At 66.1% G+C, this 229218-nt stretch carries 215 protein-coding genes, 4 tRNA genes and 2 pseudogenes (1 of these 221 only partly in view); 100 read left to right on the top strand and 121 right to left on the bottom strand.

Annotated features, from left to right (window positions below; all coding sequences use genetic code 11):
- Nucleotides 1-514: the beginning of a rod shape-determining protein gene (locus MF607_RS01095; protein ID WP_056451917.1), read on the bottom strand. 527 nt of this gene lie to the left of the window's left edge; only the first 514 of its 1041 coding nucleotides appear in the window; it begins with the start codon at nt 512-514; its stop codon lies beyond the left edge, outside the window.
- Between the two features lie 155 nt (nt 515-669).
- Between MF607_RS01095 and mutL the strand changes: the two genes are divergently transcribed.
- The 3 genes from mutL to MF607_RS01080 all read left to right on the top strand — a co-directional run bounded on the left by mutL (nt 670) and on the right by MF607_RS01080 (nt 5655).
- Nucleotides 670-2445: a DNA mismatch repair endonuclease MutL gene (gene mutL, locus MF607_RS01090; protein ID WP_242115556.1), complete on the top strand. Its 1776-nt coding sequence runs from the start codon at nt 670-672 to the stop codon at nt 2443-2445.
- 10 nt (nt 2446-2455) lie between these two features.
- Nucleotides 2456-4624, top strand: a complete 2169-nt coding sequence (locus MF607_RS01085) for a xanthine dehydrogenase family protein molybdopterin-binding subunit (protein ID WP_242115555.1) — start codon at nt 2456-2458, stop codon at nt 4622-4624.
- A 317-nt stretch (nt 4625-4941) separates the two neighbouring features.
- Complete coding sequence (locus MF607_RS01080) at nt 4942-5655, top strand: hypothetical protein (protein ID WP_242115554.1); 714 nt, start codon at nt 4942-4944, stop codon at nt 5653-5655.
- Between the two features lie 99 nt (nt 5656-5754).
- Here MF607_RS01080 and MF607_RS01075 read toward each other — a convergent pair whose 3' ends face one another.
- The 3 genes from MF607_RS01075 to MF607_RS01065 are packed head-to-tail and all read right to left on the bottom strand — an operon-like array spanning nt 5755 to nt 9679.
- On the bottom strand, nt 5755-7410 hold the full coding sequence (locus tag MF607_RS01075) for a sensor histidine kinase (RefSeq protein ID WP_242115553.1): 1656 nt from the start codon (nt 7408-7410) through the stop codon (nt 5755-5757).
- On the bottom strand, nt 7383-8093 hold the full coding sequence (locus tag MF607_RS01070; protein WP_242115552.1) for a response regulator transcription factor: 711 nt from the start codon (nt 8091-8093) through the stop codon (nt 7383-7385). Before MF607_RS01070 ends, MF607_RS01075 begins: the two co-directional genes overlap by 28 nt.
- Nucleotides 8094-8104: 11 nt before the next feature.
- Nucleotides 8105-9679, bottom strand: coding sequence for a DUF4153 domain-containing protein (locus tag MF607_RS01065; protein ID WP_242115551.1), 1575 nt, complete (start codon nt 9677-9679; stop codon nt 8105-8107).
- A 146-nt stretch (nt 9680-9825) separates the two neighbouring features.
- Between MF607_RS01065 and MF607_RS01060 the strand changes: the two genes are divergently transcribed.
- Nucleotides 9826-10386, top strand: coding sequence for a YkgJ family cysteine cluster protein (locus tag MF607_RS01060; protein WP_242115550.1), 561 nt, complete (start codon nt 9826-9828; stop codon nt 10384-10386).
- Between the two features lie 18 nt (nt 10387-10404).
- Here MF607_RS01060 and MF607_RS01055 read toward each other — a convergent pair whose 3' ends face one another.
- On the bottom strand, nt 10405-11190 hold the full coding sequence (locus MF607_RS01055) for an NIPSNAP family protein (RefSeq protein WP_242115549.1): 786 nt from the start codon (nt 11188-11190) through the stop codon (nt 10405-10407).
- Between the two features lie 356 nt (nt 11191-11546).
- On the opposite strand from MF607_RS01055, the gene MF607_RS01050 reads away from it, so the two are divergent.
- From MF607_RS01050 to MF607_RS01025, 6 genes are all read left to right on the top strand, one after another.
- Nucleotides 11547-12599, top strand: coding sequence for a hypothetical protein (locus tag MF607_RS01050; RefSeq protein WP_242115548.1), 1053 nt, complete (start codon nt 11547-11549; stop codon nt 12597-12599).
- A gap of 12 nt (nt 12600-12611) precedes the next feature.
- Nucleotides 12612-13268, top strand: coding sequence for a DUF1326 domain-containing protein (locus MF607_RS01045; protein WP_242115547.1), 657 nt, complete (start codon nt 12612-12614; stop codon nt 13266-13268).
- A 2-nt stretch (nt 13269-13270) separates the two neighbouring features.
- On the top strand, nt 13271-14092 hold the full coding sequence (locus tag MF607_RS01040; RefSeq protein ID WP_242115546.1) for a DUF2182 domain-containing protein: 822 nt from the start codon (nt 13271-13273) through the stop codon (nt 14090-14092).
- Nucleotides 14093-14111: 19 nt separating this feature from the next.
- The gene (locus tag MF607_RS01035; protein ID WP_242115545.1) at nt 14112-19106 is read left to right on the top strand and encodes a multicopper oxidase domain-containing protein; all 4995 of its coding nucleotides are present in this window, start codon (nt 14112-14114) and stop codon (nt 19104-19106) included.
- Nucleotides 19107-19683: 577 nt separating this feature from the next.
- A complete protein-coding gene (locus MF607_RS01030) occupies nt 19684-21348 on the top strand; it encodes a carboxylesterase/lipase family protein (RefSeq protein ID WP_347340849.1) in 1665 nt (554 codons plus the stop codon).
- Between the two features lie 25 nt (nt 21349-21373).
- Nucleotides 21374-23722 (top strand): glycoside hydrolase family 3 N-terminal domain-containing protein, encoded by a 2349-nt coding sequence (locus tag MF607_RS01025; RefSeq protein WP_242115544.1) that lies wholly within the window; start codon nt 21374-21376, stop codon nt 23720-23722.
- 18 nt (nt 23723-23740) lie between these two features.
- On the opposite strand, the gene MF607_RS01020 is transcribed toward MF607_RS01025, so the two are convergent.
- Both MF607_RS01020 and MF607_RS01015 read right to left on the bottom strand, forming a co-directional pair.
- Complete coding sequence (locus MF607_RS01020) at nt 23741-24304, bottom strand: putative antibiotic biosynthesis monooxygenase (protein WP_242115543.1); 564 nt, start codon at nt 24302-24304, stop codon at nt 23741-23743.
- 208 nt (nt 24305-24512) lie between these two features.
- Nucleotides 24513-24866, bottom strand: a complete 354-nt coding sequence (locus MF607_RS01015) for an HIRAN domain-containing protein (RefSeq protein WP_242115542.1) — start codon at nt 24864-24866, stop codon at nt 24513-24515.
- Nucleotides 24867-24976: 110 nt separating this feature from the next.
- Here MF607_RS01015 and MF607_RS01010 point away from each other — a divergent pair, with 110 nt between their 5' ends.
- Nucleotides 24977-25162, top strand: coding sequence for a hypothetical protein (locus MF607_RS01010; protein WP_242115541.1), 186 nt, complete (start codon nt 24977-24979; stop codon nt 25160-25162).
- Nucleotides 25159-25329, top strand: a complete 171-nt coding sequence (locus tag MF607_RS01005; RefSeq protein WP_242115540.1) for a hypothetical protein — start codon at nt 25159-25161, stop codon at nt 25327-25329. Before MF607_RS01010 ends, MF607_RS01005 begins: the two co-directional genes overlap by 4 nt.
- Nucleotides 25330-25438: 109 nt before the next feature.
- On the opposite strand, the gene MF607_RS01000 is transcribed toward MF607_RS01005, so the two are convergent.
- The 3 genes from MF607_RS01000 to MF607_RS00995 form a co-directional block, all read right to left on the bottom strand.
- A complete protein-coding gene (locus MF607_RS01000) occupies nt 25439-26185 on the bottom strand; it encodes an acyltransferase family protein (RefSeq protein WP_242115539.1) in 747 nt (248 codons plus the stop codon).
- Nucleotides 26115-26522, bottom strand: coding sequence for an acyltransferase family protein (locus MF607_RS23010; RefSeq protein ID WP_431311886.1), 408 nt, complete (start codon nt 26520-26522; stop codon nt 26115-26117). Before MF607_RS23010 ends, MF607_RS01000 begins: the two co-directional genes overlap by 71 nt.
- A gap of 262 nt (nt 26523-26784) precedes the next feature.
- Nucleotides 26785-27840 (bottom strand): mannose-1-phosphate guanylyltransferase/mannose-6-phosphate isomerase, encoded by a 1056-nt coding sequence (locus MF607_RS00995; RefSeq protein ID WP_277925638.1) that lies wholly within the window; start codon nt 27838-27840, stop codon nt 26785-26787.
- A 162-nt stretch (nt 27841-28002) separates the two neighbouring features.
- Between MF607_RS00995 and MF607_RS00990 the strand changes: the two are divergent.
- The 4 genes and pseudogenes from MF607_RS00990 (at nt 28003) to MF607_RS00975 (ending at nt 30843) form a co-directional block, all read left to right on the top strand.
- Nucleotides 28003-28963, top strand: a pseudogene (locus MF607_RS00990) (IS481 family transposase).
- A 221-nt stretch (nt 28964-29184) separates the two neighbouring features.
- Entirely contained in the window at nt 29185-29385 is a 201-nt protein-coding gene (locus MF607_RS00985) for a hypothetical protein (RefSeq protein WP_242115537.1), read from the top strand.
- Nucleotides 29382-29792 (top strand): hypothetical protein, encoded by a 411-nt coding sequence (locus tag MF607_RS00980; protein WP_242115536.1) that lies wholly within the window; start codon nt 29382-29384, stop codon nt 29790-29792. Before MF607_RS00985 ends, MF607_RS00980 begins: the two co-directional genes overlap by 4 nt.
- A gap of 49 nt (nt 29793-29841) precedes the next feature.
- Nucleotides 29842-30843 carry a glycosyltransferase gene (locus MF607_RS00975; RefSeq protein ID WP_242115535.1) on the top strand — a complete coding sequence of 334 codons (1002 nt, stop codon included), beginning with the start codon at nt 29842-29844 and terminating at the stop codon, nt 30841-30843.
- A 484-nt stretch (nt 30844-31327) separates the two neighbouring features.
- Here MF607_RS00975 and MF607_RS00970 read toward each other — a convergent pair whose 3' ends face one another.
- The 32 genes from MF607_RS00970 to MF607_RS00820 form a co-directional block, all read right to left on the bottom strand.
- A complete protein-coding gene (locus MF607_RS00970) occupies nt 31328-31732 on the bottom strand; it encodes a hypothetical protein (RefSeq protein WP_242115534.1) in 405 nt (134 codons plus the stop codon).
- Nucleotides 31726-31950, bottom strand: coding sequence for a hypothetical protein (locus MF607_RS00965; RefSeq protein ID WP_242115533.1), 225 nt, complete (start codon nt 31948-31950; stop codon nt 31726-31728). The genes MF607_RS00970 and MF607_RS00965 overlap by 7 nt, the downstream gene beginning before the upstream one ends.
- Complete coding sequence (locus tag MF607_RS00960; RefSeq protein ID WP_242115532.1) at nt 31947-32459, bottom strand: TIGR02594 family protein; 513 nt, start codon at nt 32457-32459, stop codon at nt 31947-31949. The genes MF607_RS00965 and MF607_RS00960 overlap by 4 nt, the downstream gene beginning before the upstream one ends.
- A 113-nt stretch (nt 32460-32572) precedes the next feature.
- Nucleotides 32573-33019: a hypothetical protein gene (locus MF607_RS00955; RefSeq protein ID WP_242115531.1), complete on the bottom strand. Its 447-nt coding sequence runs from the start codon at nt 33017-33019 to the stop codon at nt 32573-32575.
- Nucleotides 33016-33552 carry a hypothetical protein gene (locus MF607_RS00950; RefSeq protein ID WP_242115530.1) on the bottom strand — a complete coding sequence of 179 codons (537 nt, stop codon included), beginning with the start codon at nt 33550-33552 and terminating at the stop codon, nt 33016-33018. The genes MF607_RS00955 and MF607_RS00950 overlap by 4 nt, the downstream gene beginning before the upstream one ends.
- Before the next feature lie 63 nt (nt 33553-33615).
- The gene (locus tag MF607_RS00945) at nt 33616-34215 is read right to left on the bottom strand and encodes a hypothetical protein (protein WP_242115529.1); all 600 of its coding nucleotides are present in this window, start codon (nt 34213-34215) and stop codon (nt 33616-33618) included.
- Entirely contained in the window at nt 34212-38810 is a 4599-nt protein-coding gene (locus MF607_RS00940) for a collagen-like domain-containing protein (protein WP_242115528.1), read from the bottom strand. Before MF607_RS00940 ends, MF607_RS00945 begins: the two co-directional genes overlap by 4 nt.
- 221 nt (nt 38811-39031) lie before the next feature.
- Entirely contained in the window at nt 39032-43402 is a 4371-nt protein-coding gene (locus MF607_RS00935; protein ID WP_242115527.1) for a phage tail length tape measure family protein, read from the bottom strand.
- A gap of 26 nt (nt 43403-43428) precedes the next feature.
- Nucleotides 43429-43890: a hypothetical protein gene (locus MF607_RS00930; protein WP_242115526.1), complete on the bottom strand. Its 462-nt coding sequence runs from the start codon at nt 43888-43890 to the stop codon at nt 43429-43431.
- Nucleotides 43854-44261 carry a hypothetical protein gene (locus MF607_RS00925; protein ID WP_242115525.1) on the bottom strand — a complete coding sequence of 136 codons (408 nt, stop codon included), beginning with the start codon at nt 44259-44261 and terminating at the stop codon, nt 43854-43856. Before MF607_RS00925 ends, MF607_RS00930 begins: the two co-directional genes overlap by 37 nt.
- 101 nt (nt 44262-44362) lie before the next feature.
- Nucleotides 44363-44818, bottom strand: a complete 456-nt coding sequence (locus MF607_RS00920) for a hypothetical protein (RefSeq protein ID WP_242115524.1) — start codon at nt 44816-44818, stop codon at nt 44363-44365.
- Between the two features lie 68 nt (nt 44819-44886).
- Nucleotides 44887-45108 (bottom strand): hypothetical protein, encoded by a 222-nt coding sequence (locus MF607_RS00915; RefSeq protein WP_242115523.1) that lies wholly within the window; start codon nt 45106-45108, stop codon nt 44887-44889.
- Between the two features lie 2 nt (nt 45109-45110).
- Entirely contained in the window at nt 45111-45536 is a 426-nt protein-coding gene (locus tag MF607_RS00910) for a hypothetical protein (protein ID WP_242115522.1), read from the bottom strand.
- A complete protein-coding gene (locus tag MF607_RS00905) occupies nt 45533-46063 on the bottom strand; it encodes an HK97 gp10 family phage protein (protein ID WP_242115521.1) in 531 nt (176 codons plus the stop codon). The genes MF607_RS00910 and MF607_RS00905 overlap by 4 nt, the downstream gene beginning before the upstream one ends.
- On the bottom strand, nt 46063-46446 hold the full coding sequence (locus tag MF607_RS00900) for a head-tail adaptor protein (protein ID WP_242115520.1): 384 nt from the start codon (nt 46444-46446) through the stop codon (nt 46063-46065). The genes MF607_RS00905 and MF607_RS00900 overlap by 1 nt, the downstream gene beginning before the upstream one ends.
- Nucleotides 46443-46730 (bottom strand): head-tail connector protein, encoded by a 288-nt coding sequence (locus MF607_RS00895; protein ID WP_242115519.1) that lies wholly within the window; start codon nt 46728-46730, stop codon nt 46443-46445. Before MF607_RS00895 ends, MF607_RS00900 begins: the two co-directional genes overlap by 4 nt.
- Complete coding sequence (locus MF607_RS00890; RefSeq protein WP_242115518.1) at nt 46727-47737, bottom strand: hypothetical protein; 1011 nt, start codon at nt 47735-47737, stop codon at nt 46727-46729. Before MF607_RS00890 ends, MF607_RS00895 begins: the two co-directional genes overlap by 4 nt.
- Nucleotides 47734-50604: a hypothetical protein gene (locus MF607_RS00885; RefSeq protein ID WP_242115517.1), complete on the bottom strand. Its 2871-nt coding sequence runs from the start codon at nt 50602-50604 to the stop codon at nt 47734-47736. The genes MF607_RS00890 and MF607_RS00885 overlap by 4 nt, the downstream gene beginning before the upstream one ends.
- A gap of 28 nt (nt 50605-50632) precedes the next feature.
- Nucleotides 50633-51604: a hypothetical protein gene (locus MF607_RS00880; protein ID WP_242115516.1), complete on the bottom strand. Its 972-nt coding sequence runs from the start codon at nt 51602-51604 to the stop codon at nt 50633-50635.
- Nucleotides 51597-52868 (bottom strand): phage portal protein, encoded by a 1272-nt coding sequence (locus tag MF607_RS00875; RefSeq protein ID WP_242115515.1) that lies wholly within the window; start codon nt 52866-52868, stop codon nt 51597-51599. Before MF607_RS00875 ends, MF607_RS00880 begins: the two co-directional genes overlap by 8 nt.
- Before the next feature lie 114 nt (nt 52869-52982).
- Nucleotides 52983-53252 (bottom strand): hypothetical protein, encoded by a 270-nt coding sequence (locus tag MF607_RS00870; RefSeq protein WP_242115514.1) that lies wholly within the window; start codon nt 53250-53252, stop codon nt 52983-52985.
- Between the two features lie 23 nt (nt 53253-53275).
- Complete coding sequence (locus MF607_RS00865; RefSeq protein ID WP_242115513.1) at nt 53276-53584, bottom strand: Gp49 family protein; 309 nt, start codon at nt 53582-53584, stop codon at nt 53276-53278.
- A gap of 50 nt (nt 53585-53634) precedes the next feature.
- Nucleotides 53635-55557: a phage major capsid protein gene (locus MF607_RS00860; protein ID WP_242115512.1), complete on the bottom strand. Its 1923-nt coding sequence runs from the start codon at nt 55555-55557 to the stop codon at nt 53635-53637.
- A gap of 13 nt (nt 55558-55570) precedes the next feature.
- On the bottom strand, nt 55571-57160 hold the full coding sequence (locus MF607_RS00855) for a terminase large subunit (RefSeq protein WP_242115511.1): 1590 nt from the start codon (nt 57158-57160) through the stop codon (nt 55571-55573).
- Nucleotides 57157-57627: a hypothetical protein gene (locus tag MF607_RS00850; RefSeq protein ID WP_242115510.1), complete on the bottom strand. Its 471-nt coding sequence runs from the start codon at nt 57625-57627 to the stop codon at nt 57157-57159. The genes MF607_RS00855 and MF607_RS00850 overlap by 4 nt, the downstream gene beginning before the upstream one ends.
- Nucleotides 57628-57721: 94 nt before the next feature.
- Complete coding sequence (locus MF607_RS00845) at nt 57722-58021, bottom strand: hypothetical protein (RefSeq protein WP_242115509.1); 300 nt, start codon at nt 58019-58021, stop codon at nt 57722-57724.
- Nucleotides 58006-58209: an HNH endonuclease gene (locus MF607_RS23005; RefSeq protein ID WP_431311885.1), complete on the bottom strand. Its 204-nt coding sequence runs from the start codon at nt 58207-58209 to the stop codon at nt 58006-58008. The genes MF607_RS00845 and MF607_RS23005 overlap by 16 nt, the downstream gene beginning before the upstream one ends.
- 386 nt (nt 58210-58595) lie before the next feature.
- The gene (locus MF607_RS00840; RefSeq protein WP_242115508.1) at nt 58596-59243 is read right to left on the bottom strand and encodes a hypothetical protein; all 648 of its coding nucleotides are present in this window, start codon (nt 59241-59243) and stop codon (nt 58596-58598) included.
- On the bottom strand, nt 59240-60100 hold the full coding sequence (locus MF607_RS00835) for a hypothetical protein (RefSeq protein WP_242115507.1): 861 nt from the start codon (nt 60098-60100) through the stop codon (nt 59240-59242). Before MF607_RS00835 ends, MF607_RS00840 begins: the two co-directional genes overlap by 4 nt.
- Nucleotides 60100-61524, bottom strand: coding sequence for a replicative DNA helicase (locus MF607_RS00830; RefSeq protein WP_242115506.1), 1425 nt, complete (start codon nt 61522-61524; stop codon nt 60100-60102). The genes MF607_RS00835 and MF607_RS00830 overlap by 1 nt, the downstream gene beginning before the upstream one ends.
- Nucleotides 61521-62492, bottom strand: a complete 972-nt coding sequence (locus MF607_RS00825) for a CHC2 zinc finger domain-containing protein (protein ID WP_242115505.1) — start codon at nt 62490-62492, stop codon at nt 61521-61523. Before MF607_RS00825 ends, MF607_RS00830 begins: the two co-directional genes overlap by 4 nt.
- A 23-nt stretch (nt 62493-62515) precedes the next feature.
- The gene (locus tag MF607_RS00820) at nt 62516-62728 is read right to left on the bottom strand and encodes a hypothetical protein (RefSeq protein WP_242115504.1); all 213 of its coding nucleotides are present in this window, start codon (nt 62726-62728) and stop codon (nt 62516-62518) included.
- A 92-nt stretch (nt 62729-62820) separates the two neighbouring features.
- On the opposite strand from MF607_RS00820, the gene MF607_RS00815 reads away from it, so the two are divergent.
- The 12 genes from MF607_RS00815 to MF607_RS22885 all read left to right on the top strand — a co-directional run bounded on the left by MF607_RS00815 (nt 62821) and on the right by MF607_RS22885 (nt 68897).
- Entirely contained in the window at nt 62821-63384 is a 564-nt protein-coding gene (locus MF607_RS00815; RefSeq protein WP_242115503.1) for a LexA family protein, read from the top strand.
- Nucleotides 63385-63569: 185 nt separating this feature from the next.
- On the top strand, nt 63570-64313 hold the full coding sequence (locus MF607_RS00810; protein ID WP_242115502.1) for a hypothetical protein: 744 nt from the start codon (nt 63570-63572) through the stop codon (nt 64311-64313).
- 24 nt (nt 64314-64337) lie between these two features.
- Nucleotides 64338-65084: a hypothetical protein gene (locus MF607_RS00805; protein ID WP_242115501.1), complete on the top strand. Its 747-nt coding sequence runs from the start codon at nt 64338-64340 to the stop codon at nt 65082-65084.
- Nucleotides 65081-65599, top strand: coding sequence for a hypothetical protein (locus tag MF607_RS00800; RefSeq protein WP_242115500.1), 519 nt, complete (start codon nt 65081-65083; stop codon nt 65597-65599). Before MF607_RS00805 ends, MF607_RS00800 begins: the two co-directional genes overlap by 4 nt.
- 368 nt (nt 65600-65967) lie before the next feature.
- On the top strand, nt 65968-66930 hold the full coding sequence (locus tag MF607_RS00795) for a hypothetical protein (RefSeq protein ID WP_242115499.1): 963 nt from the start codon (nt 65968-65970) through the stop codon (nt 66928-66930).
- Nucleotides 66927-67217: a hypothetical protein gene (locus MF607_RS00790; RefSeq protein WP_242115498.1), complete on the top strand. Its 291-nt coding sequence runs from the start codon at nt 66927-66929 to the stop codon at nt 67215-67217. The genes MF607_RS00795 and MF607_RS00790 overlap by 4 nt, the downstream gene beginning before the upstream one ends.
- On the top strand, nt 67214-67537 hold the full coding sequence (locus tag MF607_RS00785; protein WP_242115497.1) for a helix-turn-helix domain-containing protein: 324 nt from the start codon (nt 67214-67216) through the stop codon (nt 67535-67537). The genes MF607_RS00790 and MF607_RS00785 overlap by 4 nt, the downstream gene beginning before the upstream one ends.
- On the top strand, nt 67534-67830 hold the full coding sequence (locus MF607_RS00780; protein ID WP_242115496.1) for a hypothetical protein: 297 nt from the start codon (nt 67534-67536) through the stop codon (nt 67828-67830). The genes MF607_RS00785 and MF607_RS00780 overlap by 4 nt, the downstream gene beginning before the upstream one ends.
- Nucleotides 67827-68009 carry a hypothetical protein gene (locus tag MF607_RS00775; protein ID WP_242115495.1) on the top strand — a complete coding sequence of 61 codons (183 nt, stop codon included), beginning with the start codon at nt 67827-67829 and terminating at the stop codon, nt 68007-68009. Before MF607_RS00780 ends, MF607_RS00775 begins: the two co-directional genes overlap by 4 nt.
- Complete coding sequence (locus tag MF607_RS00770; protein ID WP_242115494.1) at nt 68006-68407, top strand: hypothetical protein; 402 nt, start codon at nt 68006-68008, stop codon at nt 68405-68407. The genes MF607_RS00775 and MF607_RS00770 overlap by 4 nt, the downstream gene beginning before the upstream one ends.
- Nucleotides 68404-68604: a hypothetical protein gene (locus MF607_RS00765; protein ID WP_242115493.1), complete on the top strand. Its 201-nt coding sequence runs from the start codon at nt 68404-68406 to the stop codon at nt 68602-68604. Before MF607_RS00770 ends, MF607_RS00765 begins: the two co-directional genes overlap by 4 nt.
- On the top strand, nt 68601-68897 hold the full coding sequence (locus MF607_RS22885; protein ID WP_347340848.1) for a helix-turn-helix transcriptional regulator: 297 nt from the start codon (nt 68601-68603) through the stop codon (nt 68895-68897). The genes MF607_RS00765 and MF607_RS22885 overlap by 4 nt, the downstream gene beginning before the upstream one ends.
- Before the next feature lie 244 nt (nt 68898-69141).
- Here the strand turns inward: MF607_RS22885 and MF607_RS00755 are convergent, their stop codons facing one another.
- Together MF607_RS00755 and MF607_RS00750 are read right to left on the bottom strand one after the other, a co-directional pair.
- Nucleotides 69142-70473, bottom strand: a complete 1332-nt coding sequence (locus MF607_RS00755; RefSeq protein ID WP_242115492.1) for a tyrosine-type recombinase/integrase — start codon at nt 70471-70473, stop codon at nt 69142-69144.
- A 165-nt stretch (nt 70474-70638) separates the two neighbouring features.
- Nucleotides 70639-70728, bottom strand: a tRNA-Ser gene (locus MF607_RS00750).
- Nucleotides 70729-70841: 113 nt separating this feature from the next.
- Here MF607_RS00750 and MF607_RS00745 point away from each other — a divergent pair.
- The 10 genes from MF607_RS00745 (at nt 70842) to mazG (ending at nt 79942) form a co-directional block, all read left to right on the top strand.
- Nucleotides 70842-71864 (top strand): lytic murein transglycosylase, encoded by a 1023-nt coding sequence (locus tag MF607_RS00745; protein WP_242115491.1) that lies wholly within the window; start codon nt 70842-70844, stop codon nt 71862-71864.
- Nucleotides 71861-72634 carry an SPOR domain-containing protein gene (locus MF607_RS00740; RefSeq protein ID WP_242115490.1) on the top strand — a complete coding sequence of 258 codons (774 nt, stop codon included), beginning with the start codon at nt 71861-71863 and terminating at the stop codon, nt 72632-72634. The genes MF607_RS00745 and MF607_RS00740 overlap by 4 nt, the downstream gene beginning before the upstream one ends.
- Before the next feature lie 17 nt (nt 72635-72651).
- Nucleotides 72652-73818: a D-alanyl-D-alanine carboxypeptidase family protein gene (locus MF607_RS00735; RefSeq protein WP_242115489.1), complete on the top strand. Its 1167-nt coding sequence runs from the start codon at nt 72652-72654 to the stop codon at nt 73816-73818.
- Nucleotides 73815-74441: a dTMP kinase gene (gene tmk / locus MF607_RS00730; protein ID WP_242115488.1), complete on the top strand. Its 627-nt coding sequence runs from the start codon at nt 73815-73817 to the stop codon at nt 74439-74441. The genes MF607_RS00735 and tmk overlap by 4 nt, the downstream gene beginning before the upstream one ends.
- Nucleotides 74438-75424, top strand: coding sequence for a DNA polymerase III subunit delta' (locus MF607_RS00725; protein ID WP_242115487.1), 987 nt, complete (start codon nt 74438-74440; stop codon nt 75422-75424). Before tmk ends, MF607_RS00725 begins: the two co-directional genes overlap by 4 nt.
- A gap of 11 nt (nt 75425-75435) precedes the next feature.
- Complete coding sequence (gene metG, locus MF607_RS00720; protein WP_242115486.1) at nt 75436-76983, top strand: methionine--tRNA ligase; 1548 nt, start codon at nt 75436-75438, stop codon at nt 76981-76983.
- Nucleotides 76980-77759 (top strand): TatD family hydrolase, encoded by a 780-nt coding sequence (locus MF607_RS00715; protein ID WP_242115485.1) that lies wholly within the window; start codon nt 76980-76982, stop codon nt 77757-77759. Before metG ends, MF607_RS00715 begins: the two co-directional genes overlap by 4 nt.
- On the top strand, nt 77756-78520 hold the full coding sequence (locus tag MF607_RS00710; RefSeq protein WP_242115484.1) for an MBL fold metallo-hydrolase: 765 nt from the start codon (nt 77756-77758) through the stop codon (nt 78518-78520). Before MF607_RS00715 ends, MF607_RS00710 begins: the two co-directional genes overlap by 4 nt.
- Complete coding sequence (locus tag MF607_RS00705) at nt 78517-79122, top strand: retropepsin-like aspartic protease family protein (protein ID WP_242115483.1); 606 nt, start codon at nt 78517-78519, stop codon at nt 79120-79122. Before MF607_RS00710 ends, MF607_RS00705 begins: the two co-directional genes overlap by 4 nt.
- A 109-nt stretch (nt 79123-79231) precedes the next feature.
- The gene (gene mazG / locus MF607_RS00700) at nt 79232-79942 is read left to right on the top strand and encodes a nucleoside triphosphate pyrophosphohydrolase (RefSeq protein ID WP_242115482.1); all 711 of its coding nucleotides are present in this window, start codon (nt 79232-79234) and stop codon (nt 79940-79942) included.
- A gap of 53 nt (nt 79943-79995) precedes the next feature.
- Here mazG and hflX read toward each other — a convergent pair whose 3' ends face one another.
- The 7 genes from hflX to dusB form a co-directional block, all read right to left on the bottom strand.
- Nucleotides 79996-81282 (bottom strand): GTPase HflX, encoded by a 1287-nt coding sequence (gene hflX, locus MF607_RS00695; RefSeq protein WP_242115481.1) that lies wholly within the window; start codon nt 81280-81282, stop codon nt 79996-79998.
- A complete protein-coding gene (gene hfq / locus MF607_RS00690) occupies nt 81279-81800 on the bottom strand; it encodes an RNA chaperone Hfq (protein ID WP_347340854.1) in 522 nt (173 codons plus the stop codon). The genes hflX and hfq overlap by 4 nt, the downstream gene beginning before the upstream one ends.
- 102 nt (nt 81801-81902) lie before the next feature.
- Nucleotides 81903-83285 (bottom strand): nitrogen assimilation response regulator NtrX, encoded by a 1383-nt coding sequence (gene ntrX, locus MF607_RS00685; RefSeq protein ID WP_242115479.1) that lies wholly within the window; start codon nt 83283-83285, stop codon nt 81903-81905.
- Complete coding sequence (locus tag MF607_RS00680; RefSeq protein ID WP_242115478.1) at nt 83282-85537, bottom strand: sensor histidine kinase NtrY-like; 2256 nt, start codon at nt 85535-85537, stop codon at nt 83282-83284. The genes ntrX and MF607_RS00680 overlap by 4 nt, the downstream gene beginning before the upstream one ends.
- 79 nt (nt 85538-85616) lie before the next feature.
- Nucleotides 85617-87071, bottom strand: a complete 1455-nt coding sequence (gene ntrC, locus MF607_RS00675) for a nitrogen regulation protein NR(I) (RefSeq protein ID WP_242115477.1) — start codon at nt 87069-87071, stop codon at nt 85617-85619.
- Nucleotides 87068-88135, bottom strand: coding sequence for a two-component system sensor histidine kinase NtrB (locus tag MF607_RS00670; protein WP_242115476.1), 1068 nt, complete (start codon nt 88133-88135; stop codon nt 87068-87070). The genes ntrC and MF607_RS00670 overlap by 4 nt, the downstream gene beginning before the upstream one ends.
- A complete protein-coding gene (gene dusB, locus MF607_RS00665; RefSeq protein WP_242115475.1) occupies nt 88111-89106 on the bottom strand; it encodes a tRNA dihydrouridine synthase DusB in 996 nt (331 codons plus the stop codon). The genes MF607_RS00670 and dusB overlap by 25 nt, the downstream gene beginning before the upstream one ends.
- 92 nt (nt 89107-89198) lie before the next feature.
- Here dusB and MF607_RS00660 point away from each other — a divergent pair, with 92 nt between their 5' ends.
- From MF607_RS00660 to MF607_RS00650, 3 genes are read left to right on the top strand one after another with little or no spacing between them, the layout of a single operon-like run.
- Entirely contained in the window at nt 89199-90341 is a 1143-nt protein-coding gene (locus tag MF607_RS00660; RefSeq protein ID WP_242115474.1) for a bifunctional 2-C-methyl-D-erythritol 4-phosphate cytidylyltransferase/2-C-methyl-D-erythritol 2,4-cyclodiphosphate synthase, read from the top strand.
- Nucleotides 90338-90856 carry a hypothetical protein gene (locus tag MF607_RS00655; protein ID WP_242115473.1) on the top strand — a complete coding sequence of 173 codons (519 nt, stop codon included), beginning with the start codon at nt 90338-90340 and terminating at the stop codon, nt 90854-90856. The genes MF607_RS00660 and MF607_RS00655 overlap by 4 nt, the downstream gene beginning before the upstream one ends.
- A gap of 4 nt (nt 90857-90860) precedes the next feature.
- A complete protein-coding gene (locus MF607_RS00650) occupies nt 90861-91400 on the top strand; it encodes a CinA family protein (protein ID WP_242115472.1) in 540 nt (179 codons plus the stop codon).
- Here the strand turns inward: MF607_RS00650 and MF607_RS00645 are convergent.
- Together MF607_RS00645 and lipA are read right to left on the bottom strand one after the other, a co-directional pair.
- Nucleotides 91322-91822: a type II toxin-antitoxin system RatA family toxin gene (locus MF607_RS00645; protein ID WP_242115471.1), complete on the bottom strand. Its 501-nt coding sequence runs from the start codon at nt 91820-91822 to the stop codon at nt 91322-91324. The genes MF607_RS00650 and MF607_RS00645 overlap by 79 nt on opposite strands.
- Nucleotides 91822-92748: a lipoyl synthase gene (gene lipA / locus MF607_RS00640; protein ID WP_242115470.1), complete on the bottom strand. Its 927-nt coding sequence runs from the start codon at nt 92746-92748 to the stop codon at nt 91822-91824. The genes MF607_RS00645 and lipA overlap by 1 nt, the downstream gene beginning before the upstream one ends.
- Nucleotides 92749-92855: 107 nt before the next feature.
- On the opposite strand from lipA, the gene MF607_RS00635 reads away from it, so the two are divergent.
- The gene (locus MF607_RS00635; protein WP_242115469.1) at nt 92856-93482 is read left to right on the top strand and encodes a carbonic anhydrase; all 627 of its coding nucleotides are present in this window, start codon (nt 92856-92858) and stop codon (nt 93480-93482) included.
- 42 nt (nt 93483-93524) lie between these two features.
- Here the strand turns inward: MF607_RS00635 and aspS are convergent, their stop codons facing one another.
- Nucleotides 93525-95321: an aspartate--tRNA ligase gene (gene aspS / locus MF607_RS00630; protein ID WP_242115468.1), complete on the bottom strand. Its 1797-nt coding sequence runs from the start codon at nt 95319-95321 to the stop codon at nt 93525-93527.
- Between the two features lie 108 nt (nt 95322-95429).
- Here aspS and rnd point away from each other — a divergent pair, with 108 nt between their 5' ends.
- Both rnd and MF607_RS00620 read left to right on the top strand, forming a co-directional pair.
- Complete coding sequence (gene rnd, locus MF607_RS00625; RefSeq protein WP_242115467.1) at nt 95430-96605, top strand: ribonuclease D; 1176 nt, start codon at nt 95430-95432, stop codon at nt 96603-96605.
- Nucleotides 96602-96934, top strand: a complete 333-nt coding sequence (locus MF607_RS00620) for an I78 family peptidase inhibitor (RefSeq protein WP_242115466.1) — start codon at nt 96602-96604, stop codon at nt 96932-96934. The genes rnd and MF607_RS00620 overlap by 4 nt, the downstream gene beginning before the upstream one ends.
- 200 nt (nt 96935-97134) lie before the next feature.
- Here the strand turns inward: MF607_RS00620 and MF607_RS00615 are convergent, their stop codons facing one another.
- The 4 genes from MF607_RS00615 to MF607_RS00600 are packed head-to-tail and all read right to left on the bottom strand — an operon-like array spanning nt 97135 to nt 102669.
- On the bottom strand, nt 97135-98625 hold the full coding sequence (locus MF607_RS00615) for a Ppx/GppA phosphatase family protein (protein ID WP_242115465.1): 1491 nt from the start codon (nt 98623-98625) through the stop codon (nt 97135-97137).
- Nucleotides 98622-100796, bottom strand: coding sequence for an RNA degradosome polyphosphate kinase (locus tag MF607_RS00610; RefSeq protein WP_242115464.1), 2175 nt, complete (start codon nt 100794-100796; stop codon nt 98622-98624). Before MF607_RS00610 ends, MF607_RS00615 begins: the two co-directional genes overlap by 4 nt.
- Nucleotides 100793-101431 (bottom strand): P-loop NTPase family protein, encoded by a 639-nt coding sequence (locus tag MF607_RS00605; RefSeq protein ID WP_242115463.1) that lies wholly within the window; start codon nt 101429-101431, stop codon nt 100793-100795. Before MF607_RS00605 ends, MF607_RS00610 begins: the two co-directional genes overlap by 4 nt.
- The gene (locus tag MF607_RS00600) at nt 101428-102669 is read right to left on the bottom strand and encodes a heavy-metal-associated domain-containing protein (protein ID WP_242115462.1); all 1242 of its coding nucleotides are present in this window, start codon (nt 102667-102669) and stop codon (nt 101428-101430) included. The genes MF607_RS00605 and MF607_RS00600 overlap by 4 nt, the downstream gene beginning before the upstream one ends.
- 59 nt (nt 102670-102728) lie before the next feature.
- Between MF607_RS00600 and purM the strand changes: the two genes are divergently transcribed.
- From purM to MF607_RS00580, 4 genes are all read left to right on the top strand, one after another.
- Nucleotides 102729-103835 carry a phosphoribosylformylglycinamidine cyclo-ligase gene (gene purM, locus MF607_RS00595; RefSeq protein WP_242115461.1) on the top strand — a complete coding sequence of 369 codons (1107 nt, stop codon included), beginning with the start codon at nt 102729-102731 and terminating at the stop codon, nt 103833-103835.
- On the top strand, nt 103825-104397 hold the full coding sequence (gene purN / locus MF607_RS00590; RefSeq protein ID WP_431311884.1) for a phosphoribosylglycinamide formyltransferase: 573 nt from the start codon (nt 103825-103827) through the stop codon (nt 104395-104397). Before purM ends, purN begins: the two co-directional genes overlap by 11 nt.
- Nucleotides 104394-104648 (top strand): hypothetical protein, encoded by a 255-nt coding sequence (locus MF607_RS00585; RefSeq protein ID WP_242115460.1) that lies wholly within the window; start codon nt 104394-104396, stop codon nt 104646-104648. The genes purN and MF607_RS00585 overlap by 4 nt, the downstream gene beginning before the upstream one ends.
- Before the next feature lie 104 nt (nt 104649-104752).
- A complete protein-coding gene (locus MF607_RS00580) occupies nt 104753-105364 on the top strand; it encodes a hypothetical protein (RefSeq protein ID WP_242115459.1) in 612 nt (203 codons plus the stop codon).
- A gap of 409 nt (nt 105365-105773) precedes the next feature.
- Here MF607_RS00580 and ndk read toward each other — a convergent pair whose 3' ends face one another.
- The 3 genes from ndk to MF607_RS00565 all read right to left on the bottom strand — a co-directional run bounded on the left by ndk (nt 105774) and on the right by MF607_RS00565 (nt 108305).
- On the bottom strand, nt 105774-106196 hold the full coding sequence (ndk, locus tag MF607_RS00575) for a nucleoside-diphosphate kinase (RefSeq protein WP_242115458.1): 423 nt from the start codon (nt 106194-106196) through the stop codon (nt 105774-105776).
- A 74-nt stretch (nt 106197-106270) separates the two neighbouring features.
- Nucleotides 106271-106708: a DNA polymerase III subunit chi gene (locus MF607_RS00570; RefSeq protein ID WP_242115457.1), complete on the bottom strand. Its 438-nt coding sequence runs from the start codon at nt 106706-106708 to the stop codon at nt 106271-106273.
- A gap of 127 nt (nt 106709-106835) precedes the next feature.
- The gene (locus tag MF607_RS00565; protein WP_431311883.1) at nt 106836-108305 is read right to left on the bottom strand and encodes a leucyl aminopeptidase; all 1470 of its coding nucleotides are present in this window, start codon (nt 108303-108305) and stop codon (nt 106836-106838) included.
- A 170-nt stretch (nt 108306-108475) separates the two neighbouring features.
- Here MF607_RS00565 and MF607_RS00560 point away from each other — a divergent pair, with 170 nt between their 5' ends.
- From MF607_RS00560 to rsmA, 4 genes are all read left to right on the top strand, one after another.
- The gene (locus MF607_RS00560; protein ID WP_242115911.1) at nt 108476-110710 is read left to right on the top strand and encodes an LPS-assembly protein LptD; all 2235 of its coding nucleotides are present in this window, start codon (nt 108476-108478) and stop codon (nt 110708-110710) included.
- Between the two features lie 86 nt (nt 110711-110796).
- Complete coding sequence (locus MF607_RS00555; protein ID WP_242115455.1) at nt 110797-112158, top strand: peptidylprolyl isomerase; 1362 nt, start codon at nt 110797-110799, stop codon at nt 112156-112158.
- 13 nt (nt 112159-112171) lie between these two features.
- Nucleotides 112172-113167 carry a 4-hydroxythreonine-4-phosphate dehydrogenase PdxA gene (gene pdxA, locus MF607_RS00550; RefSeq protein ID WP_242115454.1) on the top strand — a complete coding sequence of 332 codons (996 nt, stop codon included), beginning with the start codon at nt 112172-112174 and terminating at the stop codon, nt 113165-113167.
- Nucleotides 113164-114000, top strand: a complete 837-nt coding sequence (gene rsmA / locus MF607_RS00545; protein WP_242115453.1) for a 16S rRNA (adenine(1518)-N(6)/adenine(1519)-N(6))-dimethyltransferase RsmA — start codon at nt 113164-113166, stop codon at nt 113998-114000. The genes pdxA and rsmA overlap by 4 nt, the downstream gene beginning before the upstream one ends.
- A gap of 6 nt (nt 114001-114006) precedes the next feature.
- On the opposite strand, the gene MF607_RS00540 is transcribed toward rsmA, so the two are convergent.
- The 5 genes from MF607_RS00540 to MF607_RS00520 all read right to left on the bottom strand — a co-directional run bounded on the left by MF607_RS00540 (nt 114007) and on the right by MF607_RS00520 (nt 119624).
- The gene (locus tag MF607_RS00540; protein ID WP_242115452.1) at nt 114007-114525 is read right to left on the bottom strand and encodes a tetratricopeptide repeat protein; all 519 of its coding nucleotides are present in this window, start codon (nt 114523-114525) and stop codon (nt 114007-114009) included.
- Nucleotides 114526-114550: 25 nt separating this feature from the next.
- Nucleotides 114551-115729, bottom strand: coding sequence for an RsmB/NOP family class I SAM-dependent RNA methyltransferase (locus MF607_RS00535; protein WP_242115451.1), 1179 nt, complete (start codon nt 115727-115729; stop codon nt 114551-114553).
- Nucleotides 115730-115894: 165 nt separating this feature from the next.
- Complete coding sequence (gene guaB, locus MF607_RS00530) at nt 115895-117352, bottom strand: IMP dehydrogenase (protein ID WP_242115450.1); 1458 nt, start codon at nt 117350-117352, stop codon at nt 115895-115897.
- An 18-nt stretch (nt 117353-117370) separates the two neighbouring features.
- Complete coding sequence (locus MF607_RS00525; protein WP_242115449.1) at nt 117371-118795, bottom strand: M28 family peptidase; 1425 nt, start codon at nt 118793-118795, stop codon at nt 117371-117373.
- 37 nt (nt 118796-118832) lie between these two features.
- Nucleotides 118833-119624: an HpcH/HpaI aldolase/citrate lyase family protein gene (locus MF607_RS00520; RefSeq protein WP_277925632.1), complete on the bottom strand. Its 792-nt coding sequence runs from the start codon at nt 119622-119624 to the stop codon at nt 118833-118835.
- A gap of 49 nt (nt 119625-119673) precedes the next feature.
- On the opposite strand from MF607_RS00520, the gene MF607_RS00515 reads away from it, so the two are divergent.
- Genes MF607_RS00515 through MF607_RS00505 form a run of 3 tightly spaced genes read left to right on the top strand, consistent with a single transcriptional unit; the run spans nt 119674 to nt 122988 of the window.
- Complete coding sequence (locus MF607_RS00515; RefSeq protein WP_242115447.1) at nt 119674-120663, top strand: SPFH domain-containing protein; 990 nt, start codon at nt 119674-119676, stop codon at nt 120661-120663.
- Nucleotides 120660-121094 carry an NfeD family protein gene (locus MF607_RS00510; protein WP_242115446.1) on the top strand — a complete coding sequence of 145 codons (435 nt, stop codon included), beginning with the start codon at nt 120660-120662 and terminating at the stop codon, nt 121092-121094. The genes MF607_RS00515 and MF607_RS00510 overlap by 4 nt, the downstream gene beginning before the upstream one ends.
- A 55-nt stretch (nt 121095-121149) precedes the next feature.
- Nucleotides 121150-122988, top strand: a complete 1839-nt coding sequence (locus MF607_RS00505; protein ID WP_242115445.1) for a DUF885 domain-containing protein — start codon at nt 121150-121152, stop codon at nt 122986-122988.
- 364 nt (nt 122989-123352) lie between these two features.
- Here the strand turns inward: MF607_RS00505 and MF607_RS00500 are convergent, their stop codons facing one another.
- A complete protein-coding gene (locus MF607_RS00500) occupies nt 123353-124438 on the bottom strand; it encodes a mechanosensitive ion channel family protein (RefSeq protein WP_242115444.1) in 1086 nt (361 codons plus the stop codon).
- A 128-nt stretch (nt 124439-124566) separates the two neighbouring features.
- On the opposite strand from MF607_RS00500, the gene gyrA reads away from it, so the two are divergent.
- Nucleotides 124567-127350, top strand: a complete 2784-nt coding sequence (gene gyrA, locus MF607_RS00495; protein ID WP_242115443.1) for a DNA gyrase subunit A — start codon at nt 124567-124569, stop codon at nt 127348-127350.
- The gene (locus MF607_RS00490) at nt 127347-127691 is read left to right on the top strand and encodes a DUF952 domain-containing protein (protein ID WP_242115442.1); all 345 of its coding nucleotides are present in this window, start codon (nt 127347-127349) and stop codon (nt 127689-127691) included. The genes gyrA and MF607_RS00490 overlap by 4 nt, the downstream gene beginning before the upstream one ends.
- Nucleotides 127692-127818: 127 nt before the next feature.
- Here MF607_RS00490 and MF607_RS00485 read toward each other — a convergent pair whose 3' ends face one another.
- Nucleotides 127819-128250, bottom strand: coding sequence for a DUF488 domain-containing protein (locus MF607_RS00485; RefSeq protein ID WP_242115441.1), 432 nt, complete (start codon nt 128248-128250; stop codon nt 127819-127821).
- Nucleotides 128251-128354: 104 nt separating this feature from the next.
- Between MF607_RS00485 and trmFO the strand changes: the two genes are divergently transcribed.
- Nucleotides 128355-129680, top strand: a complete 1326-nt coding sequence (gene trmFO, locus MF607_RS00480; RefSeq protein WP_242115440.1) for a methylenetetrahydrofolate--tRNA-(uracil(54)-C(5))-methyltransferase (FADH(2)-oxidizing) TrmFO — start codon at nt 128355-128357, stop codon at nt 129678-129680.
- Here the strand turns inward: trmFO and MF607_RS00475 are convergent.
- Genes MF607_RS00475 through MF607_RS00460 form a run of 4 tightly spaced genes read right to left on the bottom strand, consistent with a single transcriptional unit; the run spans nt 129667 to nt 134037 of the window.
- Nucleotides 129667-129918 carry a DUF3325 family protein gene (locus tag MF607_RS00475; RefSeq protein ID WP_242115439.1) on the bottom strand — a complete coding sequence of 84 codons (252 nt, stop codon included), beginning with the start codon at nt 129916-129918 and terminating at the stop codon, nt 129667-129669. The two genes, trmFO and MF607_RS00475, sit on opposite strands and share 14 nt — an antisense overlap.
- The gene (locus MF607_RS00470; RefSeq protein ID WP_242115438.1) at nt 129915-131501 is read right to left on the bottom strand and encodes a PepSY-associated TM helix domain-containing protein; all 1587 of its coding nucleotides are present in this window, start codon (nt 131499-131501) and stop codon (nt 129915-129917) included. The genes MF607_RS00475 and MF607_RS00470 overlap by 4 nt, the downstream gene beginning before the upstream one ends.
- Nucleotides 131498-131806 carry a hypothetical protein gene (locus tag MF607_RS00465; RefSeq protein ID WP_242115437.1) on the bottom strand — a complete coding sequence of 103 codons (309 nt, stop codon included), beginning with the start codon at nt 131804-131806 and terminating at the stop codon, nt 131498-131500. The genes MF607_RS00470 and MF607_RS00465 overlap by 4 nt, the downstream gene beginning before the upstream one ends.
- Complete coding sequence (locus tag MF607_RS00460; RefSeq protein ID WP_242115436.1) at nt 131803-134037, bottom strand: TonB-dependent siderophore receptor; 2235 nt, start codon at nt 134035-134037, stop codon at nt 131803-131805. The genes MF607_RS00465 and MF607_RS00460 overlap by 4 nt, the downstream gene beginning before the upstream one ends.
- A gap of 139 nt (nt 134038-134176) precedes the next feature.
- Between MF607_RS00460 and MF607_RS00455 the strand changes: the two genes are divergently transcribed.
- Complete coding sequence (locus MF607_RS00455; RefSeq protein WP_242115435.1) at nt 134177-134803, top strand: DUF4198 domain-containing protein; 627 nt, start codon at nt 134177-134179, stop codon at nt 134801-134803.
- Between the two features lie 42 nt (nt 134804-134845).
- On the opposite strand, the gene MF607_RS00450 is transcribed toward MF607_RS00455, so the two are convergent.
- Nucleotides 134846-136801, bottom strand: coding sequence for a sialate O-acetylesterase (locus MF607_RS00450; protein ID WP_242115434.1), 1956 nt, complete (start codon nt 136799-136801; stop codon nt 134846-134848).
- Between the two features lie 83 nt (nt 136802-136884).
- On the bottom strand, nt 136885-137640 hold the full coding sequence (locus tag MF607_RS00445) for a FadR/GntR family transcriptional regulator (protein WP_242115910.1): 756 nt from the start codon (nt 137638-137640) through the stop codon (nt 136885-136887).
- Nucleotides 137641-137939: 299 nt separating this feature from the next.
- On the opposite strand from MF607_RS00445, the gene MF607_RS00440 reads away from it, so the two are divergent.
- Genes MF607_RS00440 through MF607_RS00425 form a run of 4 tightly spaced genes read left to right on the top strand, consistent with a single transcriptional unit; the run spans nt 137940 to nt 144410 of the window.
- On the top strand, nt 137940-139499 hold the full coding sequence (locus MF607_RS00440) for a glycoside hydrolase family 43 protein (protein ID WP_242115433.1): 1560 nt from the start codon (nt 137940-137942) through the stop codon (nt 139497-139499).
- A 20-nt stretch (nt 139500-139519) separates the two neighbouring features.
- Nucleotides 139520-141382 (top strand): NPCBM/NEW2 domain-containing protein, encoded by a 1863-nt coding sequence (locus tag MF607_RS00435; protein WP_242115909.1) that lies wholly within the window; start codon nt 139520-139522, stop codon nt 141380-141382.
- A gap of 15 nt (nt 141383-141397) precedes the next feature.
- Nucleotides 141398-142741: a glycoside hydrolase family 27 protein gene (locus MF607_RS00430; protein WP_242115432.1), complete on the top strand. Its 1344-nt coding sequence runs from the start codon at nt 141398-141400 to the stop codon at nt 142739-142741.
- 28 nt (nt 142742-142769) lie between these two features.
- Nucleotides 142770-144410 (top strand): glycoside hydrolase family 43 protein, encoded by a 1641-nt coding sequence (locus MF607_RS00425; RefSeq protein ID WP_242115431.1) that lies wholly within the window; start codon nt 142770-142772, stop codon nt 144408-144410.
- 109 nt (nt 144411-144519) lie between these two features.
- Here MF607_RS00425 and MF607_RS00420 read toward each other — a convergent pair.
- Nucleotides 144520-144596 (bottom strand) — tRNA-Arg (locus tag MF607_RS00420).
- A gap of 158 nt (nt 144597-144754) precedes the next feature.
- Nucleotides 144755-144831 (bottom strand) — tRNA-Arg (locus MF607_RS00415).
- A gap of 83 nt (nt 144832-144914) precedes the next feature.
- Here MF607_RS00415 and MF607_RS00410 point away from each other — a divergent pair.
- Nucleotides 144915-145409: a hypothetical protein gene (locus MF607_RS00410; RefSeq protein ID WP_242115430.1), complete on the top strand. Its 495-nt coding sequence runs from the start codon at nt 144915-144917 to the stop codon at nt 145407-145409.
- A gap of 17 nt (nt 145410-145426) precedes the next feature.
- Here MF607_RS00410 and MF607_RS00405 read toward each other — a convergent pair whose 3' ends face one another.
- From MF607_RS00405 to hemB, 3 genes are read right to left on the bottom strand one after another with little or no spacing between them, the layout of a single operon-like run.
- A complete protein-coding gene (locus MF607_RS00405; protein WP_242115429.1) occupies nt 145427-147622 on the bottom strand; it encodes a polyamine aminopropyltransferase in 2196 nt (731 codons plus the stop codon).
- Nucleotides 147619-148149 (bottom strand): GNAT family N-acetyltransferase, encoded by a 531-nt coding sequence (locus tag MF607_RS00400; RefSeq protein WP_242115428.1) that lies wholly within the window; start codon nt 148147-148149, stop codon nt 147619-147621. The genes MF607_RS00405 and MF607_RS00400 overlap by 4 nt, the downstream gene beginning before the upstream one ends.
- Nucleotides 148146-149132: a porphobilinogen synthase gene (hemB, locus tag MF607_RS00395; protein ID WP_242115427.1), complete on the bottom strand. Its 987-nt coding sequence runs from the start codon at nt 149130-149132 to the stop codon at nt 148146-148148. The genes MF607_RS00400 and hemB overlap by 4 nt, the downstream gene beginning before the upstream one ends.
- An 83-nt stretch (nt 149133-149215) precedes the next feature.
- Between hemB and MF607_RS00390 the strand changes: the two genes are divergently transcribed.
- Complete coding sequence (locus MF607_RS00390; protein WP_242115426.1) at nt 149216-150100, top strand: diacylglycerol/lipid kinase family protein; 885 nt, start codon at nt 149216-149218, stop codon at nt 150098-150100.
- A 185-nt stretch (nt 150101-150285) separates the two neighbouring features.
- Here the strand turns inward: MF607_RS00390 and MF607_RS00385 are convergent, their stop codons facing one another.
- The 6 genes from MF607_RS00385 to MF607_RS22625 all read right to left on the bottom strand — a co-directional run bounded on the left by MF607_RS00385 (nt 150286) and on the right by MF607_RS22625 (nt 157836).
- The gene (locus MF607_RS00385) at nt 150286-152961 is read right to left on the bottom strand and encodes a valine--tRNA ligase (RefSeq protein ID WP_242115425.1); all 2676 of its coding nucleotides are present in this window, start codon (nt 152959-152961) and stop codon (nt 150286-150288) included.
- A gap of 42 nt (nt 152962-153003) precedes the next feature.
- Nucleotides 153004-153567, bottom strand: a complete 564-nt coding sequence (locus MF607_RS00380) for a DUF2497 domain-containing protein (protein ID WP_242115424.1) — start codon at nt 153565-153567, stop codon at nt 153004-153006.
- A 20-nt stretch (nt 153568-153587) separates the two neighbouring features.
- Nucleotides 153588-155159, bottom strand: a complete 1572-nt coding sequence (locus tag MF607_RS00375; protein ID WP_242115423.1) for a TolC family outer membrane protein — start codon at nt 155157-155159, stop codon at nt 153588-153590.
- Nucleotides 155160-155166: 7 nt separating this feature from the next.
- Nucleotides 155167-155838 carry a protein-L-isoaspartate O-methyltransferase family protein gene (locus MF607_RS00370; RefSeq protein ID WP_242115422.1) on the bottom strand — a complete coding sequence of 224 codons (672 nt, stop codon included), beginning with the start codon at nt 155836-155838 and terminating at the stop codon, nt 155167-155169.
- Between the two features lie 142 nt (nt 155839-155980).
- Nucleotides 155981-157429 carry an acyltransferase family protein gene (locus MF607_RS22630; RefSeq protein WP_277925630.1) on the bottom strand — a complete coding sequence of 483 codons (1449 nt, stop codon included), beginning with the start codon at nt 157427-157429 and terminating at the stop codon, nt 155981-155983.
- Nucleotides 157378-157836: an acyltransferase family protein gene (locus tag MF607_RS22625; protein ID WP_347340845.1), complete on the bottom strand. Its 459-nt coding sequence runs from the start codon at nt 157834-157836 to the stop codon at nt 157378-157380. The genes MF607_RS22630 and MF607_RS22625 overlap by 52 nt, the downstream gene beginning before the upstream one ends.
- Nucleotides 157837-158122: 286 nt before the next feature.
- Here MF607_RS22625 and MF607_RS00355 point away from each other — a divergent pair.
- From MF607_RS00355 to purU, 7 genes are all read left to right on the top strand, one after another.
- A tRNA-Cys gene (locus MF607_RS00355) sits at nt 158123-158196 on the top strand.
- Between the two features lie 119 nt (nt 158197-158315).
- Nucleotides 158316-158582 carry a hypothetical protein gene (locus tag MF607_RS00350; protein ID WP_242115421.1) on the top strand — a complete coding sequence of 89 codons (267 nt, stop codon included), beginning with the start codon at nt 158316-158318 and terminating at the stop codon, nt 158580-158582.
- The gene (locus MF607_RS00345) at nt 158579-159022 is read left to right on the top strand and encodes a periplasmic heavy metal sensor (RefSeq protein WP_242115420.1); all 444 of its coding nucleotides are present in this window, start codon (nt 158579-158581) and stop codon (nt 159020-159022) included. The genes MF607_RS00350 and MF607_RS00345 overlap by 4 nt, the downstream gene beginning before the upstream one ends.
- Nucleotides 159019-159585 carry an RNA polymerase sigma factor gene (locus MF607_RS00340; RefSeq protein WP_242115419.1) on the top strand — a complete coding sequence of 189 codons (567 nt, stop codon included), beginning with the start codon at nt 159019-159021 and terminating at the stop codon, nt 159583-159585. Before MF607_RS00345 ends, MF607_RS00340 begins: the two co-directional genes overlap by 4 nt.
- A 51-nt stretch (nt 159586-159636) precedes the next feature.
- Complete coding sequence (locus tag MF607_RS00335; RefSeq protein ID WP_242115418.1) at nt 159637-161445, top strand: copper resistance system multicopper oxidase; 1809 nt, start codon at nt 159637-159639, stop codon at nt 161443-161445.
- Nucleotides 161442-162350, top strand: a complete 909-nt coding sequence (locus MF607_RS00330; protein WP_242115417.1) for a copper resistance protein B — start codon at nt 161442-161444, stop codon at nt 162348-162350. The genes MF607_RS00335 and MF607_RS00330 overlap by 4 nt, the downstream gene beginning before the upstream one ends.
- Before the next feature lie 48 nt (nt 162351-162398).
- Nucleotides 162399-163280, top strand: a complete 882-nt coding sequence (gene purU / locus MF607_RS00325; RefSeq protein ID WP_242115416.1) for a formyltetrahydrofolate deformylase — start codon at nt 162399-162401, stop codon at nt 163278-163280.
- Nucleotides 163281-163316: 36 nt separating this feature from the next.
- Here purU and MF607_RS00320 read toward each other — a convergent pair whose 3' ends face one another.
- The 3 genes from MF607_RS00320 to MF607_RS00310 are packed head-to-tail and all read right to left on the bottom strand — an operon-like array spanning nt 163317 to nt 165875.
- A complete protein-coding gene (locus MF607_RS00320; protein WP_242115415.1) occupies nt 163317-164087 on the bottom strand; it encodes an SDR family NAD(P)-dependent oxidoreductase in 771 nt (256 codons plus the stop codon).
- Entirely contained in the window at nt 164087-165289 is a 1203-nt protein-coding gene (locus MF607_RS00315) for a zinc-dependent alcohol dehydrogenase (RefSeq protein WP_242115414.1), read from the bottom strand. Before MF607_RS00315 ends, MF607_RS00320 begins: the two co-directional genes overlap by 1 nt.
- Nucleotides 165290-165302: 13 nt before the next feature.
- Nucleotides 165303-165875, bottom strand: a complete 573-nt coding sequence (locus MF607_RS00310; RefSeq protein WP_242115907.1) for an SRPBCC family protein — start codon at nt 165873-165875, stop codon at nt 165303-165305.
- 190 nt (nt 165876-166065) lie between these two features.
- On the opposite strand from MF607_RS00310, the gene cysS reads away from it, so the two are divergent.
- From cysS to MF607_RS00280, 6 genes are all read left to right on the top strand, one after another.
- Nucleotides 166066-167505, top strand: coding sequence for a cysteine--tRNA ligase (gene cysS, locus MF607_RS00305; RefSeq protein ID WP_242115413.1), 1440 nt, complete (start codon nt 166066-166068; stop codon nt 167503-167505).
- A gap of 71 nt (nt 167506-167576) precedes the next feature.
- A complete protein-coding gene (locus MF607_RS00300; protein ID WP_242115412.1) occupies nt 167577-168017 on the top strand; it encodes a TM2 domain-containing protein in 441 nt (146 codons plus the stop codon).
- Nucleotides 168018-168115: 98 nt separating this feature from the next.
- Nucleotides 168116-169489: a class II 3-deoxy-7-phosphoheptulonate synthase gene (locus tag MF607_RS00295; RefSeq protein WP_242115411.1), complete on the top strand. Its 1374-nt coding sequence runs from the start codon at nt 168116-168118 to the stop codon at nt 169487-169489.
- A gap of 393 nt (nt 169490-169882) precedes the next feature.
- A complete protein-coding gene (locus tag MF607_RS00290; protein ID WP_242115410.1) occupies nt 169883-170911 on the top strand; it encodes a ferritin-like domain-containing protein in 1029 nt (342 codons plus the stop codon).
- Between the two features lie 20 nt (nt 170912-170931).
- Complete coding sequence (locus MF607_RS00285; RefSeq protein ID WP_242115409.1) at nt 170932-171933, top strand: ferritin-like domain-containing protein; 1002 nt, start codon at nt 170932-170934, stop codon at nt 171931-171933.
- 26 nt (nt 171934-171959) lie between these two features.
- Complete coding sequence (locus tag MF607_RS00280; RefSeq protein WP_242115408.1) at nt 171960-173294, top strand: Nramp family divalent metal transporter; 1335 nt, start codon at nt 171960-171962, stop codon at nt 173292-173294.
- A 7-nt stretch (nt 173295-173301) separates the two neighbouring features.
- Here MF607_RS00280 and MF607_RS00275 read toward each other — a convergent pair whose 3' ends face one another.
- Nucleotides 173302-173697: a hypothetical protein gene (locus MF607_RS00275; RefSeq protein ID WP_242115407.1), complete on the bottom strand. Its 396-nt coding sequence runs from the start codon at nt 173695-173697 to the stop codon at nt 173302-173304.
- A 306-nt stretch (nt 173698-174003) separates the two neighbouring features.
- Between MF607_RS00275 and MF607_RS00270 the strand changes: the two genes are divergently transcribed.
- Nucleotides 174004-174948 carry an NAD(P)H-dependent flavin oxidoreductase gene (locus MF607_RS00270; protein WP_242115406.1) on the top strand — a complete coding sequence of 315 codons (945 nt, stop codon included), beginning with the start codon at nt 174004-174006 and terminating at the stop codon, nt 174946-174948.
- Here MF607_RS00270 and MF607_RS00265 read toward each other — a convergent pair.
- Together MF607_RS00265 and MF607_RS00260 are read right to left on the bottom strand one after the other, a co-directional pair.
- The gene (locus tag MF607_RS00265; RefSeq protein WP_242115405.1) at nt 174943-175401 is read right to left on the bottom strand and encodes a DUF1465 family protein; all 459 of its coding nucleotides are present in this window, start codon (nt 175399-175401) and stop codon (nt 174943-174945) included. The two genes, MF607_RS00270 and MF607_RS00265, sit on opposite strands and share 6 nt — an antisense overlap.
- Nucleotides 175402-175483: 82 nt before the next feature.
- The gene (locus MF607_RS00260; protein ID WP_242115404.1) at nt 175484-175681 is read right to left on the bottom strand and encodes a YdcH family protein; all 198 of its coding nucleotides are present in this window, start codon (nt 175679-175681) and stop codon (nt 175484-175486) included.
- Nucleotides 175682-175831: 150 nt separating this feature from the next.
- Between MF607_RS00260 and MF607_RS00255 the strand changes: the two genes are divergently transcribed.
- Complete coding sequence (locus MF607_RS00255; RefSeq protein ID WP_242115403.1) at nt 175832-175987, top strand: YdcH family protein; 156 nt, start codon at nt 175832-175834, stop codon at nt 175985-175987.
- A gap of 45 nt (nt 175988-176032) precedes the next feature.
- Here the strand turns inward: MF607_RS00255 and dksA are convergent, their stop codons facing one another.
- The 3 genes from dksA to MF607_RS00240 all read right to left on the bottom strand — a co-directional run bounded on the left by dksA (nt 176033) and on the right by MF607_RS00240 (nt 178325).
- A complete protein-coding gene (dksA, locus tag MF607_RS00250; protein ID WP_242115402.1) occupies nt 176033-176491 on the bottom strand; it encodes an RNA polymerase-binding protein DksA in 459 nt (152 codons plus the stop codon).
- A gap of 185 nt (nt 176492-176676) precedes the next feature.
- Complete coding sequence (locus MF607_RS00245; protein ID WP_242115401.1) at nt 176677-177804, bottom strand: hypothetical protein; 1128 nt, start codon at nt 177802-177804, stop codon at nt 176677-176679.
- Between the two features lie 68 nt (nt 177805-177872).
- Complete coding sequence (locus MF607_RS00240; RefSeq protein WP_242115400.1) at nt 177873-178325, bottom strand: host attachment family protein; 453 nt, start codon at nt 178323-178325, stop codon at nt 177873-177875.
- Nucleotides 178326-178420: 95 nt separating this feature from the next.
- Here MF607_RS00240 and serS point away from each other — a divergent pair, with 95 nt between their 5' ends.
- From serS to MF607_RS00210, 6 genes are all read left to right on the top strand, one after another.
- Nucleotides 178421-179698, top strand: coding sequence for a serine--tRNA ligase (gene serS, locus MF607_RS00235; RefSeq protein ID WP_242115399.1), 1278 nt, complete (start codon nt 178421-178423; stop codon nt 179696-179698).
- A gap of 19 nt (nt 179699-179717) precedes the next feature.
- Nucleotides 179718-180788 carry a M23 family metallopeptidase gene (locus MF607_RS00230; RefSeq protein ID WP_242115398.1) on the top strand — a complete coding sequence of 357 codons (1071 nt, stop codon included), beginning with the start codon at nt 179718-179720 and terminating at the stop codon, nt 180786-180788.
- Complete coding sequence (locus tag MF607_RS00225) at nt 180785-181795, top strand: potassium channel family protein (RefSeq protein WP_242115397.1); 1011 nt, start codon at nt 180785-180787, stop codon at nt 181793-181795. Before MF607_RS00230 ends, MF607_RS00225 begins: the two co-directional genes overlap by 4 nt.
- Complete coding sequence (locus MF607_RS00220; protein ID WP_056451668.1) at nt 181795-182139, top strand: DMT family protein; 345 nt, start codon at nt 181795-181797, stop codon at nt 182137-182139. The genes MF607_RS00225 and MF607_RS00220 overlap by 1 nt, the downstream gene beginning before the upstream one ends.
- A gap of 98 nt (nt 182140-182237) precedes the next feature.
- On the top strand, nt 182238-183569 hold the full coding sequence (gene rimO, locus MF607_RS00215; protein WP_242115396.1) for a 30S ribosomal protein S12 methylthiotransferase RimO: 1332 nt from the start codon (nt 182238-182240) through the stop codon (nt 183567-183569).
- Between the two features lie 153 nt (nt 183570-183722).
- Entirely contained in the window at nt 183723-185114 is a 1392-nt protein-coding gene (locus tag MF607_RS00210) for a leucyl aminopeptidase family protein (protein ID WP_431311882.1), read from the top strand.
- Between the two features lie 129 nt (nt 185115-185243).
- Here MF607_RS00210 and MF607_RS00205 read toward each other — a convergent pair whose 3' ends face one another.
- Entirely contained in the window at nt 185244-186695 is a 1452-nt protein-coding gene (locus tag MF607_RS00205) for a helicase HerA domain-containing protein (RefSeq protein ID WP_242115394.1), read from the bottom strand.
- 93 nt (nt 186696-186788) lie between these two features.
- Here MF607_RS00205 and MF607_RS00200 point away from each other — a divergent pair, with 93 nt between their 5' ends.
- Nucleotides 186789-187214 (top strand): ribosomal maturation YjgA family protein, encoded by a 426-nt coding sequence (locus MF607_RS00200; protein WP_242115393.1) that lies wholly within the window; start codon nt 186789-186791, stop codon nt 187212-187214.
- Here MF607_RS00200 and MF607_RS00195 read toward each other — a convergent pair.
- From MF607_RS00195 to MF607_RS00185, 3 genes are read right to left on the bottom strand one after another with little or no spacing between them, the layout of a single operon-like run.
- Entirely contained in the window at nt 187139-187465 is a 327-nt protein-coding gene (locus MF607_RS00195; protein WP_242115392.1) for a 2Fe-2S iron-sulfur cluster-binding protein, read from the bottom strand. The genes MF607_RS00200 and MF607_RS00195 overlap by 76 nt on opposite strands.
- Nucleotides 187462-188568: a cysteine desulfurase family protein gene (locus MF607_RS00190; protein WP_242115391.1), complete on the bottom strand. Its 1107-nt coding sequence runs from the start codon at nt 188566-188568 to the stop codon at nt 187462-187464. Before MF607_RS00190 ends, MF607_RS00195 begins: the two co-directional genes overlap by 4 nt.
- Entirely contained in the window at nt 188565-189620 is a 1056-nt protein-coding gene (locus MF607_RS00185; protein WP_242115390.1) for a cysteine desulfurase family protein, read from the bottom strand. Before MF607_RS00185 ends, MF607_RS00190 begins: the two co-directional genes overlap by 4 nt.
- 86 nt (nt 189621-189706) lie before the next feature.
- On the opposite strand from MF607_RS00185, the gene MF607_RS00180 reads away from it, so the two are divergent.
- Together MF607_RS00180 and MF607_RS00175 are read left to right on the top strand one after the other, a co-directional pair.
- Nucleotides 189707-190363: an alpha/beta hydrolase gene (locus MF607_RS00180; protein WP_055784189.1), complete on the top strand. Its 657-nt coding sequence runs from the start codon at nt 189707-189709 to the stop codon at nt 190361-190363.
- A 171-nt stretch (nt 190364-190534) separates the two neighbouring features.
- Nucleotides 190535-190762, top strand: a complete 228-nt coding sequence (locus tag MF607_RS00175) for a hypothetical protein (RefSeq protein ID WP_242115389.1) — start codon at nt 190535-190537, stop codon at nt 190760-190762.
- Between the two features lie 3 nt (nt 190763-190765).
- Here the strand turns inward: MF607_RS00175 and MF607_RS00170 are convergent, their stop codons facing one another.
- Both MF607_RS00170 and MF607_RS00165 read right to left on the bottom strand, forming a co-directional pair.
- Complete coding sequence (locus MF607_RS00170) at nt 190766-190933, bottom strand: hypothetical protein (protein ID WP_242115388.1); 168 nt, start codon at nt 190931-190933, stop codon at nt 190766-190768.
- A complete protein-coding gene (locus MF607_RS00165) occupies nt 190930-191892 on the bottom strand; it encodes a threonine ammonia-lyase (protein ID WP_242115387.1) in 963 nt (320 codons plus the stop codon). Before MF607_RS00165 ends, MF607_RS00170 begins: the two co-directional genes overlap by 4 nt.
- 140 nt (nt 191893-192032) lie before the next feature.
- Between MF607_RS00165 and MF607_RS00160 the strand changes: the two genes are divergently transcribed.
- Together MF607_RS00160 and MF607_RS00155 are read left to right on the top strand one after the other, a co-directional pair.
- Nucleotides 192033-193274 carry a type III PLP-dependent enzyme gene (locus MF607_RS00160; RefSeq protein WP_277925629.1) on the top strand — a complete coding sequence of 414 codons (1242 nt, stop codon included), beginning with the start codon at nt 192033-192035 and terminating at the stop codon, nt 193272-193274.
- Between the two features lie 187 nt (nt 193275-193461).
- A complete protein-coding gene (locus MF607_RS00155) occupies nt 193462-194514 on the top strand; it encodes a 1,9-bis(guanidino)-5-aza-nonane synthase (protein WP_242115386.1) in 1053 nt (350 codons plus the stop codon).
- A gap of 207 nt (nt 194515-194721) precedes the next feature.
- On the opposite strand, the gene MF607_RS00150 is transcribed toward MF607_RS00155, so the two are convergent.
- From MF607_RS00150 to MF607_RS00095, 12 genes are all read right to left on the bottom strand, one after another.
- Nucleotides 194722-196608 (bottom strand): XrtA/PEP-CTERM system amidotransferase, encoded by a 1887-nt coding sequence (locus MF607_RS00150; protein WP_242115385.1) that lies wholly within the window; start codon nt 196606-196608, stop codon nt 194722-194724.
- A 2-nt stretch (nt 196609-196610) separates the two neighbouring features.
- Nucleotides 196611-198131, bottom strand: a complete 1521-nt coding sequence (xrtA, locus tag MF607_RS00145) for an exosortase A (RefSeq protein ID WP_431311880.1) — start codon at nt 198129-198131, stop codon at nt 196611-196613.
- The gene (locus MF607_RS00140; RefSeq protein ID WP_242115384.1) at nt 198128-199264 is read right to left on the bottom strand and encodes a TIGR03087 family PEP-CTERM/XrtA system glycosyltransferase; all 1137 of its coding nucleotides are present in this window, start codon (nt 199262-199264) and stop codon (nt 198128-198130) included. Before MF607_RS00140 ends, xrtA begins: the two co-directional genes overlap by 4 nt.
- Entirely contained in the window at nt 199261-200310 is a 1050-nt protein-coding gene (locus tag MF607_RS00135; RefSeq protein ID WP_242115383.1) for a FemAB family XrtA/PEP-CTERM system-associated protein, read from the bottom strand. The genes MF607_RS00140 and MF607_RS00135 overlap by 4 nt, the downstream gene beginning before the upstream one ends.
- Nucleotides 200307-201146 (bottom strand): XrtA system polysaccharide deacetylase, encoded by an 840-nt coding sequence (locus MF607_RS00130; protein WP_242115382.1) that lies wholly within the window; start codon nt 201144-201146, stop codon nt 200307-200309. The genes MF607_RS00135 and MF607_RS00130 overlap by 4 nt, the downstream gene beginning before the upstream one ends.
- A gap of 9 nt (nt 201147-201155) precedes the next feature.
- The gene (locus MF607_RS00125) at nt 201156-202277 is read right to left on the bottom strand and encodes an AAA family ATPase (RefSeq protein WP_242115381.1); all 1122 of its coding nucleotides are present in this window, start codon (nt 202275-202277) and stop codon (nt 201156-201158) included.
- 416 nt (nt 202278-202693) lie between these two features.
- Entirely contained in the window at nt 202694-204298 is a 1605-nt protein-coding gene (locus tag MF607_RS00120) for a hypothetical protein (protein WP_242115380.1), read from the bottom strand.
- Nucleotides 204298-205188, bottom strand: a complete 891-nt coding sequence (locus MF607_RS00115; RefSeq protein ID WP_242115379.1) for an AAA family ATPase — start codon at nt 205186-205188, stop codon at nt 204298-204300. The genes MF607_RS00120 and MF607_RS00115 overlap by 1 nt, the downstream gene beginning before the upstream one ends.
- 16 nt (nt 205189-205204) lie before the next feature.
- Nucleotides 205205-206728 (bottom strand): XrtA system polysaccharide chain length determinant, encoded by a 1524-nt coding sequence (locus tag MF607_RS00110; RefSeq protein WP_242115378.1) that lies wholly within the window; start codon nt 206726-206728, stop codon nt 205205-205207.
- 1 nt (nt 206729) lies between these two features.
- Nucleotides 206730-207362 (bottom strand): XrtA/PEP-CTERM system exopolysaccharide export protein, encoded by a 633-nt coding sequence (locus MF607_RS00105; RefSeq protein ID WP_242115377.1) that lies wholly within the window; start codon nt 207360-207362, stop codon nt 206730-206732.
- Between the two features lie 136 nt (nt 207363-207498).
- Complete coding sequence (locus MF607_RS00100; protein ID WP_242115376.1) at nt 207499-208731, bottom strand: pyridoxal-dependent decarboxylase, exosortase A system-associated; 1233 nt, start codon at nt 208729-208731, stop codon at nt 207499-207501.
- A complete protein-coding gene (locus MF607_RS00095; RefSeq protein ID WP_242115375.1) occupies nt 208728-210221 on the bottom strand; it encodes an AMP-binding protein in 1494 nt (497 codons plus the stop codon). Before MF607_RS00095 ends, MF607_RS00100 begins: the two co-directional genes overlap by 4 nt.
- Before the next feature lie 573 nt (nt 210222-210794).
- Between MF607_RS00095 and MF607_RS00090 the strand changes: the two genes are divergently transcribed.
- Genes MF607_RS00090 through MF607_RS00080 form a run of 3 tightly spaced genes read left to right on the top strand, consistent with a single transcriptional unit; the run spans nt 210795 to nt 212496 of the window.
- Nucleotides 210795-211067 carry an acyl carrier protein gene (locus MF607_RS00090; RefSeq protein ID WP_242115374.1) on the top strand — a complete coding sequence of 91 codons (273 nt, stop codon included), beginning with the start codon at nt 210795-210797 and terminating at the stop codon, nt 211065-211067.
- Nucleotides 211064-211720, top strand: a complete 657-nt coding sequence (locus tag MF607_RS00085) for an alpha/beta hydrolase family protein (RefSeq protein WP_242115373.1) — start codon at nt 211064-211066, stop codon at nt 211718-211720. Before MF607_RS00090 ends, MF607_RS00085 begins: the two co-directional genes overlap by 4 nt.
- Nucleotides 211705-212496: a hydrolase 1, exosortase A system-associated gene (locus tag MF607_RS00080; protein ID WP_242115372.1), complete on the top strand. Its 792-nt coding sequence runs from the start codon at nt 211705-211707 to the stop codon at nt 212494-212496. The genes MF607_RS00085 and MF607_RS00080 overlap by 16 nt, the downstream gene beginning before the upstream one ends.
- Here MF607_RS00080 and metH read toward each other — a convergent pair.
- The 4 genes from metH to MF607_RS00060 all read right to left on the bottom strand — a co-directional run bounded on the left by metH (nt 212483) and on the right by MF607_RS00060 (nt 218310).
- A complete protein-coding gene (gene metH, locus MF607_RS00075) occupies nt 212483-215173 on the bottom strand; it encodes a methionine synthase (protein WP_242115371.1) in 2691 nt (896 codons plus the stop codon). The two genes, MF607_RS00080 and metH, sit on opposite strands and share 14 nt — an antisense overlap.
- Before the next feature lie 170 nt (nt 215174-215343).
- Nucleotides 215344-216393: a homocysteine S-methyltransferase family protein gene (locus tag MF607_RS00070; RefSeq protein WP_242115370.1), complete on the bottom strand. Its 1050-nt coding sequence runs from the start codon at nt 216391-216393 to the stop codon at nt 215344-215346.
- Nucleotides 216394-216418: 25 nt separating this feature from the next.
- Complete coding sequence (metF, locus tag MF607_RS00065) at nt 216419-217360, bottom strand: methylenetetrahydrofolate reductase [NAD(P)H] (protein ID WP_242115369.1); 942 nt, start codon at nt 217358-217360, stop codon at nt 216419-216421.
- Entirely contained in the window at nt 217357-218310 is a 954-nt protein-coding gene (locus MF607_RS00060) for an ArsR/SmtB family transcription factor (protein ID WP_242115368.1), read from the bottom strand. The genes metF and MF607_RS00060 overlap by 4 nt, the downstream gene beginning before the upstream one ends.
- A gap of 131 nt (nt 218311-218441) precedes the next feature.
- On the opposite strand from MF607_RS00060, the gene MF607_RS00055 reads away from it, so the two are divergent.
- The 3 genes from MF607_RS00055 to MF607_RS00045 all read left to right on the top strand — a co-directional run bounded on the left by MF607_RS00055 (nt 218442) and on the right by MF607_RS00045 (nt 219993).
- Nucleotides 218442-218783 (top strand): hypothetical protein, encoded by a 342-nt coding sequence (locus tag MF607_RS00055; protein ID WP_242115367.1) that lies wholly within the window; start codon nt 218442-218444, stop codon nt 218781-218783.
- A 74-nt stretch (nt 218784-218857) separates the two neighbouring features.
- Complete coding sequence (locus MF607_RS00050; RefSeq protein ID WP_242115366.1) at nt 218858-219037, top strand: hypothetical protein; 180 nt, start codon at nt 218858-218860, stop codon at nt 219035-219037.
- Complete coding sequence (locus tag MF607_RS00045) at nt 219037-219993, top strand: aldo/keto reductase (protein ID WP_242115365.1); 957 nt, start codon at nt 219037-219039, stop codon at nt 219991-219993. The genes MF607_RS00050 and MF607_RS00045 overlap by 1 nt, the downstream gene beginning before the upstream one ends.
- A gap of 39 nt (nt 219994-220032) precedes the next feature.
- Here the strand turns inward: MF607_RS00045 and trxB are convergent, their stop codons facing one another.
- Nucleotides 220033-221004: a thioredoxin-disulfide reductase gene (gene trxB / locus MF607_RS00040; RefSeq protein ID WP_242115364.1), complete on the bottom strand. Its 972-nt coding sequence runs from the start codon at nt 221002-221004 to the stop codon at nt 220033-220035.
- A gap of 599 nt (nt 221005-221603) precedes the next feature.
- Here trxB and MF607_RS00035 point away from each other — a divergent pair.
- On the top strand, nt 221604-222377 hold the full coding sequence (locus MF607_RS00035; RefSeq protein ID WP_242115363.1) for a hypothetical protein: 774 nt from the start codon (nt 221604-221606) through the stop codon (nt 222375-222377).
- 219 nt (nt 222378-222596) lie between these two features.
- Here MF607_RS00035 and MF607_RS00030 read toward each other — a convergent pair whose 3' ends face one another.
- The 3 genes from MF607_RS00030 to MF607_RS00020 all read right to left on the bottom strand — a co-directional run bounded on the left by MF607_RS00030 (nt 222597) and on the right by MF607_RS00020 (nt 226148).
- Complete coding sequence (locus MF607_RS00030) at nt 222597-223811, bottom strand: tyrosine-type recombinase/integrase (protein ID WP_242115362.1); 1215 nt, start codon at nt 223809-223811, stop codon at nt 222597-222599.
- A gap of 231 nt (nt 223812-224042) precedes the next feature.
- Nucleotides 224043-224840 (bottom strand): DNA adenine methylase, encoded by a 798-nt coding sequence (locus MF607_RS00025; protein ID WP_242115361.1) that lies wholly within the window; start codon nt 224838-224840, stop codon nt 224043-224045.
- A gap of 276 nt (nt 224841-225116) precedes the next feature.
- Nucleotides 225117-226148 (bottom strand): hypothetical protein, encoded by a 1032-nt coding sequence (locus tag MF607_RS00020; protein ID WP_242115360.1) that lies wholly within the window; start codon nt 226146-226148, stop codon nt 225117-225119.
- Between the two features lie 93 nt (nt 226149-226241).
- Between MF607_RS00020 and MF607_RS00015 the strand changes: the two genes are divergently transcribed.
- Nucleotides 226242-226451, top strand: coding sequence for a hypothetical protein (locus MF607_RS00015; protein WP_242115359.1), 210 nt, complete (start codon nt 226242-226244; stop codon nt 226449-226451).
- A 2-nt stretch (nt 226452-226453) separates the two neighbouring features.
- Here the strand turns inward: MF607_RS00015 and MF607_RS00010 are convergent, their stop codons facing one another.
- Complete coding sequence (locus tag MF607_RS00010) at nt 226454-228571, bottom strand: Calx-beta domain-containing protein (protein WP_242115358.1); 2118 nt, start codon at nt 228569-228571, stop codon at nt 226454-226456.
- 14 nt (nt 228572-228585) lie between these two features.
- Here MF607_RS00010 and MF607_RS00005 point away from each other — a divergent pair.
- A pseudogene (locus tag MF607_RS00005) lies at nt 228586-229097 on the top strand (transposase); the annotation flags it as partial.
- Nucleotides 229098-229218: the final 121 nt, after the last annotated feature.

The raw sequence follows: 229218 nt of genomic DNA, 5'->3' as shown, positions 1-229218 counted from the left end.
CTTCGGTCGTACCGCCGCCGATATCGACGACCATCGACCCGATCGGTTCGGTGACCGGCATGTCGGCGCCGATCGCGGCGGCCATCGGCTCCTCGATCAGCCACACCTGGGACGCACCGGCGTTCGACGCGGCGTCGCGGATCGCGCGGCGTTCGACGCTGGTCGACCCCGACGGCACGCAGATCACGATCTGCGGCCAGCGGATGAAGCGACGCTGGCCATGCACCTTCTGGATGAAGTGCTTAATCATCTGTTCGGCGACGTCGATGTCGGCGATCACGCCATCGCGAAGCGGGCGAATCGCCTCGATCGAACCCGGCGTCTTGCCCATCATCAGCTTGGCGTCGTCGCCGACCGCCTTGACCCGCTTGACCCCGTTCAGCGTCTCGACCGCCACCACCGACGGTTCGTTCAGCACGACGCCCCGACCGCGCAGATACACCACCGTGTTGGCGGTGCCGAGGTCGATCGCCATATCATGCGACATGAACTTGAAGAAACGCGAGAAGGCCATCGATACTTCCGTCCTTGTCCGCGTGTCCCGACGCGGCGGTTCGCAGCTTGTACCTCGACCCGTCCGATCGGCCCCTTGTTGAGATGGTGGCTGATCGGTTGCCAAATGGCGGTTGCGGGTCGCGGGATGGCGCCGCTTGGGCTAGAGCGACCCCCATGTCAATACGCCGTCTCCCCGAGCATCTCGTCAACCGCATCGCTGCCGGGGAAGTGGTGGAACGCCCTGCTTCCGCGCTGAAAGAACTGGTCGAGAACGCGATCGACGCCGGGGCGACCCGCATCGGCGTCCGGATTGCTGCCGGCGGTATTGATTTGATTGAGGTTAGTGACGACGGCTGCGGCATGTCGCCGGACGATATGGCCCTTTCGCTCGAACGCCATGCGACCTCGAAGCTGCCCGACGACCGGATCGAGGCTGTGACCACGCTCGGCTTTCGCGGGGAAGCGCTGCCCTCGATCGCGAGCGTCGCGCGGCTGGCGATCGAAAGCCGCCCGGCGGGTGCCGAGGGCTGGCTGCGCACCGTCGATAATGGCGAAGTGGTCGAGAATCGACCCGCCGCCCTTCCGCCGGGCACTCGCATCCGCGTGGAAGGGCTGTTCGCGCGCGTGCCGGCACGGCGCAAATTCCTGCGGTCGACGCGCTCGGAATTCGCCGCCTGCGTCGACCAGGTCCGGCGACTGGCGATGGCGCGCCCCGACATCGCCTTCTCCCTCGAACATGATGGGCGTCGCGTGCTGGGGGTGCAGGCGGGCGAGTCGCGCCCCGAACGGGTCGCGGCGCTGACCGACCGCGCGCTGGCCGCGAATTCGGTCGGCCTCGACTGGGAGCGCGAAGGCATGCGGCTGGGCGGCGTCGCCGGTCTGCCGACCTTTCATCGCGGCGTCGCCGACCACCAATATCTGTTCGTCAACGGCCGCCCGGTGAAGGACCGGCTGCTGTCAGGCGCAGTGCGCGGTGCCTATGCCGAGATGCTGGCGCGCGATCGCCATGCGGTGGTGGCACTGTTCCTCGACGTCGATCCCGACCTGATCGACGTGAACGTCCATCCGGCCAAGACCGAGGTGCGCTTCCGCGATCCGGCGGCGGCACGCGGACTGATCGTCGGCGGTCTGCGGCGGGCACTCGATGAAGCAGGATTTCGCGCGGTGCAGCGACCCGCCGAGGAAGCGATGGCGGCATGGACGTCGGAGCCGATTGCGCCGCCCACGCCGTCCGCACTAACGCTGCCCCCGCTGGCGGAGGCGATGGCGTCGTCGGGCTTCAGCTTCCACGAACGTCGCCCGACCTTCTTCGCGCCGCCGCCACAGGCGCGGGCCGAGGTCGCGGTCGAACCGCCGCCCGCCTCGACGCAATTCCCGCTCGGCGCGGCGCGTGGCCAGGTGGCGCGCACCTATATCGTTGCCGAGGCCGAGGACGGGCTGGTGCTGGTCGACCAGCACGCCGCGCATGAACGGCTCGTGCTCGAACGGATGCGCGCGGCAATGGCAAAAGGCGGCGTCGCGCGACAGGCGCTGCTGATCCCCGAGGTGGTCGAACTGGACGAAGTCGCCTGCGACGCGCTGGAGGACAAGGCCGGGGAACTGGCCGAATTCGGGCTGGAGCTCGAACGCTTCGGCCCGCGCGCGATGCTGGTGCGTGCCGTCCCGGCGGTGCTGGGACAGGGCGACGTCATCAGCCTCGTCACCGATCTCGCCGATGAGATTCGCGCGCACGATGCGGCGCTGTCGCTCAAGGAACGCATCGACCACGTCGCCGCGACCATGGCCTGTCACGGATCGGTTCGCGCCGGGCGGATATTGTCGGTGGCCGAAATGAACGCGCTGTTGCGCGAGATGGAAGTCACGCCACATTCGGGCCAGTGCAACCATGGCCGCCCGACCTGGATCAAGCTGGCCCATGGCGATATCGAAAAGCTGTTCGGCCGGAAATAGGAAGCAAGTCATGAAGTTCACCGAAGCTGCCGGACCCAACCCGACCGATGCGATGCGGATATTGGGCCGTCCGACCGACCGGATCGAAGGACCGCTGAAGGTAACCGGCCGCGCGACCTATGCCGCCGAATTCGCGGTACCCGACCTGGTCTATGGCGTGATCGTCACGACCACGATCGCCAGCGGCCGGATCGCCGCGATCGACACCGCCGATGCGCTTGCCGCGCCGGGCGTGCGGGCGGTGGTGACGCACCAGAATGCCGGCCCCCTTGCGCTGGGCGACGATCAGAAGCTGCCAATGCTCGCCGGTCCGCAGGTGGATCAGTTCGGGCAGGCGGCGGCGCTGGTCGTGGCCGAAAGTTTCGAAGCAGCCCGTGCTGCCGCGCGACTGGTGCGGATCGACTATGCCGCCGACGACGGAGTCTTCGATCTGGCACGTGCGAAGGATGCTGCCGAGCACAGTTCCTCGCACGTCCATGGCGATTTCGACCGGGCCTTTGCCGACGCAGCCGTACAGGTCGACACGACCTATACCACCCCCGATCACGCCCATGCGATGATGGAGCCGCACGCCTCGATCGCGTCATGGGACGGCGACGAACTGACGCTGTGGACCGCGAACCAGATGGTCGACTGGGCCGCGCGGGACATGGCCAAGGTGCTGGGCATGCCGAAGGACAAGGTCCGGATCATCGCCCACCATATCGGCGGTGGCTTTGGCGGCAAGCTGTGGGTGCGCGCCGATGCGGTACTGGCGGCGGTTGCGGCGCGGCAAGTGGGACGGCCTGTCAAGGTCGTGCTGAGCAGGCCGCAGGTCTTCAACAACACGCCGCATCGCTCGGCGACGATCCAGCGGCTGCGACTTGGCGCGACCCGAGAGGGCCGGCTGACCGCGATCGGTCATGAAAGCTGGTCGGGCGACGTGGCGGGCGGCAGTCCCGAAGGGGCGGGCGCGCAGACCCGACAGCTGTATGCCGCGCCCCATCGCCGCGTCGACGAATGGCTCGCGACGCTGAACCTGCCCGAATCCAACGCCATGCGCGCGCCGGGCGAAGCGGTCGGCATGATGGCGATCGAGGCGGCGATGGACGAACTGGCCGAACAGCTGGCGATCGATCCGGTCGAGCTGCGCATCCTCAACGATACGCAGGTCGATCCCGAAAAGCCCGAACGGCGCTTCTCGCACCGCGACTTGATCGGCTGCCTGCGCGAAGGCGCCGAACGCTTCGGCTGGAGCGCACGGGCGGCGACGCCGGGCACGCGGCGCGATGGACGCTGGCTGGTCGGCATGGGCATGGCGGCGGCCTATCGCGGCAACATCGTGCTGAAATCCGCGGCGCGTGTCGGGGTTGGCGGCGACGGCCGCGTCACCGTCACGACCGACATGACCGACATCGGCACGGGCAGCTACACGATCCTCGCCCAGACCGCCGCCGAGATGCTGGGCGTCGAACTGGAACAGGTAACCGTCCGCCTGGGCGAGTCCAGCTTCCCGATTTCGGCCGGGTCGGGCGGGCAGTTCGGGGCGAACAGTTCGACCGCCGGCGTCTATGCCGCCTGTGTCGGGCTGCGCGACAAGATCGCCGAGGCGGCCGGCTTCGAACCCGCCACCGCGCGTTTTGCCGAGGGTCGGGTCTGGTCGGGCAACAAATCGGTGGCCTTGGGCGATGCCGTGGGCGGACAGGGGATCGAGGTCGAGGACCGGATCGAGTTCGGGAGCCTGACGAGAAAATACGTGCAAGCAACGTTCGGCGCGCATTTCGTCGAGATCGGCGTCGATGCCGACACTGCCGAGATCCGCGTGCGGCGGATGCTGGGCGTGTTCGGCGCCGGACGTATCCTCAACCCCAAATCGGCGCGTAACCAGATACTGGGCGCGATGACGATGGGTGTCGGCGCCGCACTGACCGAGGAGCTGGTGATCGACCCGCGGCTCGGCGGGTTCATCAATCACGACATGGCCGAATATCATCTGCCGACCCATGCCGATATCCCGCATCAGGAGGTCGTCTTCCTCGACGAGGAAGACCCGCTGTCGTCGCCGATGAAGGCGAAGGGGGTGGGCGAACTGGGCATTTGTGGCGTCGGTGCGGCGGTCGCCAACGCGGTCTTTAATGCGTGCGGAGTGCGGGTACGCGACTATCCGATCACCGTCGACAAGCTGCTGGCCGGGATGTAGCTTCGTTGGCGCAGCTTCAAACCGTTGCCAATCACGGATTTCGCAATCGCGCGACCGGAAAAGCTATTTTTGGCCAATGTAGAATTATCCGGCCGACAACGGGGATGGCGGAGTGGTTTATCGCGTCGATCGCTCTCGTTAATTGGTGAATTTCGCGCCGCCCTTATCGTTAATATTTTACTAATATTTCGGCCTGGCGCAAAAATATTGTTTTGTTGGAACCGCTTGGCGGATGCGCGGTTTTCCGCTTCGACCGTTCGGCCTGCCACATGGGGATCTCCAGGGCATTGCCGGACCGCATTCGCAAGGGGGAAATCATGCCAGGCAACAACACGCTCATCACCACAGCTGCGTCTTCCGTTCTCGTGTCGAACGGCACCAACGACGTCATCACCGGCTATGACATCGCCACCGCCTATGTCGTCAGCAACGGCGATGTCGGTGACGACACGATCCTGACGTTCCGCAAGAATGATTCGCTGATCAACTATCGCTCGATCGGCGACAGCGTCGACGCGGGCGAGAACGGGCTGATTGCCGTCGAAGGTACCAGCGGCGGCGACCAGTTGACCTTGGTCGGCGCCGATGGCGGGGTCGTCAACCTGCGCTATCTGGGGTCGAAGGATGGCGGCCATGCCTATGCCGACGCGTCGGTGCGGCTCGAGGGCTTTACCGAGGGCAAGGTCACCAACGACACGTTCGACGCATCGAAGGGAAGCTTTACCTTCTTCTACGACAATGCACTCGGCCTGAACCTCGGCTTCGATACGATCAACGGCTTCGGTGCCGACGACCGCATCGTCACGACGCGCCAGATCCTCGATAATGACGACAACGCCACGATCGGCTTCGGCAGCAATCAGGTGCTCGACCTGTCGGGCGAGGGCGGTCCGAAGTCGAGCGACTCGTTCCGCCATCCCGGTGGCCAGATCGACCTGAACGGGGTTGGCCACAACATGCTGTCGATCGACTTTCTGTACAAGGAAACGGTCAACGGCGTGACCTACTATCATTACGGCATCGACGGCTGATCCGACGCCTGCATTTTCCCGCTTTGCGCGGGGACATGCAGGCGCGACGTTCGCGCCGTCCGACAAGGTCGATATCTTTGTCGGACGGCGCATGCCGATTCAGCTATGTCGTGATCTGAAAGGTTGATGGGTCAGGCTAGGTCCGGTTCTGTCCCCCGCCACATCTATCGGCAGAGTCAGGGCGAAACGGGTGCCTTGTATCGCCTCGCGCAAGGCCAACGTCCCGTCATATGCCTCGACCAGCGACCGCGCGATTGGCAGGCCCAGCCCGGTGCCGCCCGCCTCTCGCTTGGTCGTGAAGAACGCTTCGAAGATCCGGTCGCGGTCGGCGGGCGCAATGCCACCCCCGTTATCGACCAGGTCGACGACCACATCGCCGTCGTCGACGCTGGCGGAAACGGTCACGATCGTAGCCCCTGCCTGCCGCGCATTGTCGATCAGCGTCATCAGCACCGCCTCCAGCGTTCGCGCGTCGATCGCCAGTCGCGGCAGCTGTTCGGGCAACGCAGTACGCACCCAAAAGTCGTCGGTCGCCAAGCCATCGGCGACCATCGCCAGCGCCGGCGGTAACGCCGTGCCCGACGTCGATCCCGGCTGGTGGAGATCGGCCTTGGCCAGTTCCATCAATCGCCGGACCAGTCGCGACAGCCGTTCGGCATCGTCCGCCATGTTGCGCAGGAACCGTCGTCGATCGGCGGGGCGCATCTCCGCCTCATGATCCTGCAACAGTTCGATCGCGCCGCTGATCCCGGCCAGCGGCGTCTTGAATTCATGACTGACCGACGACGCGAAATCGCGCAGGTACCGCGACCGTTTGTCGATGCTGTCAGCCATCGCCGCGAAGTCGCGGAACAGGTCGCGTATTTCGACGACCTGTAGCGAGGGCAGGTCGGTTGCCGCCGGGCGCCCCGATGCCAGCGTGCGCGTCGCGCGGCTCAACCGTTCGATCGGACGGACGATCGCGCGCGACAGGATCGCGGTAAGCATGACCAGCGCGCCGAAGATCAGCACGATACCGAGCACGATCTTGCCGCGATCCTCGTACATGCCCTCACACAACGGACGCGGCGAACGCGATACCAGCAACACGCCCTGCACCCGCCCGCCGACCATGATCGGCCGGGCATGGTACAGCCGCAGGTTCGACGCACGGCTGAGCCATTCGAAGGCATAGCGCGGCACCTGGCTGCCATTCTCGCGTAGCACCGTCGATGGTCGCCCGGACAGCGCCGACCGAATTTCGGGCAGTGACCGCAGCGAACGCCCCGCCTCGCCGCCACCCAGCAGCGTCCCATTGGCGTCGAGCATCAGGATCGACGACAGCGTCGTCCGCTGCGTTTCCGCGATCGCGGGAAACAGCCGCCGCGCAGTCGCGAGCGCAGCGGGCCGCGGCCCGATCGGCGTCGCAAGCGCGGCGGGGCGGGGCGGCAGGATCGGCGAGGCACGCAGGTCGACCTCGCTTTGCGGATCATAAGGACCGGGCGGAACGATGACGCGATGCGGCGCCAGGCGCGCACCCGGCCACAGCACCGCCGCGCTCGCCGCGAGCGCGGCACTTTGCGCGACCAGTTCCCCCTCGGTGCGGCGTACCAGCGCATTTTCGTACACGCGCAGGAACAGCGCGCCGAACCCGGGCAGCGCCGCGACCAGCAGCAGCGTGCTGAACAGGATCGTGCGCAGCCGCAGCACCGGCCAGTGCCGCGCGATCGCCGCCTTCGCCCGCGCGATCATGTCGCGGCGACCGGCTCCCGGCATCCGCCCAGCCGATAGCCGACCCCGGCGCGGGTCTCGATCAGGTCGGCGCAGCCTGCCTCGGCGAATTTGCGGCGCAGGTTACGGACATGGCTGTCGATCGTGCGGTCGGTGATCGCAAAGCCCGGACCGTGCAGCCGGTCGATGATCTGGTCGCGCGAAAAGATGCGCGATGGCATCGACGCCAGCGTGCGCAGGATGGTGAATTCGGTCACGGTCAGCGCGATCTCCTCGCCCATCCAATGCGCCGCCCAGCCTTCGCTGTCGATGCTGAGGCCACCATAGCGAAAACTCGCGACGCTCTCCGCCCGCGGCGGGTGCGCGGCGGTGCGGCGCAGGATCGCCATCGCGCGCGCCACGACCTCGCGTGGGGAAAAAGGCTTCACGACATAGTCGTCGCCGCCCAGTTCGATGCCCAGCACCCGGTCGATCTCATCGTCGCGCGACGACAGGAACAGGATCGGCAGGTCGCCTGCTGCGCGCAACCGGCGACAGACCTCCAGCCCGTCCATGCGCGGCATGTTGATATCGAGGACGATCAGGTCGGGCGGCTCGCGCGTCACGCTGGCCAGCGCTTCCTCGCCGTCGCCCGCCTCGCGCGTGGTCAGCCCCGCCTTGCCGAAGGCGAAGACCAGCAACTGGCGGATGTGCGGATCGTCGTCGACGATCAGGATCGAGCGCGGCATGGGGCACAGGATCATGGCCGCACCGCCACTGTCAACGACGGGGTGACCGGAGCGGACGGGGCAGGGGGCGGTTTGAGGCGACCGTCGCACATCCGGTCGCCGGCTGGCATCGGCAGCTTTGCGGGAAGATCGGGAAACGCCGCCCGCGCCGCTGCCAGCCGCCGCTCGCCCTGCCACGTCCATCCGCCATCGTGCATGCGCCCGTCGAGCGTGAACAGCACGGCGTTACGGACGTAGCGGACCCGGTCGCGCAATGCCGGCGCGATATCGGGCCGCTGCTCGAGTTCGATCAGCGCGGGCAATGACGAGTTGCCGAGCATTTGGAGATAACAGAGGTCGAGCGCCGCACCGCGGCCGCCGACATCAGCGGCATGACGTGCATTCCACGACGCGACGAATGCGGCGCTGTCGGTCAAGGCGAAGCCAGTGAGCACCAGTCCGGCGGCAAAGAGATTCGCGTTGATTAGCCACCCGGCGCTCCGCCCGCCGAGCAGTCGCCAGAGGATGACCACCAGCCCGTATCCGACCAGCGCCATCCACGCGAGCGCCGCGAGGCGCAGCCCGGTCAGCGAATAGGCTTCGACATAATCGATCGTGCGGAGCATCGACGACGCGACGAGGATCAGGTTCTGCCCGATCCATAGCCCGACCAGCCGGCGGATTGCGGGTATCGCGGCGGTCTGCGATCCCGGTCGCAACGTCACCAGCACGAACAGCGCGGCAAGCAGCGCGGTCGCGATCAGCGGGTAGGCACCGCGATGCGCATAATCGGCCAGCGTGATCCCCGCCGGCATCGGCACGCTGCCGCTTAGATAGGCGATATCCAACCCGTTCTGCACCGCGAACAGCAGGTTGAACGCGATCAGCGACCGTCGCACCGACGCGATCGTCACGCCGGGCAGTGGCAACTCGCCGCTACCGTCGAACGTGCCGATGATCGGCTGGATCGGTCGCGGGTGGAGCAAGCTCCATGCCGCAACCAGTATGACGATCCAGATCATGATGCGCACGGCATCCAGTTCCCAGAACCCCGGTCCGGTCAGCCGGTCGACCCATTGCGCCAACACCGGATTGGCGGCGACGAACAGCAGCAGGATGACCCCGCTGCCGATGACGGGCAGGGCGACACCGCGCAGCCCGTCCGACAGGTCGAACTGCCACCGCGATCGCGCGCGCCGGACCCTGCGCCAGCGGACCAGGTCGAGGACCGGCGCGACGACCGAACGCAGCGCATGTGCAAGCAAGCGCTGGAACCAGCGCCAGCCATCGTCGAACGTGCCGGTCGCAGGCAGCAACACCGTCATGCCCGCCGCGACCCAGTAGAGCGTCCATGACAACGGCCCGGGATCGCGCACCATCTGCAGGGCGAATGCGAACGCGGCGGCAGCCGCGACCCATGCCCGCCGGTCGCGCCAGATCGCCGGGCGACAGGCGATGGCGAGCAGCAACAGCGCCGCCAGCGCGAACCCGGTCTGCCCGCCATAGGCGCCGCGCTGGTAGAACAGGACGTCACCCGCCGCCACCACGGCGATGGCGGCGACAATGCTCCAGACGAAGCGGCGTTTGCGGGGAAGGGCGATATCCATGGCAGTCTCCGGTTGATCCGGGACGGGGATGCACCCTGCTGCTGTACGGCGCGTGGTCAGGACGGTGCGGATACCGGCTTCAGTTGGTGCAGATTTCGTGCAGGGCGGCGGTTGCCTTTTAACTTGCGTCTCGGCAACCGAGGCCGATGCAAGATGCCGCCGATCTCGAAACGAACATGCTCGGCCCGGTACTGGCCGATCGGTCGTGCGGCGATTGCACCGCCTGCTGTACGGTGCTGCAGGTCGCTTCGCCCGATTTCGCCAAGCCGGCAGGCGTGCCGTGCAAGCATCTGACCGCGGCGGGTTGCGGCATCCATGCGATCCGGCCGCATATCTGCCGCAGCTGGTTCTGCGTGTGGCGGCGCGAGGCGGACCTGCCTGAAGCGGCGCGCCCGGATCGCTCAGGGTTGCTGATTTCGATCAGTTTCGTACCCGAACCGCAAAATTGCTTCGAAGGCGTGTCGATCAACGTCCGCCTGCTGGCGGGCAGCGATGCGATCGCCAACGGCATGGCCGCTCGGGTCCTCGACGTATTGTGCGAATATCTGATCCCCGTCTGGTTCAGCGACGGCGACGAAAAGATGCTGATGCACCCGAGCCCCGACGTCGCGCGGCTGGTCCTGTCGGGTACGCCGGCCCCGACAGCGTTGCACGACGAAGTCGCGGCGTGGCGCGAACAATATGGGATGTTCGCGCCACGCCGGTGACGGGGGTGACGGCAACCGTCAGATTTGCGAGTAGCGCGTCGGGCTCAGAATCTGGTTGTCGATGCCGCTGACGGTTTCCGCCAGCCCCGGCATCGCGATCAACCGCTGCCAAGCCGGGTCCGCCCCGAACGCCTTCCACGCACGGTCGCGTGCGGCAAGATCTGCAAAGGTCAGCAGATAGGTCAGGCTGGGCAGCCGCGTGCCGGTCAGGTCCTGTGCGAAGAATACCGGGATCAGGCCGGTCCGGCGGAAAATCTCGATCTCGCCGCCGCCTTCGAACATCCCGATCTTCGCAGTACCTGCCTGTTCGCTATGGCTGTGATAGGTGCGCAGTTCGAAGATGCGACCCTCCTTGCCGGCCGGCACCTCGACGCGCGGGAACTGGCCGAACGCCCGCATCAGCTTTACGTCGAGCGCGACATAGGGCGGATCGGAGGGCGTCGCCGCGGTAAAGGCGGCGGCGGCCTGTCGGTATGCCGTATCGGCGGCGAGCTTGTCGGGCAGGGCCACCATATCGGCGACCGACCGATGCGGGATCAGCAGCTGGACGCTGGGGCTGCCCGGACCGATCGCCACGCCGAACGCCCCCACCGGGCCGGTGCCTGCACGGCGCGCGGCCGGGATGAAGGCGCGCTCGAGATAATCGTCGAGACGTCGCCGCATCGGACCGTCCGTCAGATGGTAGGTGCGCAGCTCGTAGATTTCCGGCGCCGTCGTGGCACGCATCTGCGCACCAGCTTCACCGCTGGCCACCACCACCCCCGCGGTCGCCGCTCCAGCCAGAATCGCTCGCCGGTTCGTCATCAATGTCATCGTTTCCTCGCCTAAATATTTCAAATGCAAGGAAGTCGATGCAGCGACGCCCGTCAATTCATTTGATCGATCGCCCTGCTACGTCGATCGCCTTGCCAACCGTCGGACCCTTCGGCCTTTCCGATACCGGACCCGCGTCGCCGGCCAAACTCGTTTCCGCTGGACTATTCGTCTGCTCAAGTGCAGTAAAACTACAGTATCGACGACTAAGAAATCTTCGATTCGGTTTGCGAAGGTAAGTTATACTCCATTTGAAGTAATATATTTACTGCGTAGCCTGTGCATAACTGTGCGTCCGCAAGTATCGCGGCGATGCGTCTTGTCGCATCGTCGGGAAGGGAGGCTCCATGGCAACACGAAACCCGCACCGTCTGTCGCAATCCGGGCCGATCGGTCCGGGAAGCGCGTTTCCCGAATGGTTCGAGGATGGAAACGGGATCCGGCTGGAACTGGTCACCCGGCCCGACCCGATGGCTCCCGCGATCGGCGAATTGCAGACGCCGGCTGCTCCCGTGACCTTCCCGCACAACTTTCCTGAGGAAGCCTTCTATTTCATGGCCGAGGCACGACTGAAGGTCGGCGGGCATGGCGAGATCGGACGCGCGCGTGTCATCATGGCGTTGGAGGCGGCGTTCGGCGGCGATGGCGAGCAGGAGGCGGTCCCCGGCGTCGCCAACCCCGCCATCGTCTTTTCTCGGCTGCGCGTCCGGATCGACGATGTGGTCCCCGGCGCAACCTATGTCGTGCGGCATCCCTATGGCGAGACCAAGGAACTGGAGGCGGACGAGGGCGGCCGGGTATTCTATACCTGCGACCTTGGCATTTGCGAGCACGACCCGGCGCGGGTGCTGACCTCCGGAGAGATCGCGCCGTTCCTCGTCTGGTCGGGCGTGCAGCCGCCGAACCATATCGGCGACGGCATTACCGAACATGCCGTCGTCGGCGGCCCGTTCCGCAATCATGTCGAGATCGACGGCCCCGGCATCGAACAGGGCAGCGCCGACGCCGCCGGCCCCGATCGCGTCGCGAAGGCGCTGTTCACCGTCCAGGGCCGCCGTGCCGGCACCGGCGACAGCCTGCCGCCGCCCCCGCCCGGCGGACCGGTCGCGTTCCAGATATTGGGCGCGGACTATCGGTCCTCGCGCTCGCAGTTCCGGGTGCGCGGACAGTTGTTGCCGGTCTCGATCGCGGACGGTGCCGGCGGGTTCCAGTCTGACCGGGTCGACGTGACCTTTGCCGGGGAGGCGCTGGGCAGCGGCTTTCCGGACGCGACCGGCGCGTGGGAGGTGCGCAGGACGCTGGTCGGTCCCGGCAAGCCGGTCCCGGGGCCGGCGTCGCGGCTGCAGATCACGACTGCCTCGGGCAAGGCCGCCAATCCGCTGCTGCGCATCCGCAAATGAACGGGAGCCATCATGTCCTATAAGCTGACCGGCGATTTCGTCGAATGTTGCGACTGTTTCACCGTCTGCCCCTGCTGGGTCAACGATGTGCCCGACGAGGACCATTGCAGCGGTCTGTACCTATGGTCTTTCGCCGATGGCTCGCAGATCGACGGCATTCCGGTCGGCGGGATGCACGTCGCGGCGGCGGCCTTTCACGCGGTCCGCAGCCGGGGGCAGGCGATCTTCTTTATCGACGCGGGCAAGAACGCGGCGGCGTTCGAAGCGCTGCGCAAGGCGTTTTCGGGCTTGGACGCGCTGGGCAAGCTCCTCGGCGATATTCTCGACGTCCGGGAAGCGACGATCACCTCTACGTTCGATCAGAAGGACTTCGTTGTCGAGGTGATCGTCGAAAAGCGTCGGATCGCCAAGGCGGAAGGAGAGGACAAGAAGTTCGCGGAGGCAGACGCACCGATGACGCTGCGCAACGCGGCGCTCACCGACGAACTGGGTATCGGGCCGGGCGAGGTGCGGGTTCAGACAATGGGCGACCTGACGGTCGACGTCGCAGCCCTGCCCGGCGGCCCGCTCTATCTTCGCGGACGCTCGGGCATGCGCGGCAAATTCTGCTATGAGCTGCAACCTGCCGACAGCAACGACAAGCCACAAGCCGTGCCGGCATCGGTCTGACGATGCTCGAGACCGTCCGCGACCCGATCGGCTCGATCCGCCTCGCGTTGTCGGTACTGGGCGCGGCTGTGCTGGGCTGGATCGGCGTCATCGCGCTGCACGCCGGACTGATGACCGCGCCGATCTCACCGACGCTGGCCGCGCTGCCGGTCGAACTGCGCGGTCTGGTCCGTTTTTGCGGCCACGCCCCCGACCTTGCCGGAACCGGCTTTTTCAACTGGATGCTCGGCTGGGCGCTGATGGTGATCGCGATGATGCTGCCGCCGGCGCTGCCGCTGCTGCGCGCAGGGTTGCGGTTACTCGCGGGGCATGGCGACGGGCGCCGGGCGCTGCTGGCGATGCTTGGCGCCTTCGTCGCGATCTGGATCGCCGCCGGTGCCGTGCTGTTCGCCGGGGGGACGCTGCTGCGCGCCGGGTTGCGGCTGCTACCGATCGGGATGCAGCGCGCCGACCTCGCCAGCGGGCTTGCCGCGATCGCGGCGGGTCTGTTCCAATTCTCGTCGCTCAAGATGGCGTGCATGGATGCATGTCGCAGTCCGACCGCGCTCATGATGCTGCGCTGGCAGGATGCGCGGCCGCTCCCCTCTTCGTTCGATGTCGGTGCCCGCTACGGCGTCATCTGCGTCGGCTGTTGCTGGGCGACGATGCTGCTGGCGGTGCTGGTCGGGGCGCTGATGCTGCCGATCATGGTGGCGGCGGCGCTGTTCATGACGCTCGAGCGGTTGCTGCCATCGACCCGGCGGCTGATCCCGATCCAGGCCGGCTTCGCCATCGCGATCGGCATGCTGCTGCTGACGGGGGCCGTTCCACCCGCCTTTTTCTGATGCTTTGAGGAGACCGATCATGGCGCGCACCTTCCGCATCGCCGCAATCTCCGTTCCGGTGGTCTATACGCCGGAGGGCGATCATGATCCCAACGGCATGGTCTTCATGCCGCAGGCGCTGGTCCCGCTGCTCAAATGGTGCCGCGACCTGTGGTATGACGGCAAGCCGGGCGCGGAAGAGGGGCCGGAGACGCTACCGCGCCTGCATCACCGTCGCCAGCGGGCACGGCTGGTCATCGACCTGCTCGAACGACTGGATCGCATGGTCGAGCGGCTGCAAGTCGGTACGCCGGAGGATCAGGCGCTGCTGGCCCGGACCATCGCGCGCGAGCTTCTCGGGGAGGTTGATGCCGGCCACCATTATCTGAGCGATCCGCACCACGAACCCGACGACCAGCGCCGTTATCATGCCACCGACCGCGATCGCGCGGTCCGGATGAATTTCGAACGGACGCTGGCGGAACTCACCATCGCGCTGACCGACCTGCAACGCACCGGCGGGCTGCCGCAATGGGACGCGACCGACGATCGCTACGATCCGGTCGAGCGGCGCGGCGTGCAAAGCGCGCTTGCCGACGCGGAGGAGCGGGCCGTCCCCCGGCCAGTGCGCCTCGCGAGCCTGACCGCTCGACAACGCGACGATCTGCGCGAACACTGGTTGGTGCAGGAAAAGATCATCGACGATGCGATCGATGCCTGGTTCGTCCGGCATGATACCACCGTCTATAACAAAGCGCTGAGGGCGGCGGCCAAGGCGGGCGACGTCGATCTGCAATGGCTTCCCCGGCTGATCTTCAACGATCACGTCCCCGAAGGACCGGGCGGAGCAGGTGCAACCGCCGGACCCATCAAACCTCGCGGTCCCTGTAATCGCTTCAACCCGCTCAAGCCGATCCCGATGCTCCGCCCGCTGGTGTTGCGCGGTTGCGTCGGCGACCCTGTCACCATCGAACTCAACAACGAGCTGAGCTACCGCACCATCGACCTGTTCATACAAGGTCACGCCACCGGCCCAGCGATCGTCGACCCGGGTCAGTCGGTTTCGATCGGGCTGAAACTCGGCGCGGAAGGCGTATGGCCGATCAACGATATCGCCGATGTCCGCGGCAACGAGAACGGCACCAACGTCCACGGCCTGTTCGGCGCGCTGATCGCCGAGCCGGCTGGCACTCGATGGCTCGATCCGGAAACCGGCGATCCCATTACCGATAGTCCTTGGGCCGCATTACTCGACGTTATCATCGATCCGGAAACGCGGACCCCGAATATCGGCGACCATCCCTATATCGACCTTGAGACCGACCGCAAGAATGTTGGTGAGAAACGGGACGACGATAGTTTGGAGCGGCCGGACGGCGTAAAGCGCTGCTTCCGCGAGTTCTGCGTCTTCATCCACGACGAACCCGAAATCCATTCGGGCCTGCACACGGTCGGTGACCATTCGCTGATGCCGTTGTCCTACCGTGCCGCACCGATGCACAATCGCCTGCCGCACCGGATGCGCGAGCTGGTCCACCAGACACCCGCCAAGCCGGACGAACTTGGGCCGAAAATCGATCTCAGGGCATTCGGCTGGGAGTTGTCCGAGGAACTGGACGAGGTGTTCCTGACGGCGCGGACGAAGGACGGCAAATGGCTCGAAAAGATCGCGGGCGAGGAGCAGCATCATAGCAGCTGGCTGTTCGGCGACCCGGCCACCCATGTGCAGCGCGCCTATGCCGGCGATCCCTGCCGCGTCCGGCTGATCCATGCCGGCGTCAAGGAAACGCACGTCTATCACCTTCACGTGCATGAATGGCGCGCGGTCGCCAGCGACATCGCACCCCCGTCGGTACCTGTCGCCGCCGCCTATGCGCCGGGAACGGGTGCGCCAACCGGCAAGGGTTCACAACTGCTCGATTCGATCACGATCAGCCCGCAGACGGCTATGACGATCGATCCCCTGTTCGGCTCGGGCAGCCGCCAGCATGCGATCGGCGATATCGTTTGGCACTGCCACCTCTATCCGCATTTCCATCACGGCATGTGGGGCCTGTGGCGCAGCTACGACCGGTTGGTCGACGGCAAGCGAGCCTATCCCGACGGCAGCTATTGCCCGCCGCTAGTCCGCCTGCCGGACCGCGATGCTCCGCCTGCTTCGACCAACGAACAACCCGGCTTTCCCTGGTTCGTCGGCGGCACCTACCCGGCCAAGTCGCCGCCGCCGCCGGCTGCAAAGCGTCGGCATCGCAACGGTCGCCGGATACTGCTGCAAATGCCCGACGCTACCAAGCTTGAGCGAGCGGCGATGGCCGAAGGCTGTCGTAAAGGCCAGTCGCCCGGCGCGCTGTTCGTCGATCTGGACGCCCGCGCGCGCGACTGGAACGCGGCTGCCGGTCTGCCGCCACCGCGCAAGATCAGCTACGATATCGAGGTCCGCCACGACCCGATCGCCTACAATGTCGATGGCTGGTACGACCCGCGCGGGCATCATTACCGCCTGATGAAGGCGACGATCGAGGAGAAGGACGAAGACGGCAACACGGTCGTGCGAACGGAAAACTTCCCGCACGATCCTAAAGCCAATCCCGAGCCGATCTTCCCCCGCGCGAATCACGGCGATATCGTCGAATGGCGCCAGCACAACGTCCTGCCCGCCTTCAACGCGGACCAGTATGATTTCGCGCAATTGCCGGTCGAATGCGGCCTGCACGTCCACCTCGTCAAGTTCGACGTGCTGGCAGCGGACGGTTCCTCGACCGGCTGGAACTATCTGTCGGGCGCCAGCGCACCGCAGGCGGTGGGCGCCAATGGTCCGGGCGAGATGCGCAACGTCAGCCTGCATCGCTGGGTAGTCGACGAGGAATTCGGCCCCTGTTTCTTTCACGACCATCTGCTCGCCAATTTCCGGCAGCGGCGGGGGCTGTTCTCGGCGCTGATGGTGCAGCCGCACGGGTCGAAGTGGTGGCGTCACGGCGACCGCAAAGAGACGGCATGGAGCGAGGCGCAGGCGGTCATCGAGTTGCCCGAGGACAGCAAGCTGGCGTCCTATCGCGAGGCCTGTCTGGCCGTCGCCGACTATGTCCCGTTGCTCAACCGCCATGGCAAGGCGCTGAACCCGCCGCCGATCCTGTCGGGGATGAGCGACCCGGGGGTCATGGGCGTCAATTATCGCTGCGCCCCGCTACGTTTTCGCGGCAACGACCCGTCGGCGTGGTTCAGCTCCGCCGTGCGCGACAAGCAGAATTTTGCCGGCGCCGAGGGCGATCCCGATACGCCGATCATCCTTACCTACCCCGGCGAACGGCTCCGCATCCGGTTGTTGCAGGGGTCGCACGAGGAACAGCACAGCTTCACCGCCCACGGCCTGCGCTGGCGACGCGACTGGGGCAATGGGAAGGCGCCACTGGTCAACCAGCAGACGCTCGGCATTTCGGAGGCGTTCACCCTCGATATCAACCCGGCCGACGCGTCGGCCTATGGAATGGGGGATCATCTCTGGCATTTCGGCACGCTCGACGACCTCTGGCTCGGCAATTGGGGCCTCGTCCGCGTCCTGCCGCCGACGCCGGAAAATAAGGACACCTTCCCGCTGCTGCCCGCACTCAAGGGCTGCGCGCCGGCTGCGGAGGCGACGGCGCCGCTCGTTCCCGACCGCAATACCGAGCGCGTCTATGTCGTGGCGGCGCAGCGCCACGAGCATGGCTATGTCGGCGACGTCCTGACCGATCCATGGGGACTGATCTACCGCGCGATCCCGTGCAGCCGCACCGAGGTGGAGCAGGCGATCGAAGAGGAACTGAAGATCGAGCAGGACAGGGGAAGCAAGGCGGCTGTCGCTTCCGATAATAACTCCGCTTCCGCTCCAAAGGGTTTCGAGGCGTTGCTGGCGAAGCAGCCTGCGCCGACTACGACGGAGCCACTGGTCCTGCGCGCGCTGGCCGGCGAATGGGTCTGCGTCCTCCTGGTCAACGACATTCTCGAAGCGGACGACGACGATCGCAATCGTCGGCGGCGCGGCCAGCAGCCCTTCGGCACCGAAGCATCGCGCGCGCGGGTGCCGGTCGAGCATCGCGACCGCTTCGGCCATCCCGACCGGCGGACGGTCAGCCCGCGTGCCTCGCTGCACGCCGCGCTCCTCCGGTACGACGTGACGGCGGACGATGGTAGCTATGTCGGACGCAATCCCGATACCACCGTCGCGGCGCGGCGGCAGCGCGACGATGCGCACGGCATGCACGGCGGCAATCTCCAGCCGCCCGACGCCGACACCCTTGCGGTGGGCGGCGTCGTGACCCGTGCCGATCACACCGGGCGGCGCAATTGGCGCGAATATTGGTGGTGGGCCGACAACAAGCTCGCACCGAAGGAAGCTACCGATCATGACCTCGGGCAGGTCTGCTATCTTCATGACATGGCCGACATTCGCCACCACCGCCATCACGGACTGATCGGCGCTCTCGTCGTGCTGCCCCCCGATTTACGTCCCTATGCGCCGGGTTCGAACAGTTCGGAGCCGGACGGCTGGACCAGCTTCGCGGCGGACCTCAAGAAGGGCGGCCAGCTTTTCGCACGCGAGACCTTCTGGTTCATGCAGGACGGATTGCGCTTCTTCGTCAACGGCAGCCATCATGCGCCGATGCCCGACGTCGAACCGGGGCTCGACCCGGTCGATTGCGGACAGAAAGCGGTCAATTATCAGGCCTATCCGGTCCATTCGGGCAGGATCGCGCAATCGGGCCCGTTGGTGCCGCACCCGATCCTCGAAGCCGATGCGGGCGACCGTGTGGTGCTGCGCGTCCTCGGCGCGAACGACAAGCCGCGCCAGCATGGCATCGTCGTCCACGGTGCCATCCTCCGATCGGCATCCTGGGTGCTGAACAGTCCGCAGGTCGGCGCCCTGTCCGGCATCGCCCCCTGCCGCGCGGAGAATCTCATCTTCACCTTGGGCCCCCCCGGCGACCACCCTGTCCGGCCCGGCAGTTTCCTGTGGGCGACCCAGCAGGGCATGTGGGCGCGCATCCGGTCACGTTAACGCACCCTGCCTGATTGACGGTGATCCGCGCCCATCAGTTACTTTTCCCTCTCCCGGCGGGAGAGGGAGGGAGCGGCGCAGCCGCGGACGGGTTAAGGCGATCCCAGCCGGTCGAGTTCGGTTCCAGATATTGTGGGCGGTCCCGGTACTTAGATTGCCGCTCGAAATATATTCTTCTCATCATATGCTATGCCTGATAACTGCTGAACCGGACGGACCGGGCGCGACAGCGGCCGGGCCGATGGGAAAGAGCCGACGATCGGTCGGCCAGCCTTGCAGGGGGAGGTTGCCGTGCCAGGTCCTCGGACTCGTTCCGCGCGCATCAGCCCCGCAGCACCGGCGCTTGCGCCCCCCGTCCATCGCTCCATTGCCGGATACGATAAGGTAACCCGGACCGCGTCCGATATCCGTCCGCCCCGGATCGGCTCTGTGCGGAGCGCAGCGGCTGCTGCCGGCGCCCCGGAATTGCCGGCGCCGCTCGAATCGTGGGCAAGAGTAAGCGTGCCGCCTTCCGCGCCGATCGTAACACGGCTTCACGCTGCTTCCCGCACCCCCATAGCCTGAGGAATTCGCACCGATGCCCCGCGCCACCATCGCCCTCGTCATCGCCACCGCGCTGGCCGCCATTCCTGCCAGCGCCCAGCCCGCCGGCCCGACGATCCGCACCGACAACGGTGCCGTCCGTGGGCAGGTCGCCGACGGCGTTGAAAGCTGGAAGGGTATCCCCTTTGCCGCCCCGCCGGTCGGGCCGCTGCGCTGGCGCGCGCCGCAACCGGCGGCGAAATGGACCGGGGTGCGCGACGCCACGCAGTACAGTTCCGACTGCATGCAAAAACCCTTCCCCAGCGACGCCGCCCCGCTCGGTACCACCCCGGCCGAGGACTGCCTCTACGCCAATGTCTGGCGGCCGGCGGGCGCCAAGGGCAAGCTGCCGGTGCTGGTCTGGATCTATGGCGGCGGCTTCGTGAACGGTGGCGCCTCGCCGCCGACCTATGCCGGCGCGAACATGGCGAAGAAGGGCGTGGTCTTCGTCAGCTTCAACTACCGCGTCGGTCGTTTCGGCACCTTCGCGCTGCCGCAACTGACCGCTGCGAACGCCGATGGCGGACGGCTGGGCAATTACGGGATCATGGACCAGGTCGCGGCACTGCAATGGGTCAAGCGCAACATCGCGGTGTTCGGCGGCGATCCGGCGAACGTGACCATTTCCGGCGAGAGTGCCGGCGGGATCTCGGTCCATGCGCTGATCACCTCTCCCGAGGCGAAGGGGTTGTTCAACAAGGCGGTGGTGATGTCGGGCGGCGATGCCAAGGCGTTCACCGGCAACACGCTGGCGGACGTGGAGAAGATCGGCGGCAATTTCGCCCGGACCAAGGGCATCGATCCCGCCGCGCCCGACGCGCTGCAACGGTTGCGCGCGCTGTCGGCCGAAGACGTGCTCGACGGGCTGAACATGGCGCAGATGTCCGGCCGCAATGGCGCCCCGCCGACCAATTCGGGGCCGTTCGTCGACGGCAAGGTCGTGGTCGATGTCCGCAAGGCCTATGAACAGGACCGCTTCGCCCGGATGCCGATGATGATCGGGGCGACCAGCGCCGATATCGGCGGCAAGAGCGGCTTCATGATCGCCGGCGGGCGCGAGGCATCGGCGATGATCGCCGACAAGGGCGTGCCGGTCTGGGGCTATCGCTTTTCCTATGTCGCGGACTCGATCGGACAGGGCGGGGCGCAGCACGCGACCGACATCCCCTATTTCTTCGACAACACCGCAATCAAATATGGCGCGCAGACGACCGCAAAGGACGAGGGCGTGGGCGAGGCGATGAGCAGCTATCTCGCCAATTTCGTGAAGCGCGGCGATCCGAACGGCGGCACGCTGCCGACATGGCCGCGCTATACCCGCGCCAACGACACGCTCGCCGACTTCGCCGCCGACGGCAAGGTAGTGGTCGCGCGCGATCCGTGGGGCGCGGATATCGACCGGCTGTCGCAGGCATTGGCGGCGGCCAAGGCGTCGGGGCGCTATACCACCCTGACGACGCCGATCGGCGAACTGCTCGACAATCCCGCGACGCGGGCGGTCCTCGAACGGCATGTCCCAGCCTTCCTCAAGAACCCGCAGCTCGACATGGCGCGCGGCACGACGCTGTACGGCTTGCAGACCTATCTGCCCGACCAGTTCACCGACCAATTGCTGGCGACGATCGACCGCGACCTCACTGCCGTTCCGGTCAAGAAGTGAGATGGCGAACGGGGAGAGGATCATAATGCACAGGATGATGATGGCCGCCGGGGCATTGGCGCTGGCGGCGGGGGTAGTTGCAGCCAGCGCTCCGCTTGCCGCGCGACAGGCGGGGACGGCGACGCAACCATGGATGAACGCGCGGTTGCGTGCCGAACAGCGCGCCGACCTGCTGCTGCGCGCGATGACGCTGGAGGAAAAGGCGGGGCAGGTCTCGCAGCAATTCATGTTCGGCGCGCTCGAACAGTTTGCGCCGATCGTGAAGAGCGGCAAGGTCGGGTCGCTGCTCTTCGTCACCGATCCCGCCGTCATCAACCGGCTGCAACGGGTGGCGGTCGAAGAGACCCGGCTGAAGGTTCCGCTGATCTTCGGCTATGACGTCATCCACGGGTTTCGCACGATCTTCCCGGTGCCGATCGCCAATGCCGCGTCATGGGACCCGGCGGGCGTCGAGCGGGCGCAGGCGGTCGCCGCAGCCGAGGCGCGCGCGGTCGGCATACACTGGGCGTTCGCGCCGATGGTCGATATCGCCCGCGACCCCCGCTGGGGCCGGATCGTCGAGGGGGCGGGCGAGGACCCGTTCCTCGGATCGGCGATGGCGCAGGCGCAGGTGAAGGGGTTTCAGGGGGCGGCGATCGGTGCGCCCGGCCATATCGTCTCCGGCCCCAAGCACTTTGCCGGCTATGCCGCGGCGGAGGGCGGACGCGATTACGACAGCGTCTATCTGTCGGATTCGCAGTTCTATAACGTCATCCTGCCGCCCTTCGCGGCGGCGGTGCAGGCGGGGGCGGGCAATGTCATGAGCGCCTATATGGACCTGAACGACGTGCCCGCCGTCGGCAACAAATGGCTGCTGACCGACGTGCTGCGCGACCAGATGGGTTTCGACGGCTGGGTCGTGTCCGACGCAAACGGCACCAAGAATCAGGTGATCCAGCATTTTGCCCGCGACGAGGCCGATGCGGCGGTGCGCAGCATCGATGCCGGCAACGACATGGAAATGTCGTTCGGCCCGGCCGCGTCGGCCGAAACGCTGGCGGCGTCGGTACGTGCTGGCAGGCTGAAGGAAGCGGTACTCGACCGCGCGGTCCGCCGTATCCTCATCGGCAAGTTCCGCATGGGGTTGTTCGAGCGCCCCTATGTCGACGAGGCACAGGCCAGGGTAACGCTTGCCGACCCCGCCCATCGCCGCGAAGCGCAGGCGGCGGCCGAGCGTTCGTTCGTGCTGCTGAAGAATGAGGGCAATGCCCTGCCGCTGGTGGCCGGCGCGCACAAGCGCGTCGCGGTGATCGGCGCGATGGCCAATTCGAAGCGCGACATGCTCGGCCCCTGGGCATTCCAGTATGACCTGCCCGAAACGGTGACGGTATTCGAGGGCGTTCGCGACCGGCTCGGAACAACCGCGACCGTCGAGACCGCGCCGGGCGTTCAGCTGAAACGCAACGTACCGTCGATGTTCGAAGCGATCACCATTCCCGGTGCCGCCAAGCCCGAACCGCGCTGGGACGCAGCGCGTGCCGCCAGCGAGTTCGACCGCGCGGTGGCGCTGGCGAAGCGCTCCGACCTGATCGTGCTGACGCTGGGCGAGGCGGAGGATATGAGCGGCGAGGGGGCGTCGCGCTCCGACCTCAAGCTGCCGGGCGACCAGTTGCGCCTGTTCGAGGCAATGCTGGCGACCGGCAAGCCCGTGCGGGTGGTGACGATGAGCGGCCGTCCGCTCGAACTGGGGGCGGTGCTCGAGCGCGCGCCTGCGGTCCTCCACGCCTGGTATGGCGGTACGCGCGGCGGCACCGCGATCGCCCGCACGCTGTTCGGCGACGTCAATCCCGGCGGCAAGCTGCCGGTGACCTGGCCGCGCACCGTCGGGCAGGTGCCGATCTATTATGCGCACAATATGACCCATGCGCCGAAGGATCAGGGCAAGCGCTATTGGGACATCCCGTCGACGCCGCAATTCCCGTTCGGCTACGGCCTGAGCTACACGACGTTCGAGATCGGCGCGCCGGTGCTCGACAGCGCGACCATGGCCCCCGGCGGGCGGGTCGTCGTATCGGTGCCGGTGACCAATCGCGGCACCCGCCCCGGCGACGAAGTGGTCCAGCTCTATATCCACCAGCAATCGGGCAGGGCATCGCGCCCCGTGCGCGAGTTAAAAGGCTTCGAACGCGTGTCGCTGCGTCCCGGCGAGCAGCGGACGGTCCGCTTCGAACTGAACGAACGCAGCCTACAATATTGGAGCACCGCCGCGAAAGGCTGGGTGATCGATCCCGGCACGTTCGACCTGTGGGTCGGGTCGAGTTCGGAAGGCGGCATCCACGCCACCTTCAGCGTGGGCGGCGCACCGCGGGCGGGCAAGGGCTTCCGGCCCGACTGACCCGACCTGCCGTGCGGATCATTCGGCCGGCGACGTCTGCAGCCGGCCGGACCCGTCCTGCAACAGCCAGAAACGGGTATAGCGCTGCAGCCGCGGCAGGATGATCCATTGCAGCGTCGCCGTCAGGATCAGCGACGACGGCACAAGCTGGAACGGCAGCGGCACGTCGGTCAGCACCATCCGCACGACGCTGCTGACCAGCAGCAGCACGGGGAACACCGCCAGCCACGTCGTCACGAACCGCTTCCATTTGCTCGCACTCGCATCGCTCGGCACCTCGAAGACCACCCGGTTGCCGCTGTCGATCTGGCGCAGCGCGGTCGAGAAGCCATCGGCGATCGCGGCATGCGCCATCACCGCGTCGCTGTGCTGCCACGCCTCGGCAGCGGCGACGTCATCGAAGCGGAACAGCAAATGCTGGAACCCGGCAGTCTGTCCCAGCCGGATCGCCGCGCGATAGCCCGGCGCGGCGCTCGCCAGAACGTTCAGCCGCTGGACCCAGCGTTCGAAATCCTGCTCATGCCCCGCACGGATCGCACGGCTGGTAATGACGGTTGCGGTTGCATCGGGATCGAGTGGCATGGCGCCCAGAACGTGCGATCCTGCCGTCGCGTTGCGCCCGACCGCCGTACCGAAGCCGCCATTGGCGGAAGAGGTGGCCGGTGAATTGAGCGGATAACGTGTTCATATTGCGTCACATTTTATGACGCTTGCTTCAAAATACCACGGATCATACCACGCAAATGAAATTTACTCCGCCGGACTCGGATTGAGCATACCACAGGCGGTCTCATGCGGAAGGCAATTCGGGTTCCTCACCGTCCATGTTCAGTCGCATGACGAGGCCGAGTGGCGAACCGGGCAGGGCGGCACCCTTCACGCGCTCGACGATCGCGTTAACCGGCTGGCCGCGATCCATCTTACTGCCGATCCATATCGCCCGGACCCGTGCCAGATAGCCGACGCGAATACCGCGGCTGGTGAAGATCGCGACCGCCATCGGATCGTGCTCGTTCAGCGGTTCGCGGATCAGGTTAAGTTCGTCGCCGGGGGTCAGCAGCGCCAGTTCGGCTTGCCGGCTTGTGCCGTCCTCGTTGTCGTGCCGCTCTCCGCACGCCGGTAACCGAAAGTCATTCCACCCCATACGCCTCGACTCGACATTAGAACATAGGGGGAACATAATCAGTGGCAGATGACGATTCGGTCAAGCGGAGGAATGGTATGCAAACCGAAACGGATGCGTTTGGAACGTGGATGCTGCTGCAGACCGGTGCACCCGGCGCGCTGGGCGATCTGGTCGCCGCAGCGGCAAAGGACCGGGCATTCCCGCGCAATGGCACCGCCGAAGACGTGCGGCGCTACCTGTCGAAGAACATGGCCCCCGGCGAGATGATTGACGCAGTCGACGATGCCGAGGCCGACTGGAGGAACCTGCAATGACCGCGTGGGATCAGGCGTTCGAACTTCTGTCGACCGCGTGCCTCGGTCGGGCTGCGCAAATCGTCACGACTGGCGCGCACGCATCAAAGGATCGCCACGAACTGGCGAACTGGCAGCGGCTGGCTGACTGCCTGAACGCCATTCATGAGAACAGGACGCTGCAATGACCGACGCCACCAACGTCGCTGTGATGCCAATGCGCGGGTTCGTGCAAAACGGCTTGCTACTAACCCCGCCAAGCGGACGGCAATCGTGTCTACCTTCGTCGCTCGGCGTTCACGCGCGTGTGGATGCGTTCTCCCGCGATTGAACAAGTCCCAGCCATTCTGACACATGGCGCTTGTACACGCGCTTCGGCCGCTCCGCGATTAGCGCCAAGCCATAGCAAATAGCGATGACGATCAGCACCGCGAAGGTGCCATCCAGCCGGCTTTGGGTAACAGTCGGCCAAATCGCAGCAACTGCTAGCATGACAGGAACGTGTGTAGCGTAGAGGGTAAAGCTACCATTCGCGAACCAACCGATTTCTGTAGTAATCGGCTTTGGTAGCGATCGAGTTGAGCGCGTCGCTAACGCGAAGCCAGCAATATTGAGCGCCGTCAATAGGGAAATACTGAAATAGTATGCGGCACCCCCTAGAAGGTCGCCAGTTGTCTCTGGCAGATATATTCGGATGAAAGCGGGTCGCCATGGGCCAAACTTAAGTGCAGCATACGAAAGCATCGATCCCACAAACAACGACGCTCCAAGTGCTAAGCGTTGTCTAGTCATGCAACGAACGACATTATATGTCGCGACGCCGAGCAACCATAGCGACAGGTAAATGGCAATTTTGGGGCCAAAAACCGCAAACCAAGCAACGATCGCGACTATGCGCAGAGGCCCTCGGACGAACAGAAATAACCCGAATAGTAGATAGTAGGGGATCTCAAAGCCTAGCGACCATAGCGGCTCATTGGAGCCGAACGTGACGTGCGAGAACCAAGCTTCGTTTGTGAAAGTTAGAACACCAGTGGCGGACAAGAAACCATGGTTTAATTCGGCATATCCAACGGGTGCAAAATAGGACCCTACTGCATCCGCTATCTTGGTAACTAGTACAGCCAGTATGATGACGGGGGTAAATGCGCGCTACACGTGCGGCGGCGTAGGCTCGCCAAGTCGTCTCGTTACGGTCGACGGTAACAAAACGGATCACGAAGCCCGACAGAACGAAAAAGACCGCTACGGCTTCGGGCCCGTGTGCGGCAAGCCGCCAAGGCAGGGCGGGGAAAAGAATACCCCTAGCGTGACTAAGCACCACAGCAACTGCCGCGGCGAAGCGCAGAACCTCGAGGTATATTGATAGATTTCGGTGCAACGTCCCGTCCCCCAATCGTTCTGGCTATGGCCTAGGAACCTTATACCAAGACTGTAATAGTATAGAATACTATATTATTTTTACTTGTCGTGGGCGTAAGTAACTTGACGTTCGCTATCCCCATCGGCGGCGGCAAAACGACCGGAGTAGCCCATCGGCCGCGGAGCCGATGGGGCGTTCAGCAACGAGCAGTGCAATCGGACAAGCTAGGGACGTACACCGTTGCCGGTCTCAGCTTTGCTGATCCCTATCGTTAGGTCCTTCAGTTGCTCGTCAAAATTTTCAGAAGCCGCTTGACCTCCTGCGACCGGCCACGCGGCAGGATGAGCAGGTCGTTGCCGCTGGCGACGACGATCAGGTCGCTGACCCCGACCATCGCGACCCGCACCCCGTCCGACCGGACGAGGCAGCCGGTCGCGTCGAGCAGCGTTACGTCGCCGCCGGTCGCATTATGGGCATCGTCGCGGTCGCTGATCGCGTGCAGCGCGTCCCAGCTGCCGACATCGCTCCACCCCATCGCCACCGGCGCGACCGCGACCCGGTCGTCGCGCTCCATCACCGCATAGTCGATCGAGTCGGACGGGCTGGCGGCAAAGGCGTCGGCGTCGGGGCGGATGCAATTGCCGTCGCGTTGCGCCCGGTCCATCGCGCCCTGCGCCGCGTCCAGCATCGCCGGCACGAACCGGCCGATCGCACCCAGGAAACGGTCGGCGCGGAACAGGAAGATGCCGCCATTCCATGCATGGTCGCCCGATGCGAGCATCGCCTGCGCCGCGTCGAGCGGCGGCTTCTCGACGAAGCGGTCGACGCGGTGGACCCCCTCGGTCAGCGGCGCGCCGACCTTGATCCAGCCATAGCCGGTCTCGGGCGCGTCGGGGGCGATGCCGAACGTCACCATCCAGCCATCCTCGACCAGCGGCAGCGCGCGGTCGATCGCGGCGCGGAAGGCGTCGAGGTCGTGAATGACATGGTCCGACGGCATGACCAGCAACGGCGCGTCGCCGCCACCCGCCGCGATCGCCGCCAGCGCGATGGCGGGGGCGGTGTTGCGGCCCATCGGTTCGAGGATGATCGCCTGCGGGTCCGAACCGATGGCGGAAAGCTGTTCGGCGACGGCATCGGCATGGGCGGCATTGGCGACGACGATCGGCGCGGCAAAGCCGTCGCCCGCGGCGCGGCGCGCGGTCAGCTGCAACATCGTCTCGGCGGCGGTCAGGGCCAGGAACTGCTTGGGCCGTTCGGGACGCGACATCGGCCACAGACGGGTGCCCGCCCCCCCGGACAGAATGACGGGGACAATGTCGGACGAAACGGGCATGGATAGGTTCTCCGAAAGGATCGAGTGGCAAATCCGGTGCAACCGGGCAGACGCATGTTGCAGCACAGCAGCATGCGTTTGCCCGGTTGCACTTAAACATGCTAGGTGTTTGATCCCACGGTTTGATGGTGCGATCCTTTCGTTGGAATGGAAGGAAGCCGTATGGGACAGGTTCGTCACGGGAGCGCCACGACCACGCACGCCGTCCGAGCAGCAATACAGCTTGTCGCAAGCTTCGCTCGCGACGCTGAGCCGCGAGTTGGGGATCAACCCCAAGACTGTCGCGAAGTGGCGCAAGAGAGTAACGGTCGAGGATCTGAAGACCGGGCCCAAGGCCCCTCATTCGACCACCCTGACTGAAGCCGAGGAGGCGATGGTTGTGGCGTTCCGGCGCCACACGCTGCTGCCGCTCGACGACTGCCTCTACGCCCTGCAGCCATCGATCCCGCACCTGACACGCTCAGCGCTGCATCGGTGCCTGCAGCGGCACGGCATCTCACGGTTACCGGATATCGAGGGCGACAAGCCGAAGCGGCAGCGCTTCAAGCGCTACCCCATCGGCTTCTTCCATATGGACATCGCGGAGGTGCAGACCGCCGAGGGGAAGCTGTACCTGTTCGTTGGCATCGATCGCACCAGCAAGTTCGCGGTCACCCAGCTGGTAGACAAGGCTGACAGGCGAACGGCGTGGGAGTTCCTTGAGCACCTGCTGAAAGCCGTGCCCTATCGGATCCACACCATCTTGACTGATAATGGCATCCAGTTTGCCGAACAGCCGCGCAACCGAAACACCGCCTGGTCGCGTCAGATGCGCTTCGACATGATCTGCGAGGCCAACGACATCGAACACCGCCTCACGAAACCCAACCACCCGTGGACGAACGGTCAGGTCGAGCGGATGAACCGCACGATCAATGAGGCGACCGTCAAACGCTTTCACTACGAGAGCCACAACCAGCTCCGGACGCACCTCTCCGACTTCATGGCCGCCTACAACTTCGCCCGCCGGCTCAAGACACTCAGCGGCCTCACGCCCTACGAATACATCGCCAAGATCTGGACGTCAGAGCCAGACCGGTTCATCGTCAACCCGATCCACCATATGCCGGGACTAAACACCTAGTGAACCTTTGTGCTAGCGGGCGACTTACGCGAATCACCGGTTTTCCGCGTAGGGGGTATCATGAAACTGCCTTTCGTTCGATGTCGTCGATACGAGGATGACCTCCTCGAAGCTGATCGGAAAATTAACCAGCTGAGGCATGCCGCATCCATATATCGTGAAGAACGAGATAGACTAAGGGCCACTTTACAAGCACTCATTTCGGAAGGGGTTGAACCGAGATGATCTACGTGGTTTCAGTTCTATTAGTATTGGGGAACGTGGCACTTACCCTCGCTACCCTGGTATTTATTTGGACCAGCGATAAAGAGTTTGCTCACATTAATGCCAGCCTTTTTAAAGGAAACATAGCTGGAGCGGTTTGGACGATCGTCGGTATCGTCCTGTGCTTTCTACCAGTCTTCATTGAGACCGGTGCATGATACTAGACGACCGCCAAAAAAAAATGGGTTTTGATTTATCTGAACTTGTCATAGCGATTCAATCAGCAACCTCGAACACTCAAGGCAGTCCGCTCGACGCTACCCTGACCCAAAACATCGCTCAAACTGTACTCGATCTCTTTTATAGTAAAATCGTCGTGTCTGAATACAGTGGTGATCAGGCCCCACTTGTTCTAACGGACGACGATGTCCGGATCTTACTTCAGAAGCGGATGGCCGCAGCCGGCGGTCTGGTCAAGTGGGCGAAAGCGAATGAATTACCTATAAGCAGGGTTAGTGAGTTCAACACCGGTCGGAGGCCGGCATCACTTGCAATTCTTGTCGCGCTTGGCCTCACACGAGCCATTGTTCCATTAAATAGCGGTAGTAGTGCAACGCATACATAACCGAGTTTCTTACCAGCGATCCCGCCTAGATGCTTCGATTGGACCACGAATGCAAAACCAGAACGTATCTATTTCACCGTCGCAGATTTCAAATAACCCCTTCGTCCAAAATTTTGCTGACGCAGTGCGAGAGACTGGCCGCATCGTTGTTGATGCCGATTGGAACATGAAAGAGCTTCGAAAGTGCGATGTTGCGATTCTTCATTGGCCGGACTATTTTTTTGATGATTCCAAAATAGCCCTTGGACGCCGCCGCTTACTTAAATTGATGCTTGCGCGCCGATTGTTCGACACAAAATTCGTTTGGGTTGTGCATAACTTGAAGCCTCACGCTCGTACTAATCCTTCTAAGTTAGAGCGCCGCTTCCTTCGGGAGCTGGATGGCGTAATTCATCTATCGCACGAAGGAAAAGGTAAAGCGGACGGTTTGTACCCGGAACTTGCAGACAAAACCAACATTGTGACTGTGCACGGTAATTTTCTTCCGAACTCCGAGCCGTTTATTTCAACGAGACCAGTGTCCTTTGAAAAGATAGACGTTCTGACATTCGGAGCGATCAAACCGTACAAGAATCTGGAAGCGTTCATTTCCGCGCTAGTTGACCTCGGCGACCCAACAGTCCGAGGTGAAATCTATGGCAAGGCTGTAGATACCAAATACGTTGCGGAATTACATCGATTAGTTTCGAATGCGGACGTAAAGATCGACGCGCCGTCGACGTCATTTTCTGATCGGGACATGGAACGCCGAATAGATGCAGCCGATCTAATCGTACTCCCTTACCGTGACATCTTGAACAGCGGGTCCGCGTTCCTAGCCCTGTCTAGGTACCGACCTATTGTAGCCCCCCGGCTCGGCGCGCTTCCAGAGTTGCAGCGCGCGGTAGGAACCGAATGGGTGTACCTCTTCGATGGTGAATTGGACGCTACAACGCTTGCTGACGCGGTTCGCTGGTACAGGCGGCGTGAAGTTTGGACCAAACCGGACATGAGTTCATACGATTGGGAACGGGTAAGTGGCGATCTTGACCGTCTACTGCAACAAATCTAAATAAGCCTTAACACGTTAGCAACTACTAACGTGTGACCATGCGCTATGACTTTTTGAATGAAATTCTAAACATTGCCCGCGCTCGAGGGAAACCTCAGGTAGATTTTTTTCTGTCTTGCAACTTCTTTTTACCAAAGGGCGAACCGTAATGATTGGAATACCCGGCAAAGGCGGTCGCATAGGGCGGTCGGGTTCTAAGCCGGTAATTACCGGTGTAAAACTGGTACGCCACACCGTTCTAATACCTCCCGCGACGAAAGCTGCGATGGTAGCTGCGGGACCGGACGAGGTTCGTGGCGTCCTCATGGACGCATTTCGTGAACCCGAGGATTAGTCTCGTCACGCTGGACAGTCGTCCCGCAACGGCTGACCGGTTGAAACCAGCACCGCGCATTGCAAACGAACGAGCTGAGCACGGATGCCGCCGGCAACGTCCAGCATGTCCAGCTGCGACCCCAACGCCGCTGCGCCGTCCTGCCCGCCGTCAGCGCTGCGGCGGGGCTGGGGCAGGGTCGCCGGCCGGGCGAGCAGGTTCGCCGGGATCGTCGCCGTTGGCGATGGCGGTCGCGCGGTCGAGGAGACGCACCCCGTCAGCATCAACGCAGACATTGCGATACACAGGGCGCTCGGTGACGGTGTTCGTCTCACGGTAGATCTCCCGGACCTTCTCTTGCCTGTCGGTTTCCTTGGCCGCACCAGCCGTCTCGCCGGTAGCGACGTTCGTCTCGCGCTTGTCGCGTTCGGCCTTCACCGCCCGCTCGACCGCCGCCTGCTTCCCGTCGGCGATAGCGCGCCCGTCGCGCCGGCCAGCGATGTAGGCGGCGGCGAGCAGCGCGACGGCCACGATGGCGCCGATCAACGCGAGGTAGGGGCGGATCGCGCTCAACATGCGCGCACCCGCCGCGCGAGCAGCTTCGCCGACCAGATCGTGCCGACCACGATCGCGATCACCAGCACGACCAGCAGCACCGGACCCCACATCAACGGGAACAGGATGAAGATGTAGAGCGGCACCCGGTCAATCTCGTAGCGGGCGGTGACGTGGACATGCAGCAGCCAACCGACGACGACCGCCGCGCCGATCGCGTACAGCGCAGCGTAGATCATGCCTCGTTCCGCGACAGCGGCACCCCGGCGCGTGAAGCCATTCGCACCGGACCGCCAGCGAATGCGATGCCGGTCGGCCAGCGCGCGGCGACGCAACGCGCCCTCTCGATCCGCGCAACGGTCACGTTGTCGGACTGGTTGCCGCCGAGGACGTGATAGGCGGTGTCATCCTCGCCGACGTAGAAGCCGACGTGGCCGCCGCCCGGCCGCTGGAACACAAGGATCGCGCCGGGGGCAAAACCGTGGAAGGCAAGCGGCTGGCCGTAATTCGCCCAGGCTGAAGCACGGACCGCGATCGGTGCCGTCGGCAGGCCAGCTTCCTGCATACAGGCGGCGACGAAGACGCCGCACCACGGGACGCTGTCCGCGTTGTAGGCAATGCCGAGCGCCTTCGTGCCCAGCCGCTTCGCCCAGCCCATAATGGTCGGGTTGTTCGCCGGACCGGGCGCCTCTCGGGTGCCAAGTTTCGCGCGCGCAGCCTTCAGCCACGCCGGGTCTGCCGTCGTCATGTCCCATTCCTTCGGTACGGTTGGTGTTCATCCGGGGTACAGTCCGCCCCGCTAGGCCGGATTGGCGTTCTCCCAGGACGCCGTCGCCCCCTCGCTTCGGCGAGGGGGTGGCATTACTCGACCTTGTCGAGATCGCTCCGCAGGCGGGTGATCGCCTGCTCGTCGCTTTCGGGCGGTGCGGCTGGCGCCTGCGCCAAGCCTTTAAGGAACTGGTCGAACGCACCCCGCGCAGCGATCAGAAACTGGCTCTTCCCGATCCCGATCAGCCCGTAGCCGATGCCGGCGATGGTCATGGCGCTGATAGCGGACGGTAGTAGGCTGAGCGAGTGCGCCTGCGTCCATAGCGCTGCAATGACGCAGCACAGGAAGGTGACCGCCGCGTCGAAAAAGACCTGCCGGCGACCCTTCGTGTTGAGGAAGATGCACAGCCGGGTGATGAGCACCATTGTGATGCTGACCACGAACGGGCCGGCTTCGAACCGATAGCCCAGGCCGAATACGTCCCAGACAACCGGGATAGGGACCGCCGCCGCCGCCCCCAGCGCCGACTGGAGTTTCACCGGAGGATCACGGCCGCGCCAGCCGCGAAGAAGCTCAGCACGATTATGCCGGCCGCGCGGGCAAGGGTTGGCCATCGCGACCACATATCCACGGGCAGGGGAGCTTTGCGCAGCTGGTGCTCGACGCCCGGCTCGCCGAGCATCACGATCCCCATCCATGTCATACCAGCCGCCACCGCGATCGGGTCGATCCAGCGTTTCGCCATCGCGACGCGGGCGAAGGTCGTCGGATCGTTCGGCGCCCAGCCCCACAGATACATCGCTTCCGCTCCGCAGCGCAGCGTCAGGCCGACGCCAGCCAGCACGGTTATCATCCGATAGAGGCTGACGGGGTGCAGGGGGTGATCGAACCGCCGCTGCCCCCAGATGCGGCTCAGCTGCCGGCCGACCAGCATCGCGCCGAGAAACATCGCCGCCGTCATCAGGAAGAGGTTGAAGAGGAACAGGCTTGCGCCGTCGTTGAACGAAGGCGGGGCCAGCGACGGCGGCGCGTTCGCGACCGTCTGCGCGACCAGGCTGTTCTCGGCGCTCATAGGGACGCGCACCAGCGCGCCCGGCGGGGCGTGTTCATATTGGCAGTCCTTTCGTGGGTCAGGTCAGGCGGGCCAGACGACCCCGGCCGCCGCTGCGCGCTTGGAGGCAACGGTGGTAGCAGCGCGGATGTCGGCGCAGACCTTCGCCTCCCGTGCGCTTATCTTGGTGATCACGTCAGCCCGCGTCATGCCGGCCTCGAACCGGGCCAGCGCAGCGGTGATGGTATCGCCGAACACTGCGCTATCCGCGAGCGCATGGGCGAACCGGGTCTGACGGGTGGCAAGCGGCAACAGGTTGATCGCGGCAAGGATCGCACCGACGTTCGAACCGAGCGACTTCGACGCCAGCACCTCCGCCCTCTTCTCCGCATACTCAGCTTTCTTCATGCCCCCCGGCGTCGCCATGGTCATCTTGCGACGCTCGGCCTCTTCCTTGATCGACGCGATCAACTGCGCCTCGACCAGCGCCGCCGAATCCTCCCATGCCTTCGTGACGGGATTGAACCGCTGCGTCATCTGATCGCCGGACTTCGGCACGGTGTAGAACCGATGGGTCGAAGCGGTCGGCCATCCGACCTGCGCCGGCGTCTTGCCCTCCGGCACCAGCAACTGCGCCAGCACCGTGCCGGCGGCGTCGGTTACGGTAACGCTTGCCGCTGTCATTCGCCGATCCTCATGAACCCGTCGACATACTGCGCGCTGCCGTTGCCCGAATGCTTTCGCAACATCAGCGCGAACTCAAAGGCCTGTCCGCCCGGCAGGTTGACCGAACTTGGATAGTTCAGTTCCCCTTGCTCGTATTCCTGCGTCGAGCGGGACCACTGCGCTATCGTGCCTGACACCTCGCTAATGAGATCGGACCACGCCGCACCCGACCCCACCGGCCGATGGACGATCTTCGCAGCGGCCGCGTAGGTCCGAAAGGCAAAGCTCTGGTTCTCGAGCACGCTGTATTCGAGATAAATTTCGATCGGCAGGACGCCGTTGGCGGGCACACCGACCGTCACAATCTTGCCGCTTGGCCCCGACAGATAGGACGTGTTGTTCGGGTCGCCGTTGTACCCGCGCTGCGTCACGCCGGTGGCCGTTTGCGGCGGTGGCGCGTCGAGACTGCGACTGATCGAAATACGCTTGGGCGCGACGACGTTCACGCCGCCCTGCGATGCCGACACCTCGACATAGCCGTCGGCATCGGCGGTCGTGATCGACACCACGCCATTGGCATAACTGGCCGCGATGCCGGTCGAGGTGCTGATGCCAATTGCGACAGCGCCGATCGCGTCGGTTGTCCCTTGCTTGACCGACACCGCCACGTTGCGCGGCAGCTGGCCCGGCTTCGTCACGCCGGCATACGTTGCGTTCAGGACGATCGCTGCGCTACCGAGGTCGAGCGCGAACGGTGACACCCCGTTCGCGCCGTCCGCCCCCCGGCTTAGCGACCAGACATAGGCCGCCGGGTCTTGAATGTCGGCAACCTGATAGTCGGTCCGCAAGCCGATGTACCGTCGGTTCAGCGCCTGCGCGTCGTCGGTCGTGAAGTCGACCGAGCCATCGGGGGCGTTAGCATAAGCCGTGTGGACGTACGGCGTTCGCCCATCAGCGCCGGGAGCGCCGGGCAAGCCGTTGTTGCCGTCCAGCCCGCGCAGCCGCGTCCAGCGGTACGAATCCGGGTTGCCGCTGTCCGGCTCGCTATAGTCAACGTAGATGCCGACGAAGGATCGCCCCTCGGCAGCGCCCGTCGTGAAGTTCGCATGACCGTCCGAACTGTCGGCATAGGCGTAATGGACATACGACGTCCGACCGTCAGCGCCGTTCGTGCCGTCTCGCCCGTTCTGTCCATTGGTGCCGTTCGTGCCGGGGATGCCGTCGAGACCGTCCTTGCCCGCCGTCCCGGCTGACCCGAATGTGATCGAGTTGAGCCGCGTACCGGGACCACCCGCTAGGGCCGCATCGAAGTAGAAGGTCAGGTCGGCCGGAACTGCAACCTCCCGGTAGGTGAAGCCGTTGTAAATGTAGCTGATCGTCTTGTTGTTATAGACAACCTGAAACGTGCCGAAGCCAAAACCAACGATATCTGCGGCAACGTGATTTCCGCTTTCGAAAATGTAGGCATGCCCGTTGCTGTGCAGATACCAGCAATAATCGATGGTATCGTAGCTGTCGTTGGTCGCTGGGTCCGTGTTGAGGCCAGCCATGATGTCGACGCCAGACGCCTGCCCCGGCACGAAACCACATTGCGCACCGCGCCGATAGCCTTCGGTCGAATACCCGCCGCCCGTGCCCCAGCCGCCGCTGCCTTGTTTCACCAGCGCATTGCCGGCGACGAACGTATCCCCGCTACCCGTCAACCCGAACGCAGGCGGACCCTTGTACGGGGTCCAGGTGTAGGCGTTGGGATCGGGACTGTCGGCCGCAACAAAGTCGGTATAGGTGCCGATGTAGGCCCGGCCGCCCGGCTGATCGACGGTGAAGTTGACCTGCCCGTTCGGTGTGTCAGCATAAGCATAGTGCGTGTAGCTGGTTCGACCATCAGCACCATTCACGCCCGGCGCGCCGTCCGTACCGTTGCGACCATCTGCCCCGTTAGCGCCCGCTGTTCCAGCCGATCGGAAGTCGACACCCACCACGCGGCTGCCCGGACCAGCTATTGAACTGTCGAAGTAGAACAGGCGGTTCGCTGTGGTTGGCACCTCCCGGTATACCGCGCCGTTGCATAGGTAGCGCACCGCCGTTCCGTCGTAGGCGACTTGGAAAACGAAGCTGTCGTCGTATCCAACAAACGGCTCGGCAACCAGTGCGCCGCTTTCAAAGATGCCAACCGCGCCGTTTCTGGCCAGATACCAAGCATAATCTAAGCTCGTGTAGCTGGCGTCGGCGGCCGGGTCGGCATTCAGGCCGACCATTACCAAAATGTCGGCGCTCCCAGGGCGGAAGGATGCTGTGGCAGCACCTCGATAGCCAACGGTGGAATAGGCATCACTGTCCCACGCTTCCGCCCCGCCGGACTTGATGACTTGATCGCCCGCAACGACACATTGGCCGCGTGACGTCATACCGAACGCCGGACCGCGATACGGCGTCCAAGCGTAATAGACCCAGCTATCCGGCTCGGTTGCCGAAGTGCCAGTGGCGAACCCGACATATGCCCGCCCGTCTGGCGCGCCGGTCGTGAAATCTACCGAGCCATCCGGTGAATTGGCATAGGCGAAGTACGGGTAATAGGTGGTTCCGTCGGCTCCCTTGACGCCCGGCACGCCGTCGACACCGTCCTTGCCGTCAGCGCCAGCCTTGCCAGCGGCGGCGAAGGTGATCGCATCGAGCCGCGTGCCAGGGTTGCCGGCCAGCGCCGCGTCGAAATAGAACAGGGCGTCCGCGGGCGCGGCGATCGTCCGCACGGTGACCCCGCCTTTGATGTAGCGGACGAACGCGCCGTCGTAGATGATCTGGAATACGTCGGACGTCGCGTACTCGCCGATCAACGCGATACCGGCGCCACTCTCGTAAATCCGGCAGATGCCATCCTCGGCCAGCCACCACGCGTAATCGATCGTATTGAAGCTGTCGTTCGCGGCGGGGTCGCTGTTCAGCCCCGCCATGATGTTCGCTACGGTCGTCTGTCCAGCGCTGAAGCTGCACTGCGCCCCGCCGCGCCAGCCTTCGGTGGAATAACCGCCGCCGGTATCCCAGCCGCCGTTACGATTCTTGATGAGAGCATTTCCGCTGACGTTGGTATCGCCGCTTCCCGTCAGGCCGAATGCTGCCGGCCCCTTATAGGCAGACCACACATAAGCGGCAGGATCGGGGCTGTCGGCCGCAGTGAAGTCGGTATAGGTGCCCTGCCACCCCCTGCCCCCGGGCAGGCCGACCGCGAAATTGACCTGACCGTCCGGGCTGTCGGCATAGGCGAAGTGAACGTACGAAGTCTTCCCGTCCAGCCCGGCTTCGCCCGGAGCACCATCGGTTCCGTTCAGCCCATCCCGGCCATCCCGGCCGTCGCGGCCATCCTTGCCGTCGACACCGTCGCGGCCGGGCAAGCCATCGCCGAACGGCTTGACCTTGGCGGCTTCGCTCAGCCCCTCGATCTGCAACGATAGCTTGCTGGTCGTCTCGCCGACCTCGATCGAGAAGTCCTTGAAGAACCCGTAGATCGAAAGCGCGTCGGTACCCTCGTCGGCGATCCACAGCGACGGGAGCGCGCGAACGGTGGCGATCCGCTCGAACACCAAATCAAGCGCGTCGGTCCGCAACATCGTCCGCGCCGCCATGCGTTTCGCCCACGCGCGCGGGACGATCGTCACATCGCCGAAGTCGTCGGTATCCGTGCGACTATAGTCGGTGATTTCCGCGGTCGGGCTGTTCTCGGTCACGCCGAGCGCGACGATGCGCCCGAACAGCAACGTGCCGACTTCGACCGTGCCCGATCCGGTGACGGTGACCGCGATGTCCCCGCCCGGCAGGCCGTCGAAAATGATCGTGCCGTCGGCGGCGCGCTGCTGGTCGTAGCCTGTGCCCTGCACCCGAACCGTGGCGCCGATGACGTCGAGCACCGCGAGCGCGGTTGCGTTCGACGACGACAGGGTCACGACGATGCTGCCAGCCGCCGTGGTCGCACTGCCGAGCGCCTGATCGAACATCGCGAACCTGTTGGTCGCCCCCGTATCAAGCCATTGTGTCGACGAAACCGGGTCGTTGCCGGTATTGCCGTCGATGAGGCTTTCGTAGACCCGGTGCCCGACGACAACGCGCGCGCCCTTGGCATAGGTGCCGCCGGCCGACCATGCCGGCGCGTCATCTTCCGGTACCGAACTGGCGCGCAGGACGGCGTCGGTGATGGTGACCGGCTGCAACAGGCGGAAGGTCGACGCACCATCGACGGCGGGGTCGCTGCCGTTATCGGGATAGTCGAGCGTCTCGGCGAAGCCATCGACCGTCAGCGTGCAGAAGCTGCACGGCTGCGATGCGATATCGATCGAAAAGTCCTTGTACCGGCCGACGACGGAAAGTGCGCGGAACCGATCGTCCGCGATCCACGTCGCCTGCGTGGCGCGCAGATCGGCAAGCCGGGCGTGCAGTGCGTCGACATCGCCGAACGGTACCGCGAACCGCAGCGACAGCTTCCGGGAGAACCCCCGCTTCGTCACCGAGGTGACGCCAAAGTCGTCTGTTACCCGGCGGCTGTAATCGGCGATGCCGACCGTCGGCGTCGTCTCGGTGATGCCGAGGTCGACAGGCGGCAGGCCGGGAACAGCGACGATCATGAACCAACCCGATCATTCAAGTATGGCCGCAGCCGCCACCGAGCGCTACGCAACGCATAGTTCATGGAGATACCTCAATGTCTGAAGAACCCGACCGCCCGTTTCGGAAAGTTGTCCCGGTCGCGAACGCTGAGCAGCAGCGGAGACAGAACGAACTTCTTGAAGCGATTCTGGCCGAGTTGCAGGCAATCCGGCTGAAGCTACCTCATTAGAGCCGACGCCTAACCGCCATTTACGACGCTGAACGCGTCGCCACCACTCGCCGCGGTGACGTCGTCCAGCACTCGTGCCATTTTGCCGGTGTTGCTCGCGGTCGCTGCATGGCCAGCAGCGTTCTCACGGCGAAGGGCCGCGAGTTCGTCACGCAAATCTGCGATCGTCGCGGCCGACGCGTCATTCGCCGCGGTGCCCGCCGGGGCTGTCGCAGCCGCCGCATTCGCCGAGTTGGCGAGGATCGCCGCGGTTGCCGCTGCCGCCGACCGCCCGGCGATCGCCGCTTGCGTCGCTTCGAGGGTCGCCGCCGTCTGCGCCTGAATGCGCTTCAGTTCCTGGCTCGACGTCGCCTGTTCGCCGGCCACCTTGAGCAGCGCCTGCGACAAGCCGGGCAGGGTCTTCGCCGCATCGATGTCGCCGCCGCGCGCCGACAGGTTCGCCGCGTTGAACTGGCCCATGATCGCCGCGAAGCTGGCGCCGCCGCCGACAGTGTCGAGACCGCGGATGCGCTTCACCTCGTCGGCGATCGTGTCACCGACCGACGACCACGCCTGCCGCAATTCGTTCGCCGCCTCGGCCGCCGCCTTGGCATCCTCGATTGCGTAGATTTGCTCCTGCAACGCGCGGTTGCTGGCATCCAGCTTGGCGAGGTCGAGCGCGCGGATGGCGGCGGTGTTGCCGTCGAGCTCGAGCAGGCGGCGTTGCAGGCCCTCCCGCTCGGCGATCACGTCCGCTGCCGACTTCGCACCGTCCAGCGCCGACTTCAGATCGGCGAAGGCAGGGGCGATTTGCAGCAGGGTCGCATAGGTCGACTGCCCGGCCGCCGTCGTCAGATCCTGCGCGTCGACCAGCGCTCGGAACGCGTCGATCGTCGCCGGCATGGTGGTGCCCAGCCGGACGAAGACCCCGTTCAACTGCGACATGCGCGCCGCGTTCTGTTCGGCAGGGGTGTAGAACGCCTTGAAGTAGGCGTCAGCGGCACTGGTCATCGCCGACACGCTATCGAACTGCGCGGCGATACCGACCTTCGCATCGATGCCGAGCGCGCGGGAGGCGAGCCCCAACTGGTCGAGCGACGCAGTGACCGCTTCGACGGTCGACGCCACGCGCACCAGCGTTTCGAAAGCACCTTCCCCGACCTGTTGGAACCGGGCGATGCCGGGAAACGCCGCATCGGCCATGTCGTCGGCGGCCTTGCCGAACACGGCGCTGAGCTTCTCCTGAATCTGCTCGCCAGTCAGCCCCTTCAGATCGATCTTGCCGATCGACACGACGAACCCGTTGAGGCGGGCCTGCACGGCGTCGGTCGCTTCGCCGAGCGGGCCAGCCGCCGCACCGATCGCCGACGAGAACGACTTGAGCAGTAGCGTGAACTGGCCTTCCAGCGCCGGGTCCGCGTTGCCGTACTGCGTCGAGTAGGACTTGCCGGTGACGATGCCGAGGAACTTCTTTTTCTTCTCGACGTCGCTGAACGTCTGCGCGTCGAACCCTCCCGACAGGATGCTGCCAAGGGTCTGCGACTGCGCCGACAGACCGGACGCGATGACACTGGTCGTCGAGCCGAACAGCGAGGCGAGAGCGCCTCCGAAGATCGGAATGGTCGCCTTCAGGATTGACCCGATCGCGTTCGTCTTGAAACTCTCGTTCACGCCCGCGCTGGCGTTGATGTCGCCGCCGCGGACGATCGCCGATGCGACGCCGCCAATTTGATTGTCGATCGACCGGAGCGACGCCGCCATCTCACCTGCGAATGCATTCGTAACGGTGTCGACCTCGCGAAGCTGGTCGATCGACCGTTTGATGCTTTCGCTTTGCGCTTTCGTGTCGCCCAGCACCGACCCGCTGCCATCGTTGGCCTTCTGCAGCTTGTCGCGCGACGAGCCGCCGAACGAACTGACGACGGACACGCCAAGCGCCGCGAGCGCGCCTGCGGTCGCGGCGCCAGCCGCGATGTTCGCAGGAAAGGGCAGGGACGCGATGGCGTTGACGACCGCTTCGGTTGCTCGGACCGCGGTACGCGCAACGGTGCTGGCGATCTTCGAGCCGGTCTCGATCGCGTCCTGCGCCATCGCCTTGACCGACATCGCGAACTCAACCGCGCGGAACGCCTTCTCCGCGATCGACAACACGGCATAGCCCTTCGACTTCTCGTCGAAGAACCCCTTCGCCGCCGCGGTCATGTCGCCGTACATGCCGATCTGCGCGGCGGAACTGCGCAGCGCGAACAGGTCGTTGATTTGCGCGGTCCGCTGAGCCTTCAGCTTCTGGTCGTCGAGACCGACGAGCGCCTTCAATTCGGCATCGCGGGCCGCAGTCAAACGCTGCTGGTCAGCGATATGGCCGGCGAAGATGGCACCCATATCGCCCAGCGCCCGGCCAGCCTCGCCGAAAGCGTCCGACATTCCGCGCGCCGCGTCGGCAGCGTTGATCGCGATCGTGTCGAACATCACCCCCTGATGGGCGAGCGCATCGTTCGTAGCCTGCGTCTGCAACTGGATTTGCGCCTGCGCGTCAGCAATGCTGACCATGTCTTCGATATATTTTGCGGCATCGGCGCCGGGTGTTGAGCCGACCTCCTGTTCCGCCCGGACCCGCGCCAACGACCGAGCACGAACCACGTCCGTCGCCCCGACAAGGCGCAGTTCCTCGCGCAGTACCGCAAGCTGCCGGTCGTTCGATTGGTTCATCTGGATAAGCTGGCCGCGCGTGCGCTCCGCGTTCAGATCGGATTGCGCCTTGCGCTGCGCATTGAGTGCCTTTTCAGCCTCTTCGACAGCCCTGACGCCTTCCTTGCCCTTCAAGGTGTGAGCGGCTTCCATCGCGGCCAGCAACGGCAGATCGGCCATGCGATCACGCATCACCTGCTGCGCGTCGCGGGCAGCGACGGAGCCATCGCGAACGGCCGAGTTCACCGACGCCTGCACCATCGCCTCGTCACGCATCGCCGCAGCGGATTGCGCGCCGGCCTTCACCCGCTCGGCGATCGACAGGCGGATTTGCCGGTCAACTGCGGCCTCGACATCTGCGCGCTTTTTGATCGCGGCGCTTTCGGCCTTCACACGCGCCTCGGCAATCAATGCCGCCGCGCCGGAAACGCCGTAAGCGTTCGCCAGCTTGTAGAGGTTGTCAATTTGGCGTTCCATCGCCTCCGCTTCGCGGGCGAGCTGGTCGGCGTGGCTGTCCTTCTTCGGCTTGTCAGGCAGACCGTACTCTTCGCCGATACGGATGCGTGCGTTCTTCTTGGCCTCGGCGCGGACCCGCTCGCCGAGTTTCCCGAGCCAATCATACGCTTTGTTGAACGATGCCCCTACCGTGCGATTGAACAACGTCGGGTCGTCACCCGTTAGCAGCTTGGCGATGGCGCCGGGCTTCGACACCTCACCGAGATACGCCTTCATGCCGACGGTGCCCGCGTACAGCCCCGCAAGCGCGGATCGGCCGTACGACGTGAGGTCGTCGAGCACCGACTTCACGTCGCTGCCCATGTCGGTCATGTCCTTGACGAAGCTGTTCTTGATGTCGTTGCCGACGACCGTGAACAGTGCCGAGGCGGTGTCGCCCCAGGTGATCGTTTCCTCGCGGAGCTTCTTCAGTTGCTTTTCGGCTACCTCCGCCTGCTCGGCCGTCTTCCCGAGACCGCGCGTCAGTTCTTCGTTCGATACGCCACGGTTGATCTCGCGATTAAACAGCGCGAACCCGGCGGTAGCAACGCCGATCGCGGCGATCACTGGCGCGAAAGGGATTAGGAGAGCGGCGAGGCTGGCACCCATGGCACGCAAGCCGATCCCGGCCGACTGCCCGGCCTGATAGACCTGCCCGCCCTGCTGGATCAGCACCTGCATTGGCTTCTGCCCGGTCAGCAACCCTTGGATGACGTCGGGCATCTGCATGGCGATGATGCGCAGGCCGGCACCGGCTTTGTTCGTCGATTGCCCGACGTTGACCGACGATGCCTCAAGCCGGTTCATTTCCGCGCTGACGGCGCGGATGCGGCCCGCAAGTTCGGTCAGCCCGCGGCTTTCCGCTTCCACCGCGCGAAGTTCGGCGTTCATGGTGCGGATCTCGGACCGCGTTTTGCCGAACTCGGTCGCCTGTCGACCCAGCGCGCGGACCATCCCCTCGCCGGCCTTCTCCGCACGCGCGGTTTCGCGCACGGTCTCGCGCATCGCTTTGGTCGTCGCATTGCCGAACGTGTTCACCTCGGCGGTAGCGCCGCCGAGGTTTACCATCCCGCCAGTCGCCTGCTCGACTCGCTTCGCATCGGCGACAATCGAGTTCGTCGCGGCGTCCATGCCATCTTCCAGCCGGTCGATCGTGCCGAACGCAGCGGCGGCATCGATCTCGAAGCCAACGCCAAGGGCGGGCGAAGCGTCGTCCATGCACGATCTCCGGATTGTGGGCGGCGTCAGCCGAGCAGGGCGCGCAGCCGCTGCTCTTCGGTGTCCCGTTCGCGCTGGGTGACGCCGGGGTTCCACGGTGGCGGACAGGCTTCGTCTTCGGCTCGTCGACCTTCGCCGACATATGCAACGGACATCGCGTGAATCGTCCGCGCTTCCCATGTCGACAGGGGGAGGCCGGTCGCCGTCTGAAACCCGGCGATTTCGGACCATAGGAGCGCGGTCGGAGCCATGCCGCCGCCTTGGATCATGCCGACCTCAATCCAGCGCTCGATAAGGCTGGGAAGGGTGCAGGGCGGCATCGGGGGTTCGATCTTGTCGGCGCGGTACCTGTCGAGCCGGCTGATCGGCTTTGCCTTGACGGCAGCGCGCTTCGAGCCTTCCGGCGGCTTTGGCGTGGCATGGAGCCACGCCAAATGCCGGGCGTACAGCTTCAGTTCTTCGGCGCGCTGCCGGAGAAGTTTCCCCACTCGCCGACGAACTTCACACCCTGATTGAGGATGTAGCCGAGTTCGGCGTCGTTATAGACGGCGGCGTAGAGTTCGGCGCCGGTCTTGTCCTCGTAATCGAGGTTCTCGAAGCCAGCGGTCAGGCTCAGCAGGTCAGCTACGGCCTCGGCCCGGCGTTCCTCAGACGAGCGGGCCACGACCTTGCCCTCGTTGTCGTTGTTCCGCTTTACCGCCCGCTCGCTCTGGCGCGTTTCGAGCTCGGCGAACTGGCGGGAGGCGGGGCCGTAGAAAATGATCCGCACCGGCTTGTCGCCGTCGTACATCGGGGTGCCAGCGGCGTTGCGAACATGCATCGGCGCCGTCTGCGATACGCGCTGCTTGGTGAAATCCATCGGTAAACCTTCTCGCGGGTGTGAAGCACCGACCCGACCCGACACCCGCGAGAGAGCGGGGCGGGCCGATGCGGGGTTTCCGGCCAGGCCGGAACTCTGGGTTAGGAGGCGGGCGCCGCGACCCGGACAACCTTCGAGCAAACCTCGACGGTCGGGGTCGCCATGACGATCGGGTCGGCGCCATCGACGGTTTCCGGCCAGCCGAACACGCGGCTGCGGAAATAGCGCAGCGCGCCCGACTGCATGGTGACCCGGATCGAGAACAGCTTGTTCGTCTCGTCGTCGGCTGCCGAACGGAACAGCATCTGGCCGACGTCTTCCTCGTCGAGCGCGAAGCTGGGCTGCAACGCGCCATAGTCGGCGCTGCCCTTCAGCTTGTCCTTCGGACCCTTCAGCGGCTGAAATTCCGTCTTGGTGAAGGTCGAGCCGATCGTGCCGATCTTTTCGCACTGACCGCCTTCGGTGTACGTCAGCGCGGCATAGCCTGCCGCGTCCATGGTGGCTGGCGCGGCGGCGCTGATCGCGATCGCCGAGCCTGCTCCGGTCTGAAGACCCATCGTTTATCTCCTGTCGGTGGAGCCGGCACGGCCGGCGGTGTCGTGCCCGGTGATCCGGGCGCGATCGGTTACGCGGTCGGCTTTTCGCCCGACTGCTTGGTCTCGGTCGCCGCGGCGTCGTCCGCCTTCGGCTTCTCGGTCGATGCGGCACCGGCGGCGACATAGTTCGCCAGTTCGCCGGCGGTCGCTTCCTTGATTTCTTCGCCGGCGATGAACGAACGCTCGGTTCCAGCGTCCTTGAAGTTCTTCGTCGCGTAATGGGTTTTCGGGGTGGTCGTCTTCGTCACCATGGTCATGCTCCTGCTGGGGTGGCGGTTACGGGTGCGTCGTAGGACACCCGAAAATCGTGGGTCTGTTCGTAGCTATCGCCCGGCCCATCAACGTCCGGCCCGACACCAGCCGACAGGATCGCGACGTTTTGCGCATCGGCGCGCACGTCGCCTTTCGGGCCGACGCAGACGGCGTTGACGATCTGCAACAGTTCCTTCTGCTCGGCGTAGGATTCGGCACGGATCGCGACCGACACCCGCTCAGTCCGACGGACCCAGCCGGCGCGCTTCAATGGCTGACGCTCGACGACGCTGACGGTGCGGACCAACAGCAGCGGCAGGGGCGCGCCCGGCCACATGCGGCCCAAGCCGATCGATACCGCTCGCTCGCGTTCGATGATCGCGGGCGCGTCGGTCAGCAGCTGGGCGACGGCAAAGGCACCGCTCATTCGTCCGTCCCTCCGGGGTCGGCCGCGATGCCGCCAGAGCGGACGCGCGCGTTGATGTAGGCTTGCGCGGCAGCGACGGCTTCGCCCTGTTTCGTGTCGAGCGCCGGGCGCAGGAACGGGTTCGGTTTTGCGCCGGGGTGGAGCACGGTCTTCCCGACCGGATTGCCGTTGATGACGAGGACGCCTTCGCGCTTCTTCAGTCGGTTGATCCGGTTCGCGGACATGCCCTGTCGCTGGCTGTCGTCGACCGTGATGTAGTGGGGGTCGGTCCCGTACTCCAACCACACGCCGACCGACAGCGCCCAGCCCTTCGACAGCCCGACGCGGGCAATGATGCGATCGGCATCGCGACGTACGGTCAGCTTAATCTCGTCGCTCACGGCGTCGGAGTTGACGCGTTCCTTCGCCTCGCCCTGAATGACCTTGCCGCCGGCCCGCGCGGCGCCGACCAGCAGCTTGCCTTGAATGTCTTCCGGCAGTTGCTTGAAGTAGCGGCGGACGGCCTCGCGCCCGCGCACCTTCACCATCAGGCGGTGTTCCCGGGTGCGGAATGCTGCTGCACCATGAACTCGCTCCACTGCCGTCGGCCAAGTTCGGCGGGTTCGCTGACGATCGCGGCGATGCGGGACGTCTGCCACACCGGCTCGCCGTCATCGCCGCGCACGTTCTTGCCGATCAGCACACGCATCGTCGCGTTGATGTCTTCGCGGTACCGGACCCGGACGCGCGCCGGGCGCTCGGTGACTGTGATACCCTCCGCCATGCGTTCGCCGCGGCTCGGCAGCATGTCCTGTACCTCGGCCGCCATCTCGGCGACAGGCTCCCAAGTGCCTGACCCGGCGGCGTCCAAGCCCTGTCCGCGCACCGGTCGCTCGATGCGGATTCGCTTGTCGAACCGAGGCGGTTTCATACCACCAGGACCTTGTGAGGCCAGCACACCAGTTCGGCGGGCTTCAGCAGCGCGACATTGTCGCCATCGCGCAGCTGATCGAACGCACCGGCATACAGCAGCACGCCGTGCAGCATGCCCGCAGGGATCGTCTCGGGATCTTCACCGGTGATCGCCCGCCCCGTGTAGAGCTCGACCCATTCGATGCCTGCCTGCAACGCGACCGATAGCATCAGGTCGTTGTCGATCGCGTCCAGTTCGTATCGAAGGTAGCCCTTCACGAGGTCGAGCGTCAGCGCGGTCACGGCGTCTTCACACCGATTACGATGCGGAAGGTCTCGCGCTCGAGCGGCGCCAGCTTGCCGGTGATGACCGGTTGCACCGTCTCGTCGGCCTTCTTCGTGTAACCGACCGCGCGTTCCTCGCCCAGCTTATAGCCGGCATCCCATTTTGCCGTACGGATGCGGGCGCGCGGATGGTCGCACGACACGCTCATGACTGCGCCCTGCGATGTCGTCGACGTGACGGTGCCCGGTGCGGTGACGCGCTGCGTGGTGGCGAAGTTCGCTTCCCCGCCGGGGTTGGCGCTGTTCGCGTCCGGGTCGAGCGCCCAGGCATATGCGTAGTCGATAACGGCATCGCGGGCGTTCGAGAGCGTGACGTCGAGGAACAGTTCGCCGGCCGGGGTAAAGCCGTGGGTCTGGCTGATCGCCAGCCCGTTGCCGGTCATGCCCGACCACGTCGTATCACTGTCCCAGCTGCCGGCGATCTGGCGGTAGCCGTTGAGCGTCTGGTTGGCGTACGACTTGCCGTCGACCGCAGCGATAAACCCGCCGATCGAGCGCGCCTGCAAAATCAGGTCGTCGATGTACGTCGCGCCGTCCGGCTGCTTGACGAAGATGCCCAGCCGCTTGAAGCCGTTCTTGAGATCGGTGTCGAAGCCGGCCGGGGGGCCTTCGTTGCCTGACGTGCCGATGCCGCCGTTCGGGGTGAACCCGACGTTCATCCGGCCATCCGAGGCGTATTTCTCAACGCCCTGCGGCGTGGCGCGCGATCCCGTGCGGAACGATGGGGTCGGGGTGGGGGCAGGTGTCGGTTCCGGGGTAGGCGGAGGCGGCGCGGGCGTTGGCTCGGGAGCAGGCGCGGTGCCCGGCTTCACGTCCGAATAGGTGAAGCTCGGTTCGCCGGGCAGCGGACCGTACCAGTTGCCGGTCTTCGGCAAGCCGTACTTCTTCGCACCAGCCTTCGACACCTTGACGACCTCGTCGTCGTTGCTGTCGGGAAGGCGCGTTTTCAGCGTTACTTGCGTCATGCGTATTTCCACTTCGTCTTGATGTCGGCGCGCATCTGCGCATGATCCGCGTCAGACTGCGCAGCGGCGGATAGGAGGAACTGCGCCAGTTCACCCGCGAGGCCCGTCGATGGGTAGCGGGCCGACTGGTTCGTTGGCCCCTGAACGTTGCCGACCGAACAGCGGGCGGTGCCAGTCCAAGCCGACACGGACGTGTGCGCTACGGCAGTAACGACCCGCACTTCATCGACCCACACGTCGCTCGTCCCGTTCTCGTTCTGACGAAACTCGACAAGGTGCCAGACGCCTTCCGACAGGCGACCGATGTTGATGTCCGCCGTGCTGGCCGTATTGGCACCGTAGCGGATCGACGAGTCCGCCGTTGCCGGATCGCGCTTGACGAGCGTCAATTGCCGGGCCGCGGTGGTGCTGACCTGTTCCGAAAGGCCCGCGACGAAGCAAGTCTCCGATCCCACGTCGAACCGCACCAGCCATGCCGCCGAAAGCGGAGTGCTGTTTCCGGTCAGCACCGCGGCAACAGGCACAGTCGCGCCGGTCGCGTTCTGAGCGGATTCCAGTACGGTTGTACCAGCGCCGTCGGTCTGGTTCTTTGTGAAGCGCGCGACAGACTTGCCGTTGAGCGTGTTAGGCACTCGCGACGGGCTGGGCGTAACGGTTGGAGCCTTCGAAAGATCGCCAGCGTTCGCAACTGTGTTGCCGAACGTCGTGAAATCACCAGATGTGACACTCGTGTACGATGCGTCTCGGCTGAAGTCGAAATTGCCAACGAGCGCTGGCCACGACTCAAAGGCATAGGTGCCAGCACCCGCCGGTGCCACCACGTTGAGGGTCACCTGCTTTGTTGCAGGCTGCCCAACGCTATTCGTCGCGTTGACCGTCAGGGTGCGCGTGCCAACCGTGTTCGGCGTTCCGTCGATAGCATAGGTGCTACCGCTATAGGGCAAGTCGGAAGGCAGCCCGGTCACGCTGACCTGCTTGGCACGCTTGCCATCGTTCCCCGTGACGAGGATGCCGCAGTCGACGAGCGGGTATAGGTCGAGCTTGAACGGAACCCCCTGCGTAATGTTGATCATCGAAGGGACATTGATGACCGGACCGACCTCAATCGCAATCCGGTGAACCCTCGACGCGTTTCCGGCCTTGATGACATAGCGGCCGATGTTGAGGCGACCGGGGGTCGTCACATTGATTGTCAGTTCACGCGTCGACTCGTTGAGGGTAACTCCCGACGGAAGGTCGAGATAGAACTTGCCGTCGATGGTGCCGCCCGGCTCGTTCGGCTCGACCATGCACGCTTCGGCCAGCTTTTCGGTCAGCCCGGTTTCGCCCCAAAGTTCAGCCTGCGACGGAAGCACGACGGTCTTACTTTCCCCGGCGGCGACCTGAATGAGAATAGGTGCGACCTTGGGCGTGTAAAGCTTGCCTGGCACGTACCACTGCCAATAGTCGTATTCCAACCGGCTCACGCCGCTCGGGCGCGAGACGTTGTACATGTGGTTCGTACCGATCGAGTGATACGGCTTGGTCAGCGCATCCGTGGGGCGCTTGCTATACTGAAAGTCGCTTTTTACGTCGTCCAGATAGTAGGTAACGATCCCCTGATCATCGATTTTTGCGGCCAAAACGTGCGGTGTGGACCAATCGACCGTAACGGGTTCGCTACCAGCGGAGTCAGTGTCGCTGCGATTCACCCCGTCCCACGCATTGATATTCCACTCGATCTTGCGGCCGTCGCCCGTCCCGTCCTTCTTCGAACCGGCTTCGCCAAGATCGATTTCCAGATCTCCGCGGGTGAAGCCCATGTAGTTCATGAACCAAGTCGTCATGTGATCTCGGTTGTTCGCGAACCGTTGCTCGCGCGACTTAAACACGAACGGCGCGGTGACCATCACGTCGAACGCGCCGTGGATCATCGACGACAGGACATTTTGATTGTTGCGCACGACGTGCGCCGCTTCACCTGCAACCATATCGCGCTGACGGAGCGAAATCATGCTGTTCGTCTGCACGATCATGTCAGCGAACGTCGTGGGAGCTTCGCCTCGGCCACTATCGTTGTGGCCGGTCCAGTAGGGGTCAGCGTCGACACCGCCCAAGCCGGGCGCAGCGCGCGGGCTTTGGCCGCTGGCGTAGATCAGGTAATCGCCACGTGTCGGGGCATAGCGACCGAAGCGTTGCGCCGGCGCAGGCCCCATCAGATCGAGCGGGCCGTCGAAGTCATCGCCGTAGACGAGCGTCATGCCCGTTTCGGGGCCGGACGTGGCAACCGTGCCGATCGGGACGCCGCCAATACTCGACCCAGGTGTTGGGGTGCCCGTCGAAGCGACCGTGACCGCTGTCGAAGTCGCCTTGACGTTGCCGGTGCCGGTGTTCTCAAGCACCAACGAACCTGGGGCGCCGGGCACGATAGTCGTGCCAGTGCCGATCGACGTGCCGTTTAAAAGCCATCGACGTGCCGAGACCGTTCCACCGTTGCTCATCGCGCCGTCGATCGCCGTGAACGTCGTGTTCTGGTCGCCGTTGCTCGGACTGATCGAAGGGTTCGAGGTGAACGCAGGGATCGACGCGGACACGACGGTGACGACGTTATTGCGCGGACTGAATGTCGCGCCTGCCAGCGTTTCGACCAAACCTTGAGCCGACCCTACCGAACCACTTCCGTTGTAGCTGTAGGTCCGCGCCGCGCTGTTCACCGTCAGACCGGGAACGGTGCTCGCGATCACCGATCCGGTCGTCGCGTTCAGGATCGTGCCGGTCGATGCGACGCCCGCGACGAGCGCGCCCGACAGCACGAGATCGTTCAGTGTCGGCACGAAGATGATGGGCGTGGAAGGTCCACGACCGCCGCGGGTCGGCATGAAGGCCATAGATGTTACCTTTCAGAAGGGGCGGGCCTCAGCCCTCGCGGATCGCCTCAGCGAGCGGGAGAAAGTCGATCGTGAACGCCTCGCCGTCGTCGCGGGCGAGCGTCAGCTGCATGGCATCGCGATCGAAGGCGCCGGCGATGATCGAAGCACCGTCCTTGCCTGCGATAGGGGGGAGCGCCGCTGCCGCCTTGCCAGGCTTGCCGCGCTGCGCCGAGAGCATCCATCCATCTCCCGGCAGCGGGCCGGGGTTGTCGTGCTTCGCGCGCCATTCGCAGCCATTGAGTGACACGACGTCGAGCGCTCGGTACGAGCCGTCGGGATCGAACAGCCCACGCGCTTCGCCGGGATAGGCATCCTTGCCGTCCTTCGCCGGCGGGATCGCAGCGACAGCCTCATCGACCATCTGCTTAATGACCGCCGGGTCGGCGTCCCTGCCGGGGTCGCCGTCCTTGGGCGCTGGCAATTTGGCAACCGCGGTCCGGACCGCCTCCGTCAGCACGTCAGCGTCATAGTCGCGGCCGACGACTGGCCCGAGGTCTCGCGTTGATCCATCGGTCAGCGTAACGACGAGGTTGCCGCCGCGGTCGATCAGCGCGCCGGCAAGGCCGACGCCATCTTTCGGGACCGGGATAGCCGACGCAGCCTTGCCAACGGCGTCGTCGATCAGCGGGCGGACGTCGTCGAGCGTGACGCTGACCCCGTCCTTCGGCGCCGGAACCTGCGCCATGTGACGCGTAACGCTTTCGTCAATCAACCGCTCGACGGCGTTCATGTCGACTTCCGCATCCTTGCCGTCCTGCGGGACCGGCAGCGCTGCGATGGCGTCTCGGACGATCGCGGCGACGGCGTCGGTATCGAGGGGGGGCGTTTCGCGGTCTTCGATCGCGTCCAGTCGCGCTCGCAGCGCCGCGTTGTCCGCCAACACCGGTTCCAGCGCGGCGGCAACATGCTCGCGCACGATCAGCGCCGTCGCGGCGGCGAGCGCCTTCGTATCAAGCATTCAGCGCCTCCCGGAAGTCTTTCTCGAACAGCGCGATAAATGCGCGCGCCTGTTCGGCGTCCGCTTCAGCATCGGGCTCCGGCTCGGCCGGGGGATCGGGCAGCGCGGGCGGGGGAGGCGGGTTCTTCGCCATTTCGGCCGCGACGCTCAGCGGGATATCCTGCTGCTGCACCCACGGCTCTTCGCCACCCTTGACCGGTGCGAGTTCGAAATCCTGCCGCGCGACATTGCGGTCGAAAATGCCAGCCTGCGTGCCGGCCGCCCAGCCCTCGACCCGCACCTTGAACTCGCTGCGCAGCAGCGCTGACGTGTCGAGCTCGAGATATTCTTCGGGCTGCCCGCCCAGCTTGAACAGGTTGCCGATCGCTTCTTCGATATGATTCAGCAGGAAGCCGAGACCGCCCGCGCGCCACGACTGCATCAGCGCCTCGGTCGTGGCGTAGGCGGTCGACGCGGCGCCCAGCACCTGCAACGGCACGCGGTAGACCTGCGCGATCGCCTCGCTGGACAGGCGCAGGATGCTCGCCAATTCGGCGTCCTTGTTGCTCGAACCGATCGGGTTCGGCTTCAGGCCGTTCGACAGGATCGGCGTGCCGCCGCTGTTCAGCCCCTTCGATTGCTCGTCCCATGCCGTTCGCAGCATGCGAACCTGCTCGATCGTCAGGCTGGCGTCGGTCGAAAGGATGAACGACGGGCGGCTTTGGTTGAGGAAGAAATTGACCTGGTTGGACAGCGCGGCGTTGCCCGCAGCAAGCTCGAGCGCGGCGGCGACCATTGGTGTTTCACCGACCAGCGGATGGCGCGGGGTGTGCAGCCGGATATGCAGCACGTCGCGGGCGGGAACGGTGACGCGCGGACCGAACCGCCGATCGACGATCGGGTTGCCGGCCAGCGAATAGAAGATTGACCCATCGACCGCGAGCACCGGATGACTGCTGTCGCTGTCCATGAGATGCAGTTCGATCGGTTCGAACCGATTGTTGCGCACCACCAGTGCGTAGGCGTTGCCTTCGTCCAGCAGGTAGCGGACGAGGTTCAGCAGGAAGTCGCTGACGCTCTGATAGTCGTTCGGACGCTTTATGATGCGGGCGAGCGGCGAGTTGGGCACGCGCTGCCGCCCGGTATCCGCCGCCCAGCGCCAGTGGTTGCCGGGGCACATCGCGACCGTCTGCGCATAGGCAGACACGCACGCCTCGACCATCGACGACCGCGCCGATCGCGGCGGCGACATGCCTGTCTGCCACCAGTTGATAGGCGCGTTCATCGGTAGCCAGCCGCCGGTGAGGGCAACTGGCGGGGTTTCCGTCCCGGCCTTCTCGGTCGTGTCGGGCAGGCCGACGAGCGACCGAACCCGAGACAAAAACCCCGCCACGCGGGCTTATTCCGCCTGCTGCTTGGCGTTGCGGCCCGCGCGCGAGGCGCGGGTGCGATATTCGGCCTGGCCGCCCGCTTCGACCTGGCGTTCCTCGGGTGCACCGTGGTCTTCCTTGCCGTCGAGCGTTTCGAGCGTCGGCGTCGCCAGCTTGGCGACGTCGATCTCTTCCTGCGTCGGCGTGGGCTGGACACTGTCGGTCCGCTCCATCGCGGCGGCGTTCTGAGATTCGAGAGCCTTGCGGTTCTCGGCGCGGATTTCTTGAGGCGTCGGCATGTTATTCGCTCCTACGGTTTGCTTCAGGCGGGCTGGCGATGGTCAGCGAGCGCCAGTTTCTCGCGCAGCAGGTAGCCCTCGAGACCCCAGACCTTGCTTTCGGCCTGCTTGCGGGCGAGCGCGTTGCCGATCGTTTCGTCATAGTTCGCCGGGCTGGCGCAGGCGCTCTCGCCGGTGACGGTAAAGCCATTTGCGAGCGTCAGGACGCACACGGTCAGGGTGTCGGTCAGACGGTGATACGCCTCACCAACAATCACCTCCGAGATGCGTTCGGGCGTAACCTTGGCTGCTGGGCGGGCGGCAATGGCGGCATTTAGTTCGGCATCGTTCATGACGATCTCCGCATAAGATGCCGGCCGGGTCGAAGCCCGGCCAGCGGGGGTTACCAGGTGACGGACGTGCGGACGACGACGGTGCCGGTGCGGCGCATGGCCCACGACACGTCCATGATCATCCGCAGCGCGAGGCTGTCGGTCTGGAACATGGACTGCACGCGCCCGCCCGACGGCACGGCACCGGCCGTCGCGATCTGCGCGGGGGTGGTGTCTTCCATGTGCAGGGTCGCCTGATCCGACACGTCGAACCGCGGCACGTCGCCGGTCGCCGACATGAAGTCGGCGGCGTCGACCAGCGCGACCACCCCGACCGGCACGGTCGAAGAGATCAGGGCCGGGTAGCCCATGAAGTTGCCGTTTGCGAGCTCGGCCTTGAACGGGAACTGCCCGGTGTTGTCCTGGATGAGGCCGGCGCTGATCGCCTGACCGGGGTTCATCAGCCAGACCGGGTTGCGGATGTTGCCGTTCGTCGAGCCCGTCAGGTCGATGAGCATGCCCTTCACGTCGGCGACTAGCGCCGCCATGCCGCCGCCCGCGGTGCCGGCGGCGGTGATGGCGCCGTTGCGGATACCGGCCGGACGCACCGCGGTTGCGGCTAGGGCGTCCATCAGCACCACGTCGAGCGCGATGCTGGTGTCTTCCTGGATCGCCGCGCGCAGGATCTGCTCGATCTGCGGCGTCGAGTGCTCGGTGATCTCCCGCGTCATGGTGGTGATGACCGCCATCTTCTTCGGGGTCAGCGTCGTGCTGGTGAACCCGCCCTGACGGACCGGAATCGGCGAACCTTCACCGACGAAGCTGCCGGCGACCGACGGGTTGGCCGCGCGCGACGGTAGCGACACCTTGCCCGCGCGGCCGAAACCGAAGCGACCGCCGATCGCCGACAGGCGCGGATAGATCGAGGTCGGCAGCAGCAGGTCGAAGAACTCGCCGATCGCGGTCTCGACCAGCACGCCGGCCCATGCCGGGGTCACGGTATCGGCCGGCACGGTCGCCGAGCGGGTCATAACGTCGAGCACGGCCCGCGTCGCGACGTCTTCGCCATATGCCTGCTTCATGGCCGTATCGAGCGGCACCTTGCGGACGTGGGCGATCAGGCCGACGGTCATCGAACGGAAGATGTGGTCGACCGGAGCGACCTTCTTCGCAGGAACGGCGGGCAGGCGGCGCTGTTCGTTCGGCGCGTTGCGCTGCTCGACCGCGACGGTGGTGCCGTTCGGGGCGGTGCCGGTGGCGCCAGCGAGGGCAGCCTCGGCGCGCTTCAGCGAGGCGAGGGTGGCGTCCTTCTGCTCGATCTGAGCGGTGATCGTGTCGGTCTCCGCGTCGTTGTCGAGTGCGGTCTGAAGATTGTCGCGAAGCTGCGTCAGTTCGTCCTGCACGCCTTCGATGCGCTGTGCGAGCGTCGTCATGTTCGGTTTCCTCGAAAGGGATTTCGGCACGGCGGGCTCGCCGAGGGTTCGCGCGTCGCGGGCGGTGATCGCAGGGTCGGGCTCGACGAAGATCAGCGCCTGGGTGTCGCGGGAAAGGTTAAGGCTCTTGGCGACCTGCAGTGCGTTCGGGTTCGCGGGGATCGCGACCACGCTGCACTCGACCAGCTCGCTTTCGGTGAAGCGGATGCCGCCGTTGCCGATCGGTTCGGACTTCAGCCCGCGGAAGCCGACCGACACCGCGCGCAGCATCTTGGCCTCGATGAATGCACGAATCTCGTCGACCCGCGCGCTTAGACCTGCCGGCAGCATGACCAGTTCGCCGATCAGCTTTCCGGCCTCGACCCGCAGGTTATTCCAGTTGCCGATGACGAACGACGAATCGTGTCCGAAAAGCGCGATCGGGTTGCGCTTGAAGTTCGTCAGCTTCCAGCCGGACGGCTCGACGACGTCGCCGTAGCGGTCGACGGTCGCGTCGGACATCACGAAGGTATAGGGATCGTCGCCGGCCGCGCGCGCGACCGCCTTGTGCAGAACCTGCATCGCGTGTTCCTTGTCAGCCGATCATTGTGGCAACGTCGGTTGCCTCTTCCGGCGCCATTGCCTCGACGCCCCGCGCCATCGTCAGCGCGACCATCCCGTCGATGCGGCCAGTCGATTTCGCCTTGTCCAGTTTCCGGTTGCCGGCCGGGTCGGGTGTGGCGACGGCGTTCGCCGCACACATCGCGAGCGGCGGGTTGCCGCCGTGGTGAAGCCGGCCCTGCAATAGGTCTTCCTCGATCGCGTCGATCGCCGGCGACATCGACACGAAGCCTTGCCCGAAGGGCTCGAGCGGCAGCTGTATTCCGAGCCGGTCGAACTCCAACTTCAGCCGGTCCATGCGCCAGCGGTCGAACGCCAGCCGCGTGACCGGCACCGGAAGCGCGCCAACGATCTCAGCCACGTCGCTCGCTACGAACGCATAGTCGATCACCGGACCGGGCGTCGTGCGTATCAGGCCCTTCCTGACCCAGACATCGTACGGCGTGCGATCGCGCTTCGATGCGATCGCCACGTTCGCCTCCGGCATCCAGAACCACGCTCGGGCCATCAGAACGCCGCCCTGGCGCTGGGTCAGCACGAGCGAGGTAAGGTCGGTCGTGGCCGAGAGGTCGAGACCGCCGTAGATCGACGACTGGTCCCACGGTGCCGGTTCGACGTTGCCGCGCTTCCAAACGCTGGCGGACACTAGCGCCGCGACCATGTTCTGCCGTTGGTTGAGGATCAGCACCCGCGCCGTCGCTTCCTTCGACGGCATGCGGGCGGCCTGTTGCAACTGGTCTTCCGCGTCTGATTTGGACCGGAACAGCCCCAGCGCCGGGTTCGCCGCGGCCAGTGCCTTCGGGTCGAGCAGATCGCAGTCGGGCTTGGCGGCGTACAGGTGGCAGATGGTCGTCGGATCGTTCGCGCGTTCGGCGTCGTCGATGAGGATACTCATCATGTCGGCGTCGGTCGGCGCCTGGGTCGAGATGACGAACAGCAGGCCGTCGGAATAGGCACCCTGCGACGTCACCATCGCGTCAACGAAATCGTCCTGCGGCCCCTTCACCTGCCCGACCTCGTCGAGCACGACCACGATGTACGAGCCGCCGTGCGCGGTCGAGCCTTCGGCGGAAACCGCGTCATACTCGACGTTCATCAGCAGTCCGACCAGCTTCTTCGCCGAGGGCACCTCTCGCACCCGCTTGCGAAGATCGGGCGACAGCGCCGCCATCTTCGAAGCGTAGTTATAGACCTCCGCTGCCTGCTTCCGACTGCGCGCGCCCGACGCGATGCGGCTGTTCTGCTTCGCCTCGGGACCGACGAGGTGGACGAGCACGATCATGGCGATCGTGCCGGTCTTCGAGTTCTTGCGGGCCATCGATAGGATGGCGCGTTTCGTCAGAACCTTGTTGTCGTAGACGGCGTAGAAGAACGCTTCCTGAAAGTCGGCGAGTTTGATCGGCTGGCCGACCAAGTCGCCTTCGGGCACCCGCAGGTACTTCTCGCAGAACTTCATGTTCCGCTCGGCACGCGTCAGCTTCGACGTCGGCAATTTCCGCCAGTCGCGCAGCTTCGGGAGGGGGCCGCTCTTGATCGCCTGCCTGACGACCGGCCGGAGCCTCACTGTAGGGAGGGGCGGGCCAGCAGATCGTCGTCGTCAGCGTGCGCGGCCTCGATCTCGCGCGCGGCGGCGCGGCGCTTCCCGACATCGCGCGCCTCGCCCGCGCTCGCGCGCGCGTGAAGCGACAGGCTACGGCGGGTCGACAGGATCGAGGCGTCGAACATGCGGACCGACTGAATCAGCGGGTTGCTCATCGGCGAGCCGGACGCGTTGATCGTCGTGAACCCGTCCTCGCGCAGCTGGCGTTGCAGCAGTTCGAGGTCGGACATCTTGCGTGCGAGCATCGCCGCCAGTTCGAGCTGGTGGTCGGTCCACTCGCTGCGCGCAAACTCGGCGATCACCGATCGCCAGAACGGCTCGTCCCGTTCCTCAAGCTGCACATGCGCCGGCGGACGGATGACACCCCCGTCCTTCGCCAAGGTCGCGACCGCGCCGGCCACGCTATCGATGCGCTGCTTGCGGCGGGTCATGATCGAAAATCCTGTGTTAGCGATGAAGATCGGGGTCGGAGTCGGTACTAGGGGGCGACGACCCCCAATTTTCCGGTCTCCCCCCCCCTAGGGGTTAATCGCGCAATATTGTTTCGTGGTACCAGTCAGGCCGCGTTGGGGTCGGCGGGGGCGGGCCTCGCTCGACGGTGACGACCCCGCACAGGGTCTCGGTCACGATCTCCTCGGCGACCGGGTCGAACTTCACGTCGCCTTGCTCATCCCGAGGACAGTGCAGGACCGTGCCCGCCTCGATGTCGTAAGCGACGACGTGCTCGACCTCGACACCGTCCAGCTTCACGGTCAGCGGAATCAGTGACGCGTCAAAATCCTCGTCGTAGACCGACAGGCGGCTAGGGATCACGCTATCGGCCATCCGTCTTCTCCGGTGGTGGGGCGCAGCCGATGCCCGCGATCCTCGGCGCTCTTCGTCGCGTGACAGTCAGCGCAGATTGGCCTCAGATTCGACCGGGCGTCCGTGCCGCCTTTTGCCTTCGGGACGATGTGATCGACTTGCGTGGCGGCGGTAACGACACCCCGTTCGTGAAAACACGAACGGCACATCGGCTCTTCGGTAAGCACCTGTTTGCGCAGCTTGTCCCAACTACTCCCATACCCTCTCTCGTGCCGGCTCTTGCCCCCATGATCCCACGACCTTCGCGGGACGTAGCGGCGGACGGTCAGGGCGGGCGGCTTCCTTGGCATTGTGCCGCCTCCTGAGGGATGCGATCGGCGTTCAACCCCTTGCCGGCTTCCGTGCATCCACTGCCCGCTACCGGATTGCGCAACGTGCGAGGGGAGGCTTCGAACCCGCCGCCGTGGTCGGGTTTCGGTACGAGCAGGCGTGGATTTCAGGCAGCCTTGCGGAGTGGCACTCGCGCGCAGCGAATACGTTGGGGCGAGGAAGCGCAGTGGCACTACGGCCAAGATCAACTACCCGCGGAGCCCGCTCAGGCGGTGCATGTAAGGTTTCCCGATACATCAACGGCAATCATCCGCCAAGCCTCAATCTCCATACGCAACAGCCCGCCGAACGCGACGACGGCAGCGGTGCCTCTCTCTTCCACGATCTCACCTTGCAGGCCGACGAGCGCGGGCATCTCCTGCACCTCGACCCAGGTGCCGAGGCCAAGGGCGCCGAGAGGCTGGGAACGCAAAGCCTTCCGCCGGGCGCGGTCCCGTTGCAGTTGCGCAACGCGCTCCCGCCGCATCTCCTCCCGCGTCTGCTTCTCGGTCAGCGCGACGAACTCCGCTTCGGCGGTTGCCTGCGCATCGCGCAGCCCAGCCATGCCGGCGGGTCCGATGAACGGCACTCGATTAAGACGGCGGAATACTGAGAACGAAGGATGGCGGCTGGCCGGATCGCGTGACACCGCCAGCAGATCGATCGTGTGCTGCGCCTTGGCGAACACGAACGTCGGCGCGATCGGCTGTTCGACCCGGTCGACCCCGGCACGGTCTGACAGCTTCGGAGCGGTTGGCGTCCAAACCTCGAACCCGCCATCGGTCAGCGAGCGCGCAAGGGGCAGCGTTCGGGGTCCGGTCGTGCGAAGGATGCACCAACGCTGGGACACTGGAAGTTTAGCGTCGTTCATCAATTTACCCCCGAGTTCCAGCCGGGCGGCGGCCCCGGCATGTCGTTCATCCGTCGATATCGTTCAGCGCGGGCGGCGCTGAGAGCGCGCGCCTCGTCCGCGTTGCCGGTCTGGCTGCGCTTGCGTCCCTCGATGAACGCGACCGGATCGGACGCACCAGCCGCGCTGGCGATGGCTTCTCGCGTCCATGTGTCGCCCTGATCGCCGCGCCATTTGCCGATGATGCGCCGCGCCTGTGGTTCGGTCTTCCCAGCGGCGACGAGCATCGCAACGCCAGCGTCGAAGAGGGCTTTGACGGGATCAATTCCCGGCGCCGTGGCGCCCGTTACGTCAGTAACGGAACTACCACTCCCTCCTTCCTCCTTCCTCTGGCGCGACTTTTCCCCACCAGTGGGGAACCGCTTCCCCACCACTTCCCCACTTGCCCCCTTTGAACCGGACTTAGTTCCTCCCTTCGACCCCTTGTCCGCGTCTGGTTCGCCCTCCGGTTCCGATCCGTTGCGCGTCAGCCGCGCAGAGGTTCGGACCCACTCGCGAACTGCGTCGGATTGAGGATGCACAGACGTCGGCTTTTTGGGTCGTTGGTACTGACAGAAGTTACGGACCGCGCCATAGCTGCGGCCGGCCTCTTCGTAGCGTAGAATCACGCCGCCGACTTCCAATTCGGCCAGAAGATCGGACGCATCGAAATTGTCGGCTGGCAGCAACCGCATCTTCAGTTTGAGCGGCGACCATTCGAACGATCCGTTATCGTCGCACTCGCACCACACGCCCATGAAGAACAGGCGGGCAATGGGCGAAAGCGCGACGAACTTCTCGTCGGTCCATAGGCCGGGGTGGATCGATCGTATGCGAGCCATCAATATCCATCCATCTTGTAGAAGTCGGCGCCGCGCACCGCCGAGTTTGCGCCGAAGAACCAGCCGCTTGCCTTCCCCGTAGGGCCGCTGCGTCGCTTGGCGACGATGAACTCGATGCGGTTGCGCACCGCCTCCATATCCGTCCGCCATTCCTCGTACTTCTGGCCGAACTGATCTTCGGGTTCCTGCATCTTCAGGTAGAACTCTTCGCGGTAGACGAAGAGGATCGCATCAGCGTCCTGTTCGATCTGGCCGCTATCGCGAAGATCGGACGGCACAGGCCGCTTGTCCGGTCGCTGTTCCACGTTGCGGCTCAGCTGGGCTACCGCCATCACCGCCAGCCCTTCGGTCTTCGCGAAGGCTTTGAGCCCCATGCTGACTTCGGAGGCGTGCTCGTACGGCGACATGCCTTTGCGGCTGTGGCCCATAAGCTGGAGGTAATCGACGATGATGAGCTCGAGCTTCTGACCCTTGGCGGCCAGCCGACGTTTATGCGACCGAGCCTGTCGGATAAGACGGGCGAGAGTAAGACCGCCGGTTTCGTTGACGTGCAACGGCAACTGCTCGAACCGCCGCTGGGCGTCCAGCACGGCGCGCAGGTCGTTACCTTGCACGGTGCCGTCGCGGACCTGTTCGTACTGAACGGCCCCCTTGTTCGTGCAACACATGTCCGACAGCATCCGACGAGTCAGTTCGTCGGCGCTCATCTCCATCGAAAATATCAGGACGCCGTGCCCGCGCGCAGCAGCACCGATCGCATAGCTGGTGACGAGCGAGGTTTTGCCCATGCCGGGCCGTCCACCGACGACGATGAGGTGTGTCGGACGGACGACACCTAGAGCATCGTCGAGCGAGCCGATCATGCCGCACCGGACGCCCACGATCGGCTTGCCGAAGCTGTCGATGACGGCCTGTGCATACTCGCCGACGCTTGCCTGCTGGGTCGTTGCCTCTTCGGCCATCACCGCAACGGCTTGATCGGCTTCAGCAAGCAATTCGTCGCGGGTGACGTCGAGATCGCGGGTCGACGCCACAACGTGCTGTAGGCCAGCCGTCATCCTGCGTCGGGCGGAAAGCTCGCGAATCTGGTCGAAGTACGTTTTCGTGCGCGTCAGCGGGCCGCTGTTCATGCTCGCCGCCGACAGGATATTGCGAGCGCGCGGCCATTCCTCGTTCGCGGCGAAATAGGGTTCGAGCGTCACGACGTCTGGGGCCATACCGGCGGCGGAAATTTCGAGGATCCGGGCGTAGACGTCACCGTATAGCGGCACGGCAAAATCAACCGGACGCAGCTTGTCGGCGACGAGGTCGATGCGCCGATTGTCGTCGATCAGGTCGGCCAGCAGGCCGATCTCGGCAGCGGCGTTCTGAAGCGGGCTGGTCGTGTCGGCGGACGACATCTGCAGTTCGAAGGCCCCGGTCACGCGCGAATGTCCCGCAGCTGATCGTTCCAGTCCTTGAACCCTTCCTTCGGGAAGGTGGCGCGCGTCGCGATGCCCAGAACCGTCAACGCTTCCTCAGTATTCTTCACGGCAGTCCGGCCAGGCGCATTGTTGTCGCCGGCAACGATGACCGATGCGATCCACGCCGGCAGTTCGACCCGTGGCATCAGCGAGGTGCCACATGCGACGAGCACGGAGTGGGACTGCTCCTGCGCAAGGGTCAGCCCGTCTTCCGGGCCTTCGCATATGACGGCCGTGGTACCCGAACCGAGGGCGTGACCGCCGGGTCGGAACGCCGACCCGACGATGATTCCGAGCGATAGCTTCGGTTTGGGAACGTCGAACTTCCGGCGGCCGTCGGCGGAAAGGTAGATGCGCTGCACCCCGACGACGTCGCCGGCGGCGTTCTGCAACGCGCAGATCGCGGCTGCGACGTCGGTGGCGATCACCTCGCCGGTTTCTTGATCGAAATAGTCCAGCCGCCCAAAGCGAACGGTGTTCGGCACCGGCATGGTGATGCCGCGGGACCGGAGGTACGTCTCTGCCAGCGTCCCCGCCGCCGGCACAGCGCCGTGCCACACGCTCCGCCCGGCAACGATGCGGCGGCGGGTCTCGCTTTCCGCCTCTCGCTTCCGTTGCGCGCGCTCCGCTTCTGAAACGATCGGGAAGGTATCGCCTGTCAGTGCTTCGAACGCCTGTCGAAAGCTCAGGCCGTCGACCTTCGTCAGGAACGTCATGTGGTCGCCGTGCGCGCCGCATCCGAAGCAGTGATAGAACCCCTTATCGTCGATGACGTAGAACGACGGTGTGCGCTCGGTATGGATCGGGCAAAGGCCTACCATCTCACGCCCGCCGCTCGGTTTGAGCTTCGTTCGCCGACCGATGATGTCGGAGAGGTTGTGGCGATCCTTCGCCGCATCGATAACGCGCCGAAACTCGTCGTCGGGCATGCGCTGCCCCCGCCGCCGGCTGGTCATTCCGCCTCGACGGCTGCGAGATAGGCAATGACCTCCGGCGAGGGAGTAATGCGCAACTGTCGTACGCCCTCAAGAACCGCCGGCCGCCGCCAGTGCGGAATGGATGCGTTGCGCTTCCATTCCCAGACGGTGCCATGCGGCGAACGGATGACGTGGGCGATCGCGGCGACCCGCCCTCGCGGTCCAAGCAGTTCTGTTACGGGGTCCATGCCTCATTTTCGGACAATTCGGAGAACGGCGCAAGAACCTACTTCGGATATTCCGTATTTCGCATTAGCGAGCGGGCGGCTAGGAAATGCCTATGACCGAAAAGTCCCCCTCGCTCGACCTTCTGGAACGCCTGCAAGCCGCGGGTGTCCCGAAGAACATTATTGCTCAGATCCTGCTGATAGCGCCATCGGGGGTGACGGACCTTTATAAGGGGCGTCGGACGCTGAAGCACGACGAAGCCGCGAAGTTGCTGCCCCTGCTGCCGCGCGCCCGCCAAGGTCGTGAAATCCCGGTGATCGGCATGGCCGGGGCAGGGAACTGGATCGAAGCTATCGAGCACACCGAAGAGAAGGCGTGGCTCCCGGAGCAGGCCGGTGACAGGGGGAAGTTTGCAGTTCGCGTCGTCGGTCAGAGCATGAACTTACTCTTGCCGGAAGGCTCGCTCGCGGTTGTCGATCCAGACGACCGTGAACTGTTCGTCGGCAAGCTGTATCTACTTATGAACGGCGATGGCGAGGGCACGATTAAGCGGTACCGGGCCGATCCGGCGCGGTTCGAGCCCGTGTCCGACGACCCCAAGTTCGAACCGTTTAGCATCGCGAATTTCGACTTCCGTATTATCGGCCGCGTAACCTCCGGGCTGCAAAACTTCTGAAAAACAGAAATGCCCCGTTGACGACTTCGGAAAAACCGAAGAATATAAGCGGCATCAGGTAAGTGCCGCCGCATGGCTCGCCGACCCTGATCCGCAGGGATAGGAAAGTCGTGCTCGGCCGCCAGCGATAGGGGCCAGCCTCCGCCGATCCACCTGCGACCCACGCAACGCAGGGAGGATGGCTTATGGCCGCCGACGATACCCGCTCGACCCCGTCGAGCGAACCGAAGACTGCTGCCCGCGGCACGCGGACCCCGCCCATGTTCAGCCCACCAGCCGACAGCATCGCGACCCGGCTCGCCGCCGTCTCGTATCATCCGCACATCGGAAGCGCGGCGGCCTGGGACGCGGCGCAGTGGAACCTGACTTCGATCCGATCGACCGTCAACGCGCTTTATGCAAGGCATGCGGTGACTGACGATCCAGCCGCGAGAGCGATGCTGAACAGCGAGATCATCGCTGCCGAAGAGCGGCAGGACGCCGCATATTCTGCTGCGTTCGAGATGCCCTCGCCGCATATGGCCGCGCTGCTGTGGAAGATGCAGGAAGTGCTCGAAATCGAGCAGGACGGCTTCACCGCCAGCTACAGCGCGGCCGGCATCAAGCCGGTCATGGACGACGCCGCCCGGTTCGCCAGCGCCGAGCGGTCGCCGACCCGACTTCACAGCGAATGGGCGACTGCGCGCGCGGCCTATGTCGTTGCGCGTGAGGGCGAGAACGAAGCGGATGCCGCCGGTGATAAGGAAGCCGCCGAGCGCTGGCTGGTCCGCCGCAGCAATGCCGAAGATGTCCTCATGGCGATTCCGTCGCCGGACGCAGCCGCGTTCGCGTTCAAATTCCTGATTGCGCACGGCGGGGGGCGGGACACCGACTGCTGGAACGGCATTCTTGAGCGCGAAGCGTTCGCCTTCGCCCAGGTGGAGGGCTGACCCATGGGCCACATCTCCCCAGCGTTGACCGCGCTGATCGCCGCGGCTCGCGCATCCGGCGCGGCCGATGATCGTCACTACCGGGAAGTGTACGAGCCGCTTGAGCGGGCCGAGAGCCGCGCGGCGACTGCCGGCGCGCCCGCGATTACGATCGATCCAGCCGTCATCAGCGAGAGTGACATCCTTTGCGCGAAGACGTGCGAAGACGAGTACGCGGTCGCCGACTTTCCGGTGGCCGGACCAGCCGACTTTGCCGCGAAGATCGAGTTCATGGTCGAGCGGAAGATGTTTGCCGGCATTGATCAGGGCGAACGCTTGATGGCTGACGCCAGCCGACTTGCTGCCTTCGACCCGGCGACGCCGATTCAGACGCTTGCAAAGCTGCGCAGCGACATATCCGATCGACAGGACGCGATCGACCGGCCGCCCGGTGATCTGCAAGTCACGCTTAGCCGGCAGTTATCGTGGGACAATAGCCGGCTGCTGCACGTCATGCTCGCGCAGCAACCGCAATCGCTGATTGACGTGTTCTCGCTCGTATCCGGCATGGCTGAACTGGCGAGCCAAGAGATCGACCCTGACCCGGAAAACCCGGACGTGAAGGAGATCGCCGAGGCGGGCGACCTGATCCAGATTGCCGGGACCAGCATTGTCGCCTTCCTCGCCTCGATCGACGTCCAGCCCTTGAACGCATACGACCGGCTCGATCTGCGGCGCTGTATGCGGTTGAGCGGCGAACGCTTCCCCGCGCCGCGGGAGGCACAGGCATGACCACGCCACTCGACAGTGCGCTCGCGTTCCTTTCGATTGGTGGGCGCGTAATGATCGACAGCGTCCAGCCGGAGCGCTTTCAGACCGGGTTGGATGCGCGCGTTCTGTTCGCGATCGAACTGGACGATGCCGAGATGTCGCGCCGCATCGACATCGTGCATGCTTTCGACGCCGCCGACCCGGCCGCAATCCTCGATCTCACTCGCGAGCGCGGTCGGTCAGTCGGCAACGGCTGGATCGTCTGGGAGGAAGACCCGGCGATGTGGAAGCGCGCCAAGCGCATCTACCAGCGTGCCCGCGCTTATTCCGACGGCTTGGGTGACGGCGACGACGCCGCCGATCGCGCGCTCGATGCTTATTGCGTCGCGATGGACGCGCTGATCGAGACGCCAGCCCCGGATCTCGTGGCGGTCGCCGAGAAGATCGAGCTCATGCGCGAACGCGGCTGCGGCGTGGAGGAGTGGGCCGACGTGCTGCTGGCCGACGTGCGTCGCCTCGAAGGGGAGGGTCGATAATATGGAACCGTCGCCACTCAGCATCCCAGCCGGCATGCGGTATCTATTCCTACCCGGTGTACCGGCGCAGACTTCTGAAGGATTGCGTACAGCCACGGAAAGTTACCTAGCCGGCTTTCTTGGCGATGACGGCTCGGACACTGGATCGGATGCGCGGGAAATCGCCGCGAAGGCGGTATGGGACTTTGACGCCGCGTCAATAACTGACGTTGCAGTCAAGTTGCTCTACGCAATCCACTACCTCGAACCGTCGCTTATAAACGGTGCCCCCGCGATAGATCTGGCAGCATTCGACGTAAACGGCGGCCGTATACTCGCGCGCTGCGCTGCGGACGCGCTGCGGCTCGCTGCGACGGAGGGTCGGTAACATGGCCGACGCACTCAACTTCTGCCCGAAGGCCATTGCGGACCTGCTCAACTATCCGTGCCCCGAAGCGCCGGGTACGCGGGCCGGGAATCTCTACGTTGCTTGCAAGCTGCGAGAGGCGCAGGTTTTCCAGTTGCCGGATTGCGGCCAGCTGCTCGACCGCACGAAGCCGCGGCCCGAGGTGCCCGGCTTGCTGCTGAAGCCGGCGTTCCCGGTGATGGCGCTCGAATATACCGCGCAGCGCGCCGCGTGGGAGCAGGGGGCCTATACCGCTGTTCCTTGCCCCAAGCGCATCGCCTTGGCGTGGGAATGGCAGGACGATCTGCCGGACGAGTTGCGTGCCTGGCACCGGTCGGATTTGTCGCCGGGCGTCGTCGTTGCGGCAATCTTCCTGAACGGGAACACCGGCAAATGGCTCTTGGGCTCGATCGCCGCGCACATCGCGTACGACGCGGAATGGCAGCACCGCGAGGACCAGTCCGCCTTCCGAGAGTCCGCGATCGAGAGCGGACGCATTTCGCGGGCGATCGTGAAGCACAAGACGATTCCGCTCTCGATGGTGACGCTCAGCCCCGAGACGATCACGCTCGGCCTTCAGCACTACGGCTCCGCCGAGGTCGTCATCGACCACTTGCAGGCCGATATGATGGACGAGGTGAACGCCTACGTTGACCTGTGCGTCGCACTAGCTTGCAAGAACGTCAGCACCGAAATCCACCCCGCGCCGGAACGTTTGAACCGGCAACGGAGCAAGGCCGGCAAGATGCCGCTGAAGGGCTTTCACGTCCTCAAGATTGCAGGCGGCGCCACGTTGCCCGGATCGGGTTTGGCGGATGGCAGGGAAGGGCCGCGTTCGCACCTCCGGCGCGGCCATATCCGGCGGCTGGGACCAGACCGGATCACTTGGGTCAACAGCACGATTGTTGGCGGCAGGGGCCACGTCGATAAGGTCTACCAGCTGTGAGCGCGGACGAACGCTGCGCCACCTGCGAATGGTGGCAGGCCGGCGCGCCGGCGCAGTCGACGTGGGAATCGTTGCCGGGTCAGCCCGAGATGTTCTTGGGCGTCTGCACGGTAAATCCTCCCGTACTGATCGGAGCGGACCCGAATACCGCGAAGCCGATGTTCCCCCGGACGCACCAGAACCGGCGTTGCGGCAGCTGGACGGAGCGGGAAGGCGACGACCCGGACGGTGGCGAGCGCGCGCCGACGGCGTCCGTCGTCAACCTTGCGGATCGGAAGGCGGCATGAAGGACATGTTCGCCTATCCCCACCAGCCGGGCGCCCGCGATCGTGACACCTCGTCGGATGCCGCCGCGTCGGTTGCGCCGCGTGCCGAAACACTGCGAGCCCGCGCTCTGGACGAGATCGAGCGCAGCAACGGCTTGACGGCAGATCAAGTCGCCGGGCGGCTGGGTATGTCGATCCTGTCGATCCGCCCGCGGATCACCGAACTGGCGCGGCTCGGCATGGTCCGAGACACCGGCGAACGCCGCCGCAACAACAGCGGCCGGCGGGCGATCGTCTGGGCCGCGATCAATCCCCAACGCCTGAAAGGCAACAAGCGATGACCGATACCCCCAGCGCCCCGGCCGTGATCGACGGCGTCACGACCTCGTTCCGCGGTAAGTTCCTGCTTTACCGGAAGGCGGGCGGGAAGGTCGTGAAGCCGGGCCATAAATCGACCTCCCATAACCCTCGGTTCCGGCACCCTACCTTTGCGTCGGCCGAGACCGAGGCGAACCGGCTGCTGCCGAGCCACCCGGAAAGCACCTTCATCATCATGCAGGAGGTCGGCACGGTGAAGGCCGGAGACCGGAAAGATGCCGCCGACCAGCCGCGCGGGCAAAGCGACGGCGCATGACGTTCGGCCGCGCCCTCATCACCGCCTTGCTCGCTGGCGGGCTGTCTCACGCCCAGACCGGCGACACCGTCCTGCAGATGGTCGCGGTGTGGTTCATCGCTTGGCAGTTCACCAGCGACCCGCTTCCCGACGCGATCCACAAGGGCCTCAACGATTTCGCGAAGGAGCATCGTCGATGACCAGCCCCGACATCGGTCCGCTGATTGGGGGCGCAATCCTTTCGGTCCTGACGGCCATCCTCATCATCATGTTCATCCGCAATCAGAACTTGCGTCGTGCCCGGCTGGCGCGCCTCGCGCGCGCTGGCCGCACCCAAGCAAAACCCCGGGTGCGAGTCGTCGCGCGCGGCGGCTGGATACGGCACGACGGCGGGCCATTCCCATTCGATCCAGTAGAGGCGGTAGAAGTGATATTTGAGGGGGGCGGGCTGAGCGAACGCACGATCGTCTCGGCATCCTACTGGCCGGAACAGTGGTGGCAGCATCAGGCCTTAGATCGCCGCTACAACATCCTGTTCTATCGGTTCGCGCAGCCGCTCTCGGTCCGCAACATGCCATCGACGGAGTTGCCCGCATGACAGCGGCGCTGCATCGACCGAGTGCTGATATCCTGCCGCCTCGCTCTACTGACGACGAAGCAAGCGCGCTGCTCGACGAGCTATCCCGCCTACAAACGTGGTGCGTGCTCATGGCCCGCCACGATCCCACCGGCATCGGTGCCGCCGACCTCGTCCAGCGGACCCGGATCCTCATTATTGAAAGGTGCAAGAGATGACCGCCGCATCGACCAGCCGCCAGCCGCGTCCGGCATCCGGCCCCCGTAAGCGCGCCCCTGCCGCCCCGGCGCCGCCGGTTAAGCGCGAGGTCGACCATAGCCTCGCCGACCGACTGCTGCCCCTGTCTGCCGTCAAGGAACTGGCTGGCATCGGGAAAACGATGATCTACCGGAAAATGCGCGAAGGCACCTTCCCGAAGTGCTGCAAGCCCGGCGGCGCGTCCAGCCGTTGGAGCGAGCGCGAGGTCGTTGCGTGGAAAGAGGCGGTCATGGCTGCTCGGGGCGCGGAGTGAGGCGCCGACCCTTGCCCCGCGATGCGGACCGACAGCGGCGCGCCGTTCGACTTCGATATGAAGGCTGGCGGACGGGCGACCGCCGTAAGCTGAAGCGGGCGCGGCGGCTGGAACGGCTCGTGTGGCGTGAAACGGTGGCGGCGATAGAACGCAGCTTCCTCCCGCTCGGTCCAGCCCTCCAACGTGCCGCGGAGGGGATGATGGGGGCACTGCGATTGCTCGCGGCCCCCAGGCGGCCGCAGGGCTAGGCCGCTTCCCGATCGGTATGCGCCGCCCAGCGTATCGGTTTGCCGAGATGCTCCTCCGGCGCGACCAGACCGGACGCGATCAGGTCGCCCCAAGCCTGCGCGAGTTCGTGGCGGCGAGGCATATACGCGGCCCGGTTATAAGCCCCCTCAACCTTGTCCTTCGGGACGTGCGCGAGCATCAGATCGATCACGGCCCGGTCGCCATCTTGGCGGTCGGGTCGTTCGTTCATGATCGTCGAGAACGCCGACCGGAAGCCGTGCGGCACATGGCGCTGATAATAGCCGGCGCGGATGAGCAGGGCGCGCAGCGTGTTCTCGCTGATCGGACGATGCACATGTCGCTCGCTCGGGAACATGAGCTGATAGCCGCCGGTCAGCGGACGCAGCGCCTCGATCGTCGCCACTGCATAGGTCGAGAGCGGAACGACGTGATCGCCGCCGTCCTCGGCCTTGCGATCCTGATCGCCCTTCATGCGGGCGGCTGGAATGCGCCAGACCGGGTTCGGCCCATCGAGCCCTTCCAGTTCCTCCCACCGGGCGTTCTGAACCTCGTTAGGTCGGACCGCCGTCAGCGCCAGCAAGCGCAGCGCCAGCTTGGTCGACGCGCGGCACCGTTCGGCGTCGCACTTCGCTAGCATCGTGCGGACCGCTTCGACCTGGGCGTCATAGTCGCGCAGGCGGTCGATCACCGACGGCTGCTTCTTCGCGCGCGGTTTTTTCCGCAACGCCTTCCCGAGGCTGGCGGCTGGGTCGGCGATGGCAAGGCCACCAGCCGCAATGGCGTAGACGAAAATGTCGGAGATGCGCTGGCGCAGGCGGTGCGCCGTCTCGACCGCGCCGCGCTGCTCGACCGCGTTCAGCAGCCCGAGGATCATCGGGCTATCGATAGCGGAGAGGGGGAGGGCGCCGATCGCCGGGAACACGTCGCGCTCGAGGCTGCGAAGAACGTCGTCGGCATGGACCGGCGACCAGATCGCCTTGCGCAGTTCGAACCATCGCCGCGCTACGATCTCGAACGTATTGCTATGGTCGGCGGCGCGCGCCTCGATCGACACGCGCTTCTCGACGGCCGGGTCGCGCCCCTCGCGCAGCAGCGTCTTCGCCGCGTCGCGCTTCTGCCGCGCCTCGACCAGCGTCACGCCGGGGTAGGGACCGAACGTCAGCGTCTTCTGCGCGGGCTTGCCGGCCGCGTTCTTCCCGAACGTGTAGTTCATCCGCCAGTGCTTGCCGCCAGCCGGCGTGACGTGAAGAAATAGCTGCGCCGAGTCGACCAGCTTGTATGCAGCCTCACGCGGCTTCGCGGCTTTGATTTTGGCGTCCGTCAGCATCCCATGCCTCCATACCATGTCCGCCGGTTTCGATACCATGCGGTGTACCATGCGGGGCGGTGAACGGATGAGAACAGCCGCGAACCCCGTCCGTCACATCTGGGGGCAGAAACGGCGGATTTGCAAGGAGGAGTGGACGACTAAGAACGCTTGCGCATGGTATCTTGGCGGAAGAGGTGGGATTCGAACCCACGGAGAGCTTGCACCCTCGCCGGTTTTCAAGACCGGTTCCTTAAACCACTCGGACACTCTTCCTCGACGGCTTGCGCCTAATGCGGGTCGGCGTCGTTGTGCAAGCCTTTGTCGCAGGAGGGGGTTCATCCGCCACCCGCGCTGTGCCAAAAGATCGGTCTAGCGGGAGGCTGTGTATGCGTATTGCGAAAGCGGGGTTGGCGGCGGTCCTTGCCCTGATGGCCGGAGGGTCGGCGGCGGCGCAGGATGCGGCCGGGTTCGACGCCTATATGCGCGAGGTGGCGCTGCGCGCACGCGCGCAGGGCGTGCGGCAGGAAACGATCGATTCCGTCCTGCCGACGCTCACCTACAATCCGCGCGTCGTCGAGCTTGACCGGCAACAGCCCGGCGCGTCGACGACGACCACCGTCTCGCGCTTCGCCCCGTACCGTATCCGCCATGTCGACGCCGCGCGGATCAACCGTGGCCGCACCGCCTATCAGGCGCAGCGCGCGCGGCTGGCGGCGATCGAGCAGCAGACCGGCGTGCCGGAATCGGTGATGGTCGCCATCTGGGGCCACGAAACCAATTATGGCAGCTATACCGGCGATTTCGACCTCCCGCGCAGCCTCGCCACGCTCGCCTATGAAGGGCGCCGCCGCAGCCTGTTCGAACCCGAATTCATCGCCACGTTGAAGATGATCGATCGCGGCGTGCCGCGCGAACGGCTGAAGGGAAGCTGGGCCGGCGCGTTCGGCTATCCGCAGTTCCTGCCGTCGATCTATCTCCGCCTCGCGCTGGACGGCGATGGCGATGGTGTCGCCAATATCTGGTCGAACCCGGCCGATACGCTGGCGTCGATCGCCAATTACTTCGTCGATGCCGGCTGGCGGCCCGGCCAGCCCTGGGGCTTCGCCGTACAGGTACCCGCCGGCTTCGATCGCTCGATCCTGACTCCGCGCACCCTGTCGCCGCGCTGCCCGCGCGTCTTCGAACGCCACAGCCAGTGGCGCACGCTCGCCGAGTGGCAGGCGCGGGGCGTGGTGCCGAGCGACGGGCGGCGGCTCGACCCGACGATTCAGGCGACGTTGATCGAACCCGATGGTCCCGGCGCGACCGCCTATCTGCTGACGGGCAATTACCGGGTGATCCTCGACTATAACTGCTCGAATTATTACGCGCTGTCGGTCGGGCTGCTGGCGGACGCGGTCGCGCAATGAGCCTTGCGGCGCTGCTGCTGATGCTCGCCGGACAGACCGTGCCGCCCGACGCACCGCCGGTAATCCATGCGCAATTGCTCGACGAAGTCGGTGTGGCCGGCACCTTCGCAGCCCCGGCCATGACCGTGCGGCACCGCAGCCTGGCGGACGGCAGCTATGCCGAAGTGACCACGCTGGACGATGGCCGGACCATCGTGCTGCAGGTTGAACAGGACCCGTCGCTGCCGGCCGGCAACCTCGCCCTGCTGTCGAACGCCGCGGCGAAGGCGCTGGGCATCCTCGATCAGATGGCGCCGAAGATCCGCATTCGCCCCGCCGTACCGTCGCCTGCCGAACAGACGGCGATCCGCGCCGGCACCGAAGTATCGCGCCTCGCCGCGCCGCCATCGTTGCTCGCGGCGCTACGGCGACGGCTGCCGACGACGCAAACCCCGGCAATGCAGCCCGTTGCGCCGCCGCGCCCGATTCCGACGCGATCCATGCCGGAGCCGACCCCGGTCACCACGTCCCCCAGACCGACGCCGCGCGCGACATCGCCTGTCGCACCCAAACCCGCCGCCACCGGCCGCTGGTTGGTGCAGGTCGCCGCCCTGTCTGACGCAACCCGCGCCGCAACCCTCGCAAAAACCGTCGACGGCGTTGTACGTTCGGCGGGCAGGCTGTACCGGGTGCAAGCAGGCCCATTTACCACCCGAGCCGCCGCCGAAACCGCCCGTGCCGCCATCGCACGTCGCGGCTTCGCCGACGCCCGGATCATCGCCCAGGACTGAACGGAACCACGTGCCCCATGCGTAAGATTGCCCTTTCGAGCATCGCCGCCATTGCCATCGCCACGCCCGGCATCGCCGCCGCGCCGCCGTTCGATACACAGGCCCCGGTCGCGTTCATGACCGACCTGTCGTCGGGCGCGACGCTCTATGCCAAGGACGCCGACCGCCGGATGCCGCCGGCATCGATGGCGAAGATGATGACCGCCTATGTCGCGTTCGACCTGATCAAGAAGGGCGATCTGAAGCTCAACGACATGGCGACCGTGTCGCCCGAAACGTGGAAGAAATGGCACGGTCCGCAGGCCGGATCGACCATGTTCCTGTCGGTGAACGAGAATGTCAGCGTCGAAAATCTGCTCTACGGCATCATCGTGCTGTCGGGGAACGATGCCTGTGTCGTGCTCGCCGAAAAGATCGCTGGGTCGGAAGAAGCCTTCACCAACCTGATGAACCAGCGGGCCAAGGAATTGGGCCTGACCAACAGCCATTTCGGCACGTCGAATGGCTGGCCCGACGAAGGGCGCACTTATGTGACCGCACGTGATCTGGCGAAGCTCGCCAGCGCGACGATCCAGAACCACCCGCAACTCTACAAGAAATTCTATTCGAAGACCGATTTCACCTGGGGCAAGACGCTGGGCGAGGGCGCCGCGATCACGCAGGCGAACCGGGATCCGCTGCTCGGCCGGGTGCGCGGCGCCGATGGCCTGAAGACCGGTCATACCGAGGAAGCCGGCTATGGCTTCACCGGCTCGGCCGAACAGGATGGCCGCCGTCTGGTGATGGTGCTGGCCGGCCTCACCAGCTCGAACCAGCGTATCGCCGAATCGGTCAAGTTCATGAACTGGGGCTTCGGCGCCTGGCGCGCGCGCCCGATTGTCGCGGCGGGCAAGAAGGTCGAGACCGCCGAAGTGCAGCTGGGCGATTCCTCGACCGTCGGCCTCGTCGCGCCGAAGGCGCTGACCGTGACCATGCCCGCCGGAACCAACAGCCCGATCACCGCGAAAGTCGTCTATACCGGCCCGATCAAGGCGCCGATCGCCAAGGGTCAGCATATCGCCGATCTGGTGATTTCGTCGCCCGACACCGGCGAACAGCGCATGCCGCTGGTCGCCGAAAAGGACGTGGCCGAGGCCGGCTTCTTCGGTCGCGTCTGGGCAAGCCTGACCTCGCTGTTCGCTTGAGCGCGGGGCGGTTCCTGACGCTGGAGGGCGGGGAAGGGGTCGGTAAGTCGACCCAGGCCCGCGCGCTGGTTGTCGCGCTGGAGGCGCGCGGCATCCACGCCGTGCTGACCCGCGAACCCGGCGGCAGCGAAGGGGCGGAGGCGATCCGCGACCTGCTGATGCAGGGTGAGGTGCGCCGCTGGAGCGCGCATAGCGAGGCATTGCTGTTCGCTGCCGCCCGCGCCGATCATGTCGAAAAGCATATCAACCCGCTGGTCGCTGCGGGAAGCTGGGTGATCTGCGACCGCTTCATCGACAGCACGCGTGCCTATCAGGGGGCGCAGGGGATCGACGATGCCGCGATCCTCGCGCTCCACGCCTTCGGGTCGCGCGGGTTGTTGCCCGACCGCACGCTGCTGCTGACGCTTCCCGATGGGGAAGGGGACGCGCGCGCCCGTGCTCGCGACGGCGAGGCGGCCGACCGGTTCGCGGCGCGCGGCGACGAATTCCATCGCTCGGTCGCGGCGACCTTCGACCGGATCGCGGAGACCGAAAGCGAGCGCGTCCGCCGTGTCGACGCCTCCGGCGCACCCGACGTCGTGACGGCGCGGCTGATCGAAGCGATTGCCGACCTGCTGCCATGACCCCGATCGGCAATGATGCCGCGCGGCAGGCGTTCATCGCCGCCGCCGAAGGGGAGTCGCTGCACCATGCATGGCTGCTCAGCGGCCCCGAAGGGGTGGGGAAGGGCAGCTTCGCCCGCGACATGGCGCTGCGCCTGCTTGCCACCGCACTCGACGGACGCAGCCGGATGCATGGGCAGATCGGCGACGACCACCGCGTCGCGACGTTGATCGCCGCCGGTGCGCACCCCGACTATCGCGAACTGGTCCGTTTGCCCAAGGACCCGGACAAGCCCGATCAGGATATCGCCCGAAGCATCAAGATCGATCAGGTCCGCACGCTACAACCGTTGTTCGCGACCAAGCCTGCGCTGTCGTCGCGGCGCGTGATCGTGATCGACGCGATCGACGACCTCGAACGTCCCGGTGCCAACGCGCTGCTCAAGAACCTTGAAGAGCCGCCGGTCGGCACGATCTTCCTGCTGGTCAGCCATTCGCCCGGACGGCTACTGCCGACGATCCGCTCGCGCTGTCGCCAGTTGCGCTTCGAACCGCTCACCGACGATCAGGTCGCGGCGGTGGTGCGGACGCAACTTCCCGAGACCGAACCGGCCGAGGTCGCGGCGCTGGTCACTGCCGCCGATGGCTCGCCCGGCCGCGCGCTGGCCTATGCCGGACTGTCGGTGGCGGCGCTCGACCGCGACCTGACGGAAATCGCCGAGACCGGCGACGCCGACAACCGCATCCGCGCGCGCCTCGCCAAGTCGCTGGCCGGCAAGACCGCGCAGCCGCGCTACGCCGTCTTCCTCGACCGCGCCCCGGCATTGATCGCGGCGACGGCGCGGACCCGAACTGGGCCAGCGCTGCGCGATGCTCTCGACGCTTACGACAAGGCGCGCGCGCTGGCGTCGATGGCGCCGGCCCTATCGCTGGTGGCGGAGACGACGGTGTTCGAAATGGCGGGCCTCGTTGCCCGACTGGCGCAGGGCCGACGTTTCGCCTAGAGCCTCGGACCATGTCCGATCCCTTCTACATCACCACCGCGATCCATTACCCGAACGGCCGGCCGCATATCGGCCATGCCTATGAAATGATCGCCGCCGACGCCATCGCCCGCTTCCAGCGCCAGGCCGGGCGCGACGTGTTCTTTCAGACCGGCACCGACGAACACGGGCTGAAGATGGTCAAGACCGCGCGCGACCGCGGCGTCGAGGTGCGCGCGCTGGCCGACGAAATGTCGGGATATTTCCACGATATGGCTGGCGAACTGAACATATCGTACGACCGTTTCATCCGCACCGTCGAGCCGCAGCATTATGCCGCGTCGCAGGCGATCTGGATCGCGATGCGCGATGCCGGCGACCTGTATCTCGATCGCTATGAAGGCTGGTATTCGGTCCGCGACGAAGCCTTTTACGAGGAAAAGGAGCTGACCGATGGCGAGGGCGGGGTGCGCCTGTCGCCGCAGGGTACGCCGGTCGAATGGACGGCCGAGGAGACGTGGTTCTTCCGCCTGTCCAAATATCAGCAGCCGTTGCTCGATTTCTACGCCGCCAACCCCGACTTCATCCAGCCCGAAAGCCGCCGCAACGAAGTGCTCCGCTTCGTCGAGGGCGGGCTGACCGACCTGTCGGTCTCGCGCACCAGCTTCGACTGGGGCGTACCGGTGCCCGACAGCCCCGGCCACGTCATGTATGTCTGGGTCGACGCGCTGACCAACTATCTGACCGGTGCCGGCTATCCTGAGGCGCCCAACCATTACTGGCCAGCGGCGCTGCATCTGATCGGCAAGGATATCGTCCGCTTTCACGCGGTCTATTGGCCCGCCTTCCTGATGTCGGCGAAGTTGGCATTGCCCAAAACGGTGTTCGGCCACGGCTTCCTGCTCAACCGCGGCGAGAAAATGTCCAAGTCGACCGGTAACGTAGTCGACCCGATGGCGCTCGCCGGCCTCTACGGCATCGACCAGTTGCGCTACTTTCTGCTGCGCGATGTCAGCTTCGGTCAGGATGGCACCTTTTCCGACGAAGCGATCGTCACGCGCGCCAACAGCGACCTGGCCAACAGCTTCGGCAACCTCGCCCAGCGAACCCTTTCATTCATCGCCAAAAATCTGGAAGGCGCGCTGCCCGAACCCGGCCGCGGCGACCCCGCCGACGCCGAACTCCTGTCCCAGATCGCCGACGCAACCAGTGCCTTCCGTGGCAACTTCGCCAACTTCCAGCTAAGTCAGGCACTTGAGGCTTGGATGCGCGGCGTCTTCGCCTGCAACCAGTATATCGACGTGCAGGCACCCTGGTCGCTGCGCAAGACCGACCCCGACCGCATGCACGCGGTCCTTGGCACGCTGGTCCGCGCGATCCGCGATCTCGCAATCACGATCGTGCCGGTCGTTCCGACCTCCGCCAACGCCTTGCTCGACCTGTTGAATCAGGCGGGGCAGGGCCATGATACGCTGGGCGATCACCGCTGGTACGAAGACGCACGCGCGGCGGGCTTCCGCATCGCACCGCCGACCCCCATCTTTCCCCGACTGACGATCGCGGAGACCGAACCGGCATGAAACTGGCCGACAGCCACTGCCACCTGAATTACAAGGGCGTAGCCGAGGTTCAGGGCGACGTTCTGACCCGCGCACGCGACACCGGCGTGGTCGCGATGCTCAATATTTCGACGCGCGAAAGCGAATGGGATGCGGTCGTAGCCACCGCCGAACGCGAGGCGGATGTCTGGGCGACGGTCGGCATTCATCCCCACGAAGCCGACCAGCATCCCGACGTCGATACCGCGCGGCTCGTCGCCCGCGCGGCCCATCCGCGCGTCGTCGGCATCGGCGAAAGCGGGCTGGATTATTATTACGACCACAGCGATCGCAACGCGCAACAGGCCAGCTTCCGATCGCATCTCGCCGCCTGTCGTCAAACCGGCCTGCCGATCGTGGTCCATACGCGCGACGCCGAAGACGACACCGCAGCGATCCTGCGCGACGAATTGGGGAAGGGGGCCTTTCCCGGCGTTCTGCACTGCTTCACCGGGTCGGCCGAACTCGCGCGAACCGCGCTCGATCTCGGCTTCTATATCTCGATTTCGGGCATCGTGACCTTCAAGAGCGCGCAGGCGTTGCAGGCGGTTGCGAAGGACCTGCCCCAAGACCGGCTCCTGATCGAAACCGACGCGCCGTTTCTGGCGCCCGTACCGCATCGGGGCAAGCAGGGCGAACCGGCGTTCGTCGCCGACACCTGCCGCTTCCTGGCGCAGTTGCGCGGCGAGGAAGCCGAAGCGCTGGCCGACGCGACCCGCGCCAATTTCCACACGCTGTTCGCGAAAACGCGGGCGTGAAGATTCGCATCCTCGGGTCGGGCACGTCGTCCGGCGTGCCGCGGATCGGCAACGATTGGGGCGTCTGCGACCCGAACGAACCGCGCAACCGCCGTACGCGCGTATCGGCGCTGGTCGAGCATGACGGAACGCGCATCCTGATCGACACCGGTCCGGACATGCGCGAGCAACTGCTGGCGGCGAACGTCGCGACGGTTGATGCGGTGCTGTGGACCCACGACCATGCCGATCACTGCCACGGCATCGACGATCTGCGGCAGCTTTTCCATACTCAGCGTGCGCCGGTCCGGGGCTTCGCCCGTGCCGATACCCTGAACAGTCTGAAAGCCCGGTTCGACTATGTTTTTGCCGGGCGGCAGGGGTATCGCGCGACCGTGACCGCCGATGTGCTGCCCGATCGGATTGCAATCGGCCCGATCGCAATCGGCTGTACCGATCAGCCGCATGGGGCGATCGTTTCAGCCGGACTACGGTTCGACGCCGATGGCGCCGCGATCGGCTATGCGACCGATTTCAGCGCGGTAACACCCGCGATGGTCGAACTATACCACGGGGTCGACGTTCTAGTGGTCGACGCCTTGCGAGTCGCACCGCATCCGACACATCCGTCGCTCGACGAGGCATTGACCTTTGCACGACAGTGCAATGCGAAGCGGACGGTCCTGATTCATATGGATCATTCGATGGATTACGTGACGCTGGCGGGAAGCCTGCCGGTCGGGGTCGAGCCGGGCTATGACGGCCTCGAGCTGGTGCTGTGAGCGACGACCGCAGCATCTATCTCCTGCTCGGCCTGTTGGCCTTGAGCCTGCCGCTGTCGTCTTTGCTCGTCCGACGACCGCCTGCACGTGCCGTTCTACGTGCCATCCTTGGCTGGGCCTGTATCGCGGCGATCCTGTATCTCGCCTTCAGCAACCGGTCGCGACTGGCGGAACTCGCGACCGGTCTCGGCAACCAGCTTGGCCTGACTGAACAGATGGTTGAGGGCGATACCGTCCGGATCCGGCAGGCACCTGACGGGCATTTTTACGCAACCGCGCGCTTGAACGGCGTCGAGCGGCGTATGCTGATCGACAGCGGCGCGACGACGACCGCAATTTCCGAAGCGACCGCGCAAGCTATCGGTGTCAAACCGCGACGTGTGCCGCCGGTAATCATTACGACCGCGAACGGCATGGTCGAAGCGGCACGCGGACGGATCGAGACGGTTCGGATAGGCTCGCTGGAAACACGCGATCTGCCGGTGGTCGTCGCGCCTGCATTCGGGAACCTCGACGTCATCGGGATGAACTTCCTGTCACGCTTGGGCAGTTGGCGTGTGGAACGCGGTACCCTCGTACTCGAAGCCGATAATTTTACATAATGTTTATTATCGGTCCTTCGAATGTCTGGTTTTGGAGGTAGGTTTGGAACCATTCGACGCCACCCCCGTGCAGCATTCATGCGACACCGTCGGGCGCATCGTCGCGATCATGGCGAGGCTGCGGGATCCCGAACACGGCTGCGAATGGGATTGCGCGCAGACATTCGCGACCATCGCCCCCTATACGATCGAGGAAGCGTATGAAGTCGCAGACGCGATCGAGCGTGACGATATCGACGACCTGAAGGATGAATTGGGCGATCTGTTGCTCCAGGTCGTCTTCCACAGCCGCATCGCCGAGGAAGCCGGCCAGTTCGCCCTGCGCGATGTCGTCGACGCGATCAGCGACAAGATGGAACGACGCCATCCGCATATCTTCGGTGACAGCGAAACCGGCGGACACTACCTCTGGGAACAGGTCAAAGCCGCCGAGCGCCTCCAGAAACCGGGACAGGATGGTGCGCTGGCCGGGGTCGCCTTGGGGTTGCCGGCACTTGCTCGCGCCGAAAAGCTTCAGAAGCGTGCCGCCCGCGTCGGCTTCGACTGGCCGGATGCGAGCGGTCCACGCGCAAAGATCGACGAAGAATTGATCGAAGTCGAACAGGCAACAACGACCGAAGCGCGGTTCGAGGAAATCGGCGACCTGCTGTTCTCGGTCGTCAACTGGGCGCGGCATTTGGGCGTCGAGCCCGAAGCGGCGCTGCGCGCCGCCAATGGGAAGTTCGAACGACGGTTCAAGGCGATGGAGGCCGAAGATCCCGGTTTCGCCGACCGCCCCCTTGGCGAACAGGAAGCGGCGTGGAAGCGCGCCAAGGCCTGACCTACCGAGTAAGAAGGTATCGCTAACTCACGGTTAACGATACCGATCAACGATCAGCGCGTCAGGAACCGGTCATAGTCGGCCGGTGCCATTCGGACATCGTATACGGCACGATCGTCATCGATCCAATGGTCGGTGACCTCCCCATGGGCATGCAGCCAGGCAGCGCTGGCGCCGTCTTCGGGGGCCAGCGCGATACGATAGCGGCGATGTCCCTGCGTCAAACGGTCGCCGATAGTGCGGACGAGGCGATCCACCCCTTCCCCGGTCAGCGCCGAGAGCGCGACAACGTCGTGACGGTGCAACGCTTCGCCCAGCATCTCGGTACGGTCTTCGTCGCTCAATAGATCGAGCTTGTTCCATGCCTCGATCCGGGGCGTGGTTTCGTCGACGCCGATCTCGGTCAGCACTGCTTCGACGTCGGTTGCCTGTGCTTCGGTATCGGGATGTGCAACGTCGCGGACATGGACCAGCAGGTCGGCGGACACGACCTCTTCGAGCGTCGCCTTGAACGCGGCGACGAGCTGGGTCGGCAGGTCGGAGACGAAGCCCACCGTGTCCGACAGGATCGCCTTGTCGATGCCGGGCAAGGACACCTGTCGTAACGTCGGGTCGAGGGTTGCGAACAGCAGGTTCTCGGCCATGACGTCGGCGCCGGTCAGCCGGTTGAACAGCGTCGACTTGCCCGCGTTGGTATAGCCAACCAGCGCCACGACCGGCCATGGCGCGCGCTGACGGCGGTCGCGATGCAGCGTCCGGGTGCGTGACACGCCCTCCAGCTCACGGCGCAGCCGCGCCATGCGATCACGGATCAGGCGACGATCGGCCTCGATCTGGGTTTCGCCGGGACCGCCGAGAAAGCCGAACCCGCCGCGCTGACGTTCGAGGTGGGTCCAGCTGCGGACCAGGCGACCAGCCTGATAATCGAGGTGCGCCAGTTCGACCTGCAACCGCCCCTCGGCCGTGCGGGCGCGTTCGCCGAAGATTTCGAGGATCAGGCCGGTCCTATCGATGACCTTGCAACCCAGCGCCGTCTCCAGATTGCGCTGCTGCACCGGTGTCAGTGCGGCATCGAACACCGCCAACTGGATATCCTCGTCGCGGACGATCGTGGCCAGTTGATCGACCTGACCACTGCCCAGCAACGTCGCCGGCTTCGGCGCACGAACGCGGAACGGTACGCGGTGGCGAACCTCCACGCCAATAGCGAGTGCCAGCCCGGCGGTTTCTTCGAGCCGGGCATCGGCATCGCGCGCCGACCCGCCCATGTCGGGCAGGACGACGATCGCCGTTGCGCCGCGCGCGAACTCCTGCGCGTCGCGATCGAAACCGGTGCTCAAGCCTCGTCCGCTCCCAATGCCTGTTCTTCCGCCAGATTCAGCGGATTGGCCGGCTGAATGGTCGAAACGGCATGCTTGTAGACAAGCTGCGACATGCCCTCACGCTGTAGCAGCATGCAGAACAGGTCGAACGCCGCGATCTGGCCCTGCAGCATGACCCCGTTCACCAGGAACATGGTGACGTTTTCCTGCGCCTTGCGAACCGCGTTCAGGAAAATCTCCTGCAATGGCGCGTTCTTCGACGTGTTTTCCGATGCGGCCTGAATCACCGACGACAGGTCGGCAGGACCGGCGGGCATGATGGTGGAAATGGCGTGTTTGTAAATGAGCTGCGACTGTCCGTCGCGGCGCAGCAACACCGAGAAGTTGTCGAACCACGTTACGATGCCCTGGAGCTTGACGCCCTTGACCAGAAACATGGTAACCGGCGTCTTCGACCGGCGGAGCGAGTTGAGAAACAGGTCCTGAAGCGACCCGTGCCTGTCGGCCATGGTTTGCCCTTGTTCTTGGCGGGGAATTTCCCGCGTGAGTGTCTTTAACCGGCACCCGGTTGCCGTGCCCCAGCGGCACGGACCTGCAATCTAGGTCGCATCGGGCGTGCCCGCAATGGTCCGTTCCGGCTATTCGTCGCCGCGCGTCTCGGTAATCCCCAGCAGCTTCAGTTTGCGGTGCAGCGCAGAGCGCTCCATGCCGATAAAGGTCGCGGTGCGCGAAATATTGCCGGAGAAACGCCGGATTTGCACTCGTAGATATTCGCGTTCGAACGACTCGCGTGCCTCGCGCAGCGGCGACCCCATGATCGCGCTGGCGGTGGCGCCGCCGCCCCCCTCGCCCGCCGAGCCCAGCACCTCCGGCGGCAACAGGTCGATATCGATGCGGGCGATACGATTGCCGGGCGCGAGAATGACGGTGCGTTCGACGACGTTGCGCAACTGGCGGACATTGCCCGGCCATTCATAGCTTTGCAGCGCGATCATCGCATCGGCAGCAACCTCCGGCGTCGGTACCCGGCGTTCATTGGCATAGTGCGCGACGAAATGCTCGACGAGGGGCGGAATATCCTCGCGCCGTTCGGCCAGCGACGGGATCTGCACCGGCACGACGTTCAGCCGGTAATAGAGGTCCTCGCGGAAATTGCCGTCAAGGATCTCCTGTTGCAGGTCACGCGCGGTCGCCGAAACGACCCGGACATCGACCTTGACCACCCTGGTACCGCCGACACGGGTAAAGCTCTGATCGGTCAGCACGCGCAGGATGCGAGCCTGGGTTGCGATCGGCATGTCGGCGATCTCATCGAGGAACAGCGTGCCGCCATGCGCCTGTTCGAGCAGCCCGGGGCGGACCAGATTGCCGCTCTCCTCTACGCCGAACAGTTCTTCATCGACCCGCTCGGGCGTCATGCGTGCCGCGCTGACGATCACGAACGGTGCCTGGGCGCGCTGGCTCCAGCCATGCAGCAGGCGGGCGGCGACTTCCTTGCCGACCCCTGCCCCGCCGGTGATGAGCACGCGGCTGCCGGTACCGGCGACGCGCTTCAGGGTCGCCCGAACGCTGTTGATCGCGGTCGAGCTGCCGGTCAGGTCGTCTTCGCGCCCCGCCGACACCCGCAGCGAAGCGACCTCGCGACGCAGCCGCTCGGTTTCGGTCGCACGCTGAACCATGAACAGCAGTCGTTCCGCCTCGAACGGCTTTTCGATAAAGTCGACGGCACCACGACGGATCGCTGCGACGGCAGTGTCGATATTGCCGTGGCCCGAAATGACCAGAACCGGTAGCGACGGATCGCGCGCCTTCAGTTCGTCGAGCAGATCGAGGCCGTCGAGACGCGACCCCTGCAACCATACGTCGAGCAGCACCAGCGAGGGGCGACGTTGCGCCACCGCTTCCAACGCCGCATCGCTATCGGCGGCGCCACGGGTTTCATACCCTTCGTCCTCAAGGACGCCGGCGACCAGTTCACGGATGTCGGTTTCGTCGTCGACGACAAGAATGTCGAGCTTCATGCGGATGTTCCGGTCCGGGTAAGCATGGGATGGCGCGTCTCAACCTCCTGTAGTGCGTCGTCGTCCGAGGTTCCCGAGCCGGCAAGTGCGGCAAGGATCGCCGGATCGAACAGGATCGATACGATCGTCCCTCCTCCGGGACGGTCGGCGAACGATATGGTTCCGAAATGTTCCTCGACGATCTTGCGAACGATGGCGAGGCCGAGGCCCGTTCCACCCTTGCGTGTCGTCATATAAGGTTCGGCGATGCGGTCGCGCTCGACCGGCAGGCCGATGCCGTTGTCGCTGGTGTCGATATGCATGCGCCCCTGCGCGTCATAGCGGACATCGATCTCGATCCGGCCGCGTTCAGCGCCGTCGGGTCGGGCGGCGACGGCTTCGGTCGCGTTCTTGACGATGTTAGTCAACGCCTGGCCCAGCTGCCGGCGATCGCAGACCAGGGGCGCGGGACCGGCGGTTTCGAGGACGAAATCGATTTCCGGATGCGCGACCTCGTGCAGGAACAGGCTCTGTCCCGCCAGTTCGGCAAGCGATTCATGGCGGAAGACCGGTTTGGGCATGCGCGCAAAGGACGAAAATTCGTCGACCATTCGGCGCAGATCGCCGACCTGCCGCACGATCGTTTCGGTCAGACGTCCGAAGGTGCCGTCGTCCTCGGTCAGCTTGCTGCCATAGCGGCGTTGCAGCCGTTCGGCGGCGAGCTGGATCGGGGTCAGCGGATTCTTGATCTCATGCGCGATGCGGCGCGCGACGTCGGACCATGCGGCGCGGCGCTGGTCGAGCAGCTGCTGCGTGATGTCGTCGAAGGTCAGGATATGCTGGCCATCGTCGCGGGTGATGCGCACCGCCAGCGTCTTGGCCTCGCCACCCGCCGCCAACTGGATGATCGCGTCCTGCGTTTCGCCGCCGATCAACGCGTCGAGTTCGGGAGCAACCTCCGCCAGCGGGCGCCCGACCAGCGAAGTCGATCCGGTACGGAGCAAGGCGGTGGCGGAGCTGTTGGCCAGCCGGATCACGCGGTCGGGTCCGACCGACATGACGCCGGCACTGACGCCCGACATCACCGCCTCGATCAGTGCGCGGCGGCTGTCGATCTGAGCGTTGGCGGCAACCAGTTCGCCGGTCTGTTCCTGCAACCGTTCGGTCATGCTGTTGAACGCGCTGGCGAGGGTACCGATCTCGTCCTTGGTGCGGTTATGGGTCGGTTCGGGGACGCGCGCCGAAAGATCGCCATCGGCGATACGCCGCGCGGCGCCGACCAGCGCGCCGACAGGTCGAACAAGGCGATCGGCGACGGCGAGCGCCACGAACACGGCCAGGCCGACGATCAGCAGTGAAACGACGAAGAGGGCCACGTTGAGCCGCAACTGCACACTGCGTGATCGCGAGAGCAACGCATCGTAATCAGACAGGATTTGGCGCGTCCGGTTCAGGCGATCCTGATAGGTCGCCAGATCGATTTCCCGCGCCGAGTAGAGATAATAAGGCGTACCCGCGACGCGGGTGACCGATTGCACCTGTCCGTCGCGGACGCTGACATAGCTCGGCTTGCCGGCACGCAACGCGGCGATCGATCGCGGATCGATGCTCCAGCGCAACGGACCTTCGAAGATGGAGGTCGATGCCAGCGATTTGGGACGCCCGTCCGACGGAATTTCGAACAGAACGGAGTCGGCAAGGCTGCGCATGATGATGCTGGACTGGTACAGCGCCTGGAACGGAGCGCTGTCGACCGGGTAGCGATTCACCAGCAACATCCGCTGGATATCGGTAGCGACGGCGACGTTCTGGCTATCCACCGCGCCCAGAAAGTCATTGTAGGACGACTGGGCGAGCGACTGCGCATTCTCGAAAATGCCGCGTGCGCGCGTCGACGACCAGAATTCAAGACCATATTGGAACAGGAACGAGGCGATCACCGTCACCAGCAGCATCGGCACGCTGGCGAGGATCGAGAACAGCGCGACCAACCGGACGTGCAGCGTGCCGGTGCCGCCGATTTCCGACCGGGCCGCGCGTCGCTTAGCGATACGGCGGCCGATCAGCACCAGCAGCGCCATCGCCGGGATCAGGTTGGCGACGAGTACGACCGCCATCAGCGACGGCGATGGCAATCGCCCGCGCGCCGCCTGACTACCGTCGAACAGGAAATAGCTGCCGATGCCGACCGCGATCGCCAGCAGCAGCACCGCGACCTCGATCGCCGGGAACCAGCGCGCCGGGATCGAGGTGGCCCGGGCCGGTTCCGTCAACGCTGCACCCATAGTTGCCGTTTTACAACATTCCGCCGCCAACGCACGTCAAATCGCAACATGGTCAAAACCGAACCGATCAGCGTTCCTTGTCAGCATGATAGGGGCGCAGCGCCGGATCGATGCCGAGATCGTCGAGCCGCTTGCGGAGCGTGTTGCGGTTCAGCCCCATCGCCTTTGCCGCGCGCAACTGGTTGTTGGCGTGGCGATCCAGCATCGCTTCGATCAGCGGTCGCTCCACGTCGGAGATGAGGCGATCGTACAGCGTGCCATTGTCGAGCGCGGCCGGTTCCTCGCGTGCGATGCGCCGAACCCAGGCGCGAACCGCTTCGTCGAGATCGGTATCGGGCAACGCCGCGGGCCGGCCGGTCGCCTCCCCCAGTCCGCCGCGCAACTCGCCCGCCTCGATCACCGCGTCGCGGCCGAGGACGGCGACGCGGCGCATCAGATTTTCCAGTTCGCGGACGTTGCCGGGCCAGTCATGTCCCTCCAGCAGTGCCAGCGCCTCGGCGGTCAGCGACTTGCGCGGCAGACCGTCGCGGGCGGCCTGATCGAGAAAGTGGCGGGCGAGCAGGGAGATGTCCTGCCGACGTTCGCGCAACGGCGGCAGCGCGATCGGCACGACGTTCAGACGGTAGAACAGGTCCTCGCGGAACTGACCCGACTGGACCTGTGCCGCCAGCGTCTTGTTGGTGGCGGCGACGATGCGGACATCGGCACGAATCACGCGGGCACCGCCGACGCTGGTGAATTCGCCCGATTGCAAGACGCGCAGCAGGCGGGTCTGCGCCTCCATCGGCATGTCGCCGATCTCGTCGAGGAACAGCGTGCCGCCGGCCGCCTGTTCGAACTTGCCGGCCGAGCGCTGCGCCGCGCCGGTAAAGGCACCGCGTTCGTGGCCGAACAGCTCGGCTTCGATCAGCTCGCGCGGGATCGCCGCCATGTTGAGCGCGATGAACGGCGCGCGGCGGCGGCGGCCGAGATCATGGATCGCGCGGGCGACCAGTTCCTTCCCGGTCCCTGATTCCCCGGTGACCAGAACGGTCAGGTCGGTGGCGACGACGCGGGCGATGATGCGGTACACGTCCTGCATCGCCGGCGACCGCCCGATAAGCGGCAACGACGAATCGAGCGCCTCGACCGGCTGTTCGTCGGCCACCCCCGCCCGCCTTGCCAGCGCGCCGCGGACCGCGAGGGCGAGGGTGTCGAGATCGAACGGCTTGGGCAAATAATCGAACGCCCCCGCCTCGGTCGCGCGGACCGCGGTGGTCAAGGTATTGCGCGCCGACAGGACGATGATCGGCAGGTCGGGATATTCGGTGGCGAGCGATGCCGCCATCTCAAGGCCGTCGCCATCGGGCAGGACGACGTCGGTAACAAGAACCGCCGGCAATCCGGCGCGCAGCTCCGCGCGTAACTGACCCAGGGTACCGACGCTCTGGACGTCATGGCCTTCGCGTCGCAGCGCCTGTGCGACGACGGTACGGATCGCGGCGTCGTCATCGACGACCAGAATACGGGCCGCGCCGGTCATGCGCGCGGCAGGTGAATGCGGAACACGGTCATCGGCGGATATCCTTCACGGGCATAGCGGACCAGACCACCCATCTCACCGACCAGCTTCTCGACCATCGGCAGGCCGAACCCCCGCCCCTCCCGCTTGCCGGATACGAAGGGTTCGAAAAGGTGACCGGCGATATCGGCGGGTGCGCCGGGGCCATTGTCGGTGACGGTCAGTTCGATCGGTACGGCACGGCGCCCGCTGCCCATGGCATGCGACATGCCGTGGCGATAGGCGGTGCCGAGAATGATGCGGGGCGTATCGACCTTTTCGAGCGCTTCGGCTGCATTCTTGAGCAGGTTCACCATCACCTGCACGAACGCGTCGCGATCGATGCGCACCGGCGGCAGCGACGGATCGAAGCGCTCCTCGATCGTCACGCCGCGCGCGAAACCGGCGGAGGCGAGCTGGACCGCATGCGCCAGCACCGGGTAGATGTTCTGCGTCACCAGTTCGCGAGGCCGGTCGTCGGTGAAGTCCTGCATACGGTCGATCAGCGCAGCAATACGGTCGACTTCGGCGATGATGAGGTCGGTCAGCACCGGGCGGTCGTCGACGTCGCCCGACAGCAGCTGCGCCGCGCCGCGAATGCCCGATAGCGGGTTCTTTATCTCATGACCGAGCATCGCCGCCGCACCGATTGCCGCGCGTGCGCCCGCGGCCTGGGGCATGGCATGGCCGCCGCGCAAACCGTATAGCATGACGATCCGCCACGCCGACCCGTGCGCGGCCGGGCTGTCGTGAAAGTCGACCCGCAGCCGCCCGCCGCGCTTCAGCTGCAGTTCGCAGTCATAGCTGGCAAAGGCGCGCCCGTCGCGCTGCTCGGCATAGCCCGGCGGCAGCGAGATGATCTGTTCGAGCGACAGGCCACGCATCGCCCGGTCGGACAGGTTCAGCAGCAATTCGGCCGCGCCATTGGCGTGGGTGACGCAGCCGGCTTCGTCGAGGACGAGCGCCGCGACCGGCAGGCCCGCGAACAGGTCCGCGAAGCCCGGCATCACCGTCGCCGGGGTCACGCCGCCGCGCGCGAGCACCAAGGCGCGTAGAACTCGTCGAGCATCGCCAGCACCGTCCGGGCGCTCGCTTCCTGATTGACCTTGTTACGGAAATCGGCCGAGCCATGCAGCCCCTTGGTGTACCAGCCGATATGCTTGCGCATCATGTTGACGCCGGTTTCCGCGCCATAATGGTCGAGCATCATGTGATAATGTTCGAGGATCAGGCGATACTGCTCCTCGATCGAGGGATCGTCAGGGACATGGCCGCCCGACAGCGCCGCCATCACCTGCGCCAGCAACCACGGGCGACCATAAGCGCCGCGACCGATCATGACGCCATCCGCCCCGGACTGGTCGAGCGCGGTACGCGCGTCGTCGACCGAACAAATGTCGCCATTGACGATCACCGGCACCTTCACCGCGTCCTTGACCCGACGGACGAACGCCCAGTCGGCGTGGTCGCGGTACATCTGGTTGCGCGTACGGCCATGGACGGTCACCATCTGCGCGCCCAGATCCTCGGCGATATGCGCCAGTTCGGGAGCGTTGAGACTGGCATGGTCCCAGCCCATCCGCATCTTGACGGTGACGGGGACCTGCACCGCCTTGACCACCGCCGCGATCAGTTCGGCGGCGAGTGGCAGGTCGCGCATCAGCGCTGATCCTGCATCGCCGTTCGTCACCTTGCGGACCGGGCAGCCCATGTTGATGTCGACGATCGCTGCGCCCTTGTCCTCGGCCAGCTTCGCCGCCTCGCCCATTTCGACGGGCGTACAGCCGACGAGCTGCATCGACACGGGTTCCTCGACCGGGTCCCACATCGCCTTCTGGATCGACTGGCGGGTTTCGCGGATCGCGGCCTGGCTGGCGATCATCTCGGTGACGTTCAGCCCCGATCCGTGCCGCCGCACCATCTTGCGGAACGGCAGGTCGGTTACGCCGGTCATCGGCGCGAGGATCACCGGCGTGTCGATGACGACATCGCCGATACGGATGGGAGCTAGGGTCATGGATTGTGCCTGAAAATTGGGCAGCCCCTAGCGCAAAGCGGCATGAAGGGCAAGGCTGGCGGGGGCACGCGCCTTGCGCTAGGCGGACGGCCATGCAGACCGGACCAACAGTCGCGCTGATCGTCGCCGCCGGAAGCGGTACACGGTCGGGCAGCGCCACCCCGAAGCAATTCGCGCATATCGTCGGACGACCGATGGTGGCCCATGCCTATGCTGCGCTGTCAGGCCATCCGGGGATCGACCGGGTCGTCGTGGTGATCGGTGTCGGGCAGGCCGATGCGCTGCGGTCCGCCATCGGTGACGTCGAGTACGTCATCGGCGGCGCGACCCGGCGGGACAGCGTCGCCGCCGGTCTGGCCGCGATCGGTAATGTGGCGCGGGTGCTGATCCATGATGCCGCTCGCCCATTCGTCCCGGCCGACACGATTGACCGCCTGCTCGCCGCGCTCGACCATGCGCCGGGCGCGGTGCCGGTGCTGCCGGTCGCCGATACGCTGGCGCAAGGCGGCGCGGCGCTGGGCGATGTCGTCCCACGTGCGTCGCTGGTTCGCGTTCAGACGCCGCAAGCCTTTGCCGTGTCGGCGATCCGCGATGCCCATGCCGCGTGGGACGCAAGCGCCGAGGCGACCGACGACGCGCAGATGGTGCGCGCGATCGGGCTGGACGTGGCAATGGTCGAAGGAGACCCTATGCTCGACAAAATCACCTATCCGGCCGACTTTGCGTTGGCCGAGGCGCGCGCCCTGCCCGCTCTCGTGTCGCGCAGCGCCACCGGATACGACGTCCATCGCCTCGAAGCCGGCGAGGAATTGTGGCTGGGCGGCGTGCTGATCCCGCATGATCGCGGCCTGTCGGGGCATAGCGACGCCGACGTCGCGCTGCATGCGATCACCGACGCGCTGCTCGGCACGATCGGCGCCGGCGATATCGGCACCCATTTCCCGCCGAGCGATGCGCAATGGCGCGGGGCCGAATCGGGGCAGTTCCTTGCCCACGCCGCGAAACTGGTGCGCACTGAAGGGGGCGTCATCGATTTCGTCGACCTGACGCTGATCTGCGAGGCACCCAAGATCGGTCCGCACCGTGCGGCGATGCGCAGTCGGATCGCCGATATCCTGACGATCGAAGAACGACAGGTCAGCATCAAGGCAACGACCAGCGAGCGGCTGGGTTTTACCGGACGGCAGGAAGGGATCGCCGCGCAGGCGATCGCAACGATCCGGGTGCCGGCATGATGAGACGACTTGCCGCCCTTCTGGCGCTGTTCGCCTGCGGTTCGGCATCGGCGCAGACGACCCAATCCTGCGTGACCCCCGCGGAGGCAGAGGCGCTGGTGCTGTTCGTCGCGCCCGAACTGATCCGACAGGCCGGCGCACGTTGCGCCAATGCTTTGCCGGCGACCGCACTGATCCGGCGGACCAGCGGGCCGTTCCTTGCCCGATACGAAGCCGAAACCGACGCTGCATGGCCGCAGGCCAAGGCGGCGCTCGGCCGACTGACCGCACCGCAGGCGATCCAGTTACTCGATTCGTCGTTCGCCGCGCCGATCGTCGCCTCGCTGATCGCACCGATGGTCGTCGGCAATATCGATCCGGCCGATTGTCCGCGGATCGAGCGCGCAGCAAACCTTGTCCAGTCCTTGCCGCCGCGCAACGTCGCCGGGCTGGTCGTGCTGTTCGCCCAAATCGATGCCGACCGCCCCAACCCCCAAATGCGCCTGCCGCTATGCGGACAACGCGCCCGGAATTGATGTGATGGATAGTATCTTGCCCCCCGAACTGGTCGAAGCCGCGCGTCGGGTCGTCGAAGCGAACCGCGCCGCGGGCCGGCGTATTACGCTTGCGGAGAGTTGCACCGGCGGGTTGGTGTCGGCAGCGATCACCGAGATACCCGGTTGCTCGGAAGTCTTCGGTGCCGGCTTCGTCACCTATTCGAACGAAGCCAAGGTCGACCTGGTGAAGGTCAGTTCCGACGTGCTGGAAACCTTCGGCGCGGTATCGATCGCGACCGCGTGGAGCATGGCGCAGGGCGCGCTGGAAGTGACGCAGGCCGATGTGGCGGTTGCGATTACCGGCGTCGCAGGTCCGGGCGGCGGCTCCGAGAAAAAGCCGGTCGGAACGGTCGTCTTCGCCCGCGCGGAAAAAGGCGGCGATCCGGCGAAGGTCGTCGCCGACCTGCGACAATTCGGCGATCTGGGTCGCGGTGGTATCCGGCTTCAGGCGGCGCTGTGTGCGCTCGAACTGCTGCTGCCGCCAGAAGTCGCGCCGGAGGAACCGGTACCCGAATCCCCGTAAAGGGCGGCGGCGCGATCCTCGAACGCGCCGATCATCTTGCGCAGTGCGCGGTCGAAGACCTGCCCCGCCAGCATTTCGAACATGCGGCTCTTGAACTGGAAGTCGACGCAGAAATCGACATAGCAGCCGCCCTGCCCGTCGGGGCGGAACCGCCAGTCGTTGTTCAGATATTTAAGCGGCCCGTCGAGATAGTCGACGCGGATATGGTCGGGCCGCTCCTTCTGCACCTTCGACGTGAAGCTCTCGCGCAGCCCCTTGAACCCGACGATCATGTCGGCCACCATTTCCGTCTCGGTACTGGACCGTACCCGAATCGCGCTGACCCATGGCAGGAACTCGCCATAGCGCGCGACATCGGCGACCAGATCGAACATCTGTTCGGGGCTGTAGGGCAGATGGCGGGTTTCGCTATGCTTGGGCATCAGGCGCGGACAACGCCCAGCTTGGCATCGCGGTTCGCCCGCATCCGTTCGAAATCGTCACCCGCGTGATAGCTCGACCGGGTGAGCGGCGACGACGCGACTAGCAGGAAGCCTTTGGCCCGGGCGATGGCGGCGAAGCCGTCGAACGCCTTGGGCGTAACGAAGTCGATGACCTTGGCATGTTTCGGCGTCGGCTGCAGATACTGGCCCATGGTCAGGAAATCGATGTCGGCCGATCGCATGTCGTCCATCACCTGATGCACCTCCAGACGCTCTTCTCCCAGGCCGAGCATGATGCCCGATTTGGTGAAGATCGACGGGTCGAGCTTCTTGACGCTCTCCAGCAGGCGTAGCGACGCATAGTAGCGCGCGCCCGGGCGGATCGTCGGGTAGAGGCGCGGAACGGTTTCGAGATTGTGGTTGTAGACGTCGGGGCGCGCCGCGACGATCATCTCGACCGCCGCCTCATGCTTGTTGCGGAAATCGGGGGTCAGGATCTCGATGGTCGTCGTCGGATTCGCCGCGCGGATCGCCTCGATCACCTTCACGAACTGCTTGGCACCACCGTCGGGCAAATCGTCGCGATCGACCGAGGTGATGACGATATGGTTCAGCCCCATCGCCGCTGCCGCTTCGGCGACATGCTGCGGCTCCATCGGGTCGACCGCACGCGGCATGCCGGTCTTGACGTTGCAGAAGGCGCAGGCGCGGGTGCAGGTGTCGCCGAGGATCATGACGGTCGCGTGCTTCTTCGACCAGCATTCGCCGATATTCGGGCAGGCCGCTTCCTCGCACACCGTCGTCAGGCTCTTCGAGCGCATCAGCGCGCGGGTTTCCTGCACAACCTTGCCGGTCGGAGCCTTTACCCGAATCCAGTCGGGCTTGCGGGTGCGCTGGGGGCGGGGCAGCGGCGTCATCTCGTTCATGGGCGTCAGATAGCGATGCGCGAGGAAACGAACAACCGCCTGCAACGTTCGCGGCGCCCATGCGTCTAGCGACCGAGGGAAGATTTATACCATCGGACGGAGAATATTTGATGCACTTCAGCGACCTCAAGGAAGGCTATTATCGCTTCCGCGGCACCGAGTGGCAGCAGGAACGCGAACGCTGGAGCGAACTGGCAACGGGTCAGAGCCCGAAGGTGATGGTGATCGCCTGCTCCGACAGCCGGGTCGATCCGGCGACGATCTTCGGTGCGCGGCCGGGCGAGATCTTCGTGGTGCGCAACGTCGCCAACCTCGTTCCGCCGTTCGAGGATGATGGCGGGCGCCACGGCGTGTCGGCGGCGCTGGAATTCGCGGTGACCAAGCTGGAGGTCGAGGAAGTCCTCGTTCTCGGCCATGGCGCATGTGGCGGCGTGAATGCCTGCCTTACCCAGTCATTGGCCAATACAAAGCCGGGTGAAGGCGGCTTCGTCGCCCACTGGATCGACCTGCTGGACGAAGCGCGCGAGAAGGTCGTGGCGGAGCATGGCACCGGCCCCGCAGGGCAGAAGGCGCTGGAGCAGGAAGGCGTCAAGGTCTCGCTCCAGAACCTGATGACCTTCCCGTTCGTCAAGGAGCGGGTCGAGGCCGGCAAGCTGAAGCTGCACGGCGCGGTATTCGCGATCGAGGACGGCCGTTTGCGCGTACTCGAGGGCGAAACGTTCGAAAACGCGTGATGCGACGCGGGGCGGGGATAAAACCCCGCCCCGCGAAACGCTTCAGCCTTCCTTCGGACCCTCGACGGTCACGCGGATGTTCAGTTCGCGCAACTGCTTGGGCGTCGCATAGTTGGGCGCGCCCATCATCAGGTCTTCTGCCTTCTGCGTCATCGGGAAGGTGATGACCTCGCGGATGTTCGGCTCGTCGGCCAGCAACATGACGATCCGGTCGACGCCCGGCGCCGAGCCACCGTGCGGCGGGGCGCCGAACTTGAAGGCGTTGATCATGCCCGCGAAGTTCGTGTCCACGTCTTCCTGCGAATAGCCGGCGATCTCGAACGCCTTGTACATGATCTCCGGGCGGTGATTCCGGATCGCGCCCGACGACAGCTCCACGCCGTTGCAGACGATGTCATACTGATAGGCGAGAATGTCGAGCGGGTTCATCGTCTCCAGCGCTTCCATCTCGCCCTGCGGCATCGAGAAGGGGTTGTGGCTGAAATCGACCTTCTTCGCGTCCTCGTCATATTCGAACATCGGGAAGTCGACGATCCAGCAGAATTCGAAGCGCTTGTCGTCGATCAGCCCCAGCGTCTCGGCCACGCGGGTGCGTGCGAGGCCGGCGAGCTTGGCGGCCTGCGCTTCCTTGCCGGCGGCGAAGAACACGCCGTCATCGGGACCAAGGCCGAGCGCTTCGGCGATCTTGGCCATGCCTTCCTCGCCATGGTTCTTGGCGATCGGGCCGCCCCATTCGCCGCCCTTGCGGGTAGCGTAACCGAGGCCAGCGAACCCTTCGGACTGGGCCCAGGCGTTCATGTCGTCGAAGAATTTGCGGCTCTTGTCAGCGGTCCTGGGTGCCGGCACCGCACGGACGACATCGCCCGCCTCGACGATCGAGGCGAAACGGCCGAAGCCCGATCCGACGAACAGGTCGGACACGTCGGTGATGAGCAGCGGGTTGCGCAGGTCGGGCTTGTCGTTGCCGTATTTGAGCATCGATTCGCGGTAGGGGATACGCTTGAACGGCAGCGGCGACACGGTGCGGCCCTTGCCCTGCCAGTCGGCATATTCCTCGAACACGCCGTGCAGGACGGGTTCGATCGCGGCGAACACGTCTTCCTGCGTCACGAAGCTCATCTCGAAATCGAGCTGGTAGAATTCGCCCGGGCTGCGGTCGGCGCGCGCGTCCTCATCGCGGAAGCAGGGCGCGATCTGGAAATAGCGGTCGAAGCCCGCGACCATCAGCAGCTGCTTGAACATCTGCGGCGCCTGCGGCAGCGCGTAGAATTTGCCCGGATGGACGCGGCTGGGGACCAGATAGTCGCGCGCGCCTTCGGGCGACGACGCGGTTAGGATCGGGGTCTGGAATTCGGTGAAGCCCTGATCGATCATCCGGCGGCGCAGCGAGGCGATGACGTTCGAGCGCAGCAGGATGTTCGCGTGCAGCCGCTCGCGACGCAGGTCGAGGAAACGATAGCGCAGGCGAATGTCTTCCGGATACTCGGCCTCGCCGGCGACTGGCATCGGCAGTTCCTGCGCCGCCGACTGGAGCGTTGCGGCGCGGGCATAGACTTCGATCGCGCCGGTGGCGAGGTTCGGGTTCTTCGTCGCCTCGCTGCGCAGCTTCACGCTGCCGTCGATGGTCAGCACCGATTCGGTGCGGGCCGATTCGAGGAGCGCGAGCGCGGGCGAATCGCTGTCGGCGACGATCTGGGTAATGCCGTAATGGTCGCGCAGATCGATGAACAGCACACCGCCATGGTCGCGCTTGCGATGAACCCAGCCCGACAGGCGGACGGTATCGCCGTCGTTCGCGTCCGTAAGCTGGCCGCAGTTATGAGTGCGATAGGCGTGCATCGGTAAGACCTTTGGCGGTGTTTCACTAAAATAGTGATTTCTGGATGTGCGCCGCTTCCCTCCCCCACCCCCTTTTGTCAAGGCGCGGAACCTTGCTATGCGGGCGTGATGCATATCCATCCGTTGATCGAGGACAGCGCGACCCTCGCCGCCCTCTGTACCCGCCTCGCCACGTCCGACTTCGTTGCCGTCGACACCGAATTCATGCGCGAGAACAGCTATTGGCCCGAACTGTGCCTGATCCAGATCGCCAATACCGAGGAAGCGGCGGCGATCGATCCGATGGCACCGGGCATCGACCTGACCCCGCTGCTGAACCTGCTGACCGACAATGACGAGGTGCTGAAGGTCTTCCATGCGGGCGGGCAGGACATCGAGATCGTCTATAAACTGACCGGCAAGACGCCCTTCCCCATGTTCGACACGCAGGTGGCGGCGATGGCGCTGGGTCAGGGCGAGCAGGTCGGCTATTCCAACCTGGTCGACGCCTATCTGGGGATCACCGTCGACAAGGGGGCGCGGTTCACCGACTGGTCGCGGCGCCCGCTCGACGATCGGCAGATCGACTATGCGATCGCCGATGTGACGCATCTGTCGGTGATCTTTCCCAAGATGCTGGCCAAGCTGCGCAAGACCGGGCGCGGGCTGTGGCTGGACGAGGAGATGGAGCGGATCGGCGATCCGTCCAATTATTTCAACGATCCCGAGACGGTGTGGCAGCGCATCCGCGTCAACAGCCGCAAGCCCGAGGTGCTGGGCCGGCTGAAGGCGCTGGGCAAGTGGCGCGAGTTGGAGGCGCAGGGCAAGGATCTGCCGCGCGGGCGAATCGTGAAGGACGAGACGATCGCCGATCTGGCCGGTAACCCACCGCGCAAGCAGGCCGATCTGGCGAAGGTGCGCGGGCTGTCGGCGGCATGGGCGCATAACGATATCGGCGCGCGGATGATGACCGCGCTGGCCGAGGCGCGTCCGTTGCCCGCCGACGAGATGCCGGGGCGCGATGAGCGCAAGCCGGCATTGGGCAAGGAAGGCGCGTTGGTCGCCGACCTGCTGAAACTGCTGCTGAAAATCCGCGCGAACGAGATCAAGGTCGCCGCGCGGCTGCTGGCGCGGTCGGACGATCTGGAGGCGCTGGCCGCCGGACAGCGCGACGGGTTGTCGATCCTGAACGGGTGGCGGTTCGAGCAGTTCGGGCGCGATGCGCTGGCGCTGGTGGAGGGTCAGCTTGGGTTCACCGTGCTGGGTGGACGATTGAAGATGACCCGAGCGGAGGTGGTGGAATGAAGCAGCTTGCGTTGATGGCAGTCGCGGTGGCCGGCTGTGCCGAACCACAGATCCCGCCGCCGGTACGGACGTCGCCGCCGACGATCGGGTCGCGGCCGGTCGGGCCGGGCGCCGCTTCAGAGATCGACAGTTGCGGTCTTGGTTCGATCGCCGATCTGGTCGGCAAGGCGGTGACCGAAACTACGGCGGACGATGCGGGCAAGCGGTCGGGCGCACGGGCGGTGCGGGTGATCCGGCCGGGGATGATGGTGACGATGGACTTTCGGCCCGACCGGCTGAACATCGATGTCGACGACAAGGGAATCGTGACCAATTTGCGCTGCGGATGACGTTCCGGAAGTTGACAAAGGTTACGGTACGTCGGCCTTTTTGAATGCCATAACCTGATTATTTACAATGGTTTGAGCGTAGCGGCAGACGCGGAAGTTGACACTTTGGCGGTTTCGCATTCGTGCGGCGCGTTTCGTGATCCTGACCGTGGAAAGAACGGCGGGAAGGTTGCAAATTCGCGCTATGTAGGAAAGCGCGGTCAGTTCGTGACCAGCGCCGCTTCCATACCAAGCGCCGTGGCGAGCGCCTTGTGCCGTTTCTGGACGGCTTCGCCATACAGCGCGGTATCGCGGCCGGGAACGACCAGTTCGACCTGCCCGCGACCACGACGCAGGTCGGTGCGCTGCAAGGGAGCCGCGACGCCGCCGCTGAGACGCTGGCCGAGCCGCATGGCCAGCCCCCAGCGGTGCGCGGTGGAAAGCGACGCCGCCGGAGCGAGGCGGGGCAGCGGATCGGGCGCGGCGTCGCCGCCGCCACCAAGGCAACTGTAGAGCGCCTGCGCGACGATTGCGCGGCCCGCGGCATCGATCGCCACCCAGTTGCCGTGCAGCGCGATCTCGACGCCGCGTTCGGCGCGGAATTCGGGGTTGGCGTGCCAGCCCACATCCGCGAGCAGGCAGGCGGCATGGCGCAGCCGGACCATCGCGGCATCGTCATCCGGGAATAGCGGCGCGATCCACTTGTGCAGCAGGTCGCCATGTTCGGCGAAGCGGCCCTGCCGGGCGCCTTCGTCATGGGCGGCGATCAGCAACGGATCCTGTGCGCGGACATCGGCGGGCAAGGCAGCGTAGAGCAGCCCCTCGCGCAGGCCATAGGCCGAGACCATTGTCGTCGCCGAACCGAGATGCTTGGTCATCGACGCCAGCACCGCCGTCGCATTGTCGAGAGTCGGCACCCGCCCGCCCGACAGGTTCGGCACCGCCTTCAGATCGGTACGAGGAAGATCGGCAAGAATCTTCCGCAACGCATTGATTCGGTTAAGTGATATCGCATAGCCATGGGCGATCGGCAGCGGATAGCCGGTCAGATGCATGTCGAGCCGCGCGAGCGCGCGCCATGATCCGCCGACGAGATAGAAGGGCAGTCCCCGCCCCTGCCCCGCCCAGCCGGCGTCGCGCACCATCCGCTGTACCGTGCGGTCGAGTTCGCCCGCGCGTCGTTCGCGGATCGCGCCGATGCGCAGCACACCGAGCGGAAAGGAGACACGCTCGCCGAGCTTGCCGCCCCTTACCCGGACCAGTTCGAGACTGCCGCCGCCAAGGTCGCCGACGATGCCGTCGGCATCAGGGATCGCCGACAGCACGCCGTGGCCGGCAGCCTGTGCCTCCTCCTCGCCCGATAGCGTCTCGACGGTCAGCCCGACGCCTTCGGCGAGCGCGATCAGGTCGTGGCCGTTGCTGGCGTCGCGAACGGCGGCGGTGGCGACGGTGCGGACGACATCGACCTGCATCTCGCGCGTCAGCCATGCGAAGCGCGCAAGCGCGGCGCCGGCGACGCGAAATGCTTCCGCGTCGATCGTGCCGGTCGCCGCCAGCGAGCGGCCGAGGCCCGCCAGCACCTTCTCGTTGAATAGCGTCGCCGGGATGCGATCCGGCCCGCCATAGACGACCAGACGGATCGAGTTCGATCCGATGTCGATGATCGCGCTATGGGCGATGGTGGCGGGACGGCTCCACGGCAATCGGATCACATCGTTCCTTCCCGGGCCGCCCGCCATGCGCGCAGCGACAGTTTCTGTGGTACCGTTGCCGACCCGCTCTCGATCGCCGCACCGCGCCCGGACAGCGACGGGTTGGTCATGAAATAGCGGTGCAGGTTGAACGGCTTGTCACCCTTCGCCATCCGGCGATAGCTGCCATCGGGACCAAGGTCCCAACTTTGTTCGGTGTCGAGCAGATTGGCGACCATGACCTGATCGAGCACCTGGTCGTGAACGGTCGGGTTGGTGATCGGCAGCAGATATTCAACGCGGCGGTCGAAATTGCGCGGCATCCAGTCGGCCGAAGATACATAGACCAGTGCGTCGTCGTTCGGCAGCGCTTGTCCGTTGCCGAAGCAATAGATGCGGCTGTGTTCGAGAAAGCGGCCGACCACCGATTTGACGCGGATGTTGTCGGACATGCCCGGTACGCCCGGCCGCAGGCAGCAGATGCCGCGCACGATCAGGTCGATCTGCACGCCGGCCGCCGATGCCTCGTACAGCTTGTCGATCAGTGCCGGATCGACCAGCGAGTTCATCTTCAGCCAGATCGAACCTTCGCCGCCGGCGCGGGCGGTCTGAATCTCGCCCTCGATCAGCGCCTCCAGCCGGTCGCGCAGGTCGCGGGGACTGATGGCAAGCTGTTGCAGCGCCTGCGGTTCGACATAGCCGGTGATGTAGTTGAACACCTGCGCCGCATCGCGACCGATCACCGGATCGGCGGTGAAGAAGCTGAGGTCGGTGTAGATGCGCGCGGTGATCGGGTGATAATTGCCGGTGCCGAAGTGACAATAGGTACGATAGCCCTGCTCCTCGCGCCGGACGACCATCGAGATCTTCGCGTGGGTCTTCCACTCGATGAAGCCGTAGACGACCTGCACCCCGGCGCGTTCGAGCACCGAGGCGAGGTTCAGGTTCTGCTCTTCGTCGAAACGGGCCTTCAGTTCGACGACGGCGGTCACCGACTTGCCGGCCTCGGCAGCAGCGACCAGCGCAGCGACGACAGCGGATTGCTTGCCGGCGCGGTACAGCGTCTGCTTGATCGCGACGACATCGGGATCGGCGGCGGCTTGCTTGAGGAAAGCGAGCACCACGTCGAAGGTTTCGTACGGGTGGTGGACGACGATGTCCTTCGCCCGGATCGCCGCGAAACAGTCGCCGCCATATTCGCGGATGCGTTCGGGAAAGCGCGGAGAAAAGGGCGGGAATTTGAGGTCGGGCCGGTCTTCCGCCACCAGCATCGACAGGTCGCCGATGCCGAGGAACCCGCCGGTTTCGGTGATGAGCGCATCGCTGCCGCCCATTTCGTCGCGCAGCAGCTGGACCAGTTCGTCGGAAATGCCCGATTCAATTTCGAGGCGAATGATCCTGCCGCGGCGGCGGCGTTTGATCGCGGTGCGGAAATAAAGGACCAGATCCTCGGCCTCTTCCTCCAGTTCGATATCGCTGTCGCGGATGACGCGGAAGGCGGCGGAGGCGCGCACGTCATAGCCGGGGAAGAACTGCCCCGAAAAATGGCGCAGCACGGTTTCGATCGCGACATAGCGCGCCGACTTGCCCGGCAGGCGGACGAAGCGCGGCATCGCCGAGGGGAGCAGCACGACCTCGCGCACCTCGACCTCGTCCGACCGGCGGATCAGGTCGAACAGCATGGCCGAACCGAGGTTCGGGATGAAGGGGAACGGGTGCGCCGGGTCGAGCGCCTGCGGGGTGAGCACCGGGAACAGCTGATCGCGGAAATAGCGGGCAAGCCATTCCTCGGTCTCCCCATGCAGCGCGTCGGCGCCGAGCACGCTGATATCGGCCTCGGCCAGTTGCGCCGCGATATCGCGCCAGATGCGCTGCTGGCTGTCGACCAGCCCGGCGGCGTCGACGGTGATCGCGGCCAGTTGCTGCGACGGGGTCAGGCCGTCGACCGATTCATGGCCTACCTCCTGCATCTGCTGCCCCTTCAGGCCCGCGACGCGGACCATGAAAAATTCGTCGATGTTGGTCGCCGAGATCGACAGGAAGCGCAACCGTTCGAGCAGCGGATGGTCGGGGTTGCACGCTTCGTCGAGTACGCGACGGTTGAATGCCAGCCACGACAGTTCGCGGTTGAAATAGCGTGCCTGGGGCGCGGCGGCGACGGTGGTGCGGGCGGAGGGGACGGGATCGTTCACAGCAGGCGGTCCAGCAGCAACGGATTGCCGGCCAGCGCGGCGCGCGCGGCGGGAACGGTCAGACGGCGCGTCGAGCGCAACATGGCATCTTCCTCCAGAGCCTCGACGATGCGAAGCACCGCAAGGTGGCTCCGTTCGACGCGGCGGGCAAGCCAGCGCACCAGATCGGGCGCGGCGACAAGTTCCTTCCTGTCGAAGAGATATTGCAGCAGTGTTTCGATCAGCACGTCGTCGGGCGCTTCGAGGCGCAGCACCGGCGTCGCGTTGATGCGCGAGCGCAGGTCGGGCAGCCCGATCCGCCAGATCGGCGGCGCGGCATCGGCGACGATCAGCAGCGGGCGGGCATCGCTCTGTGCCCGGTTCCATGCGTGGAACAGCTCGGTCTCGCTCCAGCGATCGGCATCGTCGGCGATCGTCCCGCCGCTCTTCGCCGCGAAAAGCCGGGCGAGCAGCGTACGGCCCGATTTGCGCGGACCGACCAGCAGCGCCGCCTGGACGGGCCAGGTCGCGAAATGATCGAGATGGTGGACGGCGGCTTCGTTCGACGGCCCGACAAGGAACAGGTCCTGCCGGGCGCCGGCGGGAAGTTCGAGAGGCAGGGTAAGCTGAACCGTAGCGCGAGGCAGACTGGTCATTCCTGCGGGGCACTCGGCGGAGCGGTCGGGGTCGAGGCGGCGCGGCGACGGATACGCAGCGCGCCATCGCCCTGCTGCACCTGCCACCCGCGCGATTCGAGCGCGGCGCTGAGAATGGCGATATCGCCGTCGAACGTCACGCGCAGCACCGATACGCCGCCGAGCGCGAGGCTGGAGGTCGCCGCCGAGCGGACGCCGGGGACCGATCGCAACGCAGCCTCGGTCGATTCGACCGCGGCTACGGTCGGGGTGTCGGCCTGGATCGACAGTGTGACGCTGTCGCCGGTCGGAACCGGCGTCGGGGTTGCGCCCGCGTCGATGCTGGTCGGGTCGACGATCTCCTCCTCGTCAGGCAGGATCACGCTGCCCGGTGGCGGGGCGGCGAGGACGAGGTCGGGGCGGAGCGCGCCACTGCGCAGCCCCTGTTGATACAGCGCATCGAGACGGCGGACGCCTTCGTCGAGAAGCGCGGGAACGGCATCGCCCTGATTGACGCGGAGCGAGAAACTGCCGAGCAGGCGGTTGTCGGGGCCGTAGCCGGCGGTGAAGGTGCCGATCACCGGGCCGCCGGGCCATTGGCGATACAGGCGGACCTGCGGGATGAGCACGTCGGACGCGCCGTACTGGTTGAGGACGGTGCGCCACCAGCCACGCCCGCGCCGCGTCACCTGTCCGGCGTTGAGCAGCAGGCCGTCGGCGCCGGTGCCGCTGGGCCGGACATAGTCCATAACGCTGCCACCGGTGCGGAACCGCGCCCATGCCGCCTGCCACGGGGTCGCACGTTCGAAGACGGTGCCGGTGCCGCCGTCCCAGATCAGCGGCACCACCAGCATTGCCGGGCTACGCTCAGACACGCCGGCGATGCCGAGGATCGAGGCGGCGCGGCTACGATTGAACAGCACACCCAACCGGGCGATGTAGCGGTTCGGCGCGATCTGTTCGCTTTCGACGACGATGCTGGTCACCAACGAATCGAGCGTGCCGTCGGGCAGCGAACGGGCCTGTCCGGTCAGCCGCTGCGACAGCATCTGCCAGCCCTTGCGCTGGGCGAGGCGCCAGCCGGTGGTGCGCGCCGCCTCCGCCGTCCGGCCGGCGACGTCGACGCGCACACCGTTTACCTCGAAGCTGCCCGATCCGTCGACCGGCGCGACGCCGCCTTGCTGCGCCACGACCGCCCCGGTCGCGACCACGCCCAATGCGAGGGCGGCAAGGATGCGGCGGGGCTGAACCAAGGTCATGCGCGCCTTTTGACGAAGCAGGCGTGGAAATCCAAGCGCGATGTGGCTAGTCGGACCCAATGAGCAACGAAGCGGACCGCGGCGGCGGCTATACCTACGCACAGGCAGGCGTCTCGATCGCGGCGGGCAATGCCCTGGTCCGCGCGATCGGGCCGTTGGCGAAGTCGACGCGGCGGCCGGGGGCCGATGCCGAGCTGGGCGGCTTTGGCGGCGTGTTCGATCCGAAGGCGGCAGGGTTCAAGGATCCGTTGCTGGTCGCCGCCAATGACGGCGTCGGTACCAAGCTGAAGCTGGCGATCGAACACAATGCACATGACGGGGTCGGTATCGATCTGGTCGCGATGTGCGCCAACGACCTGATCGTGCAGGGTGCCGAGCCGCTGTTCTTCCTCGACTATTATGCCAGCGGCAAGCTGGTCGCCGACACCGCCGAGCGGGTCGTCGCCTCGATCGCCGAGGGGTGCCGGCAGGCCGGCTGCGCGCTGATCGGGGGCGAGACCGCCGAAATGCCGGGCATGTATGCCGACGGCGATTACGACCTTGCCGGCTTCTGCGTCGGTGCGGTCGAGCGCGAGCAGCTGCTGACCGGGGACAAGGTCGCGGTGGGCGACGTCATCCTCGGGCTGGCATCGTCGGGGGTCCATTCGAACGGCTTCTCGCTGGTGCGGCGACTGGCGGCCGACAAGGGGTGGAAGCTCGACCGCCCTGCCCTGTTCGATCAGGACGTACTGTTGATCGACGCGCTGATGGCGCCGACCCGGATCTACGTGAAGTCGCTGCTGCCGCTGCTGCGCGAAGGGCGCATCCACGGGCTGGCGCATATCACCGGCGGCGGATTGCTGGAGAATATCCCGCGCGTCCTTCCGCAAGGGGCGCATGCGACGGTCGATGCCGATGCGTGGGAGCAGTCGCGCTTGATGGCGTTCCTGCAGGCGCAGGGCAATATCGAGCCCGAAGAGATGGCGCGGACGTTCAACTGCGGCATCGGCATGGCGGTGCTGGTCGCTGCCGAGGACGCCGAGGCGGTCGCGGCGGCGCTGGCGGAGGCTGGCGAGACGGTGGTGCGGATCGGCACGGTCGATGCGGGCGACAAGGGCTGCACCGTCAAGGGCAGTGCTGGGACGTGGAGCGCGCGGAGCGACTGGAGCGCGACGCATCTTGGCTAAACACCGTGTCGGCGTCCTGATTTCGGGACGGGGATCGAACATGGCGGCGCTGATCGCAGCCGCCAAGGCGGCGGACTGCCCCTATGACGTCGTGCTGGTGGCGTCGGACAAGCCCGATGCCGCCGGCCTGACCCATGCTGCCGAAGCGGGCATCGCGACCTTCGCCCATTCGCCGCGCGGCATCCCGAAAGCGGACTATGAGGCGGCGATCGACGGTGCGCTGCGGGATGCCGGGGTCGAGACGATCGCGCTGGCCGGCTATATGCGGTTGCTGTCGGACTGGTTCGTCGGCCAGTGGCGCGACCGGATCGTCAATATCCATCCGTCGTTGCTGCCCGCCTATAAGGGCCTCGATACCCATGCGCGGGCGATCGCCGCCGGCGATGCCGAGGCGGGCTGTTCGGTGCATGTCGTGACCGAAGAACTCGATGCCGGGAGCGTATTGGCGCAGGCGCGCGTTCCGATCCTGCCCGACGATACGCCCGATACGCTGGCGGCGCGGGTGCTGGTGGAGGAACATCGCCTCTACCCGCGAACCCTGACGGAGTTTGTGACGCGATGACCGAGATGCTCGACCATATCCGTGAAGCAGTGAAGGTATTGCCGGGGGTCGAGGAACGACAGGAGGATGGCGCGACGGTCTTTCTGGTCGAAGGCGAAGCGTTCGTGCGGGTGGACGGCGCGGCGACCGTGCGCGGCGACGATGGCTGGGTGGCGTTGCCGGATAGCGACGCAGCCGCGATCGACGATGCTGTTGCCCATGCATGGGAACTGGCGGCACCGCGCGGACTGCTGGAGGCGGGCGGGCGTTAACCCCGTTTCGGTTCAGTCACGCTTCTCCCGCCCCTATTCAGCGGCGTCACGATCGGATACGATCCGGCCTGACTTCCCATGGGGGGGAAGTAGAGGGGAAGATCATGACGTTCGTGAAGATGCTTTGCGTCGCCGCTTTCGCTGGCGCGTCGATGACCGCTGCGGTCGCGCAGGACCAGTCGGCGCCGGTGACCGCCGTCGCGCGTGGGGGCGCCACTGCCAATGCGCAGCTGCCGGCGAACACTGAAGTGCTGCTGTCGATGAACGAGGACCTGACGACCAAGGGCGGTCGCATCGAGGTCGGCTACAAGTTCGGGCTGACCGTCGCTGCCGACGTGATGCTGGGCGATTATGTCGTAATTCCTAAGGGCACACCCGCCGTGGGCGAAGTCACCTGGCTGACCGGCAAGGGTGCGTTCGGCAAGTCGGGCAAGATGGAAATCCAGGTCCGCTCGATCGACCTGAACGGTCGCCGCATCCCGGTGACCGGGAAATATCGTCAGGAAGGCGAAGGCAACACCGTCGCGACGGTGGCATCGGTCGCGCTGCTGTGGCCGGCGGCGCCCTTCGTCACGGGCAAGAGCGCGCGCATTCCGGCGGGTCGCGAGTTGAAGGCGTTCACCGAGTCGGCGACGCCGGTTGCGGTGCCGGCGACGGCCGCGGTGTCGGCAGGCACGCCGGTTGTGGCGGTCGCGGCGACTGCCGGGGTGAAGTAAGGGGGGCTCTCCCCTCGGTCTCAATCCCATTGGAGGTTCGAGCCTATCGAGAACCGTCGTCGAGAAGGGGTGGCCCAATCAGCCCGTTCTCGACGAGGGTCGGGTGAACCAGGCGGGGCATGGTTCACCCGACCATCTTCTCGGCAGGCTCGAAGCTGCTCGACCCGAACGGGATGGAAGAATGGGGTAGCTTTTTCCGCTTCCGTTCGTGCTGCGTAGGGGCTGAGCGCAGTCGAAGGCTCGTATCGAAGCACCTGCCGCCAACGGTACTTCGATACGCCGCTTCGACAGGTTCAGCGGCTACTCAGGACGAACGGTGAGGCAAGTTCGCAGCCGACCAACGCAGAAACAAAAAAAGGCCCGCCTCCTCATCGGAAGCGGGCCTTTTTTCATTCGATCGGCCGATCGATCAGCCGACAATCTCTTCCGGCTTGAAGAAGAAGTCGATCTCGATCTTGGCATTCTCTTCCGAATCCGAGCCATGGACCGAATTGGCTTCGATCGATTCGGCGAGTTCCTTGCGGATCGTGCCCGGTTCGGCGTTCGCCGGGTTGGTCGCGCCCATGATGTCGCGGTTCGCCTGCACGGCGTTTTCGCCTTCGAGGACCTGCACGACGACCGGGCCCGAGATCATGAACGACACGAGGTCGTTGAAGAAGGGACGCTCGCGGTGCACGCCGTAGAAACCTTCGGCCTGTTCGCGGGTCATCTGGATGCGCTTCGAAGCGACGACGCGCAGGCCGGCTTCCTCCAGCATCTTGGTGACGGCGCCGGTCAGGTTGCGGCGGGTCGCGTCGGGCTTGATGATCGAAAAGGTACGGGTGGCGGCCATGGTGGTCGCAGCTCCTGCGTTGCTGGTTGGAAGTTGACGGTCCCCCTAGTCGGGCGCCGCGTTACAGGCAAGCGTTACGCCGCCTGTTCCCAACCATTGTCGCCCTGTCGCCAATAGCGGCGCTCGACGCCGTCGCGGTCGGCCAGCCCCTTCCACGCGGCGCGGGCGGCGGCGATATGGTCTTCGCCAAAGAAGTGGAAGGCGCGATCGAAGGTCAGCGCCGCGTCGCGCCAGCGGCCGTCGACGATCGCGATGTTGCGGGCGGTTTTGGTCGCAACGACGTCGGGAGCGATCAGCACCGCTTGGAGGCTGTCCTCTCCGGCCCCCGCCTGCGCGTGCGGCAGGAAACTGTCGGGGGCGTAGGTCCAAAGCAGCATGTCGAGATTGCGGCGCTGATCGGCATCCTCCGACACCAGGAGCAACCGCTCGCCGTCGCCGTGCAGACGCGCGGCGATGCGCGGGAGCACGCGGTCGAGCGGGCTGCGGGTCAGGTGGTAGAAGTCGACTTTCATAGGTTCGCTTGTATGCCCTCCCCCACCCGTCACCCCAGCGAAGGCTGGGGTCTCTCGCGGCGGGTGTGCCGTGCTTTCCGCAGGACATTCCAGCCTGCGCTGGAATGACGTGTGAGGCGGTCGGGCCTCAACCTTCGAAATTGTCCGCGACGAACCGGTCGAGCAGGCGCACGCCGAAGCCGGTCGCGCCCTTGTCATGGTGGTTGCCAGGCTTGTCGGCCCATACCATGCCGGCGATGTCGAGATGCGCCCAGCGGACGCCGTCCTCGATATAACGCTTCAGGAACTGCGCCGCGGTGATCGATCCGGCGCCGCGCGGGCCGATATTCTTCATGTCGGCGATCGGGCTGTCGAGCAGTTTGTCATAGGCGGGCGACAACGGAAAGCGCCACAACAGGTCGCCCGATTCACGCGATGCAGCGAGCAGCTGGTCGGCGAGCGAATCGTCATTGGCGAACATGCCGCCATGCTCGCTGCCCAAAGAGATGATCATCGCGCCGGTCAGCGTGGCGAGATCGACGATGGTTCCTGGCTTGTGCGTCTTCTGGACCCAGGTCAGCACGTCGCACAGCACCAGACGCCCCTCGGCATCGGTGTTGAGGATTTCGATCGTCTGGCCCGACATGCTGGTGACGACGTCGCCGGGGCGCTGCGCCTTGCCATCCGGCATGTTCTCGACCAGCCCGACGACGCCGACGACATTGGCCTTCGCCTTGCGCGACGCCAGCGCCTTCATCGCGCCGGCGACCGCGCCCGCGCCGCCCATGTCCCACTTCATGTCTTCCATCCCGGGTCCGGGCTTGAGCGAAATGCCGCCGGTGTCGAAGGTCACCCCCTTGCCCACCAAGGCGAGGTCGACATCGCCCTCACCCTTGCCGTTCCAGCGCATGGCGAGCAGGCGCGCTTCCTTTTCGGAGCCGAGGCTGACGCCGAGCAGCGCGCCCATGCCGAGTTCGGACATCTGCCGTTCGTCTAGGATGGTGAGTTCGATGCCGAGATCGGCCAGTTCGCGGCATTTTTCGACGAAGCTGACCGGGTAGAGGATGTTCGGCGGATCGGTGACCAGCGTACGGGTCAGGTCCAGTCCCCGGGTGATCGCATCGGCGGCGACGAAGGCGTCGTCGATGCCGTCCGGAGCGTTGGCGATGGTGATCGTCGTCAGCGTTGGCTTCGACTTTTCGGGCATCTTCGTCCGATAGCCATCCTGCCGCCAGCCGCGCTGGGCCGCCGTCGCCGCGAAGCGTGCAACCGATGCCGCCGACACGTTAATGCCAGCGAAATCGACGGTCAGCCCGGTCAGCCCCGACAGCAGGAAGCGCCCGGTAAGCGCGCCGCCCGCCTTTTCCAGCGCAGCGCCGTCGCCGGCGCCGATGCCGAGCAGGATGACGCGATCAGCGCTGTCGCCGTCACCGGGTACGAAGATTTCGGCCATCGACCCGGCCTCGCCCTCGAACCGGCCGGCACGGGCGGCGCCGGCGACCAGTGCCGTAGTGGCATCGTCGAGCCCGGCCGCGGCGATCCGGTCGAGTCCCCCGCTGGCGACGGGCAGGACAAGGGCGGTGGCGGTTCCCCGGTCGGGGGCGAACTGGATCGAGATCGACATGCACTTCCTTCTACGCTGGCGCACATGGGCGCTGCCGCCTTCTAGGCCCGCTGTTGCGGGCAGGTAAAGCGGGTGGACAGCGATTGCGGTTCCCGCTGCACGATGCGATAGGCACTGCCGACAAGGTCGCCAGCGGGCGGCGACAAGGGGAAGCGGAACTAGTGGTGCGTTCGATCGGCTCGCTTGCCCTTGGGTTGACATTGGCGTTCGGCGGGCCGGCCTGTGCGCAGGATTTGCAGGATCGGCCAGCACCCCCGCCCGCGCCCGAACAGGCGCTGCCCACCCCGCCGACCGGCGACCAGATCGATTTCTCGTCCGACCTGCTGGAATATGACAGCAACGCCGATATCGTGACGGCTAGCGGCGAGGTGCGGCTGCTGCGCGAGGGCAACCGGCTGCGCGCCGATCGGGTGACGTGGAACCGCAAGACCGGACAGGTCGTCGCCGACGGCAATATCGCGGTGACCAACCCGCAGGGCGACGTTGCGTACGGCGACCGGATCGAGCTGACCGACACGCTGAAGGACGGCGTGGTCGACAATATGCTGGTGGTGCTCGACGAAGGCGGGCGGATCGCGGCGAAGCGCGGTACCCGTTCCGAAAACGGCGTCGTGACCGTCGAAAGCGCGGCCTATACGCCGTGTTCGGTGACGAACTCGGCAGGATGCCCGAAGGAGCCGTCGTGGAAGATCACCGCGATCAAGGTCCGCTACGATCCGATCCGCAAGCGCATCCGCTATACCGGCGCGGGACTGACCATCTTCGGCCTGCCGACAATCCCGCTGCCATCCTTCTCGCACTCGATCGGCGATGGCAGCGATTCGGGGCTGCTGGCGCCGTCGATCCGGCTCGACAGGGTCAACGGGGTCGAGGTTGCCGTCCCCTATTACTTCAGTCTGGCGCCCAATCGCGACCTGACGATCGCGCCGCACGTCTATACCGCGGTGCTGCCGATGCTGCAGGGCGATTACCGTGCGCTGACGTCGAAGGGCGCATATCGGGTACAGGGCTATGCGACGGTCAGCCGGCGGAGCGACGACCTTGTGCTCGGCATCGTGCCGACGGGGAGCGAACAGTCGTTCCGTGGCTATTTCGACGCGGTCGGGCGATTCCAGCTCGACCCGAACTGGGCGGTGTCGGGATCGCTGCGCTATACCACCGACCAGACCTTCCTGCGCCGCTACGATATTTCGCGCGACGACCGGCTGCGCAACAATGTGACGGTCGAGCGGATCGATCGCGACTCGATGCTGACGATCAGCGGCTGGGCGGTGCAGACGCTTCGGGTCGGCGACGATCAGGGCATGCAGCCGGTGGCGCTGCCCGAAATCGACTATCGCCGCCGGTTCAACGGCCTGTTGGGTGGCGTCGCGCAGGTACAGTTGAACACGTTGGCGATCGGGCGCAGCGAGGGACAGGATACGCAGCGTGCCTTTGCCGCCGCGCGCTGGGACCTGACGCGCTATACGCCGCTTGGGCAGGAGGTGACGGTCACCGCCTATGCGCGTGGCGACGTCTATAATGCGCACGACACGATCGATACGGCGGTGCTCAGCTATCGCGGTGACGAAGGCTTCACCCCGCGCGGCATCGCGGCGGCGGCGGTCGATATCCGCTGGCCGTTCGTCGGCGCGATCGGCGGCGGCACGCAGCGGATCAGCCCGCGCGTGCAACTGGTCGCGTCGCCCAAGATCGCCAATCTGCAGGTCCCGAACGAGGATGCGCGGGCCGTCGATCTGGAGGATTCGAATCTGTTCGCGCTCAACCGCTTCGCGGGGTACGACCGGTTCGAGGATTCGTCGCGCATCACCTATGGCCTCGACTATGCGATCGATCTGCCGGGCGTCGCGGTGGCGGCGACGATCGGGCAGAGCTACCGCGCCAGCGAACGCGCCAGCATCCTGCCGAGCGGCACCGGGCTGGACGACCGCTGGTCGGATTTCGTCGGGCGGACCGATATCCGGTTTCGCGAACTGGTGACGTTCACCCATCGCTACCGGCTCGACAAGGACGGGCTGAAGATTCGCCGCAACGAACTCGACGCGACGGTCGGCAGCCGGCGGACCTATCTGCAGGTCGGCTATCTGCGGCTGAACCGCGATATCGACGAGCTGGAGGATTTGCAGGACCGCGAGGAAATTCGCGTCGCGGGGCGGATCGCCTATGGTCCATTCTGGTCGGCGTTCGGTTCGGCGACAGTCGACCTGACCGACAAGTCGGAGGATTCGCTCTCGCTGTCCGATGGTTATGATCCGATCCGCCACCGGCTGGGTGTCCAGTATGAGGACGACTGCCTGCGGCTCGGCCTGACGTGGAAGCGCGATTACCAGCGGATCGGCGACGCGCGCAGCGGCAGCAGCTATCTGGTAACGCTGGCATTGAAGAACCTGGGACGATAAGGCCCTGTTCAGGCGCGGCGGGTCATGAATTTGCCCGAATGGTGCGGCACCGCCCTGAATTCGCGCGCATGGGATAAGACGACCAAGTGACCAACAACATCGTGAATGTCGGCCGCATCGGCCGTTCGATCGCCGGTTTCGTCGCGATCGCCGCCGCCGCCTCGCTGGCGGCGCAGACCGTGGGCGACGGGCAGGACGTGCCCGGCGCCAATCTGAACCTGCCGGGTAACCCGACGATCTTCGGCAAGCTGGACCCCAATATCCGCAAGCCGACCGCGATCGTGAACGACACGGTGCTGACCGGCACCGATGTCGACCAGCGCATGGCGTTGATCGTCGCGCTGAACGATTTCAAGCTGAGCGAGCAGGACCGCGAGGTATTGCGCCAGCAGGTCGTGCGCCAGTTGATCGACGAAACGCTGCAGATCCAGCAGGCCAAGGCGAAGGACATCACCGTCACGCCGGCCGAACTGGAGCAGAGCTTCAACCGGCTGGCCAAGCAGCGGTTCAATCAGACGCCCGAACAGCTTCGCGCCTATCTGCGCACGGTGGGATCGTCGGACCGGTCGCTGCGGCGGCAGATCGAGGGCGAACTGGCATGGAGCCGGCTGCTGCGGCGACAGGTCGAGCCGTTTGTAAATGTCGGTGAAGAAGAGGTCGCCGCGGTCATCAAGCGCATGGAAGAATCCAAGGGCGCCGAAGAATTTAGCCTGCGCGAAATCTATATGAGCGCCACCCCCGATCGCGCCGCCGAGGTGCAGGGCGGCATGACCAAGATGATCGAACAGATCCGCCAGGGCGCTCCGTTCGAATATTTCGCGCGCAACTTTTCCGAGGCATCGACCCGCGCGGTCGGCGGCGATCTGGGCTTCGTAAGGCTGAACATGTTGCCCGAGCCGTTACAGCGCGCCGCGCAGCAGATGCAGGTCGGGCAGATCGCCGGACCGATCGAGGTGCCGGGCGGCTATTCGATCCTGTATCTGGCCGACAAGCGGCAGGTGCTGACGGCCGATCCGCGCGACGCCAAGCTGGCGTTGCGGCAGCTCTTCCTGCCCTTCCCCGCCGGCACCACCGAGGCGCAGGCGAGCGCGAAGGTCGCCGCCTTCACCGAAGCGACGCAGGCGATCCGCGGCTGCGGCGACGCGACCAAGGTCGCACAGACGCAGAAGGCCGAGATCGTCGACAATGACGCGGTCACCGTCCGCAGCCTGCCGCCGGCGTTGCAGGAAATCATCCTGAAGCTGAACGTCGGACAGGCGACCCCGCCCTTCGGTTCGCCCAAGGATGGCGTGCGCGTGCTGGTCGTGTGCGGTCGCGAAGATCCGCGTAACGGCGCGCTGCCCAGCGCCGCACAAATCCAGCAGGGACTGGAGCAGGAACGCGTCAACCTGCGGGCGCAGCGGATGATGCGCGACCTGCGGCGCGACGCGGTGATCGAATATCGTTGAGGGAGCGGGTACGATGCCGGCGATCGCGCCGTTAGCGGTATCGATGGGCGATCCGGCGGGAATCGGTCCGGAAGTGATCGCCAAGGCATGGGAACGGCGGGACGTGGAACGCCTCCCCTGCTTCTTCGCAGTCGGCGACGTCGCGGCGGTGTCGGCAGTGTGGAACGGTCCGGTCGAACGGATCGACGATCCGCGCGATGCGGCGCAGGTTTGCAGCCGGGCATTGCCGGTCGTGTCGGTGGTCGTTGGCGACGCGATCATCCCCGGACGCCCCGATATCGGCGGCGCGCGCTGTGCGTTGCAGTCGCTGGAACTGGCGGCGGGTCTGGCGCGGTCCGATGCGGCATCGGGGCTGGTCACCGCACCGGTGTCGAAGGCCGATTTGTACCGGATCGGATTCGACTATCCGGGGCAGACCGAATTCGTCGCCGAACGTTGCGGCGTCGCGCGCGAGAATGCCGTGATGATGCTGGCCGGTCCGACGTTGCGGGTCGTGCCGCTGACGATCCACGAACCGCTGTCGGCGGTACCGCATGTGCTGACCATCGATCTGCTGGTCGCCCGCGCGCGGGCGACGGCGCGGGGCCTCACCCGCGACTTCGGGATCGCAACACCGCGTCTCGCGCTGGCCGGGCTCAATCCCCATGCCGGGGAAGGCGGCGCGATCGGACGCGAGGAAATCGAGGTGATGATCCCCGCCGTCGAACTGCTGCGCGCCGAGGGGATCGATATCGTCGGGCCGCTGGCCGCCGATACGATGTTCCATCCCCGTGCCCGCGCGCGATACGATGCGGCGCTGTGCGCCTATCACGATCAGGCGCTGATCCCGATCAAGACGCTGCATTTCGATGACGGCGTCAACATCACCCTCGGCCTGCCGATCGTGCGGACCTCGCCCGATCACGGGACTGCCTTCGACATTGCCGGGCAGGACCGGGCGGAGCCGGGCGCGATGATCGCGGCGATCCGCATGGCGGGCGAAGCCGCCGCGCGCCGGGCCGCAGCGTGAGCGTCGCCCCGGTCGGCGACCTGCCGCCGCTGCGCGACGTCATCAAGCGCCACGACCTGTCGGCGAACAAGGCGCTGGGGCAGAATTTCCTGTTCGACCAGCAATTGCTCGACCGGATCGCGCGCGTGCCCGGCGACCTGCACGATCAGGAAGTGCTGGAGGTCGGTCCCGGTCCGGGCGGGCTGACCCGCGCGTTGCTGCTGGCCGGGGCGAAGGTGACCGCGATCGAACGCGACCGGCGCTGTATCCCCGCACTCGGGGAACTGGGCGCGGCGTTTCCGGGACGGTTGCGGGTCATCGAGGGCGATGCGCTGGAGATCGACGCGCCGTCGCTGTTCGAAGGGCGGCCGCATATCGCCTCCAACCTGCCGTACAATGTCGGCACCGCGCTGTTCGTGGGGTGGCTGTCGAGCGACTGGCAGCCCTGGTGGCGCAGCTTGACGCTGATGTTCCAGCGCGAGGTTGCCGACCGGATCGTCGCCCATGCCAATGACGACGCCTATGGACGGCTCGCCGTGCTGGCGCAGTGGCGCAGTGCCGCCCGGATCGCGATGCCGGTGCATCGCAGCGCCTTCACCCCGCCGCCCAAGGTCATGTCGGCCGTGGTGCATGTCGTGCCGACCGAAGCGCCCGACGGTGTGTCGCTCAGGACGCTGGAACGTCTGACCGCCGCCGCGTTCGGCCAGCGACGCAAAATGCTGCGCCAGAGCTTGAAGGCGGTGCCCGGTGCGATCGAAGCGGCCGAGGCGATCGGCATCGACCCGACCCGCCGCGCGGAAACGGTCAGCGTCGCGGAATTCGTGGCGCTTGCCCGACAGCTGGACGCGGGCTGACGCCGGTTATTGCTGGGTCGTTGCCGGCGTCCCTGGCACGGCCGGCGGCGTCTGCTGCGCCGTGGCGGTAACCGGCGGGCCCTTGGCGATGACTCCCGCCAGTTCGGTTGCGGCGGGGCACGTCGCGCCGCAGACGGTCTTGAGCCTCGCCAGCGTTTCGCGCGCCCTGGTGACGGCGCCCTTCTGGACCAGTGCCTCGCCCTCGCCCTTCAGCGCGACGACATCATTGGGTTCGAGGCTCAGCGCCTCGCGATACAGGCGGATCGACTTTCCGGGCAGGCCCTGTCCGCGCGCGATATCGGCAAGTGCGATATAAGCGGGGCGATTGCGCGGATCGACGACGAGCGCGCTTTCGATCAGTCCGACGGCGCCTTCGATATTGCCGGCAGCCTGTGCGGCACGTCCCTGTTGCAGCAGCGCGGTCGATCGCGGGTCGATCTGATTGTCGGGGCGCTGCCCGCTGAGCGAGGTCGACGCGCAGACCAAAGCAAGTGCGGCCGCGACCGAAACCGAGGTGAACCGCATCAATTTCTCCGAATGCGACACCGCCCTATGCCCGGCCGAGGCGCGCGACGAAGAAGCCGTCGGTTGAATCGGATGCCGGGGTCAGGCGCATTCCCGAACCGTGGACGTGCCCGCGCGGCAATGCAAGCGGCAGCGCGCGCCAAACAGGGTTGCGCGTCAGAAACGCATCGACCTGCCCCGCCCCTTCGGCATCAAGCAACGAACAGACGACATAGGTGATGGTACCGGTAGGCGAGGTGAGGCCGGCGGCGACGTCGAGCAGGCGTGCCTGCGTCGCGACCACGCGATGGAGCCGGTCGGGGGTCAGCCGCCAGCGTGCCTCCGGATTGCGCCGCCACGTGCCAGTGCCCGAACAGGGGGCGTCGACGATCACCCAGTCCGCCTGTCCGGCGACATCCGCGAGCATCGCGGCTTCCTTGCCCGGATCGAGCAGACGCGGCTCGGCGATCGTCACCCCGGCGCGGGCCGCACGCGGGGCAAGACGCGACAGCCGCGGGCGATCGGTATCGGTGGCGAGGATGCGCCCCTGCCCCGTCATCTGTGCGGCGATGGCGAGCGTCTTGCCGCCGCCGCCGGCGCACAGATCGATCGCGAATCCGCCCGGTTCGGCACAGGCGGCGAGCGATACGATCTGGCTGCCGAAATCCTGTACTTCGGCACGGCCGTCGCGCAACGCATCGCTATCGGGCAGCGTATCGGCCGGGAGTCGGATCGCGTCGGGCAGGTCGGGGGCCGGTTCGCCACCCAGTTCGGCGAGCAGCGATTCGCGGTCGGTGCGCAGGCGGTTGACGCGAATGTCGAGCGGAGCCCGTTCGAGCAACGCCGCGAGATCGGTATCGTCGAGCCCGGCACCGTGCAGCGCATCGACGAGCCATGCCGGTGCATAGCTGGTTTCGGCGCGCGGCTCGTCCGGTGCGATCGGTGCCGGACCATAGGACGATCCGTCGAAGGTAGCGGCGAGATCGGCATCGTCGTCCGCCAACGCGACGATCGTAGCACGGGCATTGAGGGGGACCGCACCAAAACGGCGAACCGCGTCATAGGCGAGCGTACGGATCGCGCGGCGGTCCTTCGATCCCGCATAGCGGCGCGCGGCGAAGAACCGCTTGGCGACCTGATCCCCTGCTGCACCGCCGGTGCGTGCAGCGTCGAGGATCGCGTCGACCAGATCGATCGTAGCCTGGGTCCGTGCCGCCGGAGTCACGCGTTACGGTCCTGAATCACCATGCCCGACACTAACAACATAACCTATATCAATCTACCATGCGGGGGCACAGAACGCGGTCCCGTACTTCAACGCACGGTGACGGAAAATGGGCGTTAGCGGGAAACGGACTGCGGACCGTGCATGATCCGCAGCCGGTGCGGTTCAGCGCGTGGGGTAGTTCGGCGCCTCGCGCGTGATCGTCACGTCGTGGACATGGCTCTCGCGCAGGCCCGCATTGGTGATGCGGACGAAGCGTGCGCGTTCCTGCAGATCGGTGATGCTGTGCGACCCGGTATAGCCCATCGCCGCCTTCACCCCGCCGACCAGCTGGTGGATGACGTCCTTGGCCGCCCCCTTGAACGCGACCTGCCCCTCGATCCCTTCGGGCACCAGTTTGAGCTGGTCCTTGATGTCCTGCTGGAAATAGCGGTCGGCCGAACCCTTGGCCATCGCCCCGACCGAACCCATGCCACGATAGCTCTTATAGGCGCGGCCCTGGTACAGGAAGGTTTCGCCGGGCGCTTCCTCGGTACCGGCCAGCAGCGATCCGATCATCACTGCCGATGCGCCGGCGGCCAGCGCCTTGGCGACATCGCCCGACGTGCGGATGCCGCCATCGGCGATCACCGGCACGCCAGTCCCCGCCGCTGCCTTTGCCGCGTCCATGACCGCGGTCAACTGCGGCACGCCGACGCCGGCGACGACGCGGGTGGTGCAGATCGACCCCGGTCCGATGCCGACCTTGATGCCGTCCGCGCCCGCGTCGATCAGGGCGCGGGTCGCTTCGCCGGTCGCGACGTTGCCGGCGATGACCTGAACGTGCGGCGCGATGGCCTTCACCCGCCTTACCGCCTCGGCGACCTGCCGGTTGTGGCCGTGCGCGGTATCGATGACGATCAGGTCGCACTCGGCCTCGATCAGCGCCTCGGTGCGCTCATAACCCTTTTCCCCCACCGTGGTGGCGGCGGCGACGCACAGGCGACCGGCACCGTCCTTGGTGGCGTTGGGATAGGTGACGGCCTTCTCGATATCCTTGACGGTAATCAGGCCGACGCAGTGGTAAGAATCATCGACCACCAGCAGCTTTTCGATGCGACGCTGATGCAGCTGGCGACGGGCCTCCTCCTGCGAAACGCCGATGCGGACGGTCGCGAGGTTGTCGCGGGTCATCAGCTCGGCGACGGGCTGGTTCGGATTTTCGGCGAAGCGGACGTCGCGATTGGTCAGGATGCCGGCCAGCTTGCCCGATGCCTCGACCACCGGAATGCCGCTGATCCGGTGCCGCTCCATCAGGGCGCGGGCGGCGGAGAGCGGCGCGTCGGCGGTGATGGTGATCGGGTTGACGACCATGCCGCTTTCGAAGCGCTTGACCGCCCGCACCGCCGCGCATTGTTCCTCGACGGTCAGGTTGCGATGCAGCACGCCGATGCCGCCCAGCTGCGCCATGACGATCGCCATGTCAGCTTCGGTGACGGTGTCCATCGCCGACGACAGGAACGGAATGTTGAGCGCGAGATTGCGGGCGACGCGGGTGCGCGGGTCGGCCTGGCTGGGGAGCACGTCCGATTCCTGCGGAACCATCAGCACGTCGTCGAAGGTCAGGCCGAGGGTGATATCCATGGGAGGCGTCGTCTCGTATCAGTTGGCGGGGTAACGGGCGGGGTCGGCGAGTGCGCGGGCGAGCGCGACATGCAGGTCGGCATCCTCGGCGGCACCGGACAGGTCGATATGCGCGAGGTCGTCATTCGGCTTATGGTAGGGACCGTCGAGATAGGCGAAGAGCCGCTTCATGTCGCTGACCGAACCGGTCGCCATGACGGCGGGAATGCCGCGCTTGCCGAATGCCCAGCCATCCTGCCGCTGCACCATGATGTTCGCCTCGGTATCGGTGTCGACCTTGCGGCCGATCGCGCGGGCGGTGGCGTCGACGATGGCGTCGATCTTCGGATGGTTGCCGCGCCCGACCATCGCCACCGGCATTCCGGTGGGCACGATCGCGGCAGTATCGATATTTAGGTTCGCGACGATCTTGAGCGGGGTTTCGGCGACCGCGGCGGCATAGGCATCGGCGCCGATCAACCCCTTTTCCTCCGCCGTCGTCGCGACGAAATAGATGCTGCGCTCGGGCGCCGGTCCCTTGGCAAGGACCTTGGCGACCTCGATCAAAATCGCGGTGCCGCTGGCATTGTCAGCCGCGCCGTTGCAGATCCGGTCGGGCGCGCCTTCCGCCCGGCAAATACCGATATGATCCCAGTGCGCCGACAACAGTACCGCTTCGTTCGGACGGGTGCGTCCGGGGATCATGCCGACGATGTTTGCAGTGGTGTAGCGGCGGCGGGAGGTCGTCGCCGTCAGGTCGAACGTGCCGTCGATGTCGACGGGGCGGAAATCCTTGGCGGTTCCTGCTTTCGCTAGAGCCGCGGCACGATCGCCGAGCAGCCCGGCCGCCTGCGCTTCGGACAGATAGGCGACCGGTATCGGCAGCGCTTCACCGTCGCGGACGGTCGAACGGCCGAAATTCTCGCGCACATCGGCTTCGGAAATGGTGACGGGCGTCAGATAGATTGCGGCAACGGCGCCGGCTTTCGCCAAGGCCCGCCCCTTTGCAGCGCGACCGGCACTGAGCGGCATCACCACGACCTTGCCGCGGACCGGGGCGGCGGCGATCGCATCGGCCTCGAGCCCGCCGGCGTAGACGATGCCGGCATCGCCGACGCGCGTATCGGGCTGGGCACCGATCGCAACCATGTTGGTCAACGGGGTGGTGCGTCCGCCGCGCGTCACCGATGCAGTTGCCGACTTCCCCTCGATCGCGGTCAATGCCACGTCCTGCCGCCAGCGGCCGTCGGGCGCGCCGGGCTTCAGGCCAGCATCGGCGAACGCCTGCAACACATAGGCTTCGGCACGATCGCCGCCCGGGGTGCCGGGTTCGCGACCCTCATAGGCGTCGCCGGCGAGTATCGCGACATGGTCGCGCAGCATCTGCGGGGTGATGTGCTGGGCATGGGCCGCCGAGGCGCTGCACAGCAGGGCGGCGAGTCCGAGGATCGGGCGGAGCGACATGCGCCCCACTATCGATCCGAAACGTGACGGGCAAGCGTCAACGCGCGCGTTCGAGCAACCTTTGCGCGGTTTCGACATGCATCGCCTCGATCATCCGGTCGCGAAACCGCTCCGCACCGCCGGTCGCAGCGGCAACCAGCGCGGCCGCCTCTTCCAGTTCGGCGGTGGTGGGCGAGAAGGCGGCGTTGGCGGCGGCGATCTGGCCGGGATGGATCAGCGACTTGCCGTCGAAGCCGAGCGCCCGCCCTTCGGCGCATTCGCGCGCCAGTCCGTCGGTATCGGCCAGCGCGTTGAACACGCCGTCGATCGCCCAGCCGCCCGCCGCGCGCGCTGCCAGCACGACGCCCTGCAACGCCAGCGCCAGCGCGCCCCGCCCGCCGCCGGGCGGCAGGCGCAGTTCGGCGGCGAGGTCGTTGGTCCCGACCATCAGTCCGATTACGCCGGGGACCGCGGCAATCTCGGCCGCCGCCAGCACGCCGCGCGGCGTCTCGATCATTGCCAGTACCGAGCGCCCGGCCAGGGGCGCGAGGTCGGCGGCGCGCTCCACCTTCGGCACGACGACCAGCGGCACATTGCCGATCGCCAAGAGGTCGGCGGCGAACTGGTCGCTGTCGGGCGCATTGACGCGAACCGCACCGCGACTGCCAAGCAGTTCGATCGCCGCCGGCAACGCGGCGCGCGCCGCTGCCTTATCCTCCGCACGAACCGAATCCTCAAGGTCGAGGACGATCAGATCGGCCGGCAAGCCGGCGGCTTTCGCGATCATGTTCGTCCTCGCGGCAGGCACGAACAAAAGGCTGCGCGGAGCAAGGCTTATGGTGGGTTCCATGCCGACGCTATGCTAGACCGGTCTGGGTCGAGGCAAGCGGGGATGAACGATGATCGTAGGCGTGATCGCGGCACTGGTGCTGTTGGTGCTGCTTTACCTGTTCATGAGCGTGAAGATCGTGACCCAAGGCCATCAATATACGATCGAACATTTCGGCCGCTTCACCGCAGTCGCACGGCCGGGGTTCAATTTCTACCCTGCCTTTTTCTATCGTGTCGGCCGGAAGGTTAATATGATGGAGCAGGTGATCGATATCCCGGGACAGGAAATTATCACCCGCGACAATGCGATGGTTTCAACAGACGGAGTCGTGTTCTTTCAGGTACTTGACCCGGCCAAGGCGGCATATGAGGTGTCCGACCTGTATGTCGCGCTACAGCAGATAACGACCACCAATCTGCGCACGGTGATGGGGTCGATGGACCTCGACGAGACGCTGTCGAAGCGTGACGAGATCAATGCCCGGCTGCTCGGCGTCGTCGACCATGCGACCAATCCGTGGGGGGTGAAGATCACCCGCGTCGAAATCAAGGACATCCGCCCGCCCGCCGACATCGTCAACGCGATGGGCCGGCAGATGAAGGCCGAGCGCGAGAAGCGCGCCAACATCCTGGAGGCCGAAGGCGCGCGTGCCTCCGAAATCCTACGCGCGGAAGGCCAGAAACAGGCGCGAATCCTCGAAGCCGAAGGGCGGCGCGAGTCGGCGTTCCGCGACTCCGAAGCGCGCGAACGCGCCGCCGAGGCGGAGGCGAAGGCGACGCAGGTGGTGAGCGACGCGATCGAGGCCGGCGGTACGCAGGCGATCAACTACTTCATCGCGCAGAAATATGTCGAGGCGGTCGGCAAGTTCGCGACCAGCCCCAATGCCAAGACGATCCTGTTCCCGGTCGAGGCGACGCAGCTGATCGGGACGCTGGGCGGCATCGGACAGCTGGCAAAGGAAGCGCTGAGCGAAACCAAAGCCACCCCGCCCGCCGCCGCTCCTGCCCCGGGGGTACGGGAACGGCCGGTCGGCCCGTTCGAGCCGCCCGCGCGATGATCGAAGGCGGGTACGGCTGGCTGTTGCTGGCGGCGGCGCTGGGCGCGGCCGAGCTGGCGGTGCCGGGCGTATTCCTCGTCTTCGTCGCCATCGCGGCGGCGATCACCGGACTGCTGGCGCTGTTGTTCCCGGCGTTGACCCTGCCGGCCGAACTGGCGGTGTTCGGGGCATGGAGCGTGGTGACCGTACTGATCGGGCGGCGCTGGTACGCCGACTATCCGGTCGACAGCGACGATCCGCTGCTCAACGATCGCGCGGCGCGGCTGATCGGGCAGGACGTGGTGGTCGTCGAAGCGATCGTCGGCGGAATCGGGCGGGTGCGGGTCGGCGACAGCGACTGGATCGCGCGCGGACCCGATCTGGATGTCGGTCGCCGCGTCCGGATCGTCGGGGTCAGCGGATCGACGCTGACCGTCGCGTCGGACGATTGACGACGGCCACGCGGCGCAGGACAAGGCGGCACCGCTTCGCTGACAAGGATTGCCGATGGAACTGACCCGCCGCGACTGGATCGCCGGTGCCGCCGCAACGACACTGGCCGCCGCCCTGCCCGCCCGGGCGCAGACTGCCGCGTCCACCGCGTCAACGGCCAGCGCCGCCGACAAGGCTGCCGAAGCGACGCTGTCGCGGATCGCCGAGGCGATGCTGGTCGACGCGCCGGAGGCGGCGGGCGGTCTCGGCATCGACACCGGCGCGCGGGCGGCGCTGAAGGCGCGGCTGGGCGATCGGTCGGCGGCGGGCCAGCGGGCGATCGCCGAGCATCTGCGCGCACATGTCGCGACGCTGAAAGCCATCGACACCGCGCCGCTGTCTCCCGCGACACGGACCGATATCGACGTGGTCAGGACCGCGTTCGAAACCGCGCTCGACGGCTTCGCGCTTCCCTATGGCGACGTCGCGGTCGGGGGGTGGCGCAACACCCCCTATGTCGTGATCCAGAATGTCGGCGCCTATCTCGACATACCGCGTTTCCTCGACAGCGATCACAGCATCGCGACCAAGGCGGATGCCGATGCCTATCTGGCGCGGCTCGACAGCTATGCGACGCAACTGGATGCCGAGACGGCACGGGTGCGCGCGGCGTCGGCGCGCGGGGTGGTGCCGCCCGATTTCCTGCTCGACAAGACGCTGAAGCAGATGACCCAGGCGCTGAGTGGCGATCCGGCGAGCTGGGATGTGGTCACGTCGCTGACCCGGCGGACCAAGGACATTCCGGGCGACTGGGGCGCACAGACGACCGCGATCGCCCGCGACCGGGTGAAGCCTGCGCTCGAACGGCAATTGGCGGCGCTGCAGGACGACCGGAAGAAGGCGACGTCGGATGCCGGCATGTGGGCGCGGCCCGATGGCGACGCCTGGTACCGTTGGGCGTTGCGCGCATCGACTACGACGACGATGACCCCGGACGAAGTCCATGCGATGGGCCGCGACGAACTGGCACGGTTGCAGTCGCAGATGGACGCGATCCTGAAGCCGCTCGGCTATACCAAGGGCAGCGTCGGCGAGCGGATGACCGCACTCGGCAAGGACCCGCGCTTCACCTTTCCGGAGGGCGATGCCGGCCGCGCGCAGATCATGGAGCTTGTCCAGAACCGGCTGCGCGACATCCGCGCGCGGATGCCGCGCGCCTTCAACACGCTGGCGCCCGGCAATGTCGAAGTGAAGCGCATCCCGGTGGTCGAGGAAGCCGGCGCACCCGGCGCCTATGGCGGGCCGGGGTCGATCGACGGCAAGGTGCCGGGCAAGATGTGGATCAACCTGCGCAATACCGGCATCTGGACCCGCTATTCGCTGCCGACGCTGACCTATCACGAGGCGATCCCCGGCCATGTATGGCAGGGCGAATACAGCTTCCGCCTGCCACTGATCCGCTCGCTGTTGCAGTTCAACGCCTTTTCGGAAGGCTGGGCGCTCTATGCCGAACAACTGGGCGACGAACTGGGCGCGTATGAGGGCGATCCGGTCGGACGGCTCGGTTATCTCCAGTCGATCGCGTTCCGCGCCTGCCGGATGGTCGTCGATACCGGGCTTCACGCGAAGCGTTGGACCCGGCAACAGGCGATCGACTGGTTCGCCAGCACCAACGGATCGAGCGTCGACGAAGTGACCGGCGAGGTCGACCGCTATTGTTCGTGGCCGGGACAGGCATGCGGGTACAAGGTCGGGCATTCGGAGATCAACCGCCTGCGCGACCGGGCGAAGACGGCGCTTGGCGACCGCTACGACTTCAAGGCGTTCAACGACGCGGTCGTGCAGGGCGGCGGGGTGCCGATGACGGTGCTCGGCCGCAATGTCGATGCGTTTGTGGCGGGGCGGAAGGGCTGAAGGCTACCGGCAACAGCCGCCCGGTTGTCACGCCCGCGAGGGCGTGACGTCTGCGAAAGTCGCACACCCTACCAAAATCTACTCGTACCCCGGCGGAGGCCGGGGCCCAGTTGGGAGACGATCGTAAGATCCGGAGAAGCCTACCCACCTGGGCCCCGGCCTCCGCCGGGGTACGTAAAAGAAGCCCGCTACCTATCCCGCCTCCTGCCCCTTACACCTGCGGATGCGGGGGTCCAGAGCCAAGCAAACCAACGCTTTCGCATGTGGCCCTTGATCCCCGCCTTCGCCGGGACACGGTGCAGTGGACTTTCGCAGAAGTCCCGCCTTCGCGGGAAGGACGGAGCGCGACGGTGGTTCGCGACCGTCAGCCGAGGCCGCGGATCGGTTCTGCCGCCCCGTCCAGCGCCACCCGCCGCCGCGGCAGCGCCTCGGGCATTTCGTCGCGGATATAGGCCAGCATCCCCTCGCGCAGCGAACAGCGCAGGTCGAAAGCGCGCGCGGCATCGGACGCGGTCGCGAGGATGCGGACCTCGATCGCGTCGGGTTTGGTATCGGTCACCTGCAACACATAAGCACGCCCGTCCCAGAGGGGATCGTCCTTCACCAACTCCTCGAACCTTGCGCGCAGGCGGGGGATGTTGGTCGTCGGGTCGAGCCAGAAGAACGCCGATCCCAGCAGTCCGCTGGTCGTGCGGGTCCAGTTCTGGAAGCTCGATTCGAGGAATTTCGACACCGGCACGACCAGCCGACGTTCGTCCCACAGGCGGACGACGACATAGGTCAGGCGGATTTCCTCGATCCGGCCCCATTCATTTTCGATGATGACCACGTCGTCGATGCGGATCGGTTCGGTGAACGCCATCTGCACGCCGGCGATGATGTTCTTGAGTGCCGGCTGCGCCGCCGCACCGACAGCGAGGCCGGCGAGACCCGCCGACGCCATCAGCGTGACGCCGATCGAGCGGATGCTGGGGATCGACAACAGCATCAGGCAGACGGTGACGAAGCCGATGGCGATGATCGTGATCCGCCCCAATATGGCGCTGCGCGTCCGCCGCCGCCGGGCGCGCAGATTGTCAGCGACGGTAATGTCGGTCGCAACCTCGACCGCCTTTACCGACGCGCGGATCATGGCGATCGCGAACCAGCCCATGAGCAACGGAACGATCAGCCCCGCCATCTGCGTCCATAGATCGTCCCAGCGTTCGGGCAGGCGCAGCGGCCGACGGACGCTGGCCAGTGCCATCGCCACGAGGATCCACCGCATCGGCCGCCACGCATGGTCGACATAGACGTCGTCGACCGAGCCCGGCGTGCGTGCCGCGAAGCGTTGCAGCAGCCGGAACAGGACCGCGTGGAGAAGCAACGCCGCCAATACCGAAATCGCGACCGTGGTGAGATCGGCAGCGGCCGGGGGCAGTGTGTTCAGGAAACGTTGGATGTCGCGCATGGCTGGAGCAACTTTTTGCGCCGCAGCATGTTCCGGGCGCCTGTCGAACCGAGCCGCAACGCTTGGCTTTCGCGACCCGACCGGCTAGGTTGTCGCCCAACCGAAACATTCCCCGAAAGCACCGAACTTTGACAGACGCGACGCTGATCGCCGACCCATCCGATATCGCCCCCATCTCGATCGTGGACGAGATGCGGTCGAGCTATCTTGACTATGCGATGAGCGTCATCGTCGCCCGCGCGCTGCCCGACGTGCGCGACGGGTTGAAGCCGGTGCATCGCCGTATCCTGTTTTCGGCGCAGGAAAGCGGTTTCGTTCCCGGCAAGGCGTATCGCAAGTCGGCGCGCATCGTCGGCGACGTGATGGGTAAATATCACCCGCACGGCGACACCGCGATCTACGACGCATTGGCGCGCATGGCGCAGCCATGGTCGATGCGGCTGCCGCTGATCGATGGTCAGGGCAATTTCGGGTCGATGGACCCGGATCCGCCGGCGGCGATGCGCTATACCGAAGCGCGGCTGGCAAAGTCGGCGATGGCGCTGCTCGACGATCTCGACAAGGATACGGTCGATTTCGTGCCCAATTATGACGGATCGGAACGCGAGCCGGCGGTGTTGCCGGCGCGCTTCCCGAACCTGCTGGTCAACGGCGCGGGCGGCATCGCGGTCGGCATGGCGACCAACGTCCCGCCGCACAATCTGGGCGAAGTGGTCGATGCCTGCCTCGCCACGATCGATCGCCGGGTCGAGGGCGGTGAGCCGCTGACTCACGAGGAACTGTGCGAGATCGTGCCCGGGCCGGACTTTCCGACCGGCGCGCTGATGCTCGGCCGCGCCGGTGCGCGCGCGGCTTATGCCGGGGGTCGCGGGTCGATCATCCTGCGCTCGCGCCATATGGTCGAGGCCCGCGGCGAGCGGCGCTCGATCGTGCTGACCGAAATCCCGTTCCAGGTCGGCAAGTCGGGGCTGGTCGAAAAGATCGCCGAGGCCGCCAAGGACAAGCGGATCGAAGGCGTCAGCGACATTCGCGACGAGTCGAACCGCGAAGGCGTGCGGATCGTCATCGACCTGAAGCGCGATGCGACGCCCGACGTGGTGCTGAACCAGCTGTGGCGGCACACGCCTGCGCAGTCGAGCTTCGCCGCCAACATGCTGGCGATCCGTGGCGGGCGGCCCGAGCTGCTCAACCTTGCCCAGATCATCGACGCGTTCGTCGGCTTCCGCGAGGAGGTCATCACTCGCCGGTCGAAGTACGAACTGGCCAAGGCGCGCGAGCGGGCGCATCTGTTGCTGGGTCTGGTGATCGCGGTCACCAATCTCGACGAGGTGGTGCGGATCATTCGCGGGTCGGAAAGCCCCGCCGCCGCCCGGGCCGCGTTGCTGGCGCGCGAATGGCCGGTCGCGGAGATCGCGCCATATCTGAAGCTGGTCGAGGCGGTCGAGGCCGACACGACCGGCGACGTGTATCGTCTGTCCGACCTGCAGGTTCGCGCGATCCTCGACCTGCGGCTCCATCGCCTGACCGCGCTGGGCCGCGACGAGATCGGCGAGGAGCTGAAGACACTCGCCGGATCGATCAGCCATCTGCTCGAAATCCTCGGCAACCGCGCCAAGCTGTATGCGGTAATGCGGCAGGAACTGGTCGACGTCCGCGCCGAATTCGCGACGCCGCGCCGGACCGAGATCGCCGGGGCCGCCGACGGCATCGACGACGAGGATCTGATCGAGCGCGAGGAGATGGTCGTCACCGTCACGGTGCAGGGCTATATCAAGCGCACCCCGCTCGACGCCTTCCGCGCGCAGAAGCGTGGCGGCAAGGGCCGCGCCGGTATGGCGACCAAGGACGAGGATGCGATCACGAACCTGTTCGTGACCAGCACCCATACGCCGGTGCTGTTCTTCTCGACCGCCGGCAAGGTGTACCGCATGAAGGTATGGCGCCTGCCCGAAGGGGGACCGGCGACGCGCGGGCGGCCGATGGTCAACCTGCTGCCGCTGGCGGCCGGCGAGACGATCTCGACCGTGTTGCCGCTGCCGGAGGATGAGGAGCGGTGGAGCGACCTGCACGTCATGTTCGCGACGGCGAATGGCACGGTGCGGCGCAACTCGATGGATGCGTTCGCGAATATCCCGACTGCCGGCAAGATCGCGATGCGTTTCGACGACGACAGCGACGATCGCCTGATCGGCGTGGCGCTGCTGACCGAGACCGACGACGTGCTACTCGCGACCAAGGCGGGCAAGGCGATCCGCTTCGCCGCGACCGACGTGCGCGAGTTCCAGAGCCGGACCTCGACCGGCGTGCGGGGCATTTCGCTGGGCAAGGACGACGAGGTGATCTCGCTGTCGATCCTTGGCGGGTTCGATGCGAGCGCCGAGGAACGCGAGCAGTATCTGAAGGCAGCGCCGTGGAAGGAAGGCGACCGCGAAGTTACCCTGTCTGCCGAACGCATGGCCGAGTTCGAGGCGGCGGAGGAATTCATCCTGACCGTCACCGCCAACGGCTTCGGCAAGCGGACTTCGGCGTACGAATATCGCCGGACGGGGCGTGGGGGTCAGGGGATCACCAATATCGTCACTTCCGACCGCAACGGGCCGGTCGTGGCGAGCTTCCCGGCGCATAATGGCGAACAGCTGATGCTGGTGACCGATCAGGCAAAGCTGATCCGCACTACCGTCGGCGACATTCGCGTCGCGGGCCGCAATACGCAGGGAATCACCATCTTCCGCGTCGGCATGGGGGAACAGGTGGTGTCCGCCGCGAAGATCGACGAGGACGAGACCCCCGAGAACGAAGCCGAGGCGATCGTCGCCGAGGAACGCGCCGCGATGCCGCCGGTCGAGGGCGATATCGTGCTCGACGACGGGACCGGCCCCGATACGATCAGCGAAAAGGATATCGAGGAATGAAGCCCGCCACCGCCTTCAAGGTGCTGACCGCCGAACAGATGGCGGTGCTGGAGGCGGGCAGCTTCGACGGCGCGCCGGTGGATATGGCGGACGGCTATATCCACCTGTCGACCTTCGACCAGTTGACCGAGACCGTCGACAAGCATTTCGCCGGGCAGGATGATCTGCATGTGGCGGAGGTCGATCTGGAGGCGCTGGGCGAGGCGGTAAAATGGGAGCCGTCGCGCGGCGGGCAGTTGTTTCCGCATCTGTATGGGTCGCTGCCGCTGGAAGTGGTGGTGGCGTACGGGCCGTTGCACCGGGATGACGCGGGCCGGGTACAGCGGCCGGTTACGGGCTGAAATCCTCCCTGTCACGGGGAGGGTGACCGCCGCGAAGCGGTGGTGGGGGCTCACCACCGCCGCTCCGCTTGCCGAAGCCCCCCTCCACCAGCCTGCGGCTGGTCCCCCTCCCCGTGCCGGGGAGGATTTAGGGGTAGAGTTCTATTATCTCGGCACCCTGCCCTACCGCTTCGAGCAGCAACGTCCGGTGGCAATGTTCCGGGTCCCGTTCGAAGCACAGCAGCGCCGACGGCATCTCCGCTGCCAGCCCGAGCATGATCGCCGCCTGCGCCTGCGCCTCGGGCAGTTCCAACTGCTCGTCATACACCGCGCGCAGGGTCGCGACGTCGCCCTTCTTGGCCGCGTCGCGTCCGCGCTTGGGTGTGCCGAGCGCCTTGAGATGCACATAGTCGATCCCGTGCGTAGCCAGTTCGGCCGCCAATGACGATTTCGAGAAGCCCGGCCGGCGCGACAGGGGAAGTGCGCGTACGTCGATGACCCGCCGAACGCCCGCCGCCTGCAACGCCGTGACGAATTCCGCCACGGTTACCGCCTCATATCCGATCGTGTAGATTTTCATGCGCTTTCCCTTCGTCGCACGCCACCAACGCGTAACCCAATAAATCGGCGGTCCGTTTCGTACGTTCATTGCCGGTTTGGTTCGACGGGCCTAGACGCCCGGACATGCAGTATGACGTTCATATCATCGGCGGCGGGCTCGCCGGGTCCGAGGCCGCGTGGCAACTGGCACAGGCCGGGGCGAAGGTCCGCCTGTCGGAAATGCGTGGCGGCGGCGACAGCACGCCCGCGCATCAGGGCGACGATCTGGCCGAACTGGTCTGTTCGAACAGCTTCCGCTCGGATGACGCCGAATCGAACGCGGTCGGACTGCTGCATGCCGAGATGCGGGCGCTGGGATCGCTCATCATGGCCAAGGGTGACGAACACAAGGTACCGGCGGGATCGGCGCTGGCAGTCGATCGCGACGGTTTCTCTGCCGCTGTCACTGCCGCGCTGGCATCGCATCCCAACATCACCATCGTCCGCGAACGGATCGACACCCTGCCCGACAGCGGCATGACGATCGTCGCCACCGGCCCGCTGACCGCCCCCGGCCTGGCCGGCGATATCGGCAGCGCGACGGGGGCGGAGGCGCTTGCCTTCTTCGACGCGATCGCACCCATCGTCCATCGCGACTCGATCGACATGGAGCAGGCATGGTTCCAGAGCCGCTGGAACAAGGGCGACGGCAAGGATTACATCAACTGCGCGATGAACCGCGAACAATATGAGGCTTTTCATGCCGCGCTGATGTCGGCGGAAAAGGCCGAGTTCCGCGAATGGGAAAACGTCCCCTATTTCGAAGGCTGCATGCCGATCGAGGTGATGGCCGAGCGCGGGCTGGATACACTGCGCTTCGGCCCGATGAAGCCGGTCGGGCTTGATGATCCGCGTACGGGAAGGTGGCCGCATGCGGTGGTGCAGTTACGGCAGGACAATGCCAGCGGCACGCTATGGAATATCGTCGGGTTCCAGACCAAGCTGAAGCATGGCGAACAGGTTCGGCTGTTTCGCACTATCCCCGGCCTCGAGAATGCCGAGTTCGCGCGGCTGGGCGGGCTGCATCGCAATACCTTCATCCGCTCGCCCGAACTGCTCGACCCGACGCTGCGACTGAAGGCGCGGCCGCATCTGCGCTTTGCCGGGCAGATGACCGGGTGCGAAGGCTATGTCGAAAGCGCGGCGGTCGGGCTGCTGGCGGGACGGTTTGCCGCAGCCGAACTGGCGGGACGCAATGTCGCGCCACCGCCGGTCGAAACGGCAATGGGCGCGCTGCTCCATCACATCACCGGTGCGGCGGTGGCCGAGACCTATCAACCGATGAACGTCAATTTCGGGCTGATGCCGCCGATCCCCGGCCGGACGAAGAAGGCCGATCGCAAGAAGATGTACACGTCGCGCGCGCGCGATGCGTTCGAACCGTGGGCGAGCGAGCTTACGGCCGGGTGAGGTTGAGCGCGAGGAAGCTCGCGCCTGCCCCCAGCATCAGCAAGCCGGTGCCGCCGATCGCGCCATAGACTGGCCCCCATGCGGCGAACGCCGCGACGAAGGTCGCGACGATCAGCGTCCAGCCGCCGCGGCGACGCCACCTAGGGTCGATACCCTGCCACCGGTTACGATGGCGGTCGCTGGCGAGGGCGAGCAGCGCAAAGGCTGTAAGCGCCAATAGGAGTGCGAGCAGGATCATTCGGCCGGTGCCCAGTTTGCAGTGTCGACTGCCGAAGCAGCGCGAGCGGTGCGCCGCCGCGCCTTCGGACGGAAGCGATGTACCCGCCATGCCGCGAAGCCGAAGCCGGTGCCGAGCGCGAGGAAGGTCAGGTCGGCCCCCGCCAGCACCCAGTCGCCTCGCGCGATCGTCGTCGCCAATCCGGTCGGCAGCGCGATGAGATTATAGATTGGCAGCGCGATCAGCAGCACCGCCTGCAATGCCAGCAACTCGACCCATGCTCGCGCCGGTCCGCGCAGCAGGGCGTAGAGGAACAGCACGCCCCAGCCCGCGAACATCGCGTTGATCTCGCCATCGGCGCGTGCCGCCATGTCGAGCGGCAGCAACCGGTTGGCCCAGAGATACAGCGTCATCGCGATCGGGAAGCCGGCGATGAAGCCGACATTCAGTCGCTCGACGACCCGGAAGCCGAAATGCGGTCGCGCCGGATCGGGCAGCCGCTCGCGCCGCTTGACCGTCCACAGCACCAGTCCGCTGGCCACCATCAGTGAGCCGGCGATGCCGCACAGGAAATACAGCCAGCGCATCGGATAATCGCCGAACCGCCCGGCATGCAGCCCGACCATCACCCCCTGCGTCTCGACCGCGCCACCGGGCGGCGGGGCGCGCCAGACGAGCCGCCCGGTCACGCCGTCATAGGCGAGTGCCGGCGCCCGCGCCGACAGCATCGACGTGCCCGACTGGGTCAGGGTGATCCGTGCCGCCGCATCGCCGGGGTTGAAGACGGTGATGTAGCCGACCGCGCCGCCCAGCCGCCGTTCGGCATCGCGGAGCACCGGGCCGAGCGGGGTCAGTGGTGCCGGGCGTTCGGTCCGCTCGACCGCCGGCGCCTCGGGAAAGACCGCCGCGTAGAGCTTGGCCGGATCCTCGTAATTGGCGACGATCGCCCAGGGCATCAGCATCGCGATCAGCGTGACCAGCCCGGTATAGGTAATCATCAGGTGGAACGGCAGCGCCAGCACGGCCGTGGCATTATGCCCGTCGAGCCACGACCTTTGTCCCTTGCCCCGGCGCAACGTGAAGAAGTCGCGAAAAATCTTCTTGTGGGTGACGATGCCGGTGAAGATCGCGACCAGCATGAACATCGCGGCGATGCTGACCAGCCAGCGTGCCCAGAACACGGGCATATAATGGAGGTCGAAGTGGAAGCGGTAGAAGAAGTCGCCGCCGCGGGTGTCGCGCGCAGTCCCTTCCTGCCCGTCGCTGCCGATAAAGGCGCGGGTATCGCGGTGTCCCCGGCGACGTTCCTCGCCGGGCTTGGCCTGCGGCACCCAGAAGACGTCGCCGCCGGCACTCTCGGCGCCGGGTACGGTGATGAACCAGCTCTGCGCATCCGGCGCGCGACGGTTGAGGAAGGCGACGGCGCCCTCGACGACATGTTCCCGACTGGCGACCGGCGCCAGTTCGGGCCGCGCCCAGCGGTTGATCGCCTCGCGCCAATAGGCCGAGGTGCCCGCGACGAAGATCGCGAACAACAGCCAGCCGAGCAACAACCCCGACCAGGTGTGGAGCGTCGATTGCGACTGGCGAAATCCCTTGCTCATATCCGCCCCCAGATGGCGACCGATCCCCAGGTGATCGCACCGGCCACCCCGCCCGCCACGGCCAAGGTCCACAGCGCCCGCCAGCCGCTACGTGCGGCATAGGCCCACATCGCGGCGAGGGCGCAGAGGAGCAGCGCGATCAGCGCCGCCGCCATCGTCGTCTGTACCGGATCGCCCGGCAGGATCCGCGCCAGCGCCATCGCCCACAGGCTGGCGACCGCATAACCAACCGGCATCGCCGCGATCAGACGAAGCGCGTTGTCGGCCAGCCGCCGCCACAGGATATGCCGCGCCTGTGCGATCACGGGAAATTCACCCGCACGCTGGCGAACACCGTGCGCGGGCTGCCGTAATAGTTGCCCCGGCCAGTCGAGGAGATACGCGCATAATAGGTTCGATCGAACAGGTTGTTGACGTTGAGCGCCAGCGACAGATTGTCAGTAATCCGGTATCCGGCGCGCAGATCGGCAACCGCATAGCTGCCTTGCCGCACGATCGTCGACGGCGTTCGCAGCGTACCGTTGGCGTTATAGGCCGGTGGGTTGCCGCTCCACGTGCCATCGAACCACGTCACCCCCGCGCCGATACTGGCCCCGGCCAGCGGGCCGTCGCCGGCTTCGTAGTTGCTGAACAGCTTGACCATATGTTCCGGAATGACCGGCAACAGGCTCAATCCCTCCAGCACCGGATTGGCGTCCTCCAGATACTTTGTCCGGGTGAAGGTATAGCCGCCGTTGATCCGCCAGCCCGGCAGGATCTCGCCGCTTGCCTCCGCCTCGATCCCCCGCGCGCGGACCTTGCCGATCTGATAGGCGAGGGTCGGTTCGTTGGGATCGTTGAACAGACGGTTGGTCTGAGTGATCTGATAGAGTGCCGCCGACAATAACAGCCGCTTGTCCATTAGCGACAGCTTGCTGCCGACCTCATATTGTTCGCCGATCAATGGCTCGACCGCGCCGCCGCCGGGCAGGCTGCGGCCGGCGGGCGGGGCCTGCGGCGTGAAGCTGTCGGCATAGCTGGCATAGAGGTTCAGATCGCCGGTCACGTCCCACACGATGCCGGCATAGGGGGTGAAGCGTTCGTCGAAGCCGTAGCGGCCGGGCAGCGGGATCGTCCCGGTCGCGACGCGGGTGGTGGTGATGGTCGTGTCCCACCACGTCATGCGCCCGCCGCCGACCAGCGTCAGCCCGGCCAGCGGGCTGAGCCGCATCTGGCCATAGAGGCCATATTGCTCAATCTCGGTATGCGACCCGCCATAGACCTGCGTCACCGGACCGTTCGGTCCCTGAAACGCCGGCAACGGGCCATAGGGGTCGAGCGGCGGTTCGGCGGGCGAGACGGGATCGAACACGTTGATCCGCGCATAGTTGGACAGGCGGGTGAAATCGGACGTCGCCGAACTCGCCTGATAATCGGCGCCGAGGATCAGCGTCTGGTCGCGGCCGAAGGCTGGGAAGCTGCCGACGCCGTTGAAGTCGAACGACCGGGTCTGCATCGCGCTGTCGCCGCGATAGGCGATGTGGTTGGTGGTGCCGCCATTGGCGGGGGTCACCGGCTGGTTGCCGATATAGCTGTAGATGTCGATGCGATCGACATTGGTCAGCAGGCCCGTCGCGCGCAATGTCCAGCGGTCGCTGACGCGGTGCGCCAGTTCGACGAAACCGGACCAGCTTTCCGAGCGGAACCGGTTCCAGTCGGCGCCCAGATAGGTCGAGCGATCGACGTCCAACAGCCGCCCGTCGCTGCCATCGGCACCGCCGACAACTCCGGGCAGGCCCGACTGGATCGCCGGCTTGAACAGGTCGTAATTGCCACCGACAGTCAGCGTCGTGCGATCACCGATCTCGGTATCGGCCACGCCGAACGCGGCGAAGCGATAGCGGTGGGCGACGTCGAAGAACTGGTCCTGATCCTGCGCCATTGCGCCCAGCCGCAGGCCGGAGCGATCGTCGAGCGGTGTCGACACGTCGACTTCGCCCCGGACATTCCGGAAACTGCCATAGCCGGCAAGGGCGCTGACGGTAAAGCTGTCGAGCGGTCGCTTGCGCACCAGATTGATGCTACCCGCCGGATTGCCCGCGCCGCTGAACAGTCCGGCCGGCCCGCGCAGCACTTCGACCCGGTCGTACAGGAACAGGTCGGGCACGGCGGCCGGAAAGCCGAAGGCGAAGGTCGGGACGCCGTCGACCAGATAGTTGTTGATGGTGAAGCCGCGCGACAGATAGGACGGGTCCTCGCTGCTGATCCCGGTCACGGTCACGCCGTTGGTGACGGTCAGCGCGTCTTCGAGGGTGAACAGGTTGCGCTGCTGCAACTGCGCCTGATCGATCACGGTGATGGTGTTCGGCACGTCCTTCAGCGGGGTAACGGTCTTGCCGACCGCCTGCCCATAGCTTTTGCCGACGACGATGATCTCTTCCCCTCGTTGCGCGTCCGCTTCCTCGTCCGCCGGAACGACCGGTTCGGCCAGTGCCGGAACCGCTGCCGCCATCGCAAGCAACCCCGCCAGCGTCGTCGTGCGTACCAGACGCTTCATCATTCCCCCTTTGCGAGTTACTTTCAATAGGTGCCGCACTAACGGCACGAAATGGACATTGCAACGCTATTGCGACCTACTCTCATTATAACTATGCCGGGGCATGGCGTCGCGGACGCCGACCGAACAGGAGAGATCGATGCGAACGCTGGCCCTTATTCTCGCGCTGGCAGTGCCAGCGGTGGCCGATGCCCATGAAATCTGGGTCGAGCGCGACGGGGCCGGCCCGGCGCGTATCTATCTGGGCGAACCGGCCGAGCCGCTGCCGCCGGGTGGCGATCCCGAATTCAAGCGGCTGGTCGCGCCGCGCATCGTCGGGGACGCCGGTGCACAATTACAGCGCAAGGCCGGCTATCTCGAAGCCGCGGTGCCGGCGGGCGACGTCCGCGTCACCGACGATTCGGTGTTCGCGCCATGGGGCGAGGCCGGGGCGAAGGAAGGCGTCGTCTATTATGCCCGCGCCGGCCGTGCCGATACCGCGACCGCCATGCCCTATGAGATCGCGCCACTGACGGCCGGCGGCAATCGCTTTGCGTTGCTGCAGGGTGGCAAGCCGGTGCCCGCCGCCAGGATCACGGTCATTACCCCCGATCGCAAGAGCATCGAGCTGACTGCAGATGCTCAGGGCGCAGTCACCGTGCCGGTCGCGGCGAAGGGACGCTACCTGCTGACCACGGCGCAGGCCGAGACGGGCAAGCTGCGCGTTGCCGGCGGGCCGGTCGACAAGCTGCACCATATCGCGACGACCAGCTTCGTCGCCGGTTGATCGACCGGGCGGCGGGGCTCCCTCCCCGCCGCCCGGAGACCGTCAGCGCACCGGCAGTTCGAACGGTGCCGCCGGCAGGTCGGCGCCGTCGAACAGGTTGACGAACGGCGCATCGGCCCAGGCGTAGCGCACCGCCGTCACCTCCGGCCGGTTGGCGCCGGGCAGAACGACCATATCGCCCTCGACTCGCCCGTCGACGAAGCTGCACGTCGTACCCGCGCAGCGTTCGAACCCGATCGCCCCTGCCCCGCCATAGCGTTGCAGGCCGCCGGTCACGTTGCGGAAGCGGACGACGACATCGTCCCCCTGTCGCACCGCTTCGGCGGCTTCGGGACCGCTGCGCAGGCCCGGCTGACCATAAGCGACGACCCGTGCCAGCCGGGCCAGCCGCTCGCCGATCACCGTCTTCTGCGCGGGGTGGATATCGAACCGGTCGCCGACGTCGATCGTGACGGCAAGGCCGGCATGCGCATCGGCCGCGACCGCCTGTGCCTGCGACTGGCGGAGGGCTGCCCAACCCGAGTCACGCGGCGCGGTGGCGGGCTTGCCATAGCTGGTCAGCTGCACGACGAAGAACGGCAGATCGGGCGCGGCAAAGGCGCGCCGCCAATCGGCCATCAGCGTCGACATCAACCCGCGATAGGCCGCCGCCTGCCCGGTGTTCGATTCACCCTGATACCATGCCGCCAGCTTCAGACCGTACGGCGCGATCGGCGCGATCATGCCGTTGTACAGCGTGGTCAGGCTGTTCGGCACGTCCCATGGCGCCGGACCGACCGACACATCCTTCAGCGCCGACCCGATCCGATAACGCCACGGCCCCGACAGCGGCACGGCGGTGCCATCGGCCAAGCCGATGGTGCGGATGCTCATGTCGGTGAAGCGCCCGTCCTGCTTGGGGCCGACCGTACGGATCGCGATCACGTTGCGCCCGGCGCGCAGCATAGCGGCCGGAATGGCGTAGTTGCGCCATGCCCAGTCGACGCTGCCGCCGCCGACGAAGCGTCCGTTGACATAGGTTTCGTCATAGCGCCCGATCGGTCCCAGCCGCAGTGTCTGCGCCGCCGCGACCTGGGCCGGCGTCAGATCGACCGTCGTGCGCAGCCAGACGACGCCGCCGAGCCGGTCGCGATCGGCGGCGGGCAGTTGTTCGTACTGCGCAGGCACGGTCGTCCATTTGCGATCGTCGTAATTTGCGTTGCGGAACGCGCGTTCGGCCTTGGCCGCCGGGTCGAGCGCTTCCCATGCCTTTTCCCGGCGCGTGCCGTCCGCCGCCGTTGCCGCCGCCGGATCGCGATCGTACAACGCGACCGCGTTCAGCCCGTCGGCAAAGCCCGGCTGCGTCGCGAGCGCAGGCGCGCTGATCCAGCTTTCGATGCGCGTTCCGCCCCATTCGGAGGCGATGATGCCCATCGGCACCTTCTCCGTCCCACGCAGCGAGCGCGCCATGAAGTAGCAGACCGCCGACGCGTCGCCGACTGTCTCCGGCGTGACGCTGCGCCAGTCGACCCGCTTGGCGAGGTCGGCGGCGGGCGCGGTCTTGCTGCTGTCGGCGATGGTTGTGAAGCGCAGCGACGCATCGTTCGCCGACGGGATCACTTCCAGTCCGGTGGCGTGCTTGACCTGAAACTCCATGTTCGACTGTCCGCCGCACAGGAACACGTCGCCAACCATGACGTCGGAAAGGCGCTGGGCCGCCGTCGTGCCGCTGCCGACCTCCAGCACATAGGGCCCCCCGGCCGGCATCGCCGGCAGCGTCGCGCGCCATTTGCCGTCGCTGCCCGTCTGCGCGGTGACGCTGCGATCGCCGAGTTTCACGGTGACCGGCGTGCCGGGGGCGGCACTGCCCCAGATCGCGATCGGACGGTCGCGTTGCAGCACCGCATGGTCGGCGAAGATATTGGCGAGTACCGGCGCCGCCGATTGTGCATGGGCCGGCATCCCCCATAGCAGCGATGCCGACAGCGCACAGCCTGCCAAGGCCCGAATCGAACGCATAACCTCTCCCCATTTATTGTGAGCGCTACCATGCAACAGCCGTGCGGGCGGCGCTACCATCGCGTTCGCACCGTCGGGGGCCGTCACATCGCCGTGCGCGTATCCTCCAGCGCCAGCGACACCAGCGAGGTCATCGCTTCCTCGGCGGCCTTCGCATCGCCCGCCACCACCGCTTCGAACACGCGAGTATGATCGGGCACCGGATCGCGGGGCAGCGCGCGCTGGCGCTGCTTGAACTGCGTCGTCCAGTTGACCGCCGCGCCGATGCTTGCGCTCAGCGCGACGAACGTCTCGTTATGCGTGGCATAGATCAACGCGTCGTGGAAATCGCGGTCGGCGGCGCGCCCCGCCTCTGTCGCCAGCGTGTGGCGGCGCATCCCGCCCAGCGCAGCGCGCAATGCCTTGATATCGTCCTTGTCGCGCCGCTCCGCCGCCAACCGCGCCACCGCCGGCTCGACGACCGCGCGCAACTCGAACAGGCCGCGAATGAACGCGATGTTCGGTTCCCCTTCGAACGCCCAGGCGAGGACCATCGGGTCGAGAAAGTTCCACCGCCGCCGGGGCAGCACCCGTGTCCCGATCTTCGGCCGGCTTTCGACCAGCCCCTTGGCGGTCAGCACCTGCACGGCCTCGCGATAGGCGCTGCGCGACACGTCGAGCGCTTCGGCATTGGCGACTTCGCCGGTCAGCAACTCGCCCGGTGCGATCCGGCCCGATACGATGGCGGTGCCGAGATAATGGGCGACCGCCCCCCGCAACCGGCGGCCGGATCCCTTACGCGCCGGGGCGGCGGGTTCGTCCGACAGCGCGTCGGCGACGTCTTCGTCGATTTCGGCCATGTCGATATCGTGCCCCTGTTTCGTGCTCACCCAGCTTCCCCTGCCATCAGCGTCGACGCGGCGGCCGCCCGCGCAATGTACAACTAATGGGCCGCAGTTCGATATCGGATCGATCGTTCGGGGCGATGCTACGGACGCGGACCCCCGGCGTCAAATCAGGCGAGATTTGCCGCCTTCGCCGGCGCGACCCCGCCGACCGGTTGACACGTTAACGCTACCACGAACAGCGTTGACGCATCGACGCCGGACGAATACCCAGACAATAAACGGCCGCAAGTCGCCGGAATGGGAGAGCGATTTTGGCTACCAAATCGATCCGGACGGGGTTGTTCTTCGCCATGGCCGCGTTGGCCGGCAGCGCGTCGGCACAGGTGTGGCGCGCCGATCAGGGCGATGGCAGCTATCGCAACCCGATCCTCTACGCCGATTATCCCGATCCCGACATCATCCGCGTCGGCAGCGATTATTATTTCGTCACTACGACGTTCGCCAATGCGCCTGGCCTGACGCTGCTCCATTCGAAGGATTTGCTCAACTGGCAGATCATCAGCCATGTCGTGCCCCGGCTGGACGATCGACCGGAATATAATCTCACCGGAGGCAAGGACGCCTATCGTCGCGGCTTGTTCGCGGCCAGCCTGCGCCACCACGCCGGGACCTTCTACATCGTCGTTACCCCGGTCGGGCAGAATACGCGTATCTATCGCACCCGCGACCCGCGCGGCGTGTGGACCATGAACGAGCTCGACCGGGCGGCGTTCGATCCCGGGCTGTTCATCGAACCTGACGGCACCGGCTATATCGCGACGTCAATCGGATCGGACGGCACGACCCGGCTGCTCAAGCTCGACCGCGATTTCCGGAAAGTCGTCGACGACCGCAAGATCCATTACAATGCCGGGGCCGAAGGATCGAAGATCATCCGCCGCGGCAACTATTATTATATGTTCAATGCGATCCCGCGCCGGCTGGGCCTGACGGTATCGCGGGCGAAGAGCCTGTACGGGCCGTGGGAAACCCGGCCGCAGATCGACGACAAGAGCGGCGGACATCAGGGCGCATTGGTCGACACGCCCGACGGCGACTGGGTCGGATTCGTGATGATCGATTCCGGCTCGATCGGCCGGATGACGAACCTCAGCCCCGTTTTCTGGCGTGACGACTGGCCGGTCTGGGGCACGCCCGATGCGCCCGACCGCGTGCCCGACCGCGCAGCCAAACCGATCAAGGGCTTCCCCTTTACCGAGCCTGCGACCTCCGACGCCTTTTCGGGATCGAAGCTCGGCCTGCAGTGGCAATGGAACCACAACCCTGTCGACGATCGCTGGTCGTTGACGCAGCGCCCCGGTTTCCTGCGCCTGCGCCCGACCAAAGCCGACGGTTTCTGGACCGCGCGCAATACGCTGGTGCAAAAGGCGCAGGGGCCGCGCAGCCGGGCGGAGGTGAAGCTGGACATCACCAATATTCGCAGCGGCGACCGCTGCGGCTTCGGCACCTTCGGGCAGTATAGCGCGACGCTGGCGGTGACCCGCGATGCCACGGGCGCGGCGTCGCTGGCGATGGACCTGATCGAGAGCACCGATACCGGCCCGAAAATCGACCAGCGCGTTGCGGCGCAACCGGTTGCCGGACGCAATCTGTGGATGGCGATGGACCTCGACTTCAAGGCCGACCGAGGCAGCCTGTCCTACAGCGTCGACGGCAAACGCTGGCAGCCGATCGGTGGCGATTTCCCGCTCGCCTTCGCATGGCGGACCGGCACCTTCCAGGGCGAGCAGATGGCGATCTTTTGCTATAATCCGGCTCCGGGTGCCGGTTTCCTCGACGTCGACAGCTTCACGCTGAAGGCCGCGAAGTGAAGCGCTGGCTGCTCGCTGGGATGACGGTGCTGCTGCCGCTCGCCGCCGCCGCGCAGGACCTTCGCCCGACCGGCCGCTGGAGCGCGAATGTCGAAGGGCGCGCGCAATTGCCGCCGATGGGTTGGAACAGCTGGAACGCCTTCCAAACCGATATCGATGAGGAAAAGCTGCTCGCATCGGCAAGGATCATCATCGATACCGGCCTTGCCAGAAAAGGCTATCGCTACGTCAACATCGATGACGGCTGGTGGTTGCAACGACGTCAGGCCGACGGGCGGGTGCTGATCCGCACCGATAATTTCCCGTCGGCGCGCACCGCCGACGGCAATACCAGTTTCCGCCCGCTGACCGACCGGCTGCACGCCATGGGGGTGAAGGCCGGTATCTACTCGGATATCGGCCGCAACTCCTGTGGGCAGGTGTTCACGTCGAACATGCCGAACCAGCCGCAAGGGTCGGTATTGGAAAAGGAAATTGGCCTTTACGGTCATGTCGATGGCGATATCAGGACCTATTTCGCCGAATGGGGCTTCGACTATATCAAGGTCGATGGCTGTGGCATTCGCGGGCTCGGCCCCGACAGCGCCGCGGTGCGCGCCGGGCGGCACCGGCTGTTCCAGCCGCTGGTCGATGTCGACTCGCTCGGCCGCACCGATATTCCCGCAACCCGCAAGCTGTACGAGGACGTCGCGAGCGCACTGCGGCAGTACAATCCCGATGGCGATTACATCCTGTCGCTGTGCCTGTGGGGTGCGGCCGATATCCGGTCATGGGGTCGCAATGTCGGGGGCACCTCGCGGACCAGCGAAGATATTTCAGCGAGTTGGAGCCGGATGCTCCATAATCTAGACAGCACCGCGCGGCGTCCGCTCTATGCCCATCCGGGGTCGTGGAACGATCCCGACATGCTGTTCGTCGGCACGGGCGAATTCGACGCCAACCACCTGACCGAAGCGCGATCGCACTTCACCCTGTGGGCGATGGTCAACGCGCCGTTGCTGATCGGCTACGACCTGCGCAAGGCGACCCCAGAACTGCTCGCGATCCTTGGTAACGAACGGGTGATCGCGCTCAATCAGGATGCCGCCGGCAATCAGGCGGTGCTGGCGCATGACAGTGATGACGTGCAGATTTTCGTCAAGACGCTGGCGGATGGCGACAAGGCGGTGGCGATCCTCAACCGGCTGAACCAGCCGGTCGAGGCAGTGTTGACCGCCGATCATTTGAAGCTGCTGGACGATGCCGATATCGACCTGACCGACCTGTGGAGCGGTGCCAGCATGCGCTTCCGCGACGAACGCAAGCTGCAACTGGCGGCGCACGAGACACTGGTCTACATCGCGCGTGGCAAGCGGCGGCTGGCCGATGGCCGCTATCTCTCCGAGATGCCCGGTCGCGTGAACCCGGCGGTCGATGGCGTCGTCGTGCCCGAGGTCGAGCCATTGATCCACCGCGGCATGCTGCCGTGGCGCAGTTCGCGGGGCGATGGCGAGCGGCCGCGCTATGGCGGCTGGGGCGGCGCACAGGTCGACAGCACCCCCTATGGCGAGACGGCGGGCGTCGCCGGGCGCCGCTTCCACACCGCGATCGGGGTCCTCGCCAATTCCCGGATCGAGGTCCGCAACACGACGGCGCGGCGCTTCACTGCGACGGTCGGCGTCGACGACAGCGCACGCGATCGCCGCTACCCGGTGACCTTCCGCGTCTATGGCGATGGCAAGCTGCTCGCGTCATCGAAGCCGCTGCGCTTCGGCGAGGCCGCCGCACCGATCGCCGCTGAGGTAGGCGGCGTGAAGCTGATCGAACTCGTTGCCGAAGGCGAGCGCGGCGGGCGGTTCAACGATCCTGTGGTGTGGGGCGACGCCGCGCTACACGACAGATAAGCAAGGGAACGGGGCATGACGACGGACGGGATCACACGGCGCGGACTGATCGGCGCGGCAGGCGCGCTTCCGGTCGTCGCCGGCGCGGCACGGGCGGCGCCCCGGACCAAGGCGAGGCTCGCCCAGACGCCGCCGATGGGCTGGAACAGCTGGAACAGCTTCGCCACGACGATCACCGAAGCACAGGCGCTGGAAACCGCGCGGATCATGCGCGACAAGCTGCTGCCCGCCGGCTATTCAATCTTCACCATCGACATTCAATGGTATGAGCCCGGAGCGACCGGCTACGAATATCGCGCCGATGCGGTGCCGGTGCTCGACGGTTATGGCCGGTTGCAGCCCGATCCGAAACGCTTCCCCTCCGCCGCGAAGGGTCGTGGATTTCGCGCTATCGCCGATCAGGTTCACGCGATGGGCTTGCAGTTCGGCATCCACCTTATGCGCGGTATTCCTCGTGAGGCGGTGCGTCGCAACCTGCCGATCCTCGGCACCCGCTACCGCGCGCAGGACATTGCCGACACGTCGAGCATCTGTTCGTGGAACGGCGACATGTACGGTGTCGACATGCGCCGCCCCGGTGCGCAGGCCTATTATGACAGCGTGTTCGCCCAATATGCCGATTGGGGCGTCGATCTGGTCAAGATGGACGATATGAGCCGCCCATATGACTCGCATGCGCCCGAGATCGAGGCAGCGAGCGCGGCGATCAAGCGCTCGGGCCGCCCGATCCTGCTCAGCCTCTCGCCCGGCGAAACGCCGGTCGCCAGCGGCGACCATGTGCGGGCGCATGCGCAGATGTGGCGGATCAGCGACGATTTCTGGGACGAATGGCGGATGCTCGACGCGCAGTTCGTCCGGCTGGAGAATTGGCAGCGCTTCGCCGGCCCCGGCGGCTGGCCCGATGCCGACATGTTGCCGCTCGGCCGACTGGCGCTGGGTCAACGCGACACCAAATTTACCCCGGCCGAACAGCGCACGTTGATGACCCTGTGGTCGATCGCACGATCGCCGCTCATCATGGGCGGCGACCTGCGCCATCTCGACGCGGCGACGCTCGCGCTGCTGACCAACCCGGAAGTCATCGCCGTCAACCAGGCGAGCACCGCCAACCGGCCGCTGCATGTGCAGGACGGGATGCGCGCCTGGACCGCAAGGGCAGCGAATAGTGGCACCTACCTCGCGCTGTTCAATCCCAGCGACAAGCCACTGAAACCCGGGGTCGATCTGCGCTGGTTGAACGTGAACAGCCCGGTGCGCGTCCGCGACCTGTGGGCACGCCGCGATCTCGGGACCGCCGCGACCCGGGTCGAGGCCGATCTGCCGCCGCACGGTGCCGCCCTCTACCGTCTCGACGCCTGACCCCATCCCTCTCCGACAGGAACGACCGATGCTCCGCACTTTGATGACCGGACTGGCATTTGCCGCCAGCACCACCGCGCTGGCCGAACCGGCGCGGTTCAGCCGCTTCACCTATGAGGGCCGCAGCGTCGAACGCGCAACGCCCGGCCCCGACCAGTATCGCAACCCGATCCTGTCGGGCTATTATCCCGACCCGTCGGTCACCCGCGTCGGCGACGACTATTATCTCGTGCTGTCGTCCTTCGCCCATTATCCGGGGCTGCCGATCTTCCATTCGAAGGATCTGGTCAGCTGGACCCAGATCGCCAACGCGATCAGCCGGCCCGAACAGCTCGACTTCACCGGGCGGCGCGTGTCGGAGGCGGTGTTCGCGCCCGACATCTCCTATCACGACGGCACCTTCTACATCGTCAACACCTGCGTGTCGTGCAAAGGCAATTTCGTCATCACCGCCAAGGATCCGAAGGGGCCGTGGTCGGACCCGATCTGGCTGCCGTTCGAAGGTATCGACCCGTCCATCTATTGGGAGGGCGACCGGGCCTATATCGTCAACAACCGCGCCCCGAACGAGCCGCCGCGCTATGACGGCCACCGCGCCATCTGGGTCCAGGAATATGACTGGCGCGCCGGCAAGATGGTCGGAGAATCCACCCAGCTCATCAATGGCGGCGTCGACATCAGCAAGAAGCCGGTATGGATCGAGGGGCCGCATATGTTTCGGAAGGACGGCTGGTATTATCTAACCGCTGCCGAGGGCGGGACAAGCGTCAACCATTCGCAGGTCGCCTTCCGATCGAAGAGCCTGCGCGGGCCGTTCACGCCGTGGAGCGGCAACCCGATCCTGACCCAGCGCGACCTGCCCGGCGACCGCACCGATCCGGTATCGGCGGCGGGCCATGCCAAGCTGGTCCAGACGCAGAATGGCGACTGGTGGGCGACCTTCCTCGCGGTGCGCCCGTACGGCGACGATTATTACAATATCGGGCGCGAGACGTTCCTGTTGCCGGTGACGTGGAAGGATGGCTGGCCGACGATCCTGCCCGCCGGACAGCGCGTACCGTTCGTCGCCACCCGCCCGAAGCTGCCGCGCCAGCCCGCGCCGAAGCTGCCGACCAGCGGCGATTTCCGCTATGTCGACGAGTTCGACGGAACCAGCCTCGCCATGCAGTGGATCGGCGTGCGGACGCCCAAGGCACCGGTCTATCGCATCACCGGCGGCGAATTGCTGATCGAGGGCGGCGCGCCGATCGGCGACCTGAACGGGGTACCGGGCTTTGTCGGTCGCCGGCAGCAGCACCATATCGCGACGATGGGTACGACGGTCGCCTTCACGCCGCAGCGCGACGGTGACCGTGCCGGGCTGGCGGCGATGCAGAATGATGAAAACTATCTGTTCTTCGGCGTCACCCGGCTGGACGGCAAGCGCGCCGTCGCGCTTTACACCCGGAACAAGGGGGCCGAGGAACTGGTCGCCTCTACGCCGGTCGCCGGCAAAGCGCCGGTCACGCTGACTATCCGTGCCGATCGCGGCACGATGGCGTTCGACTTCGTCACGGGCGGCGCGAAGCGGACGCTCAAGGCCGACGTCGACGTCCGCTTCCTCAGCACGAAGGTTGCGGGCGGCTTTGTCGGCACCGTCGTCGGCCCCTATGTCTGGCAGACGAAATAGCGTGGTTGGATGCGAGAGCGTCGTGGTGGCGCTCCCGTTTTCGAACGGCGAGTTCGGTACCGACATCAAAGAAAACCCCGCCGGACCGTTGGTCTGGCGGGGTTTTCTATGGCGCACCCGGAACGATTCGAACGTCCGACCCTCAGATTCGTAGTCTGATGCTCTATCCAGCTGAGCTACGGGTGCCCGGTGGAGGCAGCCTGTTAGACGCGGGTTTCTGGTCTGGCAAGCCCCCGCACCAAATGTTCGCGGCGCCTCGCTACGGGCTGACCCAATAGAGCCGCCAATTCTGTGCGACCAACAAAGAAAACCCCGCCGGACCATTGGTCAGGCGGGGTTTTCCATGGCGCACCCGGAACGATTCGAACGTCCGACCCTCAGATTCGTAGTCTGATGCTCTATCCAGCTGAGCTACGGGTGCCCGGTGGAGGCAGCCTGTTAGACGTGGGTTTTTGGTCTGGCAAGCCTGTTGTGCGATTTTTTTTGGACGCATATCGGGGACAGATGAAAGCCGCCCTGCTCCCGCCCGTCCTGTTCGCCGCCCTGTTGTCGGCCTGTGCCGCGCCGCGTGGAGACTATCCGTCGCTGCTGCCGCGACCGATCGAGCAGATCAGCCTTGCCGAACCGGTGCGGCCGGTGCCGGTAGCCACGCCCGACGCCGCGCTGGATGGCAAAATCGCCGCCGCGTCCGGCGCGATTGCCGCCGCGACCCGATCGTTCGAAGCGGCCGTCGCGCGTGCGCGCCCGCTGGTCCGCGCCGCGGCCGGCAAGGCCGAGGGCAGCGAACCATGGCTCAATGCGCAGGTGGCGCTGGCCGAACTCGACGTCGCGCGTACCGCGATCGACACGCCGCTCGCCGATCTAGAACGCTTGGCGATTGACCGCGCCGCCGCCGGTGCCCCGCCCTATCCCACGCTCGACGCCGCGCTGGCGAAGGCGACCGATGCGGCCAATGCGCAACGCGCGACGATCGCGACGCTGGGCGGGGATTTGCGTTAAGGACGCTTCGAACCCCGCTATTGCAACGCGCGAAGTACCGGCAGGATCGACGCATAATCGTCGGTCCAGGGCGCGGTGTCGGTCACCGGCAGCGGTTCCCAATAGCCACCGCTCGCCAGCAGCTCGCCCAGAACCTCGGGATCACGGGTCAGCGCGATCCACACCGACCCGCTGTCCCCTGCCGCCCCACCGACGGGTTGATAGGCCAGTTGCGCCGCCATCCAGCCCGACGCCGTCCGCGCCACGACCGGGGCGAGGTCGAGATAACGGTTCGACACGTGCACCAGCAACAGCCCCCGCCGCCCTAGCACCCGGCCATAGGTGTCGAACGCCTCGCGCGTCATCAGGTGCATCGGCACCGCGTCCGATGAAAAGGCATCGAGCGCCAGCATGTCGAGGCTCCCCGCCGTGGCCTGCGCGATGCTCAGCCGCGCATCGCCCAGTATGATCTGCGCGTCGGGCGCACAGCGGCGGAGGAAGGTGAATGCACCCGAATCGCGCGCGATCCGCACCACGACCGGATCGATCTCGTAGAAGCGCCATTGCTGCCCTGGCTTGGCGTAACAGGCGAGCGTCCCGGTGCCGAGGCCGACGATGCCGATCCGCGCATTGCGGCCATACAGCGCGGGCGCGGCCCGCAGCGCCTCGCCCACCCCCGAATTGGGGACATAGTAGGTGGTCGCAGTCCGTTCGCGCTCGGGACTGCCGGTCAACTGGATGCCGTGCAGCGTGGTGCCGTGCTGCAACTCGTTCACCCCCTGCCCGCGCGTGATGGTATAGACGCCGAAATAGCTGCGCGTCCGGGCGCCCGGCTCCAGCGACAACTGGATCGCGCGATAGCCGCCGAACAGGAACAGCGCGCCGGCCAGCGCAAAGACATAGGGTAGCCGCGATCCGATCGCGACGACGCCGACGATGGTGATGGCAAGGAACGCGATCGGTTCGGGTGCCGCACCCAGCACATCGCCCGGATTGGCGAGGCCCAGCACGATCAAGCTGCTGACAACGACCAGCGCCGCGATGGCCAGCCGCGCGCCGCCCGCGCGCCACAGCCGCTCGGTTACCGGCAACAGGAACGGCAGCGGCGCGAGGATACCGGCCGCAAGGATCAGCAGCGGATATTCATAGGTCCAGTCGAACAGCACCGGCGCGACCAGTCCGGCGAACACCCCACCCAATGCGCCGCCGACCGACATCGCCAGATAAAATCCGGTCAGCCGCGCCGGCGCCGGTCGCAGCGCATACATTTTCGTATGCAGCGCCACCGATACGGCGAACAACAGCATCAGCGCCGCCAGCGCGCTCAGCAGCGGCCAGTCATGATGCCCACCGATCATCATCCCGCCGAACACCAGAATGGTTATCGGCGCATAGCGGGTGATCGCCTCCGCCAGCCCGCGCCGATCGGCAAAGGCGACGGTGAAGCTGAGCAGATACAGTCCCAACGGCAGCACCCACAGTAGCGGGACGGCGACGATATCGGTGGTCAGGAAGGTCGAGGTTGCCAGCATCAGGCCCGACGGAACCAGCGCCAGCACGATCCAGTGCAACACTCGCCGCTTGCCCGGTGCCTCGCCCGGCTCAAGCTTCACAGCCTGTTCGCGGCGGTGCGGCAGCAACCATCCGCAACCGACGACAAGGACGGTCAGCAGCGCATAGCCCGCGCTCCACCCCCAGCTTTGCGAACGGAGCGGCAGCAGCGGCTCGACGAGCAGTGGATAGGCGATCAGCCCGGCGAAACTGCCGACGTTCGACGCGGCATAGAGCGCATAGGGATCCCGCCCCGGACACAGGAACGCGAACCAGCGTTGCAGCAGCGGCGCCTGTGCCGACACCGCGAAGAACAATGGCCCGATCGATGCCGTCAGCAGCCACGGCGCCCACAGCGCCGGCTCGACCCCGGCGGGGACCTGCGTCGCGTTGACTCCGATCGGCAGCCACACCGCCGCGCATAACAGAACCAGCAGATGCACCGCTGCCTGCGCCTTCGGCATCAACTTGCCGAGCAGATGCGCATAGGCATAGCCGCCGAGCAGCAGCGCCTGATAGACCAGCATCGCCGAGTTCCACACCGCCGGCGCCCCGCCCAGTTGCGGCAGCGCCATGCGGGCGACCATCGGCTGGACGAGGAACAGCAGGAACGATCCGGTCAGGATCGTCGCGACGAAGATCCACCGGATTGGCCACCCGGCAGTCCGTTCGGGTGCGCTCACGGGCGCTGCTTCCAATAGGTGATATGGCGTTTGAGCGGGCTGTCGTCGGGCACGGCGGGATGATCGAAATCCTGATCGATGGCGCGGACCATGCCCAGCCGCTCCATCAGTCCCCAGCTACGGGTGTTGGCCGGACCGGTGATCGCGCCGATCCGATCCACGGGCAGGTTCGCGAAGCCCCAGTCGAGGCTGGCCTGTGCCGCTTCGCGCGCAAATCCCTTGCCCCAATGCTCCTTGCCGAAGCGCCAGCCGATCTCGACCCCGCCCTCCAGCGGCGTACCCTCGGCGCCGGGTTTCAACCCGCAAAAGCCGAGCATGTGTCGGCTCGCGCGCTCCTCGACCACCCAGAAGCAAAAGCCATGCTGGTCGGCGAACCCGTCCTGCCGGGCGATGGCCGCGTCGACCTCGTCGCGGGTCAGCAGCGCCGGAAAATACCGCATGACCTCCGGGTCGGAACAATGCGCGTAGAAGGTAGCGCGGTCCCGCTCCTGCCAGCGCCGCAGCACCAGCCGTTCGGTATCGATCATGCCCCCAGCAACCGCGCCGCATGCGCCGCATGATAGGTCAGCACGCCCGAACACCCCGCCCGCTTGAACGCCAGCAGCGTTTCGAGCACCAGCGCGTCGCGATCGGCGACCCCCGCCGCCACGCCGGCCTCGATCAGCGCATATTCGCCCGACACCTGATAGGCGAACACCGGCACCTCAAACGCCGCCTTCACCCGGGTAATGATGTCGAGATAGGGCAGCCCCGGCTTCACCATCACGCTGTCGGCACCTTCGGCAATATCGAGCGCCACCTCGCGCAACGCTTCCTCGCTGTTCGCAGGGTCCATCTGATAGGTCTTCTTGTCGCCCTTCAGCAGTCCGCGCGATCCTACCGCGTCGCGGAACGGGCCATAGAAGGCGCTCGCATATTTCGCCGCATAGGCCATGATCTGGACGTTGACATGGCCCGCGCCCTCCAGCCCCTCGCGGATCGCGCCGACGCGGCCGTCCATCATGTCCGATGGCGCCACGATATCGCTACCCGCCTCCGCCTGCACGACCGCCTGCCGCACCAGTGCGTCGGAAGTCGCATCGTTCAGCACATAGCCGTTCGCATCGACGATGCCGTCATGCCCGTGCGAGGTATAGGGATCGAGCGCAACGTCGGTCAGCACGCCGATCTCCGGCACCGCATCCTTGATCGCCCGGATCGCGCGGCACATCAGATTGTCCGGGTTCAGCGCCTCCGCCCCATCGTCGCTGCGCAACTGCGGCGGCGTGTTCGGAAAGAGCGCCACCACCGGTATGCCGAGATCGCGCGCCTCGCGCGCCCGCGCGACGACTCCGGCCAGGTTCCACCGCGATACGCCGGGCAGCGACGCGATCGGCTCCCCCTCCCCCTCGGTCACGAACAGCGGCCAGATCAGGTCGGCGGGGGTCAGGACCGTCTCGGCATGGAGGCGGCGGCTCCAGCCGGAGGCGCGGGTGCGGCGCAGGCGCAGCGCGGGATAAGCAGCGGACATGGCGCGACTTGTGGGCCAGACCAGCGACGCGTTCAACCCAAAGTCGCGTGGCTCGATTTTCGTTACGGAGCGTTACCGACCGCATGACGCAGATCCGCTCCGCCGCCATGATCGTCAATGCCCGGTCGCGCAGCGGGCAAGACCAGTTCGCCCAGGCATGCAGCGCGATGCAGGGCATGCCGTTCGAAGTCGACGCCCATGCCGTCGAAGACCCCGACGACCTCGTACCCACGCTGCAACGCGCGCTCGAACGCAAACCCGATCTGGTGATCCTCGGCGGCGGTGACGGCACGATCAGCAGCCTCGTCGACTATCTGCTCGGTCATGACGTGATCCTCGGCGTCCTCCCTTTCGGCACCGCCAACAGCTTCTGCCGCACGCTCGGCATCCCGCTCGACATTCCCGGAGCGGTAGAGGTGCTGAAGACCGGTCGGCCGCGCCGCATCGACCTCGGCATGATCGACGGCGACTATTTCGCCAATTGCGCCGCGATCGGCCTGTCGCCGCAGATCGCGCAGACCGTGCCGCACGGCGTCAAGAAACTGTTCGGCCGCGCTGGCTATCTGGCATGGGCGACGCTGCAATTCGCGAAGTTCCACCCCTTTCAACTGATCGTTGGCGAAGGGACCAACGCCAAGCGGATGACCGCCACCGAAGTCCGCATCTCCAACGGCCGTTTCCATGGCGGGACCGAACTGGTCGAGGAAGCGCGACTCGACAGCGGCGAAATCATCATCCAGGTCGTGTGCGGCAAGGGTAAGCGCAGCCTGGTGCGCAATTGGGCGGCGGGCTTCTTCCGCCTCGATTCCCGCCGGGTCGATACGGTGACCTTCCACGGCAAGGCACTCCGCATCGAAACCGTTCCCCCACTGCCGATCTCGATCGACGGCGAGGTGCTGGCCAAGACCCCGGTCATGGCAAAGGTCGCGGCGGGCATCATCGAGGTGATGGCGCCAGTCGAGGCGTGAAGTCATCGGTGCGCGGGCGGCCCCATACGCAAGCCGAGCGCGACGCCGCCAACACCGATCGTCGTCCTTGCGAAGGCGGGGACCCATAAACGCTGACGCCGGACAACGATCCGAACGATTACGTCTATGGATTCCCGCCTTCTCGAGAATGACGAATCGGTAACCCGAAAAACGCCGGCGTACCCTTACCCGAGCCGCCCCAGCGCCGCATGCAGCCGCGCCGCCTCGGCCATCTTGTCGGCATGGTCCGCCCGCGCCTTCTCGACCGCCTCCGGCTTGGCGCGCTCGACGAAGCTCGCATTGCCGAGGCGCCCGCCCAGCGCGTCCCGCTCCTTCTCCGCCGCTGCGATCGCCTTGGTCAGGCGGACGCGTTCGGCATCGAGGTCGATGACGTCGCCCAGCGGCAGGACGAAGGTCGCCTCATCGACCACGATCTGCAACGCCCCGCCAGCCGGCACGTCGCCGGCAACCGCATCGACGCGCGCCAGCCGCGCCAGCACCGCGCCCTGACGGCCCAGCCGCTCGACCGTCACGCCGGACGCATCGCGCACGTGCAGCGGCAGCCGCGCCCCCGGCGGTACGTTCAGCTCGGTCCGCGCCGCGCGGATTTCGCTTACCAGCCGGATCAGCCAGTCGATCTCCGCCCGCGCCGCCGGATCGATCGCCCGCGCATCCGCCATCGGCCAGCGCGCGACGATCACGTCGTTCGACCGCTCGCCGAGGGCATGCCATAGTTCCTCGGTGATGAACGGCATGAATGGGTGCAGCATCACGAGGATCTGATCGAGCACCCAGCCCGCGACGGCGCGCGTTTCGTCGCCGCCCTCGGACCCGCCCTGCAACACCGGCTTGATCAGTTCGAGATACCAGTCGCAGAACCGGCTCCACGTGAATTGGTAGATGGTGTTCGCCGCGCCGTCGAAGCGCAGATCGGCCAGTGCGAGGTCCAATGCCTGTACCGTCTCGATCGTTTCGGCGATGATCCAGCGATTGACCGCCAGTTCGGCCTTGGGCGGTTCGATCGTCGCCGACGCACCGATACCGTTGGCCTGCGCGAAGCGGGTGGCGTTCCACAGCTTGGTCGCGAAGTTGCGATAGCCCTCGACCCGCTTCTCATCCATCTTAATGTCGCGGCCCTGGCTTTCCATCGCCGCCATGAAGAAGCGCAGCGCGTCGGCGCCATAACGATCGATCAGCCCCAGCGGATCGACGGTATTGCCCTTCGACTTCGACATCTTCGCGCCATCGGCGGCACGGACGAGGCCGTGGAGGTACAGCGTCTTGAACGGCACCTCCTTCATGAAATGAATGCCCTGCATCAACATCCGCGCGTCCCAGAAGAACAGGATGTCGAAGCCCGAGATCAGCACGTCGTTGCTGTAGCGCCCGCCGAGCGTCGGATCGCTATTCTCCGGCCAGCCGAGCGTCGCGAACGGCCACAAGGCTGAGGAGAACCACGTGTCGAGAACGTCCTCGTCCTGCTTCAGCGCAACGCCGGGACCAGCCTCGGCCTGCGCCTCTTCATAGGTTTCGGCGACGAACACCCGGCCGTCGTCCGCAAACCATGCCGGGATGCGATGCCCCCACCACAGCTGGCGCGACACGCACCACGGCTGGATATTCTCCATCCAGTTGAAATAGGTCTTTTCCCACGACTTGGGCACGATCTTGACCGCACCCGATCGCACCGCCTCGATCGCCGGCTGGGCGAGCGTCGCGGCATCGACATACCATTGGTCGGTCAGCCACGGTTCGATGACCACACCCGACCGGTCGCCGTACGGCGTCTGGATCGTGCGCGGTTCGGCGTCATGCTCGGCGCCGTCCTTGTCGAGATGGGGGATCAGGACGCCTTCGTCCTTCAACCGGCCAACGACTGCCTTGCGGGCGTCACCGCTCGACAGGCCGAGGAACGCGTCGGGAATCAGCCCGTCCGAGGTCTGCACGATGCACGCCTTCGCATCGAGCATGTTCAGCATGTCGCGCGCTTCGATGCCCGCCCGCCGACCGACCTCGAAATCGTTGAAGTCGTGACCGGGCGTAATCTTGACCGCGCCCGATCCCAGTGCGGGGTCGGCATGCTCGTCGGCGACAATCGGGATCAGGCGACCGGTGATCGGCAGGCGCACCTGCTTGCCGATCAGCGCGGTGTAGCGCGCATCGTCGGGATGGACCGCGACCGCCATGTCGGCGAGCATCGTTTCGGGCCGCGTCGTCGCCACCTCGATAAAGCCCGACCCATCGGCCAGCGGGTAGCGCAGACGCCAGAAGTTGCCCTTCACCTCACGCGTTTCGACCTCGAGGTCGCTGATCGCGGTGCCAAGGCCCGGGTCCCAATTGACCAACCGCTTGTCGCGGTACAGCAGACCCTGACGGTGCAGTTCGACAAAGACCTTGAGCACGGCCTTCGAAAAGCCGTCGTCCATGGTGAAGCGTTCGTTTGCCCAGTCCATCGAACAGCCCAGCCGCCGCAACTGGCCGGTAATCTGTCCGCCGCTTTCCGCCTTCCACTCCCAGACCTTCGCGATGAAGTCGTCGCGCGAGAAATCGGTGCGCTTCTGTCCGGCGGCATTCATCTGCCGTTCGACGACCATCTGCGTGGCGATGCCGGCATGGTCGGTACCGACCACCCAGCGCGCATCCTTGCCCTGCAACCGGGCATAGCGGACCAGTATGTCCTGCAGCGTGTTGTCGAGCGCGTGGCCGATATGCAGGCTGCCCGTCACATTGGGCGGCGGGTTGACGATCGTCCACGGCGTCGCATTCGGACGCTCGGGCCGGAAAAGGCCGCCCTGTTCCCAATGGGCATACCAGCGCGCTTCGATGGCGGCGGGATCGAAAGTCTTGGGCAGTTCGCTCATCGCCGCCGCATGGCGCGGATGCGGCGGCGTTGCAAGAGAGTGTTATTCGCGGCCGCTGATCCGGGCGATCTCGCGCGCGACCATCGACTCGACGATGCCCGGCAGTTTCGCATCGAGCCATTCGCGCAGCATCGGGCGGAGCATTTCGCGGACCAGCCCTTCGAGCGAATCGGCTCCCGGCGTCTCGGGCTTCACCAGCATCCGCGACAACTGATCCAGCGCACCGCGACTCGCCTCGGCGGCGCGGTCCGATACGATCGACGCATCGACCTTGCCCGGTGCGGGGGCCGCCGGCATCGGCTCCGGTTCGTCGTCCATCCGCGGCTCGGGCGGACGCGGACGTTCAACCCGCGGCGCCTCGACGCGGGGCTGCTCGACCCGGGGCTGTTCCATGCGGGGCGGTGGCGGCGGCGCGGCAACGCTCTGGTTCAGTTCGAGAATTTCGTCGCGATCATCCACGTCGCGCGGCTGTGCCGTCCGTATCGACTTGCGCCCGCGCAACGCCTGGGCCGATCCTTCGCCCTCTTCGGCGATGATCCGCTTGATCGAGGAAAGGATGTCCTCCATCGACGTTTCGTTGCTGATATCGCCCATCGCAACCCTCATTCGTTCCGCCCCTTGAACGCCTAGCCTTCGGGGTTCGTCCGCGGCGTGTCAACGCCCTGCGTTGCGCGCGGTGCTCCACCCTGTCGATTTGGCGCGTCGATGCCCTGCGTCGGGGTATAGGGATTGGGGGTCCGCTGCAACGCGGGATCGAGTTCGCGGGTCACCACGGGCGTCTGCGCCGGGGTGTTGACCGTGCTCGGCGCGACCGGCACCGGCGCGGGATCGTCGCTCCAGTCCCAGATGCGGTTGCGAACCCGTTCGTAATTCGCGACCGGATCGTACAGCGCCCCGCCGTCCAGCCCGAGGTCGCGCGCCTCTGCCCGGCCCATCGCCGCGAGCAGCGCGAAGCCGGCGACATAGGCGTCGCGCCGCGCCGACACCAGCTGCACCTGCGAATTGAGCAATTCCTGCTCGGCGTTAAGGATGTCGAGAATCGTACGCGTCCCGACACTGTTCTCGGCGCGCACCCCTTCCAGCGACAGGCGATTGGCCTGTACCTGCACTTCCGACGATTCGATCACGCGCAACGCCGATTGCCACGCGGCGAACGCCGAACGTGCGTCCGACACCACCGATCGTTCGACCTGGGTCACCTGCTCGATCGCGGCACCTTCCAATGCCTGCGCCCGGCGGATCTGTGCGCTCGGTCGACCGCTCTGGAACAGCGGCAGGCTGAACTGCACCCCGGCCTGCGCCTGTCCGCCATCCTGTTGCAGCACGATGCCGTTCACCGACTGCGCCGATCCGAGGAAGCTGGTATAGCCGCCGCCGGCCACCGCGCTGACCTGCGGGAGCCGGTTGGAGCGGGCGACGCGCACGTCGAATCCGGCCGCATCGCTGCTGCGCCGTGCCGCGATCAGCGCCGGGTTGTTCGAAACCGCCACGCCCACTGCGCCATTGGGATCGGCGGGCAGGTTCGGCAGCGCCGGCGGCGCGTCGAGCGTTCCCGCCGGCTCGCCCGTCGTCGCAACATAATTCTCGCGGCTGCGGATCAGCGATGCCTCGGCATTGCGCAGCTGCGCCTGTGCCGATGCCAGCCGCGCCTCGGACTGGGCGACGTCGGTGCGGGTCAGGTCGCCGACCTGGAACCGGTCCTGCGACGCCTGCAGATTGACCTCGAGCACGCGGACATTCTGCTGGTTCAGCCGCACGATCGCCTCGTCGCGGATCACGTCGTTATAGGCGGCGACGACCAGCGTGAAGACATTCGCCTCGGTACTGCGCAGATTGGCGCGACCGGCATCGACCCGTGCATCGGCGGCGCGGACCCCGTTACGCACCGCCCCGCCGGCATAGAGCGACTGGCTGAGGTTCAGCTGAACGCTGCCGGTCCGGGGAGCCTGGGTGAAACCGCGACTGGCCTGGGTCAGGACGTTCTCGATCACCTGTCCCTGGGTGGTGATCTGCGGCAGCCCCTGCGACCGCGCGATCGGCACCGTTTCGTCGGTGGCGCGCTGGTTGGCGCGCGCCTGCGTCAGCTGCGGATTGGTCGCATAGGCGCGTGCCAAAGCCTCGCGCAACGTCTCCGCACTCGCAGGGGAGGCCAGCAACGCCAGCGCCGCGACCCCACCGATGAACTTCCCCCCCCGCATATGTTCCTTACCTTGCGAACTGAAACGTCTTGGGCCGTGCGAAGCCCGGTAGAACGACACATTCAAGATCGGCGAAATCCACCACCCCGAACCCGCCTTCGCTACGCCGGCCAAGCGCCAGGCGCGTCACTCCGCGATCGACCAGTCCGGTCGCCAGCCGCCCGCCGGGGGCGAGCTGCCCCGCGACGGCGTCGGGGACCTGCTCGATCGCGCCGTCGATGATGATGACGTCATAGGGCGCACCCTCGGCCCAGCCGGCGTTGAGCGGCCCTTCGACCACCGTCACCTTCGTATCGGCAATGGCGTCGCGCGCCGCGCCGGCAAGGCCGGCATCTTCCTCCAGCGCGACCACCGACCCCGCCAGCCGCGCCGCCACCGCCGCGGCATAGCCCATGGCCGCACCGATCAGCAGCACCCGGTCGGTCGGCCGGATGTCGGCCGCGACCAGCAGCCGGCCGGTAATCAGCGGCGGATTGATCGCCCGGCCGCCCCCCAGCGGCAACGGCGCGTCGCGATAGGCCAACGCTGCCTGCGCCGAAGGTACGAACGCCTCGCGCGGCACGTCGCCCATCGCATCGACGACGCGCGGATCGCTGACGGCGCTGGTGCGAAGCTGGCTGACGACCATCGCGTGGCGCATCGCTTCGAAATCGGGTCGGGTCTGGTTCGAATCGGTCATGGTGCAATCCTGTCGCACAACTGTTTTAGCCACGCAATACACATAGCATCGCGACGCGCTGTCTATCGCGCCGCGCGTCCCACGCCAAGGACGGGACGGCGTATAATTTCGGACGCTACCTAAACGCCGTCCATGCCTCGCATCACTGCTTAGCGACGTCCGGCAAGTGCTGTATGACATCGCGCGAGGCTGCGAAGGTCAGATGCCCATAGTCGAAATGATAGGGTCCGTGATCGCTGTCGAACAATCGACACCTGCCTGCGGGGCACTCCACTTCGACCTCCGACACATATCTGCCGCCCGCCCGCTCGATCAGCGGTCGCAACTTGCCGTCCATGGCAATGCGTTGCGATGGCAGTTGCGCCGCCATGTCGGCCGTATCGCCGCGCAACATCGCGCGCGCCAGAATACGCGGCATGTCGGCCCTGTACTCGACGGTCGGGCCAATGACGGTCACCGCCAGATTGCGTCGACGAAGCAGTTTGACGGTCTCGACCAGCGACGGGATTTCGCGTTTTCTCCACCTGCCTGCCAAAACCGCTCCCGTGACGCCGGGGCGGCTGACTACGTCGTTGAACACGGTTCGCATAACGGACACGCACCGTTCCTGCCCGCTCAGTTCGATGATCGGACGGCAGCCGGACGCAGTTGCCTGAACGACATGGACGTTGGGATATCGCAACGCGATGGCTCGCCAATGTTGTGCCGCATGACTGTCACCCATGACGATGACATTGGGCCGATCGGAGCGCAGAACCAAACAACGTCTGAAATCATATTGTTCGCCCTCGCCGATAAAACAGCTGCCCGGCCGGAACTGGTACCGGTGCTGCGGCATCGCGCGATAGTTGAGATAGCTGCCGACCCGGTCGACCGCGGCCGGATGCTGCACGATTGCTTCCGCGTGCGAGCCCATCAGGAGGGACGCTCCAACCATTGCCGCGACCGCAACGCCGCCGGCAACCAGCACCGGACGGTTCGTTGCCGTCCGGTACCGGCGCAGGAAGGGACGTTCGATCATGAAGTACGAAAACAGCGCCGCACCGAAGGTCATGGCCAGTACGACCACCTTCCCGCCGGTCGTCAACGACATACCCTTCTCAAGCCGGTAGAGGGTGATGATCGGCCAGTGCCAGAGATACAGCGAATAGGAGATCATTCCCACGCCGCGCACCGGCGCCCACGAAAGGACCGTGGCCGTCATGGCATCGCGACCATAAGCAATGAGCAAAGCCGCCCCCAGACATGGCATGATTGCCCAAGGTGCCGGGAACGCGAAATCCGACCGGATCTCGACGAAAGAGATAATCAAAAGCGCCGCACCCGTGAAGGCGGCCACATTCCGCGCCTGTCTGGATGCGAGACGCGGTACCACATTCAGCGCGACCAACCCGCCCATCCCCAATTCCCAAGCGCGCGTCGGCAGGAGATAGAAGGCTGTCGTCGGTTCGACCCTGCTGAAATAGAGGCATAGCGCAAACGATCCCAAAGTCGCGATCAGCACCGCGCCGGTCAGGAAGCCCGGCAGCCAACGCCGGATCAGCAACAGCAGGAATGGATAGAAAATGTAGAACTGCTCTTCGACGCCCAATGACCAGGTATGCAGTAGTAGTTTTGTGTCCGATGATGCGTCAAAGTAATCGGCGGAAACCAGAAATGAATGTTGGCCACGAACGCAATCGCTGCGGCTGCGCTTTTTCCAAGGTCGCGTAATTCGACGGCGAGAAGCCAAAACTTGCCGGCTATCAAAGTAGCCGCGAGCATGAACAACAAGGCCGGCAGAATGCGAACGACGCGACGCCGATAAAATGCCGCGATCGAGAAACGACCGCCATCGATCTCGCGACAGATAATCGAAGTAATAAGGTATCCGGAGATGACAAAGAAGACGTCAACGCCGACGAAACCGCCCGGCAACGCGTAGATGCCGAGGTGAAACAGCACGATGGGGACCACGGCAAGCGCGCGCAGTCCGTCGATATCGTTCCGATGTTCCACCGCGCCCCCGCTTTGATTGACGCCTTCTACCGCTGAAAGCGGGCGTCTTATAAGACGCGGTTCGAGTTTTGACAGTGATTATCGGTCTAGAATCCTGCGATTTTCCACGCGTTCCGCTGCACCGATTCAGATATCGCTCGATCGAACGTAGCGCATATTGCCGGCAACGCCGCTTCCGCAGACTGTCGTCCGAGCCACGTCCGGCAGGGCGGAACGATAGGAACGCAAGCGATGGGCTTGACGCCGCGCGCAAACGCACGCAAATGCCCGCCTCCCACCGTATCGAGGCGCGATGGCGGAGTGGTGACGCAGAGGACTGCAAATCCTTGCACCCGGGTTCGATTCCCGGTCGCGCCTCCAGGGGGCGGCACATGCCGCCCGAATCGGTTCCTTCCCGAAATTCGGCATATTCCGCCGCCCGGTCGAGGGTTGACCGGACATGCTGCGTAGCATTCCTGTATAACCATGGAATGGATGCCATGACCGACGATCTCGACCAATCGCTGCGCCGCCTGTCCGACGTCACCGACGATCCCCGGCTTGACGCGCTGGCGCCGGCGGTCTTCGCGCGGGTGCGGGCGGATGGTGCCGCGCGTGCCGCCGGGGTCCGGCTGGCGGGCCTCGCCGCGGTCGGCGCGGTCACGATGGGGCTGATCGCCGCCGACCCGATCCCGCGTCCGCAGCCGGCGGCGACCTTTACCGACGATCTGGCGCTTGCTCCCTCGACGCTGCTGGTCGGTCGATGAGCCGGACCCGGTGGACGATCCTCGTCGCCATCGTCGCCTTTGTCGCGGCGTTCGCCGGGGTGTTGGCCGGGCGGGCGATCGGCGGCGGCCACAACGCCGGGCATGGCAGCGAACTGCATGCGCTGCTGCACGATCGCATGCAGCTGACCACCGAACAGATGCGCCGCCTCGATGCGCTGGAGGCGGCCTATGCCACGCGGCGGGCCGCGTTGCAGGCGCGGATGCGCGCCGACAATGCCCGATTGGCGCAGGCGATCGCGGCGGAACAGGATGACGGTCCGCGCGTCGCCGCCGCCGTCGATGCTTCGCACCGGACGATGGGCGATCTGCAAAAGGCGACGCTGGCGCATGTCTTCGCCATGCGGCGGCTGCTTCGGCCCGATCAGACCCCGGCCTTCGACCGGGCGGTGGCACGCGCGCTCACCCACCCCGCCCAGTGACCCCCGCCGATCCCGGCTTTGACGATGGCGCGCTGGCGGCACAAGCGCTTGCCGGGAGCGAAGCCGCCTTCGCCACGCTGATGCAGCGGCACCGCAGTCGGGTCTATCGCCTGATCCTCAACAGCGTCGCCGATCCCGACGAAGCGCTCGATCTGGTGCAGGAAACGTTCCTGTCGGCCTTTCGCGCGCTTGGCCGCTATGACGGGACGCGGCCGATGTCGGCATGGCTCGCGACGATCGCGCTCAACAAATGCCGCGACCATGCGCGGCGGCGGGCGTTACGGCGCTTCTTCTTCGGTGCGCGGACGATCGACGATCTCGCCGATACGCTCGCGGCCGGCGATCCGGATCAGGCGCGGGCGGCGGAAAACAAGCAGGAGACCGCCCGGCTGCGGGCCGCGCTCGCGCTGCTGCCCGCGACGCTGCGCGAGCCGCTGCTGCTCTGTACGGTCGAGGAGATGCGCCAGTCCGAAGCCGCCGCATTGCTCGGCATCTCGACCAAGGCGGTCGAGACCCGCATCCGCCGCGCCCGCGCCAAACTCGCTGAATTGCTAGGCGGTTGAGGGGAGGCGCACTGGGATGCGTATGACCGGACGGATGACAAGGATTTGTACATGACGACGATCGATCGCCGCCGGTTGCTTCAGGGCGCGGCGCTGGGGGGCGTGGCGCTCGGCGCATGGACGCCGCTGGGTGCGCGACAGGCGACGAACGGTCCAGTGGTGTCGGGCGAGCTGATCGAGTTGCGCATCGGCCGGATCAACCGCATGGTCGACGGCCGGCCGTCGCGCAGCATCGGCATCAACGGAATGTCGCCCGCGCCGCTGATCCGCCTGCGCGAGGGGCAGCGCGCGCGCATCCGCGTCGTCAACGACCTCGACGTCGAAACCTCGCTGCACTGGCACGGGCTGCTGGTGCCGTTCCAATATGACGGCGTGCCCGGCATCTCCTTTCCCGGCATTCCGGCCGGGCAGAGCTTTCTCTACGATTTTCCGGTGCGGCAGAACGGCACCTATTGGTATCACAGCCATTCGGGTGGGCAGGAGCAGGAGGGGCTGTACGGCCCGATCGTGATCGATCCCGCCGCGCCGGACCCCGTCGCGTTCGACCGCGAACATGTGATCGTCCTGTCCGATCACAGCCGCTCCAGCCCCGCGACGATCTTTCGGAAGATGAAGCTACAGCCGGGCTATTATAACTTCCAGCGGCAGACGCTGGTCGGCCTGTTGTCCGGTCGCGATCAGAAGGCGAAGGACCGCGCCGAATGGGGCAAGATGCGGATGGACCCCGCGGACATCGCCGACGCGACGGGTGCGACCTACACATATCTGGTGAACGGGCACGGCCCGGTCGACAACTGGACGGGCGCGTTCACGCCCGGCGAACGGGTGCGGCTGCGGATCGTCAATGCGTCGGCGATGACGACGTTCAACGTCCGCATTCCCGGACTGCCGCTGACGATCGTGCAGGCGGACGGGCTGAACGTAGAGCCGGTGACGGTCGACGAATTCCAGATCGGCGTCGCCGAGACCTATGACGCGATCGTCACCCCTGCCGAGACAGCCTATACGCTGGTCGGCGAGAGCGTCGACCGGTCGGGCATGGCGCGCGCGACGCTATCGCCGGGCGCGGGCATGGCCGCCCCGGTCCCGCCGCTCCGCGCGCGTCCGCTGGCGACGATGACCGACATGGGCATGGGCGGCATGGGTCATGAAAGCAAACCCGGCGGCCCCGATCCGACCGCCGAGCAGAATGGATCGCGCAAGCTCGCCACGACTGCGGCTACCCCGCTGCAGCCGGCGATGAACCACGCGGCGATGGGCCATGGCGAAGCGATGGGCGGCATGGAGGGCATGGGCGAGATGCAGCACGGCATGCGCGACTTCGCCAACGCGCCCGGCGTCGCCAGGACGCCCGGCGTCCAGACCATTTCCCCGATGGCCGCCGATCGTACCGACTATCCGGGTCAGGGGCTGGAGGATGTCGGTCACCGCGTGCTGACCTATCGCCAGCTCCGCGCGCTCGATCGCAACCCCGATGTCCGCGCGCCGGGACGGCAGATCGATATCCACCTGACCGGCAATATGGAACGCTTCATGTGGGGCTTCGACGGGAAACGCATGGTCGACACCCACGAACCCTTCGCCTTTGCCGAAGGGGAGCGGGTCCGCATCAACCTGATCAACGACACGATGATGGCGCATCCGATCCATCTGCACGGCCATTTCTTCGAACTGGTCACGGGGCACGGCGACCACAGCCCCCGCAAGCATACCGTGCTGGTGCAGCCGGGCGGCATCGTCAGCCTCGACCTGACCGCCGATGCCGTCGGCGACTGGGCGTTCCACTGCCACATGCTGTACCATATGCTGTCGGGGATGATGCGCGTCGTTTCGGTCCGTCCGCAGGGAGGCGCCGCATGACCTGCACCCTCGCCGCCCTGCTCGCGCTGTCGATCGCCGCGCCCGCCGTCGCGCAGGACCATAGCCATATGGACCATGCGCAAATGGGCCATGCACCGCCGGCGCAGCCCGCCGCGCCGGCCGCGTCCGCACCCGCCGCCACTCCCGATCCGGCCGAGCCGACCGGCACCGATCAGTCGCCGGGCAGCGCCCCGCCGCCACCGGTGCCGATGCCGCATTATGCCGACCGCGTCTGGGGCGGCGACGTCATGGCCCGGTCGCGCGACGCGATGATGGCCGAGGAAGGCGGCGGCCAGCGCTTCGCCCAGCTCCTGCTCGATCGCGTCGAGTGGAAGGATGGCGGCTATGCGTGGGAGGGCGAAGGCTGGTTCGGCGGCGACATCCACCGTCTGGTCGTGAAGAGCGAGGGCGAGGGTGGCGACCGCGTCGAGGGCGCCGAGGTGCAGGCACTCTATTCGCGGGCGATCGACCCCTATTTCAACCTCCAGACCGGCATTCGGCAGGATATCCGCCCGACCCCGGCGCGGACCTATCTGACGGTCGGCGTCGAAGGCCTTGCCCCCTATTGGTTCGAAGTCAACGCCGCCGCTTTCCTGTCGACCAGGGGCGAACTGCTTGGCCGGATCGAGGGCTATTACGACCAGCGCATCACCCAACGCCTGATCCTGCAACCGCGCGCCGAACTGAACCTGTCGGCACAAAATATCCGCGAGACCGGTACGGGATCGGGGCTGACCAATGCCGAACTGGGCCTGCGGCTCCGCTATGAGATCGCGCGCGAATTCGCACCCTATGTCGGCGTCAACTGGGAACGGCGCTTCGGCGACACCCGCCGCTTCGGCTGGGCGGCGGGCGAGGATAGCGGCGGCATCGGGCTGGTCGCCGGCATCCGTGCGTGGTTCTAAACGCGCGCGCTTGCCGCTAAGGCCGCCCCCTCAACAGGGGAAAAGTCGATGCCGGTTTCCGATGCCGCGGGGTCGCCCGCTTATATCCTGACGCTGTCCTGCGCCGATCGCGTCGGGATCGTCGCGGCGGTCAGCGGGCATCTGGCGCGGATCGACGGCTTCATCCTCGACAGCCAGCAATATGCCGATCTGGAGGCAGGTCGCTTTTTCATGCGCGTCGAGTTCGCCGGCGCCGGCCCCGCCTTCCCGGTCGACGACGACAGCTTGCACGCCGGGTTCGCCCCGATCGGCGACGCCTTCGCCCTCGACTGGTCGATCGTGCCGCGCGCCGAACGGATGCGGGTGTTGATCGCGGTGTCGAAGGGCAGCCATTGCCTCAACGACCTGCTCCACCGGTGGAAGACCGGCGACCTGCCCGTCGAAATCGTCGGCGTCGTGTCCAACCACCAATCGTTGCGCGCGCTGACCGAATGGCATGGCGTCCCGTTCCATTATCTGCCGATCGTCGATGGCGACCGGTTGGCGCAGGAAGCGGCGATGCTGCGCGTCTTCGAACAATCCGATGCCGAATTGCTGGTGCTCGCGCGCTACATGCAGGTGCTCGGCAACGACCTGTCGCAACGGCTGGCCGGGCGCTGCATCAACATCCACCACAGCTTCCTGCCGAGCTTCAAGGGCGCCCGCCCCTATGCCCGCGCCCATGATCGCGGCGTCAAGCTGATCGGCGCCACCGCGCATTACGTCACCGGCGATCTCGACGAAGGGCCGATCATCGAACAGGCGGTCGAGCGCGTCGACCACCGCGACACCGAAGCCGACCTGATCCGCATCGGCCGCGATATCGAGGCACAGGTCCTCGCTCGCGCCGTCCGCTGGGCGGCGGAACGGCGAGTGTTCCTGAACGGGCACCGGACGGTGGTGTTTCGCTAACCTGCTCCCTTCCCTGTTCAAGAGAAGGAAGCAGCCTCACGCACCGTCCGGCTTGGCCATGTTCGTATGCATCTTCGCCAGCACGCTATCGGGCGTGACGTGGCTGATCGCCGCCTGCAGCTTGTTCTTCGCCCCCGACACGACATGCGCGGAGCCTGCCATCACCGCGTCCCAGCCATTGCGCGCGGTCTTGGCCGGGTCCTCCTTGGAATCATCCTGTCCGACCGGCGTATCCAACATGCCGGCGCGTTCGAAGAACCGGGTGTCGGTCGGCCCCGGCATCAGCACGGTGATCGTCACCCCGCTATCCTTCAGCTCCTCGCGCAGTGCATAGGCGAAGCTGTCGAGATACGCCTTGGTCGCGTTGTACACCGCCTGATAGCTGCCGGGGATCAGCCCGGCGATCGACCCGGTGATGAGGATACGCCCCTCACCCCGCGCTGCCATGTCGCGCGCGACCTTCTGCAACAGATAGGTCGTGCCGGTGACGTTGGTGTCGATGACCCTCCGCCACGCCGACACCTCCTGTTCGATGAACGCATGCCCCAGCCCACGCCCGGCATTGGCGATCAGCAGGTCGATCGGCCGCCCGGCAACCTCGTCGAGCAACCGGTCATTGCCCTCGAACGTCGCCAGATCGGCCTCGACCGCACGCACCGCACCGGCGCCGAAGTCGTTCGCCGCCACCGCGATCTGCGGCTCATCGGCGACGACGATCAGGTCATAGCCTTCCGCCCCTGCGATCTTCGCCAGTTCATAGCCGATCCCGGTCGACGCGCCGGTAATCACCGCAAGCTTGTTCGCCATTACGCTTCTCCCGTCGCGGCGGCCTTTGCCCAATCGGGCTTCAGTACGACCTTGGTGCAGACATTCTGTTCGTCGTGGAATTTCTTGTAGCCCTTGGGCGCATCCTCCAGCGCCATCCGGTCGGAGATCAGGAAGGTCGTATCGATCTTGCCCTCCATGATCGCCGCGAGCAGCCCGGGCAGGTAGCGCTGGACATGGGTCTGTCCGGTCTTGAGCGTCAGCCCCTTTTCCATCAGCGCGCCAAACGGGAATTTGTCGATCATCCCGCCATAGACGCCGGGCACCGACACGCGGCCCCCTTTGCGACATGCCACGATCGCCTGGCGCAACGCATGCGGCCGGTCGGTGCCGAGGAAGGTCGACGCCTTGATCTGGTCGACGATATTGTCGACGAACAGCCCATGGCTCTCGAGGCCGACGCTGTCGATCACCGCATCGGGGCCGATGCCGCCGGTCATCGTCATCAACGCGTCATAGATATCGGTTTCCTCGAAGTTCAGGACCTCCGCGCCCAGTCCCTTCGCCAGCGCCAGCCGGTGCGGAAAATGGTCGATCGCGATCACCCGGTGCGCGCCCATCAACAGCGCCGACTGGATTGCGAACAGCCCGACCGGGCCGCAGCCCCAGACAGCGACGATATCGCCATCCTCGATATCGGCATTCTCCGCCGCCATCCATCCGGTCGGCAAGATGTCCGACAGGAACAGCACCTTGTCGTCATCGATCCCGTCGGGAATGACGATCGGCCCGACATCGCTGAACGGCACGCGGACATATTCGGCCTGACCGCCCGGATAACCGCCGGTCATATGGCTGTACCCGAACAGCCCGGGGGCGACCTGCCCCCATAATTCCTGCGCGATATCCTGATTGTCGGCGGGGTTGCCATTGTCGCACCCCGAATATTGCTGCTTCGAACAATGGTAACAGCTGCCGCAGGCGATGACGAAGGGCACGACGACGCGCTGCCCCTTCTGCAACGTCGATTTGGGGCCGGTCTCGACCACCTCGCCCATGAATTCATGGCCGAGGATATCGCCGGCCTGCATCGTGGGGATGTAGCCATCATAGAGATGCAGGTCGGACCCGCAGATCGCGGTCGATGTGATCTTGATGATCGCATCGCGCGGATTGATGATCTCGGGATCGGGAACGCTATCGACGCGGACGTCGTGCTTGCCGTGCCAGGTGAGTGCGCGCATCGCCGGCTCCTTCTTAAGACTTGGGTTCGCGGTTGGGCGGCGTGGTCGTTGCGATCTCGCCGGTTTCCATCAGTTGTTTGAACCGGCGGAGGTCGCGCCGCGCCTGGATCGCCGGTTCGCGCTGCGTGACCTTGGCGACCAGCTTGCCGAGGATGCCGGCGGGCGGGGAATAGGCGATCATGGCGGTCACCACGGTTCCGCGTCCCGGTGCCGCTTCGTGGAACGATACCCAGCCGCTGTTCGGTACGTCGCTATTTTCGGCACGCCAGCCAATGCGTTCGCCATCGACGTCTTCGGTAACGATCGCGTCCCATTCATAGCTGCCGTTCGGGCCACTCACGGTCCAGTGCGACCGATCCCGATCGCGAACCTCGATCGCCTCGACATTCAACATGAAGGTCGCGAGGTTCCCGAAGTCGCGCCAATAGGCATAGAGTTCGCGGGCCGGCCGGTTGATCGTCACCGCGACCCCCGATACCGATGATTCGCCATTCGGGGCGGCCTCGCCGCGTTCGCTGCTATCCTTGGATGTAAAGGACGGCGCGTCGTCGCGCGCGATGTCGCCGGGGTGTCCGCTTTCGGCCATGGCCATGCTCTCCCGTCCGCCGAACCCAGGGGTTCGACCGATTGATCCATATTAAGATATTGATCGAAACGTGTTTTTCGATCGTGCCAACCCTAACCGCCGTCGTGGCGGCCTGTTCCGGGAGTGGCGCGCTTTTGCCGGTCAACGGTACGGATTTGCAGACGGGTCGCGTCGCGCTATGCGCTCGGCCATGCACGGTGCCCCGCTTACGCTTCACAACTCGCTGACCCGCAACCTTCAGCGTTTCGAACCGCTCGACCCGGCAAAGGGGGTGCGCGTCTATTCCTGCGGCCCGACGGTCTACAACTACGCCCATATCGGCAATCTGCGAGCGTACGTCTTCACCGACACGCTCAGCCGGGTGCTGCGGTGGAAGGGCTATTCGCTGACGCACGTCATCAACATCACCGATGTCGGCCATCTCACCTCCGACGCCGATGCCGGCGACGACAAGATGGAAGCGGCGGCAAAGGCGCGCGCCCAGTCGATCTGGGACATCGCCGCCCATTATACCGCGGCGTTCAAAGGCAATCTGCGCGACCTCAACATCGACGACCCGACGCGCTGGTCGGTCGCGACCGATCATATCGCCGAGATGATTGCGTTCGCCGAAAAGATCGCGCCTGATCACTGCTACGAACTCGACAGCGGCCTCTATTTCGACAGCAGCAGCGTGCCGAATTACGGCGCGCTGGCCGGCGGTCAGGACGATGCCGGCGAAGGCCGCATCGATCCGGTCGCGGGCAAGCGCCATCCGCAGGACTTCGCCATCTGGCGCAAGACCCCGCCGGGCGAGACGCGGCAGATGGAATGGGAATCGCCCTGGGGGAAGGGCGCGCCGGGCTGGCATCTCGAATGCTCGGTGATGAGCCTCAAATACCTGGGCAGCCCGTTCGACATCCATACCGGTGGCATCGATCACCGTGAGATCCACCACCCGAACGAGATCGCGCAGAACCAGGCCTATTGCGGTTGCGCGGATAGCGGTGCCGCCTTTTGGATGCACAACAACTTCCTCGTCGAGCGTTCGGGGAAAATGTCGAAGTCCAATGGAGTGTTCACCACGCTCCAGACGCTCATCGACGGCGGCGTGCATCCGCTCGCCTACCGGCTGATGTGCCTGTCGGCGCAATATCGTTCCGAACTGGAATTTTCGGCCGAAAACCTGATCGCGGCACTGACCCGGCTGAAGCGGCTGGCGATGACCGTCGTCGCCCTGCGCGCCCGGGCGTCGAGCGACGGCGATGCGAGCAAGGCGGCAACCTACCGCGAACGCCTCGACGCGGCGGTGTCCGACGACTTGAACACCCCGCGTGCGCTGCCGGTGCTCGACGAACTGCTGGCCGACAAGAAGCTGACGCCCGCCGACCGCCTCGCCGCGCTCGCCGATTTCGACGCGGTGCTGGGCCTTGGCCTCGCCACGATCGAGCGCGCCGACCTGCGCGTCCGCCCCGCCGACGCGACGATCGATGCGGCAACGATCGAGGCGCGGCTCGCCGATCGCAAGGAAGCCCGCGCCGCCAAGGATTTTGCCGCAAGCGACGCGATCCGCGACGAACTGACCGCCGCCGGCGTCGAGGTCATGGACGGCGATCCGCTTGGCTGGGACTGGCGCCCGACGCTGGGATAGGCGGCGCTAACCCCTTGCTCCCGGACCGCCTTCCCCGTCATACCCTTTCCCGCGAATCATCGGGGGACGATATGCGGGGACAGGTGCTGGGCGTCGATCGGGACGGACGCGAGGGGCGGATCGCCGGCGACGATGGTCAGCGTTACTGGTTCCAGCCCGACGATTGGAGCGACCGTATCGGCCCGTCGGTCGGCGCGCAGGTCGATTTCGAAACCTCGAACGGCCGCGCACTGCGCATCTATCACGTCCCCGGCACCGTCGCCCCCCGCCCCGCCAACGACGACCGCCGCCCACGCGGGCGCAAGGACAAGATCGCCGCCGTCCTGTTCGCCTTCTTCCTCGGCACGCTCGGCATCCACCGCTTCTATCTCGGCAAGACCGGATCGGGCATCGTCATGCTGCTGTTGACCTGTACGGTCGTCGGCCTGCTGGTCACGGGCATCTGGGCGCTGATCGACGCGATCCGCTATCTCGTCATGGACAATGACGAATTTCATCATCGCTATGGCTGATCGAAGCAGTCGATCGGGCTGACCAACCTTTCCTTCATTGCGCCAAGGAACGGTTTCGCGCATGGGAATTGCCCGAACCGACTGGATGGAATTCTCCCATGGCCGCCAACTGGGCCCCCGATAGCTGGACAACCGCCGAAGCGCGCCAGCTTCCCACCTATCCCGACCGCGCCGCACTCGACGCGACCACGGCACAGCTCGCCAGCTATCCGCCGCTGGTCTTCGCCGGCGAAGCCCGCAGCCTGACCGCCGAACTGGCCGAAGTGGCCGAGGGTCGTGCGTTCCTGCTCCAGGGCGGCGATTGCGCCGAGAGCTTTGCCGAATTCCATCCCAACTATATTCGCGACACCTTCCGCGTCATCCTGCAGATGGCGGTGGTGCTGACCTTCGCGTCGAAGCTGCCGACGGTGAAGGTCGGTCGCATGGCTGGCCAGTTCGCCAAGCCGCGCTCGGCCGATACCGAGGTGATCGACGGCGTCGAGCTGCCCAGCTATCGCGGCGACAATATCAACGACATCGCCTTCACCGCCGAAGGCCGCATCCCCGATCCGCAGCGGATGATCCGCGCCTATTCGCAGGCGGCGGCGACGCTCAACCTGCTGCGCGCCTTCGCGACCGGCGGCTATGCGAACCTGCATCAGGTCCATCGCTGGACCCACGACTTCATGGGCCGCAGCCCTTGGGCCAAGAAATATGCCGACGTCGCCGACCGCATCGGCGAGGCGCTCGACTTCATGGCCGCGTGCGGCATCGACGCCGACAGCGTGCCCCAGCTGAAGGCGACCAGCTTCTACACCAGCCACGAAGCGCTGCTGCTGCCGTACGAACAGGCGCTGACCCGGCAGGATTCGCTGACCGGCGACTGGTACGACACCTCGGCGCACTTCCTGTGGATCGGCGATCGCACCCGGTTCGACGGATCGGCGCATGTCGAATTCCTGCGCGGCATCGGCAATCCGATCGGCATCAAGTGCGGCCCGACGCTCGAACCGGACGCGCTGCTGCGCATGCTCGACACGCTGAACCCGAACCGTATCGCGGGGCGGATGACCCTGATTACCCGCTACGGCCACGACAAGATCGAGGCGGGCCTGCCCAAGCTGATCCGCGCCGTCCAGCGCGAAGGGCATCCGGTGGTCTGGTCGTGCGACCCCATGCACGGCAACACCGTCAAGGCGACGACCGGCTACAAGACGCGGCCGTTCGACCGCATCCTCGCCGAAGTGCGCGGCTTCTTCGCCGTTCACCGAGCGGAGGGCAGCCATGCCGGCGGCATTCACGCCGAAATGACCGGACAGAATGTCACCGAATGCACCGGCGGCGCGATCGCGGTCACCGAACAGAGCCTTGCCGATCGCTACCACACGCACTGCGACCCGCGCCTCAACGCCGGACAGAGCCTTGAACTGGCGTTCCTGCTGGCCGAGATGCTGAACGAGGAAATGGCCGAACGCCGCGCCGTCGCCGCGTAAGGCTGGCTTTCCCAGGAACAGCATCCCGCGCGGATAGGACCGCGGCTAAGCTACTTTCCGCGTGCCCCGGCGAAGGCCGGGGCCCAGTTGCGGGACGTCCGTACCTTACTGACGGGCCTTTCCAACTGGACCCCGGCCTCCGCCGGGGTACGATGGAATTTGGTTTGAAGGTCTGACTTTCGTGGAAGTCTCGTCTGGCAGAGGCGAAGGCCACGAAGCGACTGAACGCGAAGTCTCCTCCACGCAACAACCACCCCCTAGCCTCTTGCCCTCACACGCAATACAGCACACCGCATCGGGCACGCGCGCTATCATGGCGCGTACGTCAGACGACTGGCCCGGGTCGTTCCGCCATGCGCGGGGCGGGGCCGAACGCGTTAAGGGAACCGGTAGATGACCGACGAGACACAGATGGTTGAGGCGCTGGACGCACGGGCGCGTCGGCGCGAAGAACGCCGCGATTTCTTCCGCGCCTTCGGTGCGGCGGCGGCGATCGGCGGCGGTCTCGCGCTAACCTCGTGCGGCGACGGCAATTCCTCGCCGACTCCGACCCCCACCGGCACTGGCACCGCGACCCCCACGCCGACCCCGACCCCGACCGCATCGGGCACCGCCGGGACGTCCGACGTCGACGTGCTGAACTTCGCGCTCAACCTCGAATATCTCGAAGCGCAATTCTATGCCTTCGCCGCCAACGGCACCGGCCTCGCCGCCGCGTTGCTGACCGGCCCCAGCGGCACCACCCCGGGCGCAGTGACCGGCGGGCGCAAGGCGACGCTCAACGATCCGGTCGTCGCCAACTTCGCCCGCGAAATCGCGCAGGACGAGGTCGCGCACGTCGAATTCATCCGCAATGCGCTCGGCAGTTGGGCCATCGCCATGCCCGCGCTCGACCTCAGCGCCACCGCGACCAGCGCCTTTTCGGTCGCTGCCCGCGCCGCCGGCCTGATCGGTGCCAACGATACCTTCGATCCGTATGCCAGCGACGACAATTTCCTGCTCGCCGCCTATCTGTTCGAGGATATCGGCGTCACTGCCTATCGCGGCGCGCTGCCCGGCATCGCCAACACGCTCATCCGACAGGCGGCGGCCGGCATTCTCGCCGCCGAAGCCTATCACGCCTCGATGATCCGCTCGGCGCTCTATGTCCGCGGCCTGTCGACCCCGTCGCTGATCGACGCGACCGAATCGATCTCGGCCGCGCGCGACAGCCTCGACGGCGGCACCGATCTCGATCAGGGCGTCCGCCCGATCGGCGACCAGTCGAACATTACGCCGTTCGATCCGAATACCGGCCTCCCTTCCGGCCGCACCACCGGACAGGTGCTCAACATCGCCTATCTGAACCGCAATGCCGTCGCCACGGGCGGGTTCTTCCCCGCCGGTGTCAACGGCAACATCAAGACCAGCGCGGCGAACTGAGCCTTTCGGGAGCGAGACACATGACCAACGAATCGATGCTGCCCGTGCTGGACAAGAATGACAGCCGCCGCGATTTCCTGCGCGCCGCCGGTGGCGTGTCCGCCGCCGTCGCCGGGGCCGGACTGCTCGCCGCCTGCGGTGGCAACAACGCCAACCCCGCCCCCACGCCGACGCCGACACCCACGCCGACCGCTTCGGGTACCCCGACCCCGGTGCCGAGCCCGGCAACCGACGCGGACATCCTCAACTTCACGCTGAACTTCGCCTATCTTCAGGCGCAATATTACAGCTACGCCACGACCGGTACCGGTCTCGACGCCAGCCTGCTGGGCGGCGCCGGCACGCCGGGTGCCGCGAGCGGTGCACGGCAGGTCGCCTTCAGCGATGCGACGATCGGGCGCTATGCCCGCGAACTCGCCGCCGACACGCGTGCGCATGTCGCCTATCTGCGCGGCGTGATCGGTTCGACGGTGATCGCGCAGCCGGCGATCGACCTCGGCGTCACCGCCACCAGCGCCTTTTCGAACCTCGCCCGTACCGCCGCGCTCATCACCACCGCATCGGCGACGTTCGACGTCTATGAGAGCGACGACCGTTTTCTGCTCGGCGCGTTCGTGTTCGAGGATGTCGTCGTCACCGCATGGCGCGGGATCATCGCCTCGGTGGCGGGCGCCGCGTTCCTCGATGCCGCCGCGGGGATGCAGGGGGCAAAGGCCTATCATGCCGGCCTGATCCGCCAGGCGCTCTATCGCCGCGGCATCGCCACCCCGGCGCTGATCGACGCGACCGAGGCATTGTCGACCGCGCGCGACAATTTCGATGGCGCGGCCGATATCGATCAGGGCGTGCGGCCGGCGAACAACGCATCGAACATCGTGCCGACCGACGGCAGCGGCATCACCTATGCCCGCGCACCCGCGCAGGTTCTGAACGTCGCGTACCAGACGCGCAGTTCGGTTGCGCTCGGCGGGTTCTTTCCGGCAGGTGTCAACGGGCTACTGAAAACCAGCGCCGCCATTTGACCTTCCTCCGGGGATAGCGACCGACCATGGCTCCACCACCGTCTGCCGCCGACATCACCCCGGAACGTCGCCCCAGTCTTCCCGGGTCGTTCCGCACCGTGCCGGTTCCGGCCGGTGCGGGGCAATTCTGGCGCAAGCTCGGCGCCTTTGCCGGCCCCGGCTATATGGTCGCGGTCGGCTATATGGACCCGGGCAACTGGGCGACCGACATCGCCGGCGGATCGGCGTTCGGCTATACGCTGTTGTCGGTAATCCTGTTGTCGAACGTCATGGCGATGGTGCTGCAATCGCTGTCGGCGAAGCTCGGCATCGTCACCGGTCTCGATCTTGCGCAGGCGTGTCGCGAATATTATCCCGCGCCGGTCCGATGGGTGCTGTGGGGCCTGTGCGAACTGGCGATCATCGCCTGCGATCTGGCGGAGGTGATCGGCACCGCCATCGCGCTGCAATTGCTGTTCGGCATCCCGCTGGTCTGGGGCGTGTGCATCACCGCCGTCGACGTGATGCTGATCCTGCTGCTTCAGCAATATGGCTTTCGCAAACTCGAAGCGTTCATCGTCGCGCTGCTGATCGTGATCGCCGGCTGTTTCGCGGTCGAGCTGTTCCTCGCGCAACCCTCGATCGCCGCGATCGCAAGCGGTCTGATCCCGCGGGCGGAGATCGTCACCAACCCGGCGATGCTCTACATCGCGATCGGCATCCTCGGCGCGACCGTCATGCCGCACAACCTCTATCTCCACAGCTCGATCGTGCAGACGCGCAGCTTCGACCGATCGCCCGAGGGTCGGCGCGAGGCGGTGAAGCTCGCCACGATCGACAGTTCGATCGCGCTGATGCTCGCGCTGTTCATCAACGGATCGATCCTGATCCTCGCCGCCGCCACCTTCCACACCGCCGGACGCACCGACGTGGCGGAGATACAGGACGCCTATCAGCTGTTGACGCCGATGCTCGGCGCCGGCGCCGCCAGCATCCTGTTCGCCGTCGCGCTGCTGGCATCGGGACAGAATTCGACGATCACCGGCACCCTTGCCGGGCAGATCGTGATGGAGGGATTCCTCAACATCCGCCTGCCGTCATGGCTGCGGCGGATCGTCACGCGGCTGATCGCGATCGTGCCGGCGGTCGTCGTCGCTGGCCTCTATGGCGAAAGCGGCACCGCGCAGTTGCTGATCGCCAGCCAGGTGGTGCTCAGTCTCCAGCTGCCTTTCGCCGTCTATCCGCTGGTCCGCTTCACCGGCGACCGCGGCAAGATGGGCGACTTCGCCAACCGCCCGATCCTCGCCATCGCCGCGTGGACGATTTGCGCGGCGGTGATCGTGCTGAACTCCGTCCTGTTATATCAGGTGGTGACGGGCTGATCCGCGCCTAGGCCTGCACCCCCGCCGCCCGCACGAACTTGCCCGACACCCGCCCGCGCACCGCACAGGCATCGCCGCCCTCGAAACACAGCAGCAGCAGCGCATCGTCACCGACCCGGTACCAATGCACGTCGCCCTTGGCGGCACCCAGCCCCAGATCGGTCAGCTTGGTCAACCGATATGCCGCGGTCGCACACGCCGCCGGCACCTGCGCGACCGGCTTCGAACCGGCATAGTCGCACCCGGCCGGCGCCTCGAACGCCGCCGCCACCACGGGCTGGCTGGGATAGCGGTGCATCTCCAGCACCCCCTTCGCCACCACCCCGAACGCCAGCAGCAGCAACAGCGCCGCCGCACCGATCTCGAACAGCACCAGGCTCCGCTTGCGCGCGACTTCGACCATCGATCCTTCCCCTTCCTGTACCGGCAAACGGTAGGACAGGAGGGTTAAGAAGGCGTTCGCCATCTCCGCCGGCCGAACTTTCCTACAATGCCGGCGGATGCGACAAGGGCTATGTTCTGTGAAAGCGCTGTTCCGATCTGCAGCCAATGGCGTATTCGGTGTCAACATCGGACCCAACGATGCAACCTAACCAATTACAATTGCTATCTTTGTTATAAACGAATCCCGCCCGGCGACACCAACTTCGTGTCAACTTCGCCAACTTCCGCCACTGGACAGCCATTACGGTTGCGCTATGAAACTCATATGGCGCTTCCCTCCCTGTTCGACACGCTCGCCCTCCCCGTGATCGGCTCGCCGCTCTTCATCATCTCCGGCCCCGACCTCGTGATCGCCCAGTGCAAGGCGGGGATCGTCGGCTCCTTCCCGGCGCTCAACGCCCGTCCGCAGGCGCAACTCGACGAATGGTTGCACCGCATCACCGAGGAACTGGCCGCGCATGACCGCGCCCATCCCGACCGCCCCGCCGCCCCCTTCGCGGTCAATCAGATCGTCCACCGCTCGAACGACCGGCTCGAGGCCGACCTGACCACCTGCGCCAAATGGAAGGTGCCGATCGTCATCACCTCGCTCGGCGCGCGCGAGGATCTCAACACCGCCGTTCATGGCTGGGGCGGCATCACCCTGCACGACGTCATCGACGACCGTTTCGCACACAAGGCGGTCGAGAAAGGCGCCGACGGTCTGATCCTCGTCTGCACCGGCGCGGGCGGCCATGCCGGCCGGTTGAACCCCTTCGCCTTCACCCAGGAAGTGCGGCAGTGGTTCGACGGCCCGCTGGCCCTGTCCGGCGCGATCGCCAATGGCGGCGCGGTGCTGGCCGCACAGGCGGCGGGGGCCGATCTGGCCTATGTCGGCTCGCCCTTCATCGCCACTGCTGAAGCCAATGCCGTACCCGCCTATAAACAGGCGGTGGTCGACGGCCGCGCCGACGATATCGTCTACAGCAACCTCTTCACCGGCGTACACGGCAATTATCTGCGAGCCTCGATCGTCGCCGCCGGCCTCGATCCCGACGCCCTGCCGCAAAGCGACCATTCGGCGATGAATTTCGGTTCGGGTGCAAAGGCGTGGAAGGATATCTGGGGCGCCGGTCAGGGCATCGGCGCGGTCGATGCGGTCGTCCCCGCGGCCGATCGCATCACGCGCATGGCCGCGGAATATCAGGCCGCCCGCGCCCGCCTGCTATAGCCGCGTCGCCAGCCGTTCGAACATCGCCCGCGCGGGACTCGCCGCCGGGGGAGCGCTGCGCGACCGCTCGATCCGCTCGGCGCGGCGGTACAAGTCCATGCTCGCGCGGATCAGGCCCTGCGTTCCGGCCGGCATCGTCGCCAGCGCGTCATCCTCGGTTTCCGGCCCGGCGGGCAGCGCGCGCATCGGATCGTCGCCCATCTCCACCGTCATCTCGCCCGCATCGATAGCCTTCTGCGTCAGCAGCCATGCGATGACGTGCATCAGCCGGGTGGTGATCTTCAGCGACTCGCAGGACAGGACGACCCGCGCCATCGGGTCGAGCATCGCCCGTTCGGCCAGCCCGCCCTGATCGAAATAGGCCCGGGCCTCGTCGGCCAGCACCATTGCCTCAACATACATCGAATCGATCAGTCGGCGATGCACCATCGCGCCGTTTGCCGGTACGTCCATCGGCGCAGAATGCCACGCCCCCACGACTCGCGAAAGAGGCGCCTGATCGACCAGCTGTTCCGAACGTCCCCGAACGTGACGATCAGGCGATGATGTCGGGGATCAACTGATCCTCGATCGCCGCCATTTCGTCACGCAGGCGCAATTTGCGGCGCTTCAGCCGGGCCAGCTGCAACTGGTCGAGGTGAGTCGCCGACGCCAACGCCGCGATCGCGTCGTCGAGGTCGCGGTGCTCGATCCGGAGCATGCCGAGCCGCTGTTCAAGGTCCGATTCGTCCATCGCCCGCCATTGTCACCCGCCGCCCGGGCGCTGGCAACGGTCCGTCAGCGATTTTGACACGTCATGTCGAAAATCCCATCCGACATGGCGACATTCGCCCGTTCCTGTGTTTTACTCATTCCCCCAACAGCCAAGCAGGAGGATGCAACGATGCAGTCTGCCCACCTCACCGCACTCGAAGCGAAACATGCGACGCTCGACCGACAGATCGCGGTCGAAACCCAGCGGCCATCGCCCGACCAGTCGCTGTTGTCGTCGCTCAAGAAACGCAAGCTGCTGGTGAAGCAGGAGATCGCGTCGCTGTGACGCACCGCGCGGGGTCGGGCACCGGCCCCGCGCTTCGCATCCGCGCTATTCCTCGCGCGAGACCTTTTCCTGCCGTTCGTGGCGACTCTGCGCCTCGACGGTCATCGTTGCGATCGGGCGCGCTTCCAGCCGGCCCAGCGCGATCGGTTCCCCGGTCACTTCGCAATAGCCATATTCGCCATCGTCGATCCGGCGCAGCGCCGCCTCGATCTTGGAGATCAGCTTGCGCTGCCGGTCGCGGGTGCGCAACTCGATCGACCAGTCGGTTTCGCTCGATGCGCGATCGGTCAGATCCGCCTCGCGCAACGACTCATTCTGCAGATGCGCCAGCGTATCCTGCGACTCGCGCAGGATGGCATCCTTCCATGCCAGCAGCTTGGCCCGAAAATAGGCCTGTTGCCGCGGGTTCATGAACGGCTCGTCCGCGTGGGGGCGATATCCGTCGTCGTTCGCCGGCGGCGGTATGTCGAGAGGTTGTGTCGTGTCGCTCAAAACCGTGGCCATCCCCAATCTCCACCCCGGAGCTTCCCTCCGACCAAATCGGCAGGGTGCCCCCTCTCATTCGTCCGCGCGCCTATATCGGGCGGAGGGCGGCACCACAAGCGTTCAGGACCAACCGACGAAATGCCCGTTGTTCACAGGGTTAACCGGATAGGTTCCCTTATCCACCCACGTCCCTTTACGGTACGTTAACCAGCATCCCCGACTGGCATGTCTTGCCGTTCCGAAATAAGGCTGGAATTTGAACCCGAAGCGGGTTGCGTTTTACGCTTTGTTTTGTCTTGGTGGCGCAAATCGATCCGATACACCGCGGCGACGCGGTCGTCGTCGATTCTAGTGAAAGAATGGTGTGGCATGTCGGTAAAGATGGCCCTTGCGAAACTGTGCGCATGTGCCTGCGGTGGCGCGGTCATCGGCGGCGGCGCGGTACACGTCGCGGAATCGGCCCAGAACCGGGAGATCACGAAACGCGCGATCACCAAGCGTGCCATCACCAAGCGCGCCGCGCCGCGTCCCGCCCCGCGCCGGGTCGTCACCCGCGTCGTTACACGGACCACCAATGTCTGCCCGCCGACGGTCGTGACCGTTGCCAGCCAGGCAGCGCCAGTGCCACTGCCCCCCGCTTTTGCCGGCGCGGACATGCCGCCCATGACCGGTGGCGGCGGCTTCGGCGGCGGCCCGGTGCTGGTCGGTGGCACCGGCGGCGGGGGCATTGGCGGCGGCTTCTTCGCCGGCGGCTTCTTCGGCGGCGGGGGCTCGGGCGGCGGGTCGAGCGGGATTGTGGTGTCGTCGACGTCGAGCACCAGCGGCGGTTCGACATCGACTTCTTCCGGGGGGTCGGGCGGCTCGTCCTCTTCGACCTCGTCCGGCGCGACGTCGTCCTCGACCTCCTCGGGCGGATCGTCGACCAGCACCGGCGGCGTGTCGAGCACCAGCAGCACCTCGTCCGCCTCGGGCGGCAGCAGCGGGAACGTGTCGTCCTCGTCGAGCGGGAACGTGTCCTCGTCCTCAAGCGGCAATGTCGCATCGTCGGCTTCGTCCAGCGGCGACGTGTCGTCGTCCACTTCCTCGTCGTCGAGCGGCAATGTCTCGACCAGCACCTCCTCGGCGTCGTCGGGATCGACCAGCAGCTCGACCTCGTCCTCGTCCTCGTCGAACGGCTCGTCGAGCAAGGGCTGGAGCTCGAATGGCGGATGGAGTTCGAACGGCAGCTCGCACGGCAAGCCGCCGCCCGGACCCGACGGTCCGACGCCGGTGCCGGCACCGCCGATGCTACTGTTGTTCGGGGGCGCCGCCGCGGCGCTGGTCGTGCGCAAGCGCTTCGCTCGCAAGACCGCCGACGCCGCATAGGGGACCGCGCGGCAGCGCGCGGCCCCCGCGCCGGTCAGGCGGCCGAAATCAGCTTCTCGATCTGATCGACCGGATGGCCGGTTAGGTCCTTGTCAAGTTCACCGGTCAGCCGGTCGCTGACCGTCTTGTGATAATGTTTGCGCATCTCGCCCAGCGTCTTGGGCGGCGCGACGACGATCAGCGCTTCGAATTCGTTGGCCAGCGCACGCTTGCGGAGCAGTTCGGCCGCATCGGCGGCGAACCGGTCTTCGGCCTGCTGGTGATAATCGGTTTCGCCCATGCTGCCGCCGCCCTGCGCGAAATTGCCGCCGCGGATCGACTGCGCCTGGCCGGCGGCATCGGTCTTCTGATGACGATCAGCAGGGTTGGCCTGCATCGCCTGATCCTCGACGATCAGGTTGGGCGCATTCGCATCGCCCTCGTTGCGGAAGAACAGCATTTTGCGGCCATCGGCGACCAACACGCACGCGTCATGGGGTATCCGCATTCCATCTCTCCTCGGGTTTCGCTGCTCGCCCAACGCACCGGCAGCGGCGGCGGTTGCGGCTTGCATGGCTGCGGATCGCTCGCCATAGCCCGGCCATGCACGATATCCGCCTGATCCGCGACGATCCCGCCGCCTTCGATGCCGCCCTTGCCCGCCGTGGCATCGAGCCGCGATCGGCGGCGCTGGCCGATCTCGACGAACGCCGCCGCGCGCTGCTGACCGAAGTGCAGGTCGCACAGGCGCGCCGCAACGAAGCGTCGAAGGCGATCGGCGCGGCCAAGGCGAGCCGCGACGAGGCCACCGCACAGGCGCTGATGGCCGAGGTCGCCGCGCTGAAGGAGCGGATGCCCGCGATCGAAGCGGAAGAGGCGGCCCTCGCCGAAGAACTGAATGCCAGCCTCGCCGCGATCCCCAATTTGCCGCTGGCGGACGTGCCGCAGGGCGCCGACGAAAACGACAATGTCGTCGAGAAGACGGTCGGCGATCCGACTGCCTTCGGATACGAACCGCGCGAACATGACTCGATCGGCCCGGCCATCGGCCTCGATTTCGAAACCGGCGCCAAGCTGTCGGGTGCGCGCTTCACGCTGGTGCGCGGGGCCGCGGCGAAACTGCACCGCGCGCTCGGCCAGTTCATGCTCGACACGCTGACCGGCATCCATGGCTATGAAGAGGTCGTGCCGCCGGTGCTGGTGCGCGGGGAGGCGCTGTTCGGGACCGGCCAGTTGCCCAAATTCGCCGAGGACCTGTTCCGCACCACCGACGATCGCTGGCTGATCCCGACGGCGGAAGTGTCGCTGACCAACATCGTCGCCGGACAGATCCTCGCCGAGCGCGAACTGCCGCTGCGCTTTACCGCGCTGACCATGTGCTTCCGGTCGGAAGCCGGTGCCGCCGGCCGCGACACGCGCGGTTTCATCCGCCAACATCAGTTCGAGAAAGCGGAGATGGTGTCGATCACCACCCCCGATCAGTCCGACGCCGAGCATGAGCGGATGACGCAGGCGGCCGAGGATATTCTCAACCGCCTCGTCCTGCCGTTCCGCCGGATGAAGCTGTGCACCGGCGACATGGGCTTTTCGGCAGCACGGACCTACGACCTAGAAGTCTGGCTGCCGGGTCAGGGCCGTTATCGCGAGATTTCGAGCTGTTCGACCTGCACCGATTTCCAGGCGCGGCGGATGAACGCTCGCTTCCGGCCGGAGGGAGAGAAGGCGACGCGCTTCGTCCATACGCTCAACGGATCGGGTCTTGCCGTGGGTCGCACGCTGGTGGCGGTGCTGGAGAATTACCAGCAGGCCGACGGTTCAGTGGTCGTGCCGGAAGCGCTGCGCCGCTACATCGGACAGGACGTGCTGACACCGGCGGGTTGAACGACGAACGGGGGCGGTGATGCGGTTCGTGAAACGGGGTACGGTAGCAGCGGCGCTGATGATCGGTGTCAGCGGATGCATCCCGTCCAACGCGGGCCGGGTTACGCCTGCGCAGCAAACCCTCCCGACCGTTGCGCCCGGAACGCCACCCGCCACCGAACCGCAAGGTGAAGGCGTCACTGCGCTGCCCTCGCCCCCGCCCGCTTGGGAAGCGAAGCGGGTCGAGCCCAACGCCCGCAGCGTGGCAGCCAGCAGCTATATCGTCCGCCCCGGCGATACGCTGCGGGGCATCGCCAACACGACCGGGGCCGGCACCGAAGCGATCGCCCGCGCCAACAATCTGCCGCCGCCGTTCCCGATCCGCGCAGGGCAGCGGCTGACCATCCCCGGCGGTCGCTACCACATGGTCGGACGGGGCGAGACCGGCATCGCCATCGCCCGCGCCTACGGCGTCGACTGGTCGCGCATCGCCACCGCCAATGCACTCAGCGAACCGTTCATCCTGCGCGCCGGACAGCGTATCCTGATCCCGGGGGATGCGGCACCACGCTCCGCCGCCGAACGCGCCGCCGCGTTCCAGCTCGACATCGACGACATTCTGACCGGTGGCGAACCGGCGATCGAGCCGAACGCCCGCCCCAGCCCCGCCGTCACCTCGCCACGCCGGGTGCTGCCCTCGACCGCAGCGGTCGCGCCGCCCAGCAGCAACCCCGGCACGCTGATCTGGCCGGTCGATGGCCGCGTGTTCAAACGCTTCGGCGCGGGCGACAGCGGCGAACGCAACAACGGCATCAAGATCGCGGTCCCGCTCGACACGCCGATCGCCGCCGCCGCCGCCGGCACTGTCGCCTATGTCGGGACCGGCGTGCCGGGCCTTGGCGGTGTGGTCATCATCCGCCATGGCAGCGGCCTGACGACCGTCTATGGCCATGCCAGCCAGTTGCTGGTCCAGCGGGGACAGGCGGTGAAGAAGGGGCAGAAAATCGCTCTGTCGGGCGACACCGGCTATGCCGAGCGCCCGGCGGTCCATTTCGAAATCCGGTCGGGCCGGACCCCCGTCGATCCCCTGTCGCGGCTGCCGCGCCAGTGACGCCGCCGCCCCGCCGCGCGATCCTGCGGCAATCGTCGCCGCTGCCGGTCTGGGCGTCGATCCTGTGGCGGGTGGTCGCGGTGCTGACGCTGGTCGGCATCGCCGTCGCGGTCCACTGGTTCGATCGCGAAGGACTGCGCGACAACTATGACGGGCAGGTGAGTTTCGCCGACGTCATCTACTTCACGATGATCTCGATCACCACGACCGGCTATGGCGATATCGCACCCGTTACCGAACGCGCGCGACTATTCGATGCGTTGATCGTTACGCCGATCCGGGTGTTCGTCGTGCTGCTGTTCATCGGCACGACCTATCAATTCGTCCTTCGGCGCAGTTGGGAGCGTTGGCGCATGGCGCTGTTGCAAGACAAGCTGACCGGACACATCGTCGTGGCCGGTTTCGGCAAGACCGGTTCCGAAGCGGTCGACGAACTGATCGCGCGTGGCGAGGACCCGCGCCGGATCGTCGTCATCGAACCGGTGCAGGCGCATCTCGATCGTGCGCAGAAACTCGGCTGTATCGTGCTGCTGGCGGACGCCACCCGCGATGCCACACTGAACGATGTCTGCATCGCCCGCGCCCGCGCGCTGATCGTCGCCACCGGTCGCGACGATACGTCGGTGCTGGTGACGCTCACCGCCCGCCATCTTGCCCCCGACCTGACGATCAGTGTGATCGTGAAGGCAGAGGATAACGAGTTTCCCGCCCGTGCCGCCGGGGCGACGACCGTCATCAATCCGGTCAGCTTCGCCGGGTTGCTGCTAGCCGGATCGTGCCGGGGACCGCATATCGCCGATTATATGCTCGATCTCGCCTCGATCGACGGGTCGGTCGCGCTGTCCGAACGGCCGGTCGCTCCGCACGAGGTCGGCCAGCCGCTGTCGGCGATCACCACCGGTCTCGGCCTGCGCATCTATCGGCAGGGCGGCAAGATCCGGTTCGACAGCCCCGAAGCCCGCAACCTGCAACCCGGCGACACGATCGTCGAAGTGGTGACCCGATAATGCCCGACGCTGCCCGTATCTGGCCGATCGTTCTACTGATCGCCTCCAACATCTTCATGACCTTCGCATGGTACGGCCATCTGAAGCATAAGGGCGCGCCCCTGTTCTTCGTGATCGTCGTCAGCTGGGGCATCGCCTTCTTCGAATATTGTCTCGCCGTCCCCGCCAACCGGATCGGGTCGCAGGTCTATTCGGCCGCCCAGCTGAAGGGCATGCAGGAGGTCATCACCCTGACCATCTTCGCGATCTTCTCGGTCGCCTATCTGGGGCAGAAGATCACGGTCAATCATATGATCGGTTTCGCGTTGATCGCGGGGGGCGCCTTCTTCCTGTTCCGGCAATGATCTGATCCCGGCACCGGCCCGCTCCCAAGGGAGCGGAGCGAATGGCGTTCCGCTGCCCCTATCATTTTTCGCCGAAATCGCTATGTGACCCGGCGATCATGGCAACTCGTCTTCCCTCGCCCCCCCGTGTCGGGATGGTTTCGCTCGGCTGTCCCAAGAACCTGGTCGACAGCGAACGCATCCTGACCAAGCTGCGCAGCGACGGCTATCAGATGTCGCCCGACTATGCCGGGGCGGACGTGGTGCTGGTCAATACCTGCGGCTTCCTCGATTCCGCCAAGGAAGAGTCGCTCGAAGCGATTGGCGAGGCGATCGCGGAGAATGGCCGCGTCATCGTCACCGGCTGCATGGGGCAGGAAGCGGAGACGATCCGCGCCCGCTTCCCGCAGGTGCTGGCCGTCACTGGCGCGCACCAATATGAACAGGTCGTCGACGCGGTCCACGAAGCCGCGCCGCCAATCCCCTCGCCCTTCGTCGACCTGGTCCCTGAAAGCGGGCTGAAGCTGACGCCGCGTCACTACAGCTATCTGAAGATTTCGGAGGGCTGTAACCACCGCTGTTCGTTCTGCATCATTCCGTCGATCCGCGGCGACCTTGTCAGCAGACGTCCCGACGCGATCCTGCGCGAAGCGGAAAAGCTGGTCGCGGCAGGGACGAAGGAACTGCTAGTCATCAGCCAGGACACCTCGGCCTACGGGATCGACATTCGCCGCGAACCGCGGGCCTGGAAGGGGCGCGAGGTCGTGCCGCACATGACCGATCTCGCCCGCGAACTCGGGCAGATCGCGCCATGGGTGCGCCTGCATTACGTCTACCCATATCCGCACGTCGACAGCATCATCCCGCTGATGGCGGAAGGGCTGGTACTCCCCTATCTCGATATCCCGTTTCAGCATGCCTCGCCCAATGTGCTGAAGGCGATGAAGCGTCCGGCCAATGACGCCAAGGTGCTGGAGCGCCTGCGCGGCTGGCGGGAAGTCTCTCCGGACATCGCGATCCGCTCGTCGTTCGTCGTCGGCTTCCCCGGCGAGACCGAGGCCGATTTCCAGTATCTGCTCGACTGGCTCGACGAAGCGCAGCTCGACCGGGTCGGCGCGTTCCGCTTCGAACCTGTCGAGGGTGCCGCCGCCAACGCCTTGCCGGACCCGGTGCCCGAAGCGGTCAAGGAAGAGCGCTACGCCCGGATCATGGAAAAGACCGCCGCGATCTCCGCTGCCAAGCTCGCCGCGAAGATCGGTCGCACCGTCGACGTCATCATCGACGAGGTCGGCGACGAAGGCGGCGCGACCGGCCGCAGCACGGCCGACGCGCCGGGCATCGACGGCGAGGTGTTCCTGCGCGACGCCGGGCATCTGGCCCAGGGCGACATCGTGAAAGTCGAGGTCGAGGACGCCGACGAACACGATCTGTACGGCGTTCCTCTAGCCTAACTCCTCCCCGGTACGGGGAGGGGGACCGCCGCGAAGCGGTGGTGGAGGGGGCTGGCCGGCAGCGTACCGCTTGCGGAGGCCCCCCTCCACCAGCTTAGCTGGTCCCCCTCCCCGTTCCGGGGAGGATTGCGTTTTGCGCGCGCCACCCCCACCATTACGGCCATGACACCGACGATCGTCGCCGACCGTGGGCAGCCCGCCCGCACCATCCACCTGATTCCCGCCGACCTATTCGACGCATGGCTCGCGGCACAGCCGCCGCGCATCCGCGCTGCGGCCACCGCCCAGCGCTTGCTCGCAAAGGCCGGCAAGACCGCGACGCTGCCCGGTGAGCAGCCCGACGACTGGTCGGTCGCCACCGTCGTCAACGACCCCGCCAAGCTTTCGGCATGGGATCTGGCCCATTTGCCCGCCCTGCTCCCGCCCGGCAGCTATCGCCTCGCCGGCGGTACGCCCGGCCCGGCCAAGCTCGGCTGGGCGACCGCGCAATATCGCTTCACCCGTTACCGCAAGGGCGAGGACGACGCCCCGCGCGTGCTGCTGTCCAACGAACCCGCCCGGATCGACGAGGCGCTGCGACAGGCCGCCGCCACCGCGCGCGTCCGCGACTTGGTCAACACTGCCGCTGCCGATCTCGGCCCGGCCGAACTCGCGACGGCCGTCCGCACCCTTGGCGACGCCCACGGCGCGACCGTCACCGTCACCAGCGGTCGCGACCTCGAAACCGGCTATCCGATGATCCACGCGGTCGGCAAGGCCGCTGCCAAGGGCCGCGAACCACGCCTGATCGAACTGGTCTGGGGCAATCCCGCCCATCCGCGCGTGGCGCTGGTCGGCAAGGGCGTGTGCTTCGACAGCGGCGGGCTCGATATCAAGCCGTCGTCGGGCATGCGGCTGATGAAGAAGGATATGGGCGGGGCGGCGCATGCGCTGGCGCTGGCGGGGCTGGTTATGGAAACCCATCTGCCGGTCCGGCTCCACCTGCTGATCCCGGCGGTCGAGAACAGCGTCTCGGCGGACAGCTTCCGTCCCGGCGACGTGCTCGCCACGCGCAAAGGGCTGACGGTCGAGAACACCAATACCGATGCGGAGGGCCGACTGGTGCTGGGCGATGCCCTGACCAGAGCGTGCGAGGAACACCCCGAACTGCTGATCGACTTCGCGACGCTGACCGGCGCGGCCCGCGTCGCGCTCGGCCCCGATCTGCCCGCGACCTTCGCCAATGACGAAACACTCGCCGCCGATCTGCTGGCGGCGGGTACCGCCGAGGACGATCCATTGTGGCGCATGCCGCTATGGGACGGTTATGACGACATGCTGAAATCTGACATCGCCGACATGGTGAATGCACCCGAAGGCGGCATGGCCGGCGCAGTCACCGCCGCGCTGTTCCTGCGTCGCTTCGTGACGCCGGGCACGGCATGGGCGCATCTCGACACCTTCGCATGGCGTGCCAGTGCCAAGCCGGGTCGGGCAAAGGGTGGCGAAGCCTATGGCCTACGCGCGACGTGGCGATTGGTGAAGGATCGGTATTCGAGACCCTAAATCCTCCCCGGCACGGGGAGGGGGACCGCCGCGAAGCGGTGGTGGAGGGGGGGCGCCACAAGCGGACCGTTTGCGGATACCCCCCTCCACCAGCCTGCGGCTGGTCCCCCTCCCCGGTCCGGGGAGGATTCAAGCCGCCTCCGCCGCCTCGGTCGTCCACCCCAGATGCGGCAACGCGATCGAGCGCTTGCCGGCCAGGTCGATCCGGCACACCAGCAACTCGCGCCCCTCGATATACGCCAGCAGCCGCTTCACCCGGCCGAGCGAACTGGTGCCATAGGTCCGCGCGATCTCGGCATCGCTGGGGCATGGCCGCCCTTCCCGCGCCGCCCGGGCGATCAGCATGAACGCGCCGAGCATATCGTCGGGCAGCACATCGGCGATCGCCAGTGCCTGCGCCCATTCGTCGTCGGGTGCTTCGAAAATGCCCGCCCGCGCGCACGCCAGCCGCCGGGTGAATGCCGGCAGGTCGAGCGGCGGACGCGGCAGACCGACCATGCGGCAGCGCACGTCGAAATCCTGATAGAGCACCGCCGCCGCGCGCGGCTGATCCCCCTCATCCTCGACCAGCGCCCGCAACACGTCGGCGACGATCGTGTCGGTCTCATCGGCCGATCGTTCGGGCAAATCCGGTGCCGCGCCGGATCGTACCGGCGCCGCGATCGCCGCCTCGACCGCTTCGGGCGGTGCGACATGCCGGATCGGGGGGCCCAGCGGCAGCATCGCCTCGACCGGGGCCAGCAACAGGTCCTTGATATCCGCCACCGGCGCGGTCGGCAGCGGGGTCAGCTTGGGGCTGCCACTGCGGGCGGAGGTTTGCACCGGCCCGATCTTGATCGATAGCGGTCGCCGTGACACCGCCGGTCCAAGCGCAAGGAAATGGCCGCGTTGCAGATCGCGGATCGCCTCTGCCTGCCGCCGCTCCATGCCCAGCAGGTCGGCGGCGCGCGCCATATCGATATCGAGGAAGGTGCGGCCCATCAGGAAGTTCGATGCTTCGGCCGCGACGTTCTTGGCCAGCTTCGCCAGACGCTGCGTCGCGATGACGCCGGCCAGGCCGCGCTTGCGACCGCGACACATCAGGTTGGTCATCGCCGACAGCGACGCGCGGCGCACCTCCTCGACCACCTCGCCCCCGCCCGCCGGCGCGAACAGCTGCGCTTCGTCGACGACGACCAGCGCGGGATACCAATGCTCGCGCGGCGCATCGAACAGCGCGTTGAGGAACGACGCGGCGCACTTCATCTGCCCCTCGGCCTCCAGCCCTTCGAGGCTCAGTACCACCGACGCGCGATGCTCGCGCGCGCGCGTCGCGAATTTGGCGACCTCGCGTTCGCTATGGTCGGCCGCCTCGATGACGACATGGCCATAGGCCCCGGCCAGCGTCACGAAATCCCCTTCGGGATCGATCACAACCTGCTGGACATGGCCGGCGCTGCGTTCGAGCAGGCGGCGGAGAAGATGCGACTTTCCCGAACCCGAATTGCCCTGCACCAGCAATCGCGTCGCCAACAATTCTTCGAGATCAAGGGGAACGGTCTTGCCCGCCGGGTCCGTCCCCATATCGACGTTCACGGTCATCGCGGGTCTTTAGGCGGTGGTGCCGCACCGGGGCAAGCGCTTGCGTCGGTATCCGTCGCACGCCATGGCCGTCGCACTTCGGGGGGAGCGTTCATGCGACTGCACAAAGGCTATGCCGCGCTTACCATCGCGCTGCTGGCGATCGAACTGGCCATCGCGTTGTTCCTGAACGATCCGATCGTCCGCCCCTATGTCGGCGACGCGCTGGCGGTGGTGCTGGTCTATGCCGGCCTTCGTGCGGTGACGCGGTTGCCGGTGGTGCCAGCGACGCTGGTCGCCTTCGCCGTCGCCGTGGCGATCGAGTTCGGCCAATATTTCCGGCTGCTCCGGGCTGTCGGCCTCGACCACAACCGTTTTGCGCGCATGATCCTCGGCAACGGATTCGATCCGAAGGACTTCATCGCCTATGCGAGCGGCGCGGTCGCGGTGCTGCTCATCGAGCGTTACCGCCGCGCGTCGCGCGCCGATGCCGGCACCCGCACCGTCAGGCCATCGAGCGATTCGTCCAGCACGATCTGACACGCCAAGCGGCTCGTCGCGACCGCCCCTTCGGCGAAATCGAGCATATCTTCCTCTTCCTCGCTCGCGGCGGGCAGGCGCGGTGCGTCGACCGGATCGACGATGACGTGACAGGTCGAACAGGCCATCTGTCCACCACAAGTCCCCTCCAACGGCAGATCATAGGCCTGCGCCAGATCGAGCAGCCGGTCGCCGGCCGCACCGCGCACTTCCTCGACACTCCCCTCGGAGCGAACAAAGCGGACGATCATCGTTGCCCCCGCGCCGCGCGATCGATCGTCTGCACCGCCTGCACCAGTTCCTCTTTGGTCGTGTACCGTCCGAACCCGACACGAATCGCATTCTTCGCCTGCGCATCGCTCAACCCGATCGCGCGCAGCACATGGCTGGTCCGCCCCGACCCGCTCGCGCAGGCCGACCCGGCGGAAAAGGCGATGTCACGACATTCGCTCATCAACCGCGCCACATCCAACCCGTCCATCCGCACGTTCAGATTGCCGCGCCACCGCGCCTCGGCATCGCCATTCAATATCCAGTTAGTTGCCGACAGGGTCTCGCGCGCGGCGGCCCACAATGTCTCGATATGGGACGGATCATCCTGCGCCAGCAACGCTGCCGCTGCTCCGAAGCCGGCGCACAGGGCCGGGCTGAGCGTACCCGATCGCAAGGCGCCCTCCTGTCCGCCACCGTGGAGGATCGCCGCCGGCTCCGACCCGGCGCGGACCCACAACGCCCCAATCCCCTTCGGCCCATAGACCTTGTGCGCCGACACCGCGATGAGGTCGCAGGCGGCGACCGGCAACGCGACCCGTCCCCAGCCCTGTACGGCATCGCAGACCATCACCGCCCCGACCGACCGGGCCAGCTCGCCTAGCCATGCGATCGGCTGCACCACCCCGATTTCATTATTGACCAGCATCGCCGCGACCAGTGCCGTCCGCTCGTCGATCGCGGCCATCGCCGCGCCGCGATCGACCAGACCGTCCGTACCAACCGGCAGCACCACCACCTCCGCCCCGCGCGCCACCAGCGCCCGAACGGTGTCGAGCACGCAGCTATGCTCGGTCGCGATCGTCACCACTTTCGGCCTGGCGGAACCCGCGCGTTCGAAGGTGCCGGCAAGCGCCCAGTTCGCCGCTTCGGTCGCGCCGCTGGTGAAGAACAGCCGCCCGTCCTCCTGCGGTGCCAACGCTGCCAGCACCTGCGCCCGGGCGACCTCGACCGCCGCCCTCGCCCGCCGCCCTTCGCGGTGCGGCGAGTGCGGATTGGCATGATGGTCGCGAAGCCACGGCACCATCGCGTCGAACGCCTGTGGCGCGAGCGGCGTCGTCGCCTGATAATCGAGATAGGTCATCGCCGCCCCAGTCCCGCATAGGCATCGGCAAAACGGTCGAGTTCGTCCGTCGTCGTCGACCAGCCGAGGCTGACCCGTATCGTCCGGTCCGCGACCTCGCCGGGTATGCCAAATGCCGCCAGCGCCCGGCTGCGTTTCAGGGTCCCCGACGAACAGGCGCTCCCCGCCGATACCGCGAAGCCCATCGCATCGAGCCGGATCAGTTGCGCCGCCGCCAGCAGCGTCGCATGCGCGACCGCGAAGATGTGCGAGCATTGCACGCCGGGCTGGATCACCTCGCCCGCCTCGCACAACCGGTCCTTGAAGCGCAAGCGCTCGTCGATGCTGGTCGCCCAGCACTCCAGCCCTCCCGCCTCCAGCGCGGCGGCAAAACCCAGCACCCCCGGCAAATTCTCGGTCCCGCCACGATAGCCCGATTCCTGCCCACCATCGGGAGCGACCATCGCATAGTCGCGGAGCAACAGCGCGCCGATCCCGGGCGGTCCGCCCAGCTTGTGCGCCGACACCACGATCATGTCGGCGTCGGCCAGCACATACTTCCCCGCCGCCTGCGACGCATCGACCAGCACCAGCCCACCCGCATCCCGCACCATCGCGATCGCCGGATTGCTGGCGTAGGGCAGCAGCATCGTGCCGGTTTCCGAATTGATCGCCTGCACCGCGACGACCGGCGGCGGGTCGGCGGCTAGGTATTGGGCCAGCGCGTCCTCGTCCGGCTCCCCTTTGACGATCGGCAACACGTCCGCGCCCGGTGCCGCCCGGAACACCGCGTCATGCTCCACCGCCGACACCAGTCGTCGCGTCCGCTTTGCCCGGCCCAGCCCGATCGCTAGCGCCTCGCTCGCCCCGCTGGTCAGGATGACTTCGCCATCCCAACCCAGCGCCTTCGCGATCCGGCCGCGCGCGTCCTCCAGAATTCGCCGCGCCGCGCGCCCCTCGGCATGGGGGCTCGACGGATTGGCCCAGCACGCCATGCCCTCGGCGACGGCGGCCGCCGCTTGCGGAAGGATCGGGGTGGTCGCGGCATGGTCGAGATAGATGCGGGTCGTCAAAACACTTCCGTTCCGAATGGGTACGCCTATATAGCCGCGATCCCATTCCGCGCCATTGCCGCGCCCATTTGTTAGCAGGACGTCCCATGCCCGAAGTCATCTTCCCCGGTCCCGAAGGTCGACTGGAGGGCCGTTTCGCCCCCGCTCCACGCCCCCGCGCGCCCGTCGCGATGATCCTGCACCCGCACCCGTCGTCGGGAGGCACGATGAACAATCGCATCGTCCAGGAACTCTACAAGACGTTCCAGCGCCGCGGCTTCGCGACGCTGCGCTTCAACTTCCGCGGCGTCGGCAAGAGCCAGGGCACGTTCGACAATGGCGTCGGCGAATTGTCGGACGCCGCCTCGGCGCTCGACTGGGTGCAAAGCTTCCACCCCGAAGCCCAGACCACGTGGATCGCCGGGGTCAGCTTCGGCGCGTGGATCGGCATGCAGCTGTTGATGCGCCGTCCGGAAATCCGCGGCTTCATCTCGATCGCGCCCCCGGCGAACATGTACGACTTCACCTTCCTCGCGCCGTGCCCGTCATCGGGCATCATCATCCAGGGCGATGCTGACGAGGTCGTCACCCCCGCCGCGACGCAGAAGCTGGTCGACAAGCTGCGGACCCAGCGTCACATCACCATTCATCACGACACCATTCCCGGCGCCAACCACTTCTTCCAGAACGAGATGCCCGAACTGATGGGCAGCGTGGACAAGTATCTGGACATGCGGCTGGACCCGAACTCGCCGATCAAGTGAGGCTCGCTGCAGCGGATTAGCACCGCTAACCCGCGCCTTGCGAGACAGCCCGCCCGGCGGAGCACCCACGCCGACCGACGACGTGGTTCCGCCGCGCCGGGCATTCATGCTTGTCATATTGCTTGAACACCATAGGATGCTGTCAATGCTCCGTTACAGGACTGCCGCACTATGTTGTTCACGCTGCTACTTGTCGCTGCGAGCCAGACCGCGCCCGCTGCCGAAACCCCGAAGCCCGAGAAGAAGATCTGCCGTCGCGAGGTGACGACCGGTTCGATCATGGCGCGTCCGGTTTGCCGCACCAAGGCGGAATGGATGCAGATCGACACGCAAAACGCCGCCAATGCAGGGCAGGCGCTCGACCAGCGTAGCTATCGCATGTCGCCGCAACGCGACTAACGGCTAAACGGTCCAGATCGCGACATTCCCGACCATCACGACGGCGCACGCCAGCATCAGCCAACCGTTGCGCCGCTCCCCCCGCCCGATCATCCTGACCCCGAACACGATCAGCAGGATGGCAACGAGCATCAGCACGGCGAGCAGCGTTCCCGCGGGATCCTCCGTCACGCGGCAATGACCTTGCCATAGGCGACGGGATCTACATTGCCGCCGGACACCAGCACCAGCGTGCCCGGCTCGACCGTCACCCGGCGCGACAGGACCGCCGCCAACGCCACCGCGCCGCCCGGCTCGACCACGGCCCGCAAGTGTCGCGCGGCCCATCGTTGCGCATCGGCGATTTCCGCCTCGCTGACCGCCACCCCGGTAGCGCCGCGTCGCGACAGCACGTCGAAGGTCCGCTCCGCCACGCGCGTCGTCTGTAGCGCGTCGCAGGCGGTAGGGGGCGGCGCATCGCCGACCGGTTCGATCCAACCGGCTTCGAGGCTGCGGCGCATATCGTCCCATCCTTCGGGTTCGACCGTCACGATCTCGGCATCGGGCAGCGCCAGCGCGATCCCCGCCGAAAGGCCGCCGCCACCGCAAGGCACGATCGCGCGCGACGGTTGCGGCAACCCGGCGGCGGCCATCTGCTCCGCCGCTTCGATCCCGGCCGAACCCTGCCCCTCAATCACCCACGCATCGTCGAAGCTCGGCACCAGCGTCGCACCGCGCGCATGGGCCAGATGGGCGGCGATCTTTTCGCGGCTCTCGGTCGCCCGGTCGTAGCGCACGACCTCCGCGCCCAGCGCCATCGTTGCCCGCAGCTTCGTCTCCGGCGCGTCGGCGGGCATGACGATGGTCGCCGGCATACCCAGCCGCTTCGCCGCCCATGCGACGCCCTGCGCATGATTGCCCGACGAGAAGGCGACGACGCCGCGCAGCCGCGATTCGTCGCTCAGCGCGGTCAGGCGGTGCCATGCCCCGCGCAATTTGAACGCGCCGATGGGTTGCAGGGACTCCATCTTCAAAGCAACCGGCAAGCCATTGATTTCGCGTATCATCAACGGGGAATATGGAAGGATTTCCGCCATCTTCGCCGCCGCATCGCGGACGCCGGCACGGGTGGGTTGTCGCATAATCGTCATAAATTGCACTTTCCGCCGCACAAACACTTTACATCAAGGTTTGTGGGTCATAGATCGCGCCTCCGCTGCCCCATGGGACTTCCAACCGCAAGGCAGCTTTTTGTCACCGTATGCCGAAAGGCAATTGGAGGTCCCTTGAATTGGCCGAGCACCATAGCGCGCTGGGGCTAGCTGCCCCCTTTATCGCCCGTGACTCCTCGTTCGAGCGCGGGATCGACATCGCAGAGCGCCGACCGGTCGAACCGGTAACGGTCGTTCGCCCGCACGCCGCCGCGCGCGCAGCCCGATTCTTCGTGGAGAAGTTTCCGGGGCGCTCGATGTATGCGGTAAAGGCGAATCCGTCGCCCGACCTGCTGCGTGTCCTGTGGGACAACGGCATCGTCCACTATGACACCGCGTCGATCGGCGAGGCTCGTCTGGTGAAGGCGACGCTGCCGGAAGCGACCTGCCATTTCATGCACCCGATCAAGGCGCCGGAAGCGATTGCCGAGGCCTATTTCGACCATGGCGTGCGTACCTTCTCGCTCGACAGCATGGACGAGCTGGAAAAGATCGTCGCCGCCACCGATGGCGCGACCGATCTGACCCTGTGCGTGCGGATGCGCGTGTCGTCCGAATATGCGAAGCTGTCGCTCGGCTCGAAGTTCGGCGTTGGTCCGGGTGAAGCCAGGGAACTGCTGATCGCCACGCGTCAGGTCGCCGATGCGCTGGGCATCTGCTTCCATGTCGGTAGCCAGACCATGTCGCCCGATGCCTATAGCAACGCGATGGAGCGGGTTCGTGGTGCGATCGTCGATGCCGGCGTCACCGTCGACGTCATCGACGTCGGTGGCGGCTTCCCGTCGCGCTATCCGGGCATGACCCCGCCGCCGCTGGAGCGTTTCTTCGAAACGATCCACCGCGCGTTCGAAAGCCTGCCGATCAGCTATTCGGCCGAACTCTGGGCCGAACCGGGCCGGTCGCTCTGCGCCGAATACGCATCGGTCGTCGTCCGCGTCGAACATCGCCGCGGGTCGGAGCTGTTCATCAACGACGGCGCCTATGGCTCGTTGTTCGATGCGGCGCATATCGGCTGGAAATATCCGGTGCAGCTGCTGCGGCAGCCGGAATCGGACGCGCGCGACATGGACTTCAGCTTCTGGGGTCCGACCTGCGACGATATCGACCAGATGCAGGGCCCGTTCCCGCTGCCGGCCGATACGCGCAGCGGCGATTATTTCGAGATCGGAATGCTCGGCGCCTATGGCTCGGCCATGCGCACCGCGTTCAACGGCTTCGGCAATGGCGAGACCGTCCTGACCGACGACGAACCGATGGAGTCGATGTATATCGAGCTCGATCCGATGCCGGCGTTCGTTTCGAACAACGTCGTCAAGCTGTAACGACACCATCCTAACCAGCCACCTCCCCCTTCCCGCTTGCGTAGCGGGAGGGGCCGGGGGTGGGCTTTGCATGGCTTTGCCGCTATGCGACCGCCATCGGCTCCTCCCGCAACATGTGGGCAGGAGGCCAAACCGGGTTTCCGCGTCCCCATAACGACGACGGCTTATCGATGATGATGGGACCATCATGACCGACACGACGATCAACGACACCCGCAAGGCCGAACTGCTTTCGACCACCGTCGAGCATGTCGACATCACCAAGTTCGACGCCCGCCCGATCATCGACGCGATGGGCAAGATGAGCTTCACCAGCCGCGATCTCGCGCGCGCCACCCGCATCTACAACCAGATGCTGGAGGACAAGGACTGCTCGATCTTCCTCGTGATCGCCGGTTCGACCTCGGCCGGCGGTTGCATGGACCTGTACGCCGAACTGCTGCGCTCGAACATGATCGACGGCGTCGTCGCCACCGGCGCGTCGATCGTCGACATGGATTTCTTCGAAGGGCTTGGCCACAAGCATTATCAGGCGCTGGAAATCCCCGACGACAACACGCTGCGCTCGCTCTATATCGACCGCATCTACGACACCTATATCGACGAAGAGCAGCTGCAGGACTGCGACCACACGATCGGCAAGATCGCCGACTCGCTGGAACCGAAGGCCTATTCGTCGCGCGCCTTCATCCGCGAGATGGGCAAGTATCTGTCGGAGCATGGCAAGAAGGAAAACAGCCTCGTCAAGCTCGCCTACGAGCATGACGTGCCGATCTTCTGCCCGGCGTTCGTCGACAGCTCGGCCGGCTTCGGCCTCGTCAAGCACCAGGTCGACCGCGCGAAAGAAGGCAAGCCGTACATGGTGCTCGACGCCATTGCCGACTTCCGCGAACTGACCGACATCAAGATCAAGGCGGGCACCACCGGCCTGCTCATGATCGGCGGCGGCGTGCCGAAGAACTTCATCCAGGACACCGTCGTCTGCGCCGAAATCCTCGGTCACGACGACGTCGAGATGCACAAATACGCGGTGCAGATCACCGTCGCCGACGTGCGCGACGGCGCCTGCTCGTCGTCGACGCTGAAGGAGGCGGCCAGCTGGGGCAAGGTCGACACCGCGCTCGAACAGATGGTCTTCGCCGAAGCCGGCTCGGTCATGCCGCTGCTGGCGTCGGACGCCTATCATCGCGGCGCGTGGAAGGACCGCGCCAAGCGCGCCTTCGGCAAGATGTTCGACTGATCGTCGGTCCATCACCGGACAAGCAGGCGGCGGGGGAGCGATCCCCCGCCGCCTTGCCTTGCGCCGATATCGCTTTCCTACCCTCGCCTGCTTCGCCATCGTCGCCGATCCCGACGCCCCCCGCGTCGCGCCGGACCAGGGCTGTACATACGGCACCGACCGCGTAGCCGGGAATTGCGGGCGAGTGTGACTTTCGTGAACTTTGGACTATCCGAACAGCCGCGCCGCGCTCCGCTCCAGCATCACCAACTGCCACAGCGTCCGACCATGCTCGGCCCGCCCGGCGCGGTGGTCGGCGACGATCCGCTCGATCGCATGCAGGTCGAACCAGCTCGCCAGCACCGGCGACCGCGTCAGCGCCGCCGCCTCATCGGCCAACTGCCCGCGAAACCACGCGCTCACCGGGGTCACGAACCCCATTTTCGGCCGGTACAGAATGTCGCGCGGCAGCCATGGCTCCAGCGCCTTCTTCATCAGCCACTTGCCCTCGCCCCACCGCAATCGCAGCGCGGACGGCAAGGTGGCGCAGAATTCGATCAGTCGGTGGTCGAGCAGCGGCTCGCGCGCTTCCAGCCCGACGGCCATGCTGGTCCGGTCGACCTTGGTCAGGATATCGCCCGGCAGCCAGTGTCGGAAATCGGCATATTGCGCCCGGTCCAGCGCATCGCGGGCCGGTGCCGCCCGCATCGCCGCGACATAGCGATCCTCGCCGCGATGCCCGCTTAATTGCCGCGCCATTGCCGGCGTATAGAGCGACTGCCGCACACCGGGCGTCGTTACCCCGACTGCACCGGCATAGGCTTCGTCGCCATCCTGCGCCAAAGCGAGCAGCGTCGTCTTGGCACGAAACGGGCGCGGTGCCCAATCCGCCTTCGGATACACGTCTCCGAGCGCCCCGAACACCGGCTCGCGAAAGCTCGGCGGAAGCAAGCCCCGTACCCGCTCCTCGGCGGCATGGAATTTATAGCGGCGATATCCCGCCAGCGCCTCATCGGCACCGTCGCCCGACAGCGCCACCGTCACCCGTTCGCGCGCCAATGCGCAGACGCGATAGGTCGCCAGCGCCGATGCATCGGCAAAGGGTTCGTCGAACGCCGCGACCAGCGTGTCGATCAGCGTGAAATCGTCCGAGCGCACCGTCCGCACCGCATGATCGGTCGCGAAGCGCGCGGCGATTTCTCCCGCCGGGCCGCGTTCGTCATGCCCCGATTCGTCGAACCCGATCGTACAGGTCTGCACCGGTGCGCGGCTCGCATCCGCCATCAGCGCGACGACGGCGGACGAATCGACACCGCCCGACAGGAACGCGCCGAACGGCACATCGGCGACCATCCGCGACCGCACCCCTTCGCGCATCCGTTCGACCAGTTCGGCCTGCAGATCGCGCGTGCTACCCTTTGCGCGCGTCGAAAAGTCGATGTCCCACCACCGCACCGGCTCGGGGACCGGCCGTCCGCGCTGCATCCACAGGAAATGCCCGGCGGGCAGCTTGCGCACCCCCGCGACGATACAGGCGTCGTCGGGCACATAGCCGAGCGCCATGTAATCCTCGATTGCGGCGAGATCGGGCGTCCGCCGCACCAGCGGGTGCGCCAGCAACCCCTTCAGTTCGGACGCGAACGCCACCGCACCATCGGCCAGTTCGACATAATGGAGCGGCTTCACCCCCATCCGGTCGCGCGCGACGAACAGCGACTGGCGATCGGCATCGTAAATGGCAAAGGCGAACATGCCGTTCAGCCGCGCCAGCATGTCCGGCCCCCATGCCGTCCATGCATGGAGCAGCACTTCGGTATCGCCCTGCGTCCGGAACACCGCGCCCCGGGCGGTCAGTTCGGCGCGCAGTTCGGCGAAGTTGTAGATTTCGCCATTATAGGTGACGACGTGTCCCTCGCCGGGCAGCGCCATCGGTTGCGGACTACCCGCCACATCGATGATCGACAGCCGCCGATGGCCCAGCCCGACGCCCAGCGCCGTCCATACCCCCGATCCGTCTGGCCCACGATGCGCCTGTGCGTCGGTCATCGCGACGATCCGCGCGGGATCGACCGGCTTGGGGCTGGCGGGATGGAAGAGGCCGGCGATGCCGCACATGGTCAGTTTGCTCCCGCCGCGCGATCGGCGATGGCGTCGACCGGTCCTGCCGCGCGCAGGAAATCGGTGATGACTGCACGCGGATCGGCTGCGCCCTTCTCCGCCGATACCAGCACCGCCACGCCGCGCTGCGGTCCGCCGAGCAGCCGTGCCTTGAGCGTTTCCAGCTTCACCCGATCCTCGCTGCCGGTGGTGACCGATCCGATCCGATACCATGTCGCGACCTCGCGCTCGACCGGGCCGGGTGCCGCCATCCGCAGCATCGCGCCACCCGCGATCGGTGGGGTGTCGGCGATCCGCACCCAGCGGTCATTCTCGCGGATCGGTCCCTGCCCGAACCCGACCAGTTCATGCCCCTCGCCCTGCGCGGCATAGACCGCGATCGCCATGTCGACGCTGCGCCCGCGCGCATCGCCGTAGCGGCCGATCAGGGAATGATCGGCACCCGGGTAGTTCGGCACCCATGGCTCGCCCGTAATCGCGATCCGCTGCCATCCCGGCACGTCCGGCAATGCGATCCGGTCGGGCAGGCGATCGGCGCGGCTGTCGATCACCCAGCCCCATCCGGCAAAGGCGACGGCGATGCCCAGCACCGCACCCGCTGCGATCGACCGGTCGGCGACGCGCATCGGCATCGCCTGCACCCGCGCGACGTCGAACCACGGCGCATCGGGATCGCGATCGAACCAGCGCCATCCGATCGCCAGCACGCCGGCCATGGTCAGCGCGAAGAACACCCAGCCATAGACGATATGGTCGAACCCCGTCGCCGCCTCGACCGAGGTCAGATACGCGGCATAGATCGTCCCCGCCGCCCGCACGCCATTGGCCAATACCGGCACGACCAGCGCCAGCGCCATGAACGCCGCCCGCCGGTCCCATGCGACGTAGCAGACATTGGCGACCAGCGCGCCGTACGCGATCATCGCGATGACGAACTTCGCGCCCGAACACGCCTCGGCGACTTCGAAATAGCCGTTCGGAATGGTGATCAGCACCCCGTCCACGCTCGCCGGCACGCCCAGCGCGTGGAGGATCGGCATGGTCAGCGCGACCGTCACCGATTGCAGCCACGGCTCCATGAAATCGCCGAACGGCACCATGAAGAACATATAGCCGAGCGGAAACGACAGCCCACGCGCGACGCTCGGTCCGAGCAGCGTGACCACCGCCCCCTGCAGCAGCATCACCAGCCCGACATGCCGGAACAGCGCCACCGCCGCCGCCTCGCCGACCAGCCAGCCAAACCCGCCCCCGGCGACGATCGCCAGTCCCGGCCACCACGCTCCCGGCTGCAACGCCAGCACCTCGCGCCGCCGCTGCCATACCAGCCACCCGATGATCGGCGGCACGAACAGGCAATGGCCATAGGTGGTGGAATTCCACCAAATTTCGACCACGTCGCCCACGTCGCGGCGAAAGATCAGCAACAGCGCCGCCCAGATTCCGCCGAGCGCGATCAGCGACCGCCGCCATTCGGGCGTCAACACCTGCGCCGGCCGCTCGATCGCCACGCTGCTCACAGCCCCAGCAATTCAGCCAGCGGCTCCAGCCGCGCATCCCATCCATAGCGCGCGATCGTCCGCGCCCGCGCCGCCTGCCCCAGCGCAGACGCCGTGACAGGATCGTTCAGCAACCCGCTAATTTCTCCTACGAAATCTACGGCATCCGCCGCGACACGGATTAATCCGACATGATCGATCCCCTCCGCCGCCGCACTCGACGCGACGACCGGCCGCGCCATCGCCATCGCCTCCAGCACCTTGTTCTGCACGCCGCGCGCCAGCAGCAGCGGTGCGACGACGACATCCGCCGCCGCGATCCAGCCGCGCACATCGGCGACCTCGCCGGTCACGATCACCCGCTCGTCCGCCAGCGCCCGCACCGCCGCCACGGGACTGCGCCCGACGATCGCGAACCGCCCCGGAACCCCCGGCAGCACGTTAGTCACGAACCAGCGCACCGCATCGATGTTCGGCCGGTAATCCATCTGCCCGGTAAACACGATCAGCGGCCCCGCCTCCGCCACCGGCGCGACCAAGGCCGGATCGAAGAAACCGGTATCGATCCCGTTCTCGACCGCCTGCGCCTGCCCGCCGAACATCGCCGCCTCCGCCGCGCTGACGAACAGCGTCGCCTCGGCCCGCGCCGCCACCGTCCGCTCGAACGAACCGAGCAACCGCGCCTCGCGCGCCAGCATCCAGCGCATCGGCCCGCGCGCATCCTCGGCATATCCAGCGAACTTGGCCGAATCGAGGTCGACGAAATCCATCACGAACCGCGCATCGGCCGGCAGATACTGCGCCATCTGCCCCGAATAGACATAGACGGCGTCGTAGCGCCGCTCGGCCAGCAACCGCGCCACCGCCGCCCGCATCGCGCCATGATCGAACGCGGTCAGCGACACCGGCCGTCCGCGCGCCAAGGCCTCGACCGCTGCGCGCGCATTGCCCTTGCTCCGCGGCACCACCGCCGCGCTCGCACACCATCGCTTGAGCGCGGCATCATGCCCCAGATCGCGCGGATCATCGGCGAACGTGGCCAGATGCACCCGCCCCAGCGTCGACAGATGCCGCATCACATGATGGCTGCGCACCTTGTCACCGCGATCGGGGGGATAGGGCACGCGGTGGGCAAGGAACAGGATGTCGCTCACCCCAGCCCCTTCGCGATCCACGGCCCGACCCGGTTCGACACCGCCAGCGGCAGTCTCTGCCACGCCGCGATCTTCAACCGGTATTTGGGGTTGAGCGGACTGGCATCGCGCGGCGCGGCACCATCGGCGGTCCAGGTCGGATAGCCGAGCGGTTCGCCGACGAACCCCCAATTCTTCTTGTACGCCGCCGGCCCGGTTCCGACCTTCGACCGCCCGAAATCGAACCGGTCGCAGCCCCGCGTCCGCGCATGGCGCATCAGTTCGAAATACATGCGCTCATTGGCGCGCAACCCCCGCGCTTCGGCCGTGCCGCCGCCCCAATAGGGATAGACCGTGCCCCGCCAATAGATCGACAGCACGCTCGCCACCGTCCGCCCGGCATGGCGGATGGTCAACACATCGGCATCCTGCCCGAACGCCGCCACGACCTCGCGGAACAATGCTCTCGGAAAGACCGGCGTGCCGAGATTGCGCACCGACGTGCCATAGACCCGGAAATGCTCGGCCAGCGCTGCCGCATCGCGCCCGATCGCCACCTCGAACGGCGCGGCCAGCGCCTTGCGCACATCAGCACGCTGCTTGCGCGGGATCGCCAGCAATTCGGCGTCATCATCCGCCGCCAACGGCCGCACGAACCCCAGATAGCGCGTATCGTCGAACGTCCAGCCCGCCGCATCGATCGGCGCTCCGCCGCGCATCTCGATCGTCGGACAACCCAGTTCGCGCGCCACGCCCACCGCAGCCTCGGCCAGCATCCGCGCCGCCGCCCCGTCGCCCAGCACGCCACCGCCAACCCCGAAGCCGGTCGACACCAGTGCCGCCCCGAACAGCGGCGAGCGCACCTGCGTCAGCGGCACCAGCCCGACCAGCGCCCCCGCCTCTTCGGCCAGCAGCATGCGATACGCCTGCCCGCACCCCGCCGCCGTCGCCTCCCCCCAGATCGGCAGGTGAAAAGGGCTAGCCTCCACCCGCCCCTCGACGAACGCTGTGATCCGCGCGCGCTCGGCGACGTCGGTCAGGTCCGCCCGCCGAACGCGCAGGCTCACAGTGCGACCGCGCGCTCGGCGACGATCGCATCGGCCCGGCCCCAGTCATGCCGTGCCATCAGCCGCTCCAGCTTGCCCGCCATCGCCCCCAACCGCGGATAATGGCGCAGTTTCGACTTCAGCGGCGCATTGGCGACGCGCGGCTGGCCCGGATCGATCTCCCACGGATGGAAATAGAACATCGCCGGATGCGCCTCCATCCGGTTGCTGCGGACCACCGCATCCTCGACGACCTTGTTCGGCAGCAGCCGGAAAAACCCGCCCCCCGCCGACACATCGCGTCCCAGCACCTTGGCCAGCGTGATCGGCCACTCGATCAGCGTGCTGCCCGCCACCGGCCGGTACAGCCCGCGCGGTGCCCCCGCCCAGCCATAATGGTCGTGGGTCAGCGGCGCGACCGACGACGAATAGGCATAGCCCGCATCGGCCAGCACGCCATGCGCCCATGGCGTCCGCGCATCGATCGAGAAACTCGGCGCGCGATAGCCGGTCACCGCCTGCCCGCCGGCATCCTCCAGCACCGTCCGCGCCCGCGCCAGATCGTCGCGAAATTGGTCCGCCGTCATCGTGAAGACGCGCTTATGGTCCCAGCCATGGCTGGCCAGTTCATGCCCTCCGGCGACGATCCGCTGCATCAGCGCCGGAAACCGATCCGCCACCCAGCCGAGCGTGAAGAAGGTCGCGGTGACCCCGGCAGCGGCGAACAGGTCGAGCACCGCATCGGTATTCGCCTCGACCCGGTGTTCCAGCCCGTCCCAGTCGCGCCGGTCGATGACCGTTTCGAACGCACCGACCTGAAACCAGTCCTCGACGTCGACCGACATCGCGTTGCGCATGGGGAAACCTCAGCCGGCGACGCGCACGGACGTCAGGTCGGGCCGGCGCTGCTCGCCCTCGACCCAGTCGACCAGCAGCGTCAGCACCCGCCGCAGCGCCAGATCCTGTTGCTCCAGCCGCGCTTCGAGCGATTCGATCCGCGCCAGCAACGCCTCGGTCTCGGCGACCGGCGGCGCCGGACGCTGCCCGCTCTCGACCACCGACAAATGGATCGGACGCGGCGGCATCGGCGGCGGCGGCGGCGTCATCGGCCGCGGCTCGGCATCGCCGAACGACGTCGGTTCGTCCGCCTCGGCATCGCCCGCCCGACTGCCCAGCCCATCCTTGTCCAGATCGGCAATCACATTCTCGACGTCGAGCGCGCCGAACCGGTCGATCCCCTCGATCGCACCGAACAGCAGCACCCGGCTGGCCAACTGGTTCAGCCGGCGCGGGATTCCCCCCGACCAGCGGTGCAGTGCCTCCAGCGTATCGGGCGAGAAACTCGGGCTGCCGCTCCATCCGACCACACGCAGCCGGTGTTCCAGATACGGTCCAACCTCCTCGACCTCCATTGGGTCGAGGTGATGCATCGCGATCACCCGCTGGCGCAGCTGCTCCAGCCGGTCCGACCCGTGCAGCCGCTGGCGGAATTCAGGCTGGCCGAGCAGGCAGATCTGCAACAGCGCATATCCGCCCGCCTGAAAATTCGACAGCATCCGCAATTCTTCGATCGACCCGACCGGCAGCGACTGCGCCTCGTCGATCACCAGCAGCGTCCGCCGGCCCGAGCGCGCGACATTGTGCAGCCCGCGTTCGATCCCGCTCAGCAACTGCGCCTTGGTCAGCCCGTCATGCTCGACGTCGAGGCCGGCGGCGACCAGCCGCAACAGGTCGTCGGCCTCGATCTGCGTCGTCACGATGCGGATGACGTTCAGCCGCGCGGCATCGATCGTCCGCATCAGATGGCCGAGCAGCGTCGTCTTGCCGGTGCCCGGATCGCCGGTGATGACGATGAAGCCCTCGCCCTGGCTCAATCCATAGCCGAGATACGCCATCGCCTTGCGATGCGTCGCGGTATCGAACCAGAAGGCCGGATCGGGCGTCAGCTGGAACGGGCGACCGGTCAGGCCATAGTGATCGTCGTACATCAACATCTCCGTTGGGAGTTGTATAACCCCGATCGGTTTATTCTTCTTAAAATTTTGCGGCGGGGCGAATGTGTCCACCGCAAATGCACCGCAAGCCGTTGAAGATCGCGGAATTTCGCATTCGCCAGCCCTGCGGGGGCAGGTGTCCCCATCCGCAACGTGGCCGATTTTTGATGCACATCAGCGGATCGGCATTCCCGTCTGCGCGGGAATGACGGGAAGCTGATAGGAGCACGCAGCGTTATCCCGGCACCTCAGAACACGATAAGATAAGCCCTGTCCGTTCGTCCTGAGTAGCCATTGAGCTTGTCGAAATGGCGTATCGAAGGACCGTCTGCCGCGTGTGCTTCGATACGGGACTTCGACAGGCTCAGCCCCTACTCAGCACGAACGGTTCCGCGTATTTCCGTAATACCCTAGAACCGATACCCGACCCCTAGCAACGCCTGCGCGATCACATCGGACTCCGCGCCCTCGACATCGAAGCCGTACAGCCCCGCCGTCAGACTGCCATAGGCCCGCCCGAACCGCCGATAATAGCCGCCCTGCGCGCCTGCGCCCCATGCGTCCAGTCCGCCCTCGATCCCGCTGACGAAATAATTGCCATAGACGTCGACGCCGATCGACGACCGCCCGTCGACCGCCCATTGGCCAAAGCCCTGCACATAATAGCTCTCGTCGCGCGATCGATAGACGACCGCCCCCGGCACCGGCGGCAGGTAGAAGCGCCGGCTGGCATAGCCCGCGCCCAGCCCCAGCCGGGTCGGACCGCGCGTGATCGAATAGACCGCGTCGATCCCGCGCGCGCGGAACGTCGCCGCGCTGATCGACTGGAATACCGGGGTCAGGCACGCGCCCGCATTCGACTGCCCCTCGGGCGTCACCCCGCCGCCGAACACGCAGCCACCATAGCGCGCGCCGAACGGGTCCTGCCCGTCGATATAGTTGATCGGCAGTTGCGCCAGCGATCCGGTCAGCTGCCGGCCGAACGTCGTGACGCTGTCGTACACCCCGACCTGCACCGCCGCCCCCGGCCCGCTCTGCCATTGCAGCGATGCGGTATAGCTCATCGATCCATAACGCCGCCCCAGCCGCGCCTCCAGCGCGGTGCGCGGCGACGGTCGCCACAAGACCCCGGCATCCCAGATCAGCCCATCGGTGTTATAGGCGATGCGCGGTTCCGACGCTGGATCGGTCACGAACCGCCCCGCCCCGTCGAGCACCGGCTGCCCCTGCGCGTCGAGCAGCGGATCGCGCTGTGTCACCTCGATCTTTTCATAACCGACGCCACCGACTGCCGCGACCGTCCGGCTGAGCGGCAGCACCGCATCGACCCGGCCGTACGCGCCCTCGAACTTCTGGTCGAGCTGGCCCGCATCCTCGCGCAGCCACGCGCCCGACACGGTGAAACCGATCGGCAGGATCGTTCCCGCCCGCGTCCCCGCGCTGCCCATCACCAGATGGCTGGTCGCTTCGTCGAAATAATCGACCCGGCGCTGCCCCGGTGCCAGGTCAATCGCGCCCGGCGCCTCGGCCTTCACATAGCCGAACTGATAGGTACCGTTGACCGCGAACGGCCCGACCCGCGTCGCGATCGTCGGCCCGGCATAGAGCCCGTACACCTGCGCGGTGTTGACGTTGCTGACATTGACGAACGGCCCGAACCCGCCCCCGCGCTGGTCGCCGCGCGCCCGCGTCGCGATTGCGCCGCCTTCGAGGTTCAGCCAGCGCGTGATCGCGACATTGGCCCGCGCCAGCCCCGAATGAATCTCACCGCCGCCGAAATCGCTGCCCCAGTCGAAGATGCGCTGATACTGGTAATTGGCCTGCACCTGCACGCGCTGCGTCGTGACCTGCGCATCGATCCCGGCGGTCACCTGCGTATAGGTCACCACGTCGCCATCGGTCAGGTCGGCGGCGACCGCCTGTCCGACCTTGATATAGGGGCTGACATCGACCCGCTGCGCCTGTGCCGGCGCGGCGGCCGCGATCAGGACCGGCAGGACCGCAGCCCGAACCATCAATCCTGTTCCTGCCCGTAATAGCCGAAGCGCGGCCCCTCGGCGCGATAGGTCGTCGCGTTGAGCAGCAACTGGATTTCGGCGCACCCGTCAAGCAGCGCCACCGCCTCGCGCAAATCGGCTTCGCTGCTGCGGTCGGCGCGCACCACCAGCACCGTCTGCCCGACCAGCGTCGCCAGCACCGCCGCCGACGACGCGGCCAGTGCCGGCGGGGAATCGAACAGGAGGATGCGATCGGGATCGGCGGCCAGCAGCGCGTCGAGCACCGCCCGCGCCCGGTCGCTGCGCAACAATTCGGTATCGGCGTTGGTCCGCGTTCCCGCCGGCAAGATCGACAGTTGCGGCACGTCGGTCGCGATCACCAGCGTTTCGGGATCGATGCTCGCATCGCCCAGCGCGTCGAGCAGCCCGCGCTCCGCCTCCAGCCCCAGCCGCCCCAGAATGTCGGGCTTGTTGAAATCGGCATCGACCAGCAGGACGTTCAGGTCGCGCTCGGCCGCCAGCGACAGCGCAAGGTTGATCGCGCAGAAGGTCTTGCCGTCACCCGGCTGCGCCGAACATAGCAGGATCATCCGCGCAGCATCCTCGTCGCGCTTGGCGATATCGGCTCCGGTCGCCAGCAACTGCCGCTTCACCAGCCGAAATTCCTCGGCCAGCGCCGTCACCGGACCGCCGGGCACCAGCATCCCACCCTCGGCCAGCGCGTCGCGATCGATCCTTGCCGGATCGACCGGCCGGATGCGCGCGGCCGCCATAGGCTTCTTCGGCGCCGGGGCAACCTCCGCAGCTGGCTCGACCGGGACCTCGGGAGCCGGCGCCATCTGCCAGCGCGCCGCCGCCCGTTCGAGCAGCGACTGGCTACGCAGGCCACGATGCGACTGATCGTTCACTTGGGCCGTCCTCCCTTCAGGCAACCAGCCCGCGTTGCGCGAACTCGAGGCCGAGCAACAGCACGAACGCGGCGAGCAATGCCCCCGTGCCCCCCGCGAACAGTTTCAACCGCCGCTGGCGTTCGGCGCGTACCGCATCGGTCACGACTTCGCCGATCGCGCCCAGCACCGGCATGCCGCTGATCTTCTCCAGCCGTGCCGCCGTGGCAAAGCTCGTCTTCAGCCGGCTGAGCGCGAATGCCGCGCTGATGCCCGCGCCGATCCCGACGACCAGCACGCCAAGCAGCAACAGCGGCCGGTTCGGTGCGGTCGGTGCGCGCGGCTGGGTCGGCGGGTCGATCACGCTGAACTTCACCGCATCGGTATCGGTCTGCACGCTGCTCTGGATCCGCACCTGTTCGCGGTCCTGGAACAGCGAGTCATATTGCTGCTTTAGCGACGCGATATCGCGGTCGAGCTGCGACTGCTGCGCCGCCGCCTGCGGGTCCTCGGCGATCTTCGCCTGCAATCCGTTCAGCTGTGCCTCGATCTGTTGCTTGCGCTGCGTCAGTTCGGCGACCGTCGCCTGGCGATCGGCCTGCGTCGCGCGCAGCTGCAGGTAGAAGGGGTTTGGCGATGCCGCCGTGCCCCCGCTGACGCCACCGCCCTCGCCCCGCGCCGCCGCGCGTGCCGCTACCAGCTGCCGGTTCAGCGCCACCATGTCGGGATGGGCATCGGTCCATCCCCGGCTGCGTCCCTCGGCGATCTGTCCCTCGATCGCGTTCAGCCGCGCGCGTGCCGGCCCGACCGTCGCCGTGCCGGCCGTCCCCGGCAGCGTCGCCGCCGTGCCCGCCAGCTGCGCATTGACCGCCGACAGGCTCGACTGCGCCGCCGCAAGGTTGCCGTCGATCTGCGCCAGTTCGGCGCGCGCGTTCGACATGCGATCGTCGAGCGACCCCGTCCCCGGCAGCATCGCCATATACTGCGCCTGAAATGCCTGCCGCCGCGCTTCGGCATCGGCCAGCTGCTTCTGCCGCTGCGCCAGCTGCTGGTCGAGGAAGCGCAGCGACTGCACCGTCGCATCGCGGTCGCTCGCCAGATTATCCTCGACGAAGATGTCGATCATCTTCTGCACGATCTCGCGCGCCAGCTTCGGATTGCCCGCCGTCGCCGAAATCTCGAACAGATTGTCCTGCTGCGCGGTCAGCTTGATCGCGTTCTGCAGCGACGCCACCCGGTCCGCCACGTCGCGGTCGTTGGCGATCGTCTCGGCCATCGACGTGCCGCGCACGACCTTCTCGAGGTTCACCGCCGAGGTCAGCGTCTGGCGGATCCGGTCGATGTCCTTGGCCTGCGCATTCTGCGCCACCGCCGCCTCGGCCCCCGGCAGCACCTGCCGCATCTCGACCATCACCCGCGCGGTCGACTGATAGCTGTTGGGGATCTGGCTGACGACCAGCCACCCGGCCAGACACACCACCCATGCGATCGCCAGCGCGATCCAGCGCCGCTGCCAGATCGCGTGCAGGATCAGCTTCAGCTCGCCAACCAGCCCGTCCATCTCAGAACATGCTCTCGGGAATGATGATGACGTCGCCCGGCTGCAGCTTCACGTTCGCGCTCGAATCGCCGTTCTTGAGCAGGCTGGAGATGCGCAGCCCGAATTCTTCCTGCTTCCCCGTCGCCCGGTCGTATCGCACCAGCCGCGCGCGATTGCCCGACGCATATTGGTTCAGCCCGCCCACCGCGATCATCGCATCCAGCAACGTCATGTTCGCCCGGTAGGGCAGCGACGCCGGCTTCTCGGTCGCACCGACCACCCGCACCTGCTGGCTGAAGGTGCCGGAAAAATTCTCGACGATCACCGATACCAGCGGGTCCTTCACATATTCGCCCAGCGCCAGTTTCAGGTCGTCGGCCAGCATCGCCGGAGTCTTGCCGGTGGCGGGCATGTCGTTGATCAGCGGCGTGGTGATCCGCCCATCGGGCCGCACCTGTACCTTCGCCGACAGTTCGGGATTGCGCCATACGAAGATGCTGAGCTGGTCGAGCGGCCCGATCACATAAGCCTCGCCCGGTGCCTCCTTCGCCTGCACGAACGGCGCGGGCGGCAGTTCGGGGCGCGTCGCACCGCCGGCGCACCCGCCCAGCACCGCGCACAGCGCCACCCCGGCAACTCCACCCTTCAAACGCATACCACTTCCTCGTTCGAACGCGCACGGCCGACACGGACCGCGCAGGACTGTAGCCCGCTATGCCGGCCAAGGGGTAAATATCCGGTTGAGTACAGCGACAAACGCCGACCCTGTCCCATTTTGCGACAGTCGGTTGCTAACCCGCTGCCCCGACCAGCAACTCGCGCGCCGGTGGATGTCCCAGAAAGGCTGCCGGACTGGCCGTCGCGCCATAGGCCCCGGCCTGGAACAGCACGATCGTATCGCCGACCGCGACCTGCGGCAGCGCCACCCGGTCCGCCAGCCGATCGAGCGGCGTGCACAGGCATCCGACCACCGACGCCGTCATCGTCGCCGCCGCATCCATCCGCCCGGCCACCGCCACCGGATAGTTGCGCCGCACCACGGTGCCAAAATTGCCGCTCGCCGCCAATTGGTGATGCAGCCCGCCATCGACCACCACGAACGTCTCGCCGCCACTGTCCTTCACGTCGACGACGCGCGTGCAATAGACGCCCGCCTCCCCGACCAGCCAGCGCCCCAGTTCGACCGCGAACCCGGTCGCACCCAGCACGTCGCCCCGCACCGCCAGCCGCTCGCCCAGCGCCGCGCCGACGCGTTCGACATCGACCGCCACATCGCCCGCGAAATAGGGAATGCCGAACCCGCCGCCCAGATTGACGAACGCCGGCACCGCCCCCGCTTCCTCCGCCAGCCGCTCGGCCAGCGTCACCGTCGCCGCCTGCGCCTCGACGATCGCCGCACTGTCGAGCGTCTGCGACCCCGCAAAGATATGAAAGCCGTGCCAGTCCGCCCCGACCGCCACCAGCCGCCGCACCAGCGCCGGCACCCGCGCCGCATCGATCCCGAATGGCGAGGCGCGCCCGCCCATCCGCATCCCCGACCCGCGCAGTTCGAAATCGGGGTTCACCCGCACCGCGATGCGGGGGGCGAGCCCGAGCCGATCGCCGATCGCCAGCGCCCGCTCTGCCTCGCCCTCCGACTCGACATGCAACGTCGCGCCTGCCCCGATCGTCGCCGCCAGTTCGTCGTCACGCTTGCCCGGCCCCGCAAAGCTGATCGCCACCGCCGGCTTGACGGCCAGCGCCAGCGCCAGTTCGCCGCCCGACGCCACGTCCAGCCCGTCGACCAGCGGCGCGATCATCGCCAGCAAGTCTCGATGCGGATTGGCCTTGATCGCATAATGCACGCCGACCTCTGCCGGCAGCGCCGCGCGCAACTGCGCCACCCGCGCGGCGATCGCCGCCCCGTCATACAGGAACGCTGGCGTGTCCCCGGCGCGTGCCAGCAACTCGGCGAAGTCGACCCCGCCGACCATCAACCGCGACTGCCCGGCAAAGCCCGCCGGGATCGGCCCGATCGGCTTCATGCGACCGTCCCTTCCGCCAACGCCCGCACCGCTACCCGGTCAAGCTTGCCATTGGCGTTGCGCGGCATCGCCTCGACCCAGACATAGCGCACCGGCTGCTGAAAACTCGGCAGGTCGCGTCGTAGCCTTGCCCGCACCGCTTCCTCCGCGCCCTCGATCGCCGCCCGCGCCACGACAACGATCGCCTGCCCCTGCCGCGCATCGGGCAGCCCGACCGCCACCGCCTCGGCCACCTCGCCGCCGGCCTCGACCGCTTCCTCGACCTCAGTCGGGCTGATCCGGTTGCCCGCCACCTTCATCATCTCGTCATCGCGTCCCACGAAGCGCAACAGTCCGTCCGCGCCTTGCGCCACCGTATCGCCCGACCAAACCGCCATGCCGCCGCTCGCCATCCATGCCGGCGCCGGCCGAAACCGCAGCACGGTCCGCTCGGCATCGTGCCAATATCCTTGCGCGACCAGCGGCCCGGCATGGACCAGTTCGCCCGGCTCGCCCGGCTCCGCACGGCTGCCATCGGCGCGTACCACCGCCACCTCGGCAAAGGGGATCGCCCGCCCCATCGCCTCGGGCTTCGCATCGATCAGCGCCGGGTCCAGAAAGGTCGAGCGGAACGCCTCGGTCAGCCCGTACATCGCGAACAATTCCGCCCCCGCGAAGCGCTCCCGCAACCCCCGCACCAGACGCGGCGTCAGCGCCCCGCCCGAATTGGTCAGCCGCCGCAGCCGCGCCGCCGTCTCCGCCGGCCATTCCGCCTCCAGCAATTGCGTCCACAGTGGCGGCACGCCGGCCAGCGTCGTCGCCCCGAACCGTTCGACCGCCTTCACCACGTCGCGCGCGGTCAGATAGTCGAGCGGCACCACCGCGCCCCCCGCCGCCCAGGTCGAAAAAAGCTGGTTCTGCCCATAGTCGAAACTCAGCGGCAGCACCGCGAGCACCCGATCCCCGGGTACGATCCGCAGGTAATGCGCGACCGAAATCGCCCCCAGCCACAAATTGGCGTGGCTCAGCATCACGCCCTTGGGCCGCCCGGTCGATCCGGAGGTATAGAGGATCGCCGCCAGCGCGTCCGGGTTGCCCTCGCTCGCCCCGACCGGCGCGCCATCGGGCGCATCGGTCACGACCGCGCATCCCTTGGGCACATCCCCCGGCGCCAGCGCCGCGACCCGCGCACCTTGCGTCACCAGCAGCGACGCGCCGCTATCGGCAAGGATATGCGCCACCTGCGCCCGTTTCAGCACCGGATTGACCGGCACATGCACCAATCCGGCGCGCGCCGCCGCCAATGGCATGACGCAGGCCAGTCGCGTCTTGGGCAACCACGTCGCCACCCGTGCCCCCGCCGGCAACCCTCGCAGCCCGCCGGCCACGCGCGCGACCAGCGTTTCAAGCTCGGCATAGGTCACGATGCCGTCACGATCGATCAACGCCGGCGCGTCCTGCTCCCCACGCAACGGCAAGCGATCGATCATCTGCGGAACCGGATCAAGCATCCCCGCGCCTTAGACCAGTTGCGGCACGGATTGAACCGGGGGCGGTTCACCAGATGGAGGCGGCGCGCCCCCCCCCATTTCGTCCAGTACCGCCATACCCGCATATTTCCCTCACCCCTCGCAGAGGGGAGAGGGTTGCGCAGACTTGGTCTTTGCGCAGCAAAGGCTTAGTCGGAGCTGGGAGAGGGGTGGAGCGCTCGCCCAAGCGAGCGCGCGAGCCAAGGGCTCGCTCGACCCCTGCATGTCCGCGGGACGACTGCTCCATCACGATCGTCACTCCCGCGCCGGCGGGAGGCCCTATGCGCCAGCGTCGCGAGCCCAGTCGAAACGTCAGCGGCTATGGATTCCCGCCTGCGCGGGAATGACGAAAATTCACGATCGTCGGTCCCCCTTGCCGAAAACCATCGTCCCATCGCCCCCCTCTCGTCGACCGACGGCAGAACAAAGGACCCAGCGCAACGAAAGCAACCCGCTTCGCCCCGCCCTTAACCCCCACCCACCACCTTGGCATCGCGCCGCCCACCCCCTAAACACCCGCGATCCGGCGACCCTATCGCCGACAGGGGAAATTGAGTGATCGCACAGGGTTCAGCATCGACCGAGGAAACCGTCCGCGCCGTGTTGCGCGACGTGCTGGGCCTGTCCGACGAACGCGCCGCCGCGTTCGACGATAGCACGCTCCTGTTCGGCGCGCTGCCCGAACTCGATTCGATGGCGGTCGCGGGCGTCCTGACCGAGATGGAGGATCGGCTCGGCATCCTGATCGAGGACGACGATATCGACGGCGACACGATGGAGACGTTCGGCTCGCTCGTCCGCTTCGCAAGCGCCAAGGCGCCCGCTTGATTGACCGCTACGACTGGCCCGGCGGCAGCGAGGCGCTCTGGCGTTTCGGTCCTGCTGCCGGCCCGGTCGTGCTGTTGCTGCTGCCCCCCTTCGAGGAAGCGAACCGCACCCGCACCTTCGCGGTCGGCCTGCTCCGCGCGCTCGCTGCCCGCGATATCGGCGCGATGCTGCCCGACCTGCCCGGACAGGGCGACAGCCTCCTGCCGACCGAAGCCGTCACGCTGGCCGACTGGCGCAGCGCCGTCGCCGCGCTTGCCGCCGCGACCGACCGTCCGGTCATCACCGCCGCGATCCGCGCCGGCGCACTGCTCGACCAGGATGCCGCTGTCGCCGGCCGCTGGCATCTCGCCCCGCAATCGGGCGCGCGGCTGCTGCGCGAACTGACCCGCATCGGCATCGATCGCCGCGCGGACATCGCCGAAGTTGGCGGCAACCGCCTGTCGACGACGCTGCTCGACGAACTCGAAACCGCAACGCCTGTAACCATGCAACCGCTGCGGACCGTTCGCCTCGGCACCGATCCCGGCCCCGCCGACCTGCGCCTCGACGCCGCCCCGCTCTGGCGACGCAGCGAACCCGGCGACGATCCCGCCCTCGCCAATGTCCTCGCCGACGACCTCGCCGCATGGAGCCGTGCATGCGCCGGCTGGTAACCATCCCCTGCGCCGGCGAAACCATCGCCGCGACCCTCGATCCCGCCGAAGGTGACACCGCGCTGCTGATCGTCTCGGGCGGCAACGAACTGCGCATCGGCGCACATCGCGGCATGGCGCTGCTGGCGGCATCGGTCGCGGCGGCGGGCTATCCGGTGCTGCGCTACGACCGGCGCGGCATCGGCGATTCGACCGGGACCAACGGCGGATTTCTGTCGGCGGCACCGGACCTTAGCGCCGCCGCGACGTGGCTCCGCGCAGCGACCGGCGCCACGCGCATCCTCGGCTTCGGCAATTGCGACGCCGCGACCACGCTGGCGCTGTTCCATGCGCAGGCCGGCATCGACCGCCTGCTGCTCGCCAATCCGTGGGTAGTCGAACCCGCGGGCGACCTGCCGCCCCCCGCTGCCATCCGCGCAACCTATGCTGAGCGACTGGTTTCGCCCTCCGCATGGCGCCGGCTTTTGACCGGCCGTGTCAACTTCCGCCGCCTGACGCGCGGATTGGTCACCCTCACCACCACCAGCCGAACGCCAACTGGCCTGACCAATCGCTTCGCCGACGGGTTAGCCTCTGGCGTGTCCACGGAAATCCTGTTGGCAACCGGCGACCACACCGCAACGGCATTCCTCGCTGCGTGGCACCTTCGTCACCTTTCGCCGCTGCGCGCCCGTATCCCCCTGCACCAGCACGATTCCGCGAGCCACAGCTTCGCCCGCCCCGCCGACCGCGACTGGCTGCGCGCCCGGATACTGGCCGCGCTCAGTCGAGATTAGGCCGCAGCCACCGCTCCGCCTGCTCGACGCTGACCCCGCGCCGCGCCGCATAATCCTCCAGCTGGTCCCGCCCGATCCGCGCCACCCCGAAATAGGCGCTGTCCGGATGCCCGAAATAGAACCCCGACACCGCCGCCGTCGGCAGCATGGCAAAGCTGTCGGTCAGCGTGATTCCAGTCGCTTGGGTGGCGCCCAGCATCTCGAACAGGATCGGTTTCTGGCTATGGTCGGGGCATGCCGGATAGCCGGGCGCGGGGCGGATGCCGCGATATTGCTCGCGGATCATCGCCTCGTTGGTCAACTGCTCGTCGGGCGCATAGCCCCACAGCACCGTCCGCACATGATGGTGCAACCGCTCGGCAAACGCCTCCGCCAGCCGGTCGGCCAGCGCCTTCAGCAAGATGTCCTGATAGTCGTCATTCTCGGCCTTGAACCGCGCGATATGCGGGTCGATCCCGTGGATGCCGACCGCGAACCCGCCCATCCAGTCGCCCGCCGGATCGACGAAATCGGCAAGGCACATATTCGCCCGCCCCTCGCGCTTCTGCACCTGCTGGCGCAGGAACGGCATGCGGATCGCATGGGTCGCATGGCTGTTCTGCAACGGCGTCGCGAACTCGTGCGGCACGCCCGACAGCGGCGACACCCGCCCCGCCTCCAGCGCCGGCTCGATCTGCTCGGCGGGCACGTCGACGATCACGTCGTCGCCCTGCGCACGGGCGTGCCACAACGCGGCAACCCCCTTTGCCGTCAGCCATTTTTCCGAGATGATCCGGTCGAGCATCGCCTGCGCATCCGCGTAGAGCGACGACGCGCTCTCGCCCACGACCTCGTCGGTCAGAATCGCCGGAAAGTTGCCGGCAAGCTCCCACGCCCGGAAGAACGGCGTCCAGTCGATATAATCGCGCAGGTCCGCCAGATCCCAGTCATCGAACACATGCCGCCCCGGCCGGGCCGGCGTGCCGGGCTTCTGGCTGAAATCGGTCTTGAACCCATTGGCCCGCGCGTCGGCGATCGGGGTAAGTTCGCTCTGCCCCTTGCCCGCGCGCGCGACGCGCACCGCCTCGTAATCCGCCGCGACCTGCTCGACATAGGCATCACGCCCGGTCTCGCTGACCAGCGTCGTCGCCACGCCGACCGCGCGGCTCGCGTCGAGCACATGGACGATCGGCCCGTCATAGGCAGGCGAGATGCGCAGCGCGGTATGGACCTTCGACGTCGTCGCCCCGCCGATCAGCAGCGGCATGGTCATGCCCGCGCGCTTCATCTCCTCGGCAACGGTGACCATCTCGTCCAGTGACGGGGTGATAAGGCCCGACAACCCGATCATGTCCGCGTCATTCTCGTTGGCGGCCTCGAGGATCTTCGTCCACGGCACCATCACGCCCAGATCGACGACGTCGAAGCCGTTGCATTGCAGCACGACGCCGACGATATTCTTCCCAATGTCATGCACGTCGCCCTTCACGGTCGCCATGATGATCTTGCCCTTGCCCTTGGCACCGGGCTCCTTCGCCGCCTCGATGAAGGGCAGCAGGTGCGCCACCGCCTTCTTCATCACGCGCGCGGACTTGACCACCTGCGGCAGGAACATCTTGCCCGATCCGAACAGGTCGCCGACGACGTTCATCCCGTCCATCAGCGGCCCCTCGATCACCTCGATCGGCCGGGCGAATTGCTGGCGGCATTCCTCGGTATCGTCGACGACATGCGCGTCGATGCCCTTGACCAGCGCATATTCGAGCCGCTTGACGACGGGCAGCGAGCGCCATTCCGCCGCCGCCTTTTCGGCAACGGCGTCGGTCCCCTTGTACTTTTCCGCCAGTGCGATCAGCCGGTCGGTCGCGCCCGGATCGCGGTTGAGGATCACATCCTCGCAGGCGGTGCGCAGTTCCGGATCGATCGTGTCGTACACGTCGAGCTGCCCGGCATTGACGATCCCCATGTCCATCCCCGCCGGGATCGCGTGGTAAAGGAAGATCGAGTGCATCGCGCGCCGTACCGGCTCGTTGCCGCGGAAGCTGAACGACAGGTTCGATAGCCCGCCCGAGATATGGCAATGCGGGCAGCGCGCCTTGATCTCGCGGCAGGCTTCGATGAAGTCGACGCCGTAATTGTTATGCTCCTCGATCCCCGTCGCCACCGCGAAGATGTTCGGATCGAAGATGATGTCCTCTGGCGGAAAACCGATCGTCATCAGCAGGTCATAGGCGCGGGTGCAAATCTCCACCTTGCGCGCCTGGGTATCGGCCTGCCCGACCTCGTCGAACGCCATGACCACGACCGCCGCGCCATAGTTCATGCAAATCCGGGCATGACGGAGGAACTGTTCCTCGCCCTCCTTCATGCTGATCGAATTGACGATGGGCTTGCCGCTAACGCATTTCAGACCGGCCTCGATCACGTCCCATTTCGAGCTGTCGACCATCACCGGAATGCGGGCGATATCGGGCTCGGCCTGAATGAGCTTCAGGAAGGTGGTCATCGCATGATGCGCGTCGAGCAGCCCCTCGTCCATGTTGACATCGAGCACCTGCGCCCCGCTCTCAACCTGTTGCAGCGCGACTTCGACCGCCGCCGCATAGTCGCCGGCCATCACCAGCTTCTTGAAGCGCGCGGATCCGGTCACGTTGGTGCGTTCGCCGATATTGACGAAATTGGTCGAGGCGTTGGTCATATGGTGTTCCAATCCTCCCCGCTCCGCGGGGAGGGGGACCAGCCATCGGCTGGTGGAGGGGGGTCTCCACAAACGAAACGGTAGCGATGGCGGAGACCCCCCTCCACCATCCTGCGGATGGTCCCCTCCCCGTGCCGGGGAGGATCTCTGGCCTCTCCCGAGGGCGGCGCTTACGCCGCCATCGTGAACGGCTCCAGCCCGGCGAGCCGCGTCTGCACCGGCACGGTCGGCACCTTGCGCGGGGCGACGCCCTTCACCCGCTCGGCCATCGCCTTGATATGCGCAGGCGTCGATCCGCAGCAGCCGCCCAGTACATTAACCTGTCCATGATCGGCCCAGTCACCGACCAGCGCCGCAGTCGTCGCGGGCGCTTCGTCATAGGCGCCCAGTTCGTTGGGCAGTCCGGCATTCGGATACACCATGATGAGCGTGTCGCAGATATCCGACAGCGTCTTCACATGCGGGCGCAGCTGCTCCGCCCCGAACGAGCAATTCAGCCCGATCGTCACCGGCCTGGCATGGCGGATCGCATGCCAGAACGCCTCGACCGTATGCCCCGACAGGTTGCGACCCGACAGGTCGGTCAGCGTCATCGACAACATGATCGGCAGATCGCGGCCAAGCGCCTGCCCCGCCTCGATCGCCGCCATCACGCCCGCCTTGGCATTCAGCGTATCGAACACCGTCTCGATCAGCACGAAATCGATGCCACCGTCGACCAGCGCGTCGATCTGTTCGCGATACACGTTCTTCAGATAATCGAAATCGATCTCGCGATAGCCCGGATCGTTGACGTCGGGCGACAGCGACAGCGTCTTGTTGGTCGGCCCGATCGCCCCGGCGACGAACCGGGGCCGCCCGTCGCGCGCCGCATAATCGTCGGCCAACGCCCGTGCGATCCGTGCGCTCTGGATGTTGATGTCGGCGACCAGCGCCTCCGCGCCGTAATCCGCCTGGCTGATGAGGTTCGCGCTGAACGTATTGGTCGACACGATATCCGACCCGGCGTCGAGATAGGCGCGGGTGATCGTCTCCGGCACCTCGGGCTTGGTGATCGCCAGAATGTCGTTATTACCCTTCTGGTCATGGCCAAGCGTCAGGCTGCCGGCATAATCAGCTTCGGACAATTTCCAGTTCTGGATCTCGGTACCGAACGCGCCATCGGTGATGAGGACGCGCTGGGCAGCTTCGGCGTTCAGCCGTTCGCGGGCGGAGGTCATAGGTCTTCCTTCGAACCTTCGGGGATCAGGCCGCCGCCGCAACCGGCGTCGGCTTGGGTCGCAGCCCCAGCAGGTGGCAAATGGCGTAGGATAGTTCGGCGCGGTTGAGCGTATAGAAATGGAAGTCGCGCACGCCGCCGGCATAGAGTTTGCGGCACATTTCCGCGGCGACGGTCGCCGCGACCAGTTGCCGCGCACCAGGATGATCGTCGAGCCCCTCGAACAGCCGATCCATCCACGCCGGGATCGATGCACCGCACAGCCCGGCGAACTTCCGCACCTGCCCGACATTCGACACCGGCAGGATGCCCGGCACCAGATCGGCGGTGATCCCCGCCGCGCCCGCCGCGTCGCGGAAGCGGAAGAACGCTTCGGGCGTAAAGAAGAATTGCGTGATCGCGCGTGTCGCCCCGGCGTCGATCTTGCGCTTCAGATTGTCGAGATCGGCGGCCTGATGCGCTGAATCCGGGTGACATTCGGGATAGGCGGCGACCGAAATCTCGAACGGGTGCAGCTTCTGCAATCCCGCGACCAGATCGGCGGCATTGGCATAGCCGTCGGGATGCGCCACAAACTTCTGGCCCATGGTCGGCGGATCGCCCCGCAATGCGACGATATGCCGCACGCCGGCTGCCCAATATTCCTGCGCGACCTGATCGATCTCCGCGCGGCTCGCCTCGACGCAGGTCAGATGGGCGGCGGCGGGCATCGCCGTCTCGCGCGCGATGCGGGCGACGGTGGCATGGGTCCGCTCGCGCGTCGATCCGCCCGCGCCATAGGTCACCGACACGAATTTCGGCGCCAGCGGCTCGAGCGCGCGCACCGTTTCCCATAGCGCGGCTTCCATCTTCTCGGTCTTGGGCGGGAAAAATTCGAAGCTGACCGCACAGTCGCCCGCCAGATCGGCGAACAACGGCGCATCGAGTGCGCGCCGCGCCTCTTCAAGATCGGAAATGGTAGGAGTCATGCCGCCTTCACCTCTCGCACGTCGAACGTCCGCCGTGCCATCCATAGTTTTACCGTCAATTCACCGCCGCCCAGCGTCTGGGTCGATATCGGTGCCAGCCCTGCATCGGCGAACCATCCGAGCATCTGTTCGTCGGAAAAGCCGAGCCGCGCATGGGCATCGCGCTGTCTCAACTCCTCGCGCGCATGGGGCGCGAAATCGCAGATCAGCAGCCGCCCGCCGGGTCGCAGAACGCGCGCCGCCTCTTCGATCGCCGCACCGGGATGCTGTACGAAGTGTAGCACATGGTGCAGTACCGCCGCATCGGCGACCGCTGCGGCCAATGGCAGCGCGTGAATATCGGCCTGCCGCAATTCGGCATGGTCGAGCCCCTGTTCGGTCAGCTTCGCCCGTGCCAGTCGCAGCATCTCCGACGACCGGTCGATGCCGATCGCCTGCGTCGCCTGCGGAGCGAACAGTTCAAGCATCCGTCCGGTACCGGTCCCGATATCGACCAACAGCCCGATCGGGTCGACGCCGAGCGCCGCGGCCATCGCAGCCTCGACCTGTTCTTCGGCGATGTGCAGCGAGCGGATCGCATCCCATTCCCCGGCATGCGTCTCGAACCATGCCGCCGCCGCCGCCGTGCGGTCCGCCCGTACCGCCGCCAGTTGCGCCCGGTCCGCGACAGTCACCGCATCGTCCGCCGGCATCCAACCATCCAGCGCCACGAGCAGCGGGTCGACCAGCGTCGGCGCACCGAGCGCGACAAAGACCCAGCTGCCTTCCTTGCGCCGCACCGCCAGCCCGGCATCGCACAGGATCTTGACGTGGCGGCTGACGCGGGGCTGGCTCTGATCCAGCACCTGTGCCAGTTCGCCGACCGACAATTCCATGGCCCGCAACAGCATCAGCACCCGCAACCGGGTAGCATCGCTCGCCGCGCGCAGGATATCGAGGGCCGGAACCATGAACCATCATATAAAGATATCTTTATATGACGTCAATCGATAGCCGCGCTGTGCTGCACCATCATTGCGCAAGGGAAACTGTCCGGGGGCTGGTGCGTTGGGCCGCCGATCATAACGGAAGGGTAACCGACATGAAGAAGATTCTCCTGCTGCCGCTCGCCGCTGCCGCTTTCTCGATCGGCGCATGCAGCCAGAAGGCGCAGAATGAAACCGGCGAGGCCGCCGACGCTGTCGCCGCGGACGTGAACGCGACCATGGGCGAAGCCGTCGACGACGTACAGACCGCTGGCGAACGCGCACTGGGCGCCGCCGAGAATGCCACCGACCGCGCTGGCGACAAGATCGAGAACGCAACCGACCGCGCCGGTGCGGCCATCGATCGCGGCGCCGCGAAGGCCGATGCCGCCGCCGACAATGCGCAGCGCGAAGCGGGCCAGGAACTGGAAAAGGCTGGTCGCGACATGCAGCGCTGACCCGAACCGGTTAGAAGCGACAGGCCGCCCCCCCGATGCAACGGGGGGCGGCCTTTTTCGTTGGGAGACGATCGATGCGCCAACTGCTTGCCTTAGCCCTCCTGTTTCCTGCCGCCTGTAGCGGCGATGACGAACCATCCGGGCCGGGCGGCGTGACCCAGAGCGAAGCCGCAGCGCTGAACGATGCCGCGGCAATGCTTGACGCCAACAGCGTCGACGGCAACGTGCTGACGCCCCAACAGAAAGAACCGTGATGACCGATTTGCCGATGCGAACACTGGGTGCGACCGATCTTGCCACCCCGCCCCTGATCCTCGGCGGCAACGTCTTCGGCTGGACGATCGATCGCGCGCTCAGCTTCCGCATCCTCGACGCCTTTGTCGATATGGGCGGCACGATGCTCGACACCGCCGACGTCTATTCGGCATGGGTCGACGGCCATCAGGGCGGCGAGTCCGAAACGATCATCGGCGAATGGCTGCGACACTCGGGCAAACGCGACCGCGTGCTGATCGCAACGAAGGTCGGCATGTTACCCGGCAAGGGCGGCGAGAAGCTGGCCCCGGCACGGATCGCGGCGGCGGCGGAAGCGTCGCTGGTGCGGCTCGGCACCGATCGCATCGACCTCTATTACGCGCATCAGGATGATGAGGACGTGCCGCAGGCCGAGTATCTTGTCGCGTTCGGACGGCTGATCGACGCGGGGAAGGTGCGTGTGCTCGGTGCCTCCAACTTTCGCGCGATGCGCCTGAAATCGGCGATCGATCTGGCCATCGCCGAAGGGCTGCCGCGCTTCCACGTGCTACAACCCGAATATAACCTCGTCAGCCGCCGCCGATACGAAGGCGAACTGCAGAATCTTTGCGTCGAGCATAATATCGGTGTCGCGCCTTATTACGGGCTCGCTTCCGGATTCCTGACCGGCAAATATCGCTCGACCGACGACCTGTCGCAGAGCGTGCGAGGGGCCGGCATGGCAGAATTGCTGGAGGGTAAGGGCGCTGCGGTGCTGGCGGCGATGGACGCGGTCGCCGAGGAAACCGGTGCGACGCTGGCGCAGCTTGCGCTGGCGTGGCTCGCCGCACAGGAGGGCGTAACCGCACCAATCGCCAGCGCGACCAGCGTCGCACAACTGGAGGAACTGGTCGGGTCGTGGCGGGTCGAACTGTCTGCCGACCAGCTGGCCCGGCTGACCGACGCGGGCGTGTGATGCACAGTGCGGGGGTGACGAACCACCCCCGCTGGTGCGCTATTCCGCCGCTTCCGCCAGATCGTCGAACTCGGCGGCTTGCAGGAAGCGTTCGGCGTCGAGCGCGGCCATGCAGCCGGTGCCGGCCGCTGTCACCGCCTGCCGATAAACCTTGTCCATCACGTCGCCGCACGCGAATACGCCGGGCACGCTCGTGCGGGTCGATCCGGTCTCGACCGCGATATAGCCATCATCGTCGAGCGCCAGATGGCCGCGAAACAGCTCGGTCGCCGGGTGATGGCCGATCGCGACGAAGCCGCCATCGACATCCAGCATCGAGATCTCGCCGGTAACAGTATCCTTCAATTCGATACCGATGAGGCCGTGGGGATCGCCACCACCGACGAAACGCTCGACCTGCTTGTTCCACAGCACGCTGATCTTGTCGCTGGCGAACAGCCGCTGTTGCAGGATGCGTTCGGCGCGGAAGCTGTCGCGGCGATGGACGATGGTCACGTCGTCGCTGTGATTGGTCAGGTACAGCGCCTCCTCGACGGCGGTGTTGCCGCCACCGATCACTGCCACCTTCTTACCGCGATAGAAGAACCCGTCGCAGGTGGCGCAGGCCGACACGCCCTTGCCCTTCAACAACTCCTCACTATCCAATCCCAGCCAGCGCGCCTGCGCGCCCGTCGCGATCACCAGGACGTCGCCCTCGTAGATGTCGCCGCTGTCACCGGTCAGCCGGAACGGACGGCGGGTCAGATCGACGTCGACGATCGTGTCCCACATCATCCGCGTGCCGACATGTTCGGCCTGCGCCTGCATCTCGCCCATCAGCCATGGGCCCTGCACTACATCGCGAAAGCCCGGATAGTTTTCGACGTCGGTCGTGGTCATCAACTGACCGCCGGGCTGAATGCCCTGCACGACGATCGGCTCCATACCAGCGCGCGCGCCATAGATGGCGGCAGACAATCCCGCTGGTCCCGAGCCAAGGACGAGCATGCGGGTATGATGGGTCACAGACATTGCAATAGTTCCGTTCGAAGCCTTTGCGCCGTCTAATCAGACGCGCCGTTCGAACGCAACATGGGTCGTCCCCAGGCTACCGCAACCCACGCCGACGGCCGCCCTAGAGAACGACTGCGAGCACCACCCCCCAAAACGGCAACGCCAATAGCGTGCAGAGGATCAGGCCCGTCATATTGCGTGGACGATCGCGCGACCCGTCGAGCATCGGGCGACGCTGACTGATGGTAACCATTATCTGAGCCTCTCCGGTTTCGTTGTTCAATCTTAACGAACGAAGGTGGCAACAGTTCGATTTTGGCACAGAAAAAGCCGCAGCGACGCCAATCATAGCATCGCAACGGCTTGCGCTTTCCGATCCTCGACATTTCGGTGGTAGCGAAGGAACGCTCCCAGCATAACCGGGCGATTCGAACGCTCAAAGTTTGATGAGCCGGGCCGCGAGCGGCCCCCTAGCCCCAGAATCAAGAACACGGACGCGCGCGCCGCCATAGCAACGCGCCCCCGCCCCGAAAACCGAACACGTCTGGCGACGTCGGAAGCCGCTTCCGGCGCCGCATTCGTGCGCCCCATCGACTTCCGATCCGGGAGCCGGCGCGATGTCGCGTGCCCAATACAATTCTGCTCAGCAAACCCGCGCAACCCGCGCGCTCATTCGTAGAACCGGCGCGCGCTTGGCAGGCCGCGAGCGTGGACGCGATCGCGCCGTCCATCGCGAGAGCTATGACGTCCACGACAGCCGCGCGCAGGTCTCACGCCAGTTGGCGGACGGCACCGAGGCAGCGACGCACGCCTACGTCGACGCACTGGTGAAGACCGCGCGCGAGTTCGACTTGTTCGAACGGAGCAAGGGTAAGGCGCGGCCTCTGAAGGACTCCGGCATCGTCGTGCTGGAAGCGCTGCTGCGACAGCATTGGCACGAGTTTAAGACCGGCCGGATCGATCCGGCCATCAGCCAGCTGATGAAGGCAACCGGCTATGTCCGGCAGACGATCGTCGACGCGCTCGCGCGCCTCGAGCGGCACGGCTTTATCGGTTGGGTCCGCCGCACGATCCGGATCAGCAACCCTATGCCGTGCGGTCCAGTCCGCCAGCAGACGAACAACAGCTATTTCGTTGACGAGGCGCGCATCGCGTCCCGCGCCGGCCGGAACGTTCGCGACCGTTTCCACCAGCTCCTCTCCCGCGCGAAGGCGCGTATGGTCCTGCGGGCAAAGCAGCGCACCGCAACACCGCCCCGACCTACGCCAAGCCCTGCTCCCCGCCCTGCCGCGAACAACGACCTCGCTGCCGCCCTTGCCGCCTTCGGAGCCGCCGTCGATCGAGGAACGAGCGCGAGTCTGGATAATGGACTGTCTCCCCCCTCAGAATGAAGATCATAAGGTGTCGCTACCGCGACACGCATCAATAGGCAGCACCACCCAGCCCAACCGACCCGCCTTGCGTTTTGTCCCCGCCTGCCACCGCCCGGCAGACGAACCGTCGCGTCCAGCGGACGCGGCGGGACAGGGCGGCTGCGCCGCCCCAAGGCTTAGCGACGGGGACGAGCATGAACCGTGCCGAAAGAGCCGCCCGCCCCCTTCGTGGACAGGTCAGGCGACGGGGAACAGGAGATCGGCCCAGATCTGCATCAACCGGCGGCGGGCGCGAATCTGCTTCGACCGATTATAGGCGCCCTCGACCTTCACGTTGACGTCCGCCTCCTTCTTCCCCGCGTGGCCGAGCGCGCGATCGATCGTCACGCGCTCGGTCGGGAACCGCTCGTTCAGGATGGTAGAGAAGGTGGCGCGCCAACCGTGCGGCACATGCCGACCAGCGAAGCCGGCCTTCCGATACAGCGCGCCGATCGCGCTCTCCGACAGGCGGCCGAAGACGAGATCGGCATCAATGCCGAACGCGCGGACGATGCGCAGGATCTCGACGGCCTGACGCGACAGCGGAACGAGGTGATCGAACCGGGCGTCGCCCTTCTTCGCCTTCGCCAGCTTCATGCGCGCCGCCGGCACGCGCCACACCGGCGCGGCCGGACCGATTGCATTACCGGTCCAGTCGAGGCCCTCGACCTCGGCCCATTGCATGCCGCGCAGCGTCCCCTGCCGGACCGCGGTCAGCGCCAAGAATCGAGAAGCGAGATCGACGATCGCCGGGCCGCCGGCGGCGGTCGACGCGGCCAGCAGCTCGCGCGCGTCGTCGAGCGTCACCAACGCCAGTTGCTCGCCGGCGATCGGCGCGGCCGACAGCGCGTGACGGACCGCGACCGACGGGTCGACCTCGGCCAGCTCGTTGGCGATCGCGTACCCGAACACCTTGCTGATGCGCTGGCGCAGCCGCTTCGCGGTCTCGATCGCGCCGCGCGCCTCGACGGCACGCAGCAGGTCGCGAATGTCGCCGGCGCCGATATCGTCGACGTCGATCGTGCCGATCGCCGGGAAGACGTCGCGCTCGAGGCTGGTGATGACGTCGTTCGCATGCACGTCGGTCCAGTTCGACCGCCAGTGCGCGTGCCACGCGCGGGCAACGGTGGCGAAGGTCCGGTCGACCTCGACACGCGCTGCGCGCTCTTCGCGCGGATCTCGCCCGGCGCGCAGCGCGTCCCGCGCTGCTGCAGCCGCCTCGCGCGCCGCCGTCAGGTCGACGTCGGGAAACTGGCCGATCGTCAGCAGCTGCTCGCGGCCGGCGACGCGGAATCGAACGCGCCATGATTTGAGGCCGGTCGGCGCGACATACAGGTGAAGGCCCTGCCCATCGGACAGCTTGTAGGCGCACGGCTTCGGCCGCGCGGATCGCACCGCAGCGTTGGTCAGCATGGGATCTCCGATCAAATGTCGGTCAAGAACACAGGGTGAGGATTTCGCAGGATTTTCGTGCGAACCGGGGGGCCTTCACAGGCCGCGATCAAGAACGCGATCGCGCGGTTCGTACTCGAAAGCACGAACGCCGCGGCGGACATCCGCTCCGCCGCCGGCATCGCAGAGGGCGCGGAAAACCGCCAGTCTGCGAACTTGCGCAAACCCGCGATACCCGCGCCATACCCGCACCTAGCGGGGGTGGTTGCGGATGATCAGCTCGGTCACCTTCGTTCCCGCCCGAGTGGCATGCCCCGAGACCGTCCACGTCGTCGCGACTTCCTCGATCGCGAACCGGCCGAAAATCTCGCGGATCAGCGGCGTGTCGTTGATCGACATGAGGAAACCGCCGGCGATCGTGTCCAGTCGTTCGGCCAGCGCGCGATACTGGTCCGGGCCGAAGTCCAGCCCGTACCCGGTGGTCTCATGATAGGGCGGATCGAGGTAGAAGAGCGCGTCCCGGCTGTCGTAACGGCCGATCAGCTCCACCGCATCGAGCTGCTCGATCGTCACCGGCGCGAGCCGCCCGCTCAGCCGCCGCAGGTCCGCGCGGAGCCGCGCTTGGTTGAAGCGCGATGCCCCCGCGCGTTTCACGCCGAACGTCCGGCCGACGACCTTCCCGCCGAAGCTGAGCCGCTGGAGATACAGAAATTGCACGGCACGCTCGATGTCGGTCAGCGTCGCCGGATCGACAGCGCGCATCCGATCGGAATCGGCCCGGCCGGCGAAGAGAAAGGCCATCTCGTCGACGAACGGTTCGTAATGCCGGCGCACGATCCGGAAGAGATTGGCGACGTCGCCCGACAGGTCATTGATGACCTCGATCGGCGCCGGCCGGGCGCGGCGCAGGAAGATACCGCCCATGCCGACGAACGGCTCGATATACGCCTTGTGGGGAATGGTCTCGATGATGGTGCAGAGGCGCTTGGCAAGGTTGCGCTTGCCGCCGAGATAGGGCGCCGGCGGGCATGCGTTGGGCAGATCGGTCAAGTTCAGCTTCTTCCTCGAGAAGCACGTCGGTCAGGCCGCGCTGGTGTCGCTGTTGGGTGGCCTTCGGGGATACGCTGGCTGATCGCGACCGCGGCACCACCGGTACCGGGTGGCTAACCGCGCAGCTCAGGCGACTGCGCCCTACGTATTCCCCGAAGGTCTTTTATTCCGCAGGCCACCCGGCAAAGCCGGTTAGCCTGAGACCGCGCGCGCGGGCTGATCCTAACGGTTAGGTTCGAACCAGCGCGATCGGTATGCCCTGCCGGGCAGGGTGCCTCAAGAGGCGATCGCGGATCCGTCGATCACGATCCGCAGGCGCGTCGACGCGCCGATCGCCAGCGTGCCGATATCGAAGCAGACGTGGATCGAGTCATCGCCCTTGCGCTTCGTGCCCACCGGCAGCGCCTTGATCGCATAGGGATCGAGCGTCGGCGGGACGGCGACCGCCAGCCCGATCGTCGCGCGTGGATCGTCGCTGCCGACCGTCAGCACCGTGTCGCCCGCCATCGTCGCCCGTGCCCGGCCGCGCTCCACGACCTCGTTGACGGTCTCGAACGCGCCGGGCTGGTCGAAGTCGATCAGGCGCATGTAGCGCAGGTCGACCAGCTCGGCACCGGTCCGGTTGGTCAGGCCGACATCGATCAGGATCCGCTTGCCGTCGATCGAGATGCACTGGTCGACCCCGATGGCGTCGGGCGTGGCGCCGATGAAGCGCACTGCGTCCGGCTCGGCCGAGACCGCGCCGGCGATCTGGGTATAGCCGGTCAGCAGCGCCGAGGCCGACTGCACCTTCTTGCCGGCGACGCGGTGCGCGACGACGAAGCCCTCGACCGATCGACCGTACATGATCGCGTCGCCCATCAGCGGCATCGTCGCGTGGCAGAAGAGCGCGGCGCGCAGGAAACCACGATCGCGATCGGTCGGGATGCCGGCGGGCAGCGGGCCGGCGGTGCCGAGGCTGCCGCGCTTGCCGACGCCCAAGGTGTAGAAGTCGGTCAGCAGGAAGGCCTCGAGCCCGCCGGCGTCGGTGGTGAAGGTGCCGGTGTGGACTTTCGTTCCCGTCGCCGATTCGGTCGCCGGCGGCTGCGCGGTCACCGGTGCCTCTGCACTATAGGTCGTTCCTTCGACCAGATAGAGCCGTTCGATGCCGGCAAGGAAGCACACGCGGGTGCCCCACTTATACGCATACTTTTGTTTCTCGTCATCCCAGTCGCCTTGCAAAGTATTGAGCGCGGCCGGGAACTTTATCAGCTGACCCGCTGCGAGTTTCGGCGTTTTGCCATGCTTCGCGATAATCGTCGTGGTCATAGACTGCTCCATTCTGGATGGGTTGTTGATCGGGCGACAATTTTGGGGGAATCGTCGAAGTTGGGGCTGCCGGGGGGCGCCCGAAAATCGGGGATGATCGTGGTCAGCGAAGGGTATGGACGTCGGTGGGCGGGCGTGCTGCGCATGCTCGTGCAGCACTGGCAGCGTGGCGTGGCCGCGCTGGATGCCCGACTGGTGGCATTGTTTCCGGACGAACCCGAAACGAAGGATCGATGCCCCGTATGCGGGGGCACCGATCACTTCGACGGCGAGGGCACCTGCCAGATCTGCGAACCCATGTAGGCTCAGGCAGCGTACTCGGTGACCGAGATTTCGCCGTACTCCCAACCTTCCGAGCCATTGCTCGAATAGGCGGTGATGTTGGCGAAACCGGTGTTGGTGCCGTAATTCGTCCGGAACGTGTGCGTCGGGGACACCTGCACCCCGTCGATCCACTGCTCGAACGTATTACCGCGGACCTTGATGACCATTTCGTACCAGCGGAGAAGCTCGATCGTGACCGCCGAACCGCCAGTGTACCCGGTCAGCTGATTGTCGCCTCGGCGATCGTTGCACGACCATGAGGCACCGTTCGCCGAATAGCCCACCGTAACGCAGCCTCCGTCCGTGCCCATGCGAAGCGCAATGCCGGCAGCCCGGAGACGGACGCAGCGGATAATGACCTTCAGGTCATAGTTGGCGTTTGCCGGGGCATAGGAGGAGCGGACATAGCCGGTACCGGCATTCCATCGGACCCGGTTGTTCCCCGGTGAGATGGTCATGTCGTACGTACCGACCTTGGAATAGGTGTGGCCGCTGTTCGAGGTGTGGGCGGTAATCGAGACCGCCGAAGTTTCCGTCCAGTTGTCCCGATAAGCGAAAGTTTGCAGCCCATCGTCGTTCACGATGATGCCCGTCCCGACGACACTGCCGTTGGAGTTGTATCTCGCCGGGTTGCTCAGGGTGATGGTGAAGGTTTCCGCGCTCTCCTCGACGTTGTCGCCGACCACCGTGATGTTGATCAGCTTGCTGGTTTCGCCTTCGGCGAAGGTCAGGCTGCCGCTCGACGGTAAAAGCCCGCCCAGATAATCCGCCGCGTCGGTCGTGCCGGCGTTGAAGGTGTACGGGATCGTCACGGTACCAGCACCCGTCGAACGGATCACCTCGAACCCATAGACGGTGGTGCTGCCCGCGTTTCCTTCGGGCTTGGTGATGCCAGCGTAGCGGAAGCCGAAGGTCGGCAGCGAGTCTGCGCCGCGAACCACCGACCATTCCGAGGCGATCATATTGATCGTGAGGACGGCGCCCTGATCGGCAGCGATCGTCACATAGGGGACGACGGTCGCATTGGCACCGACCGCCATGTCCGGGGTGTCGATATACAGATCGAGGCCGTTCGTGGCGTCTAGGGTATCGATCGACGCCGAAGCCGTCGTCGTGATGTTGACGGCGGCATAGGCGTTGGCACGGCACGCAAACATGCCGACCGCCCGCTGTGGCGTTGCGCCGGCGGTCGTCTCGAGCAGCCCGCCACCAACGACGACGCGAGCCGATGTCGGCTCGATCCGAACGTGCATCCTCGCGCGGTAGTTGCCGGCATTTGCCAGCGTTGCCGTCGGCCCGGTGATGGTTGCGCCCTCGGCGACGGTGGCCTGCGTTACGGCAGTGGTCAGGGCCAAAGCCACGGACCCAGCGGCCGGGATGCTCGCAGCGACCGAGACCGTCGGATCCTTGGTGATGCTGAATCCTGCAGGTGCCGTGCCGGTCACACCGTTGCTGACCGTGCCCGTATTGCCCGCAACGGAAATCAGGTTACCGGTATCGACATGACCGACGAACCTATCCTTGATCGCATCGTAGACGGCCGCGGCGCATGCCTGTGCGCCAAGGTTCGAATAGTGCGTCTGACCGTCGCAAAGGAATTCCGGCTTCGGATTTTCGTCCGCGGTCCCGTCGCTCATGATCGCCTGAAGCGGGACGTAGATGACCTTGCTGCCGTATCGTGCCGCGAGCTGCGCAGGAAAGCTCGCGTTTATCTGATCGGTGTAGGCCCGGTTGGACCCGCCCTTCTGCCATCCGTCCGCGGCCGAAAAGTCGCGCTTCCAAAGACCGGGAACGATGACCAGGTCAGCTACTGCAACCAGCTTATCAAGGTTCGCGAGTTCGCGTTTGATATAGGTCGACGCGACAGTCATGCCGTTTCGACCACCGCTGTACCAAACCACCTTTTGGCGACCGTTCGGAAGCGTCTGGGCATGGGCGACCGCAAGATCGACCTGATCGTTGATGGACCATCCGGGGTTTGGAACGCTGGTCCAGTCCGCCCCACCCGTGGCGTACGAAGTGGGGCGGTAATAGAAGGGCTCGTTGGGGTTGAGCTGCCCCCTTCTGAGTGGTCCATCGACTATGACAGTCTGGATCAAGGAAGGGACGACGAATGCCAGCGAAGAAGCACAAGCCGGAGGAGATCATCGGCAAGCTGCGTGAGGTGGAGATCATGCTGGGCCAGGGCGGCACGACCGCGGAGGCCTGCCGGCGGATCGCGGTCAGCGAGCAGACCTACTATCGCTGGCGCAAGGAATATGGCGGCCTGAAGACGGATCAGGCGCGGCGGATGAAGGACCTGGAGAAGGAGAACGCCCGGCTGCGGCGTGCGATTTCGGACCTGACGCTCGACAAGCTGATCCTGCAGGAGGCAGCCAAGGGAAACTTCTGAGCCCCGCCCGGCGCCGGCGTTGCATCGACCAAGTCCGGGGGGTGCTGGACGTATCCGAGCGGCGGGTGTGCCGCGTGCTCGGGCAGCACCGGTCGACGCAGCGCAAGGTGCCGTGCGGGGCAGATCACGAAGAAGCGCTGACCGAGGATATCATCGCCCTGGCCAAGCAGTATGGGCGCTACGGCTATCGCCGGGTGACCGCGCTGTTGCATGCGGCCGGCTGGTCGGTGAACCACATGGCGTAATCAGGAGCGGTGCTCGTTGGGATAGCCTGTCGTCCCCTGAAGAGGAGGACGGAAGATGACCTGCTATGTTGGCCTAGATGTGTCGATGAAGGAGACCGCGATCTGCGTC

Origin of the sequence: Sphingomonas lacusdianchii, assembly GCF_022664395.1 — a bacterium.
Taxonomy (GTDB): domain Bacteria; phylum Pseudomonadota; class Alphaproteobacteria; order Sphingomonadales; family Sphingomonadaceae; genus Sphingomonas; species Sphingomonas lacusdianchii.
This window is presented reverse-complemented; position numbering and strand designations above follow the sequence as displayed.

Bases quoted from the DNA above. Each gene is read 5' to 3' on its own strand.
- mutL (WP_242115556.1), top strand. From the start codon at position 670: ATGTCAATACGCCGTCTCCCCGAGCATCTCGTCAACCGCATCGCTGCC.
- MF607_RS01085 (WP_242115555.1), top strand. From the start codon at position 2,456: ATGAAGTTCACCGAAGCTGCCGGACCCAACCCGACCGATGCGATGCGG.
- MF607_RS01080 (WP_242115554.1), top strand. From the start codon at position 4,942: ATGCCAGGCAACAACACGCTCATCACCACAGCTGCGTCTTCCGTTCTC.
- MF607_RS01075 (WP_242115553.1), bottom strand. From the start codon at position 7,410: ATGCCGGGAGCCGGTCGCCGCGACATGATCGCGCGGGCGAAGGCGGCG.
- MF607_RS01070 (WP_242115552.1), bottom strand. From the start codon at position 8,093: ATGCCGCGCTCGATCCTGATCGTCGACGACGATCCGCACATCCGCCAG.
- MF607_RS01065 (WP_242115551.1), bottom strand. From the start codon at position 9,679: ATGGATATCGCCCTTCCCCGCAAACGCCGCTTCGTCTGGAGCATTGTC.
- MF607_RS01060 (WP_242115550.1), top strand. From the start codon at position 9,826: ATGCAAGATGCCGCCGATCTCGAAACGAACATGCTCGGCCCGGTACTG.
- MF607_RS01055 (WP_242115549.1), bottom strand. From the start codon at position 11,190: ATGACGAACCGGCGAGCGATTCTGGCTGGAGCGGCGACCGCGGGGGTG.
- MF607_RS01050 (WP_242115548.1), top strand. From the start codon at position 11,547: ATGGCAACACGAAACCCGCACCGTCTGTCGCAATCCGGGCCGATCGGT.
- MF607_RS01045 (WP_242115547.1), top strand. From the start codon at position 12,612: ATGTCCTATAAGCTGACCGGCGATTTCGTCGAATGTTGCGACTGTTTC.
- MF607_RS01040 (WP_242115546.1), top strand. From the start codon at position 13,271: ATGCTCGAGACCGTCCGCGACCCGATCGGCTCGATCCGCCTCGCGTTG.
- MF607_RS01035 (WP_242115545.1), top strand. From the start codon at position 14,112: ATGGCGCGCACCTTCCGCATCGCCGCAATCTCCGTTCCGGTGGTCTAT.
- MF607_RS01030 (WP_347340849.1), top strand. From the start codon at position 19,684: ATGCCCCGCGCCACCATCGCCCTCGTCATCGCCACCGCGCTGGCCGCC.
- MF607_RS01025 (WP_242115544.1), top strand. From the start codon at position 21,374: ATGCACAGGATGATGATGGCCGCCGGGGCATTGGCGCTGGCGGCGGGG.
- MF607_RS01020 (WP_242115543.1), bottom strand. From the start codon at position 24,304: ATGCCACTCGATCCCGATGCAACCGCAACCGTCATTACCAGCCGTGCG.
- MF607_RS01015 (WP_242115542.1), bottom strand. From the start codon at position 24,866: ATGGGGTGGAATGACTTTCGGTTACCGGCGTGCGGAGAGCGGCACGAC.
- MF607_RS01010 (WP_242115541.1), top strand. From the start codon at position 24,977: ATGCTGCTGCAGACCGGTGCACCCGGCGCGCTGGGCGATCTGGTCGCC.
- MF607_RS01005 (WP_242115540.1), top strand. From the start codon at position 25,159: ATGACCGCGTGGGATCAGGCGTTCGAACTTCTGTCGACCGCGTGCCTC.
- MF607_RS00995 (WP_277925638.1), bottom strand. From the start codon at position 27,840: ATGCCCGTTTCGTCCGACATTGTCCCCGTCATTCTGTCCGGGGGGGCG.
- MF607_RS00985 (WP_242115537.1), top strand. From the start codon at position 29,185: ATGATCTACGTGGTTTCAGTTCTATTAGTATTGGGGAACGTGGCACTT.
- MF607_RS00980 (WP_242115536.1), top strand. From the start codon at position 29,382: ATGATACTAGACGACCGCCAAAAAAAAATGGGTTTTGATTTATCTGAA.
- MF607_RS00975 (WP_242115535.1), top strand. From the start codon at position 29,842: ATGCAAAACCAGAACGTATCTATTTCACCGTCGCAGATTTCAAATAAC.
- MF607_RS00970 (WP_242115534.1), bottom strand. From the start codon at position 31,732: ATGTTGAGCGCGATCCGCCCCTACCTCGCGTTGATCGGCGCCATCGTG.
- MF607_RS00965 (WP_242115533.1), bottom strand. From the start codon at position 31,950: ATGATCTACGCTGCGCTGTACGCGATCGGCGCGGCGGTCGTCGTCGGT.
- MF607_RS00960 (WP_242115532.1), bottom strand. From the start codon at position 32,459: ATGACGACGGCAGACCCGGCGTGGCTGAAGGCTGCGCGCGCGAAACTT.
- MF607_RS00950 (WP_242115530.1), bottom strand. From the start codon at position 33,552: ATGAGCGCCGAGAACAGCCTGGTCGCGCAGACGGTCGCGAACGCGCCG.
- MF607_RS00945 (WP_242115529.1), bottom strand. From the start codon at position 34,215: ATGACAGCGGCAAGCGTTACCGTAACCGACGCCGCCGGCACGGTGCTG.
- MF607_RS00940 (WP_242115528.1), bottom strand. From the start codon at position 38,810: ATGATCGTCGCTGTTCCCGGCCTGCCGCCTGTCGACCTCGGCATCACC.
- MF607_RS00935 (WP_242115527.1), bottom strand. From the start codon at position 43,402: ATGGACGACGCTTCGCCCGCCCTTGGCGTTGGCTTCGAGATCGATGCC.
- MF607_RS00925 (WP_242115525.1), bottom strand. From the start codon at position 44,261: ATGGATTTCACCAAGCAGCGCGTATCGCAGACGGCGCCGATGCATGTT.
- MF607_RS00920 (WP_242115524.1), bottom strand. From the start codon at position 44,818: ATGGGTCTTCAGACCGGAGCAGGCTCGGCGATCGCGATCAGCGCCGCC.
- MF607_RS00915 (WP_242115523.1), bottom strand. From the start codon at position 45,108: ATGGTGACGAAGACGACCACCCCGAAAACCCATTACGCGACGAAGAAC.
- MF607_RS00910 (WP_242115522.1), bottom strand. From the start codon at position 45,536: ATGAGCGGTGCCTTTGCCGTCGCCCAGCTGCTGACCGACGCGCCCGCG.
- MF607_RS00905 (WP_242115521.1), bottom strand. From the start codon at position 46,063: ATGGTGAAGGTGCGCGGGCGCGAGGCCGTCCGCCGCTACTTCAAGCAA.
- MF607_RS00900 (WP_242115520.1), bottom strand. From the start codon at position 46,446: ATGAAACCGCCTCGGTTCGACAAGCGAATCCGCATCGAGCGACCGGTG.
- MF607_RS00890 (WP_242115518.1), bottom strand. From the start codon at position 47,737: ATGACGCAAGTAACGCTGAAAACGCGCCTTCCCGACAGCAACGACGAC.
- MF607_RS00885 (WP_242115517.1), bottom strand. From the start codon at position 50,604: ATGGCCTTCATGCCGACCCGCGGCGGTCGTGGACCTTCCACGCCCATC.
- MF607_RS00880 (WP_242115516.1), bottom strand. From the start codon at position 51,604: ATGCTTGATACGAAGGCGCTCGCCGCCGCGACGGCGCTGATCGTGCGC.
- MF607_RS00875 (WP_242115515.1), bottom strand. From the start codon at position 52,868: ATGAACGCGCCTATCAACTGGTGGCAGACAGGCATGTCGCCGCCGCGA.
- MF607_RS00870 (WP_242115514.1), bottom strand. From the start codon at position 53,252: ATGCCGACGCCTCAAGAAATCCGCGCCGAGAACCGCAAGGCTCTCGAA.
- MF607_RS00865 (WP_242115513.1), bottom strand. From the start codon at position 53,584: ATGAACGATGCCGAACTAAATGCCGCCATTGCCGCCCGCCCAGCAGCC.
- MF607_RS00860 (WP_242115512.1), bottom strand. From the start codon at position 55,557: ATGCAGGTTCTGCACAAGGCGGTCGCGCGCGCGGCCGGCGACGATCCC.
- MF607_RS00850 (WP_242115510.1), bottom strand. From the start codon at position 57,627: ATGACCCGCCGCAAGCAGCGCATCGATAGCGTGGCCGGCGCGGTCGCG.
- MF607_RS00845 (WP_242115509.1), bottom strand. From the start codon at position 58,021: ATGGCCGATAGCGTGATCCCTAGCCGCCTGTCGGTCTACGACGAGGAT.
- MF607_RS23005 (WP_431311885.1), bottom strand. From the start codon at position 58,209: ATGTGCCGTTCGTGTTTTCACGAACGGGGTGTCGTTACCGCCGCCACG.
- MF607_RS00835 (WP_242115507.1), bottom strand. From the start codon at position 60,100: ATGGCTCGCATACGATCGATCCACCCCGGCCTATGGACCGACGAGAAG.
- MF607_RS00825 (WP_242115505.1), bottom strand. From the start codon at position 62,492: ATGCCCGACGACGAGTTTCGGCGCGTTATCGATGCGGCGAAGGATCGC.
- MF607_RS00820 (WP_242115504.1), bottom strand. From the start codon at position 62,728: ATGGACCCCGTAACAGAACTGCTTGGACCGCGAGGGCGGGTCGCCGCG.
- MF607_RS00815 (WP_242115503.1), top strand. From the start codon at position 62,821: ATGACCGAAAAGTCCCCCTCGCTCGACCTTCTGGAACGCCTGCAAGCC.
- MF607_RS00810 (WP_242115502.1), top strand. From the start codon at position 63,570: ATGGCCGCCGACGATACCCGCTCGACCCCGTCGAGCGAACCGAAGACT.
- MF607_RS00800 (WP_242115500.1), top strand. From the start codon at position 65,081: ATGACCACGCCACTCGACAGTGCGCTCGCGTTCCTTTCGATTGGTGGG.
- MF607_RS00795 (WP_242115499.1), top strand. From the start codon at position 65,968: ATGGCCGACGCACTCAACTTCTGCCCGAAGGCCATTGCGGACCTGCTC.
- MF607_RS00785 (WP_242115497.1), top strand. From the start codon at position 67,214: ATGAAGGACATGTTCGCCTATCCCCACCAGCCGGGCGCCCGCGATCGT.
- MF607_RS00780 (WP_242115496.1), top strand. From the start codon at position 67,534: ATGACCGATACCCCCAGCGCCCCGGCCGTGATCGACGGCGTCACGACC.
- MF607_RS00775 (WP_242115495.1), top strand. From the start codon at position 67,827: ATGACGTTCGGCCGCGCCCTCATCACCGCCTTGCTCGCTGGCGGGCTG.
- MF607_RS00770 (WP_242115494.1), top strand. From the start codon at position 68,006: ATGACCAGCCCCGACATCGGTCCGCTGATTGGGGGCGCAATCCTTTCG.
- MF607_RS00765 (WP_242115493.1), top strand. From the start codon at position 68,404: ATGACAGCGGCGCTGCATCGACCGAGTGCTGATATCCTGCCGCCTCGC.
- MF607_RS22885 (WP_347340848.1), top strand. From the start codon at position 68,601: ATGACCGCCGCATCGACCAGCCGCCAGCCGCGTCCGGCATCCGGCCCC.
- MF607_RS00755 (WP_242115492.1), bottom strand. From the start codon at position 70,473: ATGCTGACGGACGCCAAAATCAAAGCCGCGAAGCCGCGTGAGGCTGCA.
- MF607_RS00745 (WP_242115491.1), top strand. From the start codon at position 70,842: ATGCGTATTGCGAAAGCGGGGTTGGCGGCGGTCCTTGCCCTGATGGCC.
- MF607_RS00740 (WP_242115490.1), top strand. From the start codon at position 71,861: ATGAGCCTTGCGGCGCTGCTGCTGATGCTCGCCGGACAGACCGTGCCG.
- MF607_RS00735 (WP_242115489.1), top strand. From the start codon at position 72,652: ATGCGTAAGATTGCCCTTTCGAGCATCGCCGCCATTGCCATCGCCACG.
- MF607_RS00725 (WP_242115487.1), top strand. From the start codon at position 74,438: ATGACCCCGATCGGCAATGATGCCGCGCGGCAGGCGTTCATCGCCGCC.
- metG (WP_242115486.1), top strand. From the start codon at position 75,436: ATGTCCGATCCCTTCTACATCACCACCGCGATCCATTACCCGAACGGC.
- MF607_RS00715 (WP_242115485.1), top strand. From the start codon at position 76,980: ATGAAACTGGCCGACAGCCACTGCCACCTGAATTACAAGGGCGTAGCC.
- mazG (WP_242115482.1), top strand. From the start codon at position 79,232: ATGGCGAGGCTGCGGGATCCCGAACACGGCTGCGAATGGGATTGCGCG.
- ntrX (WP_242115479.1), bottom strand. From the start codon at position 83,285: ATGAAGCTCGACATTCTTGTCGTCGACGACGAAACCGACATCCGTGAA.
- ntrC (WP_242115477.1), bottom strand. From the start codon at position 87,071: ATGACCGGCGCGGCCCGTATTCTGGTCGTCGATGACGACGCCGCGATC.
- dusB (WP_242115475.1), bottom strand. From the start codon at position 89,106: ATGACCCTAGCTCCCATCCGTATCGGCGATGTCGTCATCGACACGCCG.
- MF607_RS00660 (WP_242115474.1), top strand. From the start codon at position 89,199: ATGCAGACCGGACCAACAGTCGCGCTGATCGTCGCCGCCGGAAGCGGT.
- MF607_RS00655 (WP_242115473.1), top strand. From the start codon at position 90,338: ATGATGAGACGACTTGCCGCCCTTCTGGCGCTGTTCGCCTGCGGTTCG.
- MF607_RS00650 (WP_242115472.1), top strand. From the start codon at position 90,861: ATGGATAGTATCTTGCCCCCCGAACTGGTCGAAGCCGCGCGTCGGGTC.
- MF607_RS00645 (WP_242115471.1), bottom strand. From the start codon at position 91,822: ATGCCCAAGCATAGCGAAACCCGCCATCTGCCCTACAGCCCCGAACAG.
- lipA (WP_242115470.1), bottom strand. From the start codon at position 92,748: ATGAACGAGATGACGCCGCTGCCCCGCCCCCAGCGCACCCGCAAGCCC.
- aspS (WP_242115468.1), bottom strand. From the start codon at position 95,321: ATGCACGCCTATCGCACTCATAACTGCGGCCAGCTTACGGACGCGAAC.
- rnd (WP_242115467.1), top strand. From the start codon at position 95,430: ATGCATATCCATCCGTTGATCGAGGACAGCGCGACCCTCGCCGCCCTC.
- MF607_RS00620 (WP_242115466.1), top strand. From the start codon at position 96,602: ATGAAGCAGCTTGCGTTGATGGCAGTCGCGGTGGCCGGCTGTGCCGAA.
- MF607_RS00605 (WP_242115463.1), bottom strand. From the start codon at position 101,431: ATGACCAGTCTGCCTCGCGCTACGGTTCAGCTTACCCTGCCTCTCGAA.
- MF607_RS00600 (WP_242115462.1), bottom strand. From the start codon at position 102,669: ATGACCTTGGTTCAGCCCCGCCGCATCCTTGCCGCCCTCGCATTGGGC.
- purM (WP_242115461.1), top strand. From the start codon at position 102,729: ATGAGCAACGAAGCGGACCGCGGCGGCGGCTATACCTACGCACAGGCA.
- MF607_RS00585 (WP_242115460.1), top strand. From the start codon at position 104,394: ATGACCGAGATGCTCGACCATATCCGTGAAGCAGTGAAGGTATTGCCG.
- MF607_RS00580 (WP_242115459.1), top strand. From the start codon at position 104,753: ATGACGTTCGTGAAGATGCTTTGCGTCGCCGCTTTCGCTGGCGCGTCG.
- ndk (WP_242115458.1), bottom strand. From the start codon at position 106,196: ATGGCCGCCACCCGTACCTTTTCGATCATCAAGCCCGACGCGACCCGC.
- MF607_RS00570 (WP_242115457.1), bottom strand. From the start codon at position 106,708: ATGAAAGTCGACTTCTACCACCTGACCCGCAGCCCGCTCGACCGCGTG.
- pdxA (WP_242115454.1), top strand. From the start codon at position 112,172: ATGCCGGCGATCGCGCCGTTAGCGGTATCGATGGGCGATCCGGCGGGA.
- MF607_RS00540 (WP_242115452.1), bottom strand. From the start codon at position 114,525: ATGCGGTTCACCTCGGTTTCGGTCGCGGCCGCACTTGCTTTGGTCTGC.
- guaB (WP_242115450.1), bottom strand. From the start codon at position 117,352: ATGGATATCACCCTCGGCCTGACCTTCGACGACGTGCTGATGGTTCCG.
- MF607_RS00525 (WP_242115449.1), bottom strand. From the start codon at position 118,795: ATGTCGCTCCGCCCGATCCTCGGACTCGCCGCCCTGCTGTGCAGCGCC.
- MF607_RS00520 (WP_277925632.1), bottom strand. From the start codon at position 119,624: ATGGAACCCACCATAAGCCTTGCTCCGCGCAGCCTTTTGTTCGTGCCT.
- MF607_RS00515 (WP_242115447.1), top strand. From the start codon at position 119,674: ATGATCGTAGGCGTGATCGCGGCACTGGTGCTGTTGGTGCTGCTTTAC.
- MF607_RS00510 (WP_242115446.1), top strand. From the start codon at position 120,660: ATGATCGAAGGCGGGTACGGCTGGCTGTTGCTGGCGGCGGCGCTGGGC.
- MF607_RS00505 (WP_242115445.1), top strand. From the start codon at position 121,150: ATGGAACTGACCCGCCGCGACTGGATCGCCGGTGCCGCCGCAACGACA.
- MF607_RS00500 (WP_242115444.1), bottom strand. From the start codon at position 124,438: ATGCGCGACATCCAACGTTTCCTGAACACACTGCCCCCGGCCGCTGCC.
- MF607_RS00490 (WP_242115442.1), top strand. From the start codon at position 127,347: ATGAAGCCCGCCACCGCCTTCAAGGTGCTGACCGCCGAACAGATGGCG.
- MF607_RS00485 (WP_242115441.1), bottom strand. From the start codon at position 128,250: ATGAAAATCTACACGATCGGATATGAGGCGGTAACCGTGGCGGAATTC.
- trmFO (WP_242115440.1), top strand. From the start codon at position 128,355: ATGCAGTATGACGTTCATATCATCGGCGGCGGGCTCGCCGGGTCCGAG.
- MF607_RS00475 (WP_242115439.1), bottom strand. From the start codon at position 129,918: ATGATCCTGCTCGCACTCCTATTGGCGCTTACAGCCTTTGCGCTGCTC.
- MF607_RS00470 (WP_242115438.1), bottom strand. From the start codon at position 131,501: ATGAGCAAGGGATTTCGCCAGTCGCAATCGACGCTCCACACCTGGTCG.
- MF607_RS00460 (WP_242115436.1), bottom strand. From the start codon at position 134,037: ATGAAGCGTCTGGTACGCACGACGACGCTGGCGGGGTTGCTTGCGATG.
- MF607_RS00455 (WP_242115435.1), top strand. From the start codon at position 134,177: ATGCGAACGCTGGCCCTTATTCTCGCGCTGGCAGTGCCAGCGGTGGCC.
- MF607_RS00450 (WP_242115434.1), bottom strand. From the start codon at position 136,801: ATGCGTTCGATTCGGGCCTTGGCAGGCTGTGCGCTGTCGGCATCGCTG.
- MF607_RS00445 (WP_242115910.1), bottom strand. From the start codon at position 137,640: ATGGCCGAAATCGACGAAGACGTCGCCGACGCGCTGTCGGACGAACCC.
- MF607_RS00435 (WP_242115909.1), top strand. From the start codon at position 139,520: ATGACGGTGCTGCTGCCGCTCGCCGCCGCCGCGCAGGACCTTCGCCCG.
- MF607_RS00430 (WP_242115432.1), top strand. From the start codon at position 141,398: ATGACGACGGACGGGATCACACGGCGCGGACTGATCGGCGCGGCAGGC.
- MF607_RS00425 (WP_242115431.1), top strand. From the start codon at position 142,770: ATGCTCCGCACTTTGATGACCGGACTGGCATTTGCCGCCAGCACCACC.
- MF607_RS00410 (WP_242115430.1), top strand. From the start codon at position 144,915: ATGAAAGCCGCCCTGCTCCCGCCCGTCCTGTTCGCCGCCCTGTTGTCG.
- MF607_RS00400 (WP_242115428.1), bottom strand. From the start codon at position 148,149: ATGATCGATACCGAACGGCTGGTGCTGCGGCGCTGGCAGGAGCGGGAC.
- hemB (WP_242115427.1), bottom strand. From the start codon at position 149,132: ATGTCCGCTGCTTATCCCGCGCTGCGCCTGCGCCGCACCCGCGCCTCC.
- MF607_RS00390 (WP_242115426.1), top strand. From the start codon at position 149,216: ATGACGCAGATCCGCTCCGCCGCCATGATCGTCAATGCCCGGTCGCGC.
- MF607_RS00385 (WP_242115425.1), bottom strand. From the start codon at position 152,961: ATGAGCGAACTGCCCAAGACTTTCGATCCCGCCGCCATCGAAGCGCGC.
- MF607_RS00380 (WP_242115424.1), bottom strand. From the start codon at position 153,567: ATGAGGGTTGCGATGGGCGATATCAGCAACGAAACGTCGATGGAGGAC.
- MF607_RS00375 (WP_242115423.1), bottom strand. From the start codon at position 155,159: ATGCGGGGGGGGAAGTTCATCGGTGGGGTCGCGGCGCTGGCGTTGCTG.
- MF607_RS00370 (WP_242115422.1), bottom strand. From the start codon at position 155,838: ATGACCGATTCGAACCAGACCCGACCCGATTTCGAAGCGATGCGCCAC.
- MF607_RS00350 (WP_242115421.1), top strand. From the start codon at position 158,316: ATGACCGACGATCTCGACCAATCGCTGCGCCGCCTGTCCGACGTCACC.
- MF607_RS00345 (WP_242115420.1), top strand. From the start codon at position 158,579: ATGAGCCGGACCCGGTGGACGATCCTCGTCGCCATCGTCGCCTTTGTC.
- MF607_RS00335 (WP_242115418.1), top strand. From the start codon at position 159,637: ATGACGACGATCGATCGCCGCCGGTTGCTTCAGGGCGCGGCGCTGGGG.
- MF607_RS00330 (WP_242115417.1), top strand. From the start codon at position 161,442: ATGACCTGCACCCTCGCCGCCCTGCTCGCGCTGTCGATCGCCGCGCCC.
- purU (WP_242115416.1), top strand. From the start codon at position 162,399: ATGCCGGTTTCCGATGCCGCGGGGTCGCCCGCTTATATCCTGACGCTG.
- MF607_RS00320 (WP_242115415.1), bottom strand. From the start codon at position 164,087: ATGGCGAACAAGCTTGCGGTGATTACCGGCGCGTCGACCGGGATCGGC.
- MF607_RS00315 (WP_242115414.1), bottom strand. From the start codon at position 165,289: ATGCGCGCACTCACCTGGCACGGCAAGCACGACGTCCGCGTCGATAGC.
- MF607_RS00310 (WP_242115907.1), bottom strand. From the start codon at position 165,875: ATGGCCGAAAGCGGACACCCCGGCGACATCGCGCGCGACGACGCGCCG.
- cysS (WP_242115413.1), top strand. From the start codon at position 166,066: ATGCACGGTGCCCCGCTTACGCTTCACAACTCGCTGACCCGCAACCTT.
- MF607_RS00300 (WP_242115412.1), top strand. From the start codon at position 167,577: ATGCGGGGACAGGTGCTGGGCGTCGATCGGGACGGACGCGAGGGGCGG.
- MF607_RS00295 (WP_242115411.1), top strand. From the start codon at position 168,116: ATGGCCGCCAACTGGGCCCCCGATAGCTGGACAACCGCCGAAGCGCGC.
- MF607_RS00290 (WP_242115410.1), top strand. From the start codon at position 169,883: ATGACCGACGAGACACAGATGGTTGAGGCGCTGGACGCACGGGCGCGT.
- MF607_RS00285 (WP_242115409.1), top strand. From the start codon at position 170,932: ATGACCAACGAATCGATGCTGCCCGTGCTGGACAAGAATGACAGCCGC.
- MF607_RS00280 (WP_242115408.1), top strand. From the start codon at position 171,960: ATGGCTCCACCACCGTCTGCCGCCGACATCACCCCGGAACGTCGCCCC.
- MF607_RS00275 (WP_242115407.1), bottom strand. From the start codon at position 173,697: ATGGTCGAAGTCGCGCGCAAGCGGAGCCTGGTGCTGTTCGAGATCGGT.
- MF607_RS00270 (WP_242115406.1), top strand. From the start codon at position 174,004: ATGGCGCTTCCCTCCCTGTTCGACACGCTCGCCCTCCCCGTGATCGGC.
- MF607_RS00265 (WP_242115405.1), bottom strand. From the start codon at position 175,401: ATGGACGTACCGGCAAACGGCGCGATGGTGCATCGCCGACTGATCGAT.
- MF607_RS00260 (WP_242115404.1), bottom strand. From the start codon at position 175,681: ATGGACGAATCGGACCTTGAACAGCGGCTCGGCATGCTCCGGATCGAG.
- MF607_RS00255 (WP_242115403.1), top strand. From the start codon at position 175,832: ATGCAGTCTGCCCACCTCACCGCACTCGAAGCGAAACATGCGACGCTC.
- dksA (WP_242115402.1), bottom strand. From the start codon at position 176,491: ATGGCCACGGTTTTGAGCGACACGACACAACCTCTCGACATACCGCCG.
- MF607_RS00240 (WP_242115400.1), bottom strand. From the start codon at position 178,325: ATGCGGATACCCCATGACGCGTGCGTGTTGGTCGCCGATGGCCGCAAA.
- serS (WP_242115399.1), top strand. From the start codon at position 178,421: ATGCACGATATCCGCCTGATCCGCGACGATCCCGCCGCCTTCGATGCC.
- MF607_RS00230 (WP_242115398.1), top strand. From the start codon at position 179,718: ATGCGGTTCGTGAAACGGGGTACGGTAGCAGCGGCGCTGATGATCGGT.
- MF607_RS00220 (WP_056451668.1), top strand. From the start codon at position 181,795: ATGCCCGACGCTGCCCGTATCTGGCCGATCGTTCTACTGATCGCCTCC.
- rimO (WP_242115396.1), top strand. From the start codon at position 182,238: ATGGCAACTCGTCTTCCCTCGCCCCCCCGTGTCGGGATGGTTTCGCTC.
- MF607_RS00205 (WP_242115394.1), bottom strand. From the start codon at position 186,695: ATGACCGTGAACGTCGATATGGGGACGGACCCGGCGGGCAAGACCGTT.
- MF607_RS00200 (WP_242115393.1), top strand. From the start codon at position 186,789: ATGCGACTGCACAAAGGCTATGCCGCGCTTACCATCGCGCTGCTGGCG.
- MF607_RS00195 (WP_242115392.1), bottom strand. From the start codon at position 187,465: ATGATCGTCCGCTTTGTTCGCTCCGAGGGGAGTGTCGAGGAAGTGCGC.
- MF607_RS00190 (WP_242115391.1), bottom strand. From the start codon at position 188,568: ATGACCTATCTCGATTATCAGGCGACGACGCCGCTCGCGCCACAGGCG.
- MF607_RS00180 (WP_055784189.1), top strand. From the start codon at position 189,707: ATGCCCGAAGTCATCTTCCCCGGTCCCGAAGGTCGACTGGAGGGCCGT.
- MF607_RS00175 (WP_242115389.1), top strand. From the start codon at position 190,535: ATGTTGTTCACGCTGCTACTTGTCGCTGCGAGCCAGACCGCGCCCGCT.
- MF607_RS00165 (WP_242115387.1), bottom strand. From the start codon at position 191,892: ATGACGATTATGCGACAACCCACCCGTGCCGGCGTCCGCGATGCGGCG.
- MF607_RS00155 (WP_242115386.1), top strand. From the start codon at position 193,462: ATGACCGACACGACGATCAACGACACCCGCAAGGCCGAACTGCTTTCG.
- MF607_RS00150 (WP_242115385.1), bottom strand. From the start codon at position 196,608: ATGTGCGGCATCGCCGGCCTCTTCCATCCCGCCAGCCCCAAGCCGGTC.
- MF607_RS00130 (WP_242115382.1), bottom strand. From the start codon at position 201,146: ATGCGCAACGCGATGTCGGTCGACGTCGAGGACTGGTTTCAGGTCGGT.
- MF607_RS00125 (WP_242115381.1), bottom strand. From the start codon at position 202,277: ATGTACGACGATCACTATGGCCTGACCGGTCGCCCGTTCCAGCTGACG.
- MF607_RS00120 (WP_242115380.1), bottom strand. From the start codon at position 204,298: ATGGTTCGGGCTGCGGTCCTGCCGGTCCTGATCGCGGCCGCCGCGCCG.
- MF607_RS00110 (WP_242115378.1), bottom strand. From the start codon at position 206,728: ATGGACGGGCTGGTTGGCGAGCTGAAGCTGATCCTGCACGCGATCTGG.
- MF607_RS00105 (WP_242115377.1), bottom strand. From the start codon at position 207,362: ATGCGTTTGAAGGGTGGAGTTGCCGGGGTGGCGCTGTGCGCGGTGCTG.
- MF607_RS00100 (WP_242115376.1), bottom strand. From the start codon at position 208,731: ATGAAGCCGATCGGGCCGATCCCGGCGGGCTTTGCCGGGCAGTCGCGG.
- MF607_RS00095 (WP_242115375.1), bottom strand. From the start codon at position 210,221: ATGCTTGATCCGGTTCCGCAGATGATCGATCGCTTGCCGTTGCGTGGG.
- MF607_RS00080 (WP_242115372.1), top strand. From the start codon at position 211,705: ATGCGCCGGCTGGTAACCATCCCCTGCGCCGGCGAAACCATCGCCGCG.
- metH (WP_242115371.1), bottom strand. From the start codon at position 215,173: ATGACCAACGCCTCGACCAATTTCGTCAATATCGGCGAACGCACCAAC.
- MF607_RS00070 (WP_242115370.1), bottom strand. From the start codon at position 216,393: ATGACCTCCGCCCGCGAACGGCTGAACGCCGAAGCTGCCCAGCGCGTC.
- metF (WP_242115369.1), bottom strand. From the start codon at position 217,360: ATGACTCCTACCATTTCCGATCTTGAAGAGGCGCGGCGCGCACTCGAT.
- MF607_RS00060 (WP_242115368.1), bottom strand. From the start codon at position 218,310: ATGGTTCCGGCCCTCGATATCCTGCGCGCGGCGAGCGATGCTACCCGG.
- MF607_RS00055 (WP_242115367.1), top strand. From the start codon at position 218,442: ATGAAGAAGATTCTCCTGCTGCCGCTCGCCGCTGCCGCTTTCTCGATC.
- MF607_RS00050 (WP_242115366.1), top strand. From the start codon at position 218,858: ATGCGCCAACTGCTTGCCTTAGCCCTCCTGTTTCCTGCCGCCTGTAGC.
- MF607_RS00045 (WP_242115365.1), top strand. From the start codon at position 219,037: ATGACCGATTTGCCGATGCGAACACTGGGTGCGACCGATCTTGCCACC.
- trxB (WP_242115364.1), bottom strand. From the start codon at position 221,004: ATGTCTGTGACCCATCATACCCGCATGCTCGTCCTTGGCTCGGGACCA.
- MF607_RS00035 (WP_242115363.1), top strand. From the start codon at position 221,604: ATGTCGCGTGCCCAATACAATTCTGCTCAGCAAACCCGCGCAACCCGC.
- MF607_RS00030 (WP_242115362.1), bottom strand. From the start codon at position 223,811: ATGCTGACCAACGCTGCGGTGCGATCCGCGCGGCCGAAGCCGTGCGCC.
- MF607_RS00020 (WP_242115360.1), bottom strand. From the start codon at position 226,148: ATGACCACGACGATTATCGCGAAGCATGGCAAAACGCCGAAACTCGCA.
- MF607_RS00015 (WP_242115359.1), top strand. From the start codon at position 226,242: ATGATCGTGGTCAGCGAAGGGTATGGACGTCGGTGGGCGGGCGTGCTG.